We start from the raw sequence: 182500 nt of genomic DNA, 5'->3' as shown, positions 1-182500 counted from the left end.
TCTCGAGAAGCTGGTCTTAAGATATGGCCTCGAAGTCGCTCGGCGTGACTTCAATGAGGACCATATCGAACACGTCGATGGCATCTGACTGGCCCGGTTGTAAAAGGTAACCGGGCTGTTGGCTGGCGGTGCGGCACACTGAAAGGTGTCCGTATGGCCAGATTTGGCACCCCTTCGAGCGCAAGCGAGGAGGAAAGGTTTGCCAAATCCAACTAAGGATGAGCATTGGCAATGAGAACGATCAAGTGTCAAAAGGGCATTTGGTGGATGCCTTGGCATGCACAGGCGATGAAGGACGTGATACGCTGCGATAAGCCGTGGGGAGCTGCGAATGAGCTTTGATCCATGGATCTCCGAATGGGGCAACCCACCTTAGATGCTTGGAAAATTTAAGCCGTACGATGTACGGCTTAGGTTTCCAAGCATTGTTGAAAGGTATCTTATCCTGAATTCAATAGGGATAAGAAGCGAACGCAGGGAACTGAAACATCTAAGTACCTGCAGGAAAGGACATCAACCGAGACTCCGCAAGTAGTGGCGAGCGAACGCGGACCAGGCCAGTGGCAATGAGGAATGAAGTGGAACGGTTTGGAAAGGCCGGCCGCAGCGGGTGATAGCCCCGTACACGTAGAACACTCATTGTCCTTGAGTAAGGCGGGACACGTGAAATCCTGTCTGAACATGGGGAGACCACTCTCCAAGCCTAAGTACTCGTGCATGACCGATAGCGAACAAGTACCGTGAGGGAAAGGTGAAAAGCACCCCGACAAGGGGAGTGAAATAGAACCTGAAACCGGATGCCTACAAACAGTCGGAGCCCGCAAGGGTGACGGCGTACCTTTTGTATAATGGGTCAACGACTTAGTGTGACATGCAAGCTTAAGCCGGTAGGTGTAGGCGTAGCGAAAGCGAGTCTGAATAGGGCGCCTTAGTATGTCGCATTAGACCCGAAACCGAGTGATCTAGCCATGAGCAGGTTGAAGGTTGGGTAACACCAACTGGAGGACCGAACCCGCATCTGTTGCAATAGATTGGGATGACTTGTGGCTAGGGGTGAAAGGCCAATCAAACTCGGAAATAGCTGGTTCTCCGCGAAATCTATTTAGGTAGAGCGTCGACCGAATACCCCCGGGGGTAGAGCACTGGATGGGCTATGGGGACTCACCGTCTTACTGATCCTAACCAAACTCCGAATACCGGGGAGTACTAGTCGGCAGACACACGGCGGGTGCTAACGTCCGTCGTGAAAAGGGCAACAACCCTGACCTCCAGCTAAGGTCCCCAAGTCATGGCTAAGTGGGAAAGGATGTGAGGATCCCAAAACAACCAGGATGTTGGCTTAGAAGCAGCCATCATTTAAAGAAAGCGTAACAGCTCACTGGTCTAAATAAGGGTCTTTGCGCCGAAAATGTAACGGGGCTGAAGCCATGCACCGAAGCTGAGGATTTGCCGCAAGGCAAGTGGTAGCGGAGCGTTCCGTAAGCCTGTGAAGGGATACCCGTGAGGGGTCCTGGAGGTATCGGAAGTGCGAATGTTGACATGAGTAACGATAAAGAGGGTGAGAGACCCTCTCGCCGAAAGACCAAGGGTTCCTGCTTAAAGTTAATCTGAGCAGGGTTAGCCGGCCCCTAAGACGAGGCGGACACGCGTAGTCGATGGGAACCACGTTAATATTCGTGGGCCTGGTGGTAGTGACGGATCGCTTAACTTGTCTGGACTTATTGGATTGTCCAGGCTTGGACGTGGTCCCGGGAAATAGCTCCACCGTATAGACCGTACCCGAAACCGACACAGGTGGTCAGGTAGAGTATACCAAGGCGCTTGAGAGAACTGCGTTGAAGGAACTCGGCAAATTGCACGCGTAACTTCGGAAGAAGCGTGACCCCATTATGGGCAACCATGATGGGGTGGCACAGACCAGGGGGTAGCGACTGTTTATCAAAAACACAGGGCTCTGCGAAGTCGCAAGACGACGTATAGGGTCTGACGCCTGCCCGGTGCTGGAAGGTTAAGAGGAGGGGTGCAAGCTCTGAATCGAAGCCCCAGTAAACGGCGGCCGTAACTATAACGGTCCTAAGGTAGCGAAATTCCTTGTCGGGTAAGTTCCGACCTGCACGAATGGCGTAACGACTTCCCCGCTGTCTCCAACGCAGACTCAGTGAAATTGAATTCCCCGTGAAGATGCGGGGTTCCTGCGGTCAGACGGAAAGACCCCGTGCACCTTTACTATAGCTTTACACTGGCATTCGTGTCGGCATGTGTAGGATAGGTGGTAGGCTTTGAAGCGGGGACGCCAGTTCTCGTGGAGCCATCCTTGAAATACCACCCTTATCGTCATGGATGTCTAACCGCGGTCCGTCATCCGGATCCGGGACAGTGTATGGTGGGTAGTTTGACTGGGGCGGTCGCCTCCGAAAGAGTAACGGAGGCGCGCGATGGTGGGCTCAGAGCGGTCGGAAATCGCTCGTCGAGTGCAATGGCATAAGCCCGCCTGACTGCGAGACTGACAAGTCGAGCAGAGACGAAAGTCGGTCATAGTGATCCGGTGGTCCCGCGTGGAAGGGCCATCGCTCAACGGATAAAAGGTACGCCGGGGATAACAGGCTGATGACCCCCAAGAGTCCATATCGACGGGGTTGTTTGGCACCTCGATGTCGGCTCATCGCATCCTGGGGCTGGAGCAGGTCCCAAGGGTTTGGCTGTTCGCCAATTAAAGCGGTACGTGAGCTGGGTTCAGAACGTCGTGAGACAGTTCGGTCCCTATCTGCCGTGGGTGTAGGAATATTGACAGGATCTGTCCCTAGTACGAGAGGACCGGGATGGACATATCTCTGGTGGACCTGTTGTCCTGCCAAGGGCATAGCAGGGTAGCTATATATGGAATGGATAACCGCTGAAGGCATCTAAGCGGGAAACCAACCTGAAAACGAGTATTCCCTCGAGAACCGTGGAAGACGACCACGTTGATAGGCCGGGTGTGGAAGTGCGGCAACGCATGAAGCTTACCGGTACTAATCGTTCGATCGGCTTGATCGTTCCCATTGCTCATGCTCATCAAACGAAGTTTGATGATGCTATCTTCTGTCCTCACGCTGTCGGCCTTCGGCCTTCGCTGCGGACGGCGCGCCGGACCTCCGGCGGCTCGGCTCTGCCGGCTGCTGGAATTATCCGGATAAGACGCAAAAAGACGTGTTCAAAACGAAGCAAACGCTTCACCAGCTTCTCATCAGTTTGCGCGCCTCGGCGCGCAAAATCTTGCGCTTTGCCGACCTGGTGGTTCTGGCGGGGTGGCTGCACCCGTTCCCATTCCGAACACGGCCGTGAAACGCCCCAGCGCCGATGGTACTTCGTCTTAAGACGCGGGAGAGTAGGTCGCTGCCAGGTCTGCAAATCGCAAGAAAAACAAAACAATCATCTTCTCTTCCAGACTTCGCCCAATAACGCGGGGTGGAGCAGCCCGGTAGCTCGTCAGGCTCATAACCTGAAGGCCGCAGGTTCAAATCCTGCCCCCGCAACCAAATCTACGCCCATTCAAAAAGCGCCCTCCGGGGCGCTTTTGCCGTTTCGGGCCCCTCACGCAAACAATCCCGGCAGGAAGGCGGCACGGCGGGCACGCGCAGATCCCCGAACCTGTCATCGCACGCCCGCGCCCGCGCGCCGATCGAACCGGCCGTGCATTGCCCGAGCCCCTCCGCGGGCGCAATATAAGCAACGGAGAATATCAATCCGGGGGAACTCGGGGATCATGTTACGGCAACGCTTAGTCCTCCCCGTCGCAGGCGTCGTTCTCGTTCTATGCCTCGTATTGGCCGGTTTATGGATTTGGACGGGGAACTCTATCGTCTCCATCATGTCGGAGCGCCTGATCCGCGAGGTGACGCAAGCCGTCAATCGCGACGTCGGCCATCGGGTGCGCGCAGCCGAGAAGGCGGTAGCTCGCGTGGCGAACGACCTTGTCCGCCGCGATGTAGCGCTCCGCGATCGGGAGGCGGTCGCACGCGAGCTTTACGCTTCGCTGGCCGAGGAGCCGGATGTCGACTGGATGTTCTTCGGCAACGAGACCGGCGGGCTCGTTTCGGTCGGGCGGCTGGCGGATTCAAGCGTCGTGTTTCTGATGACCGATGACTTTCGCGCCGGCGTCGTGCACGAGTTCGAGGCCCTGGCCGGCGGCAGGATCGGCCGTTTGCGTAAATCGGAAGGTCCGTTCGATGCGCGCGGAAGGGCCTGGTACGTGAAGGCGAAGGAGACGCGCGCACACTATTGGACCGAACCCTATCTCGGTGTGGCCGAGCCGATTCTGGGCACCTCGCTTTCCGCGCCGGTTGTCGATGAGCACGGCAACTTCGTCGGGGTGGCCGGGATCGATCTCATCCTCACGCAAATTTCGAGGTCCCTGCAGACGCTCAATGTCGGCGACAATGGCCGTGCCTTTATCGTTGACGCCAGCGGCCATTTGATCGGAGCCTCGGGAGGCGTGTCGCCCGTCACTATCGGCGCCGATGGCGGGCATGTGCGCCTCCAGGCATCCGAGGCGACCGATCCAGTCGTCGGCGCGACCGCCGGCTACCTTGCCCGCCATCCAGCCGTCGCCGGGTCGTCCTCGGCCGGGCCGAGCGTGCTTTCCTTCAGCGATCCCGAGCGCGGCACGATCTATGCGGCGGTCGCCCGGGTCGAACCCGCTGCACTCAACTGGACCATCGTCTCGGCTGTGCCGGCTTCGGATTTCCTGACGCCTGTGTTCCGCGCGGCCCTTCTCTCCATCGGCGTCGGCGCCGCCATCATCGCCGGCTTCGTGGTTCTCGGACTTACGATGGTCGGACGCACCTTGCGGCCGCTGACGGCGCTAACGCAGGCGGCGCATGCGATAGCGAGCGGGGAATGGCGGGACGTGCCCAAGGTCCGCCGAAACGATGAAGTCGGGCTGCTTACAGAAGCCTTCTCCCTTATGACCTCCCGTCTCAAGGAGACGCTGGAGGGGCTGCGTCGAAGTGAGGCCAATTTCGCGGAGGCGCAGCGCGTTGCCCATGTCGGCTATTGGGAACGCGATCTCGGCACGGATTGTCTCACCTGGTCGGAGGAGACATACCGCATTTTCGGGCTGGCACCCCGCGCAGGCGCGGTCAGTCTCGTCGAAGCGGTCGATCGGATACATCCGGAAGATCGGTCGAGCTGGAGCAAGGCCGCCGCCGAAGCCGTTCGTGGCGAGTCGCGCTACGACCTTGAATACCGCATCATCCGGCCTACCGGCGAGCAGCGTATCGTCCACAGCCAGGGCGACTTGACCAGGGACATATCGGGCCGGCCGCTCAGCATGTTTGGCACGATCCAGGACATCACGGAACGCAAGCGGGCGGAAGAGGCGCTGCGCGACAGCGAGGAACAGTGGAGAGCCGTATTCGAGAACAATCCGACCATGTATTTCATGGTGGATGCGGCCGGCACGATCGTTTCCGTAAACCCCTTTGGGGCGGAGCAACTCGGCTACACGGTCGACGAACTGATCGGCCGTCCCGTCCAGGACGTTTTTTACGAGGCGGACCGGGACGCCGTGATGCGGCATGCGGCCGCCTGTCTCGAACATCTCGGCCAGGCGATGAACTGGGAGCTGCGCAAGATCCGCAAGGACGGCTCGATGCTCTGGGTTCGCGAGACGGCCCGATCGATGGTGATCAGGAAGCGGCCCGTCATCCTGATCGTCTGCGAGGACATTACCGAGCGCAAGCGCGCAGAGGAGACCGCCCGGCGCAGCGAAGAGGAACTTCGCGAGGTGATCGAGACAGTTCCGGCGATGGTGTGGACCGCCTTGCCCGATGGCCGCGTCGATTTCATCAACCGGCGGTGGCAGGAATTCACCGGTCTGTCGCTCAACGGGGCGCCGCCGGCGAACTGGGAACCCGAAGCCCGGTTCCACCCGGACGACGTCGAGCACTACATGTCCAGATGGCGCGCGTCGCTGGTCACGGGGCGCCTCTTCGAGGCCGAGGTGCGGATCCGCCGGGCGTCGGACGGCGAGTATCGCTGGTGGTTCGAAAGTGCCGTGCCGCTCAGGGACGAGCACGGAAGCATTGTCAAATGGTACGGTTTCCTCGTCGATATCGAAGATCGAAAACGGGCCGAGGAAGCGCTGCAGCAGACGCAGGCGGAGCTTGCCCATGTCACGCGCGTAACGACGATGGGCGCCCTGACATCCTCGATCGCCCACGAGGTCAATCAGCCGCTGGCTGCCGTGGTCACCAACGCCAACGCCGCCCTGCGCTGGCTTGCAGGCCAGCCACCCAACCTCGAGGAAGCGCGGCAGACGCTGGGGCGCATCGTCCGGGACGGCCTCCGCGCCGGCGAGGTGATCGGCCGGGTGCGCGGCCTCCTGAAGAAGACGGCGACGGTCACGGCGCAGGTAGACCTGAACGGCCTTATCGAAGATTCGGTAGCGCTCGTCCACGGCGAGGTCCGCGGCCACCGCGTCACGCTGCGGACCGAACTGGCTCAGGACCTGCCGCCCGTTGCAGGCGACCGGGTGCAACTGCAGCAGGTCATTCTGAATCTGGTGATGAACGGCATCGAGTCCATGAAGAAAGTGGCGGACCGGCCACGCGAGTTGCTGATCACGTCCAGGTCCGAGGCATCCGGAATGGTGTTGGTGGCGGTGCAGGACACCGGGGTCGGACTGGAACCGAAGGATGCGGAGCGGGTGTTCGAGGCGTTTTACACGACGAAGGCCGAGGGTCTTGGCATGGGCCTGGCCATCTGCCGTTCGATCATCGAGGCGCATGGGGGCCGGCTATGGGCCGAAGCGAACGAACCCTGGGGAGCCGTGTTTCAATTCAGCCTGCCTTCGGATCCGGGCGACAGCGATTCCGCTGCGGTGGACGTAGAAGGATCGCCGTAGCGGGGAAGCGAGCCGGGCATCAATCACCTTCGACGTCGCTCCGGCGTTCCAGCGCTGAGCGGATACAGTTCAGCAGTTCCTGCTCGCCAAACGGCTTTTCCAGATAGCCGACAATGTCCGGGCTCAGCCCGCGCGCCCGCAAATTCTCGTTCGGATAGGCAGTGATCAGAACGGTCGGCATGCTCACGCCCTGGTCGATGAGCCGGCGGTGCAGTTCGAGCCCGCTCATGCTTGGCATATGGATGTCCGTAACCAGGCAGTCCGTGTCGCGAAGACGGGGGAAGGCAAGGAAATCGTCGGCGGATGAAAAGGCCTCCGCGTCGAACCCCAGCGATCGCATAAGGCCCGTGGTCGCCTCGCGCATCGACTGGTCGTCATCGACGATCGCAATGAGAGGCTTCTTGGTTGGCACTGCCGCCTCCAAATACGCGATGGCGTCCTAGCGGAAATCGAGCGTTGCTGAGCAGATCGTAACTTACAGCAGCAAGCGGGGGCGACAAAGGCAGAGGAGCCTATACAATGGTATAGCTTTTCGGGAGGGTCGTCGCGACGAGCCTGAATTGCCGGGCTCGCGGGTGCCGGCGATGCCTGCTCGGCAGGGCCCGGACGCTCTGGCCGCCAGCCCCATCGCCCGTAAATGACCTTGTGGCCGAGATAATTCGGGAGCATGCTGAGCTACGAAACCGTTTCGTTTCGGGACTGGCTGAGGAGAGGGGAGTGTTGACATCGCGTCACCGGCGCTCTGTCGCTTCGGCTCCGCGCGATGCCGCAGCGGCGGGTGCAGACAGATCGCTTCCACGAGGCCGGGCTCCCTGTTGGGGAGCGGCGACATGACCGAGGGGCCTGCAACCGTCATCGTCATCGATGACGATCCGGCAATTCGCGAGGCGCTCGGCAGCCTGCTGCGATCCGTCGGCTTCGAGGTGCAACTCCTCGCCTCGGTGAGCGACCTCCTCAGCGCAGGTCGACCAGCCGGGCCGGCCTGCCTCGTGCTCGACGTCCGGCTGCCCGGGCAAAGCGGCCTTGAATGTCAGCGGGAGCTGTCGCGGCGAAACATTTACCTCCCGATCGTCTTCATCACCGGGCATGGCGATATTCCCATGTCCGTGCAGGCGATGAAAGGAGGGGCGATCGAGTTCCTGACGAAGCCGTTCCGCGATCAGGATCTGCTCGACGCCGTTCACGTCGGCCTTGCCCGCGACCGTGCCTGGCTTGAGAATGAAAAGGCGTTGTCCAGCTTGCATGCAAGTTATGAAAGCCTGACCCCGCGGGAGCGCGAAGTGATGGCTTTGGTGGTGGCGGGACGGCTCAACAAGCAGATCGCCGGCGATCTGGGTGTCAGCGAAATCACGGTGAAGGTCCACCGCAGCCAGGTCATGCAGAAGATGCGGGCGAAGTCCTTGCCGGAACTCGCCCGCATGGCGGACAAGCTGAAGCTCGCGCCAGAAAATCCTCAAGGCTCATAGGTTCGTATAAGACACGATTGCCCCACGTATAGGTCATCCCCTCCGCTCCGATGTCCGATCCTTCCTCCGGGCCAATAGCCGTGGCGGACGTTTGCTGTTACCCTCAGGATACTTCTTCCCGTCGGGCCAATTGCTTCCAGATCGGCCCGCTTTGCGCCCCTCCCCATGCCGGAGGGGCTTTTTTTGACGGCATCGAGCTGCGCGGTCATAGATGTTTGATCCCAGGCTTTGATGGAGATCCTTGTCTTCCGAATCAAAGGATGCGCTATGGGCCAGGTTCTGCATGGGAGCGCCACGACGACAGAAGATGGTGCAAGCCTCGGCGCGCGTTGCTTGCCCTAAAGCTCGTCGCATTCAATCATATTCATGCGACGCACTTTGGTTCTTTGTTTTTGTGCAGTCGATGTCCCAAAACCGCTGCACACTTTTGGGCGACATGCACTAATGTATGGTCAAGGACTGCGCCGGAGGGCTGAATTCTTCCTCAACCAGCCGGACGAGCTCCAGCGAGTACCAGGAAAGGCCGAAGCGTGTTCCGGTGACGTATAGCGTAAAGGCGGATGTCCGGGCGGGCATAGCTCCGTGATGCGCGGTCGGCTCCCGTGGCGTGACGCAAAAGGTCATCAAATGCGCTTCCGAGTGCGGATTCGGCCGTGGCGCATAGGCGGGCGGCATGTAGAGCGGATGGCCCGGCAGGGCGGTCCAGCCTTCCGATACGCGCTGGGAGAACAGCTGCAACGGGAGCAGATCGATTTCGATGCTGTTGGGTTCCTGTGTCATGGTCACAATCCCTAGAAGGAACGCGGAGGAACGAAGAGGCAGATGGTGCGCCCCGTGGGCTCGCCCGCCACGGTGCAGTGGTGAAACTGCCCATCCGGGCTGTTCTTGATGCGCGTGTCCCGCGGCATGATGAGCTCGCCAGTCAGCTTGATGACATAGCCGCGGGGGCCTTCGAGAACGGCCTGATCTCGCATTTCGCGGCAGTCCATCCCGCTGCAGCAGGAGAACGGATAGGTCCATCCGTTCGGCTGCGCCGCCGTCGGCGTCGCATCATGCGCAACTGCCGGAACGGCTGTCGCGACGGCAAGGAGAACCGCTGCTGGCTTGCTCATAATCCATACCTCAGCTTGAGCCGCTTCCGCAGCGCCCTTTTGATCATGGCGCCTTTGGAAACCGCTCTCCGCGGGAATATGTATAGCTGAGCATAGCAGCAGGCGCCCCGCCGGAACTATTGATCGGGAGGACGGATCGGATATCAACGAGAAGGGGATCCCCTATACGGCAGTTTAATGCATGCCGCCCAAAGTGTGCGCCGGTTTCGGGAGACGGAATGGAGATGACCAAGAACAAGGCGCGCGGCGTTTGCAACTAGGATTGAATGCGCCGCGCTTGAGCACGCGGAAGGGGACCAAGCTGGCGCGCTTCGCCCTCCGGAACTCGCCGTTGGGAGGCGGCCCCTTACTCAAATCCACGAATACCGGCCGGAAACCTCAGCCCCTGTCACTGTGGGACAAGCGTTCACTTCTCGCCGATCAGACCCTTGATTTCCGTCTCTTCATGCAGCCCGCCTCGTCGCCGGCGTCCGCCATCTTGCGGGCCTCGGCCGCCAAGGTGCTTGGCTTGTCGGTGCTTTCCCCGGTCCGGGTTCCGGTTACCTGCTCCTGGTGGGGCGAGATCGCTTCGGTCTGGGTACCGGTCGATCCGGTTATTTCCGTTCCGACGTCCTTCTTCTGTTCGCCGGTGGTAACTTCTTCCTGGTGCTCCGTAACCGCCCCGCCGGAACCGCCCGTTTCCGCGGATACGATAGCCTGGTCGAGCTTCTCGAGTTCCTGGCGGCAGTCCGCGAATGCCGGCGCAGCCAGAAGAAGGGGGACGGCGGTAGCCGCTATGAGACGTATCGACATTTTGCTCTTCGCTCGCTGTTGGGGGACGCAATGCGTCCGTTATCCTCTGCGGGCCAAACAAAGCTCTGCGCGAAGAGTCCTGACTGTGTTTAGATTCAACGCGTGCTTGAATTTTCACGGATTTTGCGCGCGAGCGTCATGCGCGCTCTACGCCCGTGTAAGGACCGTTACAGCGCGCCTTGTTCAGCGCGCTGTATGACGGCATCGACTCGGGTGTTGCGCCGATCAGCCGGAAAGTGCGCCCGATTTCTTCGCGACCCAGGTCGCCACATAGTCCATCAGGGGTGGCGACAGGCAATCATAGGGCTCCAGTCCAAGCTCTCTCAACCGGCCGCGAATGCCATCCATGCGGCTGGGGTCGACGCCCGCTTCGATGATCGAGGACACGAAGGCCGCAAAGCCGGGCGGTGCCCAGCCCGCCTCCTGGAAGCGCTCGGGGTGAATGAAGTCCAGCCCCTGGAAGGCATGCTCGCGCTCCACCGGCCCATACATATGAACGCCGCACTCGCGGCAGGCATGCCGCTGGATCAGCGCCGAGGGATCGACCACTTGCAATTTGTCGCCATTCTCGAGCACGCTCACCGCGGAACAACCGCGACAATCGAGAAGTACGCCCCGCCGGGCTTCCAGCATTTGGTGCAGCCGCAGGCGTGGTTGTGGGCGATCTGCCCCTCGATCCTCACCTTGACCCGCCTGTCCGTGCAGGCGCAGACCAGCGTGCCTCCGGCAAAGTCCGGGCTGGCCGCCCTGATGCCGCCATCCACCGCCGGATGAATTCGAATAGAACTGTCCATTGCGTGTCCTCCCTGTTGTGCCGAAGCCCAATTCCTCTCGGCTGCTGTGGCGCTTCGGTTGGTCCCAGCGGCCCGCAGATACGCTCAGTAGATCACCACGCTTCGGATGCTCTTACCCGAATGCATCAGCTCGAAGCCCTTGTTGATGTCCTCGAGCGGCATCGTGTGGTGATCATCGGTCGATCTCGATCTTGCCCTCCATGTACCAGTCGACGATCTTCGGCACGTCGGTGCGGCCGCGGGCGCCGCCGAAGGCGGTGCCCATCCAGGCGCGGCCGGTGACCAGCTGGAACGGCCGGGTGGAAATCTCCTGGCCGGCGCCGGCCACCCCGATCACCACCGACTTGCCCCAGCCGCGATGCGAGGCCTCGAGCGCCTGGCGCATCACCTTCCTATCGCACGAGATAGGTCTCGATCTTGCCGATGCCCTTCAGATCGAGGGCGCATCGCGGCTCGAGTGTCCACCGGCCATGCAGGGCGCGCCTCGTCGCCTCCGAGATCTGCACGTTGTCCGGCACCCCTTGCGATTCGAGGCGGCTCGCAATGTTCACCGTTTCTCCCCAGACGTCGTAGACGAAACGAAGCCGGCCGATCAAGCCGGCGACCACCGGCCCGGTATGGACGCCGATGCGAACCCGGAAGCCGTCGCCGCCCGAAACCGGTTCCTGCAACGATGCCAGCATCGCCTTGCCGAGCGCCACGATCCGGTCGGCGTGGTCCACCGAAGGTTCCGGGATCCCGCAGGCAGCCATATACGCATCGCCGATCGTCTTGATCTTCTCCACCCCATGCTGCTCGGTCAGGAGATCGAACGTGCTGAACATCCTGTCCAGCCGCCGGACCAGGTCGGAGGGCTGCAGCCTTGCGGCGATGGGCGAAAAGCCGACGATGTCGGCAAACAGAATCGACACCTCTTCGAAGCGATCGGCGATGATTTCCTCGCCGCCCTTTAGCCGGGCAACGATCTGGTCGGGCAGGATTGCATGAATGAGAGAATCGGCACGCCGCTTCTCCGCCTCGATCTGCTCGAGATAGCGATGCTCGCGGTCGTGCCAGCGCTTCTTCTCGAGGGTTGAGTTGATACGCGCCCGAAGCAGGACGGGATTGAACGGCTTCGTCAGATAGTCATCGGCCCCCGCTTCGATGCAGCGGGCCACCGCGGCGACCTCGTTCAATCCCGATATCATGATTACCGGAATGTGCCGCCGTCGGTTCTCGGCCTTCAGCCGCGACAGGACTTCGACGCCGTTCATGTCCGGCATCAGGATGTCGAGCAGAATGAGGTCGAACTCGTCCTCCGCCAGGTTCGCAAGCGCGGAACGGCCGGAATCGGCGGTGACGACACGATGGCCCTCGCGCCGAAGGCGACGGGAGAGCAGGTCGCGATTGCTGGCGACGTCATCGACGACGAGAACCCTGCCGCCCTGTACGGGCCACGCATCACGCTCGTCCTTGAACAGCAGCCGTTCAAGCGCGGCCGCGTCGATTCCGGTTTGGTCTCTTGGCTGAAGCGCTTCGATGGTTCCCCCGCGCGAGAGACCGGCGATCGCATCGACCTGTTTCAGGAGCTCGGCCGCCGCCGCAAGGATCACGCCGAGATCCTCTTTCAGCGTGCGCGGCTGCAGATCCCCTGCCTCTTCGAGGATCATTTCGGAATAGCCGATGATGGCGTTGAGCGGCGTGCGCAAATCGTGGCGCAGCTGGGACTCGGCCTCGGCTCCGGCTCCCTCCGGGCAGGACGCCTGGTCGTCGAGCAAGCCCCCGATCAGGCCGTTCAATTGTCTTGCTGCGGCGCCGATGCGCTCCAGGTCGGCGAGCAGATCGACCAAACCCAGATCCCGCGCCTGTTCGTGCAGGAGTTCCTGAAATCCCAGGATCGCCTGTGCCGGGCCGGCCATCCGCTGCGCCACATGGGTGGCGAGAGCCTGACGCTGGAATTCGTTCCCGACACTCATTTTCTCAAACGCCGTTCAATGAGACGCAGTGAGCAACTGCTCGATCTTGCGGACAAGCTGCGATAGGTCGACCGGCTTGCTGTCATAGTCGTCGCAGCCGGCATCGAGCGCCATGTCCCGATCGCGCGCCATCGCATGGGCGGTCAACGCGATGACCGGTATCGTAGAGGTGAGCGGGTTCGCCTTGATCTGTCTGGTCGCTTCCCAGCCGTCCATCACCGGCAGGCTCATGTCCATCAGGATCAGATCCGGCCGCTCCGCAGCGGCAAGCTCGACGCCGGCCTTTCCATTCTCCGCAATCAGCACGTCGAAGCCGCGGCGAGACAGCCGCCGTGAAAGCATGTCGCGGTTCATTTCGTTGTCTTCCACCAGAAGGATTCTCGTCATTTCAAGGTCCTCCGGCCTATTGCATGTCGCCAGCGGCCGGCTGACCGGCGGTCTCACGCGATGCGATCTGGCGCTCCAGGGCTTCGACCAGTTGCGACCGGCTGTTTGCCCCCTTGTTCACGACGGCGACCGCCCGGTCGCGCAGCCACCGCAGTTCGTTGGCCGAGAGGTCCTTCGACGTGACCACGACGACCGGGATGTTCTGCAGCTCCGGGATCCGCTGCATCTCGCTGAGTGTCTGGAATCCGTCCATCTCCGGCATCAGGAGATCGAGCAGCACCAGGCGCGGCAGCAGCCGTTTCATCATCTCGAGACCGCGCACGCCATCGCCTGCCTCGTGGACCTTCCAGTTCCGCTTCACCAGAATACGCCGCAGGAACTCGCGCGAAGCCTGATCGTCGTCGATGACGAGCACGTCGCGGTTTCCGCCGCCGCAAGCCTCGATCGTCCGGATCAGCTTGTCGGTGTCGATGGGCTTGGTCAGATATTCGACCGCGCCAAGCGACAGGCCGAGGTCGCGATCCGCCAGAATTGTCGCCAGGATCACCGGGATCGTGCAGAGTTCAGGGTCGCTCTTCAACGTGCGCAGCACCGACCAGCCGTCCTGGCGCGGCATGATGATGTCGAGGATGATGGCGTCGGGCCGATACTCGCGGGCGACGGCTATTCCTTCCGGCCCGCTTGCCGCCTGCATCGAGGCGAGCCCCGCTTCGGCGAGCGCCTTTGCGATCAGGTTGCGGGCGGCCGGGTCGTCGTCGATGATGAGTGCGGTGCGGCCCGGCTGAATGATTTGCGATGGTTCGGCTGTCCGGACCTCTTCGGTTTCCCGCCGGCATTGCGCCGGCACTTCCATGGTGAAGACCGAGCCTTTTCCGACTTCGCTTTCGACATTGACGACGCCGCCGATCATCCGGCTGAAACTGCGGGTGATGCTCAGCCCCAGACCGGTTCCGCCGTAGTTGCGGGTGGTGGACGCATCGGCCTGCGTGAAGGCGTTGAAAAGCCGTTCCTGCTGCTCCGGCGTCATGCCGATGCCGGTATCGGAGACTTTGAAGACAAGCCAATCGCCGTCCGCTCGCGCCTCGCGCCGGGCGGAAAGCGTGACCTTGCCGCCATTGGTGAACTTCGCCGCATTGCTGAGCAGGTTGAAGAGGTTCTGCCGCAGCTTGGTCTGGTCCGAGTGCATCTCGCCGAGGTCGCCGTCGATGTCCTGCACGAAGGCGTTGCCGTTCTTTGCCATCAGCGGTGCGACCGTCGCACGCACGTCGCCAAGCAGTTCGGCGACGCCGAAGGTTTCGAGGAAGACTTCCATCTTGTTCGCCTCGATCTTCGACAGGTCGAGGATGTCGTTGATGAGCGACAGCAGATGCCGGCCGGCCGAGGCAATCTTCTCAAGGTCGGGGACCAGTTCGTCCTCGTTGTGATCGCGTGCCTCCTCGATCAGCATCTCGCTGTAGCCGATGATCGCATTCAGGGGCGTGCGCAATTCGTGACTCATGGAAGCGAGGAAGCGGCTCTTGGCCTCGCTTGCCGCTTCGGCATTGCTTTTCGCCCGCTCGAGCTCGACCTGCCTCCGCTTGAGTTCGGTGATGTCGGTATAGACGGCGACCGTTCCGCCGTCGGGGATCTTGCGCTTGGTGATGCGGACCCACTTGTCGTCGAACCGCCTCTCGTCGACGAGACCCGCCGGATCCTGGTGGAGACGCAGCCGTTCCTCGATCCACTCTTCCGGCGACCTGCCTTCGAGGTCGACTCTTCCCCTGGCGACGTTCTGCTCCAGAATTTCGCGGAAGCTCTTGCCGCGCAGTTCGTTGGGCTTGTGGCTTGGGAATATCTCGCAATATTTGCTGTTGGCGACCAGGATCCTGTCATCCGGATCATAGAGGACGAATCCGTCGGAAATCGCCTCGAGCGCCGCGGCGATCGTCCGCCTTTGCCGCTCGGCTTCGTCCTCGAGCTTCTTCTTCTCGATCGCGTTCTGCTGGAACAGCGAAAGCGTCTTTGCCATTGCTCCGAATTCGTCGCCGCCCTCCTCGGGGATCTGCACGTCATAGCGGCCTTCCGTCAGGTCGCCGATGACATGATTGAGGCGTCGAAGCGGACCGACGATCGAGCGCAAAACGAGGAGCGTGAGCAGCGATCCGATCAGGACGACGCCGCCCACCAGGATGGCGGCGGTCGTGGCGGTCTTCTGCGTCTGCGCCACGACCTCGTTGCGGGCGGCTTCGGCATCGGCCTTTACCTGCTCGACGAGCCGGTTGAGATTGGCATCGACATGGCCGCTATGGGTGCGCGCTTCCGCCAGAAGCGTGTTGCCGAGGATTCGATTGTCCGCTGTATAGCTTTCCGTCGCCTGCAGCGCCGTTTCGACATAGGCGTCGATTTCCGTGCGGATCTCCCGGACCGCGTCTGGAGAATGCTGGGCAAGGCGATCCAACTGGACCTGCAGGCGCTCGCGCGCCTGCTCGGCATTGCGCTGCGAGTTCATCAGCAGGCTGACGGAGAGATCGGTCAGCCAGTATCTGAGATCGCCGAAGGCGACATGTGCCGCCGCCGCCGACGCGGCGCGGTCGAACAGTTCCTGGGTCTCGGCCATCCGTGCGGCGCTGCGATGGAGGGCCTGGGTGAGAAAGACCGACGAGAGGACAAGGCTGATAAGGCCGGCCGCGGTCAGCGTCGCGACGCGGGCGGAGATCGGCAGATTGGCAAGCCGGCCGGCAAGGCTCTTGGCCTGCGCCGGCGCAGCCTCGACGGGCCGCAGCCGCTCTCCCAGCGCGCTCATTGGAACAAGACGATGCTGATCGCACCGCCCAGATCGCCCGCTTTGCCGCCCTCCTTTGGATAGCCGGTGACGTCGATTTCGCCCTTCGGAGCACCGTGACAGGTGAGACAGGAATCGGTGTAATATTCCGGCAGCAGCATGCGGAAAGCAGGGCGGCCATTCACCTCCGTCACTTCCGTATAGCTATCCCCCTTCGGTCTCTGCGGATCCGGGAACACCTCCTTGATGACCTTCGCCTCCCAGTCGTCGGGAAGTGACTTGCGATTGCGCACCAGGACCTCCGGCGCTGTCACACGCACAAGGGCCTCGTTTCCCACCTTGGCGGCGAATTTTTCGTTCATCAGCCGTGCGAAAACGGCCGGGACAAAGCCTTTGAAGGCGATGCCGGGCCGGTTTATGTCGTCCTGGTGCTCGTCGATCACCTCACGCATCGCCTCGACCTGTGCCTGCAGCAGCTTGCGGTCGCGCTCGGCCAGTTCGTCGGAGATCAATTGACTGCCGGTGCGCTTGCCGTAGAGGGCAATCGCCTCCGCAGTGAAACGCTCGCCATCGAGATGTTTGTCCGTAACGGCCGGATCGTTGATGAGCGCCTGATAATTCGAAAGGACGCTCCGGGCCGCCCTCAGCAATTCGGCGAGCCGCGTCCCGGTCGCTATATCAGCGGCCTCTTCGGCCGCCACTGGCGACGAGAGAAGCATACAGGCGGATAGACCAGCGAGAATGCAGTTTCGTGCGAAGACAATGAGAGCTTCCATGTTGCTTTCCCTCCGCAAGGAAGCACAAGGCGGAAAGATATCACAGGAAGCCCATTGGAAGGAGTCATCTCTGGAACAGGGCTGGCCCCGCCCTCATCGCGAGAAGTGTCCATTTTTGGTGGCTACGAGCGGGAAACCAGAAATGCGTTGTGGGCCTCTCCGCCATGCGTAGTGTACGCGGGCTCAATTCCGGGCAGGGGACTCCTTCATGAAGCATATTGTTTTGGTTGCCGCCAGCGTGGCGGCGTTCGCCTTCTCATCGGCGGCTCAAGCCGAGGACCTGATCTTCACCTTGAAGAACGACACGAGCGCGACGCTCGTTCGTTTCCATACGTCGCCGGTCGGGGTAGAGGAATGGGAAGACGACGTGTTCGGCAGCCAGGTTCTGGAGCCGGGCGAAACGATCGAACTGACGATCGCCGACGGCCGCGACGTGTGCGAATACGACATGCGTTTCGAGTTCGATGAGAACTCCGATCTCGAGACGACCGTGGACAAGCAGGATCTCTGCAAGCTGGGCTCCTACACAATTCACGAATGACGACGCTGTGAGCGAAGGGCGATCCCGCTTCGGCAGCGGGATCGCCCTTCAACGTTGGTCATCCATCATCACGCCGGCTACCGGCCGGATGTGGGTTTGAACGGCCAGAGGCGAACAATCCTTTGCCAGAGACTGTCGAACGATTTCCAGGCCCTGACATGCGTCTGCATCGCCGATGTCGCCTGAAGCAGCAACGGTGAAAAATCACCAGGCTCTTGAGAAAGATAGGGCAGCACGTAAGCTTCTATGTCCGCACGGGCTTCGGCTACCGCGCGCCGGATGCTCGCCGTGTCCTTCGGCCGATAGCGGTACCAATGATCCTGCCGCTCGGCACGCAGAAAGCCGATGCGCAGGCGAGCCCGGCATTCATGTTCGGCAAGCCTCGTCCTTGTCGGCCGGGTGTCGGGGGTCACGCCGATGTTGATCGTGAAGCGGGAATCAAGCTCGGTGTTGTTCATCGACCGCTGGACGGAGATGACCTGAACGACGCCCTCCATGCGCCGGTTCCAGGTCTGGTCATGGCGCAGAAAACCGACCGTCCTGAGGTACGGGGCCAACTCCTCGCCGATCACGCGTTCAAACGCACTCATCCCTGCAAATCGACTTTGACGGAACAATTGCCCGGCAGCCGGGCACGCATCTTCTTAGCGGATCGGCACGACAGAGTCAGCGCCGCTTACAGAATGCCCTGACCGGTACCGGTCAGGGCGATTTCTGTTTTTCGAGGTGCGGAAAAGAAGCAGTGGCACGGCAATGCGACCGCAAACGCTACGGGCCGATCAGACCAGGCATCGTCTTTGGTTGTACCAGCGCGGAAAGAAACATACATGGTTGCATCGCTTTTGCAACTAGAAATTAGGGGTTCGGAAAGGGACGCCCCAAGATTTGCGCGGGTTCTTTCCGGTGGTCATGCGCCATTTCAAAATGCACAGCGAACGTTGCACCGCAGATTAGAGGCGCGGCGCTGTACGATTGATCCAGCCGAAGCGGTTGTGCTGGCCGTCGGCTCTCGGCGCGCGATGCTCTGGCCTCCGGGACCTGTGTATATTCTTGCTGGACTCTCATCGGCGATCTGATGAGAGTATAAGGAGATCGCGATTTTGAGGCTTTCACGCCGGAAAATCGATGATAAACTTATACCAAATGGTAAAAAATTGCCGGCACGGTCTTGGGGCAGGCCGAAGCGGGCAAAAAGGGGATCGCAGGCCAATATGGACAATATTGCCATCGAATTGCGCGGGATCGACAAGAGCTTCGGTCCGGTCCACGCCAACAAGGACATCAATCTCAAGGTTCGCAAAGGCACGATCCACGGCATCATCGGCGAGAACGGAGCCGGTAAATCGACGCTGATGTCGATCCTCTACGGCTTCTATCAGGCCGACAACGGCGAGATTCTGGTCGACGGCAAGCCGGTATCCATTCGCGATCCGAACACGGCGATCTCCGTCGGCATCGGCATGGTCCACCAGCATTTCATGCTGGTTGAGAATTTCACCGTTCTCGAAAACGTCATGCTGGGCGCCGAAGACAGCCAGATCCTCAACAAGGGCATCGCCAAGGCGCGCCAGGAGCTGAAGCGGCTTGAAAAGGAATATGCGCTCGAGGTCAATCCGGATGCATTGATCGAGGAGCTGCCGGTCGGTCTTCAGCAGCGGGTGGAAATCCTCAAGGCCCTCTATCGCCGCGCCGATATCCTCATTCTCGATGAACCGACCGGCGTGCTGACGCCGGCCGAGGCCGACCACCTCTTCCGCATTCTCGGCCAGCTCAAGGCGCAGGGGAAGACGATCATCCTGATCACCCACAAGCTGCGCGAGATCATGGCGATCACCGACGAGGTCTCGGTCATGCGCCGTGGCGAAATGGTTGCAACCCGGACGACGCGCGAAACCTCGGTCGAGGAGCTTGCCGAGCTCATGGTCGGCCGCCGGGTGCTGCTGCGCGTCGAGAAGGGCGAGGCGAGCCCCGGCGACGTGAAGCTTGCGGTGCAAGGGCTGACGGTCAAGGACAGCCGCGGCGTGACCATGGTCGACGACGTCTCCTTCGAGGTCCGGGCCGGCGAGATCGTCGGCATCGCCGGTGTCGCCGGCAACGGCCAGTCGGAACTGCTGGAGGCGATCGCCGGCATTCGCAAGGCGACCTCCGGAACCGTGCTTCTGAACGGCAGGTCGGTCGATGTGACGGGCCATCGCGATCCCGCCGAACTCCGGGCGCGCGGCCTTGCTCACGTGCCGGAAGACCGGCATCACGTCGGCCTCGTCCTCAAATTCGAGGAGAGCGAGAACGCCATTCTCGGCTACCACAACGACCCGCGCTATCTGAAGGGCGTCTTTCTCGACATCGACGCGATCCGCAAGGATGCCGAGGAGAAGATCGCCAAATACGACATCCGGCCGCCGAATGCACGGCTGAAGACCGCCAATTTCTCCGGCGGCAACCAGCAGAAGATCGTGCTCGCCCGCGAGATGGAGCGGGGTCCGGATGTGCTGATCATCGGCCAGCCGACCCGCGGCGTCGACGTCGGCGCGATCGAATTCATCCACAAGCGGATCATCGAGATGCGCGACCAGGGCAAGGCCGTGCTGCTCGTCTCCGTCGAGCTCGACGAGATCCGCTCGCTCTCCGACCGTATCCTCGTGATGTTTGCCGGCCGCGTCGTCGGCGAGCGCAGCCCCGAAGCGACGGAGGGTGAACTCGGCCTGTTGATGGCCGGTGTCGAGGGCCGCAAGGAGGCCGCAGAATGAGCACACCTTACGCGAAGCTCCCGGGCTGGGTCGAATATGGCCTGATCCCGCTGATCAACCTTGCGGTCGCCTTCCTCGTTGCCGGTCTCGTCGTGCTGCTCGTCGGCGAAAATCCATTCGAGGCAGCTTACCACCTGATCAATGGTGCCTTCGGCCGCGGCGAATATATCGGTTTCACGCTCTATTATGCGACGACCTTCATCTTCACCGGTCTCGCCGTCGCCGTCGCCTTCCATGCCGGGCTCTTCAACATCGGTGGCGAGGGCCAGGCCTATGTCGGCGGCATCGGCGTGGCGCTCGCCTGCCTGTGGCTCGACCAGGTGATGCCCTGGTATGTGGTCTTCCCGCTCGCCATCCTCGGTTCGGCCTTTTTCGGCGCGCTCTGGGCCTTCCTGCCCGGCTGGCTGCAGGCCAGGCGCGGCAGCCACATCGTCATTACCACCATCATGTTCAACTTCATCGCCTCGAGCCTGATGGTCTATCTGCTGACGCGCGTCCTGAAGCCGCTCGGGTCGATGGCGCCGCAGACGCGGACCTTCGCCGAGGGCGGCCAACTGCCGAAGCTCGACTGGCTGCTGTCGATCTTCGGCCTCAATGTCGGAACGGCGCCGTTCAACATCTCCTTCCTGCTGGCGCTCGCCGCCGCCTTTGGGGTCTGGGTGCTGATCTGGCGCACCAGGCTCGGCTACGAGATGCGCACCATGGGCCATAGCCCCTCGGCTGCCCGCTATGCCGGCATTCGCGAAAGCCGTATCACCGTCATCGCCATGATGATTTCCGGCGGTCTCGCCGGGATGATGGCGCTGAACCCGATCATGGGTGAGCAGTTCCGCATGCAGCTCGACTTCGTCCAGGGCGCCGGCTTCGTCGGCATCGCCGTCGCACTGATGGGCCGGTCGCATCCGGGCGGCATCATCCCCGCGGCGATCCTCTTCGGCGTGCTCTACCAGGGCGGCGCGGAGATCGCCTTCGAGATGCCGTCGATCTCGCGCGACATGATCGTCATCATCCAGGGCCTCGTCATCCTCTTTGCCGGCGCGCTCGAGAACATGTTCCGCCCGGCGATTACCCGCGCGTTCGCCATGCGCGGCCAGCGCACAGCCGCCGTCGTCCAGACCAAGGGAGCCTGACGCCATGGATTTCTTCCACGTCCTCGTGGTGCTCCTCGAATCGACGATCCGCGTCTCCGTGCCGCTGGTCTTTGCCGCGCTTGCCGGTCTCTTCACCGAGCGCGCCGGCGTTTTCGACATCGGGCTTGAAGGCAAGATGCTCGGCGCCGCCTTCGCGGCCGGTGCGGTTGCCGCCGTCACCCAGTCGGTCTGGATGGGGCTCCTTGCCGCTATCCTCATCTCGATCCTTCTGTCGCTGGTCCACGGCTATGCCTCGATCACCCAGCGCGGCAATCAGATCGTCTCGGGCGTTGCGATCAACTTCATCGTTGCCGGCTCGACGGTGATCCTTGGCGAGGCCTGGTTCCGCCAGGGCGGCCGCACGCCGGCGCTTGCCGAGGGCGCCCGGTTCCAGACGATCAATCTGCCCGGCGCGGATACGATCCGCGATGTGCCGGTCCTCGGACCGATCTATGCGGACCTGCTCTCCGGGCATTTCCTGCTCACCTATCTCGCTTTCGCCATGGTGCCGGCGAGTTGGTGGATCCTCTACCGCACCCGCTTCGGGCTTCGGCTCCGGGCCGTCGGTGAAAATCCCGGTGCGGTCGATACCGCAGGCATCTCGGTAATCTGGCTGCGCTACCGCGCGGTCATCTGCTGCGGCATCCTCTGCGGATTTGCCGGCGCCTATCTGTCGCTGGCGATGACGGCTGGCTTCGTCAAGGGCATGACGGCAGGCAAAGGCTATATCGCGCTCGCGGCGCTGATCTTCGCCAAGTGGCGGCCGAAGAACGTCATGTTCGCCTGCCTGCTCTTCGGCTTCCTCGATGCGCTCGCTATCCGCCTACAGGGCACGCCCCTGCCGCTCATAGGCCAGGTGCCGGTGCAATTGATGCAGGCGCTGCCCTATATCCTCACTGTCATCCTGCTTGCCGGCTTTATCGGCAAGGCCATTCCGCCGAAGGCCGGCGGCGTGCCCTACGTGAAGGAGCGTTAATGCATGTCGCCCAAAAGTGCGGTTTTGGGATAACGACATGCACGAAGCAAAGATGCATGTCGCCCAAAAGTGCGCAGCGGTTTTGGGATGACGACATGCACAACATAAGGACAGATCATGCCGAAGAACGAACTCTTCGTGGCGGCGCGTGAGGCCATGGCCAAGGCCCATGCACCCTATTCCAAGTTCCCGGTGGGGGCGGCGATCCGCGCCGAGGATGGCAGGATCTATACGGGCGCCAACATCGAGAATCTGTCGTTCCCGGAAGGCTGGTGCGCCGAGACGACGGCGATCAGCCACATGGTGATGGCCGGCCAGCGCAAGATCATGGAGGTGGCGGTGATTGCCGAGAAGCTCGCGCTCTGCCCGCCCTGCGGCGGCTGCCGGCAGCGGCTGGCGGAATTCTCCGGCGCCAGCACCCGCATCTATCTCTGCGACGAGACGGGCATCAAGAAGAGCCTGGCGCTCTCCGACCTGCTGCCGCACAGCTTCGAAACCGAGATACTCGGATGACCGGCGCGGCGGAATTCCTGAGGGAGAGACTGGGCGAGCTATCGCCGCGCTACGGCGTCGTCCTCGGTTCGGGTCTCGGCTCGCTCGTCGAGGCAATCACCGCGCCGGTCCGCATTTCCTATGCGGACATTCCGGGCTTCCCGGTCAGCAGCGTTTCCGGGCACGCGGGGGAACTCGTCCTCGGCCGGCTCGGCGATGTTCCCGTCGCGGTCCTTTCCGGCCGCGTTCACTACTATGAGCGCGGCGATGCCAATGCGATGCGCGCGCCGATCGAAACATTGAAGCGGATCGGGGTCGAGAATTTGATCCTCACCAATTCGGCCGGATCGCTGCGCGAGGACATGCCGCCCGGATCGGTCATGCGCATCGCCGATCATATCGCCTTTTCGGGCACCAATCCGCTGATCGGCGTCGAAAGCGATGACCGCTTCGTCGGCATGACGAACGCCTATGACGCGGCGCTTGCCGTTCACATGGAGGAGGCAGCCGACCGGCTCGGCATTCCGCTCGCCCGCGGCGTCTACATGTGGTTTTCGGGCCCGAGCTTCGAAACGCCGGCAGAGATCCGCATGGCCCGCATCCTCGGTGCGGACGCGGTCGGCATGTCCACCGTACCCGAAGTCCTCCTCGCCCGGTTCTTCGGCCTGAGGGTTGTTGCCGCTTCCGTCATCACCAACTACGGCGCCGGCATGACCGGCACGGAACTCAGCCATCAAGAGACGAAGGAAATGGCGCCCTTCGGCGGCCAGCGGCTGGCGTCGATCCTCAAAGAGATGATCGCGAGCGAAGGCTGAGATGGCCCTGCTCCCCCAGGAAGTGATCCGCAGGAAGAGGGATGGCGGGCAGCTTGAAGCGGCGGAAATCGCCGCTTTCGTCGAAGGCATGACCGATGGCTCGATTTCGGAGGGGCAGGTTGCCGCCTTCGCAATGGCCACCTGGTTCTCCGGCATGAACCGCGACGAATGCGTGGCGCTGACGCTGGCGATGCGCGATTCCGGCGAGACGCTCGATTGGAGCGCCCTTGGCCGCCCTGTCGTCGACAAGCATTCGACGGGCGGCGTCGGCGACAATGTCTCGCTGATGCTGGCGCCGATCGTCGCCGCCTGCGGCGCCGCCGTGCCGATGATTTCCGGGCGAGGGCTCGGCCATACCGGTGGTACGCTCGACAAGCTCGAATCGATCCCGGGCTATGACATCCAGCCGTCGCCTGAACTGTTTCGCCAGATCGTCGATGAGGTCGGCTGCGCCATCATCGGCCAGACCGCCGATCTGGCCCCGGCCGACAAGCGCCTCTATGCGGTCCGCGACGTCACGGCTACGGTCGATTCGGTGCCGCTGATCACCGCGTCGATCCTCTCCAAGAAGCTCGCCGCCGGTCTCCAGTCGCTCGTGCTGGACGTCAAGCTCGGCAACGGTTCCTTCCTGACGGATCCCGGCGAAACCGAAATCTTGGCGCGTTCGCTTGTCGATGTCGCGAATGGCGCGGGCGTCCGGACTTCGGCGCTGATCACAGACATGAACGAGCCGCTGGCGGATGCGGCCGGCAACGCGCTCGAAATCGACAACTGTCTCGCCTTTCTGCGCGGCGAGAAGGCGGGCACGCGCCTCGATCGGGTGGTCATGGCTTTCGCGGCGGAAATGCTTGTTGCGGCGGGGATTTCGGCGGACCAGGCCGAAGCTGAAGTCATGGCCCGCCGCGTCCTGGAGAGCGGCGCCGCAATGGAACGCTTTTCCCGCATGGTCCATCGGCTCGGCGGGCCTGCCGATTTCGTCGTGCGTCCGGACATTTATCTCAAAAGGGCGCCGGCCATGGTCCCCGTGCCGGCCAACCGCGATGGTTATCTGACCGCCTGCGAGACGCGCGAGTTGGGGATGGCCGTCATCGCGCTCGGCGGCGGGCGAACGCGCCCGGACGAGCGGATCGATCATCGGGTCGGACTTTCCGGCCTGAAGCCGCTGGGGACACAGGTCGTCAAGGGCGAACCGATCGCCTTTGTGCATGCCGCCGACCGGCAGCATGCCGAAGTGGTGAGAGACAAGGTCGCGGCGCTCTACGCGATCGCGGACGAACGGCCCGAACCGCGCCCCGTCGTCGTTTCGAGACTTACTTGACGAGTTGCAGTGCGCCGTCCTCGACGCGGTAGGACGAGAGCCGACTCAGGAAGGACATGCCGACGAGCATGCCCGAGAGCGCCTTGTCCGGCAGGACCATGGCCTCGACGTTTCGAACCGAGATGCCGCCGATCTCGACCCGATCGAGGCTGACATGGGCGGCCTCGACGATGCCGTTGGCGGTCTGCGCCCGGGCATCGAAGGAGAGGCTGCCGACCGCAATGCCGAACCGCCGGGCGGTTGTGACATTGATGGCGATCCTGCTTGCGCCGGTATCGACCAGCCCCTGTTCCGAACGCCCGTTGATCCGGAACGAACCGATGAAATGGCCGGAGCGATCCGCTTCGAGCACGACGCCCTTGCCGCTCGCATAGCTGGCGGTCGTCCGGGCGGCACTTGCGGAGGTCTGCGGCGACGCTGCGGTTTCCGCCTGCCGCGCGAGATAGCTCGAGGCAAATTCCGGAACGACAAGGGCGAGGGCGGCAATCCCGCCGGCAAAGACGATGAGGCGTGTCAACATTCTCGGCTCCAGGCATCGGCGCACGCATGCCCGCCGATATCAGCAGACCATTGCTAACACCGTGCAAAAAAGCCGCCGGAAAACCGGCGGCTTCGCATCTGCTTGGTTGTCTGGTTAGCGAAAACTTACTTCGTCCCGTACATCCGGTCGCCGGCGTCGCCGAGACCCGGCACGATATAGCCCTTCTCGTTCAGATGGCTGTCGATCGAAGCCGTGAAGACCGGCACGTCCGGATGGGCTCCTATAAAGTTGCGGATGCCTTCGGGTGCCGCCAGCAGGCAGAGGAAGCGGATGTTCTTGGCGCCGCGCTCCTTCAATTTGTCGATTGCTGCGATCGAGGAATTGCCGGTGGCCAGCATCGGGTCGACGACGATGACGAGGCGCTCGTTGAGGCTCTCCGGCGCCTTGAAATAATACTCGACCGGCTGCAGCGTCTCATGGTCGCGATAGACGCCGATATGCGCGACGCGCGCCGAGGGCACCAGTTCGAGCATGCCTTCCAGCAGGCCGTTGCCGGCGCGCAGGATCGAGGCGAAGACAAGCTTCTTGCCCTCGAGAACGGGTGCGTCCGTCTCCTGCAGCGGTGTCTCGATCCGCTCCATGGTCAGTTCCAGGTCGCGCGTCACCTCGTAGCAGAGCAGCGTCGAGATTTCCCGGAGCAGCCGGCGGAAGCCTGCGGTGGACGTCTCTTTCTTGCGCATGATGGTCAGCTTGTGCTGCACCAGCGGATGATCGATCACTGTAACGCCGTCCATGGCTCACCTTCCCCGAGAATTGGCATATCCGCCTTCTTTTCCATGGAATGAGCGGACGCTGCAAGGGTGTTGGCGTGCTTCCGGCGAATATCGCGGCTACATATGGAGTGCTTTGAGCAGCCTCTCTCTCGTCGGCTCGTCCACGAAGGCGGCTTCGATCGCGGTTTTCGTCATCCGGTCGATTTCGCCGTCGCCAAAACCCATCACATGCGCGGCGATCTCGTATTCCTGCGCGAGCGATGTGTGGAAGAAGGGCGGATCGTCGGAATTGAGCGTGACGCGAACGCCGGCCTCGTAAAGCGGCCGCAGCGGATGCGAGGCGAAATCCGGGAACACCTGCAGCGAAATATTGGAGCCAGGGCAGACTTCGAGAACCACGCCCTCGTCGGCAAGGCGCTTCACCAGATCCGGGTCCTCGATCGCGCGCACGCCATGGCTGATGCGTGCGGGGCGGACGTGGTCCAGCGCGTCGCGGACGCTGAAGGCGCCGGAAAGTTCGCCGGCATGGATGGTCAGGCCGAGATCCGCGTCGCGGACGACGTCGAAGGCGCGGGCGAATTCGGCGACGCTGTGCATGCGCTCCTCGCCCGCCAGGTTGAAGCCGGTCACCAGCGGGTGGCGGCGCATGGCCGCATATTCGGCGGTCCGGACGACCGATTCCGGGCCGAGATGGCGGATGCCGGTGATCAGCATGCGCGACTCGATCCCGGTCTTCGCCCTGGCCGCTTCCATGCCGGCGGCGAGTCCTTCGAGATAGGCGTCGGCGCCGAGCCCGATCGTCTCGCCGTGGTCCGGCGAGACGATGATCTCGCTATAGATCGTCCCCGCTTCTGCGAGTTCCGTGAGATAAGTCTCGGCGAGCAGCGCATAGTCGCCCTCGGTGCGGAACAGCGAGGCGACCGCGTCGTAGCATTTCACGAAGCTGGTGAAATCCTCCCAGACATAGACCTTGTCGCGGATGATGGCGCTCGTGTCGATACCGTATTTGCGGGCTTGCCTGAGTGCCAGTTCCGGCGGCGTGGCGCCTTCGATGTGGCAATGCAGCTCGGCTTTCTTGAGATGTGCGGTCAAAGAAGGCTTCTCCCATGTGGGCCCGGCGCAATACCGAGATATCGGGCGACCGTCTCGCCGATATGGGCGAAACTGTTGGCCACGCCGATGGACCGGCTCCGGAGCGACGGACCGAACATCAGCACCGGCACGCGCTCGCGCGTATGGTCGGTTCCCCGCCAGGTGGGATCGCAGCCGTGGTCGGCGGTGAGGATCACCATGTCGCCGGGCCGGAGCCGCCGGTCGAGATCGGGCAGGCGGGCATCGAAGGCTTCGAGCGCCGCCGCATAGCCCGGCACGTCGCGGCGGTGGCCGTAGAGCATGTCGAAATCGACGAAGTTGGTGAAGACGAGATCGCCCTCCTCCGCCTCTTCGAGCGCCGCAAGACTGGCGTCGAAGAGCGCCATGTTGCCGTTCGCCTTGGTGAGCCTGGTCACGCCCTGGTGCGCGAAGATGTCGCCGATCTTGCCGATCGCGTGTACCGTGCGTCCGGCCTCCTCGAGCCGGTCGAGGATCGTCGGCTCCGGCGGCAGGACGGAATAGTCGCGGCGATTGCCGGTGCGGGTGAAATTGGCCGGATTGCCGCCGACGAAGGGCCGGGCGATGACGCGGCCGATATTGTAGGCGTCGACGAGCCGGCGCACGACCTGGCAGAGTTCCAAGAGCCGTTCGAGGCCGAAGCTCTGCTCGTGCGCCGCGATCTGGAACACGGAATCGGACGAGGTGTAGCAGATCGGCTTGCCGCTCCGCATATGTTCCTCGCCGTGGCGGGCGATGATGTCGGTGCCGGAGGCGTGGCAATTGCCGAGGATGCCCGGAACGTCGCCTTCGCGGCAGATCGCCTCGACGAGTTCAGGCGGAAAGGCATCGCCCTCGGCCGGGAAATAACCCCAGTCGAACGTCACCGGCGTGCCGGCGATCTCCCAATGGCCCGACGGCGTGTCCTTGCCGCGCGAGATTTCGCTGGCCGCGCCGTAGACGCCGTAGACGCGTTCCGGCAGCGCCATGCCGGCAGGAACCCGCCCGGTTGCCAGCCGCGCCGCATGGACAAGCCCGAGCGCCGACATGTTGGGCAGCTGCAGCGGCCCTTCGCGCAAGCCCGCCCGGTCTCCGGCGCCGGCCGCGCAGAACTCGGCGATGTGCCCGAGCGTATCGGCGCCGAGATCCCCAAAGGCCTCGGCGTCGGGTGCGCCGCCGATGCCGAACGAGTCGAGGACGAAGAGAAAGACACGCGCCATTGAACACCCGCTGGCCCGGAGCGCGGGCGCGGTCCGGTGCTATTGATGAGCGCGGGAGGGATCCCGCGCAATCTCGCAGAAATAGCGCGGGGCCAAATTCAATGCAATTGAGCGAATCGCCGCCTCAGCAATCCGTGCACGCGATCGACGTGCCGCGGCGCTGGCGGTAGTAGGAGGTCTTGGAGAGGTCGATACTGCTAACATTGCTCGAAAGGTCCTGCGAAAGGAGCAGCAGCTCGTGCGGGACGACAAGCTCGGTGCGGATAACGAAGGCGTTTACGGCCTCGAGGTCGGATGGCACCGTGGTCGTGGAATTGGCCGGATAAGGCGTGCCGCCGTCCTGGTCGCGCGACCAGAGGATCGTGCCGGTGGTGGTGCCGGTAACCTGGATGCCGGTGATCTTCAGCGTGTAATTCGTGCCGGCATAGGGGGAAAGAATGCTTTCCGCGACCTTGTCCATATTGTCGAGAAAGTTCGTATCGAGACTCGACTCCTGACTCACGAGGTCGGCGACGGCACTCGACGCTCGGGCGACCTTGCGCACCACGTTCAAGCCGACGGAAAGCTCGAAAGCGCCGATATAGGCCATGATCAAGAGCGGCGCGACGAGGGCGAATTCGACGCCGCCGACACCGCGACGGTCGTGCGACAGACGACGCAAGGGTCCGAAGACGCGGCGGAAAAAGGTCATTCCATGCGAGCGTCCCATGGTGTCCTCAATACTCTTCGTTGCGGAACGTAGCCGTTGCGACCATCAAGTAGTCGTGCGGCATGCTGCTGCCGGCGGGGCGGAGATTGGTGACGTAGGGCCGCACCAGATCGGTGATAACCTGCCAGCGGTAATAGGCGCGCACCATCGTGAACGCCTTCCCGGACCCCGGAGAAAATTGAAAGCCACTCGTGTCGAGATCGGACGAGGCGGCCGAGCCGACTCGCGGCACCGCCACGGGAAACTGTGACGGATCGGCGACTTCGCGGACATCGAGATAGAGTTTTTCCGGCTCGTCGACCTCGGTGGCGGAACAGGTCATCAGAATGGCGATCTCGTCGCAGAAGGCCTGGCGGAATTCCGCCTGATCCATGTCCGTCGACTTGCCCTGGTTGAAGGTAATCTCGCCGGTGCGGATCTTGCGCGCCAAAGTGTCGGTCGCATTTGCCAGCAATTGCTCGCCGGCGAAGGCGACGAACGTCTCGATCGAGGCGAAGACGACTATGAAGAATGGCAGGGCCAGGATGCCGAACTCGATCGCCGTCCCGCCTCTTCTATCGCCCAGCAGGCGACGAAAGAGGTGGCGCGATCCGCGCTGGCTTGCCGTGGATGCTTTCGCTTTTATCGACATTGCGCCGTTCCATCATGTCACGTCGTGAGCGGGATGGGCAAAGTGCATGCAATTTCGCCCGCATCCCGATTTTTGCAATCGGTGCGAGAATAAGCTGAAACTGTTGAAGATTCGTTTTCCAAGACCCGAAGAATTTTAGTGGTCTTGGGAGAGCGTCAATTGGTACTCGACGTAGTCGCCTTGCGTTCCGCGTGACGTTCGCAGTTCGGCGAGCAAGAGAACACGGTCCGCGTCGTCTGCTTGTAGACGCGCACGGTGTTGCCCTCGTCGATCGACACGAGGATGCGCTCGTCGACGATGGCATTGCCGTCCTGGTCGAGGATGACGAGGTTCGTGGTGCCGAAATTGCGCCCGGTCAGAACGATCGTCTTTGAGTCCGCGACCGTCGCGTCGGCGACGTCCGAATTGCCGATGATCACCTTGCTCACCGGACGGTCGAGCTTAAGCACGCGCGCGTGGTCCATATAGACGCGCATCATCTGCTCCGCCGCGTCCGCTGCTCCGGCAGCGAAGATGCCGAAAAGCGCGGCTGCGAGAAAGGCGAGCGTGGCGACCTGCTTGGTCGCAAGATGCGTGTTCATGGCGCGTCCCGATGGCGAATGGCTGCCCGTATCTTGGCCTGTTTTGGTGAATGAAAGGTTACATGAGAGCTGTGCAATCTACTGCTTCTCTTTTCTGGACATTTACCCAAGAAACAGTGGTCACGCTTTTACTTCACGCTAACTGGTTTCCTTAAGCCGATGGCAATTCGCCCCCGATAATTTCAGGGTATCCGATCAACGGCAAACAGTTGGCGGACGTGCTGAACAACAACGTGAAGTAGGAGAACCTCCATGAAGACCATCTTCGCCCGCCTGATGAAGGACGAATCCGGTGCAACGGCAATCGAATACGGCCTGATCGCCGCCTTGATCTCTGTTGCTCTGATCACTGGCGCGACGACGCTTGGTGGGCAGTTGAACACGCTCTTTACCGATCTCGGTACCAAGATGACCACTGCCGAGACCAAGTATTAAGCGGCAGTCTCTCACCTCGGTGTGGATATCGAAGCCGCTTCCCTGCGAAGCGGCTTTCTCGCGTCAGCAGGGTGCAATTTTTCATGCGGCAACCGGATACTGGCGAAGAGCTGCGACACACCTTCTCCACCGGTCCTAGCAGGTTTAATGTGATGGTAATTGCATGTATCTTCGTGGTTTTCCCGATTTGCCTTGCCGTTGCGGCATTCACTGACTTGTTGACAATGACCATTCCAAATCGGGTCTCCGCGATCCTCCTGGGCGCCTTCGTTGTCACTGCGCCGGTTGCCGGGCTGGGTATTGGACAGATTGGTCTCCATTTTTCAGCGGCCGCTACTGTATTTGCTGTATGTTTCTGCCTTTTCGCTCTGGGCGTGATGGGCGGTGGCGACGCGAAACTCCTAACCGCAAGCGCTGTTTGGTTTGGCTTTGACGCGTCTCTGGTCTCGTTCCTGATCTATGTTGCGCTCCTCGGCGGAGTTCTCACACTTGCCATCCTCCTTCTCCGCTCGAAAGAACATGTGATTCTTGCTGCGGGAGTCCCCGTGCCTAGCCTGTTGTTGACGGCGAAGAAGATTCCCTACGGGATTGCTATCGCTCTAGGCGGTTTCGCCGCCTATCCTGCGTCACCGATGATGCAAGCAGCGTTCATGCACCTATCCTGAATTGCTACAACGGCATCGTGTTTTTTACTCTCCGCTAACTCGTTTCCTTAAGCCGATGGCAATTCGACCCCGCTAAATTATGGGGTATCCGATCAACGGCAAACAGTTGGCGGAAGTGCTGAACAACGCCTGAGGAGAATCCAGCATGAAGACCATTTTCGCCCGCCTGATGAAGGACGAGTCCGGTGCGACGGCGATCGAGTACGGCCTGATCGCAGCTCTGATTTCTGTCGCCCTGATCACCGGCGCAACAGCGCTTGGGGAGCAGTTGAACACGCTCTTTACCGATCTCGGCACGAAGATGACCACTGCCGAGACCAAGTACTAACCGGCATCTTTCCACTTGATGCGATTTGAGAGCCGCTCTTCAAGAGCGGCTTTCTTGTTCAGGACGATGCATTCTCCCACGGTTATCTCGCGACAGAGCTTGTTACGTCTCGTTAACCGCGTTCATAAGCGATCCGTTAACTATAATTACACCAATTCCTGATCAATCTGTCCCCGGGGATTTCCAGGGGCTTAGAAGATCATGAAACCGGTGCGCATCATCATTCTGGCGGTGGCCGTGGGTTCCGCGGCAATGGCTGGGCTATTGGCGATGAAGCTCACCCGCGCTCCCGCGCAGCGCATGGCGGAACCGCTTGTCGAGCAGCCGCCGAGCATCAACGTCCTCGTCGCAAGCAGGAGCCTACCGGTCGGCTCCCGGCTCGCGGGTGATTCGATCCACTGGATGGCCTGGCCGAAAGACGGTGTCGCCGAGGGCATGATCACCGAGGAAAATCGCCCGGCTGCCATCGACGACCTGTCCGGGGCGGTCGTCCGCCTGCCGCTCTTCGACGGCGAACCGGTTCGACAGGAAAAGATCGCCGACCCGTCCAACCGCATCATGTCGTCCATGCTGCCGGCCGGAAAACGGGCCGTCGCGACCGAAATCACAGTTGCGACCGGCGCCGGCGGCTTTATCCTGCCCAATGACCGCGTCGACGTGATCATGGTGCGCAAGTCCGACGGCGATGTCTATCTGACCGAAACCGTGCTCAGCAATGTCCGGGTGCTGGCGATCGACCAGCAGGTCGAGGAAAAAGACGACGGCTCGAAATCCGTCATAGGCACCACGGCAACACTCGAGCTTACGCCCGACCAATCGAAAGTGATGACGGTCGCCCAACAGATGGCCGAGCGCATCTCGTTGGCGCTGCGCAGCGTCGCCGATGCCCAGGAGGCCGATACGACGGCGGCCGACTACCTTTTGAGCGGCGACGGCCAACCGAGCATTCAGGTGATCAAATCCGGTTCCATCGTCAAGAACGATGAAACCACCACGCAGAACCAGCAGTAAAATCGGACGGGGCGCAACGTGAAGCGGAGCGGAAACACATTTCGGACCTGTCTGGCAGCCGGTCTTTCATTCTCCCTGGCATTTTCCGGCACGATGCTGCCGTCGGTCCCGACGGCGGAAGCGGCCGCTTCGTCGGTCGTCCGGATCGTCGAGAGCGGTCCGGGCGTCAAGAAGAAGGTCAATCTCGGTCTCAACAAGGCCGTGGTCGTCGATCTTCCGACCGACGCTCACGATATTCTCGTTGCCGATCCGGCACTCGCCGATGCCGTCACGCGCACGTCGCGCCGTATCTACCTGTTCGGCAAGACCGTTGGTCAGACCAACATCTTCGTTTTCGGTCCGAATGGCGAGGAGATCGTCAGCCTCGACGTTGCCGTCGAGCGCGATGTCGCCGGCTTGGAAGCCAATCTGCGCCGCTTCATTCCAGAGGCGGACATCAACGTCGAGATCGTCTCCGACAACGTGGTCCTGACCGGCACGGTTCGCACACCGCTCGACTCGACCAAGGCCGTCGATCTGGCCCGGGCCTTCCTCCAGGGCGGCGAGGCGACGACCCGCAACATCACCGCCCAGGGAACCAATGGCGATGCGGACATATTTGCCGAAGAGCGGCAAAGCTCCCAGATCGTCAACCTGCTGACAGTCGAGGGCGAAGATCAGGTTACCTTGAAAGTGACGGTTGCCGAGGTCAGTCGGCAAATTCTGAAACAACTCGGTTTCAACGCGGCAGGCGCTGGCAGTTGGGGCAGCATCGCGTTCCGCAATCCGACCAATCTCGGGAATGCCATCGGTATCGATCCAACGGCAACGATCGCAAAAACTATCGGGGGAACGGCTATTGAGGCATACGTTAATGCGATGGAACAGGCGGGTGTCATGCGGACGCTGGCCGAACCCAGCCTGACCGCGATTTCGGGCCAGGAAGCAAAATTCTACGTCGGCGGCGATTTCCGGCTGGCAAGCGGTCAGGAAGTATCAAGGGAGCGCGACTCGGACACAGGAGAATTGGTCACCTCGGTCGAACGAGAAACAACGGACGTCGAATATGGCATCCGGCTGAACTTCAAGCCGGTGGTTCTCGGGCCTGGTCGTATCAGCCTCGCGATCGAGACGGACGTATCTGAACCGACCTTCGAGGGTTCGGTCGTAACCGGTGACAAGCTGAGCGACATTCGCGGCCAGACTTACCTCGGCATCCGCCGGCGCGAAGCCTCGACCAGCGTCGAACTCCCCTCCGGCGGCTCGATCGTCATCGCCGGCCTCGTGCAGGACAATATCCGTCAGGCGATGTCCGGCCTGCCCGGCGCATCGAAGATCCCGATCCTCGGCACGCTGTTCCGCAGCAAGGACTTCCAGCGCAACGAGACGGAACTCGTGATCATCGCGACGCCCTATCTGGTGCGGCCGGTGGCCCGCAGCGCGCTGTCGCGGCCGGACGACAATTTCAACCCGGCCAATGATCTCGAAAGCTTTTTCCTGGGCCGCGTCAACCGGATCTACGGACGTCCGGAAGCGGCACCGCCTGTCGGCCGCTATCACGGCAATGTCGGCTTCATCTACAAATAGGTCGGGTCATGCACAACCGAAACGCACTTCCCAAAAGACTTGAAAGGCAGGCCCCGATGTCACCGACCCGCACCTCCGCCCGCATCGCCGCTTTGGCGATCGTGGCCGGCCTGCTCGCCGGCTGCGGCAGCAAGGACAACCTTTCGACCGGGTCTATCCCGGACGACTACCGCACCCGCCATCCGATCGTCATTGCCGAAGGCGAGCGGGTGATCGACATTCCCGTTGCCTCCGGTGACAGGCGGCTGACCGCGGGTACGCGCGACGTCATCCGCGGCTTTGCCACGGAATACCGCAACGCTTCCAGCGGCGTTGTCCAGATCATGCTGCCGCGCGGCTCCGCCAACAGCCATGCCGCGCAACTCGTCCGCAAGGACATCCGGCGCCTTCTGGCCGCCTCCGGCGTGCCGCCGAAGCGGATGATCGAGACCAGCTATGAGGCGCTGGCGCCAGGCGACGCCGCACCCATCCGCCTGAGCTATGTCGCGATCACGGCGCAGACCGAGCCCTGCGGCGAGTGGCCCGAGGATCTGACCGTCAACACCTTGCAGAACCGCAACTACTACAATTTCGGCTGTGCTTCGCAGTCCAACCTTGCCGCGCAGATCGCCAATCCGACCGACCTGATCGGCCCGCGCCAGATGTCGCCCGTTGATGCCGCCCAGCGCGGTGAAGTGATCGACGCCTGGCGCGACGCGGCCGCGGACTGAACGACGGTTGGATGATGCAGGAGTTTCAAAGATGAGCGCGATTGAATACAGCATCGATACCGACGGAGCCGAGTTTGCGGCCGACGGATCGCGCCCGGGCGACCTCGATCAGCTTCGGCCGTTGCCGCGCATTTCGATCCATGCCTTCTGCGAGAGCGAGGCGATGCAGCGCCTGATGGAGCGTTGCGGCCAGGATCGCCGCATGGCGAAGGTGAGCCTGCGCATCACCGGAGGCAGCATCGCCGCCGCCGCCAACATGTTCGCCAGCGTATCGACGCCCAATCTGATCATCCTCGAGACCGCCACGGAGCCGCGATCCCTGCTTGGCGAGCTGGCGCCGCTGGCCGAAGTCTGCGACCCGACCACGAAGGTCGTCATCATCGGGCGTCACAACGACATCGCGCTCTATCGCGAACTGATCCGCAACGGCATCTCCGAATATATGGTCGAGCCGGTGGCGATGGCGGATCTCCTGTCGGCGGTTGCGGCGATCTTCGTCGATCCCGAGGCCGAGCCGGTCGGGCGGAGCCTCGCCTTCATCGGCGCCAAGGGCGGCTGCGGCTCGTCGGTGATCGCCCATAATTGCGCCTGGGGCATTTCCAACCTCTTCTCGACGGAAACCATCCTTGCCGATCTCGATCTGCCCTACGGCACCGCCAATATCGATTTCGACCAGGATCCGCCACAGGGGATCGCCGAGGCCGTCTCGTCGCCGGATCGGCTGGACGAGGTCTTTCTCGACCGTCTCCTCACGAAATGCTCCGAGCACCTGTCCTTGCTCGCCGCGCCCTCGATGCTCGACCGCGCCTATGATTTCGAGGCAGGAGCCTTCCAGCCGATCCTCGAAATCCTGCAGCGCAGCGCCCCCGTCTCGGTGCTCGACGTTCCGCATGGCTGGACGGACTGGACCCGTTCGGTGCTCGGCGAGGCCGACGAGGTGGTGATCACCGCCGCTCCGGACCTGGCGAGCCTCAGGAACACGAAGAACCTGCTCGATGCCCTGAAGAAGCTTCGACCGAACGACCGGACGCCGCATCTCGTCCTCAATCAGGTCGGCATGCCCAAGCGACCGGAAATCGCCCCCGGCGAATTCTGCGAGTCGCTGGAGGTCGAGGCGGCCGCCATCATTCCCTTCGATGCGGTGCTCTTCGGAAATGCGGCCAATAGCGGGCGGATGATCGCGGAAATCGACAGGAAGTCCCCGGCGGCCGAAACCTTCTCGCAGCTCGCCCACCTTCTGACCGGGCGCACGGCGATCAAGAAGGCGCGCAAGGGCGGTCTCGGCAAGGTTCTGGCAAAGCTCGGCAGGCGATAGGCATCCGCGAAGCGGGAGCGCTTTCACCTCCCGCTTCGCTTGAAACTGAAGGATCGATACAGCAGGCGGAATGAGTTGATGTTTGGCAAACGCGGAAATGAAGGTTTTGGCAAGGCCGGCGCGCAGTCGCCCGCGATGCCGCCGTCCATGCCGGCCGCACCGTCGGCGGTGATGGAGCGTCCCGCCGCGCCGATCCTCGCGGAACCGGCGGCCGCCGCGCCCCGTTCGCAGCCGGCCGCCGCCCCGGCGCGCCGCCGCGCCCCGCGGGCGGAGGACTATTACGACACGAAATCGCAGGTCTTTTCCGCGCTGATCGACACGATCGACCTGTCGCAGCTCGCCAAGCTCGATACCGAGAGCGCGCGCGAGGAAATCCGCGACATCGTCAATGACATCATCACCATCAAGAACTTCGCGATGTCGATCGCCGAGCAGGAGGAACTGCTCGACGACATCTGCAACGACGTGCTCGGCTATGGGCCACTCGAGCCGCTCTTGGCGCGCGACGACATTGCCGACATCATGGTCAACGGCGCCGGCCAGACCTTCATCGAAGTCGCCGGCAAGGTCGAGGAGTCGGAGGTTCGTTTTCGCGACAACGCGCAGCTCCTTTCGATCTGCCAGCGCATCGTCAGCCAGGTGGGCCGGCGCGTCGACGAATCGAGCCCCATCTGCGACGCGCGCCTGCCGGACGGCTCGCGCGTCAACGTCATCGCTCCGCCGCTGGCGATTGACGGAACGGCGCTGACGATCCGCAAGTTCAAGAAGGACAAGCTGACGCTGGAGCAGCTCGTGCGCTTCGGCTCGATTACGCCGGCGGGCTCGACCCTCCTGCAGATCATCGGCCGCGTCCGCTGCAATATCGTCATTTCGGGCGGCACCGGTTCCGGCAAGACGACGCTGCTCAACTGCCTGACGCGCTATATCGACAGCGACGAGCGGATCATCACCTGCGAAGACTCCGCCGAACTGCAATTGCAGCAGCCGCATGTGGTTCGCCTCGAAACCCGCCCGCCGAATATCGAGGGCGAGGGCGAGATCACCATGCGCGACCTGATCAAGAACTGCCTGCGCATGCGCCCCGAACGCATCATCGTCGGCGAAGTGCGCGGGCCCGAGGTCTTCGATCTGCTGCAGGCGATGAACACCGGCCATGACGGCTCCATGGGTACGATCCACGCCAACACGCCGCGCGAATGCCTGAGCCGCATGGAGTCGATGATCGCCATGGGTGGCTACACGCTGCCGGCCAAGACGGTTCGCGAAATCATCGCCGGCTCCGTCGACGTCATCATCCAGGCCTCGCGCCTGCGCGACGGGTCGCGCCGCATTACCCACGTCACCGAGGTGACCGGCATGGAAGGGGACGTGATCGTCACCCAGGACCTGATGCGCTACGAGATCGACGGCGAGGACGCCAATGGCCGGATCATCGGCCGCCATGTTTCGACCGGTATCGGCCGGCCGTATTTCTGGGACCGCGCCCGTTACTTCAACGAGGACAAGCGGCTCGCCGCCACGCTCGACGCGATGGAAAAGAACTAATGCATGTCGCCCAAAAGTGTGCGCGGTTTTGGGACAACGACATGCATAGAACCAAGGACCTAAAGCGCGTCGCAGGAATACGTTTAGTCGCGACGCGCTTTAGAGCAATGCCAGGCAAGCGTGCGGGGCACCCGCCCGCGCGCCGGTGAAGCGAAGGAATAGACCAACCGATGTTCGGCATAGACATCACCGTTCTGGCACTGGCCGGCCTCGTCGCGATTGCCGCGGCGGCGCTCGCCTACGGTGTGCTCTATTCCCGCATCGAAAACGACAAGAAGGCGGAGGGCCGGCTGCGCCGCGTCGGCGCCGCCGAGACGGACCGTGCCAAGATCAAGGCGGCGCGCGACCGCGTCAACGAAATGTCCAAGCGGCGCAAGTCGCTTCAGGATTCCTTGAAGGAGCTCGAAAAGAAGCAGCAGGAAAGATCGGCCAATGCCGCCCCTTCGATGAAGAAGCGGCTGGTGCAGGCCAACCTGTCGATCTCGCTCACACAGTTCTATCTCTTCAGCGCGATCTTCGGCCTGTTCGCCCTGATCGTCGTGCTCATCGCCGGCGCTGGCCTGTGGATTGCTTTCGGCGTCGCGATCATCACGGCGGCAGGCCTGCCGCGCTGGCTGGTGGGCGCCATGATCAAGCGGCGCTGCAAGAAGTTCCTCGACGAGTTTCCGAACGCACTCGACGCGATGGTCCGCTCGATCAAGTCTGGCTTGCCATTGAACGATGCCTTGCGGCTGATTGCCAGCGACGGCCAGGAACCGGTGAAGACGGAATTCCGTCGCGTCGTCGAATCCCAGCAGGTCGGTCTCAACGTGCCGGATGCCTGCGCCCGCATGATCCAGAGCATTCCGCTGCCCGAGGTGAACTTCTTCGCGATCGTCATCGCCATCCAGGCACAGGCGGGCGGCAACCTGTCGGAGGCGCTCGGCAACCTTTCCAAGGTCCTGCGCGAGCGCAAGAAGATGAAGGCGAAGGTGGGGGCCTTGTCGATGGAGGCCAAGGCCTCGGCCTGCATCATTGGCGCCTTGCCCTTCATCGTGGCGACGCTCGTCTACCTGACATCGCCAGAATACATGACGATCCTTTTCACCGATCCGCGCGGCCATATCATCATGGGCGCCTCGGCCGTCTGGATGAGCATCGGCATTTTTGTAATGCGCAACATGATCAATTTCGATATCTGAGGCTATCGCGCGATGGACGGCTGGATAAGGACGCTCACCGACCCGAACATCATCATCGCGGTTCTCGTGTCGATGGCCGTGCTTGCGACATTCTACTCGCTCGCCGTCCCCTTCTTCGAACGCGGCGACCTGGCGAAGCGGATGAAGTCCGTCGCCACCGAACGCGAACAGATTCGCGCCCGCGAGCGTGCGCGGCTGAACGCCGAAGCGTCGGCCGGCAAGGCGAGTCTCAGGGCGCAGCACAACACCTCGGTTCGCCAGGTTGTCGAGCGGCTCAATCTGCGACAGGCGCTGGTGGACGATAATACCGTCAACCGACTGAAGACCGCCGGCTACCGCTCGCAGAATGCGCTGAATACTTTCCTCTTCGCTCGGTTCTGCCTGCCGTTCCTGTTTCTGGCCGTTGCCGTCGTCTACATCTTCGTCCTGGGCAACTTTTCCGACAAGCCGTTCATGCTGCGGATATGCTTCGCGCTCGGCTTCGCCTATCTCGGCTTCTATGCGCCGAATATCTTCATCGCCAATGCGATATCGAAGCGCCAGCATTCGATCCGCCGTGCCTGGCCGGACGCGCTGGATCTTTTGCTGATCTGCGTCGAATCGGGCGTGTCGATGGAGCTCGCCATGCGGCGCGTCGCCGACGAGATTGCCGCCCAATCTTCGGCACTGGCGGAGGAACTGGTGCTAACGACGGCGGAACTCTCCTTCCTGCCGGATCGGCGCGTCGCGCTCGAAAATCTCGGCCTGCGCACTGGCCTCGAGGAGGTCAAGGCCGTGATGCAGGCGCTGATCCAGGCCGACCGCTACGGCACGCCGATCGCCCAGGCTCTGCGCGTTCTGGCGCAGGAAAGCCGCGACCAGCGCATGACGGCGGCTGAGAAGAAGGCGGCTGCGTTGCCGCCGAAACTGACGGTGCCGATGATCCTCTTCTTCCTGCCGGTCCTCGTCGCCGTCATCCTCGGCCCTGCCGGGATTCAAGTGGCGGACAAGTTCTAGGTCGGACGCAATTCGAAGCTTGTGAATGGTTCCTCGGGTCAAGCCTGGCTTGACCCGAGGAACCATTCACAGTTCGTGGCGACTGGTACAGTTGCCGCTAGTTCGTATTTCCGTCGTCCGCCTTGGCAAGCTCGGTCCAGGCGCCCTTCTGTGACATCATGGAGCGCAGGTAAGCGACGTTTGCTTCTGCCTGCTCGGGCGTCAGTTCCTGGCGGGCGATCGTCTCGGCCTCCTGGAAACGGCCCTGCAGCCCGACGGCAAGGGCGAGATTCTGGCGGACGCTGCTGTCGGCGCCGGTCTGGTTCGCCGCCGATTTCAGATAGGTCTCGGCGGTTTTCAGATCCTTGGTCAGGAGATAGGACATGCCGAGATTGGAGAGGATGGTCGGCTCGTTGGGCTGGAGATCCAGCGCCTCGCGATACCGCAGCCGCGCTTCGGAAGAGCGGCCGAGCTGGTCGAGGATGGCGCCCTCCGCCGATTTCAGCTTCCAGTCGGGGCGGTCGGGCGTCTGCGCCCGGCCAATGGTCGCAAGCGCCTGCTCGAGCTGTCCGGCGGCGGCCTGAGCCTTGCCGTAGGCGCCGAGGACCTCGCGGTCCGTCGGGTGGTTGATCGCCACCTGCTGCATCACGGCCAGCGCCTGTTCGTTGCGCCCGGTCATGCGCAGCAGATTGGCGTAGTTCAGGCCCGCTTCGCGGTTCTTGGGATCGCGCTCATAGGCCTGGCCGATGTTCTCCGCCGCCGACGCAAGCTCGGTTGCGTTCATCGATTGCACCGGCTTCGAGAGCGTCGGGATGGAGCCGGTCGTCAGCTCCTTCTTGCCCTGGTGTCCGGCACAGCCGCCAAGCGCCAGCGTCAGCAGCGCGACCGCGGCTCCCACCGCGAGGCGATTGAGGGAGGAAGAGAAGATGTCTTGCGTTGTCATGAGGTGGCGTCCCAGCAGGCGATTGGCACCGGAACTCCCAACAACAACAACGGCGCAACTTTCACTCCAGCAATAATCTGTTAACCCTAACAGAGCGTTAATCACCGACAGCGACGCGCCCAATCGGACGCGTCGCTGCAGCACTCTGATCGTAGAATTCGTCAGTCGAGGACATTCATGGCTCCCTTCCAGTTCATCGAGCGGCCGTCGCCGTTCAACACCAGCGCCGGCAAGACGCTGCCCATCTTTGCGGTGACGCCGGCGCATATCGAGACGGGAGCCATCGATCCGATCGCGCTCGACTGGGCGAGGAAGGCGGGCTTCAAGGCGGAGTCCGGCGCGGTCCTGCTCATTCCCTCGGCCGACGGCCATCTCGGCGGCGCGCTGTTCGGTCTCGGCTCGAACCCGTCGGGCGCACCGTTCCTGACCGGGAAGCTCGCCCGCGCACTGCCGGCCGGCAAATGGCATATCGAGACGGCGCCGCTCACCGCCAATCGCTCGGCGCTCGGCTACGGCCTCGGCTCCTACCGCTTCGAGCGCTACAAGCCCGCCAAGGTCGAGGCGCCGACGCTGCTGATTCCGGCCGATGCGGACGCGACCGACATCAAGCGGCAGCTCGCCGGCGTGTTCCTGGCGCGCGACCTCATCAACACGCCGACCAACGACATGGGGCCGGAGGCACTGGAAGCGGCCTTCCGGGCGCTTGCTGCGCACTACAAGGCAGACGTTTCGGTAATATCCGGCGAAGCTTTGCTCACCCAGAATTTCCCGCTGGTGCACACGGTCGGCCGCGCCAGTGCCGAGGCGCCGCGGCTCCTCGAGATGCGCTGGGGCAAGAAGGGCCACAGGAAGGTCACCCTCGTCGGCAAGGGCGTTTGCTTCGACACGGGCGGTCTCGACATCAAGCCGGCTTCCTCGATGCTTCTAATGAAGAAGGACATGGGCGGAGCGGCGAATGTCATGGGTCTCGCGCTGATGATCATGGACGCGAAACTGAAGATCGACCTGCGCGTCATCGTGCCGGTCGTCGAGAACTCGATTTCCGCCAATGCCTTCCGGCCGGGCGACATCTACCGGAGCCGCAAGGGGCTGACGGTGCAGATCGACAACACCGATGCCGAGGGCCGGCTGATCCTTGCCGACGCGCTCGCCTATGCCGACGAGGAGGAAACGGACCTCGTCATCGACATGGCGACGCTCACCGGCGCGGCACGCGTCGCGCTCGGCCCGGACCTGCCGCCCTTCTTTACCGACGACGAGGAATTGGCCCGTGACCTCTCCGAGGCGAGCCTGGCGGTGGACGATCCGGTCTGGCGGATGCCGCTCTACATGGGCTACGACAAGGACGTTTCCGCTCGTATCGCCGACCTGACCAACGCGCCCTCGGGCGGCATGGCCGGTTCCATCACGGCGGCGCTGTTTTTGAAGCGCTTTGTGACGAATGCGAAGAGCTGGGTGCATTTCGACATTTTCGGCTGGGCACAATCCGAGCGTCCGCATTCCCCGATCGGCGGAGAAGCCCAGGCGATCCGGGCGCTCTACCACCACATCGGTCGGTTAGCGGGGTAGCCTTCATCCGGACACAAAAGAAACGCTTGCGTAACGATCGGCTGGCTATGGTGCCGGGACGTGACTTACGCAGGAGTGTCCCTTGCCGGTCGAACTGACGCCTTCCCAAGCGCTGGGGCTCTGGCATGCCGTCTCGCTCGAGCAGGTCCAGGTCGATAGTCGCGACCTGACGCTCCGCCAGATGGCGATCTTGCTCGAAATATATCTCGTGCCGCCGCCACACACGGTGCGCGGTCTCGCCGCGAAGCTTGGCGTGACAAAGCCGGTGATCACCCGCGCCCTCGATTCCATGGGCGCGCTCGGCCTCGTCGACCGGGTGCGCGACGAGCGCGACAGGCGCAATGTCATCATCAAGCGCACGGTCGAAGGCGCACTTTATCTTGAAAAGTTCGGCGATCTGATCATCAATCAGGGTCGGAAACTGTGAGTTCAGCCATGCCCGAAGCACTCGATCGTCGTCTCAACGCCTATCGCGAGGACCTTGCGGAGGAGCGCCTGCGCGGTCTCGTCGAAGCGAAGCGCTTCGTCGAGGGGGCGCCGGCTACGGTGTCGACCCCGGTGACGCCGCTCCGGGCCAGGCCGGATCCCGGCTGCGGCACCGATACGGAATTGCTCTACGGCGAAACCGTGCGGGTACTTGAGGTGGCCCATGGATGGGCCTGGGTCAAGTCCGACCTTGACGGCTATGTCGGCTATGTGCCGCAGGATGCGGTCGCGGTCCCGGCCGCGCCGGCGACCCACATCATCGCCGTGCCGCGCACATTCGTCTATCGCGGCGCGGACCTGCGCTTTCCGCAGGCCTTCGCGCTCTCCATGGGAAGCCGGCTGCACGTCGACGGCGAAACGGAGACGCGCGGCACCCGCTATTTTCTGCTGGACGGCGGATTGGCGGTGGTCGCCAACCATTGCGCGCCGGCGAGCGCGCCGATCGGCGACGACTATGTCGCGATCGCCACGCGTTTTCTCGAAACGCCCTACCTCTGGGGCGGCCGCTCCGGCTTCGGCATCGATTGTTCCGGCCTCGTGCAATTGGCGATGCAGATGGCCGGGCGGAGCGCGCCGCGCGACTCCGACATGCAGGCGAGCGGCCTCGGCAGCGTGATTGCCCGCGACGACCTCCGGCGCGGTGATCTCGTCTTCTGGAAGGGCCATGTCGCCATCATGGAGGACGAGAAGAGCCTGGTACATGCCAGCGGCCACACGATGACGGTTGCGCGTGAGGGGCTGGAGGATGCGATTCGTCGGATCGGCTGGCTCTACGGAGAGCCTACGGGGTATCGTCGGCCGTAGACTGGAGCGAGCTTGGAGGCCGCGTAATTAGTAGCCGGCTACCTTATCTACCACATGTTCCAGAGCCAGCCCGCTTTCGAAGCGATCGATCTGCTCCTCGACATGGCCAAAGAGCGCCTTGACGTCGGAGGAGGCGGCGACGTGCGGCGTCACATAGACGTTCGGCATGGTCCAGAAGCGGCTCTCCGGCGAGAGCGGTTCCGCTTCGAAGACGTCGAGCGAGGCCGCGCGTAGGACGCCGGAATCGAGGCAGTCGAGAATATCGGCCTCCACTTGGCTGCCGCCGCGGCCGGCATTGATGAAGACCGGCGCGCCGAACGGACCCTTGCGGCTGAGCTTCTTGAACAGGGCGCCGTTGAAGATCCCCTTCGTGTCCTGGGTCAGCGGCAGCAGGCCGACCAGAAAATCCGTCCGGCCGAGAAAGGCGTCGAGGCCGGCGGCGTCGTAGGTGTGGATGCCCTCGACCACCCGTTTGCTGCGTGACCAGCCGATCACCTTGAAGCCCATCACGGCAAGCTTGCGGGCGGCGTCCTGGCCGAGCACGCCCATGCCCATGATGCCGACGGTGACGTCGGCCGCCTCAGGCTGGATCAGGTCCTGCCACTCGCGCTTCCTCGCCAGCGCCTCGTAGGCGCGATGCTGGCGCAGATGCAGCAGACATTGCATCACCACCCATTCGCTCATTCGCGTCGTCAGCGTCCGGTCGACGAAGCGCACCAGCGGCACGTCGGGCAGTCCCGGCAGCGTCAGCACGTGGTCGACGCCGGCGCCGCCGGAAAACACGACCTTGAGGTCCGGCGCCCGCGAGAACAGATCGGGCGCCGATTTCCACACCACGGCATAGTCGATCCCCGAGAGGTCTCGCCTTTCGTGGACCGGATCAGCAAGGTTTATCACTTCGCGGCCGGGGAAGGCGCCCTTGAGGGCCGCATCCACTTCTTCCGGAATGAATTTCAGGTCGACGATGACGGGGCTTCTATCGGGCATTGCGAGCTCTACTGACGGACGGCGGAAAGTTTGACGGCCTCAAGGTTGAAGGCAGCGGCCATCAGCGCCTTGGTATAATCTTCGGCGGGCGCCTCGAAGATGCGCTCGGCCGGCCCCTGTTCGACCACCTTGCCGAGCCGCATGACTATGACCTCGTTGGCGAGCGCCCGCACCACTTTCAAGTCGTGGCTGATGAACAGATAGGCGAGATTGTGCTTGCGCTGCAGGTCGCGCAGAAGGTCGACCACCTGTGCTTGCACGCTCATGTCGAGGGCCGATGTCGGTTCGTCGAGCATGACGAATTGCGGTTTCAGCACCATGGCGCGGGCGATCGCGATGCGCTGCCGCTGACCGCCGGAGAATTCGTGCGGATAGCGCCAGCGGGTGGCCGGGTCGAGGCCGACCTCCTGAAGCGCTGCGGCAACGCGCGCGTCGCGCTCGTCGTCGGAAAGCGCGCTTTCGTGGATCTTCAGCCCTTCGCCGATGATGTCGGCAATGGACATGCGCGGGCTGAGCGACCCGTAGGGGTCCTGGAAGACCACCTGCATGCGGTTCCTGAGCGGTCGCATCTGGCGGAAGCTATAGGCGTCGATATCCTGGCCGACGAAGCCAATCCGGCCCTGCGACGAGATCAGCCGCGTCAGCGCCAGGCCAAGTGTCGTCTTGCCTGAGCCCGATTCGCCGACGACGCCGAGCGTCTGCCCGGCGCGCAGCGTCAGGTCGATGCCATCGACCGCCTTCACGTGATCGACGACGCGGCGCAGGAAGCCGGCCTTGATCGGGAACCAGACTTTCACGTCCTTGCCTTCGATGACGATCGGCTTCGACGCGTCGGAAGGCGGTGGCTCGCCCTTCGGCTCGGAGGCGAGCAGGTGGCGCGTATAGGCATGCTGCGGGTTGGCGAAGATCTCTGCGGTCGGGCCGGTCTCGACGATCTTGCCCTTGGTCATCACGCAGACCCGGTCGGCGATCTTGCGGACGATGCCGAGGTCGTGGGTGATGAACAGCATCGACATGCCGTGCTGGTCCTTGAGCGATTTCAAGAGCTCGAGAATCTGCGCCTGCACGGTGACGTCGAGCGCCGTCGTCGGCTCGTCGGCGATCAGGAGTTCCGGCCGGTTGGCGAGCGCCATGGCGATCATCACGCGCTGGCGCTGGCCGCCGGAAAGCTGGTGCGGATAGGCGCCGAGCCGCTTTTCCGCCTCGCGGATGCCGACCTGGTTGAGAAGCTCCAGCGTTCGTGCCCGGGCGGCGGGCCCTTTCAGGTCCTGGTGGAGTTCGAGGATTTCGCCGATCTGCTGCTCGATCGTGTGCAGCGGATTGAGCGACGTCATCGGCTCCTGGAAGATCATGGTGATGTCGTTGCCGCGCACGTGGCGCAGCTCTGCATCGTTCGCCTTCAGGAGATCCTTGCCGTTGAAGAGGATTGCGCCGCTCGGGTGGCTCGCGGCCGGATAGGGCAGGAGTTTGAGGATCGAGTTCGCCGAAACCGATTTGCCGGAGCCGGACTCGCCGACGAGGGCCACCGTTTCGCCTCGCTTGATGTCGAAGGAGATGTGGTCGACGGCGACGGACGTTTCGCCGCCCTGATGGAAGGCGACGGAGAGGTCGCGCACGGAGAGGAGGGTGTCTGTCATCGTCGCGCTCACCGGAACGTCTTTCTCGGGTCGAAGGCGTCGCGCGTCGCCTCGCCGACGAAGATCAAGAGCGACAGCATGACCGACATGGCCCAGAAGGCTGTCAGCCCGAGCCAGGGCGCCTGGAGGTTCGATTTGCCCTGCGCGATCATCTCGCCGAGCGAGGGCGAGCCGGGCGGCATGCCGAAACCCAGGAAGTCGAGCGAGGTGAGCGTGGTGATCGAGCCGGAAAGGATGAAGGGCAGGAAGGTCAGCGTCGCCACCATCGCATTAGGTAGCAGGTGCCGGTACATGATCGTGCCGTTGCCGACGCCGAGCGCGCGGGCCGCATTGACATACTCGAAATTGCGGGCGCGCAGGAATTCGGCCCGCACCACGCCAACGAAGCCGACCCAGGAAAAGAGCAGCATGATGCCAAGCAGGATGAAGAAGCCGGGCGGGAGGATGGCGGCGATGATTAGCAGGATATAGAGCACCGGCATCGACGACCAGATTTCGATGAAGCGCTGCAACAAAAGATCGGTCCAGCCGCCGAAATAGCCCTGCACCGCTCCGGCCGAAACGCCGATCACCGCTGATGCGATGGTGAGCGCCAGGCCAAAGAGCACCGAGATGCGGAAACCGTAGATCATCCGCGCCATGACGTCGCGCGCCTGATCGTCCGTGCCGAGCCAGTTCAGGTTGCCAAGCTTGCATTCGGGATCGGCCGTCCCTTGCGGATAGGCCGAGCAACGCTCCTCCTCGCTCATCAGCCAGAACGGCGCGGTTGGAGCCGAATGCGGGATATTGGAATTGACGGTCTGGTAGGAATAGCGGATCGGCGGCCAGATCATCCAGCCATTCGCCTCGATCTCGTCGCGGATGAAATCGGAGCGGAAGTCGGTCTCGGCCAGGAAGCCGCCGAACTTCTCTTCCGGATAGTTCACCAGCACCGGGAACAGGATCTCACCCTTGTAGGAGGCGACGATCGGCCTGTCGTTGGCGATGAATTCCGCGCAGAGGCTGAGGACGAAGAGGACGAGAAAGACCCAGAACGACCAGTAGCCGCGGCGGTTGGCCTTGAAGTTCTGCCAGCGGCGCCGGCCGATCGGCGTCAGCCAGCCCTTTTCCGGTGCGCCGGCGTAAGTTGCGACTGTGCTCATCAGACGTCCCTCCGCTCGAAGTCGATGCGGGGGTCGACCCAGGTGTAAATCAGGTCGGAGACGAGGCTGACGATAAGGCCCATCAGCGAGAAGATGTAGAGGGTCGCGAAGACGATCGGATAGTCGCGCTTGACGACGGCCTCATAGCCGAGGCGGCCGAGGCCATCGAGGGAGAAGATGTATTCGATCAGCAGCGAGCCGGTGAAGAAGGCGGAGATGAAGGCGCCGGGGAAGCCTGCGATGATGATCAGCATCGCATTGCGGAAGACGTGGCCATAGAGCACTTTGCGCTCGGTCAGCCCCTTGGCCCGCGCCGTCGTCACATATTGCTTCTTGATCTCGTCGATGAAGGAATTTTTCGTCAGCAGCGTCGTCGTCGCGAAGGCCGAAAGCAGCAGCGTGATCAGCGGCAGCGTCATGTGCCAGAAGTAATCGAGGATCTTCTGGTACCAGGGAAGCTCGTGGAAATTGTCCGAGACGAGGCCGCGCAAGGGGAACCAGTCGAAGAAGGAGCCGCCGGCGAAAATCACGATCAGCAGGATTGCAAAGAGGAAGCTCGGCACCGCATAACCGATGACGATGATGCCGGAGGTCCAGACATCGAAGGTCGAGCCGTCGGAGACCGCCTTCCTGATGCCGAGCGGGATCGAAATGGCGTAGGAAAAGATCAGGATCCACACCCCGAGCGAAATCGACACCGGCATCTTCTCGATGATGAGATCGACGACCGAGGTGTTGCGGAAGAAGCTCTCGCCGAAATCGAAGCGGGCATAGTTCCACATCATGCCGAGAAAGCGCTCGAGCGGCGGCTTGTCGAAGCCGAACTGCTTCTCGAGCTTGGCGATGAATTCCGGATCGAGCCCCTGCGCGCCGCGATAACGCCCGCCCTCGTCACCACCTCCCTGCAGGAGATCGCCGCTGCCGCCGGAAAGCCGGTCGGAGCCGCCAGCATTGGTGAGGTCCGAAATAACCTGTTCCACCGGGCCGCCCGGCGCGAACTGCACGACGGCAAAGGAGATCGCCATGATGCCGATGATCGTCGGGATCATCAGCAGCAGCCGGCGCAGGATATAGGCACCCATCAGGCGGACCTCTGGATCGACGTGTGGGCGGAGGCCCGGACCCGCGAAGCATCGGCATGCCGTCTATGGTATCTCAACCCTTGCGTCTCCTTGCGGCTGTCAAGTCCTGGATCGTGCCTGTGGACTTGTTTCAGTGATTCGTTGTTTGCATTTGGAATCGAGACGCCATCGAAGTGCAAGGACTTCATTTGACAGGGGCGTTTTTCGACCACCAGGCATCCGGGAAGCCTGTCCCGTAATACGGAAGCTCCTGGGGACGGGCGAGATGGTTCCAATAGGCGACGCGCACCGACTTCGAATAGAACAGCGGCACGACGTAGTGGTGGGCAAGAAGAACGCGGTCGAGTGCCCGTGTTGTGGCAACCAGTTCCTCGCGGTTTGGCGCGAAGATGATTTTCCGTATGAGTTCGTCGATCGCCGGATCGGCAATGCCGGCATAGTTTCTCGATCCCGGCTGGTTGACCGAGCCCGAGCCCCAGTAGTCGATCTGTTCGTTGCCGGGCACCAATGTCTGCGCCCAGATGCCATAGATCATGTCATAGTCGAAGCTTCTGACGCGATTGGTGTATTGCGAGTCGTCGACGGTCCGTATGCGAGCATCGATGCCGATCTTCTTCACGCTGTTCACGAACGGCGTGACCGTGCGCTCGAAAGACGGATTGGACAGAAGGAGTTCGAAGCTGAAGGGCTCGCCAGTCTTGGCGTTCACCAAGCGGTTGCCCTTGAGCGCGTAGCCCGCCTCCTTGAACAGTTCGAGCGCCTTGCGCAAGTTTTCGCGCACCTTCTGCGGCTCGCCATTGACGGGGTTCTTATAGGGCGTGGTGAAGACGGCGGCAGGAACCTTGTCCTTCAGCCCCTCCAGGATTTCCTTCTCGCGGCCTTCGGGAAGGTTGGAGGCGGCAAGCTCGGTGCCCCAGAAATAGCTGTCGACGCGCTGAAAGGCGTTATGGGCGAGACTGCGGTTCAGATCCTCGAAGTCGAAGGCGTAGTTCAGCGCCTCGCGCACCCGCTGATCCTTGAACTTTTCGCGGCGCATGTTCGGTACGAAGGCCTGCATGATCCCGGTTGCGCGCAGCGGGTTCTCGATCTCCTCGCGGATCACACGGCCGTCCTTCATGGCCGGAAAGTCATAGGCCGTCGCCCAATGGCTTGCGCTGTTGTCCTGGTAGAAATCGACGTTGCCGGCGCGAAAGGCCTCGAACTGCACGTTCCTGTCGCTGAAGTAAGCATAGGTGATCGCGCCGAAATTGTACTGACCGACATTGACGTTGAGGGTCTTGCCCCAATAGTCGTCCCGCAATTCGAAACGGATCAAACCGCCCGGTTGGAACGAAGCGATCTTGTAAGGTCCGGAGCCCATGACCGGTTCCAGCGTCGTGCGGCTGATGTCGCGCTTGTTGCCCTTGGCGTCCTGCCCTTCCCACCAGTGCTTCGGTACGATCGGGAACTGGCCGAGAATGTTCGGCAATTCCTTGTTGTTCTTCTCGTCGAAGCGGAAGGTGATATCGCGCTCGCCCGTTTTTTCCGCTGAAACCACGTGGCGGTAATAGTTGGTCAAGAGCGGATTGTGCTCCTTCACCATCTCAAAGGAAAAGACGACATCCTCCGGCGTAATCGGCTTACCATCGGCCCACTTGGCCTCCGCCCGCAGGCGAAAAGTGGCTGAGGAAATATCGTCGGGATAGGTGACGCCCTCGGCAAGCAGTCCATAGGAGGTGGTGATCTCATCCTCGGCGGATTTCAGCAGCGTTTCAAAGACGTGGGATGCTACGCCGGTCGCCGCTTCGCCTTTGGTGAGGATGGGGTTGAACGTGTCGAACGTGCCGTTCTCCGAGAGCCGCAGCTCTCCGCCTTTTGGCGCTTCCGGATTGACATAGTCGAAGCGCGGGAAGCCTGCCTTGTACTTGGGCTCGCCGATCGACGACGTCCCATGGCGCCAGACGGGCGGTTCTTCGGCATTCGATGCAGGAGCGAGGAGAAGAAGCGCCGCTGTGAAAAGCGTGGCAGGAAGGCCGGGATTCAAGGTCCTGCGGAAGTTTGGCATCTAGCCGGTACCTCTTATATTTCAATCTTCTTTTTTGAGAGCATAGGCCAAATCAGGGCAATTGACAGGTCCTGCCCAAAAACAGGCGAAATTTTTCAGTCACATCCGGGTGAGCCGCAAGGCTGATGCAACCGCGGCGAATCAGGATAGAATCGGCGGGTATTACCGAATGTTCGCGTCGCTGCCGATGGGGGAATGGAATGGGATTTGAAACGCGCGCTGCGCTTCGGCGCTGCGGCTCGGCGCTCTTGGCCTTGGCCGTGAGCACGGGCCTCATCGCGACCGATGCCGCGTCGGCGGACGGCACACCTGCCAAGGAACTTTTCGGCGCCCGGGCCCTGCCGACCGCGGCGTCGCCGACCTCCTATGGGTTCTATTCCAAGGGCTGCCTCGCCGGCGGCATCGCCATCCCCACCGATGGCCCGACCTGGCAGGCCATGCGCCTGTCGCGCAACCGCCGCTGGGGGCACCCCGAGATGATCGCGCTGATCGAGCGCTTCTCCCACGACGCGTCCGCGAAAATCGGCTGGCCGGGCCTGCTCCTCGGCGACATCTCGCAGCCGCGCGGCGGGCCGATGCTGTCCGGCCATGCCTCGCACCAGATCGGCCTCGACGCCGACATCTGGCTGACGCCGATGCCGCAGAAGACGCTCAGCTATGAGGAGCGCGAATCGATCTCCGCGACCTCCATGCTCGACAAGAGCAAGTTCCTGACGATCGACCGCTCCGTCTGGACGCCATCCCATGCGCGGCTGATCATGCTGGCCGCGAGCTATCCGGAGGTCGAGCGTGTCTTCGTCAATCCGGCGATCAAGAAGAAGCTCTGCGACACCTGGCGCGGTGATCGCGCAGCACTCGGCAAGGTCCGGCCGATCTATGGCCATGACTACCATTTCCATATTCGCATCAAATGCCCGGCCGGCTCGCAAGGCTGCAAGGATCAGGCGGCGGTGCCCGCCGGCGACGGCTGCGACAAGTCGCTTGCCTGGTGGTTTACCGACGCGCCCTGGGCGAAGCCGAAGAAGAAACCCGGCGAGACGCCGCCGAAGCCCAGGTTTGCGACGCTTTCCGATCTGCCGAAGGCCTGCGCCGTGGTGCTGAACGGCCCGGCTCCAGCCTCCGAACAGCAGGCGACATTCGGCACGGCCTATGATGCTCCGGCCGCCATTCCTGCCGCGGCGACGAGCATCGAAGCCGTCATTGGCGCCGCGGCCGAGACGCCGCTTGCCGACATCCCGGTGCCGCTGCCGCGTCCCGCTCTGCAATAGCCGGCCTCGGGAGGGTGCGAGCGACTGCACAGGTGCTGACAGCGGGATGCGCTCGCGTGCGTTCGCATTACCGCTGTATCTATTTGTTTTGCCGAGTTTGTGCGAAGCTAGGTGATTCCACCTGACTGCAAAATGCACGCCGAGCGAGATTCCAGCCGGGAGACTCACTCACGCTCAATAAAAGTGCTTGAAGCAGCTACCCACCCGTCATCCTCGGGCTTGACCCAGGGTCAAGCCCGAGGATGACGCGTCTTGGGGTGATGGGGCACCATGGGGGATGGTCGGGCTTTGCAGCAGTTCAATGCGGAAAGGCGCAAGCGCACAGTCCCTTTGCAAATTTCGCGACGCTCCTGTATAGGCGGATCAAATCGATTAAAATCTATCGGTTCCGAAGCGTCCTTGCGCGCTCCGCGTCGTCGTGAACTCTCGTCGGGAGCCTCCCATGGCCGATCGCAAATGTCTCGCCCTGATCGCCCACGATCAGAAGAAGGATGACCTCGCCGCCTTTGTGAAGGCGAACGAAGCGTTTTTTTCCGAGTGGAAGATCGTCGCGACGGGCACCACTGGCGGCCGTGTTCTGGACGCCTGCCCCGGCCTCGACGTCACGCGGCTGAAAAGCGGGCCGCTCGGTGGCGACCAGCAGATCGGCGCCTTGATCGCGACCGGCGACATCGACTGCCTGATCTTCTTCGTCGATCCGCTCACCCCCATGCCGCACGACGTCGACGTCAAGGCGCTTATGCGGCTTGCGATCGTCTACGATATTCCGATGGCGCTCAATCGCGCGACCGCCGAGCAGTTGATCGACTTCAGGCGTAGCTGATACATCTGCGGAACTATTCACGCCGCGATCAGGACGGATCTGCCATGCCCAGTGCGAGTGACTACAGCTTCTCCTTTCCGATCCTGATCGGCGATATCGGCGGCACGAATGCCCGTTTCGCCTTGCTCGTCGATGCGGCGTCCGGACCGACGCAGCTTCCGCCGGTCAAGACGGGCGACTTCGCGACCATCGAGGAAGCGCTGCAGAAGAGTATTTTCGACAAGATTGCCGTCCGTCCGCGCTCGGCGATCCTCGCCGTGGCGGGGCCGATCAAGAGCGATGAAATTCCGCTGACCAACGCCGGCTGGGTGATCCGCCCGAGGGACATGCTGGCAAGCCTCGGGCTCGGGGACGTGCTGGTCATCAACGACTTCGAGGCCCAGGCTCTCGCGATCGCCGCACCGGCCGACGAGGACGTGGTGCAGATCGGCGGCGGCAGCGTCCGGCCGAAGAGTTCCCGCGTGGTGCTCGGCCCCGGCACCGGCCTCGGCGTTGCCGGTCTGGTCTTTGCCCAGGACACTTGGATTCCGGTGCCGGGCGAAGGCGGGCATGTCGATATCGGCCCGCGCAGCGAACGCGATTTCCGGATATGGCCGTTCCTCGACCCGATCGGTGGCCGCATGGCGGGGGAGCAGATCCTTTGCGGACGCGGCATCATGAATCTCTACCGTGCCGTCTGCGCGGCCGATGGGCTGGAGGCGTCGTTCAAGGATCAGGCGGAGGTGACGACCAGCGCACTTTCCGGGCAGGATCCGGCGGCGGTCGAGACCGTTTCGCTGTTCTGCACCTATCTCGGCCGCGTTGCCGGCGACATGGCGCTTGTCTTCATGGCCCGCGGCGGCGTGTTCCTCGCCGGCGGAATTTCGCAGAAGATATTGCCGGCGCTGATGAAACCGGAATTCCGCGCCGCCTTCGAGAACAAGGCACCGCATTCGGCGCTGATGCAAACGATACCGACCTTTGCGGTCGTCCATCCCATGGCGGCGCTTTCCGGGCTTGCCGCCTTCGCACGCGCGCCGAAAGACTTCGGTGTTGCAATGGAGGGACGACGCTGGAGAAGCTGAACGGGCCGGCCGACGCAAAGACTCGCCAAAAAGGCTTCAAACCACTATAGAGCGGCCCGACACTTGGTGCCGACGTGCGGCATGCCGCGCGTCATCGGACGCGCAAAGGTCGCTGTAGCACTTTGAATTGTGCTGCATGTTTTTGTCCTTGGATCGGCTACGATTTAAGGAAACATGCAGGAGAGGCCAGGAAAGAAGGCTTTTTGAACGCCAGGGACAGAAAACAGCACGCAGTCGATTCCGAGACGATCACCGGAATCCTGCGACGCGTCATTGCCGAAAACGGCCGCGATCACATCCGTGGCTATGCCTTTGCCATCACCTGCCTCATCGTGGTGGCGGCAACGACGGGCTTCACCGCCTGGATCATGGAAACCGTGATCAACGAGGCCTTCGCCAATCGTCGGGCTGACATCGTGCTGGTGATCTGCGGCGCCATCTTCGCCGCCTTCGTGCTGCGCGGTCTCGCCACCTACGGGCAAGCGGTTGCGCTCTCGAAGATCGGCAACAATATCGTGGCGCGCTATCAGCGCCGCCTTTACGCGCACCTGATGGCGCTCAGCGTCGGCTATTTCCACGAGCATCGCTCGGCGCAGCTTGCCGCCAAGATCAGCCAGAACGTCAACGGTATCCGCGACGTGCTCAACATGACGGTCACCTCGATCGCCCGGGACTTCCTGACCCTGATCGGTCTCGTCGGCGTCATGTTCAGTAAGGACTGGCTCCTATCACTCATCGTGTTCTTCGTCGCACCGCCCATGCTCCTCGGCCTGCGCTATATTTCCAAGCGCCTCCGGCTGGCGACCCGTGAGGCGGTCGAGGTGAACAGCCGCGTTCTCGGCGCGATGCAGGAGACGATCCAGGGGATCACCATCGTCAAGTCCTTCACCATGGAGAACGAGCTGCGCCGCAAGGTGGAGACGATCATCGACCGGGCCGAAAACCGCGCCAACCGCATCGCGCGTCTCAGCGAGCGCACCGCGCCGATGACAGAGACTTTCGCGGGCCTCGCTATCTCGAGCGTCCTCGCCTATGCGGCCTTCCGCACGATCTACGGCAACGTGCCGCCGGGTGCCTTCTTCGCCTTCGTCACAGCGCTGCTCATGGCCTACGACCCGGCGCGGCGGCTGGCGCGGCTGCAGGTGTCGCTGGAGCGCGCCGCGGTCAATGCCCGGATGATCTACGAGATCCTCGACACGGTTCCGCATCAGCGGGATCGCCCGGACGCGACCGAGCTGAAGCTCGGCGAAGCGACGGTCGAACTGCGCGACGTGCGCTTCGCCTATGGCAAAGGCGAGGAGATCCTGAAAGGCGTCAGCTTCCGTGCCGAGGGCGGCAAGACCACGGCGCTGGTCGGCCCCTCCGGGGCCGGCAAGTCCACGATCATCAGCCTCATCCCGCGCTTCTACGACCCGCTGGCGGGCCAGATCCTGATCGATGGCCAGGACATCGCCGGCGTCACCAAGCAATCGCTGCGCAACGGCCTCGCTTACGTGTCGCAGCAGCCCTACCTCTTCGAGGGCTCGATCCGCGACAACATCCGCTACGGCCGGCCGGATGCCTCCGATGCGGAGATCGAGGAGGCGGCGCGGCTTGCCTATGCGCATGACTTCATCCTGGCGCAGCCCGAGGGCTACGATACACCCGTCGGCGAGCATGGCGTGACCCTTTCCGGCGGCCAGCGCCAGCGCCTGTCGATCGCCCGTGCGCTGGTGCGCAATGCCCCGATCCTGCTTCTCGATGAGGCGACCTCGGCGCTCGACACCGAGTCGGAGGCAGCCGTGCAGAAGGCACTCGAACAGGCGATGAGCGGACGCACCGTGATCGTCATCGCCCATCGGCTCTCGACCGTCGTCAATGCCGACAAGATCGTCGTCATGAAGGATGGCACGGTCGTCGAGGAGGGGTCGCACGAGGCGCTTGCGCGGCGCCCGGACGGACTCTACGCTCGCCTCCACAATCTGCAGGGCAACGGCGCCGACCTGCCCGACGAAGCGAAAATCCTATAGTACGGGGAAGTTTGACGATGAGCGAAACGGAGATGAAGCTCGTGGTGGTCGGCGCGGCCGGTCGAATGGGCCAGACGCTGATCCGGACCATTCACGCGACGGCCGGCGTTCGTCTGCATGCCGCCATCGAGCGGTCGAACTCGCCCTTCATCGGTCGTGACGCGGGCGAAATCGCCGGGCTCGGGCCGATCGGCATCCCGGTCACCGACAAGCCGCTCGAGGCCTTCGTCGAGGCGGAGGGTGTGCTCGATTTCACCGCGCCGGCGGGAACCGTCGAATTCGCCGGCCTCGCGGCTCAGGCGCGCATCGTCCATGTCATCGGCACCACCGGATGCTCCGCGGACGATGAGGCGAAGATCCGCGCCGCGGCGCGCCATGCCCGGGTCGTCAAGTCGGGCAATATGAGCCTCGGCGTCAACCTGCTGGGCGTGCTCACCGAGACCGCAGCGCGGGCTCTCGGGCCGACCGATTGGGACATCGAGATTGTCGAAATGCACCACAAGCACAAGGTCGACGCGCCTTCGGGCACGGCGCTCCTCATCGGCGAGGCGGCGGCGAAGGGTCGCGGCATCGATCTTGCGGACCATTCCGTCAAGGTGCGCGACGGCCATACCGGTCCGCGGCCACAAGGAACGATCGGCTTTGCCACGCTGCGCGGCGGGTCCGTCATCGGCGAGCACTCGGTGATTCTTGCCGGCGAGGGCGAGATGGTGACGCTGTCGCACAGCGCCACGGATCGTTCGATCTTCGCCCGCGGGGCCGTTTCGGCTGCCCTCTGGGCCCGCAATCAGAAGCCGGGCTTCTATTCCATGCTCGATGTTCTCGGGCTCAATTGACACCAAACTGTTAAAGAGGAAATCGAAATGAGCGGCACTCTCGTCCTCGTCCGGCACGGCCAGAGCGAATGGAACCTGAAGAACCTTTTCACCGGCTGGCGCGATCCGGACCTGACCGAGCTCGGCGTCACGGAGGCGAAGGCCGGCGGCAAGGCGCTTGCCGAATACGGCATCAAGTTCGACATCGCCTTCACGTCTGTGCTTATCCGTGCCCAGCGCACCTGCCAGATGGTGCTCGACGCCGTTGGCCAGTCCTCGCTCGAAACGATCTTCGACCAGGCGCTCAACGAGCGTGACTACGGCGATCTCTCCGGCCTCAACAAGGATGATGCCCGTGCCAAATGGGGTGAGGAGCAGGTGCATATCTGGCGCCGCTCCTATGACGTGCCGCCGCCCGGCGGCGAGAGCCTGCGCGACACCGGCGCCCGCGTCTGGCCGTACTACCTGACCGAAATCCTGCCGCGCGTGCTGGCCGGCGAGAAGGTGCTGGTGGCTGCCCACGGCAATTCGCTGCGCTCGCTGGTCATGGTGCTCGACCGGTTGACGAAGGAGCAGGTCCTGAACCTCAACCTCGCGACCGGCGTGCCGATGGTCTACAAGCTGAAGGCGGATTCCACCGTCGCCTCCAAGGAAGTGCTCGGCGACATGTCGGCCGCGCATTGAGCGTCCACATCTTCGATCGAAACAAAAGGGGCGCCGCGGCGCCCCTTTTTTTGTCTTATGCCTTTCCCGCCTCCCAGCCGAGGATCGCCCGCTTCCGCGTCAGCCCCCAATGGTAGCCGGTGAGTTCGCCGCCCTTGCCGAGTGCCCGGTGGCAGGGCACAACGAAGGAAATCGGATTGCGCCCGACCGCCGCGCCGACGGCGCGTGACGCGGTCGGCTGGCCGATTTCGCCGGCGATCTTCGAATAGGTTGTCGCCTTGCCGAGCGGAATGTTCAAGAGCGCCTGCCAGACCCGGATCTGGAAGTCGGAGCCGATCAGCACGATGTTGAGCGGCTCGTCGGCACACCAGCGTTCCGGGTTGAAGATGCGTGCGGCATAGCGCGCCGTGGCCGCGCTGTCCTCGATATAGCTGGCGTTCGGCCAACGGCGGGCCATGTCCTCGAAGCTTGCGCGCTCCTCGCCCGCATCGGCAAAGGCAAGGCCCGCGAGGCCGCGGTCGGTCACCATCACCAGCGCCGTGCCGAAGGGGGAAGGGTGGAAGCCGTAACGGATCGTCAGCCCGGCGCCGCGGGCTTTCCACTCGCCGGGCGACATCGCCTCATGGGTGACGAAGAGGTCGTGAAGCCGCCCCGGGCCTGACAGCCCGACCTCGATGCTGGTCTCGAGCAGCGGCATCTCCTCCTGGCGCAAAAGCCGCTTGGCATGGTCGAGCGTCACCGCCTGCAGGAAGGCCTTTGGCGAAAGTCCGGCCCAGCGGGTGAAGACCTTCTGGAGCTGAGTCGGCGACTGACGGAGGCGGCGGGCGATCGTCTCGAGTTGCGGCTGGTCGCGGTAATCCTTCGTCAGCATCTCGATGACGTGGCGCACCGTGTCGTAATCGGTGCCGTCCGGGGTGATGTCGGTGGGAATGGTTGTCACGACGTTCATGGATCATCTCCTGTCATGCCGCAGGAAACCATGCGGGGGACCGGTTAACCACCCGATTCTTGATTCATCTCGACCGGGCCGTGGCCAGTGCGCGGGAAAAGGCAACGGCAAAAGTTTCGCGATCGTCGCGGTTGAGAAACGAACCGATATCGGTCTGCCGGCCACCACCGCTGATCTTCATCGAGACGATGCCGATCTCCTGGTGGCGCCTGATGCTGAAGCGGGCCCAGAAGGGGTTGAAGCGATGTTCGGTCATGCTTCCCGACGGCGCGAACTTCCTCACCGACACGTCGGTGCGCGAGACGCTGACCTCCTCGCGGGCGCGTGCCGAATGGTAGTTGAGCCAGAAGGCGCCGAAGAGCAGCACGAAATCGAGCCCGAAGAAGAACACGATCGGCCAGGCGCCGATGATGAGAAACACCAGGACATGCACGGCGCTCATCGCAGCCGCGATCATCAGCAGGATCTTGAACCCTTTGAGGCCGAGCGAACGGTAAGGGGTGAGTTCCGCTGAAAAGATCGGTTCGTCGTTGATGCTTGTCGCGGCGTTGCCTTCGGTCATAACCAATGACTATAGATGCAGCATGAAAAACGTGAAGCTCAAATTGTCGCCCGGATCCGCGAAACCGCGAACGGCAACGGCCGCCCGCCGACCCACGCGGCAGCGCAGCGTCTATAGCAAGGCGGAGATCGAGGAGATCTTTCGCCGCTTCTCGGTCCAGCGGCCGGAGCCGAAGGGCGAACTCGGACATGTCAACGCCTACACGCTGCTTGTGGCGGTGGCGCTTTCGGCGCAGGCGACCGATGCCGGCGTCAACAAGGCGACACGGCCGCTCTTTGCCGTCGCCGACACGCCGGAAAAGATGCTGGCGCTCGGCGAAGACAAGCTGCGCGACTATATCAAGACCATCGGGCTTTACCGCAACAAGGCCAAGAACGTCATTGCGCTCAGCGAGCGGCTGATCGCCGATTTCGGCGGCGAGGTGCCGAAGACGCGCGAGGAACTGATGACGCTGCCGGGCGTCGGCCGCAAGACCGCCAATGTGGTATTGCAAATGGCCTTCGGCCAGTCGACCATCGCCGTCGACACGCATCTCTTCCGCATCGCCAACCGCATCCGCCTGGCGCCGGGAAAAACGCCGGACGAGGTCGAGGCCAATCTGATGCGGGTCATCCCGGAGACATATCTCTACCACGCCCATCATTGGCTGATCCTGCACGGCCGCTATGTGTGCAAGGCCCGCCGGCCGGAATGCGAGCGCTGCGTCATCGCCGACATCTGCAGGTCGCCGGAAAAGAGTTGCGACATCCCGGCGCCGCTCGTCGAACTGCCGCCGCAGGTCCTTCCGGTCGCCGGCTGACGGCCCGGCTCTTCAGGGATCGATCAGGCGATCGATCAGCCTGTCGATCGCATAGGCATAGTCGGCCCGCGCCGCCCCGGCATCGATCTCGAGCGCAGCCCGGTCGAAGGCGGCGGACAGGAGGAAGGCCATCGCCTTGACCGCCTTCTCCTCCAGGCGGCGGGGAGCCATGGCGGCGCTCAATCCTTCCTCCAAAGTTCTGCCGCCATGCGCGGCGTCGATCGCCGCCATTTCGGTGACGCCGAGGACGGCCGGGCCGTCGAGCAGCAACAGGCGCACGCGACCGGGAACGGCCATCGCGTCGAAATAGGCGGCTGCTCCGGCAAGCAGCGCCTCACGAGGCGAAAGGCCGTCGGGAGCAGACTGCTCGATCGTTGCCGCGACTTCGCGCGCCTCCCTTTCTATCACCGCCCGAAACAGCGTCTTCTTGTCCTCGAAATGGTGATAAAGCGCGCCGCGCGTAAGCCCCGCCGCGGCGACGATCTCCGGCGTTGCCGTGTCGGCATAGCCCTTGGCGACGAAGAGTGCGTGTGCCGCGTCGATGATGGCAGCGCGGGTCGTGTCTGAACGTTCGCGATTCGAGCGTCGCGTCTTTTCCTGTTGCATACATACAGCCTGTATGTTAAAGAAGATACATGCAGATTGTATGAGAATAATCGATGGAGGAAAAGCATGAAAACGACGAGCTATTATCCGGTGATCATGACGGCCGACGTGCGGGCGACGGCCGACTTCTACGTGACGCACTTTCGCTTTGAAGTGCTTTTCGAGAGCGACTGGTACATGCATCTGCAGTCGACGGAGGACGAACATGTCACGCTTGCCGTCCTCGACTATCGTCACGAGACGGTGCCGGAAAAGCGCCGCGCCCCCGTTCAGGGCCTGCTTCTGAATTTCGAAGTCGAGGATCCCGACCGGCTCTATGCGGAGATGCGGGATGCCGGGCTTCCCATTCTCAAGGCGCTCTGCGACGAGGACTTCGGCCAGCGCCATTTCATTACCGCCGATCCGAACGGCGTGATGATCGATGTCATCAAGCCGATCCCGCCAAGTGCCGCCTTCGTGGACGCCTATGATGAAAGGGCGCTGCCGGCGTAATGGCGGCATTTCGCAGCATTCTTGGAGCTCCGGCGCTACTCGCGGGCCTTAAAGGCGGCACGGCTCTTCCAAATGGTCGGAAAACCGCTATTAACGAACACCGGCCATTCAGGAAACCGGACGGAGCTCATGACGAAATTCGATGTACTGACGATCGGCAATGCGATCGTCGATATCATTGCGCGCTGCGATGACAGCTTTCTCGTTCACAACGGCATCATCAAGGGCGCAATGAACCTCATCGATGCGGAGCGGGCGGAACTCCTCTATTCGCGCATGGGCCCGGCGGTCGAAGCCTCCGGCGGCAGCGCCGGCAACACCGCCGCCGGCGTCGCCAGCCTCGGCGGCCGCGCCGCCTATTTCGGCAAGGTCGCCAGCGACCAGCTCGGCGAGATCTTCACCCACGACATCCGCGCCCAGGGCGTGCATTTCCAGACTAGGCCGCTCGAGAGCCTGCCGCCGACGGCGCGCTCGATGATCTTCGTCACCGACGATGGCGAGCGCTCGATGAATACGTATCTCGGCGCCTGCGTCGAACTTGGTCCGGAGGACGTCGAGGCCGACGTCGTCGCTCAATCGACGGTCACCTATTTCGAGGGCTATCTCTGGGATCCGCCGCGCGCCAAGGACGCGATCCGCGAGGCGGCAAGAATTGCCCATGCCCACGGCCGCGAGACGGCGATGACGCTGTCGGACAGTTTCTGCGTGCATCGCTACCGGGACGAGTTCCTGGATCTGATGCGCTCGGGCACCGTCGACATCGTCTTCGCCAACAAGCAGGAAGCGCTGGCGCTCTACGAGACGGAGGATTTCGAACTCGCGCTCAAGGCTCTGGCAAAGGACTGCAAGCTCGCCGCCGTGACGCTCAGCGAGGAGGGCTCGGTGGTCGTGCGCGGCGAGGCGCGGGTGCGGGTCGGCGCCACTGCGATCAAGCAAGTGGTCGACACGACCGGCGCCGGCGACCTTTACGCGTCCGGCTTCCTCTATGGCTATACGGCCGGCCGGACGCTCGAAGATTGCAGCAAGCTCGGCAATCTGGCGGCCGGCATCGTCATCGGCCAGATTGGACCGCGGCCGATGATATCGCTCGCCGGCGCCGCCAAGGAAGCCGAGCTTCTCTAAATTTAGCCCGGATCTACTTGAAGGCTTCGCCCGGATAGGCGCCCCAGATCTCGCTCTGGGCGATCCAACCTTCGACGCCCTGCGTCTCCGCATGGCACCAGTCGCCATTGCATTCGCCGATGTGCAGCAGCACGCCCGGCTGCATGCGGGCGACGATCGGTGCGGTGCTCTGCGGGTCGCGTCTCAAATTGACGAAGACGCCTTCACCCTTGCCGCGCATCCACGGCGCGGCGACGGCGGTGCGATCGCCGGAAAGCAGCGCCTGGTTGACCCAGCCCTCGGTGCCGTCGGCGTCGCGGATGCGGCGCCAGTTGTCGTATTCCTGGATGATCTCGACGGGAACGCCCGACCTCAGATAGCGGAAGGCGACCGCGTAATCGAGGCTCGGCCCGATTCGCAGGTTGACACTCCTGGACTTGAGGCTGACGAAACGGGGGAGCGGTAGCCCGCTCGCACCCTTGGCCGCCTGGGCAAAGGCGGCGGAACTCATGATGGCCGCCCCGAGCAACGTGGCCAGCAACAATAGAGAGGCCTTGGAAATGAAGTGACGCATGACGAAGCCCATATTCCGATCGTAAGCGAAGCCTTGCGGCGTTCCCACAGCGCCGGGCGCCTTCTCGGACGCACAAGGGCCACTGCAGCACTTTGAATTGCCGCATGTCTTATTCCTGGGGTCGTCTCCGATCCAAGGAAGCATGCGGACCGCGCCCGGCCGGACGCGCGCCGCGAATCTGAACCCGGACAGCGACTTTCAATTGTCTTCCCCACCGGGTCTGGTAGAAATTGCGGCTATAGGGAGAAACTATTACCCAACTTGGTTAAGGACCCGTCAACGAGGGCCGCTCGCAGGCATGACAAGCAAAAAGAAGCCAACCGTCTACATCACCCGGAAACTGCCGGAAGTCGTGGAAACGCGGATGCGCGAGCTCTTCGACGCCGAGCTCAACATCGACGACACACTCCGCAGTCAGCCCGAGCTGGTTGCCGCGGTAAAACGGGTCGATGTGCTGGTTCCGACATTGACGGACCGGATCGACGCGGCGCTGATCGAACAGGCGGGGCCGCAACTGAAGCTCATCGCGGCCTTCTCGAACGGCGTCGACAACATCGACGTCGATGCCGCCGCCCGCAAGGGAATCACCGTCACCAACACGCCGAACGTCTTGACCGAAGACACCGCCGACATGACCATGGCGCTCATCCTCGCGGTGCCGCGCCGGCTCGCCGAAGGTGCGCAGGTCCTCACCGACCGCAAGGGCGAATGGGCTGGATGGTCGCCGACCTGGATGCTCGGCCGCCGCATCGCCGGCAAACGCATCGGCATTGTGGGTATGGGGCGGATAGGCACGGCGGTAGCCCGCCGCGCCAAGGCCTTCGGCCTGTCGATCCACTATCACAACCGTCATCGCGCCAAGCGCGAGACCGAGGAGATGCTGGAGGCGACCTATTGGGACAGCCTCGACCAGATGCTCGCCCGCGTCGACATCGTTTCCGTCAATTGCCCGTCGACGCCCGCCACCTATCACCTGCTCTCGGCGCGGCGTCTGGCGCTGATGCGCCCAGACAGTTACATCGTCAACACCGCCCGCGGCGACGTGATCGACGAGACGGCAATGATCAAGTGCCTGCGGGAAGGCAAGATCGCCGGTGCCGGCCTCGACGTCTTCGAGAACGAACCGGCCGTCAACCCCAAGCTCATCAGGCTCGCCGGCGAAGGTAAGGTCGTGCTGCTGCCGCATATGAGTTCGGCGACGCTCGAGGGCCGCATCGACATGGGCGACAAGGTGGTGATCAACATCCGCACCTTCTTCGACGGTCATCGCCCGCCGGACCGCGTGCTGCCGGGACGGGATTGAGACGCGGCGGTACCGCCTCGGCCACAGGCGAAGTCTTTTCGTTTCATTCGGACGACGCCTCACCACAAGGGAGGGGCCCATTCGCTGCACGATAGGTTCCCACCGCCCCGAGCAGGTTCACAACCAAAGCATTTTCCGCATCTCGATCGAGGTCGGGCGCGTGAAGCCGGGATGGGCGGAGCGTCTTGTCTCGACGAAGCCCCAGGCCGCGAAGGTGGCGTGATTTTCGGTCAGCTCGATTCGCGTCTGCAGTCTCAGCGCCGGGAGCCCGAGGATTTGGGCGGTCTCTTCCGCGGCGGCAAGCAGCTTGCGACCGATGCCCTTCTTCTGCAAACCGACGGCGACGGCGAGCTTGCCGATATAGAGGCAATCGGGCTCGGCTTTGCAGAAGACGCAGCCCAGAAGGTCTTGGCCGGCGACGACGGCAAAGCCGACCTCCTCATGCGCTTTCCGCTGCAGCGATGCCACGGTCAGCGCATGCGCGGAGGACGGCGGATCGATCCGCCCGTCCATATAGGCAAAGGATTTCCGGATCAGCACCAGGAGCTCCTCGTAGCGGTCGAAGCTCCGGTCGAGGCGAATCGTTTCCATCCTGCCCTCAACCCTTGCCGCGTCGGTAGCGGATCGTGTTGAAGGCGGCTGCGAGGCCGTCATAGAGCAGCAGGCGGCCGACGAGCGGCGCGCCGGTGCCGGTGATGAGCTTGATCGCTTCCATCGCCTGCAGCGTGCCGATGACGCCGGTGAGCGCCCCGACCACGCCGGCCTCGGCGCAGGCCGGCACCGCACCCGGCGGAGGCGGCGTCGGGAAGAGATCGCGATAGGAAGGATTGGGATAACCGTCGGCGTCCGCCTCGTAAGGTTTCAACACGGTGACGGAGCCGTCGAAGCGCCCGACGGCGCCGGTGACGAGAGGGACCCGTGCCGCTTCCGCGGTGTCCGCCGCCAGATAGCGCGTATCGAAATTGTCGGATCCGTCGACGATGAGGTCGTATTGCCGGAAGATCGCTTCGGCATTCTCAGGTGCGAGACGCAGCGCGTGTGGCGCGACCTCCACATGCGGGTTGAGGTCGGCGATCGCGGCGGCGGCGCTTTCGACCTTCGATCGGCCGATATCGCTGGTGGCATGAATGACCTGGCGCTGCAGGTTCGACAGCGAGACGACATCGTCATCGACGATGCCGAGTGTGCCCACGCCGGCGGCGGCGAGATATTGCAGCACCGGGGCGCCGAGTCCGCCGGCGCCGATGACGAGGACGCGCGCGGCCTTCAGCTTCTGCTGCCCGGCTCCCCCGACTTCTGGCAGCACGATATGGCGGGCATAGCGCGCGATTTCCGATGATTCGAGGGCTGCTGCGGTCATTTCCGTCTCCGTGGGATATCGGCTTGGCGCCTCGTTCCGACGCGCCATGGAGGAGGGGATGTCACTCCGAAACGCGGCCGTTTGCAACTGTCAGATAGTGCGCCCGCTCACCAAGCGCCTCGAACATCGCCCGGTCCGTCCCGGTCATGAAGGCTTGCCCACCGAGTTCGTCGACGCGATCGAAGAGCGCGGCGCGCCGTCCCTGGTCGAGATGCGCGGCAATCTCGTCGAGCAGCAGCACCGGCGCGTGCCCGGTCATGTCGCCGACGAGGCGCGCATGGGCGAGCACGAGCCCGACGAGCAGGGCCTTCTGTTCGCCCGTTGAGCAGCGCTCCGCCTCCATGTCCTTTTCCCGATGGCGGATCATCAGGTCGCTGCGGTGCGGTCCGTCGAGCGTTCGGCCCGCGGCCGCATCGCGGGCGCGGCCGTCCTTGAGCATTAAGAGATATCGCTCTTCGAGATCGTAGGCGGGCAGGCCGTGGCCATCGTCGAGAAATCCGGCAAGCGAAAGGCTGGCGGACGGGAAGCTGCCGCCGCCCTGGCTGCGTTCCACGAGCGCCGTAAGCAGGCCGAGCATCTCCAGGCGAGCGAGCGCCATCGATACGCCCAGTCCCGCCATTTCCCGCTCGATCGCGCTCAGCCAGGCAGCGTCCTGCCGGAATTCCGAGAGCAGCCGGTTGCGGCTGCGCATGGCACGGTCGAACTCGCTGGCGCGCCGGCCGTGCTCGGGATCGAGCGAGAGCACCAGCCGGTCGAGAAACCGCCGGCGGTCGGAGGACGGGCCCGTGAAGAGGCCATCCATGGCCGGCGTCAGCCACAGCACGCGCAGATGGTCGGTGAGCTCGTCGACGGTGCGGGCCGGCGTGCCGTTGAGCCTGAGGCGGCGTGATTGCCCTTCCTCCGCACCCGCCGTACCCGTGCCGATCTCCACTGCGCCATCCATGCCCTCGACGGCCGCGAAAACCGAGAAGCCGTCCGCCGCGCCGACGCGGGCGACATCCGCGTAAGCCGCGCGGCGAAGGCCGCGGCCCGGCGAAAGAAACGAGATCGCCTCCATAAGATTGGTCTTGCCCGCACCGTTGTCGCCGGTCAGCACCACATGGCGCTGGTCGAGATCGAGCGCGAGGCCCGCATAGTTGCGAAAATCATTGAGCTTCAGGCAGGTGAGATAGACCTTGTGGGGCATTGCGGGTCCGGATTCGACGTGTCTGTCAGGTAGGACGAATGGCCGGCCAAGGCAAGGTGAAAGGGTCCGCCCGAGGCGCAACCCGGTCCCGTGGCCGTGCGGCGAGCCGAAACCCCTGTGGGAAAGCCCTGATTTTCAGCCGCTGCGGAACTATTCATGCGCCCGCACGTGCAATATGACAGCAGTATGACAATCGACAACCGTATGGATCGCTGATGCTCGGCCTGTTTCGCAAGCTCCTCCCCCGTGAAGACCAGTTCTTCGATCACTTTGCCGAGCATTCGCGCACCGTCATGGAAGCGGCGGAGGCGTTGAACACGCTGCTCGCCGGCGGCCCGGACATCGAACGCCATTGCGACCGCATCGTCCAGCTCGAAGATGAGGCCGACGGGATCACCCGGGAGGTTCTGCTTGCGGTGCGCCGCAGTTTCATCACGCCCTTCGACCGTGGCGACATCAAGGACCTCATCCAATCGATGGATGATGCGATCGACATGATGCACAAGACGGTGAAGACGATCCGGCTCTACGAGCAGAAGAGCTTCGATCCCGGCATGCAGGCCATGGGTGCCGCCGTCGTCGAGGCTGCCCATCTCGTCGCCGAGGCCATCCCGCTCCTCAACCGGATCGGTGTCAACGCGCACCGCCTGAGCACCATCGCCGAAGAAGTCACCCGCGTCGAGGGCCGTTCCGACGAACTGCACGATCAGGGCCTGAAGGACCTGTTCAAGCGCCATGGCAGCACCAATCCCATGGCCTATATCATCGGCAGCGAAATCTATGGCCAACTCGAAAAGGTCGTCGACCGCTTCGAGGACGTCGCCAACGAGATCAGCGGCATCGTGATCGAGAACGTCTGATGGACGCGACACTTGCCTTCCCGCTGCTGGTGGGTCTCATCGCGGTTGCCCTGTTCTTCGACTTCCTGAACGGCTTGCACGACGCGGCCAACTCGATCGCGACGATCGTCTCGACACGGGTGCTGCGGCCGCAATATGCGGTGATGTGGGCGGCCTTCTTCAACTTCATTGCTTTTCTGTTCTTCGGCCTGCACGTCGCCGAGACGCTCGGAAAAGGGATCATCAATCCCGGCATCGTTACGCCGCAGGTCATCTTTGCGGCGCTGATCGGCGCGATCGTCTGGAACATCCTGACGTGGATCTTCGGTATTCCGTCGAGCTCCTCGCACGCGCTCGTCGGCGGCCTCGTCGGCGCGGGCCTTGCCAAAGCCGGCTTCAGTTCCATCGTCTGGAGCGGCCTGCTGAAGACCGCCGGTGCGATCGTCATGTCGCCGGGCATCGGCTTCGTGCTCGCTCTGCTGCTGGTACTCATCGTCTCCTGGCTGTTCGTGCGCCAGACGCCCTTTGCGGTCGACAACACCTTCCGGGGGCTGCAGTTCGTTTCGGCCTCGCTCTATTCGCTCGGCCATGGCGGCAACGACGCGCAGAAGACGATGGGCATCATCGCCGTGCTCCTTTATTCCCAGGGTTATCTCGGACCGGAGTTCCACGTGCCCTTCTGGGTGGTCATCACCTGCCAGGCGGCAATCGCCCTCGGCACCCTTTTCGGGGGCTGGAGGATCGTCCACACGATGGGGTCGAAGATCACCAAGCTCAATCCGATGCAGGGTTTCTGTGCCGAGACCGGCGGCGCCATCACGCTGTTCGCTGCGACCTGGCTCGGCATTCCGGTATCGACGACGCATACGATCACCGGCGCGATCATCGGCGTCGGCTCGGCCCGGCGTGTCTCTGCCGTGCGCTGGGGCCTCGCCGGAAACATCGTCGTCGCCTGGGTGATTACGATGCCGGCGGCGGCGCTGATTTCGGCCCTTTGCTACTACGCCGTTGATCTCATCGGCTGAGACTGGTCCAGAAATGGTGCGGCGCATGGAACTCCGCACCGTTGGCATCATTCCTGGCCGGGAGTATATTCCGGTCACTGATCATAGGGTCGCATACAATGCGGTTGACAGCTTACTCGTTCTGATTTCGGGAGGGGTAGATGGCGGATATCGATTGGACGATCAAGGGCCGTGAATTCATTCATTGCAACTGCGCCTATGGCTGCCCCTGCCAGTTCAATGCCTTGCCGACGCACGGGCATTGCAATGCCGTGGGCGTTATCGATATCGACGAAGGCCATCACGGCGACACCCGGCTCGATGGCCTGAAATGCGGCATGATCGTCGCCTGGCCCGGCGCCATTCACGAGGGCAGGGGCGAGGTTGTGTATATCGTCGACGAGCGTGCCTCGGACAAACAGCGTGAAGCGCTGCTGCGGATTATGCGCGGAGAGGACACGGAGCCGGGCGCGACCTTCTTCCAGGTGTTCGCGACGACCTTCGAAACGTTTCACGATCCGGTCTTTGCGCCGATCGATTTCGAGGTCGACATTGAGGGCAGGACGGCGCGCGTCAACGTGCCGGGATGGATCGCGGCGCGGGGCGAGCCGATCCTCAATCCGGTGACGGGTGACAAGCATCGCGCCCGGCTCAATCTGCCGAACGGCTTCGAGTACGATACCTGCGAAATGGGGCGCGGCTGGGCCGACACGACCGGTTCCCTGCCTCTGTCCCTGGCGGACTCGCACGCCCACTTCGCCAGGATACATATGACCCACCGCGGCGTTGTGCATTGACACCGTGACCGACACCACACTCGAATCCCTGTTACGCCGAGACCGGGCGATCGTCGCTGCAGCGATCGCGATGCTGGCGGCGATCGCCTGGATCTACATTGTCTGGCTCGCCGCCGGCATGGACATGGACGGGATGTCGATGCCCGGGGCGGGTGGCGACGCAGCCATGCCCATGGAGCCCGGTATGCACATGGATATGGACATGGACATGGGAAGCGCGCCGAAGGCCGGTCCGCTCGACGCAATCCTCGGTATTTCGCCGCATCCCTGGAGCGCAGTCGACGCCGCCTTCACGATGACCATGTGGGTTGTGATGATGGTCGGCATGATGCTTCCTTCCGCGTCGCCGATGATCCTTCTCTACGCCCGCGTCGGGCGGCAGAGCCTCCGTGACGGCAAGCCCTTCGCCTCGGCCGGTTATTTCACCGGCGGCTATCTCATGGCCTGGGCGGGGTTCGCTCTGGTCGCGACTCTCGGTCAATGGTTGATCGAGGGGGCACTGCTGACCCCGGCGCTTGCGAGCGCCAGCCGTGTCTTCAGCGGCATCGTGCTGATCGTCGCGGGGCTATACCAGTGGACGCCGCTGAAGGACGCCTGCCTGGCGCAATGCCAGGCACCGATCGTCTTCCTGCAGCGGCATGGCGGCTTCCGTAGAGATCCGCGCGGCGCAATTGGGCTCGGTTTCCGTCACGGCCTCTATTGCGTCGGCTGCTGCTGGGCGCTGATGGCCCTGTTGTTCGTCGGCGGCATCATGAATGTGCTGTGGATCGCCGCGATCGCGCTCTTCGTGCTGGTCGAGAAAGTGCTGCCGGCCGGTCGCATCCTGTCGCGGATTGCCGGTTCGGTGCTTGTCGTCTTTGGCATTTGGCAATTGGTGGGAGCGACGCTTTGATGTCTGCCGCCGCTCCGGCAATGACGATCAGCTCCAAATATCGAGGCGCCGCGCGTCGGACTGACACGCGGCGCCTCGATTGATTTTGGATCGCGCACTATTCGCTCAGCGTATCGAAGAAATCCTTCATGCGGGAGAAGAAGCCCGTCGACTGCGGGTTGTTCTCCTTGGAGGAGATCTGCTCGAACTCCTGCAGCAGTTCGCGCTGGCGCTTGGTGAGCTTTTGTGGCGTCTCGATCTGGATCTGGATGTAGAGATCGCCGGTCTGGTTGGAGCGCAGCACCGGCATGCCCTTGCCCTTCAGACGGAACTGCTTGCCGGCCTGAGTGCCTTCCGGCACGGTGACGCGCGATTTTGTGCCGTCGAGGGTGGTGACGTCGAACTTGCCGCCGAGCGTCGCCGTCGTCATCGAGATCGGCACGCTGCAGTAGAGATCCGCCCCGTCGCGCTGGTAGAACTCATGCGGTTTGACCGACAGGAAAATATAAAGATCGCCCGCGGGACCGCCGCGCAAGCCCGCTTCGCCCTCGCCGGAGAGCCGGATGCGCGTGCCGTCCTCGATGCCGGTCGGAATGTTGACCGACAGCGTGCGCTCCTCGGTGACACGACCCTGGCCATGGCATTTGGTGCAGGGATCGGTGATCGTCTGGCCGCGGCCGCCGCAAGTCGGGCAGGTGCGTTCGATCGAAAAGAAGCCCTGGGCGGCGCGGATGCGGCCGGACCCCTGGCAGGTGGCGCAGGTCTTGGGGCTGGTGCCCGGCTTCGCCCCGGAACCGGTGCAGACGTCGCAGGTGACCGATGTCGGCACGCGGATCTGCGCCGTCTTGCCGGAAAAGGCCTCCTCGAGGGTGATCTCCATGTTGTAGCGGAGATCGGCGCCGCGCTCGCGCCCGCCGGACGAGCGGCGCTGGCGTCCGCCCATCATCTCGCCGAAAATGTCTTCGAAAATGTCGGAGAAGCCGCTGGCGCCGCCTCCCGCAAAGCCATTGCCGAAACCGGCTCCCATGCCGCCCTGCTCGAAGGCTGCGTGACCGTAACGGTCATAGGCGGCGCGCTTCTGCGGGTCCTTCAGCGTCTCGTAGGCCTGGTTGATTTCCTTGAAGGATTTTTCCGCTTCCTGGTCTCCGGGGTTGCGGTCCGGGTGATATTTCATCGCCAGTTTACGGAAGGCGCTTTTCAGCTCCTTCTCGTCCGCGTTTTTTTGAACGCCAAGCGTTTCGTAGAGATCACGTTTCATTCTTCAACGGTTGTCCAGTTGACAAGGCTTGCCAGCGCGAAGGGTCCGACCTGATTATCTTGCCACAGGATTTAGTAAACCTTGAAGCGCGATACCATAGCCCAAACGGCGTCCGCGTGGTTTTTTGTCGGGAATAATGGTGTTCCCGCACGATTTCCCGACTTTATCGCCTCGTGATGCGTTCGCCTGCCCGCCCCGTGGGCCGGGTTTTCATGTCGCTGCGAGTGCCTCGGGGATACAGAAAAGCCCGGGATCGCTCCCGGGCTTCGTTCGTCCGAGGACGCGATTTATGCCGACCGCTTGCGGTCGTCCTCGTCCTTGACTTCCTCGTAGTCTGCATCGACGACATCGTCGCCGTCGCGCTTGGCGTCGGCAGCCGCATCGGCGTGCGCGGCTTCGGCCTGCTGGGACTCATAGATCGCCTGGCCGAGCTTCATGGAAACTTCCATGAGCGTGTTGGTCTTGGCCTTGATGTCTTCGGCGTCCGGCTCGGACGCTTCGACGGACGTCTTCAGTGCCGCGATCGCGTCGCTGATCGCCTTGCGATCCGTCTCGGAAACCTTGTCGCCATATTCCTTCAGCGACTTCTCGGAAGAGTGGACCAGGCTTTCGGCCTGGTTCTTGGCTTCGACCGCTTCGCGGCGCTTCTTGTCGGCCTCGGCATTGGCCTCGGCGTCCTTGACCATCTTCTCGATGTCGGCGTCGGAAAGACCGCCGGAGGCCTGGATGCGGATCTGGTGCTCCTTGCCGGTGCCCTTGTCCTTGGCCGAAACCTGCACGATGCCGTTGGCGTCGATGTCGAAGGTGACTTCGATCTGCGGCATGCCGCGCGGTGCCGGCGGAATGCCGACGAGGTCGAACTGGCCGAGCAGCTTGTTGTCGGCAGCCATCTCACGTTCGCCCTGGGAGACGCGGATCGTCACGGCGGACTGGTTGTCATCGGCCGTCGAGAAGACCTGGCTCTTCTTGGTCGGGATCGTCGTGTTGCGCTCGATCAGGCGGGTGAAGACGCCGCCGAGCGTTTCGATGCCGAGCGAGAGCGGCGTCACGTCGAGCAGCAGCACGTCCTTGACGTCGCCCTGCAGCACGCCGGCCTGGATGGCGGCGCCCATGGCGACCACTTCATCCGGATTGACGCCCTTGTGCGGCTCCTTGCCGAACAGCTGCTTCACGGTTTCCTGGACCTTCGGCATGCGGGTCATGCCGCCGACGAGAACGACTTCGTCGATCTCGGCAGCCGAGACGCCGGCATCCTTGAGGGCTGCCTTGCACGGCGCGATGGTCTTCTGGATCAGGTCCTCGACCAGGCTTTCGAACTTGGAGCGCGACAGCTTCATCGTCAGGTGCTTCGGACCGGAGGCATCGGCGGTGATGAACGGCAGGTTGATCTCGGTCTGCTGCGACGACGACAGCTCGATCTTGGCCTTTTCGGCAGCTTCCTTGAGGCGCTGCAGCGCAAGCTTGTCGTTCTTGAGGTCGATGCCCTGTTCCTTCTTGAACTCGGAGGCCAGGTACTCGACGAGACGCATGTCGAAGTCTTCACCGCCGAGGAAGGTATCGCCGTTGGTCGACTTCACCTCGAAGACGCCATCGCCGATTTCGAGCACGGAAATATCGAAGGTGCCGCCACCGAGGTCGTAGACGGCGATCGTCTTGCCTTCCTTCTTGTCGAGGCCATAGGCAAGTGCTGCCGCGGTCGGCTCGTTGATGATGCGCAGCACGTCGAGACCGGCGATCTTGCCGGCGTCCTTGGTGGCCTGGCGCTGGGCGTCGTTGAAGTAGGCCGGAACGGTGATGACGGCCTTCTCGATCTTCTCACCGAGATAGGATTCGGCCGTTTCCTTCATCTTCTGAAGGATCATCGCGGAGATCTGCGACGGGGAATAGCTCTTGCCGTGTGCCTCGACCCAGGCGTCGCCATTGTCGGCCTTGACGATCTTGTAGGGGACCATCCCCTTGTCCTTCTGGGTGGTCGGGTCCTCGAAGGTGCGGCCGATCAGGCGCTTGATCGCAAAAAGCGTGTTTTCCGGATTGGTGACCGCCTGGCGCTTGGCCGGCTGGCCGACGAGACGTTCGCCATCGTCGGAGAAGGCCACCATCGACGGCGTGGTGCGCGCGCCTTCGGCGTTTTCGATCACCTTCGCGTCCTTGCCGTCCATCACGGCGACGCAGGAGTTGGTCGTTCCCAGGTCAATACCAATAACTTTAGCCATGTCGTTCTCTCCTTGCAGCGGACTGTCGGAACCCGGTCAGGCATTCATGGGACAGTCCCTAACGGGATGCTCTTCGGATTTGATCGCAGCCCGCGGGCTGCGTCGATGCGGCGTATATAAGGACCGGCGTTTCGGACTGCAAGGCATTCTGCAGGTCGAGCAGGGCCAAATGCAAGCCGCTCTTTCCCGGTCCGATGCGCGCGGTGGGTGCGGTGATGATCGGGTGCCGTGGGCCGGCCGGTGGCGGGTCCCTGTTCAGCCGCCGGTCAGGAGTTCGAAAAGTGTCGTGCGGCGGGTCGCACCGGTCGTCTCGCCAACGCCGGCCGGCGGGACCGGGCCGCCGGTCGGCTCCGTTGCCGGGCGGGTCTGGTCGACGGCGATCGCACCGTCCATCGCCGCCGGCCGTTCGGGGAAGGCCGCGGGATCACCGACGCCATCGGGCAGCGCCTCGCCGCCGGCGACGGGGCTGCCCTCGTCGAAGACCGGCTGGATGCCGGTGGTGCCGAAGAGCGGCGAGGGCGACAGCCCCTCATGCGCGGCGACCATGAAATCGTGCCAGGCCTTGGCCGGCAGCCCGCCGCCGGTGACCTTCTTCATCGACTTGCCGTCGTCGTTGCCGAACCAGACGCCGGTCGTGAGGTTGGTCGTATAGCCGACGAACAGCGCGTCGCGGAAGGATTGCGTCGTGCCCGTCTTGCCGGCCGCCTCCCAGCCGGGCAGGCGCGCCTTCTTGCCGGTGCCGTCGGTCAGCACCCGCACCATCATCCCGTTCATCTCGCTGACGATCGCCGGATCGAGCACGCGCGGCGGGTTGTCATAGGTATTCTCGTAGAGCACGGTTCCGTCGGCGGTGGAGATGCGGCGGATCACATGCGGCGTCGCCTTGAAGCCGCCATTCATGAAGGGCGCGTAGGAGGAGGTGAGCTCGACGAGCGTGACTTCCGATGTGCCGAGCGCGATCGACGCATTCGCCTGCATCTCGGAATCGATCCCCAGCCGATGCGCCAGCTTGACGACGTTCGGCGGTCCCACCTCCATGACGAGCTCAGCGGCAATGGTGTTCAGCGAGTTGGCAAGCGCGTCGGCAAGCGTCACCTCGCCGCGATATTTCTGGTCGTAGTTTTCCGGTGTCCAGTTGCCGATCCTCACCGGCGCGTCGTTCCTGACCGACATGGGGGTGCGGCCGATTTCGAGCGCCGCCGCATAGACAAAGGGCTTGAAGGCCGAGCCAGGCTGGCGCTTGGCCTTGGATGCCCGGTCGAACTGGCTCTCCGCATAGTCCCTGCCACCGACCAGCGCCCGGATCGCGCCGGTGCCGTCGATCGACACGAGCGCCGCCTGCGAGGCGTTGAGCTTGCCGCCCTCCTCGTCGAGGGTAGCGGCGATCACCTCCTCGGCCTTCTTCTCGAGCGTCAGATCGATGGTGGTGTCGACGATCAGGTCCTGCTTGATCTCGCCGATCATGCCGGGAAGCTGGTCCATCACCATGTCGGCGACATAGTGCTCGGCGCCCGACCAGAAGCTCTTGGCCCGCGTCGGCGTCTGCGACATCGCCGTCTTGATCTCGGCGTCGGAAATGAAGCCTTCCTCGCGCATGGTGCCGAGCACCACCTGGGCGCGCGCTTCCGCCGCTTCCGGGTCGCGTGCCGGCGACAGCCGCGAGGGCGCCTTCAGCAGGCCGGCAAGCATGGCCGCTTCGCCGAGATTGACGTCGCGCGCCGACTTGTTGAAGTAGCGCCGCGACGCCGCCTCGACGCCATAGGCGTTGGAGCCGAAGAAGACGCGGTTGAGATACATCGCCAGAATCTGGTCCTTGGTGTATTTCTGTTCCAGCCAGAAGGCGAGCAGCACCTCCTGCACCTTTCGTTCAAGGGTGCGTTCCGGCGACAGGAACAGGTTCTTGGCAAGCTGCTGCGTCAGCGTCGAGCCGCCCTGGACCATGCGACCGGTCGTGATGTTGGTCAGCATGGCGCGCGCCAGCCCGAGCGGGTCGACGCCGAAATGCGAATAGAAGCGGCGGTCCTCGATGGCGATCACCGCCTGCGGGATGTAGGGGGACATGTCCTCGAGCGCCAGCGCCTCGCCGCCGGTCGCACCGCGGTTGGCGACGATATCGCCGTTGACGGCGAGGATCTTGACGTTCGGCGGGCGCTCGGGGATCGACCAGCTCGTCGCACTCGGCATGCGCGCGCCATAGTAGAGCACCAGCCCGCCGACGCAAATCGCCCCCCAGATGCCGAGCACGACGCACCAATAGGCGAGCCGCCGCACCATTCCGAAGAATCCGCCGCCGGACCCGCCGCCTCTGTTGGAACGCCTGCCGCGCGCCTCGCGCCCGCCCTTGCCGCTCGGCCGCGTGCGCTTGGCCTTGCGTCCGCCACCGCTGACTCGGTCGCTCGCGTCGACGCGCAGATCGTCGTCGTCATCGTAGTCGCCGCCAAAGGAAGGCTCGATCCGTTGTCCTGATTTTCTGCTCGCCATGCCGGAAGGATCTGTCTCCTGAAGCCGGACCGGTGATCGTCGCTGTCAGGCGACACCGGCGGCGCAATTGTCGTACGGCGCCGGTCTTTCCGTCCCGCTCACGCCGATCCCTCGACTCTAAATGCGGCAATTTAAGGGGGCGTTAAGAACGAGATCGGGGAAAAACCGAGCGCCTTCAAAACCTTGGCATCGCCACCTTCGTCGCTGGCATGGTGCACATGCGGGCCTTGCGCTCGATCGACGAGATATTAGATTGGCGATGCGCGCATCCGACAATGGCGCTGGCAGCGACGGATCGAACCGGTGACCAGAATCAATTGCCTTCCGCCTTCGGAACTGAGTGGGCCGCACCTGGTTGCCGAGTATCGCGAACTGCCGCGCGTCTTCGCGCTCGTCCGGGCCGCCATCGCGCGCGGCGAGAGCCCCGCCGATCCGCGAAATCCGCCCGCTTATACGCTCGGCAAGGGCCATGTCCGGTTTTTCTATGGTCGGCTTTTCTACCTCGCCAAGCGGCAGGCAAGCCTCATCGCCGAGATGCAGCGGCGCGGCTATCGGCCGACCTTTCTCGAGCCCGGAAGCCTGTTGAATGGATTCCCGTCGGAATGGTGCGATGACTGGGAGCCGACTTGCGAGGCCATGGCGCTCAACCGCGATCGTATCCGGGAAAGAGGCTCCTGCGGTCGCGAGCCGAGCGGTTGATGATCCATCCGCCTTGCATCCGCTGCAATGCTGCGATGCAACATTGGCAATATTAAATCAGCCGGAATGACTTATGATCATCCTCATCGAAGCGCTGCACCTCCTCCCGCGGCGCCCGATGCGGGTCGGTTTCACTCCTCCTCCCAGGAACCGGCCAAGTTTGAAAGACCCCGACGCCACCTCCTCCCGGCTCGGGGTCTTTTTCTGTCAACGCCCCCGATTCTCGGAGCCACTGTGGCGCGTCCCCGGTGGATGCACGAGAAAATCGTGGTCCAAGCCGCAAGACGCGTGTATTGGCGAGCGCATGTCCAAAGCAAACGGCTATGTCTTCGCGCTGCTCGCGATCGTCATCTTCGCGATTCAGGACGGGCTTTCCAAACATCTCGGCACCAACTACCCGCCGGTCTTCGTGGCCATGATCCGCTATTGGGCCTTTGCCGCCTTCGCCGTCGCGCTGGCGTGGCGGTCGCCGGCGGGTCTGCGGGCCACCGCGATCACGAAAAAGCCGCTGCTCCAGCTACTGCGCGGGGTGCTGCTGCCGGCCCAGATCGTCGTCGTGATCACCTCATTCACCGTCGTCGGCCTGGCCTTGTCGCAGGCGATCCTCGCGGCGACGCCGATCTTCGTGGCGCTCTTGTCGATGCCGCTTCTCGGTGAACGCGTCGGATGGCGCCGCTGGTCGGCGATCGCGGCCGGGCTCGTCGGCGTGTTGTTGATCCTCAAGCCTGGGGAAGGCTTCTTCGACGTGAAATTTCTCCTGCCGCTCGCCGGCGCGCTGATGTTTGCGGTCTACGCCATCGCGACACGGCTCGTCAGTCGCGGTGATTCGGCGATGACGAGCTTCTTCTATACGGGCGTCGTCGGTGCGGCGGCGATCAGCCTCGTCGGCCCGTTCTTCTGGGCCACGCTGTCGGGGCCGGACTGGGTGTGGATGATCCTCCTCTGCGTCACCGGCAGCCTGAGCCACTATTTCCTCATTCGCGCCTATGACCTGCTCGATGCCGTCGCGGTGCAGCCGCTCACCTATCTGCAGCTCGTCTTCGCCTCGATCATGGGGGTCTCGATCTTCGGCGAGACCCTGACGGCCAACATGATCATCGGCTCGCTTCTGGTCGTGGCGGCCGGGATTTTCACCGTCTGGCGCGAGCGGGTGGTCGCCCGGCGCAAGGCAGGCCTGCCGCCGGAGTAAGGGCTCTCAACGCAAAATCGTCGTGATCCTGACCAATCCTGTCTGCCTCGGCGGCCGGCGATTCGGTCGGCCGTGAGCATTCTGCGAAAGGAAGACGATGCGATCTCGTTCGATCATCCTGTCGGCATTGGCGGTCCTGTCGCTATCGAGTGTCGAGGGCAGGGCACAGGAGCCCGCCCCTTATGTCGATGACCGTTCCGATGGCGCGGCGCTCATTCGCTCGCTCTACAACGCCATCAATCGCAAGGAATATGCCAGGGCCTATGCCTATTTCGGCGATGCGAAGCCGGTCGGCGAGTTCAAGGCCTTTGCCGATGGTTACGCCAAGACCCTCTCGGTCGAGGTCCGGATCGGCAAGGTGACGACCGAGGGCGCCGCCGGCAGCATCTACGCGGCCGTCCCGGTGGCGATCAGGTCGGTCGAGCAGGAAGGCAAGATTCGCTTCTTCTCCGGTTGCTATGTCGCGCGGATCATCAACCCGTCGCTGCAGGTGCCGCCCTTCACCCCCTACCAGATCGAGACGGCGCGCCTCGAAGCGGCGGAAGGACCGATCGACAAGGCGATTCCAAGAGAGTGCAACGCGCCCTGATGGCGCTACGATCCCTCCGCGTCGCGCTGCTCCAGGAAGCGCGAATGCTCGAAGACGAAGATGACGACGAGCGCCATGACGAACGGGATCAGCAGGTAGAGCAGGCGGAAGATCGCCAGTGCCGCCAGCACGTCGGCCGGGTCCATCTCGGGGAGCGCGGCGATGAAGACGAGTTCGAGCACGCCGAGCCCGCCCGGCGCATGCGAAAGCAGCGCCGCCGAAAAGGAGGCGAGGAAGATTCCGAGAATGACGATATAGCCCGGATTGCCGGCCTCCGGCAGAGCGAAATAGATGATGCCGGCGGCGCCGAGGAGTTCGACCGGGGCGATCACCAACTGCCGGAGCACGATCGCCGGCCGCGGGTAGTGAAGCTGGAACCATCGGGTGCGCAGCGGCCGAAGGCCGACCAGGCTTCCGAGAATATAAAGACCGATAAACGTCAGAAGCAGGCCGCCCGTCGTCAGCGACATCTCGATCGGCAGCACCTCGGCAAAGCGTTCGATGATGTCCGGCTTGGCGAGCAGCACGATCGCCGACAGCACCAGCGTTCCAAGCGTGAAGGTGAAGGAGCAGAAGGCGACCAGAACGCCGATTTCGCCGGGCGTCAGCCCCTTCGAGCGATAGGCCCGGTAGCGGACGATGGCGCCGGAAAATACCGACGCGCCGAGATTGTGCGAGAGTGCATAGGTCGTGAACGAGCAGAGGGTGATGAACCAGATCGAGATGCGGTGGCCGAGATGGTCGAGCGCCAGCTTGTCATAGGCGGCAAGGGCCGCATAGGCGATGAGCGTCGAGCCGATGGCCAGCAGCCAACTGGCGAACGAAATCGCCTGGAAACTTGCGACGAATTCAGCGAGCGAAAGGCCGCGCAGTTCATGATAGAGCGCGTTCACCGAAAACAGAATCGCCGCCAGCCCCACCACCGGCCAGAAATATGCTTTGAGGCGTTTCATGCTCTGATCAGGATGCCGGCCGGATCGAGGCGTGCCTGCAGCACCGATGAGTTGCCCGAGCGGCCAGGTCCGTTCGGGCGATGAAAAATGCGCGCCCGCAACGCGACGCCTCGGTCCTCACCCATGCCAATAGCCCATTCCCCATTCTGATCTGTTTTCAAAAAAGGGAAGCATCCTGCGGCGGGCAGGTCAAGCAGCGATGGCCGGATATCTGCTCGGATGTCCTCAAATGAGAGTGAGCCGCCGCGACAGGTTCGGCGGCGGCTCGGCCTGTCAGGCCGCAAGCGCGTCGAGGATGCGGATCCACGAGCGGATGCCTTTGTGGAACGAGGTGAGCTCGTATTTCTCGTTCGGCGAGTGAATACGGTCGTCGGCAAGGCCGAAGCCGACGAGCAGAGATTCCATGCCGAGCATTTTCTGGAAATCGCCGACGATCGGGATCGAGCCGCCCATGCCGATGACGATCGCCGGCTTCGGCCATTCGGCGGAGAGCGCCGCCTTGGCGGTGGTCAGCAGCGCCGAATCATACGGCAGATGAATAGCCGGCGAAGCACCATGGGGGCGGAACTCCACGGAGCAGTCCGCCGGAATCTTCGAGCGGGCATAGGCCTGGAAGCTTTCGCGGATCTTTGCCGGATCCTGGTCGCCGACGAGGCGGAACGACACCTTGGCGGAAGCTTGGGCGGCGATCACCGTCTTGAAGCCTTCGCCGGTATAGCCGCCGATGATCCCGTTGACCTCTGCCGTCGGGCGTGCCCAGGTCAGTTCGAGGACCGAGCGGCCCTTCTCGCCGGAGGGGATCGACAGACCGACATCGCCGAGGAATTTCTCCGCGGTCCGGCCGAGCTTTTCCCAGGTCGCCTTGATCTCGGCCGGTGTCTCCTCGACGCCTTCGTAGAAGTTGTCGAGCGTGACGCGGCCGGTTTCGTCGTGAAGCCCGGCGAGGATGTCCGTGAGAATGTGGATCGGGTTTGCCGCGGCGCCGCCGAAAAGGCCGGAATGCAGGTCGCGGTCTGCCGACGTGACGATGATCTCCTCGCCGACGAGACCGCGCAGGCCCGCCGAGATCGCCGGCGTCTCGCGGTCCCACATGCCGGTGTCGCAGATCAGCGCGTAGTCGGCCTTGAGTTCGGCGGCATTGGCCTCGAGGAAGGGTTTCAGCGACGGCGAGCCGGACTCCTCTTCCCCTTCGAAGAGAATGGTAATGCGGCAGGGAAGCGCCCCATGCGTCTCCTTGTAGGCGCGCACCGCCTCGACGAAGGTCATCAATTGCCCCTTGTCATCGGAGGTGCCGCGGCCCGTGATCACCTGGCGGCCGGGTTCGAGTTCCTTGATTCCGGGTTCAAAGGGCGGCGCGTCCCACAGGTTCAGGGGATCGACCGGCTGGACATCGTAATGACCGTAGAAGAGCAGGTGTGGCGCGCGCGCGCTTTCGGCGGCATGGTGGGCGACCACCATCGGATGGCCGGGCGTGTCGCGCACGGAGGCTTCGAAGCCGAGTGCTTCGAGTTCCGCAACCAGCCACTCGGCCGCCTTGCGGCACTCGGCCTTGAAGGCCGGGTCGGTGGAAATCGACTGGATGCGGACGAGGTCGAAAAGCCGCTCGAGGCTTGCGGCGAGGTTTGCGTCGGCGCGTTCGAGCACGGGGGTGATGTCTGCCATCATGCGAATCCTTTGTGGTTTCGCGGGCGAACCTAGAATCGAATGCGGGCGGCTTTAAGCGAAATCTTTTGATGCAACGACAAATTGTCCGTTGCCGATCAGGAGGGGTCGCCACCGCGGGCCGCATTGGCGAGCGCCATGCGCATATATTCGAGCATGAGCTCCTTCTCGAAGCGGCGAAAACCGGCGAGAAGCGATTGCTCCGCCGCGACGGCCGCCTCCTTGGCCGCGGCCTCCATGTCGCGGGCCCGGCCCGTCAGGAAGATCTGCTGCGAGCGCCGGTCATTGGGATGCCTCCGCCGCTCGACGAGGCCGTCACGCTCCATGCGTGCCAAGGTATTGGCCATGGTCGCCTGTTCGATGTCGAGACGATCGAGCAACTGTTTCTGCGTCAGGCCGTCCTCGGCCCATAATTCCAGCAGGATGGGAAATTGCCCCGGCGCGAAGCCGAGTTTCTGGGCCCGCTCCTGAAGGGCGCGCGAGAAGCCTCTTGCCAGCAGGCTGGCGAGATAGATCGCAGAATCCATGCGCTTGAAGGCCATAGCGCATGGGTAGGCCCGAATCGGGACGAAGACAAGTTACAAAGCAGGCGATGGAGTGGCCTGCCTGATCCCGACAAAGGAAAGCCATCTCCAAACAAAAACCGCTACGGCGCGGAGGCGGCGCCGTAGCGGCTTCGTGAAAGCGGGACAAAGGCCCGGAGAGGGGGATGAGGCCTTTGTCCACATCTGGTGCGGGCGGGGGACAGGCCAATCACCAGACGACGGCATCGTTTAAGTGCCGCTCACCCTGATTTGAGGATTCAAATGTGGCTTTTCAAGGATTGTCCGACTGAGTCGCACATTACAAATGCGTAACGTTTCCGTGAGGCGCTTCACCGTCGAATATCCGGTTTGACGACCGGGAATGCCGTATCATTCCGGGTGCCGAAATGGGCATGGCAGTTCCTGTTTGCAAGCAAAACCGCGATGGACCTTTGCCTGCCCGCGCGCTATCCATGGCCGCATGACAAACGGTGATCATCTCTTCCTCGTCGACGGCTCGGGCTTCATCTTCCGGGCGTTCCACGCCATCCCGCCGCTCAACCGCAAGTCGGACGGGCTTCCGGTCAATGCGGTTGCTGGCTTCTGCAACATGCTCTGGAAGTTGTTGACCGATGCGCGCGACACGTCGGTCGGCGTGACGCCGACGCATTTCGCGGTGATCTTCGATTATTCCTCGAAGACCTTCCGCAATACGCTCTACGACCAGTACAAGGCGAATCGCACAGCGCCGCCGGAAGATCTGATCCCGCAGTTCGGGCTGATCCGCCACGCCACCCGCGCCTTCAACCTGCCCTGCATCGAGAAGGAAGGCTACGAGGCGGACGACCTGATCGCCACCTATGCGCGGCTTGCCGAGGAGGCGGGCGGCGGCGTCACCATCGTCTCCTCCGACAAGGACCTCATGCAATTGGTCACCCCCAATGTGTCGATGTACGACAGCATGAAGGACAAGCAGATCACCATCCCCGACGTCATCGAGAAATGGGGCGTGCCGCCCGAGAAGATGATCGATCTCCAGGCGATGACCGGCGATTCGACCGACAACGTGCCGGGCATTCCCGGCATCGGCCCGAAGACGGCAGCGCAGCTTCTCGAAGAATATGGCGACCTCGACACGCTGCTTGCGCGAGCCGGCGAGATCAAGCAGCAGAAGCGGCGCGAAACGATCATCGCCAATGCCGAGATGGCGCGCCTGTCGCGCGAGCTCGTCACCTTGAGGAAGGACACGCCGCTCGACGTGCCGCTCGAGGATTTCCGGCTCGATTCGCAGGACGGCCCCAGGCTCATCGCCTTCCTGAAGGCGATGGAGTTCACCACCCTGACGCGTCGCGTCGCGGCGGCGACCGAGACCGACGCCGAGGCGATCGAACCGGCGCATGTGCCGGTCGAGTGGGGGGCTGCGGCGCATGGCCCGGACCTCGACGTCGGCGAGGCCGCCGGGCCGCTGCCGACGGCGCAATCATCGAGTGCCGCGCCGCCGCGCGGGACGGCCGCCAAGGCGGCGGTTTCCTTCCTCACGGGCATGGGCGACGCGGACGCCACCGGCGCGACGCCGCAGGAGCTGGCCCAGGCGCGTGCGGACTTCTTCGCCAAGGCGCCCTTCGATCATTCGGCCTATGTGACGATCCGCGATCTCGAAACCCTCGACCGGTGGATCGCCGATGCGCGCGAGGCGGGCGTTCTCGGTTTCGATACGCAGACGAACTCGCTCGACCCGATGCGGGCGGAGCTCGTCGGCTTTTCGATGGCGTTTGCCGATTACGGCAAAAATCCGCTAGGGGGCACCATCCGCGCCGCCTATCTGCCGCTGATCCACAGGAACGGCGTCAGCGACTTGTTGGGCGGCGGCCTGGTGGAAAATCAGGTGCCCGCGCGGGAGGCGTTAAGCCGGCTAAAGGCACTGCTGGAAGACCCGTCGGTGCTCAAGGTCGCCCAGAACCTGAAATACGCCTATCTGGTCATGAAGCGGCACGGCATCGTCCTGCAGAGCTTCGACGACACCATGCTGATGTCCTATGTGGTTGATGCCGGCAACGGCGGGCACGGCATGGATTCGCTCTCCGAGCGTTGGCTCGGCCACGTGCCCATCCCCTACAAGGACGTCGCCGGCACCGGCAAGGCGTCGGTGAGCTTCGATTTCGTCGACATCGACAGGGCGACCGCCTATGCCGCCGAGGACGCAGAGGTGACGCTTCGTCTCTGGCATGTCTTGAAGCCGCGGCTGGCCGCCAAGCGCCTGACGCGCGTCTATGAGCGCCTCGAAAGGCCGCTGGTCGCCGTCTTGGCGCAGATGGAGGAGCGCGGCATCACCGTTGACCGGCAGATCCTGTCGCGCCTTTCCGGCGAATTGGCGCAGGGCGCCGCAGCGCTCGAGGACGAGATCTATCGGCTGGCCGGCGAGACCTTCACTATCGGCTCGCCGAAGCAGCTCGGCGACATCCTGTTCGGCAAGATGGGCTTGCCGGGAGGCTCGAAGACGAAGACCGGTCAATGGTCGACCTCCGCTTCGGTGCTCGAAGAGCTTGCCGCCGTCGGACACGAACTGCCGCGCAAGATCGTCGACTGGCGCCAGCTCACCAAGCTCAAATCCACCTATACGGACGCCCTTCCGGGCTACGTGCATCCGGAGACCAAGCGCGTCCATACCGGCTACGCGCTTGCCGCCACGACAACGGGGCGGCTTTCCTCGTCCGAGCCGAACCTGCAGAACATTCCGGTCCGCACCGCCGAGGGCCGCAAGATCCGCACGGCCTTCATCGCGACGCCGGGCCACAGGCTGGTTTCGGCCGACTACAGCCAGATCGAGCTCCGGGTGCTGGCCCATGTCGCCGACATTCCGCAGCTTCGCCAGGCTTTTGCCGACGGTGTCGACATTCACGCGATGACCGCATCCGAGATGTTCGGCGTGCCGGTCGAAGGCATGCCGGGCGAAATCCGCCGGCGCGCCAAGGCGATCAATTTCGGCATCATCTACGGCATTTCCGCCTTCGGCCTTGCCAACCAGCTCTCGATCGAGCGCTCGGAAGCGGGCGATTATATCAAGCGCTATTTCGAACGCTTCCCCGGCATCCGCGACTATATGGAAAACACCAAGGCCTTTGCCCGCGAGCATGGCTATGTCGAAACGATCTTCGGGCGCCGCGCCCATTACCCGGATATCCGCTCCTCCAATCCATCGCACCGCGCTTTCAACGAGCGTGCCGCCATCAACGCCCCGATCCAGGGCTCGGCCGCCGACATCATCCGCCGCGCCATGGTGAAGATGGACCCGGCGCTTGGGGAAGCCAAGCTTTCCGCCCGGATGCTGCTACAGGTGCATGACGAACTGATCTTCGAGGTCGAGGAAAGCGAGATCGAGCGCACTCTTCCGGTGATCGTGTCGGTGATGGAAAACGCGGCCATGCCGGCCCTCGACATGAGGGTGCCGTTGAAGGTCGACGCCCGCGCCGCGCAGAACTGGGACGAGGCGCATTAGAGCGGGATGCGCTCACATGCGTTCGCGCTGTCCGGAATTGCGTAATTTCAAAGAGTTGGATCATTTCACCGTTTCAATGAAGCGATGAAATGATCCAGCTGGGCAGAAACGCCAGCACTCAGGCGGCGGACTGGGCGGAAAGCGTCTGCCGGAAGCTCTCGAAGAGGCGCCTGAGGGCGTCCCGTCCTTCGGCCGCCAGATCGAAGCGGCGGCCGAAAAGCAGCCATTCGGTAAAGAGCCCTATCACCATCCAACGCAGCGCGCGAACGGCAGCAGCCGGCGTCCAGTTCTCCCGCAACTGGCCGCGCTCCAGGGCGCGGGAGAAGGCAAGTTCGAGCATGGCGGTGTGGCGCTCCTCCATCTCCTTCTTGCGGTCGAGCACGGCGGCCATCTCGCTGTCGTAATCGCATCGGAGCATGATCGCGAGAATGCGCTGCCGCTGTTCGTCCATGGCAAGCGTCTCGAGCCATTCGCCGGTCGCCGTTTCGACGATCGCCAGCGTGTCGAAGGCCTCCGTCTCGATTTCGCGCGCGATCATGTCTTCCTGCGGCAGCGGCACGGCGTCGTAGAGTGCAAGGAAGAGATCGGTCTTGTTGGCGAAATGCCAATAGATGGCGCCGCGGGTGACGCCCGCCTCGCTGGCAACCTCGTCGAGGGTCGTGCCGGAAACACCCTTCTTGTAGAAGACGCGCTCCGCGGCGCTCAGGATCTTCTTGCGGGTTTCCGCGGCATCGGCCTTCGTTCGGCGCATGTCGTTCTCCTTGCAGTTTCGAGCGGGATGCGGCGGACAGCGCATCATCCGGCTTATCCGACGGCCCGCCGGTGAGGGCGGGCCGTTCTGACGCATTACTCTGCGGGCGTGGCGCTCCCGGATGCGGCCTCAGGTGCCGCGCCGGTTGCCTTTCTCCACCCGAAGATCTTCATGACGAACACGAAGAACACTGGTACGAAGAAGATCGCCAGCACCGTCGCCGAGATCATCCCGCCCATGACGCCGGTGCCGATGGCGCGCTGGCTGCCGGAGCTTGCCCCCGTCGCGATCGCCAGCGGCAGGACGCCGAGGGTGAAGGCGAGTGAGGTCATCAGGATCGGGCGGAAGCGCAGGTGCACGGCTTCGAGCGTCGCCTCGATCAGCGGTTTGCCCTGTTCGCGCAGCTCCTTGGCAAACTCGATGATCAGGATGGCGTTCTTCGCCGAAAGCCCGATGATGGCGATCAGGCCGACCTTGAAGTAGACGTCGTTCGGCATGTCGCGCATCGTCACCGCCAGCACCGCGCCGATGACGCCGAGCGGCACGACCATGATGACCGAGACCGGGATAGACCAGCTCTCGTAGAGTGCCGCCAGGCACAGGAAGACGAGCAGGCAGGAGAGCGCGATCAACAGCGGCGCCTGTGTGCCCGACTGGATCTCCTGCAGCGATTGCCCGGTCCATTCATAGCCGAAGCCCGGCGGAAGCTCAGCCACCAGCCGCTCCATCTCGGTGATCGCATCGCCGGAGGAGTAGCCCGGAGCCGCCTCGCCGCTGATGCGGACGGCCGGGTAGCCGTTATAGCCGACCGTCTGCGTCGGTGCCTTGACCCACTCGATATTGGCAAAGGCCGAGAGCGGCACCATGCCGCCGTTCGAATTGCGGACATTGAGGTTCAGGAGATCGGCCGGCTGCATGCGCTGGTTCTCGTCCGCCTGCACCGTCACGCGCTGCATGCGGCCGGCATTCGGGAAGTCGTTGACATAGGACGAGCCGAGATTGGTGGAGATCGTCGAGTTGATGTCGGCAAAGGTCACGCCGAAGGTGTTGGCCTTCTCGCGGTCGATGTTGACGCTGACCTGGGCCGCATCCGGCATGCCCTCGAAGCGAACGCTCGTCACCACCTTGCTCTGGGCGGCAAGACCGAGAAGCTGGTCGCGTGCCTCGGCCAGCGCCGCTTCGCCGAGCCCGGCGCGGTCCTGCAGCCGGAAGGAGAAGCCGCCGGTCGTGCCGAGGCCCTGGATCGCCGGCGGCGACAGCGCGAAGCTGATCGCGTCCTTGATCTGGCTCATTGCCATCGTCGCACGGCCGGCGATCGACTGGGCCGCGTTGTCCGCATCTCGCTCGCTCCAGTCCTTGAGCGTCACGAAGGCAAGCCCCGCATTCTGGCCGGTGCCGAAGAAGGAGAAGCCGTTGATGGCGACGATCGTGTCGACCGCCTTCTCCTGGCCGAAGATATGCTCCGCCTGTTGGATGACCTCGGTCGTGCGGTTTCCGGTCGCTTCCGACGGCAGCTGCATCATGACGATGACGAAGCCCTGGTCCTCGTCCGGCAGGAAGGAGGAGGGGAGCTGCATAAAGGCCCAGGCGAGGCCGCCGAGCAGCGCCAGATAGATGATCATGAAGCGTCCGGTGCGCGTCACCATGCGTCCGACCATGCCGGTATAGCCGCGCGAAGTGCGGTCGAAGCTGCGGTTGAACCAGCCGAAGAAGCCGCGCTTGGCGTGATGGTGGCCCTTCGGAACCTGCTTCAGGAAGCTGGCGCAGAGCGCCGGCGTCAGCGACAGCGCAAGAAACGCCGAGAACAGGATCGAAACGACCATGGTGAGGCTGAACTGGCGATAGATCACGCCGACGGCGCCCGGGAAGAAGGCCATCGGAATGAACACCGAGGCGAGCACCAGAGTGATGCCGATCACCGCTCCGGTGATCTGCTTCATCGCCTTACGGGTCGCCTCCTTCGGCGTCAGCCCTTCCTCCGACATGATGCGCTCGACGTTCTCGACGACAATGATCGCATCGTCGACGAGGATGCCGATCGCCAGCACCATGCCGAACATGGTCAAGACGTTGATCGAGAAGCCCATCGCCAGCATCACCGCGCAGGTGCCGAGAAGGGCCACCGGCACGACCAGCGTCGGGATGATCGTGTAGCGGATGTTCTGCAGGAACAGGAACATCACCAGGAAGACGAGCACCATGGCTTCGACGAGCGTCTCGACCACCTTCTGGATCGAGACGGCGACGAAGGGCGAGGTGTCGTAGGGAATGGAATATTCGAGCCCCGGGGGGAAGAACTCGGCGAGCTCGTCCATGCGCGCCTTGATCGCCTCGGAGGTCGAGATCGCATTGCCGCTCGGCGAGAGCTGCACGGCGATCGCCGCCGAGGGCTTGCCATTGAGGCGGGTCGAGAAGGAATAGCTCTCGCCGCCGATTTCGATGCGGGCGACGTCGCGCAGCCGGACGGCAGAGCCGTCGGCGTTCGCCCGAAGCACGATGGCACCGAATTCCTCCGGTGAGGAAAGCTGGCCCTTGATCACCACCGGGGCGCTGATCTGCTGGGTGATTGGGTTCGGCTGGGCGCCGATCGAGCCGGAGGCGATCTGGGCGTTCTGCGCCTGGATGGCCGCGGTCACGTCGGCGGCGGTCAGGTTGAGGCCGAGCATCTTGTCCGGATCGAGCCAGACGCGCATCGAGCGCTCGGTCGCGAACATCTGGGCGCGGCCGACGCCCTGAACGCGCTGGATTTCGCTCAAGACGTTGCGGCTCAGATAGTCGCCGAGACCGATCGCGTCCATCGAACCGTCAGTCGAGGTCAGCGAGATGATCAGAAGGAAGCCGGAGCCAGCCTCGTCCACCTGGACGCCTTGCTGCTTCACCGAATCGGGCAGCCGCGGCTCGACGCGTTGCACCCGGTTCTGGATGTCGACCGAGGCCTGGCTCGGGTCGGTGCCCGGTTCGAAGGTCGCGTTGATCTCGACGGAGCCCGACGCGCTGGAGGTCGATTCGAAGTAAAGCAGGCCCTCGACGCCGTTCAGCTCATCCTCGATCAGCCGCGTGACGCTCTGATAGGTGTCCTGCGACGAGGCGCCGGGATAGGTGGTATTGATCGAGATCTGCGGCGGCGCCACGTCCGGATATTGCGACACCGGCAAGAGCGGGATCGCAATGATGCCGGCGACCATGATGAAGATCGCCACCACCCAGGCAAAGATCGGCCTGTCGATGAAAAAACTGGGCATGGATGTGGTCTCACTTCACTGCGTTGGCGGACTTGTCGCCGGCGGCCGCCGCGCTCTGCTGTCCGGTGCCGGGCTTGGTGCCCGGGTTCCAATCGGTAGGTTCGACGGGAGCGCCGGGGGCGATCTTCTGGAAGCCTTCGACGATGACCTTTTCGCCCGCCTTGAGGCCGGCAGTTACCTGCCAGCGCTCGCCGACGGTCCGTCCCAGCGTGACGTTGCGGAACTCGACCTTCTTGTCGGCGGTCACGACATAGACCTGCGACTGGCCGGCATTGTTGCGCTGCACCGCCTGCTGCGGAACGGTGATCGCGTTCTTCTCCAGCCCCTGCTGGATCTGCACGCGCACATACATGCCCGGCAGCAGATCATTGTGCGGATTGGGAAACTCGCCGCGCAGCGTCACCTGGCCGGTGGTGGCGTCGACCGCCGCCTCGGAGAAGAGCAGCCGGCCCTTCAAGCCATAGGGCGTACCGTCGTCTAGGATGAGCTGCACTTCGGCCTCGTTCTTGCCGCTGATCAGCTGGCCATCCTGAAGCGCCTTGCGCAGCCGGATGAGGTCGGTCGCCGACTGGGTGAAGTCGGCATAGACGGGGTCGAGCTGCTGGATGGTTGCGAGATTCTGTGTGTCGCTCGCGCTGACCAGCGCGCCCTCAGTGATCAGCGCCCGGCCGATCCGGCCGCTGATCGGCGCAGTGACATTGGCGTATTGGAGGTTGAGCTTCGCCTCCGCGAGGCCCGCCTCGGCAATGCCGATGTCGGCCTCGGCCTGGGCGAGCGTCGCGATCGCGTCGTCATACTGCTGAACGGCCGCGACCTGCGCCTCCTTCAGCCGCGACTGCCGGTCGGCGGTCTGCTTGGCCTGGTCGCGCACGGCAATTGCCCGCTTCAGCGTCGCCTCGGCACTGTCGACCTTGACCTGGAATGGCGCCGGGTCGATCCGGTAGAGCACGTCGCCTTCCTTGACCATCGTGCCCTGCTCGAACACCCGTTCGACGACGATGCCGGAAACGCGCGGCCGAACCTCGGCGATCCGCGTCGGCGTGATGCGGCCGGGCAGCTCGTTGGTGATCGGCAAGGGCTCTGCCGCCGTCGTGAAAACGGCGACCGCGGCCGGAGGGAAAGCCGGGGCGGCGGCCTGCTCTTCGTTCTTCTGGCAGCCGGCGAGAAGGAGCACGGCTGTCAGCGAGGCGGCCAGTATCGGTCGGGTCATGTGCATCGCAAATGTCCAATATGCAAAGGGACCGTCTCGCGGCGCCTGCCGCGCGGTCCGTCAGGGAGATGACGCCGGAATCGGGGGAAGATACCGGAAAGCTAATATACAAACAGGAATGTATGTTAATTTCGGGCGCAGCGCAACAGGCTGGCGTGACAGGCGGGGAAGGGCAGAAAAGTTAATTGGCGCAGGCTCTTCGTCGCTGCGGCCCTTGGATGATCACGGAGGTGTGATCGCTTCAGAGCGACCCCCTCCCCAACCCCTCCCCACAAGGGGGAGGGGGCATGCATCCGCCGCCACGGCTAATGTCGTCTTAGGCACCCGAGAATGCGGAACGGCGCATGAACGGGGCGGGCGCGGCACGGCAAGCCCCTCCCCCTTGTGGGGAGGGGTTGGGGAGGGGAAGCCTCGCGCCGCTTTCGAGCGTAACTTGGATTGCGCCTACCGCCCGGAATTGATCACCCGGCCCTCGGCGTCGAAGCGGTGCATGCCGCCGATCACCGGGGTGGCGTGGACGACGTCGTCGGCCGCGTAGCGGTGTTCGCCGAAGAGCCGCACCGTCAGCGGCCCGACCTCGTCGGATTCGAGGTAGACGATCGTGTCGGCGCCGAGATGTTCGACATGGATCACCTTCGCCTTCCACTGGCCACCGTCGCGCGAAAGGCCGATATGTTCGGGGCGGATGCCGACCGTCTTGGCACTGTCGCCGAACCTCTCGCCGTCGATGAAGTTCATCTGCGGCGAGCCGATGAAACCGGCGACGAAGAGATTGGCGGGACGGTTGTAGAGCTCCATCGGCGAGCCGACCTGTTCGATACGGCCTCCGTTCAGGACGACGATCTTGTCGGCAAGCGTCATCGCCTCGACCTGGTCGTGGGTGACGTAGATCATCGTCGCCTTGAGGCTGCGATGCAGCCGGGCGATTTCGAGGCGCGTATTGACGCGCAGCGCCGCATCGAGGTTCGACAGCGGCTCGTCGAAGAGGAACAGTTTCGGCTCGCGCACGATGGCGCGGCCGATCGCGACGCGCTGGCGCTGGCCGCCGGAAAGCTCGGCCGGACGGCGGGCGAGATAGGGCTCGAGCGACAGCATCCCGGCCGCCTTGCCGACCTTCTCCTCGATCTCGGGTTTCGGCACGCCGGCCTGCTTCAGCCCGAGGCCCATATTGTCCTTCACCGTCAGGTGTGGGTAGAGCGCGTAGGATTGGAACACCATGGCGATGCCGCGTTTCGCCGGCGCCACATGGCCGACCTCGACACCGTCGATCTGCACGCTTCCGGAGGTTGCGTCCTCGAGGCCGGCGATGGTCCGGAGCAGGGTCGATTTTCCGCAGCCCGAAGGGCCGACGAAAATGACGAACTCGCCGTCCTTCACCTCGAGGTCGATGCCCTTCAGCACCTCATGGCCGCCATAGGCCTTGCGGATGGATTGGAGTTGCAGTGATCCCACGTTTCGCCCTCTCGGATTAAAGCTTGACCGGCTTGCCGGTGCGAACGCTTTCGTCTGCCGCCAGGCAGATCCTGAGCGATTGCACCGCATCGTCCATGTGTCGGTCGAGATTGATGTCTTCGCGAATGGCCTTGAGAACGAAGGCCTGTTCGCGGTCGCAAAGGTCCTGGTGACCCGGTTCGCCCTCCATCAGGAGGTCCTCGTCGGGTGTCAGGAAACGGCCGTCGGGACCGGTCGCGGCGCTGTGCAGGCGGATGACGGCGGTCTTGGTGTGGACGTCGATGTCGTCCGACTTGGCGTCCTGGTCCATGACGATCGACACCGATCCGTTTGGCGAGATCACGTCCTTCACGAAGAAGGCGGTCTCGGAGATCATCGGTCCCCAGCCGGCCTCGTACCAGCCGACCGAGCCATCCTCGAAAATGACCTGCAAGTGGCCGTAATTGTACATGTCGGCGGCGATTTCGTTGGAGAGCCTCAGGCCGATGCCGCGCACTTCGACGGGTTTCGCGTCGGTGATCTGGCACATGACATCGACATAATGGACGCCGCAATCGACGATCGGCGCGGTCGTCTGCATCAGCGACTTGTGCGTCGCCCAGGTCTGTCCGCTCGACTGCTGGTTCAGGTTCATGCGGAAGACATAGGGCGGTCCGAGCTTGCGCGCCTCGGCAATCAGCCGCATCCAGGATGGATGGTGGCGCAGGATATAGCCGACGATCAGCTTGCGGCCGTTGGCCCGGGCGCAGGCGACGACCCGCTCGGCATCGGCGACCGTGGTCGCCAGCGGCTTCTCGACGAAGACATGGCACCCTGCCTCCATCGCCGTCACCGCATAGGCCGCGTGGCTGTCCGAATAGGTGTTGATCGAGCAGAGCTCCGGCCTGAGCTCGAGGAGCGCTTCGCGCAAGGAGGGCAGGATCTCGTAGCCGGCAAGCGCCTCCGGCAGTCCGACCTTCGAGCGGTTGACGAGGCCGGCGATCTCGAAGCCGGGGTTGTGGTGATAGGCGAGCGCATGGCTGCGCCCCATATTGCCGAGCCCGGCGACGAGCACGCGGATCGGGTTTGCGGAAGAACTCATTTGACCGCTCCTGCCGTGATGCCGCGGATCAGCTGCCGCGAGAAGATGACGTAGAGGACGAGCACCGGGAAAATCGCCAGCGACAGGGCGGAGAGGACCGCGTTCCAGTTGGTGACGAACTGGCCGATGAAGATCTGCGAGCCGAGCGTCACGGTCTTGGTGGTTTCCGCCGGTGCCAGGATCAACGGGAACCACAGGTCGTTCCAGATCGGGATCATGGTGAAGACGGCGACCGTCGCCATGGCCGGCCGCACCAGCGGCAGCACCAGCCGGAAGAAGATCGCATACTCCGACAGCCCGTCGACGCGGCCGGCGTTCTTCAGGTCGTCCGAGACAGTGCGCATGAATTCGGACAGGATGAAGACGGCGAGCGGCAGGCCCTGCGCCGTATAGACGAGGATCAGTGCCGTCAGGGTGTTGACGAGGTTCGTCGCCACCATGCCCTGCAGGATCGCCACGGTGCCGAGCCGGATCGGGATCATGATGCCGAGCGCCAGGTAGAGCCCCATCAGCGTATTGCCGCGGAACCGGTATTCGGAGAGCGCGAAGGCGGCCATGGCGCCGAAGAGCAGCACGAGTGCGATCGACACGACGGTGACCACGACGCTGTTCTGGAAGTAGCCGATGAAATCGCCCTGCTTCAGTACTGTCTCGTAGCCGATCAGGCTGAAGCTCTCGGGCGTCGGGATCGCCAGGGGCTCGCGAAATATCGCGTTGCGGTTCTTGAACGAGTTGGCGATCGTCAGGAACACCGGGAACAGCGCCACGAGCGTATAGGCGATCAGCGCGACATGGACGGCGCCGGTCCGGGCGATGGAGGTTCGTGCTTTCGACATCCTGGTCTCCTCAGAACTGGTAGCGGCGCATGCGGCGCTGGATGGCGAACAGATAGAGCGACACGCCGGCCAGAATGATCAGGAACATGATCGCCGCGATCGTCGCGCCCATCGATCGGTCGCCGAGCTGGAGCTGGAACCCGAAGAAGGTGCGGTAGAGCAGGGTGCCGAGGATGTCCGTCGACTTGTCCGGGCCAGCAAGTGCGCCCTGCACCGTGTAGATCAGGTCGAAGGCGTTGAAGTTGCCGACGAAGGTCAGGATCGAGATGATGCCGATCGCCGGCAGGATCAGCGGCAGCTTGATCTTCCAGAACTGGCTCCAGCCGGTGACGCCGTCGAGCTCGGCCGCTTCGATCACCTCATCCGGGATGTTGAGGAGCGCCGCATAGATCAGCATCATCGGGATGCCGATATATTGCCAGACCGAGATCAGCGAGACGGCGATCAGCGCCGAATCGGGCCGGCCGAGCCAGGGCGCGAACAGCCATTTGAGGCCGACGATATCCATGAGAAAGGGCGCCACGCCCCAGATCGGCGACAGGATCAGCTTCCAGATGAAGCCGACGATGACGAAGGACAAGAGCGTCGGCAGGAAGATCGCCGTCCGGTAGAAGGCACTGAAACGCAGCTTCGGGATCGACAGCATGGCGGCAAGCGCAATGCCGATCGGGTTCTGCACCACCATGTGGATCAGGAAGAAGACGCAGTTGTTCCTGAGCGCGTTCCAGAAATCCGCAGCCCAGCGCGGATCGCCGAACAGAACCTGGAAATTGCCAAGGCCCACGAAGGCATATTGGCCGTCGACGGTGTTGTAGAAGGATTGGCGCAACGTCTCGATCAGCGGCAGGATCATCACCGCCGTGTAGACGATCAGGGCCGGCAGCAGAAAGACGAGGATATGCCAACGGCGGGGGCGCTTGATCTCGCTGACGTCCATTGTGGTTTCGCGTGGTTTCATGGCCTCTGGCCCGCTTCTCCAGGGACTGTTGCTCTTGGCACAGCCCGATTTTCGCTCGAATTGCCGCCGCCCGTCGCGCGTCATGGAGCGCTGTCATGGACATTGTCGGCACAGCCGCGTTCCGATCCGTCCGGCCTGGCGCCGGCGTTCACCGCGGCATTGGTTCTCCTCGTGACAAAGCTTCGCGGGGAGAATGAGGTGCGGCGAAGGCTGGCGCCGCACCCCGGTCGGTCTTATTTTGCCGGCTTGAACCAGCTGTCGAGGCCGTCCTGCAGCTTCTTGGCGGCCACCTCCGGCGTGTCGGTGCCGTTGATGACGTTGGCCGATTCCACCCAGGTCTCGTTTTCGAGGTTCGGCGTGCCGCGCGACAGGATCTGGTAGGTCGAGCGGATCGTCGACTTGCACTTCTCGCGCCAGGAGACGAATTCCTGGGCGAGCGGATCGGTCATCTTCACGGCCGTCGAGTTCAGGCTGAAGAAGCCGGGCAGCGCGTTGGCATAGATATCCGCAAATTCCGGCGAGGCGACCCAGGTCAGGAAGGTCTTGGCGGCATCCGCGTTCGGGCTCTTGGCGTTCAGGCCGATGCCGATGTCGGTGTGGTCGGATATGTAGCAGGTGTCACCGGCCTTCTTCACCGGCGGCGGGAAGGCGCCCATCTTGAACTGTGCCTGGGTATTGAAGCCGGAGATCTCCCACGAACCGGCCGGATAGATCGCGGCGCGGCCGAGCGTGAAGAGGTTCTGGCTGTCCGGATAGGTCTGCGCCTCGAAGCCGTCGCCAAGATAGTCCTTCCACTTGGCGAGCACGCGGTACGGCTCGACCCAGGCATCGTCGGTCAGCTTCTGCTCGCCCTTGATCAGCGCCAGACGCCCTTCCTCGCCCTTCCAGTAGTTCGGGCCGATGTTCTGGTAGCCCATGGTCGCGGCTTCCCAGAGATCCTTGGTGCCCATTGCCATCGGGATGTAGTTGCCGTCGGCCTTGATCTTGTCGAGCGCGGCAAAGAACTCTTCTTCGGTGGTCGGTATGGACAGCTTGAGCTGGTCGAAGGCATCCTTGTTGTAGATGAAGCCGTGGATGACCGAGGCCATCGGCACGCAGAAGGTCACCTTGCCGTCATCAGTGGTCCAGGCGGATTTGGCGACGTCGGAGAAGTTCTCCATGCCGGCAAGGCCGGTCAGGTCAGCGAGGTGCTTCTTGTTGTAGAGCTCCAGCGACGGGTCGAACGGGCGGCAGGTGATGAGATCGCCGGCCGACCCGGCATCAAGCTTGGCGTTGAGCGCGGAATTGTATTCGGTCGGGGCGGACGGCGAGAAGACGACCTTGATGCCCGGGTTCTTCGCCTCGAAGGCGGGGATCAGCTTTTCCTGCCAGATCGCCAGGTCGTCATTGCGCCAGCTCTCGATCGTCAGCGTCTTGTCCTGTGCTTGCACAAGCCCGGCCGAGCCGAGAATGCTCGATGCGAGCAGCAAGCCTTTGATTGTCGTACGGGTCATTCAGGTTCTCCCTCTTATAGGCGCCGCCACGGCGCGGTTCTGGTTCCCGGTTTCATTCGCCCGTGACGATCGCGATCGCCCGGCGCAAATTCTGATTGGCCTTCTCAAGCGCGGCTTCAGCGGCCGCCACGTCCTTGGCTCCCGAGGCCAGCAGCACTGCCAGCTTGACCGAACCCGAGGCGACGCTGATGAGCCGGCCCGCTTCGCCGGCGCCGACCCCGGTGATGTCCGAGACGATCCGGATGGCGCGGCCGCGCAGCTTGATGTTGTCGGCTCTGAGATTGACCATGTGGCCGTCGAGCACATGGCCGAGCTGGATGCCGACCAGCGTCGAAAACATGTTGAAGGCGACCTTTTGCGCCGTGCCGGCGCCCATCCGCGTCGAGCCGGATATCACCTCCGGCGGTGTCTGGAGCAGGATCGCGACGTCGGCTCGCTCAAAGAGCGCTGCGCCAGCATTGTTGGCCACGCCGATGACCTTGGCACCGCGCTTTCTCGCCTCGTCGGCGGCAGCAAGCGCATAGGGGGTCGATCCGCTGGCGGAAACGGAGATCAGGCAGTCGCCCGCCTGGATGCCTGCGCCTTCGACGTCGGCACGGGCGAGATCCATGTCGTCCTCGTAGCCGCCGGCGAGATCGCTGAGGCTTGCGGTGCCGCCGGCGAGAAGAATGACGATCTGTTCCTGGGGGATGCCATAGGTGCCTGGCAGTTCGAGCGCGTCCGCCATCGCCATCAGGCCGGAACTTCCGGCGCCCGCATAGGCAAGCTTGCCGCCGGCGGAAAGAGCATTCGCGGCAAGTGCCGCTGCGGCCGAGATCGCTTCGATCGCCGTGTCGACGGACTTCGCTGCCGCCTGTTGGCCGGAGGCGAGCAGGCCAAGCGCGAGCGCCGGATGCATGAGATCCAGCCCCTTGGCTTTGTCGTGGCGCTCTTCGGTCTTTACTGCCGGCATTGCGTCGTTCTCCTCTTTTCCAAATTAATGCCAAAAAAATACCAATTGTCTAGGAGATTTTTAACTTCTGGCTAAACAAAAAGCATCAGATGAAAATTATTCAAAAAAAATCAATATGATAACTGAAACGCCTTTGCCCCGCCGGAATTGCGCTTGGTTAATGGTATTTTTTTGGTATGTTAGATGGCGGAGGTGCCCATGACATCCTATCTGATCGGAATCGATGGCGGCGGAACGAGTTGCCGGGCGGCAGTTGCAGGCTCGGACGGTCGTATTCTCGGTCGCGGAAAATCCGGCGCCGCCAATATTCTCACGGATCCTGAAACGGCGCTGCAGAATATTGCCGATGCGGCGCGTACTGCCTTCGAGGATGCCGGTCTGGATCCCGCCGGCATCGCCACGTCGCGCGCCATCCTTGGCGTTGCCGGCCACAATGTCGGCGACGCCGTCCATTATGTGAAGCGGCGGCTGCCCTTCGCCGCCGCCGATATCGAATCGGACGGACTGATCGCGCTGCAGGGCGCCCTTGGCGACAGGGACGGTGCCGTCGCCATCCTCGGGACTGGCACGATCTATATCGCCCGAGAGGGCGAAGCGGTCAGCTATATCGGCGGCTGGGGCTTTACGATCGGCGACCATGGCAGCGGTGCCCGCATCGGCCATGCGCTGCTGCAGGAAAGCCTGCTTGCCTATGACGGCATTCACGAAGCCTCGCCCGTGACCCAGTCCGTGCTGGCCGAATTCAACAATGATCCCCGCGACGTGGTCGATTTCGCGCGGCTGGCGAAGCCCGGCGAATTCGGCCGCTACGCTCCGCGTGTCTTCGACCATGCCGGGCGCGGCGACCCGGTGGCGGCGCGCTTGCTCAAGGCGGCCGCGGCGACCGTGGACGAGGCGCTGGACGTGGTGGTCTTGAGGGGCAGCCGGACAATCTGCCTGCTCGGCGGGCTGGCGCCGCTCTATCGTCCCTGGCTCGCTAGACGCCACCAGCCGCTCTTCGTCGAAGCGGAGGCCGACGCGCTGACCGGAGCCGTTGCGCTCGCCGCCGCCCGCTTCGGGGGCCGGCCGGAGGCCGTCGCATGAACCAGCAGCTTGCCGCCATTCTTCCACTCGAGAGCCTCCAGTCGGGCGGTGCAGGCCCGCTCTATCTCAAGCTCCGGCAATCGCTCGAAGAGGCGATCCTGTCGGGCAAGCTCAATCACGGCGACGCGCTGCCGCCCGAGAGGGACCTCGCCGACTACGCCAATGTCAGCCGGGTCACCGTCCGCAAGGCGGTCGACGATCTCGTGCGCGACGGGCTGCTGGTGCGCCGCCACGGTTCCGGCACTTTCGTCGTCCGGCCGGTCTCGCGCGTCGAGCAGTCGCTGTCGCGTCTGACCTCCTTCACCGAGGACATGGCGCGGCGTGGCCTCAATACAAGGGCCGAATGGCTGGAGCGGGGGCTCTTTCACCCGTCGCCGGACGAGATGATGACGCTCGGCCTGCCCGCCGATGCCCTGGTCGCCCGTCTCGGGCGGCTACGCATCGCCGACGACATGCCGCTTGCCATCGAGCGCGCCTGCGTTTCGGCGGAGTTCGTTCCCGATCCGCTTGCCGTCACGTCTTCGCTCTATTCCGCGCTCGAGAAGTCGCATGCCAGGCCGGTCCGCGCCGTGCAGCGGATTTCCGCCTGCAACATCAAGAATCCCGATGCGACGATGCTCGGTGTCGCCGTCGGTGCGGCCGGCCTTTCGATCGAGCGCGTCTCCTATCTTGCGTCGGGGCGCGTCGTGGAATTCACCCGCTCGCTCTATCGCGGCGATACCTATGACTTCGTCGCGGAGCTGACGATCCCGGAGAACTGAGGCGAACCGGAGCGGGATGAGAGACAAGTCGGCGGTTCCCTGCCCCCATCCCGCGCTATACTTATCTGAGGAAAGGACCTGACGATGCAGACCAACATGCGCCGAGAGATCGACGAGATCCCGGAGGCCGCCGCACGATTGCTCGACCGCTCGGCCGCAGCGCTTGCCGCGGCGGGCGCGGCACTCCGCGCCAAGGATCCGGCCTTCCTGGTGACGATCGCCCGCGGCTCCTCCGACCATGCGGCGCTGTTCCTGAAATATGCGATCGAACTCACGGCCGGCCGCCCCGTCGCCTCGCTCGGGCCCTCGCTCGCCTCGATCTACGCCGCCGACCTGAAGCTCGGCGGCGCTGCGGCAATCGCCATTTCGCAATCCGGCAAGAGCCCCGACATCGTCGCGATGGCCGAGACCGCGACACGAGCCGGTGCCGTCTCGATCGCGCTGACCAACACGCTGCCGTCACCGATCGCGGCGGCCTGCAGCCATCCGCTCGATATTGTCGCCGGTCCCGAACTCGCCGTGGCGGCGACCAAATCCTATGTTAACTCCATTGTCGCTGGCCTTGCCGTCCTCGGCGAATGGACGGGCGACGCGGCCCTGAAGCGCGCCGTCGCCGATCTGCCGGAAAAGTTCGCCAAGGCGGTGAAGCTCGACTGGCAGGAATTCGCCGCCGACCTCGGCGAAGCCGAATCGCTCTATGTGCTGGGTCGCGGCCCGGCCCTGGCGATCGCCAGCGAGGCGGCGCTGAAGTTCAAGGAGACGTCCGGCATGCATGCCGAGGCTTATTCCGCGGCGGAAGTGCTGCACGGTCCGGTGGCGCTCGTCGGCGCCCGCTTCCCGGTGCTGGTGCTGGCCGCCCGCGATGCGGCGGAGGCGTCGGTCACGGAGATCGCCGACGGCATGAGCGCCAAGGGGGCAGTGGTGCACGTCACCTCGGCCCGGGCACAAAAGGCAAAGCGCCTGCCCTTCGTAGAGACCGGCCATCCGATCACCGACGCACTGGCGCTGATCCTGCCGTTTTACGGTTTTGTCGAGGCCTGGTCGCGCTCGCGCGGTCTCAACCCGGATGCACCGGCGAGCCTGAAGAAGGTAACGGAGACACGATGACTGCGAAAAGGAAGATCACCGGGGCGCGGATTTTCGACGGCATCGACTGGCACGACGGCTGCGCGCTCCTCATCGAGGCGGGGCATATCAAGGGCATCGTTCCGGCGGGTGTCGCGGTCGCCGCCGATGCCGAAACGATCGACGCCCGCGGCCAACTGCTCGTGCCCGGCTTCATCGACCTGCAGGTGAACGGCGGCGGCGGTGCGCTCTTGAACGAGCAGCCGACGCTCGACGGCATCCGGCAGATCTGCGCGGCGCACGCGCAATTCGGCACGACGGCGCTGCTGCCGACGCTGATCACCGACACGCGCGAGATCCGCAGCAAGGCGATAGAAGCCGGCCTTGCCGCCAGGGCTGCGGCGGTGCCGGGCTTCCTCGGCCTGCATCTCGAAGGTCCGCATCTTTCGGTCGCCCGCAAGGGCGCCCACGACCCGGCGCTGATCCGCCCGATGGAGGATGCCGATCTCGCCGAGATGCTCGCCTGCGTGAAAGCGCTCGGCGCGTTGATGGTCACCGTCGCTCCAGAAAATGCGACGAAGGAGCAGGTGCGGGCGCTCACCGCCGCCGGCGCCGCCGTCAGCCTCGGCCATACGGACGTCGGCTTCGAGACGGCCTGCGCCTATGCGAAGGCGGGCGCTCGGACTGTCACCCATCTCTTCAACGCCATGAGCGGCCTCGGCCACCGCGAAGCAGGCGTCGTCGGCGCCGCGCTCGCGACGGGCACGCTGCATGCCGGCTTGATTGCCGATGGTTTCCACGTCGACCCGGCGGCGATGGGCATTGCGCTGCGCGGCAAGCAGGGGCCGGGACAGATTTTTCTCGTCACCGACGCGATGTCGCCGATCGGCACCGATATGACCAGCTTCCTCCTCAACGGCCGAGAGATCCTGCGCAAGGACGGGCGCTTGACGCTTGCCGACGGCACCCTCGCCGGCGCTGATATCGACATGCTGTCCTCCGTCCGCTTCGTGCACGAGAGGCTCGGCCTGCCGATCGAGGAAGCAATCCGCATGGCCTCCGCCTACCCCGCCGACGTCATGGGCATCGCCACGCACAAAGGGCGGCTGCTCCCCGGAACGGACGCCGATTTCGTGCTGCTGACGCCGGAGCTAAAGATGAAATCGACCTGGATCGGCGGGGAGGCGGTCTTCGCCGCTTAGGAATTCCCCTGCAGCGAGTCGATCCGCGCCCGCATCGCCCTGACGGTCGCCGCATCGGTGCGGCGGCGTTCCGGCGGGGCGAAGCCCAACTCTACCACGCGCCTGTCATTAGCCGGCTCACGAACAGAGCAGGATGAGTGCACCTCCGTCACCGCAAGCCTCGGCAGGAGCCGATCGATCGTATCGATGGTTACACCGGAACCGGGCATGATCGAGAGCCGGCCGTCCGCCAGTTCCACGAGCCGCACCAGCGTATCGACCACCTCTGGCGCGCTCCTGGCACCGCCGGAGGTCAGGATGCGCTCTAAACCGAGGTCCGCCGCAATCTCGATCGCCTCGTCAAAATCCGGCACGAGATCGAAGGCCCGGTGGAGCGTCAGCCCGAGGCCGGCGGCATAACGCGTCAGTTCGCCGAGCGCCTGCGCGTCGAGACGACCGTCGCGATGCGATGCGCCGAGCACCACGCCCGCAAGCCCGGCCTCCCGTGCCGCATCGATGTCGCGCCGCATGATGTCGAGTTCGGCGGCGTTGTAGACGAAATCGCCGGGGCGCGGCCGGATCATCGCATAGGCCGGCACCGGCGCGCGGGCTGCAAGCGCCATCAGGCCGGCACTCGGCGTCAGCCCGCCGACGGCAAGCGCGGCGCAGAGTTCGATGCGGTCGGCGCCGCCATCGATTGCTGCTTGCAGTCCTTCGGCGTCGTCGACGCAGACCTCGAGCAGGATACCGCGCATCAGCCCTTCCCTCCGACGCCGAGCAGCGCGGCGCCGATCAGGCCGGGTTCGACCCGGCATTCGCCGCGCACCACCAGCGGTCTTTCGAAGCGGCGGAGGATGCGTCCCCGCACGGCTTCGTCGATCTCGGCGAGCAGCGCCTCGCAATTGGCGAGGCCGCCGCCGACGGGCACGATCGTCGCACCGGTGATGTTGATGACGAGCGCCAGCGGCGCACTGACCAGATCGACGAAAATGTCGACCGTCTGTGTCGCCTCGGCTTCTCCGCGCTGCCAGGCCGCGACGATCTCCTGGCTCGCGAGCGTCCGGCCATGGATCGTCTCATGCAGCCGCTCAAGTCCGCGCGCGCCGCCGATCGTGTCGACGCAGCCGCGCTGGCCGCAACCGCAGTCGAAGGTGGGGATGGAAATGGGCGGGTGCCCGGCATGGGTCGCCGCGACCGGACCGTGGCCCCATTCGCCGGCAAAGCCGCCATCGGCGTTGATGAGCCTGCCGTCCACCACCAGGCCGCCGCCGACGCCGGTGCCGAGGATCGCGCCGAAGACGATGCGATGGCCGCGGCCGGCGCCGATCCCGGCTTCCGCGAGCGCGAAGCAATCGGCGTCGTTGGCGATCACCACGGGCAGGTGCAGTGCCGCCTCGAGCTCCGCCGCCAGTTCCCGCCCGTCGATGCAGGGGATATTGGCGCATTTGATGCGCCGCGTCTCAGGGTCGATGACGCCGGTGATCGAAATGGCGATCCGGTCCGGCAGCCCGCCCGCTTCGTCGAGCACCGATTCCATCGCTTCGACGAAGCGGCGGAAATCGGTGAGCGGCGTCGTCCGACGGGGCAGGGGAAAGATCCGTTCCGGCGAATGCGTGATCGCGCCCTTGATCGCCGATCCGCCGATATCGAAAGAGACGATCATGCCTCGCCCCGGATCAGTGCCTCGAGCGCGAGCGCCGCGGAAAGCAGCCGGTCGTCCTGATGGTGCGGTGCGGAGAGGAGGAAGCCGACCGGCATACCGGCGGTGCCGGTGCCGCAGGGAATCGACACGCCGCAGAAATCGAGGAAATTGCCGATCGACGTGTTGCGCAGCGTCTTCGCGTTCACCTTGAAGAACAGATCGTCGTCGGCAAGCAACGGGTCGATCGGCGGCGCCACATGCGGCAGCGTCGGATGGGCGATCAGTTCGCCGGGCTTCAGGCTCTCGAGGGTCTCGTGGATCAGACGGTCGCGGGCGTCGAGAAGGGCGATATAGTCGCTGACGGTGATCTTCTCTCCAAGACGGGTGCGGACGACGACGCGCGGGTCGATCCGGGCGGCATCCGGTCCGGCAAGCCGCTCGCGGTGGAGCGCATAGGCCTCCGCATTCACCAGTGCGCCGTGCCGCGCCATCAGCTCGAAGATTTCGGCGAAGGTCGGAAACGCCTGGCGCCGCACCCGGACGCCGGCCGCCTCGAGCCTCTTGATCGCCGCCTCGAAGGCGGCGACGACCTCGGCTTCCGCCTCGTCAAAGACGATCGTTTCGGGAATGACGAGCGAGAGATCGGCGAGATCGGCGCGGCGAATGACCGGCGCCGTCAGGCTGTGCATGGCCGCATCCGCCCAGACGGCGTCCTGCACGGTGTGGCAGAGGGGTCCGAGCGAATCGAGGCTCTGGGCGAGCGGAAAGACGCCCTTCATCGCGTAGCGCCCGCGCGTCGCCTTGTAGCCGACAATGCCGGTCATGGCCGCCGGAATGCGCACCGACCCGCCCGTGTCGGTGCCGATCGCCAGGGGCACGAGACCGGCGGCGACCGCCGCGGCCGAGCCGGAGGACGAGCCGCCCGGAATGCGATGCACGTCCGTCGAGGCAGGGTTGCGGGGCGTGCCGTAATGCGGATTGATGCCGAGACCGGAAAAGGCGAACTCGCTCATATTGGTGCGGCCGACGCTCACCATGCCGGCGCCGCCGAGGGCAGCGACGACCGCCGCGTCGGCAGAAGCGGGAGCGTTGTCCTTCAGCACGACGGAGCCTGCGGTGGTCACACTTCCGGCCATGTCGAAGAGGTCCTTCCAGGCGATCGGCAGTCCGTCGGTGAGGCCGAGGGAACGGCCGGCCTTGATCCGTGCGGAGGCCGCCTTGGCCTCCCGTTCGGCGCGGTCTCGCGTCAGCCCGACGAAGATCGACTGGTCCGCATGGTTTTCAATTCGGCTCAGGGTTTCGTCCGTGAGCGCAACCGGATCCAGTTGTCCCGATTGCACGAGAACGGAAAGGCTCGAGAGCGTCCTGTGGTTGGTCATGGCGTTTCCCCTGGTGGCTCATTGATCCGCGCGGCGTATCAGACGACTTTCTCGTAGCATATCGCCCTGCATGCGGTTTGCCAGCGCCTGTTGTTCCTGCCGCATGGAGGAAGGCCGGCGCAAGTGCCTTGCCGACGCCGGTGCGGCTGCTTACATCGAGCCCACTGTCCTTTATGGAGATCGATCATGATCCTCGACTCGGCGCGGCTCGCCTTCGCCAATCTCTTTGCCGCCGAAACCCGCGCGGTTTTCTGGAAGGTCATCGGGCTCACGCTGCTGGCGCTCGTCGCCCTCTGGTTCGCGCTTCGCGAGCTGTTCGTCTGGCTGGCGCTGCCCTGGATCGACGTGCTGATGCCCGGCACGCCCGAATGGGCCGGCTGGATCACGTTCGTCGTCGGCATTTTCGCCAGCCTCGGCCTTGCCCTCGCGCTGGCGCTGCTGCTTGCCCCGGTGACGGCGCTGATCGCCGGCTTCTTCCTCGACGATGTCGCCGAGGTGGTCGAGAAGCGCAACTATCCGGCCGAGCCGCCGGGCAATCCTCTGCCGCTCGCCGAGGCGATGGTGAGTTCGGCAAAATTCCTCGGCGTCGTCATTCTCGGCAACATCATTGCGCTTTTTCTGTTGCTCGTGCCCGGCGTCAACCTCATCGCATTCTTCCTCGTCAACGGCTATCTGCTCGGGCGCGAGTTTTTCGAGTTCGCCGCCATGCGCCACCGTTCGCCTGCCGAGGCGCGGCTCTTCCGCGTCAAGCACCGCGCCACGGTGTTCCTCGCCGGCCTCGTGGTCGCGGCGTTCCTGGCGGTGCCGTTCATCAACCTGCTGACGCCGCTCTTTGCCGCCGGCATGATGGTGCACCTGCACAAGAGGCTTTCGGCACGCGATCCCGGCTTTTCCGCCGTGACCGCCGTCGCAGCCGGGGCACGCGGCTGACCGCTTGACGGCGCCACCGGGCCGCTCAATCTGCCCGCCGATTTGAAAGGAATGAGGAGAAGCGCATGAGCGACATGGACAAGCGGATCGTTCGCCTGGAGGAGATGGCGGCGCATCAGGCGCGGGTCATCGAGGAGCTTTCGGAACAGCTTGCCGAGCAATGGAAGGTGGTCGAGCAGACGCGGGCCAAGCTCGACCGGCTGACCGAGCGTTTCCTGAGCCTCGAGGAACAGGCGCAAGAGGCAGTTCCGGTGACACGGCCGCCGCATTATTGAGCGAGGCAGCAAAAGGCCGCCGGTTCATGCGAACCGGCGGCTTACTGCATGTCGCGCAAAAGTGTGCAGCGGTTTTGAGACAACGACATGCACAAGTCAAACCCTAAAGCGCGTCGCATGAATACGCTTGAATGCGACGCGCTTTAGCGAAGCGTTTTCCGATCAGTACGGGCAGGTCTCGTCCGTCATGTAGTCGTGCACCTGCACTTTGCCGGCGATGATGTCGGCCTTCACCTTCTCGACCGCATCGAGCATTTCCGGCGTGATCAGCGGCTTGTTGTTCTCGTCCAGCGCGTAGCCGACGCCGTCTTCCTTGAGGCCGAGATTGGAGATGCCGAATTGGAACTTGTCGTCCTTGGCCGACGTGAAGGCGTCATAGACGGCGACGTCGACGCGCTTCAGCATCGAGGTCAGGACCTTGCCCGGCTGCAGCATGTTCTGGTTGGAGTCGACGCCGATGCCGAGCTTGCCCGCATCCGCTGCCGCCTGCAGGACGCCGACGCCGGTACCGCCGGCGGCGTGATAGACGACATCCGCGCCCTGGTCGATCTGCGACTTGGCGATTTCACCGCCCTTGACCGGATCGTTCCAGGCGTCCGGCGTCGTGCCCGTATAGGCTTCGAGCACCTTGACGTCCGCGCCGGTTGACTTGGCGCCGCCGACATAGCCGCAGGCGAACTTGTGGATCAGCGGGATGTCCATGCCGCCGACGAAGCTGACGGTCTTCGACTTGGAGGCAAGACCGGCCAGCACGCCGACCAGATAGGAGCCTTCCTGTTCCTTGAAGACGATCGATTTGACGTTCGGCTTTTCGACCACCATGTCGATGATGGCGAATTTCGTATCCGGATATTCCGCCGCGATCTTTTCGAGCGACGCGGCCCAGTTGAAGCCGGCCATGACGATCGGGCTATTGCCGTCGCTGGCGAAGCGGCGCAGAGCCTGTTCGCGCTGGGCGTCGTTGGCGATCTCGAATTCGCGGTATTCGATGCCCGATTCGGCCTTGAACTTTTCAGCGCCGTTGAAGGCCGCCTCGTTGAAGGATTTGTCGAACTTGCCGCCGAGGTCGTAGATAAGCGCCGGCTTGGTGTCGGCGGCCAGCGCCGTCGCCGACATCATCGAGAAAGCAAAGAGACCGAGAATGGTTTTTTTCATCGTGCAGCCCTGTGGTCGTTATTGGATCTTTTTCGGGTTTTCCGGCGGCCGGCAGGAGCCTGTCCGCGGAGCCCGCCCCTCTTCTGTTTAAGGCTTGGGTGGCCGCATCCTTGCACGGCTTCCTCAAAAAAACATCCAAAATTTTTCAGATGGTAAAAAAGCCGCCGGCGCCCTGCGGAGCGCTGGCGACCGGCGCAAGCAGACCGACTTCGCTTCAGCCGATCGGGCAGCTGACGCCGGTGCCGCGCAGCCCGCAATAGCCGCCCGGGTTCTTGGCGAGATATTGCTGGTGGTAGTCCTCGGCAAAATAGAAGGGTCGGGCAATCGCAATTTCCGTGGTGATTTCGCGGCCGTGGTTGAATGCGTTCAGCGCCCGCTTGAAAGTGTGGCGGGCTGCATTCCCCTCGGCAAGCTGGCCCTCGTCGAAGACATAGATCGCCGAGCGATAGGTCGTGCCGATATCGTTGCCCTGCCGCATGCCCTGGGTCGGGTCGTGTTCCTCGAAAAAGGTCTTGAGCAGGCGGGCAAGCGTCACTTTTTGCGGATCGTAGACGACCAGCACCACCTCCGCATGGCCGGTCAGTCCCGTTGTCGTCTCCTGGTAGGTCGGGTTCGGCGTCAGCCCGCCGGAATAGCCGACCGCGGTCACGTGGACGCCGGGGATCTGCCAGAACAGCCGCTCGGCGCCCCAGAAGCAGCCCATGCCGAAGAGGACCTTCTTCATACCGTCCGGATAGGGGCCTTTCAGCGGCCGGCCGGAGACGAAGTGCGCCGCGGCCGTCGGGATTTCCTCGGTGCGGCCGGGCAGCGCAATCTCGGCGTCGGGCAGGATGGTCTTCTTGTTGAACATGTCGATCAGAAACATCCGCGGTTCCCTTCGTTTCACCGAAAGCGTTGAACGGAACGGGGCGGCCTTCAGGCCGCAAAGCGTCCGGCGGCCGGCTTCTTCTTGTATCCCGCCATCCACAGAAGGAGGGCGATGACGAGGAGAACGGCGAAGGCCGGCTGCATGAACACCCAGTGCAACGCGGTCAGCCAGATGGCGGGCCCCGCATCGGTTCGCTGCAGCGATTGCACCCAGTTGAGCGCGTCGGACCCGAGCAGCGCGATCCCGTCCGCAAGCGGCGTCAGCACCGGCTCGGAGGCCGCCACCGACTGGATCGAATCGATGGTGCCGGCAAGCACGGCGGCCGTCAGCGCGAGAAAGCTTGCAAACCGCAGCAAGAGCCGCATCCATCCTCCTTCGGCCGGTTCCCGCGCCTCAGCCTGTCGAGCGATTCTCGCCCGTGCGCGAGACCGATTCTCGCATTTGCTCGTCTCGCTCCAAGAGATAGGCCCGCCATCGGGCAAGCGCAATGGTGGACAGCGCCCACAACATCTCACGCGATGTCAACAATCTGTCAGAAACCAGTTGATCCGCCGCCAATCATCGGTATATATCGCGCCCGTCCGCCGGTTCTTGCCGGCAGCACGGTGGAGTCTCACTCCCCCATCCAGCCGAACTGACCAACGGCTGCAGACGGATGGACAGGTGGCCGAGTGGTTGAAGGCGCACGCCTGGAACGCGTGTATACGTGAAAGCGTATCGAGGGTTCGAATCCCTCTCTGTCCGCCATCACCTTGCCAGTCTCGGCGCCTCCGCCCCAAGTTCGCGTGACAGCTGCGCCGCCCCGTGGCATAGGGGTGCCCGCAACCCCATCCAGGCCGTCTTCCCCCATGATCCGTATCGAGAATATCAGCAAGTCCAACAGTCACCGCATTCTCTATATCGAAGCCTCCGCCGCCTTGAACCGTGGCGAAAGGATCGGGCTTGTCGGCCCGAACGGCGCGGGAAAGACGACGCTCTTCCGGATGATTACCGGCGAGGAAGAGCCGGACGAGGGGCAGGTCTCGGTCGAGAAGGGCGTGACGGTCGGCTATTTCGACCAGGACGTCGGCGAGATGGCGGGTCACTCGGCCGTTGCCGAGGTGATGGAAGGGGCCGGACCGGTCAGCGCCGTTGCGGCGGAGCTGCGCGAACTCGAGGCGGCCATGTCGGATCCGGAGCGGATCGACGAAATGGACGCGATCATCGAGCGCTACGGCGAGGTGCAGGCGCGCTACGAGGAGCTCGATGGCTATGCGCTCGAGGGGCGCGCCCGCGAGGTCCTGGCCGGCTTGAGTTTCAGCCAGGAGATGATGGACGGCGACGTCGCCAAGCTGTCCGGCGGCTGGAAGATGCGCGTGGCGCTCGCCCGCATCCTCTTGATGCGACCGGACGTCATGCTGCTCGACGAGCCGAGCAACCACCTTGATCTCGAAAGCCTGATCTGGCTTGAGGATTTCCTCAAAGGTTATGACGGCGCCCTCCTGATGACTTCGCATGACCGCGAGTTCATGAACCGGATCGTCACCCGGATCATCGAGATCGACGCCGGCGCGTTGACGAGCTATTCCGGCGATTATGGCTTCTACGAGGAGCAGCGGGCGCTGAACGAGCGACAGCAGCAGGCCCAGTTCGAGCGCCAGCAGGCCATGCTCGCCAAGGAGATAAAGTTCATCGAACGCTTCAAGGCCCGTGCCTCGCACGCCGCCCAGGTGCAGAGCCGCGTCAAGAAGCTCGAGAAGATCGACCGTGTCGAGCCGCCGCGCCGCCGCCAGACGGTCGCTTTCGACTTCCTGCCGGCGCCGCGCTCCGGCGAGGACGTCGTCAATCTCAAGAATGTGCACAAGGCCTATGGCAGCCGGACGATCTATGACGGCCTCGACTTCATGGTGCGCCGGCGCGAACGCTGGTGCATCATGGGCATCAACGGCGCCGGAAAGTCGACGTTGCTCAAGCTCGTCACCGGCACCGCCCAGCCGGACCAGGGCAGCGTGTCGATCGGCGCCAGCGTCAAGCTCGGCTATTTCGCCCAGCATGCGATGGATGTGCTCGATGGCGAGAGCACCGTCCTCCAATGGCTGGAGGAGCGCTTCCCGAAGGCCGGGCAGGCGCCGCTCCGGGCGCTCGCCGGCTGTTTCGGCTTTTCCGGAGATGACGTCGAGAAGCGCTGCCGGGTGCTCTCCGGCGGCGAGAAGGCGCGGCTGGTGATGGCGGCAATGCTGTTCGACCCGCCGAACCTTCTCGTTCTCGACGAGCCGACCAACCACCTCGACCTCGATACGAAGGAAATGCTGATCAAGGCACTGTCGGCTTATGAGGGCACCATGCTGTTCGTCTCGCACGACCGCCGCTTCCTGGCGGCACTGTCCAACCGGGTGCTGGAGCTGACGCCGGACGGGATCCATCAGTATGGCGGCGGCTATACCGAATACGTGGAGCGCACCGGGCAGGAGGCGCCGGGCCTGCGCGGGTAGGTTCCGCGCTGGTGTAGGGAGCGCTGCAGAGCGGGAATCAGTCCTCTTCAGGCGGCTCTACCGGATCGAGAATGTCCGCCGCATCATATCTCGGCGAGCCGACCTTCCGGTCGATCGGCCACATGGTCATCAGCTCCTCCGGGAATGGCTTCATCAGCTCGGAAGGATCCGGCTCCTGCGAGAGCCAGCGTTCGTAGTCCGTCCGGTTGAGGATCAGCGGCATGCGGTCGTGGATCGTCGCCATCATCGCGTTGGGCGGGCAGGTGATGACGCAGAACGTGCGGATATCCTCGTCCGTTTCCGGGTTGCACCAGGTCTCCCAAAGACCGGCAAGCGCGAAGGGCTCGCCGGACCTCATGGCGACGGCATAGGGCTGCTTCATCTTGCCGGTGCCGTAGATGTCCTTCCACTCGAAGAAGCCGTCGATCGGGATCAGGCAGCGGCGCCGGCGATAGGCGTCCTTGAACAGGCCCACTGTTGCGATGCCTTCGCAGCGCGCGTTGACCGGCGGCGGTCGGCCCGGCGCCTTCATCCAGCGCGGAATAAGGCCCCATCGGGCACTGACGAAGGTCGGACCGGACACGTCCGGCTCGCGGATCACGTCGGTAATGATGATCGGATAGTAGAGCGAGGGTGCCCCGTTATAGCGCGGGAACTGGTTCGCCATCCCCTCCACCGCCTCCCGCTCGGCGAGTGAGAATTCGCGCAACAGGCCGTCGAGATTGCTCTTGATGTAGACGCGTCCGCACATCCGCCTGCCTCCCTCACCGCAAAGGTATCGCGGCGGTCCTCGAGATCAATGTCGGGTCCTACAGCGCCGCGCGTGTTATCAGACGCGCAAAGGTCGCTGTAGTAGTCGAACGGTGATGTGATAGCGCGGCGCTTGCCGCTCCAAGATCAGGCTTCGACGAAGGCCTTGATGTTCCGGGCCTGGATTTCCCAGCCTTCCTCGTTGCGGGACAGCGCTTCCTCGCGGCGATCCTTCGGCAGCGACTCGAAGCCGGACTCCTTGATCGTCAGATGCGTGCCCTTCGTTGTCGGCGTCAGGCGGAATTCGACGCGCATCGAAGGGGAGCTCGAAATATCGGCGCCCGGATCCTCGGAATGCGGCCAGCGGAAGGCAAAGAGACGGGGCGCGTCCATCTGCTCCGTCACGGATTTCCACTTGACACCCTCGTGACCCGGATAGGTGATCTCGCCGGTGGTGGTCTCTCCGACGACGAAGGGACCGTGAAGCTTGACGCGAAACCATGTGCCGAAGGCCTGATGGTCGGTCAAGGCGTGCCAGGCCCGTTCGATCGGAACGGCCAGTTCTATGCTCTTCTCGATGCTGTCGCTCATGATCTGCCCTCCGTCGTGACGTGTGTCACGTGTCTGCTGCGGCTCAGCCCCCGGCTTCGTCCGGCCGCGTCGTCAGCCGGTTCTCGACGCTCTGCACGCCGATGACCGAGGCGGCCGCATCGCCGGCACAGGCGATATCCGCTTCGCACGCGACCGTGCCCGACAGCACGACCATCTTGCCGAGCGCGATCACCTCGATGCCGCTGGTGTCGATGAATGTCGCGTAGCGAAGAAATCGCAAGACCTTCTGGGCCAGATCGTCATCGGTGAGATGCGGATCGTCGTCCTTGTGCGAATAGGTCGGATGCTCGCTCGACATTCCTGTGATCCCGGTCCCTAAACGGCAACGCTGCTTGACGCCGGAATGTTCCGCTTCTTCGTCCGCCGCCCTTGCCTCCGGGGTTTGAACGGGTCTATGCCTCGGGAACCATCTGCATGAGCAACGCGCGGCCTCGGGCGCGCTTCGCTCCGTCCTGTCCCTTGGAATCGGTCGTCGCCGGTCGGTTCAGCCCAAGCGTCGATTCAAGGCTCACGCATGTCCGATGTTTTCCTGAACGTCGTTCCGATCTTCATCCTGATCCTGACCGGCTGGTTGATCGTGAAGTTCGGCTATCTGAAGCCGGCCGTCGGCGAGGCGCTCGGCGATTTCGTCTTCAGGGTGGCCGTACCGGTCCTCTTGTTCCGCACGATCGCCGAAGCGGATTTCAAGGAGGGATCGCCCTGGCCGCTCTGGGTTGCCTATTTCTCCGGCGTCGCGGTCACCTGGACCATCGGCCATCTGGCCGCCACCCTCGGCTTTGGCCGCGATCAGCGCATAGGCGTGCTGGCCGGCGTCTCTTCGGCCTTTGCCAACACCGTGTTCATCGGCCTGCCGCTGGTTTCACGCGTCGTCGGGGAGGAGGGGATCGTTGCGCTGTCGATCCTGCTTTCGGTGCATCTGCCCGTCATGATGATCGCCGGAACCGTGATGATGGACCGCGCCGACCAGAAGGCCAGCGGCCGGCCGCGGCAGAGCCTCGTCAAGCTTCTGGCGGGGGTCGGCCGCAATCTCGCCCGCAATCCGCTGGTGATCGGGCTTGCCCTCGGGGCGCTCTTCCATCTTGTCGGCCAGCCGCTTGGCGGACCGGCCAAGATCGTCGTCGACCAGCTTGCCGGCGTCGCCGCGCCCGCAGCACTCGTCTCGATCGGCATGGCGCTCGACAAATATGGTCTTGCCGGCAATACCGGCCTCGCCACCGTCACCAGCACGCTGAAGCTCATCGTGCTGCCGGGCGCCGTCTTCGCCGCCTGCCATCTCCTGGGCCTGAGCGACAGCTGGACCGCCGCCCTCGTCCTGACCTCGTCCGTGCCAACCGGCGTCAATGCCTGGCTGATCGCCAACCACTTCAATGTTGGCCACGGCCTTGCGTCCTCGACCATCACGCTGACGACCGCCCTCGGCGTCGTCAGCGTGTCGGCCTGGGCCTATATGCTGATGTAGTGTAGGTTTTCGCGCCCTTGCGTGCCCTCATGTGAGGAGCCGAGAGTATCGCTGTTGGTCTAGAACAGCCGGTCGAGCCAGCCGTGCCGGTCGGGCGCACGTCCGTTCTGGATATCGAGCAGCGCCGCCTTCAGGCGCTGGGCCACCGGGCCGGCACCGCCATCGCCGATCGTGACGTTGCGGGTGCGGCCCTTCACCTTGCCAATCGGCGTCACCACCGCGGCCGTACCGCAGGCGAAGGCCTCGGTCAGTCGGCCGCTCTCGGCATCCGCCTGCCACTGATCGATCGAATAGGGCTCCTCGCGCACCGTGAGGCCCAGGTCGCGGGCCAGCGTGATCAGCGAATCGCGGGTGATGCCCGGCAGGATCGTGCCGGTGAGCGGCGGCGTCTGCAGCGAGCCGTCTGAGAAGACGAAGAAGATGTTCATGCCGCCGAGTTCCTCGATCCAGCGCCGTTCGACGGCATCGAGGAACACGACCTGGTCGCAGCCCTCGCGGCTTGCTTCCGCCTGTGCGGCAAGGCTTGCCGCGTAGTTGCCGCCGCATTTCGCCTCGCCCGTGCCGCCGGGCGCCGCCCGCGTGTAGTGTTCCGAGACCCAGAGGGTGACCGCCGGTGCGCCGCCCTTGAAGTAGGAGCCGACCGGGGAGGCGATCACGCAATAGAGATAGTCGGACGACGGCTTGACGCCGAGGATCGCCTCGGTGGCGATCATGAACGGCCGCAGATAGAGCGAGGCGCCTTCGGCCGCCGGAATCCAGTCGCGATCCGTCCGCACCAGGGCGCGCACCGATTCGACGAACAGTTCTTCCGGCAAGGGCGCCATCGCCAGGCGATTGGCGGAGTTGGTGAAACGGCGCGCATTGGCGTCGGGCCGGAACAGCGTCGCGCCGCCGTCCGGCAGGCGGTAGGCCTTCATGCCCTCGAAGATCTCCTGGGCGTAGTGCAGCACCACGGTAGACGGGCTGAGATCCAGAGCTTTCCGCGGCTCGATCCTGGCGTCATGCCACCCGCGTCCCTCCGAATAGCGGATCGTCGCCATGTGGTCGGTCAGCACGCGGCCGAAGCCCGGGTTCTTGAGCAGAGCCTCGCGCTCGCCCGCTGCCATGGGGTTCGGATGTGTCTCGAACAGGAAAGTCTCTGTACCACCGCTGGTCATCTATCGTCCGCTCCTTCGTTCCGAGCGGTTCCGTCCCGCTCGTCGTGAAGACGGGACTTAGCTCGGACCGGATCGCATTTGGTTGGGTTCACATTGTCATTTGCACAGATTTTAGACATTGCCAAAGGAAAATCCGACAGAAGTTGCATCGGCCTCGTCATCCCTTTGCCAGGACGAAAAAAGCCCGGTCGATCGACCGGGCTTCCTCATCGAAAATCGAACGCTCAGTTTGCCGGAGCGGGAGCGGGGGCGGCGGCCTGCCCGCCTTCAGCCGGTGCCGGTGCTGCTTCGGTGGCGGCGGCTGCATCTGCCGTCGGCAGCGGCGCCGGGCTGTCCGCCTTTTCGCGCAGCCAAGCGATCAGGTTGGCGCGCTCGTCCGGCTTCTTCAGGCCGGCAAAGCCCATGGCCGTCCCCGGCACGTGCTTCTTCGGCGCCTCGAGGAAGTAGCTCAGGTGGTCGTAGTCCCAGACGACCTTGCCGCCTTCGGCAAAGGTCTTCATGCCGGCCGAATAGGCGAAGCCCTCATGCGAGCCGACCGGACGGTTGACGAGTCCCCAGAGATTCGGGCCGACCTTGTTCGGTCCGCCCTTCTCTATGGTGTGACAGCTTGCGCATTTCTTGAACACGGCTTCGCCGGCGGCGGCGTCGGCCTTGGCGAGCAGCGGGCCGATCGGCTCCGGCTTCGCTTCTTCGCCGCCGGCCGCACCGGCTTCGCCCGCCGGTTCCTCGGCGACGATCGCGAAACCTTCCTTTTCGGGAGCTTCGGAATGGAAAATGCCTTCAGAAGCAATGGACACGGTCATCAGCACGAAGACCGTACCCAACAAGGCACCCACACCCATGTTCACATATGGATTCATCTGCAAACGCTCCCTTTGCCACCGGCGCAAACAAAAACCCGGCCCATCTTGAAATCGCGCGGAACCTATGTCTTTTGGCTCTGCGTTGCAACAGAGATTATCGGCCCCGAAGTGAGACGTTTTGACACTTTCTCCGGGGCTTTTGAAGGCAAGACGATGAATCGTGAAAATTCGGGCAAGGCGCTTGTGCTCATTCCGGCGCGCATGGCTTCCACCCGGCTGCCGGGCAAGCCGCTCGCCGACATCTGCGGCCTGCCGATGATCGTCCAGGTCGCCAGGCGCGCCGCGGAGGCCGATGTCGGCCGAGTGGTCGTCGCCGTCGATCATGACGAGGTTTACGAGGCGGTGCGCGACGCCGGCTTCGAGGCGATCATGACGCGTGTCGATCACCAGTCCGGCTCCGACCGGATCCACGAGGCGCTCAGGAAGGCCGATCCCAATGGCGAGGCCGAGATCGTCATCAATATCCAAGGCGACCTGCCGACGATCGAGCCCGGGCCGATCCGCGCCGCCTTGAGGCCGCTCGAAAACGCCGCGACCGATATCGCCACGCTGACGGTCGAAATCACCGACGAGCACGAGAAGACCAATCCGAACGTCGTCAAGGTCGTCGGGTCGCCGCTGTCGGAGAGCCGGCTGCGCGCACTCTATTTCACTCGCGCGACGGCGCCCCATGGTGCCGGGCCGCTCTATCACCATATCGGTCTTTACGCCTACCGGCGCAGGGCTTTGGAGACCTTCGTGTCGCTGAAGCCTTCGACGCTCGAAAAGCGCGAATCGCTCGAACAGTTGCGCGCGCTCGAGGCCGGGATGCGCATCGACGTCGAGATCGTCAATTCCGTGCCGCTCGGCGTCGACACGCCGGCCGACCTGGAAAAAGCCCGCCGCCTGCTCTCGGCCTGAAAGGGGAAGCCAAAGTGACCGCCAAAACCAACAGGATTTCCTTCCAGGGCGACTTCGGCGCCAATTCCGACATGGCTTGCCGCGACATGTTCCCGTCCATGGAGCCCTTGCCCTGCCAGACATTCGAGGACGCGTTCCTGGCGGTCGAGAACGGCGACGCCGATCTCGGCATGATTCCGATCGAGAACACGATCGCCGGGCGCGTCGCCGACATCCATCACCTGCTGCCCGAATCGCGCCTCCATATCGTCGGCGAATATTTCATGCCGATCCGCTTCCAGCTGATGGTGCTTCCGGGCGTCAGGCACGATGAGATCCGCACCGTGCACAGCCATATCCATGCGCTCGGCCAGTGCCGCAAGATCGTCCGCGCCAACCGCTGGAAGCCGATCGTCGCAGGCGACACGGCCGGAGCCGCCAAACTCGTTTCCGAGACCGGCGACCGCTCGATGGCAGCGCTCGCCCCACGCCTGGCCGCCGACCTTTACGGGCTGGAAATCCTCGCCGAGAACGTAGAGGACACCGACAGCAACGTCACCCGCTTCGTCGTGCTGTCGCGCGAGGAGCAGCGGACGACGCGCAAGTCGGACGACGAACTGATCATCACCACCTTCGTCTTCAACGTGCGCAACATCCCGGCCGCGCTCTACAAGGCAATGGGCGGCTTTGCCACCAACGGCATCAACATGACGAAGCTCGAAAGCTACCAGCTCGGCGGTAAGTTCGTGGCGACGCAGTTCTATGCCGATATCGAGGGCCATCCGGACGACGAAGGGGTGCGCCACGCCATGGACGAGCTGCGCTTCTTCTCGGAGAACGTCCGCATCCTCGGCACCTACAAGGCGCATCCGATGCGCGGCGTGCTCTGAGCGGCGTTAACCGGCTACGCGTCCAGTGCATGCCTAATTTGCAATCATGGAACTACTGAAATCTTAGGCAAATGCCTATTTGACCTCCGTCAAGAACAAGAAAATGGAGTGTCAAAAATGAAGATCCGTCAGAAGATCATGGAATACGCAAGATTGCGCCGTGCGGTACGCGAGCTGAACGCTCTCAACGACCACGCGCTGAGCGACATCGGTCTTTCCCGTTCCCAGATTCAGGCTGCCGTCTACGGCCGCTAAACACACGCATGGCCGCGCGTCCATTGAATGCGCGGCGTGAAAGTCTTCCACACCCCGCCGGCGTTTCCTGCGGGGTGTGAGCGAGATCTTCGCTATCCTGTTCGCATACTGTGCGACACGCCTCAGTCGTCGTAAAGGCAGACACGCAGGCGATGCCCGTCCGGATCGAGGGCGACGAATGTCGGTCCGAAATCCATCTTCGTCAGTTCCTGCGCAATCGGCAGCCCCATCGCCTGCCATTCCTCATAGTGCGCGCGGACGGCTTCTTCTCCCTCCACCATGAATGCGAGCTCGGCGCGGCTGCCTTCGCCGACAGGCTGGGGCTGCACCTTCTCCCGTGCCCACAGGCCCAAGGTGAAGCCTTCCTTGAACTCGAAGGAGGAGAAGGTCGGAAAGGCGACCGTCGGTTCCTTGCCGAGCAGCTTGCGATAGAATTCGACGCTGGCCAGCGGATCGGCGACATAGAGGACGATGAGATTGGGTTTTGCCATGATGGTCTCCTTGTTTCGGGACCTTCAAGCTATCGGCACATGCTGCCAGTTTTTGTCAGCAGTATGCGCACCGGACGGAAATGAAATCAGACCCCGGCGGGATCGACGCCACGGGCGACGCGCCAGTCCTTCAGCAATGCTTGGCGCCGGCGTGGATAGCGATTGTCGAGCATGTCCGCCTGCCTGATCCGGTCGGTGCGGAAATGGCGGAAATCCTGACGGAGCTCGCACCAGGCGGCGAGCACCCGTGTCTCCTCGAAAAATCCGAGCGCGAAGGGCCAGACCGTGCGATGGCTGTCACGACCGTCATTGTCGAGATAGTGGAGCGCGAGCTTGTGTTCACTGCGAATGGCCTTGCGCAACAGGCCGAGGTCGATCCGGTCGACAATCGGCTGGCGCGGCCCCACGAGCAGTGTCGAACCGTCGAGCTTATCCTTGAGCTCGCCCGGCAGCACCGAGCCGATCTTCGCCAGCGCGTCGACGGCCGCTGCCGCGAGTCTGTCGTCGCCGCGTTTCGCCACCCAGCGCGAGCCGAGCACCAGCGCCTCGATCTCCTCCTCGGAAAACATCATCGGCGGCAGCAGGAAGCCCGGCCTGAGGACATAGCCGACGCCCGCCTCGCCCTCGATTTCAGCGCCCTGGGCCTGAAGGCTGGCGATGTCGCGATAGAGGGTGCGCAGGCTGACGCCGGTCTCCTCGGCCAGTTGCCGGCCGCTCACGGGTCGCCGGTGACGTCTCAGCACCTGGATGAGATCGATGAGCCGTTCCGATCGCGACATTCATTCCTGTCCCTTGTTGACTGGGGAAAGGGGGCTCAGCCTCGCTCCGGCCAGGCGAGCCAGTCGCGCATCAACTGGTGGGCGATCGCCCCCTTCGGCGGCGGGATATGCTCGTCCGGCGTATTGGCGACGCCGGTCGAGCGCTCCAGCATCGCTTCGGTCTCGGCACGGGTGAACCAGCGCACATCCTCGAGTTCCTGCTCGTCGCGCCTGATGACCGTCGATCGCGCCTCGGCATAGCAGCCGATCATCAGCGAATGCGGCAGTGGCCAGGGTTGCGAGGCATGATAGCGCACCCGGCCAACGCGGATGCCCGATTCCTCCTGGGTTTCCCGTCGCACGGCATTTTCGATGGTCTCGCCCGGCTCGACGAAACCGGCAAGGCAGGAATACATGCCCGGCGCGAAATGTGGGCTGCGGCCGAGCAGGCAGAGGTCACGCTCGACATCGACCGTCAGCATGATAACGACCGGGTCCGTGCGCGGAAAGACCATATGGCCGCAGGCGGTGCAGTTGCGCCGGTAGCCCCCGGCCGCACCGTCCATCGGCCCGCTGCAGCGGCCGCAAAAGCGGTTGTTGGCGTTCCAGGTGATCAGGCTCGAGCCTTGGGCGAACTGCCCGAGCAGGTCCTCAGGCAGCATCTGCTGCCGGTAGAGCATGCGCGCATCGGCGATCTTGAAGGGCTCCGGCACGGTTTCCTCGGTCAGCCCGGAAGGCACGGCGAGCCGCGGTTCGCCGTTCGGCAGGTAGCCGAGCAGCACCGCCTCGTCGATCGTCGGTTCGAGGCCCGCGAGTTCGTAGGGGGCGAAGAGCGGGTCGATGATCTTCTCGTCATGCTTGACGATCAGCTTCGCTCCGGAAAAGGCGAGGAAATGCGCGCCCGGATGTTTGAGTGCCTTCTCGACGCAATCGTCGGCGCGGTGCTCCGATTGCCGGTCGAGATGGTTTTCCGCGAAGGCGACGAAGGTGCTCGGCTCCGGATGGGGGCTGTGAAGATCGAAGATCGTTTTCGTCATGTTCAGAGATTTTCCAGAATACGTGCTGCGAATGCCTGGTGCTCGTCTTCCGGCCATGGCTCGGCCTTGCCGAAACCCCAGACCGGGCCCGGCCAGTTGGGATCGCCCTCCCTGCGGGCGATGACGTGCACATGCAGCTGCCGGACGATGTTGCCGAGCGCACCGATGTTGATCTTCTGCGCTCCGGTCACCTTCTTGAGCGCCGTCGCCACCATGTTCGTCTCGAAGGTGAGCATCGTCTGGTCGAGCGGCGTGAGCTCGTAGATTTCGGAAACGTCGGCCCGCTGCGGAATGAGGATCAGCCATGGCCAGCGGCGGTCGTTCATCAGGCGCATCTGGCAGAGGCCGATCGAGGCGATCGGTATGCCGTCGCGCTCGAGGCGCTCGTCGAGCGTGAAGCTGGTCAAGAAAGTCTCCTCGTGATCAAGGGGATTCGCCTTGTATTCTATACCGATAGCAGTTTTTTGGCGGCTTGGCTTGCATTTGCTTCAGATATTGCCGATATGGAAGCCGGGAGGTTGGTGGTGGACGAGCCACTCGCCAACCGGGTCAGGTCCGGAAGGAAGCAGCCCCAACGAGCCCCGGCACGGGTCATCGTGCCAGCCTCCCACCTTCTCCGTCCTGTCGGGACAAGAGTTCGAACAGCGGCAGGGTCGATGAGCGACGAAGCGCCCATTTCATCCCCAGTTTCAACCGTCGAGAAACCGGCCGCCTACCGCGTTCTGGCGCGCAAATACCGCCCCAAGGATTTCTCCGATCTGATGGTCGGCCAGGAGCCGATGGTGCGCACGCTCACCAACGCCTTCGAGACCGGCCGCATCGCCCAGGCCTATATGCTGACCGGGGTGCGCGGCGTCGGCAAGACGACGACCGCCCGCATCCTGGCGCGGGCGCTGAACTACAAGACCGCCGAGATCGACAAGCCGACGATCGACCTGCGTGTTCCGGGCGAGCACTGCCAGGCGATCATGGACGGCCGCCATGTCGACGTCATCGAGATGGACGCGGCCTCCCATACCGGCATCGACGACATTCGCGAGATTATCGAGCAGGTGCGCTACAGGCCCGTCTCGGCGCGCTACAAGGTCTACATCATCGATGAAGTGCACATGCTCTCGACCCAGGCCTTCAACGGCCTGTTGAAGACGCTCGAGGAGCCGCCGGAGCATGTGAAGTTCATCTTCGCGACGACCGAGATCCGCAAGGTTCCGATCACCGTCCTGTCGCGCTGCCAGCGCTTCGATCTCCGGCGCATCAGCGCCTCCGACCTGGTCGGGCTCTTCTCCACCATCCTGAACAAGGAGGCCGTGTCCTTCGAGCCCGAGGCGCTGGCGATGGTGGCGCGTGCGGCGGAGGGTTCGGCGCGCGACGGCCTGTCGCTGCTCGACCAGGCGATCGCCCATGGCGGCGGCTCCGTCGAAATGGAAACGGTGCGCTCGATGCTCGGCCTCGCCGACCGCGCCCGCATCGTCGATCTCTTCGAGCACATCATCAAGGGCGACGCGGCGGCGGCACTCGGCGAATTCGCGGCGCAATACGAGGCGGGCGCCAATCCGACGGTCGTGCTGACCGATCTCGCCGACTTCACCCATCTCGTGACCCGCATGAAATATGTGCCGGAGGCGGCGAACGATCAGTCCTTGAGCGAGATCGAGCGCCGCCGCGGCGCCGAATTCGCCGGCAGCGTGGCGGTGACTACCCTGTCGCGCATCTGGCAGATGCTGTTGAAGGGCATTCCCGAGGCCGAAAGCTCGGCGCGCCCCGCCGGTGCAGCCGAGATGGTGCTGATCCGGCTCGCCCATGCCGCCCATCTTCCCTCGCCGGAGGATGCGGCCCGACGCTTGCTCGAACTTTCGGGCAGCGAGGCTGGCGACGGTCGCCCGGTGCCGGCCCGCAATGGCGGCGGTACGCAGTCTCAGGCCGCCCAGCCGCCGGTTCAGGCCCGATCCCTCGAGGCAGCGCCTGTCCAGCGGTCGTCCGGCAATGGCGCCACCATGCTGCGCGCCGTAGCGGATGCCGCGGCCCAGCCGATCGGCGTCGGGCGGATCGAGGAGAGGCCGGCACCTGTGGCTGCCGCCAAGCCGGAGCCGAAGGTTCCGGTCAACTCGGTGAGCGATATTGCCGATCTCTGCGCGAAAAACCGTGACATCAAGCTGAAGACGCTGGTGCGCGGCTTCCTGCGGCTGGTGCATATCGAGCCCGGCCGGCTCGACGTCAACCTTCCCGAAGACGCGCCGAAGACGCTGCTCAATGAGCTGGCCGTCAAGCTCAAGGAATGGACCGGCATCCACTGGGTCGTCAGCTACAGCCGCGAGCCGGGCGAACCGACGCTCGTCGAGGCCGAGCAGCGTGCCCAGGAGCAGCGCGTCAACGACGCCCGCCAGGATCCGGATGTTGCCGCGATCCTTGCGCGCTTTCCGGGTGCGAGGATCACCGACGTGCGCATCCGCGCCGCGGAGGTGGAGGTTGAGAACCTCGCTCCGGCAACGGCCGAATCCGAGGACGGCGACATCGTCCCCGGCGACGACATCGAGTAAGTGCGCGACGCAGAAGCGGCGCTTGAGTTTCAGGCAGACAGAGCAAAGGACAGGAGACGACGATGCGCGACATCATCGGCATGATGGGCAAGGTCAAGGAAATGCAGGCCAAGATGGAGAAGATGCAGGCGGAGATCGCCGCGCTCGAAGTCGATGGCACGTCCGGCGGCGGCCTTGTCACTGTCCGGCTCGACGGCAAGGGCCACATGAAGAGCCTGAAGATCGATCCGTCGCTGTTCAAGGAGGACGATGTCGAGATTCTCGAGGACCTGATCGTCGCCGCCCACAAGGATGCGAAGGAAAAGGCCGAGGCGGTGCAGGCGGAAAAGACCCGCGAACTCACCGCCGGCCTGCCAATTCCGCCGGGGATGAAGCTGCCGTTCTGATCGGTAAGTCGCGACTTAATTCGGCAGGCGCGGACAAGCGTGTTGGCGTGCCGCCGCTTCCAGGGCGCCGGATCGGTGCCGGATGGCGGGTTTTGTGGTCTAGCGGAAGGATATCCATGACCGTCGCTACGCTGCTCGTCTTTGCCGGCGCGCTGTTGATCGCCGCCGGATCGCCTGGGCCGAGCATCGCGGCGCTTGTCGCGCGCGTGCTCGCAAAGGGCGCGCGCGACGTGCTTCCCTTCCTCGCCGCGATGTGGGTCGGCGAGGCAATCTGGCTCTCCTTCGCCGTCGCCGGCCTGGCGGCGATTGCGGAGACCTTCCATTGGATGTTCGTCGCCATCAAATGGGCGGGCGTCGGCTACCTGCTCTTCCTCGCATGGAAGATGTGGTCGGCCGAGCCGGCATTGCCGGGCGACAACCTGCCGGAGGCAAGATCGGCATCGAAGATGTTTCTTGCCGGCCTGACGATCACGCTTGGCAATCCGAAGATCATGATGTTCTACGTGGCGCTTTTACCCTCGATCATCGATCTAGGCTCGGTAACGTTCGTCGGCTGGACGGAGCTTGTCGCCACCATGTTCGTCGTTCTGATAGCGATCGACGTCGCCTGGGTGGTGATGGCGGCAAAGGCCCGGCAGTTCCTGAAGAGCCGCCGTGCGGTGAGATTCGTCAACCGCGCCAGCGCCGGCACGATGGCCGGCGCGGCCGTCGCGATCGCGGCGCGGTGATCACCGTCAAAGCGATTCCGTTTGTCGGCGAGATGCGCTAAAAGCCGGCCATGGCAAAGCGAGTCACCGGTCCAGAAATCGAAAAGCTCATCCAGCTCCTGGCGAAGGTGCCCGGTCTCGGGCCCCGCTCCGCGCGGCGCGCCGCATTGCACCTCGTCAAGAAGAAGGAGCAATTGCTCGGGCCTCTCGCCGAGGCGATGGGCGAGGCACACCGCAAGGTCAAGATCTGCTCCTGCTGCGGCAATGTCGATACGATCGATCCCTGCACCGTCTGCACCGACGAGCGCCGCGACCAGGCGGTGATCATCGTCGTCGAGGACGTCGCCGATCTCTGGGCGCTGGAGCGGGCAGGCGCCTTGAACGCCGCCTATCACGTGCTCGGCGGCACGCTGTCGCCGCTCGACGGCATCGGGCCGGATGATTTGAACATCAAGGCGCTCGTCGATCGCGTCGCCAAGGGCGGCGTGCGCGAGCTGGTCATCGCCGTCAATGCGACCGTCGAGGGCCAGACGACGGCTCACTACATCACCGACCAGCTCGAAGGCATCGAGGTGAAGATCACCCGTCTCGCCCATGGCGTACCAGTCGGCGGCGAGCTCGACTATCTCGACGAAGGCACGCTGACTGCCGCGCTCCGGGCGCGTACGACGATCTGAAGGGATGCCGATGCGTTTGAAGTCTCGTATTCGCTCGTGGTTTTCCGGTCCTGCAGGGGCCGCCCCCCTCTGCCCTGCCGGGCATCTCCCCCGCAGGGGGGGAGATCAGGTTGGGGCGGGCGCACAACCCCACAACACCGCCGCCGCGCACGCGTCTCTTTCAGCAGCGGGAAGCCCTCGCCACACGCCAATCTCCCCCCTTGTGGGGGAGATGCCCGGCAGGGCAGAGGGGGGTAAACCTCGCGCACTCCTAATCCTCGCCGCCATCGCATCACTCCTCGCCCTCAACCTTCCCGCATACGCCGCCACCAAGGCCGATGTCGAAGCGCAGTTCCGCCAGTGGCTCGCGAACGATCTCTGGCCGGAGGCGAGACAGGCCGGCATTTCCGCCTCCGCCTTCAAGGCAGCCTTCGCCGACGTGAAGCTCAACTGGGACCTGCCCGATCTGGCGCCGCCCGGCTTTCCGAAGGCGAAGGAGCGCAAGCAGAGCCAGGCGGAGTTCTCCTCGCCGGGTTCCTATTTTTCCGAAAAGCGGCTGCAGGGCCTTGCCGCGACCGGCCGCAGCCTTGCCTCCGCCCACGCCTCGACGCTGAAGCGGGTAGAGCGGAGCTACGGCGTCCCGGGGCCGATCATCCTTGCCATCTGGGGCCGAGAATCCGGCTTCGGCCGGGCGAAGATCCCGCATCCGATCGTCGACGTGCTGGCGACCAAGGCCTTCATGTCGACGCGGCCGGAGCTTTTTCGGCGCGAACTGATAGCAGCGCTGACGATTCTTGAGAGCGGCGACGTCAAGGAAGCGGACATGCGCGGTTCCTGGGCCGGCGCCATGGGCCAGCCGCAGTTCCTGCCGTCGAGCTTCCTGAAATATGCGGTCGACTTCGACGGCGACGGCCGCCGCGATATCTGGAATTCCGTGCCGGACAGCCTCGCGTCGATCGCCAACTATCTTGCCGAGAAGGGTTGGCAGAGCGGCCGTGACTGGGGCTTCGAAGTGTCGATCCCGGGCGACGTTTCCTGCGCCCAGGAGGGGCCGGATCTGGCGCGGCCAATCGCCGATTGGGCCGGCATGGGGATCACCCGCGTCTCCGGCAAGGCCTTTCCTTCCGCCGAGCGTTCGGCTTCCGGCATGATGCTGGTGCCGGCCGGCACCCACGGGCCGGGCTTCGTCGTCACGCCGAATTTCTACGTGATCAAGGAATACAACAATTCCGACCTCTACGCCCTCTTCATCGGCAATCTTGCCGACCGGATCGCCGCGGGCGGCGGCGCCTTTCGCGGCGCATGGGGCGATGTCGGAAAGATGCTGCGCTCCGACGTGCTCGGCATGCAGAAGGCGCTGGTCGCGACCGGCTACGACGTCGGCAAGGTCGACGGCCTGCCGGGCTACAAGACCCGCCGCTCGCTCGGCGACTGGCAGGCAAAGAACGGCTTGAGGCCGACCTGCTTTCCGGATCCGTCGCTGAAGGCGAAGCTACGCTGACTTTGGGTCGGGGTGGTGAAAACCTGACGCGTCAGTACCCGACGCAGGCTCCGCTTTGGGGTGGAGGGCCGGCGCTCAACGCGTACGCACCTCACAGCCACCTTTGGGTACAGACGACTGGGTACAGACGACATTCAGGACCATGACGGCACGCTGGAGGCCGTTCGCTCGTTGCTCGTCCACCAAATGTCAGGATTGGCCGGTCGACCCTTTAACAAAGTCGATGAACGCCCTCAGCGGCGTGGGCACCAGGCGCCGTCCGGGATAGTAGAGGAATGGCCCCGAGAAGCGCTCCCACCATGGTTCGAGAACGGGCTCGAGGACGCCGCTGTCAAAATGCGGACGCAGCCAGTCTTCGAACAGGCGGACGATGCCGAGACCGGCGATCGCCGCATCGACGGCGAGGTCGCTGGCTCCGCCGGCCGTCACGACCAGCGGACCGGTCGGATCGATCCGCACCGCCTCGCCGTCGCGCTCGAACTCCCATGGCGGCATCATGCCGCTGGGAAAGCGGTGGCGCAGACAGGCATGGCCAAGCAGGTCGCGTGGATGCTCGGGCCGACCGTGCCGATCGAGATAGGCGGGAGAGGCGGCAGCGGCAAAGCGCTGTCGGCGCGGTCCAATCGGCACCGCGATCATGTCCTGGTCCAGCCGCTCCTCGTAACGGATCCCGGCATCGCACCCGGCCGCGAGCACGTCGACAAAGCCTTCTTCGGTGATCACCTCCAGCCGGATATCGGGATAAGCGGCGAGGAATGCGGGAACGATCCGCGGCAGCACCAGCCGCGCCGCACTGACCGCCACATTGAGCTTCAGCGTGCCGGCCGGCCTGTCACGAAAGCCGTTCACCACGTCGAGCGCGGATTCCATCTCGCGCAAGACGGGGCCAAGCTGTTCAAGGAGGCGCGTTCCGGCCTCGGTCAGCACGACGCTGCGCGTGGTCCGGTGCAGCAGCCTGACCCCGAGCTGGCCTTCCAGACGCCGCACCGCTTCGCTGAAACCCGACGCGCTGGCGCTGCTCTGGCGCGCGGCGTCGCGGAACCCGCGGGCGCGTGCCACCGCCACAAACGCGTTCAGATCGCTGAGTTCTACCTTCATCGTTCGCCGATCCGCACAGCCTGTGCAGATTGTACCGGATTATCGTGCATTCCAGCAACGCTTATCTGTGCTTTGTCAGATAAGGAGAAAAGATCATGACCAGCATCGACAAGTCAGGAACCTTCGCGCTCGGCGACCGCACCGTAAAGCGCCTCGGCTACGGCACCATGCAGCTCGCCGGGCCCGGCGTATTCGGCCCGCCAAAGGATCAGGAGGCGGCACTGGCCGTGCTGCGCGAGGCCGTGGCCGCTGGCGTGAACCACATTGATACCGCCGATTTTTACGGCCCGCATATCACCAACAAGCTGATCCGCCAGGCGCTCGCACCCTATCCCGACGATCTCGTCATCGACACGAAGATCGGCGCCCGACGTGACGAGAATGGCGCGTGGCTGCCCGCCTTTTCGGCCGAAGACCTGACGCAGGCGGTGCATGACAACTTGCGCAACCTTGGGCTCGACGTGTTGGAGGTGGTGAACCTCCGCATCATGTTCAATGCGCACCACCCTGTTGAAGGGTCGATAGAGGCGCCACTCACGGCTCTGGCCGAGCTTCAGCAACAGGGCCTCGTGCGCCATATCGGCCTGAGCAACGTCACGCCTGCACAGGTCGCCGAAGGACGCCGGATCTGCGATATCGTCTGTGTTCAGAACCACTACAATCTGGCGCATCGCGCTGATGACGCCCTGATCGACGATCTCGCTCGCGACGGCATCGCCTATGTTCCCTTCTTCCCGCTCGGCGGGTTCACGCCATTGCAGTCGTCCACCCTATCCGCGATCGCCGAACGCCTTGACGCTACACCGATGCAGGTCGCGCTCGGATGGCTGCTTCGTCGCGCGCCGAACATCCTTCTGATCCCCGGCACGTCGTCCGTCGCCCATCTGCTTGAAAACATCGCTGTGGCCAAAATCAATCTGTCGGATGATACGCTCAAGGATCTGGACTATATGGCGTAAAATGCCGGTTCCGCCTGACAATCTAAAAACGCGAAAACGATCTCAAGCTTCGCAACGGCTTTGGTGGGTGAGGGGCGGATGCGCCCCCCACGCGCCTCGAATCTAGTGGATAGGCCGTAATAGACCGTAACCTCGAGAGCCAGCTTCGCGCTCGAAAGCGGGCTCCAAACGCGCGCACTCTAGACGAAGCAACGGGTCGAAACGAGTATTCCTCTCCGCTATGAAGCGTCAGATCTTCGTGTCCGTCCTCAATGCATCTCCGCCGGCTGCTTGTAGCGCTCGTAATGCCCGGGAACGATCGTCTGGCGCTCGATCAGCCGGTGCACGTATGGCGGCCGGGCGCCGCGGTGCAGTGCCGTCAGCCTGTCGCCGACGGCGGCGTCCGCCTGGGTTCGGCGCTGGTTGTGGCGGACATATTCGACCCAGGTCGGCACGTGATAGGTCTCCGTCCAGGTCGTCGGGTTTTCGAGGTCGCGCATCAGCGCCCAATGGCCTGCGCCGTCGCGGATGCGGATGCGGCGCCGCTCCGCCATGGTCGTCAGGAACTCTGGGATGTCCGCATCGTCGATCTCGTAGTCGATCATCACGACGATCGGGCCGCTTCGGGGCTTCAGGTCGAGCGCGAGCAGCGGCTCGTTGAAACGGTTGAGCGGGTCGAGGTTCAGCGACGTGAACTCCGGCAGCGCGAAACGCAGGCCGATGGCAATGCCGGCGAGCATCAGAAGACAGGAGCCGATGAGCGCATTCGAGGCACCGTATTCTTCGGCGGCGACGCCCCACAGCCAGCTGCCGCCGGCAATACCGCCGAAGGTGGTCGTCTGGTAGAGCGAGAGCGCGCGGCCGACCACCCATCGCGGCGTCGAGAGCTGCACCGTGGTGTTGAACAGCGACAGCGCCAGCACCCAGCAGGCGCCGGAGACGGTGAGAGCGAGCGAGGTCAGCCAGGCCGCGGTGCTGAGCGCCGTGACGATCGCGCTCGCCGCGAAGCCGGCGAAGGCGAGCCGCACGATCGCTTCGCTCGACAGGCGTTCCCGGAGACGCGCGCTGAGCAGCGCGCCGCCGATCGCTCCGAGACCGAAGGCGCCGAGCATGATGCCGTAGGTGAGCGGTCCACCCTTGACGAGGTCGCGGGCGACAAGCGGCAGCAGCGCCAGGATCGCGCTTGCCGAAAGGCCGAAGGCGAAGCCGCGCAGAAGCACCTTGCCGATATTGGGCGACATCGCCACATAGCGCAGCCCGGCCGAAACCGCCCGGCCGAGCCGCTCGCGCGGCAGCGCGCTTTGGGGGACGCTCGGCCGCCAGCGGGAAATCGCGAACAGGATGGCGAAATAGCTGAGCGCGTTGACCGCGAAGGCCGCGGCCGCTCCGGCGGCGGCGACGATGGCGCCGCCGATTGCCGGGCCGACGCTGCGGGTGATGTTGAAGCCCATGCTGTTCAGCGCGACGGCCGCCGGCAGGTCGTCGCGCGGTACCATGTCGCCGACCGAAGCCTGCCAGGACGGGTTGTTGAGCGCGGTGCCGCAGCCGATCAGAAAGGTGAAGAGCAGGAGCAGCCACGGCGTGATGAGCCCGTAATAGGCAAAGATCGTCAGGAGCGCCGAAACGGCGAGCATGAAGGCCTGCGCGACCAGCATGATCCGCCGCCGGTCGAAATTGTCGGCGAGCGCGCCGGAGACCAGCGAGAACAGCATGATCGGCAGCGAGGTCGAGGCCTGCACCAGCGCCACCATGTTCACCGATTGGGAGATGGACGTCATCAGCCAGGCGGCACCAACCGCCTGGATCAGTCCGCCGAAATTGGAAGCGAGGCTGGCGATCCAGATGATCCGGAACGTGTCGTGCCGGAAGGGGGCCAGCGGCGATATGCGGTTCGTCACCTCGTGTCTCTCTCGTTGCCGATGTGCGTGTGTGGCTTCGTTTATAAACCGCGAAATGCGGCACGCCAGCCGCTTAAACTTGCCATTGGCCAAGCTTTGTCGCGATTTCTGCCGTTTGCCCGCCCGAACTGCCGCAAGCCTTGCAATTTACGGCGATGGAGCGTATATGACCCTCAAATTCTTGATCGGTAGATGAAGAGTGGGCCCGACAGGACCCGCTCTTTTTTATTAGCCGATGCGATGAGGAGATGATCGTTTGTCCGATCCGGCCACGGCTGAAACTGCAAATGAACCAAGGCTGATCACCGAAACCGGCCTCGACCGGCGCATTGCCGACATCATCGAGCCCGTGCTGGTGCAGATGGGTTTCCGCCTGGTGCGCGTGCGCATGTCCGGCCAGAACGGCCTGACGCTGCAGATCATGACCGAACGCAACGATGGCACGATGACCGTCGAGGATTGCGAGGAGGTTTCCAAGGCCGTCTCGCCGGTTCTCGATGTGGAAGATCCGATCGACAAGGCGTATCATCTCGAAGTGTCGTCGCCGGGCATCGATCGCCCGATGGTGCGCAAGTCCGATTTCGTCCGCTGGCAGGGCCATCTGATGAAGTGCGAGACTTCGATCATGGTCGACGGCCGCAAGCGCTTCCGTGGCAAGATCCTGTCGGTGGACGAGGAGGGTTTCCGCCTCGAGCGCGACCAGCCCGCCTATGGCGAGGAGGCCGTCGCCGCCATCCCGTTCACCGCCCTTTCGGAAGCACGGCTGATCCTGACCGACGACCTGATCCGCGACGCGCTGGCGGCCGACAAGAAGGCGAAGGCGGCGCGCGCCGCCAACGAAAATTTCGCAGACGAAGATAGAGATATCGAATGAGGCAGGGCGCGCTTTTCTAGGCCCCTGTAACCAGACGGAGACAAGACATGGCAGTCAGTGCTAACCGGCTCGAGCTTCTGCAGATCGCGGACGCTGTGGCCCGCGAAAAGGTGATCGACCGCGAGATCGTTCTGGCCGCGATGGCAGACGCGATCCAGAAGGCGGCCCGCTCGCGCTACGGTTCGGAATCGAACATCCGGGCGGACATCAATTCGAAGACCGGCGAAATCCGTCTGCAGCGTCTTCTCGAGGTCGTCGAGCACGCCGAGGACTATTCGACGCAGATCCCGCTCGAGCTCGCTCGCGACCGCAATCCGGACGCCAAGCTCGGCGATTTCATTGCCGATCCGCTGCCGCCGATGGATTTCGGCCGCATCGCCGCGCAATCCGCCAAGCAGGTGATCGTGCAGAAGGTTCGTGAAGCCGAGCGCGACCGCCAGTATGATGAATTCAAGGACCGGGTCGGCGAGATCGTCAACGGCACCGTCAAGCGCGTCGAGTATGGCAACGTCATCGTCGACCTCGGCCGCGGCGAAGGCATCATCCGCCGCGACGAGATGATCCCGCGCGAAAACATGCGCTACGGCGACCGCGTCCGCGCCTTCGTCTACGACGTTCGCCGCGAACAGCGCGGCCCGCAGATCTTCCTGTCGCGCACCCATCCGCAGTTCATGGTCAAGCTCTTCACGATGGAAGTGCCGGAAATCTATGACGGCATCATCCAGATCAAATCCGTCGCCCGTGATCCCGGCTCGCGCGCCAAGATCGCCGTCGTCTCGAACGATTCGTCGATCGACCCGGTCGGCGCCTGCGTCGGCATGCGCGGTTCGCGCGTCCAGGCGGTCGTCGGCGAGTTGCAGGGCGAGAAGATCGACATCATCCCGTGGTCGCCGGATCCGGCTTCCTTCATCGTCAACGCCCTGCAGCCGGCCGAGGTGACCAAGGTCGTTCTCGACGAGGATGCGGAGCGTATCGAGGTCGTCGTGCCCGATGAGCAGCTGTCGCTGGCGATCGGCCGCCGCGGCCAGAACGTCCGCCTCGCCTCGCAGCTGACCGGCTGGGACATCGACATCCTCACCGAACAGGAAGAGAGCGAGCGCCGCCAGAAGGAATTCAACGAGCGCACCCAGCTCTTCATGGACGCACTGGACGTCGACGAGATGGTTGGTCAGGTTCTGGCGTCCGAGGGCTTTGCCCAGGTCGAAGAGCTTGCCTATGTCGATCTCGACGAGATCTCCTCGATCGATGGCTTCGACGAGGAGACCGCGACGGAAATCCAGACGCGCGCCCGCGAATTTCTCGAGAAGATCGAGGCCGAGATGGACGCCAAGCGCAAGGAACTCGGCGTCTCCGACGAACTGCGCCAGATCGATGGGCTGACCAGCCAGATGCTGGTTGCCCTCGGCGAGGAAGGCATCAAGACGATCGAGGATTTCGCCGGCTGCGCCGCCGACGATCTCGTCGGCTGGACCGAGCGCAAGGACGGCGAGACCAAGCGCTTCGAGGGCACCTTCTCGAAGCTTGAGGTCAGCCGCGAAGAGGCCGAGACAATGATCGTCCAGGCGCGCCTGGCGGCCGGCTGGATCACTGAGGAAGACCTCGCGACCGCTCAGGACGAGCCGATCGAAGTCGCCGAAGGCTCGGAGCAGGACGCCTGATCCCCGATGACAGCCGCCACCGAAATTCTGCCTTCAGACAGGGGCCCGAAGGACCGGAGCGGCAGCAGCCGGACCTGCATCGTCACGCGCGAGGGCCGGTCCCCGGATGAGCTGATCCGCTTCGTGGCCGGGCCGGACGGGCGCGTCGTACCCGACCTGAAGCGGCAGCTGCCGGGGCGTGGCTGCTGGGTGAAGGCCGAGCGGCGCCTTGTCGAGAAGGCGGTGGCGAAGAAGCTCTTCGCCCGCGCCCTTCGCACCGAGGTGAAGGCCGAGGCGGCGCTCGTCGACGAGGTCGACAGGCTGCTCGCCGAGCAGCTCGCCGGAATGATGAACATGGCGCGCAAGGCCGGCCAGTTCGTCTCCGGAGCGACGAAGACGGAGCAGGCGGTGCGCGGGCTCGCGGCGCTCGGCGTTTTCCACGCGATTGACGCGGCCGCCGACGGCGTCCGCAAGATCGACAAGGCTCGCAAGGCGATGAGCTTCGTCGCCGAGGATGAAACGGAAATACCTGCGTTCCGCCCGTTTGCGGCGGCGGAAATGGAGGGGCTTTTGGGAAGTAATGCTTTTATCCATGCCGCAGCGCTTGCAGGGCAGGCGGGTGAGGGTGTAGTGAAGCGCGCAATCATGCTCGAAAAGTACCGAGGATCCGTCCCGGTCCGGGCCGAAGGCGGCGCTGACAAGCCACAGCAATGACACGCGTCACCGGCAGAGGCCGGCATCGCGAGCGCTGCTTGAGACAAATTGGAAGACGGGGTCAGATGTTTCGCATCCGGCCCTGATCGCTAGGAACGGAACGGAATGACCGACAACAAAGACGACAAGACACTCAGCGTAGCGGGCAAGAAGACGCTGACCCTGAAGCCCTCCGGGGTGACGCAGGGGACGGTGCGCCAGGACATGGGCCGCGGTCGCACGAAGGCGGTCGTGGTCGAAACCAAGAAGAAGTTCGGCCTGACGCGGCACAAGGACGAGCGGCCGATTACGCCGGTGAGCGCGGCGCCCGCGGCGCGGCCCGCCGAGCCGCGCCCCGTTCAGCCGCATCCGGCCGGCCGTCCGGCCCCGCAGCCGCAGCCGCACCAGCCGCGTTCGGAGCAGAACCGTCCCCGCGGCGTCGTGCTGAACGACCTGTCGGCCGGCGAGATGGAGGCCCGCCGTCGTGCGCTTGCGGATGCCCAGGTCCGTGACGCCGAGGAGGCCGTGCGCCGCGCCGAAGAGGAAGCGCGCCGCCGCGTCGAGGAAGAAGCCCGCATCGCCCGCGAGAAGGAAGAGGCTGCCCGCCGCGCCGCCGAGGAAGCCGCTCGCCCGGTCGCCGTCGAGGCGGTCGAGGAGACGGTCGAGGCAGCACGCCCGGCCGTTGCCGAGCGCCGTGCCGAAGCGCGCCCGCAGCCTGTCCGTCCAGCGTCCCCTGCGCCCTCCGCGCCGTCCCAGGCACCTGCGGGTGCCGCGCCGCGCGGCCGCCGCGCGGGCGAGGAAGAAGAGGATGAGCGCCGGCGCGGTGGAGCCGGCCCGGCCCGCGGCAAGGTCGTGCGTCCCGAGCCGGCAAAGCCTGCTCCGCGCGCCAAGGGCGACGAGGGCCGCCGCCAGGGCAAGCTGACGCTGACCGCTGCCGTCGACGAAGAGGGTGGCCAGCGCGGCCGTTCGCTCTCGGCGATGCGCCGCCGCCAGGAGAAATTCCGCCGCAGCCAGATGCAGGAGACGCGCGAGAAGATTTCTCGCGAGGTCATTCTGCCGGAGACCATCACGATTCAGGAACTGTCGCAGCGCATGTCGGAGCGCGCCGTCGACGTCATCAAGTACCTGATGAAGGAAGGCCAGATGATGAAACCCGGCGACTTGATCGATGCGGATCTTGCCGAACTCATCGCTGGCGAATTCGGCCATACGGTCAAGCGCGTCTCGGAATCGGACGTCGAGGAAGGCATCTTCAACATCGCCGACACGGACGAGACCATGGTGTCCCGTCCGCCAATCGTGACGATCATGGGCCACGTCGACCACGGCAAGACATCGCTGCTCGATGCGATCCGGCACGCCAATGTCGTCGCCGGCGAAGCGGGCGGCATCACCCAGCATATCGGCGCCTACCAGGTCGAGCAGAACGGCCAGAAGATCACCTTCATCGACACCCCCGGCCACGCCGCCTTCACGGCGATGCGTGCCCGCGGCGCCCAGGCGACGGACATTGCCGTTCTCGTCGTGGCGGCCGATGACAGCGTCATGCCGCAGACGATCGAATCGATCAACCACGCCAAGGCGGCGGGCGTGCCGATCATCGTGGCGATCAACAAGATCGACAAGCCGACGGCGAACCCGCAAAAGGTCCGCACCGAGCTGCTGCAGCACGAGGTCTTCGTCGAATCGATGGGTGGTGAGGTGCTCGACGTCGAGGTTTCGGCGAAGAACCAGACTAATCTCGACAAACTGCTCGAAGCGATCCTGCTGCAGTCGGAAATCCTCGATCTCAAGGCCAATCCGGATCGGACGGCCGAGGGTACCGTGGTGGAAGCCGAGCTCGACCGCGGTCGCGGTGCGGTTGCCACCGTTCTCGTCCAGAAGGGTACGCTGACGCCCGGCCAGATCATCGTCGCCGGCGACCAGTGGGGCCGCGTCCGCGCGCTTGTCAACGACAAGGGCGAGCATGTGAAGTCCGCCGGCCCGTCGACCCCGGTCGAGGTTCTCGGTCTTTCCGGTACGCCGGCGGCCGGCGACAAGTTTGCCGTCGTCGAGAACGAAAGCCGTGCGCGCGAGATCTCCGAATATCGCCAGCGGTTGGCTCGCGAGAAGATGGTTGCCCGTCAGTCCGGCTCGCGCGGCTCGCTCGAGCAGATGATGAGCCAGCTCCAGGCCTCCGGCCTGAAGGAGTTCCCGCTGGTCATCAAGGGCGACGTGCAGGGCTCGATCGAAGCGATCGCCGGAGCTCTCGACAAGCTCGGGACCGACGAAGTGCGGGCGCGCATCGTGCATTCGGGCGCGGGCGGGATCACCGAGTCGGATATCTCGCTTGCCGAAGCCTCGAATGCCGCGATCATCGGCTTCAACGTCCGCGCCAACAAGCAGGCGCGCGACGCGGCCGATCGGTCCGGCATCGAGATCCGCTACTACAACATCATCTACGATCTGGTGGATGACGTGAAGGCGGCGATGTCCGGTCTGCTGTCGCCCGAACGGCGCGAAACCTTCCTCGGCAATGCCGAGATCCTGGAGGTGTTCAACATCACCAAGGTCGGCAAGGTCGCGGGCTGCCGCGTCACCGAGGGCAAGGTCGAGCGTGGCGTCGGCGTCCGTCTGGTGCGCGACAACGTCGTCATCCACGAAGGCAAGCTCAAGACGCTCAAGCGCTTCAAGGACGAGGTCTCCGAGGTCCAGTCCGGCCAGGAATGCGGCATGGCCTTCGAGAACTACGAAGACATCCGCGCCGGCGATACGATCGAGTGCTTCCGCGTCGAGCACATCACGCGGACGCTCTGATCTGCCAAAATGCGCGATGAGGGCAGTACGAGAAGAAGAGAGCCATCCGCCGAACAGGTGGATGGCTCTTGGCACATCGCCGCCTATTGGTCCGAAGTGGACAGGGACAAGGCGGCTTATGCAACGGGCTCCTATTATCGTGCGAGGCGAAGGAGCTGGACCTTTCTGAAGGCCGTCGTGCGAGCCTGGGTGATATTTCTTACTTTCCTGTGCGTGGTGACGGCGGCATTCTTGGTCTCGGGGATTGTTTTCGAACTGTCGGCTGGTTTGATCGCTGACGAGTTCACGAGCCTCTACTTTGTGTCGTTGCTTGCGAGCACTACAGGTCTGCTTTTCGCTGCGATACCAATCGTCTTCAAAGCGTACGCGCGAAGCAAACCGAACGGACTGGTCTACCCGCTAACTCAGATATTCGGCCGTGATGGCGTAATCAGCGAGATACCGGGGTGGAGAAGCGAAGTCGGATGGGCTTACATTTCCGATTTCATAGCGCAGGGCGGCTATTTTTTATTGTTCCACCGTGCAGGTTATTACATAGGTGTGCCCCGAAACGCTTTTAAACGAGAAGATGAAACGCTTTTCGAGGACTTTTGCAGGCAGGCAATAGCCAGCGCGGCTGAACGGCCTTCCCTCGACTAGCTTGACCTTCTGTACCAAAGGGAGCATGAAGCCACTCCCTTGCCGGGTTCGAACCCCGCCAAAATAGAGAAGTAAATGACCAGATCCACATCCTCCGCTCCGTCCCAGCGCATGCTGCGCGTCGGCGAACAGGTGCGCGCCGCGATCACCCAGGTGCTGCAGCGCGGCGACGTGCGCGACCCGCTGATCGAGAAGACGGTGATTTCGATTTCCGAAGTGCGCATGTCGCCCGACCTGAAGATCGCCACCGCCTATGTGACGCCGCTCGGGGTTGCCGATCACGCAGTGGTCATCGAGGCGCTGAACAAGCATGCGAAATTCATTCGCGGCCGGCTCGGGCCGCAGCTCCGGCAGATGAAGTACATGCCGGACGTCCGCTTCCGGGACGACACCAGCTTCGACAATTACCAGAAGATCGACGCACTGCTGCGCTCGCCGGACGTCCGCCGCGACCTCGATACCGACACCGACGACGAAGAATAGAAAGATCCATGTCCAAGCCGCGTAAACCCAAGGGCCGCCCAATCTCGGGCTGGCTGATCCTCGACAAGCCACTCGATTTCGGCTCCACCGAGGCGGTGTCCAAGATCAAGTGGCTGTTCAAGGCGCAGAAAGCGGGCCATGCCGGTACGCTCGATCCGCTGGCCTCCGGCATGCTGCCGATCGCCCTTGGCGACGCCACGAAAACCGTTCCCTATGTCATGGACGGCCGCAAGATCTACGAATTCACCGTCGCCTGGGGCGAGGAACGTGCGACCGACGACCTCGAAGGTGGTGTCGTTCGCTCGTCTTCGGCGCGTCCGGGCGAAGAGGCGATTCGTGCCCTGCTACCGAAATATACCGGGGTGATCGCGCAGGTGCCGCCGCAGTTTTCGGCAATCAAGATCGATGGCGAACGCGCCTATGATCTTGCGCGCGAAGGCGAGACCGTCGAGATCCCGGCGCGCGAGGTCGAGATCTTCCGCCTCGCCCTGATCGGCTGCACGCCGCATCTCGCCCATTTCGAGATCGAATGCGGCAAGGGCACCTATGTCCGTTCGCTCGCCCGCGACATGGGCCGCGATCTCGGTTGTTTCGGCCATATCGCCTCGTTGCGCCGGACCTTCGTCGCCCCCTTCGGTGAAGAGGACATGGTCGCGCTCGCGGATCTCGTCGCGCTGGAAAAGATCGAGGACGATGCGGAACGACTTGCCGCTCTCGACGATTATCTGATCGATACCGGCGAGGCGCTTTCCGATCTGCCGCATGTTGCGGTGAGCGACGATCAGGCGCACCGCCTGAGAATGGGCAACCCGATCATCCTGCGCGGCCGCGATGCGCCGATGCCGACCCCGGAGGCCTACGCCACCGCGCGCGGCAAGCTCGTCGCCATCGGCGAAGTTGCAGAGGGCGAATTTCGACCGAAGCGTGTGTTCGCCAGCCCTTGACCCGCGGCCTGCGCGTAGCCAAGAATCGATCGGTCAGCGCGAGCGGCGTAACCACGTTGCGTAGGTTCAAAGGGTTACAGCGCCCTATACGCGTCTGAAAAAGGTGCACGGCGCTGTAGAGGCGCGCGGCGCTGTAGGCGGCGAAAGGCAGTTCGATGCTCAAGGCCCCGGAGAGAAGTGAGGGCGAGGTCCCATCCGGCGGTCTGCAGGCCGTTGCGGCTTTCGTTCGCCAGCATCTTCGCAGGCCGTTCAGCTTCTACCTGCTCTCGCTGCTGTTGATCGCAATCGTTCCCCCCTTCATCTTTTCGTTCATCATCGTGAAGCGAAGCGTCGATACCCAGGAGCAGGTCGTCACCTCGCTGCTCAGAGCCTCGACCGGTTCCGTGACCCGGATCGTCGAGCGCGAGGTCGAGGGCATGATGACCACGCTCAGGGTGTTGTCGACCTCCGGCGCCGTCGATCTCCGCGATCTGCGCGGTTTCTACGACCGCGCATCGAGCGCATTGACCGGCACCGATTCCAATCTGATCGTCGTCGACGGCGATCATAATCTCAGGATGAGCACCCGCGCTCGCTTCGGAACACTGTTGGGACCGGCGTCGGATCCGGACGTCGACCTTGCGTTCAAGAGCAACGGCCCGCTCGTTTCCGGCGTGTTCTTCGCCGATGCTGGCAAGCGCTGGGCCTTCACCGTCTATCTGCCCGTCGGCGGTCCGGACGGCGGGCGATATCTGCTGGGCCTCACCCAGGATGCGGCCCGCATGGCCAAGGCGGTCAACCGCGACACGCTCTCGGCGGGCTGGAATGCCGCCCTGGTGGACGGCAAGGGCAAGCTGATCGCCTCCTCGGATCCCGCGGTCCGGTCCGGCGAACCGTTCTTCCTGGACAAGCTCCCTCAAATCAGCATCGGTGTCGGCGATATCAGCGAGAATGGCGTCGACTATCGCGTCGTGTCCGAATTCTCGACAATCACCGGATGGCGCATCGTTGCATGGGCTCCACGGGAGATCGTCAACGCGCCGATCCTCTGGTCGTTTCTCTGGCTTTCGCTCGGTGGCATCATCTTTGCAAGCATCGCCATCGCCGGCTCGTTGATGATCGCGCGGCTGCTCACGCAAGGGGTCAGGCTGCTGGCGCTCGACGCGCGGCGCCTGGGCGCCGGTGAACCCATCGAGGCGCGCCGCTACGTCATTACCGAAGTCGAGGCCGTCTCGGCCGCCCTGGCGCGCGCTGCGGCCACGCGAACCAGGGCCGAGACGGAAATTCGCCTCCTGATGCGCGAAGTCGCACATCGCTCGAAGAACCAGCTGACGGTCATCCAGTCGATGCTGGCCCAATCCGCCCCGTCGAGCGAGGACACGTCGGAGTTCGTCGAGGCGTTCCGCAAGCGCCTCGCGGGGCTGGCCCGTTCGACGGACCTGATGATTGCCAATGCCGCGACCGGCGTGGACTTCCGCGAACTCGTCCAGGACCAGCTTCAGCCCTTTGCACCCGACGATCCGGACCGCATCGCGCTCGACGGCCCCGCCCTGCGCCTCGACACGCAGATGGCCCAGACGCTCGGCATGGTGCTGCACGAACTCGCCACCAATGCGATCAAGCATGGCGCACTCGCCAACGCGACGGGGGCGATCAGGCTCGAATGGTTCCTGTCCGATGGTGTCATCGTCATCCGTTGGCGTGAAAGCGGCGCCGATCTCGTCGCCCCCGCCGGGACGCAGCGCAAGGGCTTCGGATCGGTGGTGATCGAGCGCATGCTCGGCATGGCGCTGCGCGCCGAACTGGAAAGGCTGATGCATGCCGACGGCATCGAATGGCGCATCCGCATCCCCCGCAGCGGCGGGGTCGAGGATGGCTCGTAGCACGCGATGCCGTCCGCCCGCCGGGGCGGGGCGGGACCGATCGATGGCCGGCTCGATCGCCCTTTCCTTTTGCGTCCGTTTCGGTTATAGGCACGCCAGCGAAAGGCACCGCCTCTTCGTGTGAACGGCCGCGGCTGGACGACATCCCGGCTGCCGGCGACCCTAAAATCCTCGAAAACGAAAGGATCAACCGATGTCGATCACTGCAGAGCGCAAGGCTCAGCTCATCAAGGATTTCGCAACTGTCGAAGGCGATACCGGTTCTCCGGAAGTCCAGGTTGCGCTCCTGACGGAACGGATCAACAACCTGACCGAACACTTCAAGGACCACAAGAAGGACAACCATTCCCGCCGTGGTCTTCTCGCGATGGTTTCCAGCCGCCGTTCGCTCCTCGACTATCTGAAGAAGAAAGACGAAGCGCGCTACAGCAAGCTGATCGGTGCCCTCGGCATCCGTCGCTAATCGACTGTCCGGCGGGTCGCTAGGCGATCCGCCGGTCTTTTGTTTGGGCGTTGAGCGCCCGCCGATATTCTCCCGACCGCCGGAGGCGTAAGACGGGAGCGATGTCCAGCGAGCCGGATGGGCCGGTATCGCGGATCAACTGATGGCCCGTCATGGGGCAGGATTGCAGGATGCTTCGGCGCCTGCTTGCCGAAGCGCTTCCATCCGGGTGAGCGCGGCAAAGCGGTGAGCGGCCGGTTCCGATTGAAGCCTCCCGTTGTCTTGCCCGTGATGCGCCACATCAAGCGGCACCAGGATCGCCCGCGCTGCAACAGCCGCGGACGGTCCCCCGCACACGAAGGACAGAACATGTTCGAGACCCACAAGGTAGAAATCGAATGGGCTGGGCGTCCGCTCAAGCTCGAAACCGGCAAGATCGCCCGTCAGGCCGACGGCGCCGTTCTCGCCACCTACGGTGAAACCGTGGTCCTCGCGACCGTCGTTTCCGCCAAGGCTCCGAAGCCCGGCCAGGATTTCTTCCCCCTGACCGTCAACTATCAGGAAAAGACCTACGCGGCCGGCAAGATCCCCGGCGGATACTTCAAGCGTGAAGGCCGCCCGAGCGAAAACGAGACGCTCGTCTCGCGCCTGATCGACCGTCCGATCCGTCCGCTCTTCCCGGAAGGCTACAAGAACGACACCCAGGTGATCGTCACGGTCATGCAGCATGACCTCGAGAACAATCCGGACGTTCTTTCGATGGTTGCCGCTTCCGCTGCGCTGACCCTGTCGGGCATCCCCTTCATGGGCCCGATCGGCGGCGCCCGCGTCGGCTACATCAACGGCCAGTACGTGCTCAACCCCCACCTCGACGAGATGGACGAATCGACGCTCGACCTCGTCGTCGCCGGCACGCAGGAAGCCGTGCTGATGGTCGAGTCGGAAGCCAAGGAACTGCCGGAAGATATCATGCTCGGCGCCGTCGTCTTCGGCCAGAAGGGCTTCCAGCCGGTCATCGACGCGATCATCAAGCTCGCCGAAGTGGCCGCCAAGGAGCCGCGCGAGTTCCAGCCGGAAGATCATTCCGCGCTTGAAAACGCCATGCTTTCGATCGCCGAAGACGAGTTGCGCAACGCCTACAAGATCACCGAGAAGGCTGCCCGCTACGCTGCCGTCGACGCCGTCAAGGCCAAGGTGAAGGAACATTTCCTGCCGGAAGGCATCGAGAATCCCGCCCACACGGCGGAAGAGATCGCCTCCGTCTTCAAGCACCTGCAGGCCAAGATCGTTCGCTGGAACATCCTCGACACCAAGAGCCGCATCGATGGCCGTGACCTTGTGACGGTTCGCCCGATCGTCGCCGAAGTCGGCATCCTGCCGCGCACCCACGGCTCCTCGCTGTTCACCCGCGGTGAAACCCAGGCGATCGTCGTTGCCACGCTCGGCACCGGCGAAGACGAGCAGTATGTCGATTCCTTGACCGGCATGTACAAGGAAAACTTCATGCTGCACTACAACTTCCCGCCCTTCTCGGTCGGTGAAACGGGCCGCATGGGCTCTCCGGGCCGCCGTGAAATCGGCCACGGCAAGCTCGCCTGGCGCGCCATCCATCCGATGCTGCCGACGGCGGAACAGTTCCCCTATACGCTGCGCGTCGTTTCCGAAATCACCGAGTCCAACGGTTCTTCCTCGATGGCAACCGTCTGCGGCACCTCGCTGGCGCTGATGGATGCGGGCGTTCCGCTCGCCAAGCCGGTCGCCGGCATCGCCATGGGCCTGATCAAGGAAGATGACCGCTTCGCCGTCCTCTCCGACATCCTGGGTGACGAGGATCATCTCGGCGACATGGACTTCAAGGTTGCCGGTACCGAAGCCGGCATCACCTCGCTGCAGATGGACATCAAGATCGAGGGCATCACCGAAGAGATCATGGGTGTTGCGCTCAACCAGGCCAAGGGCGGCCGCCTGCACATCCTCGGTGAAATGGCCAAGGCCATCTCCGAGAGCCGCGGCCAGCTCGGCGAATTCGCGCCGCGCATCGAGGTGATGAACATTCCGGTCGACAAGATCCGCGAAGTCATCGGCTCGGGCGGCAAGGTCATCCGCGAAATCGTCGAGAAAACCGGCGCCAAGATCAACATCGAGGACGACGGCACCGTCAAGATCGCCTCCGCCTCGGGCAAGGAAATCGAAGCCGCCCGCAAGTGGATCCACTCGATCGTCGCCGAGCCGGAAGTCGGCCAGATCTATGAAGGCACGGTCGTCAAGACCGCCGATTTCGGCGCCTTCGTCAATTTCTTCGGCGCCCGCGACGGCCTCGTCCACATTTCGCAGCTCGCCTCCGAGCGCGTCGCCAAGACGACCGACGTCGTCAAGGAAGGCGACAAGGTCTGGGTCAAGCTGATGGGCTTCGACGAGCGCGGCAAGGTCCGCCTCTCCATGAAGGTCGTCGACCAGGCGACCGGCAAGGAGATCGTCGCCGAGAAGAAGGACGGCGGCGAAGCGGCCGAATAAGGCGGCTTCAGCCAGTTGAGATGGGGCGCGGAGCGGATGGCTCCGCGCCCCTTTCTTGTAAGAAGAAGAATGGAAACGACCCATGAGCCGCGACGCGCTGAAAACCCTGTTCCACCCCTTCGAAACCGGCATCATCGATCCGCCGGGGGAAGGCGAGCGTGTGCTCTTTCTCGGTGCTGAGGCAGGCTACAGGCTGCCTGAGGGCTTCGTGGCATCGATTTCCGCCGTGCAGCCCCTGCGGCCGCTTTACCGTGCCCTGGAGGCGATGCGGGCCGATGTGAGTCCTGTCGTTGGGGGTGAGGACTATGATGTCGCTCTGGTGCTTTGCGGCAAACACAAGGGCGAGAACGAGGACCGTATCGCGGAGGCGTTGAAGCGCACGCGCGAGGGCGCCCTCATCGTCGTTGCCGGAGGCAAGGAGGACGGCATCCAGTCGCTGAAGAAGCGCATCGCCAAATTCGGCTGGGATGGCGATTCGATGCCGAAATATCACGGCGTCGCCTTCTGGTTTACACGGCCGCAGGATGTGGCCGATGCCACGCATCAACTCGCCAAGCTCCCGGTGCGGGTGGACGGCCTCTTCGAGGCGGCACCGGGCATGTTTTCGCATGATCGCGTCGACGCCGGCTCGGAGCTTCTCGCCTCACGTCTGCCGAAGGATTTCACCGGCCATGCGGCCGACTTCGGCGCCGGCTGGGGTTATCTCTCGGTGATGCTGACGCAGGCATCCCCCGGGCTCAAGGGCATAGATCTGTTCGAAGCCGATCACGATGCGCTGGAGGCGGCGCGCCGCAACGTAAAGGCGAACGCACCAACGACGCCGGCGCGCTTCTACTGGCATGACCTGACGAGCGAGGATACCCGCGACAAATACGACCTGATCGTCATGAACCCGCCCTTCCACGAAGGGCATGCCGCCGAGCCGGCGATCGGATCAGCGATCATCAAGGCAGCGCTGAAGGCGCTGAAGCAGGGCGGCAGGCTCATGCTCGTCGCAAATCGCGGCCTGCCCTACGAGCAGGTTTTGGCAGAGAACGCCAAGGAGTATGGCGAGACCTGCCGCAATGCGCGCTTCAAGGTGCTCTGGGCGAAGCGTTGACGCGCGTCTTCAGATCCGGGTGGTCCTTAAGTCGGAAGCAATTTTGGAATAGAATCACTTGGCAAGGCCACGGCGGCCATTGCGTGTCCGAAGGGATGCGCGACGCCGAAGGCTATCGTTTCTCCTCGGGGAGCAAGCCATGGGATTTGGACCTGCCCGGGCACCCTTTATGGAGGATGTCGCGGAGGTGATTGCCCGGGAAATCAAGAGCGCCGAGGGACATGGCGGCACGTCGGAAGTGCCGATGCCCTTTCTGCGGGACTCCTGCCGCATGCCGATGCAGAGCGCCCGACGGGGGCGCGAGCACATTGGTCTCGCCCCGTATGCCGCCGTCGCTGCTGCGATCGCCCTGGCGATCGCCTGGGTCTGGTAGGGGTAGGTCGGGTATGGTTCCCGGCCTTCGAGCCGACAAGGCCGCGCTTACTCGGCGTCTGCGGTTCTGAGCGTCTCGAGCGCCGGCATAGAGGTGATGTTGTAGCCGGAATCCACGTAGTGGATCTCGCCGGTGACGCCGCGGGAGAGATCCGAAAGCAGGTAGAGGGCCGAGCTGCCGACGTCCTCGATGGTGACGGTGCGGCGCAGTGGCGAGTTCTTCTGCTGCCAGGAGAGCATGGCGCGTGCGTCCGAGATACCGGCGCCCGCCAGCGTGCGGATCGGGCCGGCCGAGATGGCGTTGACGCGGATGCCGCGCGTGCCGTAGTCGGCGGCGAGATAGCGCACCGAGGCTTCCAGCGCCGCCTTGGCGACGCCCATGACATTGTAGTTCGGCATGACCCGCACCGAGCCACCATAGGTGAGGGTCAGCATCGTGCCGCCGTCGCCCATGAGCTCGGCGGCCCGCTTGGCGATCTCGGTGAAGGAGAAGCAGGAGATCACCATGGTGCGGCTGAAATTGTCCCGCGTCGTGTCCGCGTAGAGACCCTTCAATTCGCTCTTGTCGGAGAAGCCGATGGCGTGGACGATGAAGTCGAGCTTTCCCCAACGCTCCTTGATCGCCTCAATGGCGCTATCGACCGAAGTCAGGTCCTCGACGTCGCAGGGCAGGACGAAGTCGGAATTCAGCTCGGCGGCGAGCGGCTTGACGCGCTTGCCGAGTGCCTCGCCCTGATAGGTGAAGGCGAGTTCGGCGCCTTGGCTCGCGAGGGCCTTGGCGATTCCCCAGGCAATGGAATGATTGTTGGCCACACCCATGATGAGGCCGCGCTTTCCATTCATCAATCCGTTCATCTGGTTATCCGTTGTAGCGCTGGAAGACGAGCGTGGCGTTGGTGCCGCCGAAACCGAAGGAGTTCGAGAGAACCGTGTCGATCTTGGCGTTGTCGATGCGCTTGCGGACGATCGGCACGCCTTCGAACTCGGGATCGAGCGTGTCGATATGGGCGCTTTCGCCGATGAAGCCGGCCTGCATCATCAACAGGCCGTAGATCGATTCCTGCACGCCGGCCGCGCCCAGCGAATGGCCGGTCAGCGATTTCGTCGACTGGATATGCGGCATCTTCTCGCCGAAGACCTCGCGGATGGCGCCGATCTCCTTCTGGTCGCCAACCGGCGTCGAGGTTCCGTGGGTGTTGATGTAGTCGACATCGCCCTTCACGGTCGCAAGTGCCTGGCGCATGCAGCGGACCGCGCCTTCGCCGGAGGGGGCGACCATGTCATAGCCGTCCGAGGTTGCGCCATAGCCGACGATCTCGGCATAGATCTTGGCGCCGCGGGCCTTGGCGCGCTCCAGTTCCTCGAGCACGAGGACGCCGGCGCCGCCGGCGATGACGAAGCCGTCGCGGTCGACGTCATAGGCGCGCGAGGCGGAAGACGGCGTCTCGTTGTATTTGGAAGACATGGCGCCCATGGCGTCGAAGAGGTTCGACATGGTCCAGTCGAGGTCCTCATGGCCGCCGGCGAACATCACGTCCTGTTTGCCCCACTGGATCATTTCCGCGGCATTGCCGATGCAATGCGCCGAGGTCGAGCAGGCGGACGAGATCGAGTAGTTGACGCCGTGGATCTGGAACCAGGTGGCAAGCGTGGCGGAGGCCGTCGAAGACATCGCTTTTGGCACCGCGAAGGGACCGATGCGCTTGGGGCTCACGTTCTTGCGGGTAATTTCGGCCGCTTCGACGATGGTGCGCGTCGAGGCGCCGCCGGAGCCCATGATGATGCCGGTACGCTCGTTGCTGATGTCGGCGGCCTCGAGGCCGGCATCGGCTATCGCCTGCTTCATCGCCACATGGTTCCAGGCGCCGGCCTGCGACAGGAAGCGCATGGCGCGCCGGTCGACGAGGTCGGTCGGGTCGAGCGTCGGCTGGCCCCAGACCTGGCACTTGAAGCCGTGCTCGGCGAAATCCGGGGAAAATGTAATGCCCGATTTTGCTTCGCGCAGCGACGCGGTGACTTCGTCGGCATTGTTACCGATCGAGGAAACGATGCCGAGGCCCGTTACAACAACCCGTCTCATGGTAGATGACCTTTTCTTTATCTCGCTGGATGCGGGAGACGCCCCGCGGCTTAGTCGGCCTTGTCCTTGGACAGACCGACACGCAGATCGCTCGCCTGATAGATAGTTTCGCCATCGGCCTTCAGCCAGCCGTCGGCGGTGCCGAGGACGAGGCGCCCGCGCATGACCCGCTTGAAGTCGATTCCGTATTGAAGCAGCTTGGTATGGGGACGAACCATGCCCTTGAACTTCACTTCGCCGGTCGACAGCGCCATGCCGCGACCCGGTTCGCCGAGCCAGCCCAGGAAGAAGCCGGTCAATTGCCACATGCCGTCGAGGCCGAGGCAGCCGGGCATGATCGGGTTGCCCTGGAAATGGCAGGGGAAATACCAGTCGTCCGGACTGACGTCGTATTCGGCGCGGATGAAGCCCTTGTCGAAGTCGCCGCCCGTTTCCGAAATCTCCGTGATGCGATGAACCATCAGCATCGGCGGCAGCGGCAGCTGCGCATTGCCGGGGCCAAACAGTTCGCCTCGGCCGCAGGCAAGGATTTCCTCATAGCTGAAGCTGGATTGTCTGGTGGTCATGAATGGTTGCTTCCCCGAGTTCTCAAGTGTTCTCCGACCTGCTTTAGAGCATGTTCGGCCTGAATTGAAGCGCAGCCCGCCCTGGTCGCTGCCGGTTGCAGTGTGTCACGTTCTTCCAGGCAGGGCGACATGCGCGTGGAAAAACCTGTCTCTGGATCCTTCCGCACACCGCTTTCCCGGCGATATCGTTCCGCCGTCGCTTACAGTATGAATGTGGCGTCTGCCAGAGTTAAATACCAGCCTTCCCCCGCTTTAGGCTGATTTTCAGGCCTTTGCGGCCGCTTCCGGGGCCGGAATCTATTGAAAGCCTCGACGCTAGAAGTTATATCGCAAGCTGATACTCCATGAAGCTGGCAGGAATATCGGAACGGCTGCGCATGACGAAAGCAACGGAAATGTCTTCGCAGGAGAGGCTGCGCAATTCGGGCCTGCGCCCGACGCGCCAGCGGATCGCGCTCGCCGATCTGATCTTCGCCAAGGGCGACCGCCATCTGACGGTCGAGGAATTGCATGAGGAGGCGGTCGAGGCCGGCGTTCCGATATCGCTCGCGACCGTCTACAACACGCTGCATCAGTTCACCGAAGCGGGCATGATCCGCGTTCTTGCCGTCGAGAGCGCCAGGACCTATTTCGACACGAACGTCTCGGATCACCATCATTTCTTCATCGAGGGGCAGAACGAAGTCCTCGATATTCCGGTGAGCAACATCCAGATAGGCAATCTCCCCGAGCCTCCGGAAGGCATGGAGATCTCCCATGTCGACGTCGTCGTCCGGCTGCGCCGCAAGACGCAGCGCTGAGTCTACATGACCTCGTCCGGATCACGGCCCGGCCCGGCCTTGCCGCTCGGCAGCGTCCATCCATAGCGCAGCGCCCCGCCGCGGACCGCAAAGGCAGCAACAACGCCGAGCGCCGAACTCGCGGCAAGCGGCAGGCCGACGAGTGCCGCCACCACAAAGGCGCCGGCGCCGACAAGTGCGGCGGTGACGTAGATCTCCGGTCTCAACAGCACCGACGGTTCTCCGGCCAGGAGATCGCGCAGGATGCCGCCGAAGGTCGCCGTCAGCATGCCCGTGACGATCGCGACCGTCGGTGAACCGGTCGCCGCCAGCCCCTTTGCCGCACCCATGACGCAATAGGCCGAAAGCCCGACCGCATCGAGCCAGACGAGCAGCCGGTAGCGCGACTCGAAACGGTGCGAGGTCAGGAACACCAAGAGCCCGACCGCGGCGCAGACGAGGACGTAGGCCGGGTTCAGCACCCAGAAGACCGGCGTCGCACCAAGGATCACGTCGCGCATCGTGCCGCCGCCAATGCCGGTGACCGAAGCGAGGAACAGATAGCCGACGATGTCGAGTTGCTTGCGCGAGGCCGAAAGCGCGCCGGTCGCGGCGAACACGGCGATACCGGCATAGTCGAGAATTTCGAGGATCGGCATGGGTGCTCCGCTTGGGATGGCGATTCAGGATCATTAGCGCAGCGCCGGCAACAAGTCAGGTGGCACGCGCGTTCTCGCCGCCGTGTTGCCGTCCCGAGCCTATTTCACTCTGGCAGCAGCGCCTGCGTTCGGCCGAGCAGATAGTAGACAAGAAGCCCGGTCCATTCCTTGGCGGCGGTGGTCGCCAGCTGCGCGTTCAGCGAGGGCTGGGTGAAATCGAAGCCGAGCCGCACCCTGCCGCTCGTCCGGTAGTCCGCCGGCCAGGGAACGACCTCGATGCCGTTCGCGCGGAAGAGGCCGACGGAGCGCGGCATATGATAGGCCGAGGTGACCAGCGCACAGCGTTCGAGACGGTTCGCCGCGAGCAGGTCCCTGGTGTAAGCCGCGTTCTCGAAGGTCGTGCGCGAGGCTTCTTCGCGGATCACCCGATCGGCGGCAATCCCGAACGCGTCGAAGAACCCTTGCGAGGCCCGCGCATCGCCTTCATAGGCGCCGCTGATGGAGCCGTCGCCGCCCGAAACGAGGATGCGCGCCGCCGGATAAGCCTTGGCGAGCCTGATCGTCTCGACGAAGCGATCCGCCGCCTGGTTGAATTCGATCCCGCCGCGGCTCGCGATCACCACATTCTCGAAGGCGCCGCCCAGTACGATGATGCAGGAAATTTCCCCCGGCGGCGGCGAGGGGCGGGCAAACCGCTCCTCGAGCGTCTGCAGGAAGTACGGGCCTGCGGTGGTGAAGAGGCTGAGGAACAAGACAACGAGACCAAGGGAGGCGAAGACGCCGCCGCTGCGGCGGAAACGGGCGAAGATCAGCAGCACGCCGGCAAGGATGCTGAGGAAGGCGAGGGAAAGCGGCTGGGCGACGAGCCAGAAGATTTTAGAGGCGAGGAACATTATCCCTTAGTTAAGATTTGTTGAGCCAGCCATCGTATTGCGCCGGATAAAAAATAGTCAAATCATGCAACTTTTCGTCATTGAGAATATTTGCTTCGAGCTGCAGTGATTGCAGCAACGCCTTCTGAGAACATCTGTTCGGCATCAGGAACTACCAGAGTTCGGTTTAGGGACTTTAGTAAGACCTCTTGCGTGACCACGAGTACACCTTGACGTTCGGCTTGCTCAAGATTGGCTTTCACTTCGTCGCGAGTGCGGGTCGTGACCATGACCGGTATAACCGTGAGATGTGAGTTGCCGCTCTTTGCAAGCCTCTGTTTGACTTGCACTGTTCTGCTTAACAGCTGGACAAGCTTATCACCTGGTAGGAGGGCCGTCGTGCATTCAACCACTGCCACGTTTCCATTGGGGCTGCACACCAGTAGATCAGGCGCATCGGATGCTCTTGGATTGTACCCGAGCGCAGCTGGACTAAATCCGAGCATCCAACTGAGCCAAGAGACTCCATCCTCTACGTCACGGGAATTGCCTTTGCCTTGGTCCCGCGTCAGGTAATCTTGGATAACCTCGAGCTTTGTATCGAAGGTTTGATAGACCGCTCGTCGTGCATTTTGGACATTGATAGGGTCTGCTATCCATCCTTCATTTTGGGCGATGCCGTCATAACTCGCATAACATTGAATCACCGCCGCGCTTGGGACGCTAATTTGCTTGAGCCCCCTTAGGTGCAGCTCGTTCTCAGACCATTTCATTTCACGCCCGGCCACGACAGACCGGGTAACGACTGCGTTATTGCTGACGACCCGGTAGCCAAGGCTTGCCTTGTTTGTGTCCAGACCCTTTGCGAGTAGGAACCCAAGATCTGCCTTCTCACCCTGAACCCTGAGACTCAGGTCGACCGCAACAGAGGCATGTGCCTCAAGTTGAACTTGTGTGAACTCAGCGGTTAGTGGACCCACTCCGTACTCGGTCATTAGCTCTTGAAGGTTGTCGAAGGGCGTTGAAGCAGACTTTAGCCGCCAATCTGTATCAGGCTGAGTGATGACCTCAGCACGCACGATGCCGGGCACTGTAAACGTGCTAACACGGCTGCGACTTAGTAAGCCCTCCGGATGCAGCGGCGCGTAAACCGCTTCGCTCAGCAGAGTCGATGAGCTCGCAAACACCACTCTGCCAGCGTCGGTTTCAACTCCCCCATGAAGCAACGTGCTCAAGAACTCGCGCGGTGCAACGTTCAAATCCTTTAGTGTGTGGCGTCCAGCCAATATCTTATCGTGCCTAAATTGAGGCAGCTCTTCGAGAGGGTTGGGGCTGAACACCAGTCGCCCTTGCAATAAGAAATACGTACCGCTTGCTTTCTCGATTGCTACGAAATTGAACGTCGCATGCGATAAAGGCGAGTGAAAGCGCTCAGTTTCGGTAAAGAAGGTCTCTTCTCGAAGTTTAAACTGGGTGCCCATTGCGCCGCTCCGTAGCTGGTCGGACCAAAGTTAGATTCTGGCGGGAATCTCTTCAATGATCTCCATGGGTTAATCCCTGATCGTTCAGTCCGGCGAGAGACGTGCAATTCTCAGGCTAGTGGATCCCCGCCTGAAGTCGTCTAGGCCCTTGGTGTGAGAAATTTTTGGTGGAGCTAAGCGGGATCGAACCGCTGACCTCTTGCATGCCATGCAAGCGCTCTCCCAGCTGAGCTATAGCCCCATCAAGGGTCCGGCAGTGCCGGTTCCGGGAAGTTCGTCGGGCGTTGTGCCCGGCGAGTGGCGGCTTATTACTTCTGCTTTTGGCAGATGGCAAGCCGAAAATTGAGGGCCGGGGCGAATTTATTTTCTCTTCCGGCCATCCGCCCGGCCGCCGCATGATCGCGCGGCCGGAGCGGCTTTTATCCGTCTTTTGAAACGCTTAGACGTCCTCGTCCTCGTCGGAGACGCCGATGAGGTCGCTCATGTCGTCGTCATCGTCTTCGTCGTCGGCCTCGAGGAAGGTGTCGTCGTCGTCGCCGTCGATCTCGACGTCGTCATCGCCGAGATCCGGCAGGTCATCGCCGCCCGATGCCTCGTCGTCGGCATCCTCGAGCGAAACGAGTTCGACTTCTGTGTTCTCTGCATCGACTTCCGTGACGTCTTCCTCTTCTTCCTTCTCGAGCACCTTGGCGACGGAGCTCTCCTCGAAGAAGGACAGCGGATAGGACTTGCCGGTATAGGGGGAGACGATCGGATCACGGTTCAGATCGTAGAATTTGCGCCCCGTTTCCGGGTCGATGCGCTTTGTTCCAAGTTCCGGTTTTGCCACAGTCAAAGCCTCTTGAATGGCCGGCGAGCCGGCTCTTGCCGGTAAAGCCGGCGGTTAGAAAGGTATCAAGCTGATGATGATTAGCCGGTCCCCATAATCGTCTTGGTGTCGTCTGTCAAAGGCAAACTTCCGCGGCCGGAGGAGGCGCATTTTCTTCAAGGGGGAGGATGACCCCTTTTGCGCTTTGTGTTAGGGAGCCCGCAACACCGGCGGTTCCCCGTTCAACCCCAAGCAGCGCTTGATCCCTGGGCCGCCGACGAGCCGGATTGTCAGAGGTAAACATCATGTCCCATGGCCTGAGCCCGCGGCCCGCCACCGCCAAGAAGTCTGCCGATCTCAAGGGCACGGTGCGCATTCCCGGCGACAAGTCGATTTCGCACCGTTCCTTCATGTTCGGCGGCCTTGCCTCGGGCGAGACGCGCATCACCGGCCTGCTCGAGGGCGAGGACGTCATCAATACCGGCAAGGCCATGCAGGCGATGGGCGCCAAGATCCGCAAGGACGGCGATACCTGGATCATCGACGGTGTCGGCAACGGCGCGCTGCTGGCCCCGGAGGCGCCGCTCGATTTCGGCAATGCCGGCACCGGCTGCCGCCTGACCATGGGCCTGGTCGGCGTCTATGATTTCGATTCCACCTTCGTCGGCGATGCCTCGCTGACCAAGCGGCCGATGGGCCGCGTGCTCGATCCGCTGCGCGAAATGGGCGTCCAGGTGAAATCGGCCGAGGGCGACCGGCTGCCGGTGACGCTGCGCGGACCGCAGACGCCGAGCCCGATCACCTATCGCGTGCCGATGGCGTCTGCACAGGTGAAATCCGCCGTGCTGCTCGCCGGCCTTAACACGCCCGGCATCACCACCGTCATCGAGCCGGTGATGACGCGCGACCATACCGAAAAGATGCTGCAGGGCTTTGGCGCTAACCTGACGGTCGAGACCGGTTCGGATGGCGTGCGCACCATCCGCCTCGAGGGCCGCGGCAAGCTCATCGGCCAGGTGATAGACGTGCCCGGCGACCCGTCCTCCACCGCCTTCCCCCTGGTGGCAGCGCTGCTCGTCCCAGGCTCGGACGTCACCATCCTCAACGTGCTGATGAACCCGACCCGCACCGGATTGATCCTGACGCTCCAGGAAATGGGCGCCAATATCGAGGTCATGAACCGGCGCCTCGCCGGCGGCGAGGACGTCGCGGATCTGCGCGTCCGCCATTCGGAGCTCACGGGCGTCGAGGTACCGGAAGAGCGCGCCCCGTCGATGATCGACGAATATCCGGTGCTCGCCGTCGCCGCCGCCTTCGCCGAAGGTGCCACTGTGATGAACGGCCTCGACGAACTGCGCGTCAAGGAATCCGATCGCCTCTCGGCCGTCGCCGACGGCCTGAAGCTCAACGGCGTCGACTGCGACGAGGGCGAAGCCTCGCTCGTCGTGCGCGGCCGCCCCGACGGCAAGGGCCTCGGCAATGCCGCCGGCGGTCAGGTGAAAACCCATCTCGACCACCGCATCGCCATGAGCTTCCTGGTCATGGGCCTGGCCGCCGAGCACCCGGTCACAGTCGACGACGCGACGATGATCGCGACCAGCTTCCCGGAATTCATGGATCTGATGACGGGATTGGGTGCGAAGATCGAGTGATCGATAGGACATCGGTCGGGCTCGCATTGAACCGAATCGGTGCAAAGGCGAAATCGGCACCGACCGGACGGCCGACATGGTGTGTCATAAGCATCCGTGGAGGCGACCTTCCCCGCAGCCTCGCTTTTTAGCCGTCGCCCGAAGGCGACGGCTCATACGTTACTGCGTGCCACCCGATGGGGCTTGCTGAGTGCCCTGTCCTCCTGTGGGAGCGGGTTGCGTCGTCTGTCCTGTGGGAGCGGGTTGTGTGGTCTGTCCGCCTTCAGGCGCCTGTTGCGTTCCCTGCCCACCAGCCGGTGTTTCGATGGTCGGGGCGTTGACATTGACATCCGTGTCACCTCCGCCGCCAGCACCATCGAACAGGTCGCCTCCAAAGAGGAACAAGGCGCCGACGACAAGCAGAAGCAACACTATAGCGACGGCCCAGCCGCCGCCACTACCAGTATTCACAACTGTTGGACCTCTATCAGCCATTTAACTTCTCCTTATTCTTCACTATGTGGCAAAACTCACGGGAGTGATTTAGGTTCCACCAAGAAGAAGGGCGATAAAGCGGTGCGAAATGTGCCTGTGGACGGATTTGAAATCGCGCTTAAATAGATCGACGCAAAATAATGTTGGTGTTCTTCAGTCGAATGGAAAAACTCACCTATTTTTTGCCCGGTCTGCAAGTTGGATGTCGCTCTGGATAGCGTCACCGGGCGAACCGTAAAATTATCGAATGATCGTGGATTCTCCGGCGATTTTGATCTATCAGGCCCCGCAGAAACGCGCAGGACCACCAATGATCACCATCGCCATCGACGGGCCCGCAGCCGCCGGCAAGGGGACGCTTTCGCGCCGCATTGCCGACGAGTACGGCTTCCACCATCTCGATACCGGGCTCACCTATCGTGCCACCGCCAAGGCGCTTCTCGATGCCGGTTTGCCGCTCGACGACGAGGCGGTCGCCGAGAGGATGGCGCGCGAGGTCGAGCTTGCCGGGCTCGACCGCTCGGTGCTCTCGGCGCACGCGATCGGCGAGGCCGCCTCGAAGATTGCCGTCATGCCGGCGGTGCGCCGGGCGCTCGTCGAGGCACAGCGCGCCTTTTCGCGAAGAGAGCCGGGTACGGTGCTCGACGGGCGCGACATCGGCACCGTCGTCTGCCCCGATGCGACGGTAAAGCTCTATGTCACCGCCTCGCCCGAAGTCCGGGCGAAGCGGCGCTACGACGAGATCGTCGCCGGCGGCGGCACGGCCGATTACGCGGCGATCTTCGCGGACGTGAAAAAGCGAGACGAGCGCGACATGGGCCGGGCCGACAGCCCGCTGAAGCCCGCCAAGGATGCGCACTTGCTTGACACGTCCGAAATGGGTATAGAGGCCGCATTCCAGGCGGCGAAGACGCTGATCGACGCTGCCCTGAAGCAATGATTTGAAGAAAGACTCCTCTTCGGCGCTTGCCGGATCCGTCTTTCTCGAAAAGCCTGAAATTCCGTCCATGCGCCGGATTGCCCTTGAGAAGGGCGGACTGGGTTCAGGCCTGTTCAACACCAGCCCCCGGCGCACATGCGTCTCCGGCAGGAGATGCAGCAGGAGATTACATGTCTGCAACCACCCCCACCCGTGATGATTTCGCAGCACTTCTCGAAGAGTCCTTCGCCAAGACGGACCTCGCTGAAGGCTATGTCGCCAAGGGCGTCATCACGGCCATCGAAAAGGACGTCGCCATCGTCGACGTCGGTCTGAAGGTCGAAGGCCGCGTTCCGCTGAAGGAATTCGGCGCCAAGGCCAAGGACGGTTCGCTCAAGGTCGGCGACGAAGTCGAAGTCTATGTCGAGCGTATCGAAAACGCGCTCGGCGAAGCCGTTCTGTCGCGCGAAAAGGCTCGCCGCGAAGAAAGCTGGATGCGCCTGGAAGTGAAGTTCGAAGCCGGCGAACGCGTCGAAGGCATCATCTTCAACCAGGTCAAGGGCGGCTTCACCGTCGATCTCGACGGCGCCGTAGCCTTCCTGCCGCGTTCGCAGGTCGACATTCGTCCGATCCGCGACGTCACGCCGCTGATGCACAACCCGCAGCCCTTCGAAATCCTCAAGATGGACAAGCGCCGTGGCAACATCGTCGTTTCGCGCCGCACGGTTCTCGAAGAGTCGCGCGCCGAGCAGCGTTCTGAAATCGTTCAGAACCTCGAGGAAGGTCAGGTTGTCGAGGGTGTCGTCAAGAACATCACCGATTACGGTGCGTTCGTCGACCTCGGCGGCATCGACGGCCTGCTGCACGTCACCGACATGGCATGGCGCCGCGTCAACCATCCGTCGGAGATCCTGAGCATCGGCCAGCAGGTCAAGGTTCAGATCATCCGCATCAACCAGGAAACCCACCGCATCTCGCTCGGCATGAAGCAGCTCGAGTCCGATCCGTGGGATGGCATCGGTGCGAAGTATCCGGTCGGCAAGAAGATCACCGGTACGGTCACGAACATCACCGACTACGGTGCGTTCGTCGAGCTGGAGCCGGGCATCGAAGGCCTGATCCACATCTCCGAAATGTCTTGGACCAAGAAGAACGTTCACCCCGGCAAGATCCTGTCCACGAGCCAGGAAGTCGACGTGGTCGTTCTCGAAGTCGACCCGACCAAGCGCCGTATCTCGCTCGGCCTCAAGCAGACGCTCGAGAACCCGTGGCAGGCATTCGCGCATAGCCATCCGGCCGGCACCGAAGTCGAAGGCGAAGTCAAGAACAAGACCGAATTCGGCCTGTTCATCGGCCTCGACGGCGATGTCGACGGCATGGTTCACCTGTCCGACCTCGACTGGAACCGTCCGGGCGAGCAGGTCATCGAGGAATTCAACAAGGGCGATGTCGTCCGTGCTGTCGTTCTCGATGTTGACGTCGAGAAGGAGCGTATCTCGCTCGGCATCAAGCAGCTCGGCAAGGACGCTGTCGGTGAAGCTGCCGCTTCCGGCGAACTGCGCAAGAACGCCGTCGTTTCGGCCGAAGTCATCGGCGTCAACGATGGCGGCATCGAAGTCAAGCTCGTCAACCACGAGGACATCACTTCGTTCATCCGCCGCGCCGATCTGTCGCGCGACCGTGACGAACAGCGTCCGGAGCGCTTCTCGGTTGGCCAGGTTGTCGACGCCCGCGTCACCAACTTCTCCAAGAAGGACCGCAAGATCCAGCTGTCGATCAAGGCTCTGGAAATCGCGGAAGAGAAGGAAGCCGTCGCTCAGTTCGGCTCGTCCGACTCGGGTGCTTCGCTCGGCGACATCCTGGGTGCAGCGCTGAAGAACCGCCAGGGCAACGAGTAATCGTTGTCAGGATGGAAATGACGAGCCCGCGGGGAGCGATCTCCGCGGGCTTTTTTCGTGACGAGATCTATAGGTCGGCGTTACGGCGACGTACACGAAGAAGGCGCTCACCCCAGCCCGCCGAGTTTTCGGTAGAGGTCATAGGCGTCGCTTGAGTCCGGCGGTTCCGCCGTCTCGTCGCCGCCGTTTTCGGGATCCTGACCTTTCTGCTCCTCGTCCCGGTCCTCCGGCTCCGTGCCGGCGTCGCCCTCGCGGTCATCCCGCGGGGTACGGTCGGTCTTGCCATGCCCGTCATCCGCGTCCTCCTTGGCCGGCAGATAGGGAACCATTGCGAAGGGGATGATCTCCGGCAGGCCGCTTTCGACGAGGAGGGCGATTGCCTGTTGCATGGCGATGTCCTCGCCGGCCGGCGCTGGCCGCTGAACGGCAGGGGAGCCTCCGGACGGAGGCTCCGGTTTTTTCGCGATCGGTTCGGCAAGGGGTTGGTCATCCGCCGCATCATTGTCCGACCGCGGGCCATCAGGGAGACGCTCGGGCACATCCGGCGTCGATCGGGTCGGTTCCGGTTCTCGCTCGGCACGCCTCGACGCCAACGCCGGCCGGTTTTCGGTCACGATGTCCGGCAAGTCGAGGCCGCCTTCCAGCAGCGCCGCGGCGACGTCGGCGAGTGTGGATTCCCGGAGGGCCGCGCGGGAAGTCGGGACCGACTGCGGTCTGTCTTCTCCTTCGGCGCGCGATGGCCCATAGGTTCCGTCCGTCTCGAACCCGTCCGCAGCGCCTTGCTGTGTTGCCGGTTCCGCTTCGCAGGGCGTCTGCTCATGCGTTTCTTCGGCTGGCTCGGCCGACGCTTGGAGACCGGCCGCCTCGCTGCCTTCGAAATTGGCTGGCAGGGTCTCGTCGCCTGTCACAGTCGCCGCGGCGGTCTCCGAAGTGTCCGCCGCTGCCGGCTGCATCACCTCGGCCACCTCTGTGGCGTCCTCTACAGCCCCGCCCGAAACCGTTGCAACATCGCCGTCGCCCGTCGGTGATTGCGCGGGTCGCGCGGTTGGGGCCGATACGCGCTGGGGCGCCGTCCGGTCCGGCTGAGCGGCTTCGGCCTGTGGCGTGTCATCGACTATGAGTTCGGCGGCCGTCCCGTCCTCATCCGCGCTGTAGGTTTTTCTCAGCATCGCCTGCAGCAACGCCAGGTCCCCGGCTGGAAGCGTCTGAGCTGCAGCCGGATGCTGGGGCATCGGAAGCTGCAGCGGCAGGTTTCGAATTCCCGCATGGCTGGCCGGCAGGGGCGTCGTGGGGGACGCGGAGCCGGTCGATGGCCCGCTTTGCGTCAGGGTCGCCAGGCGCCGCGCCAGGCTGCCGCCGCCGAGCTGCCGCTCGATCGCCAGCCGTTCCGGCAGCGGCAGGGATTCCACGAGCTCGACCAGACGCCGAATGAAGGCGCGGCCGGTCTCCTGCGGCAGGGGCGGAAATTTGAGAACGCGCGCCAGATCCTCGATGAGCCGCACCAGCGCGTCACGCGGAAGAACCTCCTTGCCGGAAAGATGACGGCCGAGCATGTCGAGCAGCTTCTGGATCGCCTCGGCGCGCTGACCGGCAGGCAGCAGGACCCGCCGCACGACTTGGACGGTATCGTCGCCGGGGGTGCTTGCGTTCCTGATCGTGCCAATCGGTATCGGCATCCTCGTCTCCAATTGCGCGCGCCGGCACCAGGTGGAGCCACGCTCGCCATCGAACGTCCTTGCTGCTGGAGGGCGCCTCATGCGCGTAGCGGCCGACCGGCCGGGCCCGCCGCGGCCTCGCCGCCGGCATGGGACATTCAGCGCCGCGCGTCTTGTAATGCGCAAAGGTCGCTGTAGCGCTTTGACTTGCTGCACTCCTTGAATCAGCTCCGATTCAAGGAGACATGCAGCAGGCATGATTGCCGAGGATAGGACAAAGAAGTTTATGAAATGTTAACCATGACCGCGTAGCGCGGCGACCATAGCCGCCCGTTGGCTTCGGCCTTGCAGGAAGACCGCTCCGAGTTCATCCTGCCAAGCCCACAGTCGCGTTGATGGAGCTGCCGATGACTTTCCGTCCGCCGCAATCGCTCGGCCGTTTCGATGTCGGAAGGAGCGTGAACGTCCTCGAATACGAACTCATGGCCGAGCGCGCAGATGCCTTGGGGCGCCACGGTCTCAAGGTTGAAAAGGCGATCGCATCCCTCACCGGTTTCGACAGGGATCGAGGCTCGCCGGAGGAGCGCCAGCGGCTTCTCGACGAGGCGGCCGACGCCGTCTGGGCCTTTCTCATCCAGCGCGAGATCTGCGGCTTGCGCGACAGCCGCGACGCGGTGCGCCGCTATGGCATTCCCAAGGAGGTCATGGCGCGGCTCGGCATCGTCAGAAGGCGATAGTCCGCGCTTCCGCGGCGCGCGATGCGGTAGCACGCTCGCATCGCGCTTCAGCAATCAGGGAGGCCCGGCGGAAGCCGCCGCGCCTCGTTCGAACGAGCCTCTACCAGCCGTACCTGTAATACCGATGGCCATAATAACCGGGCCGGTAGTAGCGGTGCGGAGCACCGTAATATCGGTATGGATAGTAGCCGGGATAGTAGCCCGGGCCGTAATAGCGGGTCCCGTAATAATACCGGTTCCCGTAATAGTGGCGACCCGGATAATATCCACCCGACCCGAAATAGAAGGCGATGCCGGCCCGGCGATAGCCGGGATAATAGCCCGGCCAGCCGCCATAGTAGCCGCCGCGCCAGCGCGGATAGTAGCCCCGGCCATAGTAGCCACGATGGGTCACGTTCTGGACGTCGGCGGGTGCCTTGATCTCTATGTCGAGCGCCGGGCGCGGCATGGCCTGGACCGGCGCGACAGGGGGAATCATGGAGGCGGCCGCCAGTGCGCAGCTCATAACGAAATTCCGAAATCCCGTCATTTTTTCCTCACTTTCCGAAAGACGTGCTTTCCGGTTTGTCCCTGCTCCACAGACGTTTGTTTTCGTTGATTTGTTCCATGACGCTGGGGCGCGCGCATGCGTATTCTGCCGCCGGATTTCCGCGCCGCTGAGCCATCCTCGAAGGATGCGCCTCTCCGGCGCTCATGTCACTGAAATTCTTGCCCTATCGTTTGCGCGTTCGAGCCGCTCCAACGCGACCGGTGCAAGGCGAGCCGCAAGGAAAAGATCCCCTCTTCGACGGTTTTTCGCATCCTGGCATGAAAACTTCAAAATGCCTGTTGACACTTCGTCCCCGGCCTTTTACATGCCGGTCCGTCGCCCAGATGGCGGAATTGGTAGACGCGCAGGTTTCAGGTACCTGTGCCGCGAGGCGTGGAGGTTCGAGTCCTCTTCTGGGCACCATTTCCCTTTAGAAATGCAGAAAAAGCCCGGTTCTCCGGGCTTTTTGCATTTTCAGGACATGGGATCGGTGCGGCCTTACGTTCTCCGCCCGCCTATGCCGCCGTGCCCGTCTGCTCGCCGGCCGGCCCGGCGATCGCGGCGGTCCCCAGGACCTCGTAGATTTCCAAAACACTGGCGCGGCCCTTTGCCTGGGCGGAGCCGAGCGGGCGGAAGGCGATGGCGTCGCTGCTTTGCGCCACCACGGCACCGCTCGCGAGGATCGTCGTGCCGTAGTCCTTGTTCATGCCCTCGAGCCGTGAGGCGACGTTCACCGTGTCGCCCATGGCGGTATATTGCAGCCGCTCCTTCGCGCCGACGCTGCCGACGACCGCCGGGCCGGTATGGATACCGAAGCGGGTCCGAAATTCCGGCAGTCCCATCTCTCTCTGCTTGGCGTTGAAGGCGACGAGCCGCTCTTCTGCGGCGAGCGCGCAGCGACAGGCGTGTTCGGCATGGCGTGGATCAGCGATCGGCGCGTTCCACATGGCAAACACCGAGTCGCCGAGAAACTGGATGATCGTGCCGTCATGGGTCGCGACCACTTCGCTGAAGATGTCGAAATAGTCCGACAGCATCGCGACCACCGCCTCCGGCGAGTGGTGCTCGCTGATCGTGGTGAAGTCGTAGATGTCGGTGAACAGCGCCGTCACCTCCTGGCGCCAGCCGGAGCGGCCGGTGAACTGTCCGGATTCGATGCCCTTGCGCACCAGCTCCCGCGGCACGTAGAGCGCGAAGGTGAAGATCGCATCGCGGGCCCGGTTCATCGCGCTGTTGAGGGTCGAGATTTCTGTGACGTTCGAAGACACGTCGATCGGCGTGGTAAAATCGAGATCCTGCAGCCGGTTGGCGCTGGCAGTCAGCTGGTTGAGCGACTTGGTGATCAGATGCGCCAGCACCAGCGAGAAGAGGACGGCAAGCACCACCACCGAACCCGAGATGGCGAGGCTCTGGACGAGCGTCTCGTTGGCGGCGGCCATCAACTCGTCGAGCGGTGCCGCGACGACGACCCGGTGCCCCGACAGAAGTTGCGCCGTTTCGAGCGGCGTCACCATGACCAGATAGGTGCGCTCGCCGACATCGACGAAGCTCGCCTTGCCTGGCGGCTGCGGGTCGCGCCGGATGCTTTCGACGAGCGGATCGGTCTCGGGCATCGCGACCGGCGCGATGCTGTCCTTCGTGGCCAGGATGCGTTTCATCGCCGCCGGGTCGGAATGGATGATCGGCCTTCCGACGGCGTCGAGAACAAGAGATACGGAGTCCTTCGTCAACCGCTCGCGCGACAGGAAGTCGATGATCGTGTCGAGCACGACATCGGCGCCGATGACGATTTCCGGGTTGCCGCGATGGGCCTGCGCGATGGTCATGCCGAGCTTGCCGGTTGTTGCCGTCTCATAAGGTCCGATGGTCATCGGAACCTTGCCGTTGACGGCCGCACGATACCAGGGGCGTGTCCGCGGGTCGTATTCCGTTCGGGCCACTTGGCGTTCGGCGAACTGCAGGCCGCTTGCATCGAGGAAGAGAACCCGGTCGAGGGGCTTTCCCTGGTCGTCCCGTTCCATCGAACGCACCGCGAGCGTAGCCCCGCGTGGCGAGTCGAGCGCCATCCGCCAGGCAGCCGACCTCAGATCGACCACATGGAAGAAGGCGCCGCTCGGATAGCCGACATAAACGCCATCGATATGGGGTGAGCGGATGATGCCTTCGCGCAGCAGCGCCACCTTGTCGTTGATGCGCTGCGGCGGCGGCAGCAGGAATGCGTTGGCGACGGATGCAACGAGGCCGACGAGCGCGGACGTATCGCCTGAAAGCATGCCGAGCCGACCGACGAGCCGGTCCACGAAGGCTCCCATGCTGGTTTCGGCCTCCTCGATCGCGGCGTTGCGGGCACGGCGGTAGTCGAGCCCCACGAGCGTGGCGGAAACGACGACGAGCACGGCGACCATGACGAGGCTCAGCAGCGACCGGAGCGTCCAGGTCTCGAGACGCCTGTTCTCCTCTGCGCCGCGCATGTCCGTGCCCCTATGCGGTACCAGGTCCTGAGCCTAATTGATTTTGGCGCCAACGCGCTGATTTGCATAGGGCCGTTTGTTGCCGCTGTCAGCAGGGCGGCATCAATTGACGCTGACCGGCCGCGACCGCATCCGCGCCACCGTCTCGCGCTCGGCCCGCTTGCAGCGCATCGGCGGCAGGTTGCGATCCATCAGCTCCATGTCCTCGAGCACCATCTCACCCATCTTCTTGAAGGCCTGCTCGAGCGCCCCGGCACGGTGCGCCGAGCGCAGGAAGCCGGGAAGCCGCCGCACCGGATGGTCGAGCGGCAGCGGTTCCTCGGGGAAGACGTCGCTTGCCGCGACGATCCGGCCGGCGGCGACCGCGGCCATCAGCGCATCGAAATCGACGACGCCGGCGCGGCTCAACAGGATGAAGGCCGCTCCCGGGCGCATTGCCGCGAAGGCCTCGGCACCGAGAAAGCCTTCGTTCTCGCTGGTGACCGCGGCGACGACGAAGACGAAATCGCTGCTCGACAGCACCGTCTCGAGCGATGCCGGCTCGACCCCGGCGTCGCTGAGAATGGAACCGGGCAGCCAGGGATCGTGGACGCGGATTCTGGCGCGAAACCCGGAAAGCACGCGGTTCAATGCCTTGCCGAGATCGCCGAAGCCGATGATGCCGATCTCGGAACCGGAAAGGAGCCGCGCCGATTGGTTGCCGTCGCCGCCCCAGAGCTCGCGTCCTTCGCGGAAGGCGACATCGGCGTCGACGATGCCGCGGGCGAGATTGAGCGCCATGGCGAGCCCCATCTCCGCCACCGGCTCGGCGAAGACCTGGCCGGTCGTGACGACATGAATGCCGCGGCGGAAGAGCACCTCGTAGGGCATGTTGTTCAAAAGGTTGCTTTCGACGTTGAGAACGGCGCGTAAGCTCGGCATGCGCGCGAGTGTCCGCTCGTCGAGCGGCGGCTGGCCGATGATGTAGCGGGTCTCGGCGAGCGTCCCGTCGTCAAGTCCGGCAATGTCGTCCGGGTCGGCTTCGACGATGCGATACCGCCCGTTGAGCGCGTCCAGCGCTTGCCGGCTGAAGATCAGCGCGAGCGTGCGGGGATATGGCGCGCTGATGACCAGCGGTCGGTTCGTCTCGGGCATCGCTTTCCTCCATGCTTAGCCGGCAAATAATCCCGCACCTTCCTGTTTCAATAGTTCAGGCCACGTTTCTGCCGTTCGAGCGACGGCGGCAGTTGCCCGCTTTGAAAGATCGGGCCGTCGCCCTTGCGGCAGCGATAGATCGTGTCGTAGCGGGGGCGGCCATGCGAGGGCTCGAAGGGTCCGTAGCGGTCGATGAAGACCTGTTCGCAGACCGTGCTCTCGCCGCCCTGCAACGGGTTCAGTGGCCGCACCCCGGGAAGGTCCCGAAAGCCCTGCGCAAAATTGAGGCGCGCCTCGTCCGCCAGACCGGCATTGGCCGAGAGGCCGAGCATCAGGGCGGCGAGCGAAAGCGACAGTGCGGTACGGAACGGAGTCATGCGGATGAACTCTCGGGAGGGGCGGCGGCACGCCGACGCAGTGACACGGTATCGCGGCCGACAAACTTGCGCTATAGGCCAGCTACGCTCTGCAGCGCCGCGCGCCTCCTCAGGCGCGTAAGGTCGCTGTAGCACTTTGAATCGCAGCCTGTTTCCTTGAGTCCATACCGATCCAAGGAATCAAGCCGTAAACGATCTGGGGATTCTCGATGGCGAATACAATACGGTTCCACGAAGGTGACATTTCCGCGGCCGATGCGGCCCGCTATAGCGGCGCGATCGCCATCGACACGGAAACGCTCGGCCTCGTTCCCCGCCGCGACCGTCTCTGCGTCGTGCAGCTTTCGCCGGGCGATGGCACCGCCGACGTAATCCGCATCGCCGCCGGCCAGAAAGAGGCGCCGAACCTCGTTGAGATGCTTGCCGATCCGGCGCGCCAGAAGATTTTCCATTTCGGCCGCTTCGACATCGCTGTGCTGTTCCATACCTTCGGCGTCACCGCCGCGCCGGTCTTCTGCACCAAGATCGCCTCGCGCCTGACCCGCACCTATACGGACCGCCATGGCCTCAAGGACAACCTCAAGGAACTGCTCGACATCGATATCTCGAAGCAGCAGCAGTCTTCCGATTGGGCCGCCGACATCCTCTCGCCGGCGCAGCTCGAATATGCCGCCTCGGACGTGCTTCACCTGCACGCGCTGCGCGACAAGCTGACGGCCCGCCTCTTGCGCGACGGCCGCATCGACCACGCCGAAGCCTGCTTCGCCTTCCTGCCGACGCGCGCCAAGCTCGACCTCCTTGGCTGGGAGGAGACGGATATTTTCGCGCATAGCTGAGACTATGATTTAGGACGGCATCAGCCACAACAGCGCCGCATAACGCGCCGCCTTGCCGATCGTCACATAGGCGAGGAAGGCGGCGAGCGGCATCCGGAGCAGTCCGGCCGCGAGCGTCAGCGGGTCGCCGATGATCGGCAGCCAGGAAAAAAGCAGCACCGGCTGGCCATAGCGCGCGAAGAGCGTTTGGGCCTTTTGCCGCGCTTGCGGCGAGACCGGAAACCAGCGCCGGTCCTCGAAGCGGATCGCGAAGCGACCGAGGCCGTAATTCACCAGCGCGCCGAGTACGTTGCCCGCGGTCGCTGCGAGAAACAGCGCCGCCCGGCTCGTCTCGGCCGTCAGTGCGGCGGCAACCACCGCCGCCTCGGAAAGACCGAAGAGTAGGGTCGCGGAAAGGAAGGCGGCGCCGAAGACGCCGGCAAGCGTGACGAAATCCAGGGCTTCAAGTCCTGTCGACGTGGCCGAGATCGCGCTCCGGCTCGATCACGTCGCGGATCCGCTGCTTCAATTCCTTTGGCCCGGGAAAGCCGCCGTCACGCTTGCGCTCCCAGACGAGTTCGCCATCGACGCGAATCTCGAAATTGCCGCCGGTGCCGGGGATCAGCGCCACCTCGCCGAGCGTATCGGCAAAGGTCGACAAGAGCTCCTGCGCCATCCAGCCGGCGCGCAGCAGCCAGTTGCACTGGGTGCAGTAGAGGATCGTGACGCGCGGCTTCTCAACCATTTCGAATGTCCTGTTTGAGGGCCACCATAGCGACGCCACGCCCTTCGAACAACCGGTGCCTCACCGGCTCTTCACATTAATGTCAACTACAACGGTCATGTTTTTATCGCCCGGTTCTTGTTTTCCGAAGGATGTGCGGCAAGAGACTTTGGCATTGCATAACCATCCGAGAGGGAATCCATGACCACTGCAACCAACACCCGCCCGCGCGCCATCCTGCCGGCGCTCGAGAAGATCTACCTGCCGCTCAACACCTTCGCCGAAACGCTGCTGCGCGTGCTCGCCGGAGCGCTGCTCGTCACCCATGGCTATGGCAAGATTCTCGATCCCTTCGGTGCTGTCGGCATGGTCGAAGGGCTCGGCTTCTATCCGGGCGTCTTCTGGTCGCCCCTGCTTTCCGCCACCGAGTTCTTCGGCGGCATCTTCATTGCTGTCGGCTTCCTGACCCGGCCCGCCGCCTTCGCGGCCACCATCGTGCTCCTGGTCACCGTCTATTTCCACGGCATCGTCCTGGGAGAGGGTCTCGGCGGCGCCGAGAAGTCGATCCTCTGGGCGGCCATCACCTTCTTCTTCGCCATTCGCGGCGCCAACGGCCAGTCGGTCGACGCCAAGCTCGGCAAGCAATTCTGAGCTTTATGCCGCCACGCGGCCGGAGTGATCCGGCCGTGTTTCTCCTATCGCGCGGTCTTTTCGGCAGCCCTTGCACGTCCGCCTTACCCGTGGTCATCTCCGGCAAACAGGGAGGTGACGGTATGAATGACGCGATCGAAGGCGGCTGCTTCTGCGGCCGCATCCGCTACCGGCTGAAGCGCCGGCCGATGTTCGTCCATTGCTGCCATTGCCGCGATTGCCAGCGGCAGGTCGGCAGTGCCTTCGCGATCAATGGCCTCGTCGAGGCGGAAAACCTCGAGATGCTATCGGGCGAGCCCGTCATGGTGTCGCTTTCGACCGACAGCGGCCGGCCGCACGACGTCTATCGCTGCGCCGAATGCCAGTCGGCGCTGTGGAGCGACTATGGCCGGCGCAAGTGGCTCTGCTTCCTGCGTCTCGCAACGCTCGACCGGCCGTCCGAATTTCCGCCCGACGTGCATATCTACACGCGCTCCAAACTCGCCTGGGTGCCGCTGCCGGCGGGCGCAAGGGTCTTCGAAGCCTATTACGATACGCAAGCGGAATGGCCGCAAGAGAGCCTCGAGCGACTCAACGTGGCCCGCGCCAAGACCAAGGGGCAGGCGAGGCCGTGACGAAAAGCGAGCGCGAAAAGATGGCGGCGGGCGAGTGGTACACCTGCCTCGATCCAGAGTTGGACGCGCTGCGCGCCCGCGCGCGCAATGCCGTTCACCAGCACAACACGATGGCACCGGACGAGCGCGGCCGCATGGCGCCGGCGCTGGAGGCGATTTTCGCGGCCGTTGCGGCGGACGCCTTCATCGAGGCGCCGTTCCATTGCTCCTATGGCATCAACATCACGCTCGGCGCCGGCGTCTACCTGAACGCCGGCTGCGCCATTCTCGACAGCGCCCCTGTCGCCATCGGCGACCGCTCGATGCTGGGTCCGGGTGTGCATATCTACTGCGCTGAGCATCACAAGGACGTGGCGCTGCGCCGCGCCGGGCTGGAAATCGCCAGGCCGGTGACGATCGGCAAGGACGTCTGGATCGGCGGCGGCGCCATCATCCTGGCCGGCGTGACGATCGGCGACGGCGCCATCGTCGGCGCGGGCGCGGTGGTGACGCGGGACGTGGCGGCCGGGGCGAGGGTGGTTGGCAATCCGGCGCGGGTGCGCTGACAAGAGAAAGACGAATCTCGATGGCAGAAGCAGTTACAGCGATCACCGTTCGCCCGGCGCGCGCGGAGGACGTGCCGGCGCTCCGCGCTTTCATCAACGAAATCATAAAGATCGGCGGCACTACGGCGCATGAAACGCCGTTTACCGACGCAAGCTTCACCGCTCACTTTCTTTCAGGAGCGGGCTTCGTCAGTTGCTTCGTTGCCGAGGACGCCGACGGCCGCCCTTGCGCCTTCCAGGCTCTGGAACGCTGGGATGGTCTGCCCGAGGGCTGGGCGGACATCGGCACCTTCGCCCGGCCGCACGCGAAGCGTCCCGGCGCCGGCACTGCGCTTTTCGCCGCGACGAAGGCGCATGCCCGTAACGCCGGCTTCGTGGCGATCAATGCGACGATCCGCGCCGACAACATTGGCGGCTTGGCCTATTACGGAAAGATGGGCTTCGTCGATTACAAGGTCGACAAGGCGGTGCCGCTGAAGGATGGGCGGACGGTCGACCGGATCTCGAAGCGGTATTTGCTTTGAGGCGAATGCGCAAGGTCTTGGCACTGGTCCCGTCGTCGCGAGGCTTGTGCGTGGATCCTCGGGTCAAGCCCTTGGTCAAGCCCGAGGATGACGGAGGGAGGGGTTTACGACAATCTCTTCCGGCGTCTGTCTGCGGCAGCCGCTTGCCTCTGCGCAACGTATGCCTCAGTCGCTCGGCGCATAGCCGGTGCCTCGCGTCGCCCGCCTTCACCCGTCATACTCGGGCTTGACCCGAGTATCCATGCACGAGCCCTCGACTTCAAAACCCCCTGAAGGCGAAATCCGAGGCGGCGACAATCTTGTCGCGCTGGTTTGACAGATCGCTGACCAAGTCGCCGAATTCGCTGACCGAAATCGCGACCATGAGATGGATCGCGACGACGTAGGCCTCGCCCTTGATCGTCACCCGCGGGTTGAGGCTCGCCATGACGTGGGCAATGTCAGACGTCGGAATGAGAGGCGCGACGATCCTGGTCTTCAGCGCATCGAACAGTTCCGCCTGAAGATCGACGACGAATGTTTCGCTTTGCTTCAGCCGGTAGACATGAAAGCGGGCCATCAGAACTGCCGAAGCTTGGCTAGCGGCAGCCCGCGTTTCTCGACAAAGTCATTGGCATCGGCGATCGATTTCGCGTTTTCCACGCGCCAAAGCCGTTCCTGCTCGGCCCTGATTGCCTGGGCGATGCCCTCTTCAGCGGCCCGCGAAACGTTGATTTTGAGATCGCGCGCCTGCGAAAGCAGATCGCCGTCAAGTGATAGATTGGTCGGGCGTCTGGCGGTCGATCGTGTCATGTTCGCTCCCCAGAAAAGATGCGCACAGTATATGCGCATCTTCAACGGGAGAAAACAATCACTCGTCGCCCATCTTCAGCGCGGCGATAAACGCCTCCTGCGGGATCTCCACCTTGCCGAACTGGCGCATGCGCTTCTTGCCTTCCTTCTGCTTTTCCAGAAGCTTGCGCTTGCGGGTGGCGTCGCCGCCGTAGCACTTGGCGGTCACGTCCTTCCGGAGCGCGCGCACCGTTTCGCGGGCGATGATGCGGCCGCCGATCGCGGCCTGGATCGGGATCTGGAACATGTGCTGCGGGATCAGGTCCTTCAATTTCTCGCACATGACGCGGCCGCGCTTTTCCGCCGCCGAGCGGTGGACCAGCATCGACAGCGCGTCGACCGGCTCTGCATTGACGAGGATCGACATCTTGACGAGGTCGCTCTCGCGATAGTCGGCGAGGTGGTAGTCGAAGGAGGCGTAGCCCTTGGAGATCGACTTCAGCCGGTCGTAGAAGTCGAACACCACTTCGTTGAGCGGCAGGTCGTAGGTCAGCATCGCCCGGCTGCCGACATAGGTCAGTTCCGTCTGGATGCCGCGCCGGTCCTGGCAAAGCTTCAGGATGCCGCCGAGATATTCGTCCGGCGTCAGGATCGTCGCCTTGATCCAGGGCTCGCGGAACTCGGAGATCTTGACGACGTCCGGCATGTCGGTCGGGTTGTGCAACTCGATCTCGGTGCCGTCGATCATCGTCAGCTGATAGACGACCGAAGGGGCGGTGGCGATCAGGTCGAGGTCGAACTCGCGCGAAAGGCGCTCCTGGATGATTTCGAGATGCAGGAGACCGAGGAAGCCGCAGCGGAAGCCGAAGCCCAGCGCCGCGGAGGACTCCATCTCGAAGGAGAACGAGGCGTCGTTGAGGCGCAGCTTGCCCATGGCGCTGCGCAGTTCCTCGAAGTCCGCGGCATCGACCGGGAAGAGGCCGCAGAAGACCACCGGCTGCGCCGGCTTGAAGCCGGGCAGGGCTTCCGTGGTTGGGCGCCTCTCGTCGGTGATCGTGTCGCCGACGCGGGTGTCGGCCACTTCCTTGATCGAGGCGGTGATGAAGCCGATCTCGCCGGGACCGAGCGAATCCATCGCCACCATCTTCGGGGTCAGCACGCCGACGCGCTCGATCGTGTACTTTGCGCCGGTGCCCATCATGCGGATGGTCTGCCCCTTCGTCAGCACGCCGTCGATGATGCGCACCAGAACCATGACGCCGAGATAGGTGTCGTACCAGCTGTCAACGAGCAAGGCCTTGAGCGGCGCCTTGTCGCCGCCCGGGCTCTTCGGCGCCGGCAGCTTGTGGACGATCGCTTCGAGGACATCCGGTATGCCGAGGCCGGTCTTCGCCGAGATCAGCACCGCGTCGGAAGCGTCGATGCCGATCACCTCCTCGATCTGCTCCTTGATGCGGTCGGGCTCGGCCGCCGGCAGGTCGATCTTGTTGAGCACGGTGACGAGCTCGTGATTGTTGTCGATCGCCTGGTAGACGTTGGCGAGTGTCTGGGCCTCGACTCCCTGGCTGGCGTCGACGACGAGCAGCGAGCCCTCGCAGGCCGAAAGCGAGCGCGACACTTCGTAGGCGAAGTCGACATGGCCGGGCGTGTCGATCAGGTTCAAGACATAGGTGTCGCCGTCATTGGCCTTGTAGTGCAGCCGCACGGTCTGGGCCTTGATGGTGATGCCGCGCTCGCGCTCGATGTCCATGCTGTCCAGCACCTGCTCGGACATCTCGCGCTCGGCAAGACCGCCGGTCGACTGGATCAGCCGGTCGGCCAGCGTCGATTTGCCGTGGTCGATATGGGCCACGATCGAGAAGTTGCGGATATGCGACAGGGGCGTCTTGGAAGATGGTGTGCTCATGGGCCGCATATAGCAGCGCGACCCGGCGGCGCAAAGCGGGAAATGAAGGCTTCGTTCACTATAAACCCGGCTATTTCGATGGCGCTTCCGCCTCGGCAAGCGCCCCGGCATTCGGCACCTGCGCGCTTTTGATCTCGAAGGTCTCGCAGAGCTGCGGCGGCACGCGCTCGCGCATCCGCAGGCGGATGAGCACGAAGGCGGCGTAGAGGATGGCAACGGCGATCGTCGCTCGGATGAACAGCTGTGCGCCGAAAACGGGCGTCAGCAGCGTCACGAGCATTGGTATGAGCGTCGCGGCCGCCGACCAGGCGACGAGCATGGTGCTCGCCAGCGGCACGAAATCGCCCGGATCGGTGCGGTCGTTGGCATGCGCATTGGCGATCGAATAGACCGTTTCGACGGCGCCGGCAAAGAGCGCGAAGACGAGCATCAGCAGCGGAAGGCTGTCGAAGGAGACGACGAGCGCCGCGAGCCCTGCCGCCACGATCAGGCCGCAGGTGGCGATGAGAACGATGCGCCGGTCGAGACGGTCGGAAAGCGCGCCCATCGGATACTGGATGACGAGCAGGCCGAACTGCATGACGAACATCAGGCTCGCCACGTCCTGCTGGCTCATCGCATTGGCGGCGGCATAGATCGGCGTGAAGCCCTGCACGAGCATCGACAGGCCGCCTGAGGCCAGCACGCCGATGAAGGCGACCGGGGAACTGCGCCACACCATTGCGATGTCGATGCTGACCTTGGCGGGGGGCGGCGGCGTCGGCAGGCGCGTCAGCCCGATCGGCAGGATGGCGATCGCCGTGAAGAAGATGGTGATGATCGGCGCAAGGTTGCCTTCGACGGGGATGCGCCCGAAAATCCAGGCGCCGGCGCCAAGGCCGATCACATAGGCCATGTAGAACAGCGCCATGGCCTTGCCGCGCCAGCGGTTGTCGCTGGCGTGGTTCAGCCAGCTCTGGGCGATGATGAAATTGGTATTGGCAGCCGCGCCGTAAAGCGCGCGGGCGAAGATCCAGAGAATAGGATGGACGCCAAGGCTGATCAGCACCGCCGCGAGGATGACCAGCGCCATCGAGCAGGAGAACGCCCGCGCATGGCCGACGCGGCGGATGAGCGGACCGGCCAGAACGCAGCCGATCAGGCCGCCGAAGGCGATCGCGGTGACCGCCGCTCCGGGGATCCAGGCGGGCGCCGCCGCGCGGGTCAGCACGAAGGGAACATAGGCGAGCATCATGCCGTTGCCGATGGCGACAGCCGTCATCGAGGTAACAATGCTGGCAATCGACAGGAGCGACGACCGGTCGCTTTTCATTTGCCTCTCCTCCACGAGCCGCTTTTTGTCGAACGCAAGCTAGCGCGGAGCCGGCCGTCGCATTGTCGCCGGAGCGGCATAGGAGAAATTTATTTTGGACCGGCGTCCGCTTGACTCCATTATATGAGAAATGCAATCTCAAATAATGGAACAGGCAATCTCCTCTCTTGAACGGACGATCGGCGAGCGTGTGCGCGAGATGCGCGCGGTTCAGGCGCTGACGCTGGACGAACTGGCAACGCGCTCCGGCGTCAGCCGCGCGATGATCTCGCGCATCGAGCGCGGCGAAGCGAGCCCGACCGCCCAGCTCCTGGCAAGACTCTGCAGTGCGCTCGGCACGACGCTCTCGGCGCTCTTTGCCTCCGCCGCGGAGAATGCTTCGCCGATCGCGCGCCGGGCGGAGCAGCGGCTGTGGCGCGATCCGGAAAGCGGCTATCTGCGCCGATCGGTCTCGCCGGAGGGTCTTGGCTCGCCCGTCGACATCGTCGAGGTCGAGTTTCCGCCGGGCGCCCGAGTCGTCTTCGAGCGCCAGCCGGCCGACCGCGGCATCACGCAGCACCTCTGGCTTTTTTCCGGGCGGCTGGAGCTGACGATGGAGAGCGGACCGCAGGTGCTCGAAGCCGGCGATTGCCTGTTCATGGGTCTCGAAGAGGCCCACGTCTTTCACAACCCCTATGACGAGGCGGTGCACTATGCCGTCATCCTCTGCCGCACCAAGGTGTAACCATGCCCGACGTAGCGATCCGCGTACTGACCGAGGAAGAAACCCGTGCCAAACTGCCGGCACTTGCCGAGGTCCTCTCCGATTGCGTCGAGGGTGGCGCTTCGGTGGGCTTCATGCAGCCCTTTCCGCCAATAACCGCTGTCCCCTTCTGGGAAGCCGTTGCCGCCGCGGTCGGCCGGGATGAAACCGTTCTCGTCGTCGCCGAGGTCGAAGGCCGGGCGGTCGGCACCGTGCAGCTCGGCATCGCCACGATGCCGAACCAGCCGCACCGCGCCGATATCAAGAAGCTGCTGGTGCACCGGGACGCCCGCGGCCTGGGCCTTGCCCGCCGTCTGATGGAGAAAGCGGAAGCCGAAGCGCGGAAGCGCGGCCGGCGCGTGCTGGTGCTCGACACGGCGACCGGTGAACCGGCGGAAGCGATCTATGAGCGTTTCGGCTGGCTGCGCGCCGGCGTCGTTCCCGACTATGCGCTGATGCCGGACGGCCGCTATTGCGCGACGACATTCTTTTACAAGCATCTTTCGATTTAGAAGGAGGCCTGCCTCTTGTGTGTCGCGACCGAATTCATCGAGTAAATTCCAATAGCATTCCCCTAAATCAGGACACCAAAAATGCGCGTTTTCTATTCCGAAGACCACAAGCTCCGAGACGCTAAGACCGAATTGCATGGCGGCGAGCTCGTGCCGCCCTTTGAGGCGCCGTTTCGGGCCGAATGGATCCTCGCTGCCGTCAAGGAGGCGGGCTTCTCCGATGTTGTCGCGCCGGAACGGCATGGCATGGAGACGGCGCTGAAGCTGCATTCGGCGGATTATCTCGCATTCCTCGAGACCGCCTGGGAGCGCTGGGTCGCCGACGGCTATCGCGGCGAGGCGATCCCCGCCTGCTTTCCGGCGCGGCGCATGCGCCAGCATCCGCCGAAGGATATCGACGGCGCGCTCGGTTACTATGCCTTTGCCGCCGAGACGGCGATCACCGAAGGCACCTTCGCCGCGGCGCGCGCCGCGATGGATTGCGCGATTTCGGCAGCGAACCACGTCGCTGGCGGCAATGCCGCCGCCTTCGCGCTCTGCCGTCCGCCCGGCCATCACGCGGCGATCGATCTCTTCGGCGGCTACTCCTTCATCAACAATGCCGCCTGTGCTGCCCAGCGCCTGCGCGACCGTGGTGCCGCGAAGGTCGCCGTGCTCGACGTCGACTTCCACCACGGCAACGGTACCCAGGATATCTTCTACGAGCGCGGCGACGTCTTCTTCGCCTCGCTGCATGGCGATCCCGTCGATGCCTTCCCGCATTTCCTCGGCTTTGCCGACGAAGAGGGGGCGGGCGAGGGCCTTGGCTCCACCAGGAACTATCCGTTGCCGCGCGGCACGACCTTCGCGACCTGGGCCGCGGCGATGGACGACGCCCTGTCGCGGATCGCCGGTTTCGGCGCGGAAGCGCTGGTCCTGTCGCTCGGCGTCGATACGTTCGAGCGCGACCCGATCAGCTTCTTCAAGCTGACGTCGGAGGATTTCTTGCGCATGGGCGAGCGCCTTGGGAAGACGGGCCTGCCGGTCGTCGTCTGCATGGAAGGCGGCTATGGCGTTCCGGAGATCGGCCTCAACGTTGCCAATGTGCTGAAGGGGATAGCCGATTGACGATCGCTCGGCGGACTCTACGACACGAAGAACTGCGACAGCCCCTGGCCGGCGGCAAAGGCGAGATAGGCGAGCACGGCAAAATAGACCGTGGTCGCCACGAGAAAGAGATAGCCGCCTGCGACCATCAGCCCGTCGCGCTGGATGATGCCGAGCGACAACAGCAGGATGGCGATGCCCGGCAGCGTGTTCGACATCGGGATCAGTCCGAGCGGGAACATCAGAAGCACGCCGCCGGCCATGATCATCAGCCCGTTGAAGCGGTTCATGACGGCGCCCTGGGTCAGGAAATGCAGCCTCGGGCGCACATAACGGTCGAGTTTCGAAACCAGCGCCGCCCCCTTCTCAAGCGTCGGCACCAGTTTTTCGGTCTCGATCTGCCGGTCGAGAATGCGCCGCGGCAGCCAGGGCAGGCGGTTGAGGGTGATCGCCAGCGAGATGAGAATGATGGCCGCGCCGAAGACCGTGCTGACGCCGGGGATCGACACCGGAATCAGGAACGGCAGCGTCAGCAGCGCGCAGAGAAGCAGGAAGCCGTGCTCGCCGATCTCGATCATCAGTTCGCGCAGCGTAATCGTGTTGCCCCTGATCGAGGCGATCATGCCGGTCAGCGTATCGCTGAGACTGCGCTGCGTATCGCCGAACTCGACTGCCATCTATGGTCCCTCTCGCCTGATTCCCGGCCCGGCAGATTACATCCTGGCGCGAGCGTGTGAAGCTTCGGTTAGAGCATTTTGCAGTCAGGTGGAATCACCTGACGTCGCACAAATGCGGCAAAAACAAACCGATAGAGCGGCGCGAACGCATGTGAGCGCATCCCGCTCTAGCGGGCGCTCTGGACAGCAATGTGGCAAAGCACAGCCCAAATGCTGCAGTGCCGAAGCGTCGCGTTTTGCTCGCCAATGTGGAAAGCGTCGCACCTCTTCATCTTGCTGCCGCAATCGATAGTATGAAGCACCTTTAGCACCAATGGGGACCATTGATTCGATGATCAAGAAATGCGCCATCCTGGCTGTCGCGGCCATCTATCTTTCCGGATGCACGACCACCGATCCCTATACGGGAGAACAGAAGATGTCGAACACGGCCGGCGGCGCGTTGATCGGTGCGGGCCTCGGCGCCGCGACCGGTCTTTTGGTCGGCGGCAGTTCCGCGGGACGCCGCGATGCCGCACTCGTCGGCGCCGGTATCGGTGCGCTCGGCGGCGGCCTGATCGGCAATTACATGGATCAGCAGGAATCGGAATTGCGCGCGCAATTGCAGGGCACTGGCGTCTCGGTGACGCGCCAGGGCGACCGCATCATCCTCAACATGCCGTCGAACATCACCTTTGCGACCGACCGCGACCAGGTGATCCCGCCCTTCTATCCGACGCTCGATTCGGTCGCGATCGTGCTGCGCAAATTCAACAAGACGCTTATCGACGTCGACGGCCACACGGATTCGACGGGCAGCGCCTCCCATAACCAGGGTCTTTCCGAGCGCCGCGCCGCTTCTGTCGCCAACTATCTCGCCGGCCGCGGCATCGACCAGCGGCGCATCTCGACCATGGGTTACGGCATGGAACGGCCGATCGCATCGAACGCCAGTGAGATGGGCCGCGCCCAGAACCGCCGCGTCGAAATCTCGATCGCGCCGATCAAGCAGGGCTGAGCTGGCCGACAAATTCGTTGATGCAAGGCCGCGTGGTATTCCGCGCGGCCTTTTTGCTGCGCCGGTTGTTTAGCCTTGCGGCGGATAGACGTGCTCATTCCCGCGGAAATCCGTGACGGTGTAGCAGCCGCCGCCTTCCGCCTCGATCGCGCTGGCGCTGATGACCGCCTTGCCGTGGCCGCCGGGAATGTCGAGGATGTAGGTCGGCTGGCAGAGGCCGGAGACGCGGCCGCGCAGCGAGGCGACGAGCGCCTGGCCCTCTTCGATCGACAGTCGGAAATGGCTGGTGCCCGGCGCGAGGTCCGGATGGTGCAGGTAATAGGGCTTGATCCGCGTCTCGACGAAGGCGCGCATCAGTTCGGCAAGGATGTCCGGGTCGTCGTTGACACCCTTCAGCAGCACCGATTGGCTGATCATGACGATCCCCGCATCGATCAGCCGAGCCGCGGCGGCCCGCGCTTCGTCTGTCAGTTCGCGCGGATGATTGGCGTGCAGGGCCACATAGGCCGCATTGCCGCTGCTTTTGAGCGCCGCGACGAGCTCGGTATCGACGCGGTGCGGCTCAACGACGGGCACGCGTGTGTGGAACCGGACCACCTTTACATGGCCGATCGCGCCCAGGCGTTCCATGATCTCGCCAAGCCGGCGCGGTGAGAGCACCAGCGGGTCTCCGCCCGTCAGGATCACTTCCCAGATCTCGGAACGCTCGGCGATATAGGCGATCGCCGCATCGAGTTCGGCGGGGGTGAGCGTGCCGAGCCCCTGCGGACCGACCATCTCGCGGCGGAAGCAGAAGCGGCAATAGACCGGGCAGACATGCACGGCCTTGAGCAGCACCCGGTCAGGGTAGCGATGGACGATGCCGGTGACGGGGCTGTGCGCGCGATCGCCGATCGGATCGGCCCGCTCTTCCGGCATCAGCGTCAGCTCTGCCGCGTCGGGCACGAATTGGCGCGCGATCGGGTCGTGCGGGTCGTCGCGGTCGATGAGGCTTGCGATCGCCGGGCTGATCGTGACGGCGTAGCGCGACGCGACGCGGGAAATCGCTTCCTCGGCCGCAGCGTCGACAAGGCCGGCTTCGACGAGATCGCCTGCCGTCCTCAAGGAACGATGTGCGCTCATATCGCCGCCTCCGCCACCGGCGCCCAGAGGACCTGGTCGATGCGCGAGGCGCCGGTCGCCAGCATCACCAGCCGGTCGAAGCCGAGCGCGATGCCGCTCGCCTGAGGCATGATGGCAAGCGCCGCGAGGAAATCCTCGTCGAGCGGGTAGGTTTCGCCATAGACCCGCGCCTTTTCCGCCATTTCCAGCTCGAAGCGGCGGCGTTGTTCCGCCGCATCCGTCAATTCGCCAAAGGCGTTGGCAAGCTCGACCCCGCAGGCGTAGAGCTCGAAGCGCTCGGCGACGCGGAGGTCGCGCGGGGTCGGCCGGGCGAGCGCGGCCTCGGCGACCGGATATTCGTCGAGGATCGTGGCGCGCCCGAAGCCGAGATTGGGCTCGACCTTTTCCACGAGCACGCGGCTGAAAAGATCGGCCCAGGTATCGTCCTCGGCGACGCGCAGGCCAGCTTGCCGCATGGCTGCGGCAAGGACTTCGCGATCGGTCGTGCCGTCGTTTTCGATCGAGGCGAGGAGGTCGATTCCAGCGAAGCGCGCGAAGGCCTCGGCGACCGAAAGTCGTTCCGGTTCCCGGAAGGGATCGCAGCTTCGGCCCCGGTAGGAGAAGGTCGGCGCCCCGGCGGTCTCGGCGGCAAGCGCGAGGATCGCGGCGCAATCGCGCATCAACGTCTCGTAGCCGTCCTCGGCGCGGTACCATTCGAGCATGGTGAATTCCGGATGGTGCAGCGGGCCGCGCTCGCGGTTGCGATAGACATGGGCGAAGCAGGCGATGCGCCTTTCTCCGGCGGAGAGCAGCTTCTTGCAGGCGAATTCGGGCGAGGTGTGGAGATAGAGCGGCTGCACCGATCCGTCATGCCCGACTGCCTGCGTTGCAAAGGCGTGGAGATGCGCCTCGTTGCCCGGTGACAGCTGCAGCGTTGCCGTGTCGACCTCGATGAAGTCCCGCTCGGCGAAGAACCGGCGCAGCGCCGATTGGATTCGATTGCGCCCGATCAGGAAGGGGCGTCGGTCGGCATGGACATCCGGGGTCCACCAGGGAGAAGCATGCGGCATGGTCGGTTCGATCCAAGCTTTCTTCGGCGCCAATGCCGGCTCAGGCTGGCTATTTGCGCGAAATTAGGATAGTGGCGGCGCGAAATCTAAAATTTTCGCGTCCTTCCGGGCCGAGTTCCGGCCCGCGCGTGTCGCGCATACCTCTGTTACAAGGAAGACTAATGGTCAAGGTCATCGCTTCTTCAGTCCGCAAGGGCAACGTTCTCGACGTCGACGGCAAGCTCTATGTCGTTCTCACCGCGCAGAACTTCCACCCGGGCAAGGGCACGCCGGTCACGCAGGTCGACATGCGCCGCATCTCCGACGGCGTGAAGGTCTCGGAGCGCTACCGCACGACCGAACAGGTCGAGCGCGCCTTCGTCGAGGACCGCGAGCACACCTTCCTCTACGAAGATGCCGAAGGCTTTCACTTCATGAATCCGGAGAGCTACGACCAGCTCGTCATGTCGGCCGAGGACATCGGCGACCTGAAGGCTTACCTCCAGGAAGGCATGGCGGTGATGCTCTCGATCCACGAGGGCATTGCGATCGCCATCGACCTGCCGCGCCACGTGACCCTCGAGATCACCGAGACCGAACCGGTCGTCAAGGGCCAGACGGCGTCTTCCTCCTACAAGCCGGCCCTTCTTTCGAACGGCGTCCGGACCTCGGTACCGCCGCATATCCAGGCGGGCACCCGTGTTGTCATCGCGACGGAAGACGGCTCCTACGTCGAGCGCGCCAAGGACTGAGGAGCGCCCGGAGCGCTGTTGAATCGGGGCGGCAGGTTACCTGCCGCCCTTTTTCTTGGCCGCCTTCACAACTCAGGATGCGGATGCGGAAGGCCTGCAAAATTGAGCGTGCATTTTTGAGGCTCGCTGTTTAGGGTCACCTGCCGCCGCCTAGGTTCAAAATGTTGCGGCGTCCTTTGCGCGTCTGAAAGGACGCGCTGTAGGCGAGACGAGATCGAGGGATTGCATGTTTCCACTGTCGCATATGATGAAAGCCTTCATCCGCAAGGGCAGCCTGACCGTGATCGATGCCGACGGCAAAAGGCACGTCTTTTCCGGCGAACCCGGGCCGAGCGTCACCATGCGGCTGACCGACAAACGGCTCTATCGCAGCCTCGTCCTCAATGCCGAGCTAGCCGCCGGCGAGGCCTATATGGACGGCACGATGCGCTTCGAGGAGGGGTCGACGCTTCGGGACTTCCTCACCCTCTTCTCGATCAACCGGCTGTCGCTCGGCTCCTATCCGATCCAGAAGCTGCTGCGGGCGGTCAAGATGCGCTTCCGCAAGCGCCAGCAGGCCAATCCCAAGGGCAAGGCGCAGCAGAACGTCGCCCATCACTACGATCTCGGCAACGATTTCTACAAGCTCTTCCTCGACGAGAACATGCTCTATTCCTGCGCCTATTTCCGCGAGCCGGACGAGACGCTGGAGGCGGCGCAGCGCAACAAGCTCAGGCTGCTGGCGGCGAAACTCTGCCTGAAGCCCGGCATGAAAGTGCTCGACATCGGCTGCGGCTGGGGTGATCTGGCGCTCTATCTCGCCGCGCTCGAGAATGTCGAGGTGCTCGGCGTCACGCTCTCGAAGGAGCAGCAGGCGCTCGCCTCCGAACGGGCCCGCGCCGCCGGCCTGGCCGACCGCGTCCGCTTCGAGCTGAAGGACTATCGCGACGTAGAGGGGCCCTTCGACCGGATCGTCTCGGTCGGCATGTTCGAGCATGTCGGCGTTCACCACTATGACGAGTTCTTCAAGAAGCTCAACGCGCTGATGCGGGACGACGGTCTCGCCGTGCTGCACTCGATCGGCCATATGAGCCCGCCCGGCATGGCGAGCCCCTGGCTCAGGAAGTACATTTTCCCCGGCGCCTATTCGCCGGCTTTGTCGGAAGTCTTCGAGGTGGTCGAGCGCAACAGCCTGTGGGTGACGGACCTCGAATTCCTGCGCGTGCACTACGCGACGACGCTCGCTCATTGGGGCGCGCGCTTCGAGGAAAACCGCGACAAGGTGATCGCCATGTACGACGAGCGTTTCGCCAGGATGTGGGAATTCTACCTGATCAGCGCCGAGATGATGTTCCGCACCGGCAGCCAGCTCGTCTTCCACATGCAGCTGTCGCGCTCGCGCGATGCGGCGCCGATCGTGCGCGACTACATCACCGACCAGCAGCGTGCCTATATCGAGAAGGAAAAGGCGCTCGATCTGGCGATTTAAGCCGGCATTGGCAGTTCCGCTTTCCATCTGCGGTGAGAGGGGGAGCGGCGTCGGCACGCCTTGCACTTCGCCCCGCTTGACGCGCACCGAGTCGGAATCTATTTCTTTAGAATTATTCTAAAGAAGGTTGTTGCCGATGTTTTCCCGTCTCTTCTCCCGTTCGAAGCGCCCGTTCCTGTCGCTGAGCGAACAGGAGATCCTCGCGCTCGCCATCTCGTCGGAAGAGGACGACGGCCGCATCTACCTCGCCTATGCGGACGCGCTGCGCGAAAAATATCCGCGCTCCGCCAAGGTCTTCGAGGACATGGCCGAAGAGGAGAGCCATCATCGGCAGGCGCTGATCGACCTGCACGTCACTCGCTTCGGCAGCCGCATTCCGCTCATCCGGCGCGAGCATGTGCGCGGTTTTCCGGAGCGCAAGCCCGACTGGCTGATCGCCGAAATGCCGATCGAAAAGGCACGCGCCGAGGCGGAAGCCATGGAGGAGGCGGCCCACCGCTTCTATCTCGAGGCGGCGGCGCGGACGCGCGACGCCGCGACGCGCAGGCTGCTCGGGGATCTGGCGATCGCCGAAAAGACGCATGAATCGCTCGCCCGCCGGCTCGGCGAGCGACATACGCCCGCCGACGTGCGCGCCGAGGAAGACCAGACATCCCATCGCCAGTTCATTCTCACCTATGTCCAGCCGGGTCTGGCGGGCCTGATGGACGGCTCGGTTTCGACTTTGGCGCCGATCTTCGCCGCCGCCTTTGCAACCCAGGATACCTGGCAGACCTTTCTAGTCGGGCTTTCCGCCTCGGTCGGTGCGGGCATCTCGATGGGCTTCACCGAAGCCGCCCATGACGACGGCAAGCTTTCCGGCCGCGGTTCGCCGGTCAAGCGTGGCCTCGCCTCCGGCATCATGACGGCGCTCGGCGGCCTCGGCCACGCGCTTCCCTATCTGATCCCGCATTTCTGGACGGCGACGTTGACAGCGGTGGCGATCGTCTTTTTCGAGCTCTGGGCCATCGCCTTCATCCAGAACCGTTTCATGGAAACGCCATTCCTGAGAGCGGCCTTCCAGGTCGTGCTCGGCGGCGGGCTGGTCCTCGCGGCCGGCATCGTCATCGGCAATGCCTGATCTGCCCCGACTGCGCAGCCGTTTGGGATAACGGCAAGCATCTGAAAAACCGGCATGAAAAAAGGGCCGAGAAACGGCCCTTTTGATCGGAGTGTCCGGCCTTTTACTTGCCGACGGAGCCGACCAGCACCTCGGCGCTGTTGTCGATCGTCACCCAACGGCCGCTATTGTTCGACGCCTGTCGCTTCAGGAAGCGGTAGGGCGTCTTGGTCCAGAGCTTCACGCTGTTTTCGAGATTGTCGAGGATGAAATCGCCCTGCGCGGTCCGCACCGTCAGCACCGCGTGGCCTTCACCGTCGGGCTTGCGCACCACGGTCATCAGCAGATTGCCGGCGGCAAAGCCGCGCTGCATCAGGCGGCGGCGCTTCTCCAGCGCGAAATCCTCGCAATCGCCCCGGCCTTTCGGATAGGCCCAGACCTCGTCCCGGCCGAGAAGCTCCTGGTCGGTGACCGGCGAAATCTCGCGGTTGACGGCGGCGTTCACCTGCCGGATGACGGCCCAGCCGCTCGCCGTGACACGCGGCGCCGCGCCCGCCCGGGACCGGACGCCGCATTCAGTCCGGTTCTTCTGACAGAACTCGAAATGCCCGATCGGCTGTGAGGTTGCCGACCCGGTCTGCATCGAGGGAGAGGCTCCCGACTGGGCGGGAATTGCCATGTTCGCCGAAATGAAAACTGCGCAGAATGCAGCGACGCCTGCCTTTACCCCGGTCCAGAATGCCATACAGATCCCCTGCAGCGCGTGCACTGCACGCGCAATCTCAAGTTGATGACAGCTTTTGTAGGCTTCCCCTAGCGCTGCTCTAATCGTTAATAAAGAGTTAATATTGTCGGGGGGGATGAGTCAATCTACCGATTCGTCTGATTGACCTTTATGGTTAAGATCATCCACTATAAGGCAGCGGAAGCCTTGCATCCCGGGCTGTCCGGGATGGTTCCAAAAACGGGGCGGTGTGTTGACGGGTGCCGGCCGGGAAGTCAGGCCTTGGCGAGCATGGCGCTGATCGCCTGTTTCAGTTTGACGATGTCGTCCTCGCGCGACAACCGGTGGTCGCCGTCGCGAATGAGGGTCATGACCACGTCGTCCGCCGGCATGTGCTCCATGAGCTTCAGCGCATGCGTATAGGGCACATCCGGATCGCGCATGCCCTGGAGGATATGCACCGGACAGCCCGTCGCGATCGGCCCCCTGAGGACGCGGTTTTCCCGTCCATCCTCGATCAGGGCGCGGGTGAAGACATTGGGCTCGGGACTGTATTCGGACACTTCTTCGAAATAGCCCCGTTCGGCAAGCGAGCTCCGCTCGGCCTCGGTCAGGTTGGGTTCGATCAGTTCGGCGGTGAAGTCCGGGGCAGGGGCGATCAGCACCAGGCCGGCGACGCGTTTGCCCTGGCCGCGCGCTCTCAGCTCTTCGATGAGGCGCAGGGCGACCCAGGCGCCCATCGAGGAACCGATCAGGATCATGCGACCGGCGACCGCGTGATCGACGACTGCGAGGCTTTCCTCGAGCCAGCGGGAGATCGTGCCATCCTTGAAGTCGCCGCCGGAGGCGCCGTGGCCGGAATAGTCGAAGCGGATGCAGTCCGTGCCGATCGCCTGCGCGTGGCGCTCGACCTCGAGCGCCTTTGTGCCGGTCATGTCGGATCGGTAGCCGCCGAGCCAGACGAGGGTCGGCTTTTCCGAGGCCATTTCGGCGCGGAAAAGCCGCATCGCGATGTCCCGCGCCGCGGCGTCCGTACCCACCCTTATCCGTGTGATTTCCGTCTCGACCGGCATTGCTGACATCGCTTGTTTCCTCGCAGGCGCCCGTTTCGACCAGATATCCCGCTAAAAACGGATTCGCCAGAGTGATTTTCCTTGCGGCCCATGCTATTGACTCTCGAGCCGCAATTCACACATTGCCGTCAGTGACTGTTTCAAGCGACCAGTTTGAGATGACGCTGATCGTTTGATTGACCACAATTACTTAAAACAGCTCGAGGAGAGTACGACCATTCGCAGACCGTTCAAAGCGGACGCCCCAGTCAAGGAAGGGCCGCGCGCAAACAAGGAAATCCGGGTTCCCCGGGTTCAGCTCATCGATGCCGAAGGCCAGAACCTGGGCAGCGTTCCAATCGACCAGGCGCTCCGCATGGCGGATGAGGCCGGTCTCGATCTGGTGGAGATCGCACCCAATTCCGAGCCGCCGGTGTGCAAGATCCTTGATCTTGGCAAGCTGAAATACGCCAACCAGAAAAAGGCGGCCGAAGCGCGCAAGAAGCAGAAGATCGTCGAGATCAAGGAAATCAAGATGCGCCCGAACATCGACACCCACGATTACGAGGTGAAGATGAAGGCGATGAACCGCTTCTTCGAAGAAGGCGACAAGGTCAAGGTGACGCTGAAGTTCCGCGGCCGCGAAATGGCGCACCAGGAGCTTGGCATGAAGCTGCTGCTGCAGGTCAAGGACGATACGCAGGCGATCGCCAAGGTCGAGGCCGAGCCGAAGCTCGAAGGCCGCCAGATGATGATGGTGCTGGCGCCGAAGTAAGCACGAAAGCGTGGACCGCACGCGAAACCAATCCCATGTAAAAAGCCGCCGTGAGGCGGCTTTTTCCGTTCCGGCGCATCTTTGGCGGCGCCTGACAGAATGCTGACAGCCGCGCTCAGCCGCCTGTCAGTTGCCAAATGCCAGTCTCTGCCCGTTCCGAAACAAGGAAAGGGATTAAGATATGCACAGCGCATTCAAAAAAGTGCTGCTCGTTTCCACAGTGAGCTTGATCGGCGTCGTTGGAGGACCAGTGACGATGGCTCTTGCGGATACCGGCGCGGCCAGCAGCTTCGAAGCCGGCCCTAACGGCGGCTTCGACACGAGCAGCCCCGCCTCAGTCGGCGAAGGCGGAACCGGCGGCGGACAGGACACTGGCACGGGCGGCGGACAGGATACCGGTACGGGCGGTGGACAAGACACTGGCGGCAGCACCGGCGGTGAAGGCGGCGGCGCTGGCGGCGAAGGCGGCGGCACCGGCGGCGAAGGCGGCGGCAC

Annotated in this window: 171 protein-coding genes, 4 tRNA genes, 2 rRNA genes, 1 other RNA gene and 2 pseudogenes; 93 read left to right on the top strand and 87 right to left on the bottom strand. The window is 63.6% G+C overall.

Annotated features, from left to right (window positions below):
- Positions 1-239 precede the first annotated feature (239 nt).
- The 4 genes from RHIBR816_RS0104680 to RHIBR816_RS0104665 all read left to right on the top strand — a co-directional run bounded on the left by RHIBR816_RS0104680 (position 240) and on the right by RHIBR816_RS0104665 (position 6886).
- Positions 240-3036 (top strand): 23S ribosomal RNA (locus RHIBR816_RS0104680).
- Positions 3037-3269: 233 nt separating this feature from the next.
- Positions 3270-3384 (top strand): 5S ribosomal RNA (rrf, locus tag RHIBR816_RS0104675).
- 57 nt (positions 3385-3441) lie between these two features.
- Positions 3442-3518: transfer RNA gene (locus tag RHIBR816_RS0104670), tRNA-Met, on the top strand.
- Between the two features lie 332 nt (positions 3519-3850).
- The gene (locus RHIBR816_RS0104665; protein ID WP_018235378.1) at positions 3851-6886 is read left to right on the top strand and encodes a PAS domain S-box protein; all 3036 of its coding nucleotides are present in this window, start codon (positions 3851-3853) and stop codon (positions 6884-6886) included.
- A 19-nt stretch (positions 6887-6905) separates the two neighbouring features.
- Here RHIBR816_RS0104665 and RHIBR816_RS0104660 read toward each other — a convergent pair whose 3' ends face one another.
- Positions 6906-7298 (bottom strand): response regulator transcription factor, encoded by a 393-nt coding sequence (locus RHIBR816_RS0104660; protein WP_018235377.1) that lies wholly within the window; start codon positions 7296-7298, stop codon positions 6906-6908.
- A 418-nt stretch (positions 7299-7716) separates the two neighbouring features.
- On the opposite strand from RHIBR816_RS0104660, the gene RHIBR816_RS0104655 reads away from it, so the two are divergent.
- A complete protein-coding gene (locus RHIBR816_RS0104655; RefSeq protein ID WP_018235376.1) occupies positions 7717-8352 on the top strand; it encodes a response regulator transcription factor in 636 nt (211 codons plus the stop codon).
- 441 nt (positions 8353-8793) lie between these two features.
- Here the strand turns inward: RHIBR816_RS0104655 and RHIBR816_RS0104650 are convergent, their stop codons facing one another.
- From RHIBR816_RS0104650 to RHIBR816_RS0104610, 9 genes and pseudogenes are all read right to left on the bottom strand, one after another.
- Positions 8794-9132: a hypothetical protein gene (locus tag RHIBR816_RS0104650; protein WP_018235375.1), complete on the bottom strand. Its 339-nt coding sequence runs from the start codon at positions 9130-9132 to the stop codon at positions 8794-8796.
- A gap of 11 nt (positions 9133-9143) precedes the next feature.
- Entirely contained in the window at positions 9144-9464 is a 321-nt protein-coding gene (locus tag RHIBR816_RS0104645) for a hypothetical protein (protein WP_018235374.1), read from the bottom strand.
- A gap of 420 nt (positions 9465-9884) precedes the next feature.
- The gene (locus tag RHIBR816_RS33685; protein WP_018235373.1) at positions 9885-10256 is read right to left on the bottom strand and encodes a hypothetical protein; all 372 of its coding nucleotides are present in this window, start codon (positions 10254-10256) and stop codon (positions 9885-9887) included.
- Between the two features lie 225 nt (positions 10257-10481).
- A pseudogene (gfa, locus tag RHIBR816_RS33680) lies at positions 10482-11050 on the bottom strand (S-(hydroxymethyl)glutathione synthase).
- Between the two features lie 84 nt (positions 11051-11134).
- A pseudogene (locus RHIBR816_RS0104630) lies at positions 11135-11441 on the bottom strand (S-(hydroxymethyl)glutathione dehydrogenase); the annotation flags it as partial.
- A gap of 1 nt (position 11442) precedes the next feature.
- Positions 11443-13005 carry an adenylate/guanylate cyclase domain-containing protein gene (locus RHIBR816_RS0104625; protein ID WP_018235369.1) on the bottom strand — a complete coding sequence of 521 codons (1563 nt, stop codon included), beginning with the start codon at positions 13003-13005 and terminating at the stop codon, positions 11443-11445.
- Between the two features lie 15 nt (positions 13006-13020).
- Positions 13021-13392 carry a response regulator gene (locus RHIBR816_RS0104620; RefSeq protein WP_018235368.1) on the bottom strand — a complete coding sequence of 124 codons (372 nt, stop codon included), beginning with the start codon at positions 13390-13392 and terminating at the stop codon, positions 13021-13023.
- Between the two features lie 16 nt (positions 13393-13408).
- Positions 13409-16174 carry a response regulator gene (locus RHIBR816_RS0104615; protein ID WP_018235367.1) on the bottom strand — a complete coding sequence of 922 codons (2766 nt, stop codon included), beginning with the start codon at positions 16172-16174 and terminating at the stop codon, positions 13409-13411.
- Positions 16171-16929 (bottom strand): DUF3365 domain-containing protein, encoded by a 759-nt coding sequence (locus RHIBR816_RS0104610; RefSeq protein ID WP_026186641.1) that lies wholly within the window; start codon positions 16927-16929, stop codon positions 16171-16173. Before RHIBR816_RS0104610 ends, RHIBR816_RS0104615 begins: the two co-directional genes overlap by 4 nt.
- A gap of 208 nt (positions 16930-17137) precedes the next feature.
- Between RHIBR816_RS0104610 and RHIBR816_RS0104605 the strand changes: the two genes are divergently transcribed.
- The gene (locus RHIBR816_RS0104605) at positions 17138-17470 is read left to right on the top strand and encodes a hypothetical protein (protein WP_026186640.1); all 333 of its coding nucleotides are present in this window, start codon (positions 17138-17140) and stop codon (positions 17468-17470) included.
- Positions 17471-17547: 77 nt separating this feature from the next.
- Here the strand turns inward: RHIBR816_RS0104605 and RHIBR816_RS0104600 are convergent, their stop codons facing one another.
- Positions 17548-18060, bottom strand: a complete 513-nt coding sequence (locus RHIBR816_RS0104600) for a DUF4304 domain-containing protein (RefSeq protein WP_018235364.1) — start codon at positions 18058-18060, stop codon at positions 17548-17550.
- Between the two features lie 621 nt (positions 18061-18681).
- Here RHIBR816_RS0104600 and RHIBR816_RS0104595 point away from each other — a divergent pair.
- The 6 genes from RHIBR816_RS0104595 to deoA all read left to right on the top strand — a co-directional run bounded on the left by RHIBR816_RS0104595 (position 18682) and on the right by deoA (position 24948).
- Complete coding sequence (locus RHIBR816_RS0104595; protein ID WP_018235363.1) at positions 18682-20217, top strand: ABC transporter ATP-binding protein; 1536 nt, start codon at positions 18682-18684, stop codon at positions 20215-20217.
- On the top strand, positions 20214-21347 hold the full coding sequence (locus RHIBR816_RS0104590) for an ABC transporter permease (protein ID WP_018235362.1): 1134 nt from the start codon (positions 20214-20216) through the stop codon (positions 21345-21347). Before RHIBR816_RS0104595 ends, RHIBR816_RS0104590 begins: the two co-directional genes overlap by 4 nt.
- 4 nt (positions 21348-21351) lie before the next feature.
- A complete protein-coding gene (locus RHIBR816_RS0104585) occupies positions 21352-22323 on the top strand; it encodes an ABC transporter permease (RefSeq protein ID WP_018235361.1) in 972 nt (323 codons plus the stop codon).
- A gap of 117 nt (positions 22324-22440) precedes the next feature.
- On the top strand, positions 22441-22836 hold the full coding sequence (locus tag RHIBR816_RS0104580; protein WP_018235360.1) for a cytidine deaminase: 396 nt from the start codon (positions 22441-22443) through the stop codon (positions 22834-22836).
- The gene (locus tag RHIBR816_RS0104575) at positions 22833-23630 is read left to right on the top strand and encodes a purine-nucleoside phosphorylase (protein WP_018235359.1); all 798 of its coding nucleotides are present in this window, start codon (positions 22833-22835) and stop codon (positions 23628-23630) included. The genes RHIBR816_RS0104580 and RHIBR816_RS0104575 overlap by 4 nt, the downstream gene beginning before the upstream one ends.
- A 1-nt stretch (position 23631) precedes the next feature.
- Positions 23632-24948, top strand: coding sequence for a thymidine phosphorylase (deoA, locus tag RHIBR816_RS0104570; protein WP_018235358.1), 1317 nt, complete (start codon positions 23632-23634; stop codon positions 24946-24948).
- Here deoA and RHIBR816_RS0104565 read toward each other — a convergent pair.
- The 7 genes from RHIBR816_RS0104565 to RHIBR816_RS0104535 form a co-directional block, all read right to left on the bottom strand.
- Positions 24941-25468, bottom strand: coding sequence for a TIGR02281 family clan AA aspartic protease (locus RHIBR816_RS0104565; RefSeq protein WP_018235357.1), 528 nt, complete (start codon positions 25466-25468; stop codon positions 24941-24943). The two genes, deoA and RHIBR816_RS0104565, sit on opposite strands and share 8 nt — an antisense overlap.
- A gap of 125 nt (positions 25469-25593) precedes the next feature.
- Positions 25594-26223 carry a uracil phosphoribosyltransferase gene (gene upp / locus RHIBR816_RS0104560; protein WP_018235356.1) on the bottom strand — a complete coding sequence of 210 codons (630 nt, stop codon included), beginning with the start codon at positions 26221-26223 and terminating at the stop codon, positions 25594-25596.
- Between the two features lie 96 nt (positions 26224-26319).
- On the bottom strand, positions 26320-27294 hold the full coding sequence (locus tag RHIBR816_RS0104555) for an adenosine deaminase (RefSeq protein ID WP_018235355.1): 975 nt from the start codon (positions 27292-27294) through the stop codon (positions 26320-26322).
- Positions 27291-28511: a phosphopentomutase gene (locus RHIBR816_RS0104550; RefSeq protein WP_018235354.1), complete on the bottom strand. Its 1221-nt coding sequence runs from the start codon at positions 28509-28511 to the stop codon at positions 27291-27293. The genes RHIBR816_RS0104555 and RHIBR816_RS0104550 overlap by 4 nt, the downstream gene beginning before the upstream one ends.
- A gap of 124 nt (positions 28512-28635) precedes the next feature.
- On the bottom strand, positions 28636-29202 hold the full coding sequence (locus RHIBR816_RS0104545) for a TadE/TadG family type IV pilus assembly protein (RefSeq protein WP_018235353.1): 567 nt from the start codon (positions 29200-29202) through the stop codon (positions 28636-28638).
- Positions 29203-29227: 25 nt separating this feature from the next.
- A complete protein-coding gene (locus tag RHIBR816_RS0104540; RefSeq protein ID WP_018235352.1) occupies positions 29228-29851 on the bottom strand; it encodes a TadE/TadG family type IV pilus assembly protein in 624 nt (207 codons plus the stop codon).
- Positions 29852-30006: 155 nt separating this feature from the next.
- Positions 30007-30432 (bottom strand): pilus assembly protein N-terminal domain-containing protein, encoded by a 426-nt coding sequence (locus RHIBR816_RS0104535; protein ID WP_018235351.1) that lies wholly within the window; start codon positions 30430-30432, stop codon positions 30007-30009.
- Positions 30433-30684: 252 nt separating this feature from the next.
- Between RHIBR816_RS0104535 and RHIBR816_RS0104530 the strand changes: the two genes are divergently transcribed.
- From RHIBR816_RS0104530 to RHIBR816_RS0104485, 10 genes are all read left to right on the top strand, one after another.
- Positions 30685-30867, top strand: coding sequence for a Flp family type IVb pilin (locus tag RHIBR816_RS0104530; protein ID WP_018235350.1), 183 nt, complete (start codon positions 30685-30687; stop codon positions 30865-30867).
- A 152-nt stretch (positions 30868-31019) separates the two neighbouring features.
- A complete protein-coding gene (locus tag RHIBR816_RS0104525; protein ID WP_026186638.1) occupies positions 31020-31532 on the top strand; it encodes a prepilin peptidase in 513 nt (170 codons plus the stop codon).
- A gap of 145 nt (positions 31533-31677) precedes the next feature.
- Complete coding sequence (locus RHIBR816_RS0104520) at positions 31678-31860, top strand: Flp family type IVb pilin (protein WP_018235348.1); 183 nt, start codon at positions 31678-31680, stop codon at positions 31858-31860.
- A gap of 201 nt (positions 31861-32061) precedes the next feature.
- Positions 32062-32871, top strand: a complete 810-nt coding sequence (cpaB, locus tag RHIBR816_RS0104515) for a Flp pilus assembly protein CpaB (protein ID WP_026186637.1) — start codon at positions 32062-32064, stop codon at positions 32869-32871.
- Between the two features lie 93 nt (positions 32872-32964).
- Positions 32965-34437: a type II and III secretion system protein family protein gene (locus RHIBR816_RS0104510; RefSeq protein WP_018235346.1), complete on the top strand. Its 1473-nt coding sequence runs from the start codon at positions 32965-32967 to the stop codon at positions 34435-34437.
- 56 nt (positions 34438-34493) lie between these two features.
- A complete protein-coding gene (locus RHIBR816_RS0104505) occupies positions 34494-35147 on the top strand; it encodes a CpaD family pilus assembly protein (protein WP_018235345.1) in 654 nt (217 codons plus the stop codon).
- Positions 35148-35178: 31 nt separating this feature from the next.
- Positions 35179-36462: a CpaE family protein gene (locus RHIBR816_RS0104500; RefSeq protein ID WP_018235344.1), complete on the top strand. Its 1284-nt coding sequence runs from the start codon at positions 35179-35181 to the stop codon at positions 36460-36462.
- A 78-nt stretch (positions 36463-36540) separates the two neighbouring features.
- Entirely contained in the window at positions 36541-38007 is a 1467-nt protein-coding gene (locus RHIBR816_RS0104495; protein WP_018235343.1) for a CpaF family protein, read from the top strand.
- 170 nt (positions 38008-38177) lie between these two features.
- A complete protein-coding gene (locus tag RHIBR816_RS0104490) occupies positions 38178-39188 on the top strand; it encodes a type II secretion system F family protein (protein WP_018235342.1) in 1011 nt (336 codons plus the stop codon).
- Positions 39189-39200: 12 nt separating this feature from the next.
- A complete protein-coding gene (locus RHIBR816_RS0104485; RefSeq protein ID WP_018235341.1) occupies positions 39201-40184 on the top strand; it encodes a type II secretion system F family protein in 984 nt (327 codons plus the stop codon).
- 97 nt (positions 40185-40281) lie between these two features.
- On the opposite strand, the gene RHIBR816_RS0104480 is transcribed toward RHIBR816_RS0104485, so the two are convergent.
- A complete protein-coding gene (locus RHIBR816_RS0104480) occupies positions 40282-41106 on the bottom strand; it encodes a tetratricopeptide repeat protein (protein WP_018235340.1) in 825 nt (274 codons plus the stop codon).
- 177 nt (positions 41107-41283) lie between these two features.
- On the opposite strand from RHIBR816_RS0104480, the gene RHIBR816_RS0104475 reads away from it, so the two are divergent.
- The 3 genes from RHIBR816_RS0104475 (at position 41284) to RHIBR816_RS0104465 (ending at position 43965) form a co-directional block, all read left to right on the top strand.
- Positions 41284-42675, top strand: a complete 1392-nt coding sequence (locus RHIBR816_RS0104475; RefSeq protein ID WP_018235339.1) for a leucyl aminopeptidase — start codon at positions 41284-41286, stop codon at positions 42673-42675.
- Between the two features lie 82 nt (positions 42676-42757).
- On the top strand, positions 42758-43102 hold the full coding sequence (locus RHIBR816_RS0104470) for a helix-turn-helix domain-containing protein (RefSeq protein WP_018235338.1): 345 nt from the start codon (positions 42758-42760) through the stop codon (positions 43100-43102).
- A gap of 8 nt (positions 43103-43110) precedes the next feature.
- On the top strand, positions 43111-43965 hold the full coding sequence (locus tag RHIBR816_RS0104465) for an NlpC/P60 family protein (RefSeq protein WP_018235337.1): 855 nt from the start codon (positions 43111-43113) through the stop codon (positions 43963-43965).
- 27 nt (positions 43966-43992) lie between these two features.
- Here RHIBR816_RS0104465 and RHIBR816_RS0104460 read toward each other — a convergent pair whose 3' ends face one another.
- The 5 genes from RHIBR816_RS0104460 to RHIBR816_RS0104440 form a co-directional block, all read right to left on the bottom strand.
- Positions 43993-44952: a glyoxylate/hydroxypyruvate reductase A gene (locus RHIBR816_RS0104460; protein ID WP_018235336.1), complete on the bottom strand. Its 960-nt coding sequence runs from the start codon at positions 44950-44952 to the stop codon at positions 43993-43995.
- 8 nt (positions 44953-44960) lie between these two features.
- Entirely contained in the window at positions 44961-46589 is a 1629-nt protein-coding gene (locus tag RHIBR816_RS0104455) for an ABC transporter ATP-binding protein (RefSeq protein WP_026186635.1), read from the bottom strand.
- Between the two features lie 8 nt (positions 46590-46597).
- Positions 46598-47731 (bottom strand): ABC transporter permease, encoded by a 1134-nt coding sequence (locus RHIBR816_RS0104450; protein WP_018235334.1) that lies wholly within the window; start codon positions 47729-47731, stop codon positions 46598-46600.
- Positions 47731-48813 (bottom strand): microcin C ABC transporter permease YejB, encoded by a 1083-nt coding sequence (locus RHIBR816_RS0104445; RefSeq protein ID WP_018235333.1) that lies wholly within the window; start codon positions 48811-48813, stop codon positions 47731-47733. Before RHIBR816_RS0104445 ends, RHIBR816_RS0104450 begins: the two co-directional genes overlap by 1 nt.
- Before the next feature lie 184 nt (positions 48814-48997).
- Positions 48998-50857: an extracellular solute-binding protein gene (locus tag RHIBR816_RS0104440; RefSeq protein WP_018235332.1), complete on the bottom strand. Its 1860-nt coding sequence runs from the start codon at positions 50855-50857 to the stop codon at positions 48998-49000.
- Positions 50858-51057: 200 nt separating this feature from the next.
- Here RHIBR816_RS0104440 and mepA point away from each other — a divergent pair, with 200 nt between their 5' ends.
- The 6 genes from mepA (at position 51058) to RHIBR816_RS0104410 (ending at position 57520) form a co-directional block, all read left to right on the top strand.
- Entirely contained in the window at positions 51058-52125 is a 1068-nt protein-coding gene (gene mepA, locus RHIBR816_RS0104435) for a penicillin-insensitive murein endopeptidase (RefSeq protein ID WP_018235331.1), read from the top strand.
- 442 nt (positions 52126-52567) lie between these two features.
- Positions 52568-52948, top strand: a complete 381-nt coding sequence (locus RHIBR816_RS0104430) for a methylglyoxal synthase (RefSeq protein WP_018235330.1) — start codon at positions 52568-52570, stop codon at positions 52946-52948.
- A gap of 44 nt (positions 52949-52992) precedes the next feature.
- A complete protein-coding gene (locus tag RHIBR816_RS0104425; RefSeq protein ID WP_018235329.1) occupies positions 52993-54012 on the top strand; it encodes a glucokinase in 1020 nt (339 codons plus the stop codon).
- 203 nt (positions 54013-54215) lie between these two features.
- Positions 54216-56021, top strand: a complete 1806-nt coding sequence (locus RHIBR816_RS0104420; RefSeq protein ID WP_018235328.1) for an ABC transporter ATP-binding protein — start codon at positions 54216-54218, stop codon at positions 56019-56021.
- A 17-nt stretch (positions 56022-56038) separates the two neighbouring features.
- The gene (gene dapB / locus RHIBR816_RS0104415; RefSeq protein ID WP_018235327.1) at positions 56039-56857 is read left to right on the top strand and encodes a 4-hydroxy-tetrahydrodipicolinate reductase; all 819 of its coding nucleotides are present in this window, start codon (positions 56039-56041) and stop codon (positions 56855-56857) included.
- 27 nt (positions 56858-56884) lie between these two features.
- Positions 56885-57520, top strand: coding sequence for a 2,3-bisphosphoglycerate-dependent phosphoglycerate mutase (locus RHIBR816_RS0104410; protein WP_018235326.1), 636 nt, complete (start codon positions 56885-56887; stop codon positions 57518-57520).
- Positions 57521-57575: 55 nt separating this feature from the next.
- On the opposite strand, the gene RHIBR816_RS0104405 is transcribed toward RHIBR816_RS0104410, so the two are convergent.
- Together RHIBR816_RS0104405 and RHIBR816_RS0104400 are read right to left on the bottom strand one after the other, a co-directional pair.
- Positions 57576-58448, bottom strand: coding sequence for a bifunctional helix-turn-helix domain-containing protein/methylated-DNA--[protein]-cysteine S-methyltransferase (locus RHIBR816_RS0104405; protein ID WP_018235325.1), 873 nt, complete (start codon positions 58446-58448; stop codon positions 57576-57578).
- A gap of 64 nt (positions 58449-58512) precedes the next feature.
- Positions 58513-59010 carry a DUF2244 domain-containing protein gene (locus RHIBR816_RS0104400; protein ID WP_018235324.1) on the bottom strand — a complete coding sequence of 166 codons (498 nt, stop codon included), beginning with the start codon at positions 59008-59010 and terminating at the stop codon, positions 58513-58515.
- 22 nt (positions 59011-59032) lie between these two features.
- Here RHIBR816_RS0104400 and nth point away from each other — a divergent pair, with 22 nt between their 5' ends.
- Complete coding sequence (gene nth / locus RHIBR816_RS0104395) at positions 59033-59809, top strand: endonuclease III (RefSeq protein WP_018235323.1); 777 nt, start codon at positions 59033-59035, stop codon at positions 59807-59809.
- 12 nt (positions 59810-59821) lie between these two features.
- On the opposite strand, the gene RHIBR816_RS0104390 is transcribed toward nth, so the two are convergent.
- Entirely contained in the window at positions 59822-60415 is a 594-nt protein-coding gene (locus tag RHIBR816_RS0104390; RefSeq protein ID WP_018235322.1) for a TetR/AcrR family transcriptional regulator, read from the bottom strand.
- Between the two features lie 66 nt (positions 60416-60481).
- On the opposite strand from RHIBR816_RS0104390, the gene RHIBR816_RS0104385 reads away from it, so the two are divergent.
- Both RHIBR816_RS0104385 and RHIBR816_RS0104380 read left to right on the top strand, forming a co-directional pair.
- Complete coding sequence (locus RHIBR816_RS0104385) at positions 60482-60907, top strand: VOC family protein (protein ID WP_018235321.1); 426 nt, start codon at positions 60482-60484, stop codon at positions 60905-60907.
- 129 nt (positions 60908-61036) lie between these two features.
- Positions 61037-62029: an adenosine kinase gene (locus RHIBR816_RS0104380; protein WP_018235320.1), complete on the top strand. Its 993-nt coding sequence runs from the start codon at positions 61037-61039 to the stop codon at positions 62027-62029.
- 13 nt (positions 62030-62042) lie between these two features.
- Here RHIBR816_RS0104380 and RHIBR816_RS0104375 read toward each other — a convergent pair whose 3' ends face one another.
- Positions 62043-62594, bottom strand: coding sequence for an SH3 domain-containing protein (locus tag RHIBR816_RS0104375; protein WP_018235319.1), 552 nt, complete (start codon positions 62592-62594; stop codon positions 62043-62045).
- 286 nt (positions 62595-62880) lie between these two features.
- On the opposite strand from RHIBR816_RS0104375, the gene RHIBR816_RS0104370 reads away from it, so the two are divergent.
- A complete protein-coding gene (locus RHIBR816_RS0104370; RefSeq protein ID WP_018235318.1) occupies positions 62881-63885 on the top strand; it encodes a D-glycerate dehydrogenase in 1005 nt (334 codons plus the stop codon).
- A gap of 117 nt (positions 63886-64002) precedes the next feature.
- Here the strand turns inward: RHIBR816_RS0104370 and RHIBR816_RS0104365 are convergent, their stop codons facing one another.
- The 3 genes from RHIBR816_RS0104365 to recF all read right to left on the bottom strand — a co-directional run bounded on the left by RHIBR816_RS0104365 (position 64003) and on the right by recF (position 66431).
- On the bottom strand, positions 64003-64476 hold the full coding sequence (locus RHIBR816_RS0104365) for a GNAT family N-acetyltransferase (protein WP_018235317.1): 474 nt from the start codon (positions 64474-64476) through the stop codon (positions 64003-64005).
- A gap of 7 nt (positions 64477-64483) precedes the next feature.
- A complete protein-coding gene (locus RHIBR816_RS0104360; RefSeq protein WP_018235316.1) occupies positions 64484-65245 on the bottom strand; it encodes a molybdopterin-synthase adenylyltransferase MoeB in 762 nt (253 codons plus the stop codon).
- Positions 65246-65306: 61 nt separating this feature from the next.
- Complete coding sequence (recF, locus tag RHIBR816_RS0104355; protein WP_018235315.1) at positions 65307-66431, bottom strand: DNA replication/repair protein RecF; 1125 nt, start codon at positions 66429-66431, stop codon at positions 65307-65309.
- Positions 66432-66646: 215 nt separating this feature from the next.
- Here recF and RHIBR816_RS0104350 point away from each other — a divergent pair, with 215 nt between their 5' ends.
- From RHIBR816_RS0104350 to RHIBR816_RS0104335, 4 genes are all read left to right on the top strand, one after another.
- Complete coding sequence (locus RHIBR816_RS0104350) at positions 66647-67291, top strand: DUF47 domain-containing protein (RefSeq protein ID WP_018235314.1); 645 nt, start codon at positions 66647-66649, stop codon at positions 67289-67291.
- Positions 67291-68295, top strand: a complete 1005-nt coding sequence (locus RHIBR816_RS0104345) for an inorganic phosphate transporter (RefSeq protein WP_018235313.1) — start codon at positions 67291-67293, stop codon at positions 68293-68295. The genes RHIBR816_RS0104350 and RHIBR816_RS0104345 overlap by 1 nt, the downstream gene beginning before the upstream one ends.
- A 140-nt stretch (positions 68296-68435) precedes the next feature.
- A complete protein-coding gene (locus RHIBR816_RS0104340) occupies positions 68436-69071 on the top strand; it encodes a DUF1326 domain-containing protein (protein WP_018235312.1) in 636 nt (211 codons plus the stop codon).
- Between the two features lie 70 nt (positions 69072-69141).
- Positions 69142-69963, top strand: a complete 822-nt coding sequence (locus tag RHIBR816_RS0104335) for a DUF2182 domain-containing protein (protein ID WP_198294165.1) — start codon at positions 69142-69144, stop codon at positions 69961-69963.
- 97 nt (positions 69964-70060) lie between these two features.
- On the opposite strand, the gene dnaJ is transcribed toward RHIBR816_RS0104335, so the two are convergent.
- The 3 genes from dnaJ to RHIBR816_RS0104320 form a co-directional block, all read right to left on the bottom strand.
- Positions 70061-71200, bottom strand: a complete 1140-nt coding sequence (gene dnaJ, locus RHIBR816_RS0104330; RefSeq protein ID WP_018235310.1) for a molecular chaperone DnaJ — start codon at positions 71198-71200, stop codon at positions 70061-70063.
- Positions 71201-71487: 287 nt separating this feature from the next.
- Positions 71488-73413: a molecular chaperone DnaK gene (gene dnaK, locus RHIBR816_RS0104325; protein ID WP_018235309.1), complete on the bottom strand. Its 1926-nt coding sequence runs from the start codon at positions 73411-73413 to the stop codon at positions 71488-71490.
- A gap of 255 nt (positions 73414-73668) precedes the next feature.
- Complete coding sequence (locus RHIBR816_RS0104320) at positions 73669-75894, bottom strand: transglycosylase domain-containing protein (protein WP_018235308.1); 2226 nt, start codon at positions 75892-75894, stop codon at positions 73669-73671.
- 303 nt (positions 75895-76197) lie between these two features.
- Here RHIBR816_RS0104320 and RHIBR816_RS0104315 point away from each other — a divergent pair, with 303 nt between their 5' ends.
- The 3 genes from RHIBR816_RS0104315 to RHIBR816_RS0104305 all read left to right on the top strand — a co-directional run bounded on the left by RHIBR816_RS0104315 (position 76198) and on the right by RHIBR816_RS0104305 (position 78371).
- Positions 76198-76593, top strand: a complete 396-nt coding sequence (locus RHIBR816_RS0104315) for a pyrimidine dimer DNA glycosylase/endonuclease V (RefSeq protein WP_018235307.1) — start codon at positions 76198-76200, stop codon at positions 76591-76593.
- 304 nt (positions 76594-76897) lie between these two features.
- Positions 76898-77782 (top strand): DMT family transporter, encoded by an 885-nt coding sequence (locus tag RHIBR816_RS0104310; protein ID WP_018235306.1) that lies wholly within the window; start codon positions 76898-76900, stop codon positions 77780-77782.
- Positions 77783-77879: 97 nt separating this feature from the next.
- On the top strand, positions 77880-78371 hold the full coding sequence (locus tag RHIBR816_RS0104305) for a hypothetical protein (RefSeq protein WP_018235305.1): 492 nt from the start codon (positions 77880-77882) through the stop codon (positions 78369-78371).
- Positions 78372-78376: 5 nt separating this feature from the next.
- On the opposite strand, the gene RHIBR816_RS0104300 is transcribed toward RHIBR816_RS0104305, so the two are convergent.
- The 3 genes from RHIBR816_RS0104300 to RHIBR816_RS0104285 all read right to left on the bottom strand — a co-directional run bounded on the left by RHIBR816_RS0104300 (position 78377) and on the right by RHIBR816_RS0104285 (position 81528).
- Positions 78377-79324, bottom strand: a complete 948-nt coding sequence (locus RHIBR816_RS0104300; protein ID WP_018235304.1) for a YbhN family protein — start codon at positions 79322-79324, stop codon at positions 78377-78379.
- Positions 79325-79597: 273 nt separating this feature from the next.
- Positions 79598-80989 (bottom strand): M20/M25/M40 family metallo-hydrolase, encoded by a 1392-nt coding sequence (locus tag RHIBR816_RS0104290; protein WP_018235302.1) that lies wholly within the window; start codon positions 80987-80989, stop codon positions 79598-79600.
- Between the two features lie 95 nt (positions 80990-81084).
- The gene (locus RHIBR816_RS0104285) at positions 81085-81528 is read right to left on the bottom strand and encodes a MarR family winged helix-turn-helix transcriptional regulator (protein WP_018235301.1); all 444 of its coding nucleotides are present in this window, start codon (positions 81526-81528) and stop codon (positions 81085-81087) included.
- Between the two features lie 463 nt (positions 81529-81991).
- Between RHIBR816_RS0104285 and polA the strand changes: the two genes are divergently transcribed.
- Complete coding sequence (gene polA, locus RHIBR816_RS0104280; protein WP_026186632.1) at positions 81992-85006, top strand: DNA polymerase I; 3015 nt, start codon at positions 81992-81994, stop codon at positions 85004-85006.
- A 118-nt stretch (positions 85007-85124) separates the two neighbouring features.
- On the opposite strand, the gene RHIBR816_RS0104275 is transcribed toward polA, so the two are convergent.
- The 9 genes from RHIBR816_RS0104275 to RHIBR816_RS0104230 all read right to left on the bottom strand — a co-directional run bounded on the left by RHIBR816_RS0104275 (position 85125) and on the right by RHIBR816_RS0104230 (position 96981).
- Positions 85125-85757 carry a TetR family transcriptional regulator gene (locus tag RHIBR816_RS0104275; protein WP_018235299.1) on the bottom strand — a complete coding sequence of 211 codons (633 nt, stop codon included), beginning with the start codon at positions 85755-85757 and terminating at the stop codon, positions 85125-85127.
- Positions 85758-85852: 95 nt separating this feature from the next.
- Positions 85853-88999 carry an efflux RND transporter permease subunit gene (locus RHIBR816_RS0104270; protein ID WP_018235298.1) on the bottom strand — a complete coding sequence of 1049 codons (3147 nt, stop codon included), beginning with the start codon at positions 88997-88999 and terminating at the stop codon, positions 85853-85855.
- Between the two features lie 10 nt (positions 89000-89009).
- On the bottom strand, positions 89010-90215 hold the full coding sequence (locus RHIBR816_RS0104265) for an efflux RND transporter periplasmic adaptor subunit (protein WP_018235297.1): 1206 nt from the start codon (positions 90213-90215) through the stop codon (positions 89010-89012).
- A 438-nt stretch (positions 90216-90653) separates the two neighbouring features.
- On the bottom strand, positions 90654-91661 hold the full coding sequence (locus tag RHIBR816_RS0104255) for an ABC transporter ATP-binding protein (RefSeq protein ID WP_018235295.1): 1008 nt from the start codon (positions 91659-91661) through the stop codon (positions 90654-90656).
- A gap of 16 nt (positions 91662-91677) precedes the next feature.
- On the bottom strand, positions 91678-92742 hold the full coding sequence (locus RHIBR816_RS0104250) for a Gfo/Idh/MocA family protein (RefSeq protein ID WP_018235294.1): 1065 nt from the start codon (positions 92740-92742) through the stop codon (positions 91678-91680).
- Positions 92739-93578: a carbohydrate ABC transporter permease gene (locus RHIBR816_RS0104245; protein WP_018235293.1), complete on the bottom strand. Its 840-nt coding sequence runs from the start codon at positions 93576-93578 to the stop codon at positions 92739-92741. Before RHIBR816_RS0104245 ends, RHIBR816_RS0104250 begins: the two co-directional genes overlap by 4 nt.
- Before the next feature lie 10 nt (positions 93579-93588).
- The gene (locus tag RHIBR816_RS0104240) at positions 93589-94536 is read right to left on the bottom strand and encodes a carbohydrate ABC transporter permease (protein WP_026186631.1); all 948 of its coding nucleotides are present in this window, start codon (positions 94534-94536) and stop codon (positions 93589-93591) included.
- Positions 94537-94769: 233 nt separating this feature from the next.
- Positions 94770-96029 (bottom strand): ABC transporter substrate-binding protein, encoded by a 1260-nt coding sequence (locus RHIBR816_RS0104235; RefSeq protein ID WP_018235291.1) that lies wholly within the window; start codon positions 96027-96029, stop codon positions 94770-94772.
- Positions 96030-96081: 52 nt separating this feature from the next.
- Positions 96082-96981 carry an N-acetylmuramic acid 6-phosphate etherase gene (locus RHIBR816_RS0104230; RefSeq protein ID WP_018235290.1) on the bottom strand — a complete coding sequence of 300 codons (900 nt, stop codon included), beginning with the start codon at positions 96979-96981 and terminating at the stop codon, positions 96082-96084.
- A gap of 198 nt (positions 96982-97179) precedes the next feature.
- Here RHIBR816_RS0104230 and RHIBR816_RS0104225 point away from each other — a divergent pair, with 198 nt between their 5' ends.
- From RHIBR816_RS0104225 to nagA, 4 genes are all read left to right on the top strand, one after another.
- The gene (locus RHIBR816_RS0104225) at positions 97180-98064 is read left to right on the top strand and encodes an N-acetylglucosamine kinase (RefSeq protein ID WP_018235289.1); all 885 of its coding nucleotides are present in this window, start codon (positions 97180-97182) and stop codon (positions 98062-98064) included.
- Complete coding sequence (locus RHIBR816_RS0104220; RefSeq protein WP_018235288.1) at positions 98061-98825, top strand: GntR family transcriptional regulator; 765 nt, start codon at positions 98061-98063, stop codon at positions 98823-98825. Before RHIBR816_RS0104225 ends, RHIBR816_RS0104220 begins: the two co-directional genes overlap by 4 nt.
- Positions 98826-98909: 84 nt before the next feature.
- Complete coding sequence (locus RHIBR816_RS0104215) at positions 98910-99932, top strand: SIS domain-containing protein (protein ID WP_018235287.1); 1023 nt, start codon at positions 98910-98912, stop codon at positions 99930-99932.
- On the top strand, positions 99929-101092 hold the full coding sequence (gene nagA, locus RHIBR816_RS0104210) for an N-acetylglucosamine-6-phosphate deacetylase (protein ID WP_018235286.1): 1164 nt from the start codon (positions 99929-99931) through the stop codon (positions 101090-101092). The genes RHIBR816_RS0104215 and nagA overlap by 4 nt, the downstream gene beginning before the upstream one ends.
- On the opposite strand, the gene RHIBR816_RS0104205 is transcribed toward nagA, so the two are convergent.
- From RHIBR816_RS0104205 to RHIBR816_RS0104195, 3 genes are read right to left on the bottom strand one after another with little or no spacing between them, the layout of a single operon-like run.
- A complete protein-coding gene (locus tag RHIBR816_RS0104205; RefSeq protein ID WP_018235285.1) occupies positions 101089-101826 on the bottom strand; it encodes a copper homeostasis protein CutC in 738 nt (245 codons plus the stop codon). The two genes, nagA and RHIBR816_RS0104205, sit on opposite strands and share 4 nt — an antisense overlap.
- A complete protein-coding gene (locus RHIBR816_RS0104200; protein WP_018235284.1) occupies positions 101826-102734 on the bottom strand; it encodes an ROK family protein in 909 nt (302 codons plus the stop codon). The genes RHIBR816_RS0104205 and RHIBR816_RS0104200 overlap by 1 nt, the downstream gene beginning before the upstream one ends.
- A complete protein-coding gene (locus tag RHIBR816_RS0104195; RefSeq protein ID WP_018235283.1) occupies positions 102731-104092 on the bottom strand; it encodes an amidase in 1362 nt (453 codons plus the stop codon). The genes RHIBR816_RS0104200 and RHIBR816_RS0104195 overlap by 4 nt, the downstream gene beginning before the upstream one ends.
- A gap of 186 nt (positions 104093-104278) precedes the next feature.
- Between RHIBR816_RS0104195 and RHIBR816_RS0104190 the strand changes: the two genes are divergently transcribed.
- Together RHIBR816_RS0104190 and RHIBR816_RS0104185 are read left to right on the top strand one after the other, a co-directional pair.
- Positions 104279-105022 carry a sulfate transporter family protein gene (locus RHIBR816_RS0104190; RefSeq protein ID WP_018235282.1) on the top strand — a complete coding sequence of 248 codons (744 nt, stop codon included), beginning with the start codon at positions 104279-104281 and terminating at the stop codon, positions 105020-105022.
- A gap of 65 nt (positions 105023-105087) precedes the next feature.
- Positions 105088-105297 carry a SlyX family protein gene (locus RHIBR816_RS0104185; protein ID WP_018235281.1) on the top strand — a complete coding sequence of 70 codons (210 nt, stop codon included), beginning with the start codon at positions 105088-105090 and terminating at the stop codon, positions 105295-105297.
- Between the two features lie 162 nt (positions 105298-105459).
- Here RHIBR816_RS0104185 and RHIBR816_RS0104180 read toward each other — a convergent pair whose 3' ends face one another.
- From RHIBR816_RS0104180 to RHIBR816_RS0104170, 3 genes are all read right to left on the bottom strand, one after another.
- Complete coding sequence (locus RHIBR816_RS0104180; RefSeq protein WP_018235280.1) at positions 105460-106452, bottom strand: BMP family protein; 993 nt, start codon at positions 106450-106452, stop codon at positions 105460-105462.
- A 214-nt stretch (positions 106453-106666) separates the two neighbouring features.
- A complete protein-coding gene (gene msrA, locus RHIBR816_RS0104175; RefSeq protein ID WP_018235279.1) occupies positions 106667-107317 on the bottom strand; it encodes a peptide-methionine (S)-S-oxide reductase MsrA in 651 nt (216 codons plus the stop codon).
- Between the two features lie 50 nt (positions 107318-107367).
- The gene (locus RHIBR816_RS0104170; RefSeq protein WP_018235278.1) at positions 107368-107685 is read right to left on the bottom strand and encodes a hypothetical protein; all 318 of its coding nucleotides are present in this window, start codon (positions 107683-107685) and stop codon (positions 107368-107370) included.
- Positions 107686-107977: 292 nt separating this feature from the next.
- On the opposite strand from RHIBR816_RS0104170, the gene RHIBR816_RS0104165 reads away from it, so the two are divergent.
- A tRNA-Ser gene (locus tag RHIBR816_RS0104165) sits at positions 107978-108067 on the top strand.
- A 101-nt stretch (positions 108068-108168) separates the two neighbouring features.
- Positions 108169-109791, top strand: a complete 1623-nt coding sequence (locus RHIBR816_RS0104160; protein ID WP_018235277.1) for an ABC-F family ATP-binding cassette domain-containing protein — start codon at positions 108169-108171, stop codon at positions 109789-109791.
- Between the two features lie 37 nt (positions 109792-109828).
- On the opposite strand, the gene RHIBR816_RS0104155 is transcribed toward RHIBR816_RS0104160, so the two are convergent.
- The 3 genes from RHIBR816_RS0104155 to RHIBR816_RS0104145 all read right to left on the bottom strand — a co-directional run bounded on the left by RHIBR816_RS0104155 (position 109829) and on the right by RHIBR816_RS0104145 (position 111451).
- The gene (locus RHIBR816_RS0104155) at positions 109829-110542 is read right to left on the bottom strand and encodes an SOS response-associated peptidase (protein ID WP_018235276.1); all 714 of its coding nucleotides are present in this window, start codon (positions 110540-110542) and stop codon (positions 109829-109831) included.
- A gap of 146 nt (positions 110543-110688) precedes the next feature.
- A complete protein-coding gene (locus RHIBR816_RS0104150) occupies positions 110689-111132 on the bottom strand; it encodes an SRPBCC family protein (RefSeq protein ID WP_018235275.1) in 444 nt (147 codons plus the stop codon).
- 43 nt (positions 111133-111175) lie between these two features.
- Positions 111176-111451 carry a BON domain-containing protein gene (locus RHIBR816_RS0104145; RefSeq protein WP_018235274.1) on the bottom strand — a complete coding sequence of 92 codons (276 nt, stop codon included), beginning with the start codon at positions 111449-111451 and terminating at the stop codon, positions 111176-111178.
- A 216-nt stretch (positions 111452-111667) separates the two neighbouring features.
- Between RHIBR816_RS0104145 and RHIBR816_RS0104135 the strand changes: the two genes are divergently transcribed.
- Complete coding sequence (locus RHIBR816_RS0104135; RefSeq protein WP_018235272.1) at positions 111668-112612, top strand: AEC family transporter; 945 nt, start codon at positions 111668-111670, stop codon at positions 112610-112612.
- 59 nt (positions 112613-112671) lie between these two features.
- Here the strand turns inward: RHIBR816_RS0104135 and RHIBR816_RS0104130 are convergent, their stop codons facing one another.
- Positions 112672-113769 carry a branched-chain amino acid aminotransferase gene (locus tag RHIBR816_RS0104130; RefSeq protein ID WP_026186630.1) on the bottom strand — a complete coding sequence of 366 codons (1098 nt, stop codon included), beginning with the start codon at positions 113767-113769 and terminating at the stop codon, positions 112672-112674.
- A gap of 224 nt (positions 113770-113993) precedes the next feature.
- Complete coding sequence (locus tag RHIBR816_RS33675; RefSeq protein WP_018235270.1) at positions 113994-114629, bottom strand: cytochrome c family protein; 636 nt, start codon at positions 114627-114629, stop codon at positions 113994-113996.
- 156 nt (positions 114630-114785) lie between these two features.
- Here RHIBR816_RS33675 and RHIBR816_RS0104120 point away from each other — a divergent pair, with 156 nt between their 5' ends.
- From RHIBR816_RS0104120 to RHIBR816_RS35595, 3 genes are all read left to right on the top strand, one after another.
- The gene (locus RHIBR816_RS0104120; RefSeq protein WP_018235269.1) at positions 114786-115532 is read left to right on the top strand and encodes a 3-deoxy-manno-octulosonate cytidylyltransferase; all 747 of its coding nucleotides are present in this window, start codon (positions 114786-114788) and stop codon (positions 115530-115532) included.
- A 14-nt stretch (positions 115533-115546) separates the two neighbouring features.
- A complete protein-coding gene (locus RHIBR816_RS0104115) occupies positions 115547-116401 on the top strand; it encodes a prephenate dehydratase (RefSeq protein WP_018235268.1) in 855 nt (284 codons plus the stop codon).
- 117 nt (positions 116402-116518) lie between these two features.
- A complete protein-coding gene (locus tag RHIBR816_RS35595) occupies positions 116519-116656 on the top strand; it encodes a DUF1127 domain-containing protein (protein ID WP_018235267.1) in 138 nt (45 codons plus the stop codon).
- Positions 116657-116778: 122 nt separating this feature from the next.
- Here the strand turns inward: RHIBR816_RS35595 and RHIBR816_RS0104105 are convergent, their stop codons facing one another.
- The 4 genes from RHIBR816_RS0104105 to RHIBR816_RS0104090 form a co-directional block, all read right to left on the bottom strand.
- Positions 116779-117147 carry a VOC family protein gene (locus RHIBR816_RS0104105; RefSeq protein ID WP_018235266.1) on the bottom strand — a complete coding sequence of 123 codons (369 nt, stop codon included), beginning with the start codon at positions 117145-117147 and terminating at the stop codon, positions 116779-116781.
- An 86-nt stretch (positions 117148-117233) separates the two neighbouring features.
- On the bottom strand, positions 117234-117926 hold the full coding sequence (locus tag RHIBR816_RS0104100; protein ID WP_018235265.1) for a YafY family protein: 693 nt from the start codon (positions 117924-117926) through the stop codon (positions 117234-117236).
- Positions 117927-117961: 35 nt separating this feature from the next.
- Entirely contained in the window at positions 117962-118942 is a 981-nt protein-coding gene (nudC, locus tag RHIBR816_RS0104095) for an NAD(+) diphosphatase (RefSeq protein ID WP_018235264.1), read from the bottom strand.
- Positions 118943-118944: 2 nt separating this feature from the next.
- On the bottom strand, positions 118945-119391 hold the full coding sequence (locus RHIBR816_RS0104090) for an HIT domain-containing protein (protein WP_026186629.1): 447 nt from the start codon (positions 119389-119391) through the stop codon (positions 118945-118947).
- A gap of 64 nt (positions 119392-119455) precedes the next feature.
- Here RHIBR816_RS0104090 and ffs point away from each other — a divergent pair.
- The 6 genes from ffs (at position 119456) to RHIBR816_RS0104065 (ending at position 124729) form a co-directional block, all read left to right on the top strand.
- Positions 119456-119553: signal recognition particle sRNA small type (gene ffs, locus RHIBR816_RS35590), an RNA gene on the top strand.
- Between the two features lie 45 nt (positions 119554-119598).
- Positions 119599-121479, top strand: a complete 1881-nt coding sequence (locus tag RHIBR816_RS0104085; RefSeq protein WP_018235262.1) for a DNA polymerase III subunit gamma/tau — start codon at positions 119599-119601, stop codon at positions 121477-121479.
- Positions 121480-121541: 62 nt separating this feature from the next.
- Positions 121542-121865 (top strand): YbaB/EbfC family nucleoid-associated protein, encoded by a 324-nt coding sequence (locus tag RHIBR816_RS0104080; RefSeq protein ID WP_018235261.1) that lies wholly within the window; start codon positions 121542-121544, stop codon positions 121863-121865.
- A 116-nt stretch (positions 121866-121981) separates the two neighbouring features.
- Complete coding sequence (locus RHIBR816_RS0104075; RefSeq protein WP_018235260.1) at positions 121982-122593, top strand: LysE family translocator; 612 nt, start codon at positions 121982-121984, stop codon at positions 122591-122593.
- A gap of 50 nt (positions 122594-122643) precedes the next feature.
- Positions 122644-123249, top strand: coding sequence for a recombination mediator RecR (gene recR / locus RHIBR816_RS0104070; protein WP_018235259.1), 606 nt, complete (start codon positions 122644-122646; stop codon positions 123247-123249).
- Between the two features lie 211 nt (positions 123250-123460).
- Complete coding sequence (locus RHIBR816_RS0104065; protein WP_052522716.1) at positions 123461-124729, top strand: lytic murein transglycosylase; 1269 nt, start codon at positions 123461-123463, stop codon at positions 124727-124729.
- Between the two features lie 189 nt (positions 124730-124918).
- On the opposite strand, the gene RHIBR816_RS0104060 is transcribed toward RHIBR816_RS0104065, so the two are convergent.
- Entirely contained in the window at positions 124919-125827 is a 909-nt protein-coding gene (locus RHIBR816_RS0104060; protein WP_018235257.1) for a LysR substrate-binding domain-containing protein, read from the bottom strand.
- Between the two features lie 95 nt (positions 125828-125922).
- On the opposite strand from RHIBR816_RS0104060, the gene RHIBR816_RS0104055 reads away from it, so the two are divergent.
- Positions 125923-126786, top strand: coding sequence for an aldo/keto reductase family oxidoreductase (locus tag RHIBR816_RS0104055; protein ID WP_018235256.1), 864 nt, complete (start codon positions 125923-125925; stop codon positions 126784-126786).
- 248 nt (positions 126787-127034) lie between these two features.
- On the opposite strand, the gene RHIBR816_RS0104050 is transcribed toward RHIBR816_RS0104055, so the two are convergent.
- The gene (locus RHIBR816_RS0104050) at positions 127035-128663 is read right to left on the bottom strand and encodes an MFS transporter (RefSeq protein ID WP_018235255.1); all 1629 of its coding nucleotides are present in this window, start codon (positions 128661-128663) and stop codon (positions 127035-127037) included.
- 256 nt (positions 128664-128919) lie between these two features.
- Here RHIBR816_RS0104050 and rimP point away from each other — a divergent pair, with 256 nt between their 5' ends.
- The 12 genes from rimP (at position 128920) to RHIBR816_RS0103990 (ending at position 143019) form a co-directional block, all read left to right on the top strand.
- The gene (rimP, locus tag RHIBR816_RS0104045; protein ID WP_018235254.1) at positions 128920-129537 is read left to right on the top strand and encodes a ribosome maturation factor RimP; all 618 of its coding nucleotides are present in this window, start codon (positions 128920-128922) and stop codon (positions 129535-129537) included.
- Positions 129538-129584: 47 nt separating this feature from the next.
- The gene (gene nusA / locus RHIBR816_RS0104040; RefSeq protein WP_018235253.1) at positions 129585-131195 is read left to right on the top strand and encodes a transcription termination factor NusA; all 1611 of its coding nucleotides are present in this window, start codon (positions 129585-129587) and stop codon (positions 131193-131195) included.
- 6 nt (positions 131196-131201) lie between these two features.
- A complete protein-coding gene (locus tag RHIBR816_RS0104035) occupies positions 131202-131888 on the top strand; it encodes an RNA-binding protein (protein WP_018235252.1) in 687 nt (228 codons plus the stop codon).
- A 105-nt stretch (positions 131889-131993) separates the two neighbouring features.
- Positions 131994-134663, top strand: a complete 2670-nt coding sequence (infB, locus tag RHIBR816_RS0104030) for a translation initiation factor IF-2 (RefSeq protein ID WP_018235251.1) — start codon at positions 131994-131996, stop codon at positions 134661-134663.
- A gap of 9 nt (positions 134664-134672) precedes the next feature.
- Positions 134673-135302: a YcxB family protein gene (locus RHIBR816_RS0104025; RefSeq protein ID WP_018235250.1), complete on the top strand. Its 630-nt coding sequence runs from the start codon at positions 134673-134675 to the stop codon at positions 135300-135302.
- A 75-nt stretch (positions 135303-135377) separates the two neighbouring features.
- A complete protein-coding gene (rbfA, locus tag RHIBR816_RS0104020; protein WP_026186627.1) occupies positions 135378-135785 on the top strand; it encodes a 30S ribosome-binding factor RbfA in 408 nt (135 codons plus the stop codon).
- 8 nt (positions 135786-135793) lie between these two features.
- Positions 135794-136729 carry a tRNA pseudouridine(55) synthase TruB gene (gene truB, locus RHIBR816_RS0104015; RefSeq protein WP_018235248.1) on the top strand — a complete coding sequence of 312 codons (936 nt, stop codon included), beginning with the start codon at positions 135794-135796 and terminating at the stop codon, positions 136727-136729.
- 155 nt (positions 136730-136884) lie between these two features.
- The gene (locus RHIBR816_RS0104010) at positions 136885-138591 is read left to right on the top strand and encodes a sensor histidine kinase (protein ID WP_018235247.1); all 1707 of its coding nucleotides are present in this window, start codon (positions 136885-136887) and stop codon (positions 138589-138591) included.
- Between the two features lie 193 nt (positions 138592-138784).
- The gene (gene rpsO / locus RHIBR816_RS0104005; protein WP_012710040.1) at positions 138785-139054 is read left to right on the top strand and encodes a 30S ribosomal protein S15; all 270 of its coding nucleotides are present in this window, start codon (positions 138785-138787) and stop codon (positions 139052-139054) included.
- 348 nt (positions 139055-139402) lie between these two features.
- Positions 139403-141547 (top strand): polyribonucleotide nucleotidyltransferase, encoded by a 2145-nt coding sequence (gene pnp / locus RHIBR816_RS0104000; protein WP_018235246.1) that lies wholly within the window; start codon positions 139403-139405, stop codon positions 141545-141547.
- 82 nt (positions 141548-141629) lie between these two features.
- Complete coding sequence (locus tag RHIBR816_RS0103995; RefSeq protein ID WP_018235245.1) at positions 141630-142646, top strand: class I SAM-dependent methyltransferase; 1017 nt, start codon at positions 141630-141632, stop codon at positions 142644-142646.
- A gap of 139 nt (positions 142647-142785) precedes the next feature.
- On the top strand, positions 142786-143019 hold the full coding sequence (locus RHIBR816_RS0103990) for a hypothetical protein (protein WP_245262555.1): 234 nt from the start codon (positions 142786-142788) through the stop codon (positions 143017-143019).
- A 47-nt stretch (positions 143020-143066) separates the two neighbouring features.
- Here the strand turns inward: RHIBR816_RS0103990 and fabI are convergent, their stop codons facing one another.
- Genes fabI through fabA form a run of 3 tightly spaced genes read right to left on the bottom strand, consistent with a single transcriptional unit; the run spans position 143067 to position 145664 of the window.
- Positions 143067-143873 (bottom strand): enoyl-ACP reductase FabI, encoded by an 807-nt coding sequence (gene fabI, locus RHIBR816_RS0103985; RefSeq protein WP_018235243.1) that lies wholly within the window; start codon positions 143871-143873, stop codon positions 143067-143069.
- Between the two features lie 4 nt (positions 143874-143877).
- Positions 143878-145098, bottom strand: coding sequence for a beta-ketoacyl-ACP synthase I (gene fabB, locus RHIBR816_RS0103980; RefSeq protein ID WP_018235242.1), 1221 nt, complete (start codon positions 145096-145098; stop codon positions 143878-143880).
- A 50-nt stretch (positions 145099-145148) separates the two neighbouring features.
- Complete coding sequence (gene fabA, locus RHIBR816_RS0103975; protein ID WP_018235241.1) at positions 145149-145664, bottom strand: 3-hydroxyacyl-[acyl-carrier-protein] dehydratase FabA; 516 nt, start codon at positions 145662-145664, stop codon at positions 145149-145151.
- A 377-nt stretch (positions 145665-146041) separates the two neighbouring features.
- Here fabA and irrA point away from each other — a divergent pair, with 377 nt between their 5' ends.
- Complete coding sequence (gene irrA, locus RHIBR816_RS0103970; protein ID WP_026186626.1) at positions 146042-146464, top strand: iron response transcriptional regulator IrrA; 423 nt, start codon at positions 146042-146044, stop codon at positions 146462-146464.
- A gap of 2 nt (positions 146465-146466) precedes the next feature.
- Here the strand turns inward: irrA and RHIBR816_RS0103965 are convergent, their stop codons facing one another.
- The 5 genes from RHIBR816_RS0103965 to RHIBR816_RS0103945 form a co-directional block, all read right to left on the bottom strand.
- Entirely contained in the window at positions 146467-147102 is a 636-nt protein-coding gene (locus tag RHIBR816_RS0103965; protein ID WP_018235239.1) for a trimeric intracellular cation channel family protein, read from the bottom strand.
- 104 nt (positions 147103-147206) lie between these two features.
- Complete coding sequence (locus tag RHIBR816_RS0103960) at positions 147207-147995, bottom strand: YdcF family protein (RefSeq protein WP_018235238.1); 789 nt, start codon at positions 147993-147995, stop codon at positions 147207-147209.
- Positions 147996-148072: 77 nt separating this feature from the next.
- Entirely contained in the window at positions 148073-149455 is a 1383-nt protein-coding gene (locus RHIBR816_RS0103955) for a hypothetical protein (protein WP_018235237.1), read from the bottom strand.
- Between the two features lie 165 nt (positions 149456-149620).
- Positions 149621-149696: transfer RNA gene (locus RHIBR816_RS0103950), tRNA-Ala, on the bottom strand.
- A 198-nt stretch (positions 149697-149894) separates the two neighbouring features.
- Positions 149895-150284, bottom strand: coding sequence for a TIGR02300 family protein (locus RHIBR816_RS0103945; protein ID WP_026186625.1), 390 nt, complete (start codon positions 150282-150284; stop codon positions 149895-149897).
- A 284-nt stretch (positions 150285-150568) separates the two neighbouring features.
- Between RHIBR816_RS0103945 and aroA the strand changes: the two genes are divergently transcribed.
- The 3 genes from aroA (at position 150569) to rpsA (ending at position 155206) form a co-directional block, all read left to right on the top strand.
- Positions 150569-151915 (top strand): 3-phosphoshikimate 1-carboxyvinyltransferase, encoded by a 1347-nt coding sequence (gene aroA / locus RHIBR816_RS0103935; protein ID WP_018235235.1) that lies wholly within the window; start codon positions 150569-150571, stop codon positions 151913-151915.
- Between the two features lie 784 nt (positions 151916-152699).
- Positions 152700-153329: a (d)CMP kinase gene (gene cmk / locus RHIBR816_RS0103930; protein WP_026186624.1), complete on the top strand. Its 630-nt coding sequence runs from the start codon at positions 152700-152702 to the stop codon at positions 153327-153329.
- A gap of 170 nt (positions 153330-153499) precedes the next feature.
- Positions 153500-155206, top strand: coding sequence for a 30S ribosomal protein S1 (rpsA, locus tag RHIBR816_RS0103925; protein WP_018235233.1), 1707 nt, complete (start codon positions 153500-153502; stop codon positions 155204-155206).
- A gap of 107 nt (positions 155207-155313) precedes the next feature.
- On the opposite strand, the gene RHIBR816_RS0103920 is transcribed toward rpsA, so the two are convergent.
- Entirely contained in the window at positions 155314-156882 is a 1569-nt protein-coding gene (locus tag RHIBR816_RS0103920; protein WP_018235232.1) for a hypothetical protein, read from the bottom strand.
- Positions 156883-157268: 386 nt separating this feature from the next.
- On the opposite strand from RHIBR816_RS0103920, the gene RHIBR816_RS0103915 reads away from it, so the two are divergent.
- A complete protein-coding gene (locus RHIBR816_RS0103915) occupies positions 157269-157598 on the top strand; it encodes a DUF6665 family protein (protein WP_026186623.1) in 330 nt (109 codons plus the stop codon).
- A gap of 100 nt (positions 157599-157698) precedes the next feature.
- On the opposite strand, the gene RHIBR816_RS0103910 is transcribed toward RHIBR816_RS0103915, so the two are convergent.
- A complete protein-coding gene (locus RHIBR816_RS0103910) occupies positions 157699-158127 on the bottom strand; it encodes a hypothetical protein (protein WP_026186622.1) in 429 nt (142 codons plus the stop codon).
- 338 nt (positions 158128-158465) lie between these two features.
- Between RHIBR816_RS0103910 and RHIBR816_RS0103905 the strand changes: the two genes are divergently transcribed.
- Positions 158466-158550 (top strand) — tRNA-Leu (locus RHIBR816_RS0103905).
- A 92-nt stretch (positions 158551-158642) separates the two neighbouring features.
- Here RHIBR816_RS0103905 and RHIBR816_RS0103900 read toward each other — a convergent pair.
- The 3 genes from RHIBR816_RS0103900 to RHIBR816_RS0103890 form a co-directional block, all read right to left on the bottom strand.
- Positions 158643-160598 (bottom strand): adenylate/guanylate cyclase domain-containing protein, encoded by a 1956-nt coding sequence (locus tag RHIBR816_RS0103900; RefSeq protein WP_018235229.1) that lies wholly within the window; start codon positions 160596-160598, stop codon positions 158643-158645.
- Between the two features lie 102 nt (positions 160599-160700).
- Positions 160701-161732 (bottom strand): hydroxyacid dehydrogenase, encoded by a 1032-nt coding sequence (locus RHIBR816_RS0103895; RefSeq protein WP_018235228.1) that lies wholly within the window; start codon positions 161730-161732, stop codon positions 160701-160703.
- A 47-nt stretch (positions 161733-161779) separates the two neighbouring features.
- Positions 161780-162109, bottom strand: a complete 330-nt coding sequence (locus RHIBR816_RS0103890) for a hypothetical protein (RefSeq protein ID WP_018235227.1) — start codon at positions 162107-162109, stop codon at positions 161780-161782.
- Positions 162110-162318: 209 nt separating this feature from the next.
- On the opposite strand from RHIBR816_RS0103890, the gene RHIBR816_RS0103885 reads away from it, so the two are divergent.
- Complete coding sequence (locus RHIBR816_RS0103885) at positions 162319-162945, top strand: ribonuclease D (protein WP_018235226.1); 627 nt, start codon at positions 162319-162321, stop codon at positions 162943-162945.
- A gap of 9 nt (positions 162946-162954) precedes the next feature.
- On the opposite strand, the gene RHIBR816_RS0103880 is transcribed toward RHIBR816_RS0103885, so the two are convergent.
- Positions 162955-163302 carry a YqaA family protein gene (locus RHIBR816_RS0103880; RefSeq protein WP_018235225.1) on the bottom strand — a complete coding sequence of 116 codons (348 nt, stop codon included), beginning with the start codon at positions 163300-163302 and terminating at the stop codon, positions 162955-162957.
- An 85-nt stretch (positions 163303-163387) separates the two neighbouring features.
- Complete coding sequence (locus RHIBR816_RS0103875; RefSeq protein ID WP_018235224.1) at positions 163388-163669, bottom strand: SelT/SelW/SelH family protein; 282 nt, start codon at positions 163667-163669, stop codon at positions 163388-163390.
- Between the two features lie 180 nt (positions 163670-163849).
- Between RHIBR816_RS0103875 and RHIBR816_RS0103870 the strand changes: the two genes are divergently transcribed.
- The 4 genes from RHIBR816_RS0103870 (at position 163850) to RHIBR816_RS0103855 (ending at position 165982) form a co-directional block, all read left to right on the top strand.
- On the top strand, positions 163850-164299 hold the full coding sequence (locus tag RHIBR816_RS0103870; RefSeq protein WP_018235223.1) for a DoxX family protein: 450 nt from the start codon (positions 163850-163852) through the stop codon (positions 164297-164299).
- A gap of 122 nt (positions 164300-164421) precedes the next feature.
- Complete coding sequence (locus RHIBR816_RS0103865) at positions 164422-164913, top strand: GFA family protein (protein WP_018235222.1); 492 nt, start codon at positions 164422-164424, stop codon at positions 164911-164913.
- The gene (locus RHIBR816_RS0103860) at positions 164910-165458 is read left to right on the top strand and encodes a sugar O-acetyltransferase (protein ID WP_018235221.1); all 549 of its coding nucleotides are present in this window, start codon (positions 164910-164912) and stop codon (positions 165456-165458) included. The genes RHIBR816_RS0103865 and RHIBR816_RS0103860 overlap by 4 nt, the downstream gene beginning before the upstream one ends.
- A 20-nt stretch (positions 165459-165478) precedes the next feature.
- Positions 165479-165982, top strand: coding sequence for a GNAT family N-acetyltransferase (locus RHIBR816_RS0103855; protein ID WP_018235220.1), 504 nt, complete (start codon positions 165479-165481; stop codon positions 165980-165982).
- A 259-nt stretch (positions 165983-166241) separates the two neighbouring features.
- On the opposite strand, the gene RHIBR816_RS0103850 is transcribed toward RHIBR816_RS0103855, so the two are convergent.
- The 4 genes from RHIBR816_RS0103850 to RHIBR816_RS0103835 form a co-directional block, all read right to left on the bottom strand.
- The gene (locus tag RHIBR816_RS0103850) at positions 166242-166541 is read right to left on the bottom strand and encodes a CcdB family protein (RefSeq protein WP_018235219.1); all 300 of its coding nucleotides are present in this window, start codon (positions 166539-166541) and stop codon (positions 166242-166244) included.
- A complete protein-coding gene (locus RHIBR816_RS0103845) occupies positions 166541-166774 on the bottom strand; it encodes a type II toxin-antitoxin system CcdA family antitoxin (protein ID WP_026186621.1) in 234 nt (77 codons plus the stop codon). Before RHIBR816_RS0103845 ends, RHIBR816_RS0103850 begins: the two co-directional genes overlap by 1 nt.
- 58 nt (positions 166775-166832) lie before the next feature.
- Positions 166833-168668, bottom strand: a complete 1836-nt coding sequence (lepA, locus tag RHIBR816_RS0103840; protein ID WP_026186620.1) for a translation elongation factor 4 — start codon at positions 168666-168668, stop codon at positions 166833-166835.
- A gap of 61 nt (positions 168669-168729) precedes the next feature.
- Entirely contained in the window at positions 168730-169971 is a 1242-nt protein-coding gene (locus RHIBR816_RS0103835; protein ID WP_018235216.1) for an MFS transporter, read from the bottom strand.
- A 145-nt stretch (positions 169972-170116) separates the two neighbouring features.
- Between RHIBR816_RS0103835 and RHIBR816_RS0103830 the strand changes: the two genes are divergently transcribed.
- From RHIBR816_RS0103830 to RHIBR816_RS0103820, 3 genes are all read left to right on the top strand, one after another.
- Positions 170117-170695 carry an XRE family transcriptional regulator gene (locus tag RHIBR816_RS0103830; RefSeq protein ID WP_018235215.1) on the top strand — a complete coding sequence of 193 codons (579 nt, stop codon included), beginning with the start codon at positions 170117-170119 and terminating at the stop codon, positions 170693-170695.
- 2 nt (positions 170696-170697) lie between these two features.
- Positions 170698-171225, top strand: coding sequence for a GNAT family N-acetyltransferase (locus RHIBR816_RS0103825; RefSeq protein WP_018235214.1), 528 nt, complete (start codon positions 170698-170700; stop codon positions 171223-171225).
- Positions 171226-171306: 81 nt separating this feature from the next.
- A complete protein-coding gene (locus RHIBR816_RS0103820) occupies positions 171307-172332 on the top strand; it encodes a histone deacetylase family protein (RefSeq protein ID WP_018235213.1) in 1026 nt (341 codons plus the stop codon).
- Between the two features lie 17 nt (positions 172333-172349).
- Here the strand turns inward: RHIBR816_RS0103820 and RHIBR816_RS0103815 are convergent, their stop codons facing one another.
- Positions 172350-172988: an exopolysaccharide biosynthesis protein gene (locus tag RHIBR816_RS0103815; RefSeq protein ID WP_018235212.1), complete on the bottom strand. Its 639-nt coding sequence runs from the start codon at positions 172986-172988 to the stop codon at positions 172350-172352.
- Between the two features lie 331 nt (positions 172989-173319).
- Here RHIBR816_RS0103815 and RHIBR816_RS0103810 point away from each other — a divergent pair, with 331 nt between their 5' ends.
- Positions 173320-173985, top strand: a complete 666-nt coding sequence (locus RHIBR816_RS0103810; protein WP_026186619.1) for an OmpA family protein — start codon at positions 173320-173322, stop codon at positions 173983-173985.
- Positions 173986-174054: 69 nt separating this feature from the next.
- On the opposite strand, the gene RHIBR816_RS0103805 is transcribed toward RHIBR816_RS0103810, so the two are convergent.
- Together RHIBR816_RS0103805 and epmA are read right to left on the bottom strand one after the other, a co-directional pair.
- Positions 174055-175107 carry a lysine-2,3-aminomutase-like protein gene (locus RHIBR816_RS0103805; protein WP_018235210.1) on the bottom strand — a complete coding sequence of 351 codons (1053 nt, stop codon included), beginning with the start codon at positions 175105-175107 and terminating at the stop codon, positions 174055-174057.
- Entirely contained in the window at positions 175104-176156 is a 1053-nt protein-coding gene (gene epmA / locus RHIBR816_RS0103800; RefSeq protein ID WP_026186618.1) for an EF-P lysine aminoacylase EpmA, read from the bottom strand. Before epmA ends, RHIBR816_RS0103805 begins: the two co-directional genes overlap by 4 nt.
- A gap of 161 nt (positions 176157-176317) precedes the next feature.
- Between epmA and efp the strand changes: the two genes are divergently transcribed.
- The 3 genes from efp to mbfA all read left to right on the top strand — a co-directional run bounded on the left by efp (position 176318) and on the right by mbfA (position 179475).
- Positions 176318-176887 (top strand): elongation factor P, encoded by a 570-nt coding sequence (efp, locus tag RHIBR816_RS0103795; RefSeq protein ID WP_018235208.1) that lies wholly within the window; start codon positions 176318-176320, stop codon positions 176885-176887.
- A 226-nt stretch (positions 176888-177113) separates the two neighbouring features.
- Positions 177114-178355, top strand: coding sequence for a cyclopropane-fatty-acyl-phospholipid synthase (cfa1, locus tag RHIBR816_RS0103790; protein ID WP_018235207.1), 1242 nt, complete (start codon positions 177114-177116; stop codon positions 178353-178355).
- A 136-nt stretch (positions 178356-178491) separates the two neighbouring features.
- Positions 178492-179475, top strand: coding sequence for an iron exporter MbfA (mbfA, locus tag RHIBR816_RS0103785; RefSeq protein WP_018235206.1), 984 nt, complete (start codon positions 178492-178494; stop codon positions 179473-179475).
- A 103-nt stretch (positions 179476-179578) separates the two neighbouring features.
- Here mbfA and RHIBR816_RS0103780 read toward each other — a convergent pair whose 3' ends face one another.
- Together RHIBR816_RS0103780 and RHIBR816_RS0103775 are read right to left on the bottom strand one after the other, a co-directional pair.
- Positions 179579-180199 carry a transglutaminase-like cysteine peptidase gene (locus RHIBR816_RS0103780; protein WP_026186617.1) on the bottom strand — a complete coding sequence of 207 codons (621 nt, stop codon included), beginning with the start codon at positions 180197-180199 and terminating at the stop codon, positions 179579-179581.
- A gap of 254 nt (positions 180200-180453) precedes the next feature.
- Positions 180454-181260 (bottom strand): carboxylesterase, encoded by an 807-nt coding sequence (locus RHIBR816_RS0103775; protein WP_026186616.1) that lies wholly within the window; start codon positions 181258-181260, stop codon positions 180454-180456.
- Positions 181261-181468: 208 nt separating this feature from the next.
- On the opposite strand from RHIBR816_RS0103775, the gene infC reads away from it, so the two are divergent.
- Positions 181469-182005, top strand: coding sequence for a translation initiation factor IF-3 (gene infC, locus RHIBR816_RS0103770; RefSeq protein WP_084811225.1), 537 nt, complete (start codon positions 181469-181471; stop codon positions 182003-182005).
- Positions 182006-182500: the final 495 nt, after the last annotated feature.

Source organism: Ensifer sp. BR816, assembly GCF_000378985.1.
In the GTDB taxonomy this organism is placed as follows: Bacteria; Pseudomonadota; Alphaproteobacteria; order Rhizobiales; family Rhizobiaceae; genus Sinorhizobium.
The sequence above is the reverse complement of the archived record's forward strand: the minus strand, read 5'-3'. Positions and strand labels throughout refer to the sequence as shown.

Coding starts and splice junctions, on each gene's coding strand:
- RHIBR816_RS0104455 (WP_026186635.1), bottom strand. CDS start 46,589: ATGACAGACACCCTCCTCTCCGTGCGCGACCTCTCCGTCGCCTTCCAT.
- RHIBR816_RS0103865 (WP_018235222.1), top strand. CDS start 164,422: ATGAATGACGCGATCGAAGGCGGCTGCTTCTGCGGCCGCATCCGCTAC.
- RHIBR816_RS0103850 (WP_018235219.1), bottom strand. CDS start 166,541: ATGGCCCGCTTTCATGTCTACCGGCTGAAGCAAAGCGAAACATTCGTC.
- RHIBR816_RS0104460 (WP_018235336.1), bottom strand. CDS start 44,952: ATGCCCGATAGAAGCCCCGTCATCGTCGACCTGAAATTCATTCCGGAA.
- RHIBR816_RS0104025 (WP_018235250.1), top strand. CDS start 134,673: ATGCGCGATGAGGGCAGTACGAGAAGAAGAGAGCCATCCGCCGAACAG.
- fabB (WP_018235242.1), bottom strand. CDS start 145,098: ATGAGACGGGTTGTTGTAACGGGCCTCGGCATCGTTTCCTCGATCGGT.
- mbfA (WP_018235206.1), top strand. CDS start 178,492: ATGTTTTCCCGTCTCTTCTCCCGTTCGAAGCGCCCGTTCCTGTCGCTG.
- RHIBR816_RS0103915 (WP_026186623.1), top strand. CDS start 157,269: ATGACTTTCCGTCCGCCGCAATCGCTCGGCCGTTTCGATGTCGGAAGG.
- dnaJ (WP_018235310.1), bottom strand. CDS start 71,200: ATGAAACGTGATCTCTACGAAACGCTTGGCGTTCAAAAAAACGCGGAC.
- rpsA (WP_018235233.1), top strand. CDS start 153,500: ATGTCTGCAACCACCCCCACCCGTGATGATTTCGCAGCACTTCTCGAA.
- RHIBR816_RS0103910 (WP_026186622.1), bottom strand. CDS start 158,127: ATGACGGGATTTCGGAATTTCGTTATGAGCTGCGCACTGGCGGCCGCC.
- upp (WP_018235356.1), bottom strand. CDS start 26,223: ATGGACGGCGTTACAGTGATCGATCATCCGCTGGTGCAGCACAAGCTG.
- cmk (WP_026186624.1), top strand. CDS start 152,700: ATGATCACCATCGCCATCGACGGGCCCGCAGCCGCCGGCAAGGGGACG.
- RHIBR816_RS0104575 (WP_018235359.1), top strand. CDS start 22,833: ATGACCGGCGCGGCGGAATTCCTGAGGGAGAGACTGGGCGAGCTATCG.
- RHIBR816_RS0104265 (WP_018235297.1), bottom strand. CDS start 90,215: ATGCACATGACCCGACCGATACTGGCCGCCTCGCTGACAGCCGTGCTC.
- RHIBR816_RS0104060 (WP_018235257.1), bottom strand. CDS start 125,827: ATGAAGGTAGAACTCAGCGATCTGAACGCGTTTGTGGCGGTGGCACGC.
- nudC (WP_018235264.1), bottom strand. CDS start 118,942: ATGACGAAAACGATCTTCGATCTTCACAGCCCCCATCCGGAGCCGAGC.
- RHIBR816_RS0104130 (WP_026186630.1), bottom strand. CDS start 113,769: ATGACCAGCGGTGGTACAGAGACTTTCCTGTTCGAGACACATCCGAAC.
- RHIBR816_RS0104405 (WP_018235325.1), bottom strand. CDS start 58,448: ATGAACGTCGTGACAACCATTCCCACCGACATCACCCCGGACGGCACC.
- efp (WP_018235208.1), top strand. CDS start 176,318: ATGGTCAAGGTCATCGCTTCTTCAGTCCGCAAGGGCAACGTTCTCGAC.
- RHIBR816_RS0103810 (WP_026186619.1), top strand. CDS start 173,320: ATGATCAAGAAATGCGCCATCCTGGCTGTCGCGGCCATCTATCTTTCC.
- RHIBR816_RS0104495 (WP_018235343.1), top strand. CDS start 36,541: ATGTTTGGCAAACGCGGAAATGAAGGTTTTGGCAAGGCCGGCGCGCAG.
- RHIBR816_RS0104390 (WP_018235322.1), bottom strand. CDS start 60,415: ATGCAACAGGAAAAGACGCGACGCTCGAATCGCGAACGTTCAGACACG.
- RHIBR816_RS0104625 (WP_018235369.1), bottom strand. CDS start 13,005: ATGAGTGTCGGGAACGAATTCCAGCGTCAGGCTCTCGCCACCCATGTG.
- cfa1 (WP_018235207.1), top strand. CDS start 177,114: ATGTTTCCACTGTCGCATATGATGAAAGCCTTCATCCGCAAGGGCAGC.
- RHIBR816_RS0104075 (WP_018235260.1), top strand. CDS start 121,982: ATGACCGTCGCTACGCTGCTCGTCTTTGCCGGCGCGCTGTTGATCGCC.
- RHIBR816_RS0103815 (WP_018235212.1), bottom strand. CDS start 172,988: ATGGCAGTCGAGTTCGGCGATACGCAGCGCAGTCTCAGCGATACGCTG.
- RHIBR816_RS0104150 (WP_018235275.1), bottom strand. CDS start 111,132: ATGAGCGACAGCATCGAGAAGAGCATAGAACTGGCCGTTCCGATCGAA.
- RHIBR816_RS0104245 (WP_018235293.1), bottom strand. CDS start 93,578: ATGTCGAAAGCACGAACCTCCATCGCCCGGACCGGCGCCGTCCATGTC.
- RHIBR816_RS0103805 (WP_018235210.1), bottom strand. CDS start 175,107: ATGAGCGCACATCGTTCCTTGAGGACGGCAGGCGATCTCGTCGAAGCC.
- RHIBR816_RS0104285 (WP_018235301.1), bottom strand. CDS start 81,528: ATGGCCTTCAAGCGCATGGATTCTGCGATCTATCTCGCCAGCCTGCTG.
- RHIBR816_RS0104055 (WP_018235256.1), top strand. CDS start 125,923: ATGACCAGCATCGACAAGTCAGGAACCTTCGCGCTCGGCGACCGCACC.
- RHIBR816_RS0104525 (WP_026186638.1), top strand. CDS start 31,020: ATGGTAATTGCATGTATCTTCGTGGTTTTCCCGATTTGCCTTGCCGTT.
- RHIBR816_RS0104380 (WP_018235320.1), top strand. CDS start 61,037: ATGACGAAATTCGATGTACTGACGATCGGCAATGCGATCGTCGATATC.
- RHIBR816_RS0104270 (WP_018235298.1), bottom strand. CDS start 88,999: ATGCCCAGTTTTTTCATCGACAGGCCGATCTTTGCCTGGGTGGTGGCG.
- RHIBR816_RS0104610 (WP_026186641.1), bottom strand. CDS start 16,929: ATGGAAGCTCTCATTGTCTTCGCACGAAACTGCATTCTCGCTGGTCTA.
- recR (WP_018235259.1), top strand. CDS start 122,644: ATGGCAAAGCGAGTCACCGGTCCAGAAATCGAAAAGCTCATCCAGCTC.
- RHIBR816_RS0104510 (WP_018235346.1), top strand. CDS start 32,965: ATGCTGCCGTCGGTCCCGACGGCGGAAGCGGCCGCTTCGTCGGTCGTC.
- RHIBR816_RS0104605 (WP_026186640.1), top strand. CDS start 17,138: ATGAAGCATATTGTTTTGGTTGCCGCCAGCGTGGCGGCGTTCGCCTTC.
- RHIBR816_RS0104585 (WP_018235361.1), top strand. CDS start 21,352: ATGGATTTCTTCCACGTCCTCGTGGTGCTCCTCGAATCGACGATCCGC.
- RHIBR816_RS0104540 (WP_018235352.1), bottom strand. CDS start 29,851: ATGTCGATAAAAGCGAAAGCATCCACGGCAAGCCAGCGCGGATCGCGC.
- RHIBR816_RS0104545 (WP_018235353.1), bottom strand. CDS start 29,202: ATGACCTTTTTCCGCCGCGTCTTCGGACCCTTGCGTCGTCTGTCGCAC.
- polA (WP_026186632.1), top strand. CDS start 81,992: ATGACAAACGGTGATCATCTCTTCCTCGTCGACGGCTCGGGCTTCATC.
- RHIBR816_RS0104465 (WP_018235337.1), top strand. CDS start 43,111: ATGCCCGAAGCACTCGATCGTCGTCTCAACGCCTATCGCGAGGACCTT.
- RHIBR816_RS0104650 (WP_018235375.1), bottom strand. CDS start 9,132: ATGACACAGGAACCCAACAGCATCGAAATCGATCTGCTCCCGTTGCAG.
- RHIBR816_RS0104345 (WP_018235313.1), top strand. CDS start 67,291: ATGGACGCGACACTTGCCTTCCCGCTGCTGGTGGGTCTCATCGCGGTT.
- RHIBR816_RS0103855 (WP_018235220.1), top strand. CDS start 165,479: ATGGCAGAAGCAGTTACAGCGATCACCGTTCGCCCGGCGCGCGCGGAG.
- RHIBR816_RS0103995 (WP_018235245.1), top strand. CDS start 141,630: ATGAGCCGCGACGCGCTGAAAACCCTGTTCCACCCCTTCGAAACCGGC.
- RHIBR816_RS0103830 (WP_018235215.1), top strand. CDS start 170,117: ATGGAACAGGCAATCTCCTCTCTTGAACGGACGATCGGCGAGCGTGTG.
- RHIBR816_RS0104550 (WP_018235354.1), bottom strand. CDS start 28,511: ATGGCGCGTGTCTTTCTCTTCGTCCTCGACTCGTTCGGCATCGGCGGC.
- RHIBR816_RS0104430 (WP_018235330.1), top strand. CDS start 52,568: ATGGCCGATCGCAAATGTCTCGCCCTGATCGCCCACGATCAGAAGAAG.
- RHIBR816_RS0103835 (WP_018235216.1), bottom strand. CDS start 169,971: ATGAAAAGCGACCGGTCGTCGCTCCTGTCGATTGCCAGCATTGTTACC.
- RHIBR816_RS0104335 (WP_198294165.1), top strand. CDS start 69,142: ATGCTGGCGGCGATCGCCTGGATCTACATTGTCTGGCTCGCCGCCGGC.
- RHIBR816_RS0103890 (WP_018235227.1), bottom strand. CDS start 162,109: ATGACTCCGTTCCGTACCGCACTGTCGCTTTCGCTCGCCGCCCTGATG.
- mepA (WP_018235331.1), top strand. CDS start 51,058: ATGGGATTTGAAACGCGCGCTGCGCTTCGGCGCTGCGGCTCGGCGCTC.
- RHIBR816_RS33685 (WP_018235373.1), bottom strand. CDS start 10,256: ATGTCGATACGTCTCATAGCGGCTACCGCCGTCCCCCTTCTTCTGGCT.
- RHIBR816_RS0104365 (WP_018235317.1), bottom strand. CDS start 64,476: ATGGAAACGATTCGCCTCGACCGGAGCTTCGACCGCTACGAGGAGCTC.
- RHIBR816_RS0104235 (WP_018235291.1), bottom strand. CDS start 96,029: ATGACCCGTACGACAATCAAAGGCTTGCTGCTCGCATCGAGCATTCTC.
- RHIBR816_RS0104085 (WP_018235262.1), top strand. CDS start 119,599: ATGAGCGACGAAGCGCCCATTTCATCCCCAGTTTCAACCGTCGAGAAA.
- msrA (WP_018235279.1), bottom strand. CDS start 107,317: ATGTTTCTGATCGACATGTTCAACAAGAAGACCATCCTGCCCGACGCC.
- RHIBR816_RS0104010 (WP_018235247.1), top strand. CDS start 136,885: ATGCTCAAGGCCCCGGAGAGAAGTGAGGGCGAGGTCCCATCCGGCGGT.
- RHIBR816_RS0104425 (WP_018235329.1), top strand. CDS start 52,993: ATGCCCAGTGCGAGTGACTACAGCTTCTCCTTTCCGATCCTGATCGGC.
- RHIBR816_RS0104320 (WP_018235308.1), bottom strand. CDS start 75,894: ATGGCGAGCAGAAAATCAGGACAACGGATCGAGCCTTCCTTTGGCGGC.
- rpsO (WP_012710040.1), top strand. CDS start 138,785: ATGTCGATCACTGCAGAGCGCAAGGCTCAGCTCATCAAGGATTTCGCA.
- RHIBR816_RS0104145 (WP_018235274.1), bottom strand. CDS start 111,451: ATGTCGAGCGAGCATCCGACCTATTCGCACAAGGACGACGATCCGCAT.
- RHIBR816_RS0104250 (WP_018235294.1), bottom strand. CDS start 92,742: ATGAGTTCTTCCGCAAACCCGATCCGCGTGCTCGTCGCCGGGCTCGGC.
- RHIBR816_RS0104565 (WP_018235357.1), bottom strand. CDS start 25,468: ATGTTGACACGCCTCATCGTCTTTGCCGGCGGGATTGCCGCCCTCGCC.
- RHIBR816_RS0104600 (WP_018235364.1), bottom strand. CDS start 18,060: ATGAGTGCGTTTGAACGCGTGATCGGCGAGGAGTTGGCCCCGTACCTC.
- RHIBR816_RS0104490 (WP_018235342.1), top strand. CDS start 38,178: ATGTTCGGCATAGACATCACCGTTCTGGCACTGGCCGGCCTCGTCGCG.
- RHIBR816_RS0103895 (WP_018235228.1), bottom strand. CDS start 161,732: ATGCCCGAGACGAACCGACCGCTGGTCATCAGCGCGCCATATCCCCGC.
- RHIBR816_RS0104505 (WP_018235345.1), top strand. CDS start 34,494: ATGTCACCGACCCGCACCTCCGCCCGCATCGCCGCTTTGGCGATCGTG.
- infB (WP_018235251.1), top strand. CDS start 131,994: ATGACCGACAACAAAGACGACAAGACACTCAGCGTAGCGGGCAAGAAG.
- RHIBR816_RS0103825 (WP_018235214.1), top strand. CDS start 170,698: ATGCCCGACGTAGCGATCCGCGTACTGACCGAGGAAGAAACCCGTGCC.
- RHIBR816_RS0104485 (WP_018235341.1), top strand. CDS start 39,201: ATGGACGGCTGGATAAGGACGCTCACCGACCCGAACATCATCATCGCG.
- RHIBR816_RS0104185 (WP_018235281.1), top strand. CDS start 105,088: ATGAGCGACATGGACAAGCGGATCGTTCGCCTGGAGGAGATGGCGGCG.
- RHIBR816_RS0104065 (WP_052522716.1), top strand. CDS start 123,461: ATGCCCGGCAGGGCAGAGGGGGGTAAACCTCGCGCACTCCTAATCCTC.
- RHIBR816_RS0104500 (WP_018235344.1), top strand. CDS start 35,179: ATGAGCGCGATTGAATACAGCATCGATACCGACGGAGCCGAGTTTGCG.
- RHIBR816_RS0104445 (WP_018235333.1), bottom strand. CDS start 48,813: ATGGGTGCCTATATCCTGCGCCGGCTGCTGCTGATGATCCCGACGATC.
- RHIBR816_RS0104520 (WP_018235348.1), top strand. CDS start 31,678: ATGAAGACCATTTTCGCCCGCCTGATGAAGGACGAGTCCGGTGCGACG.
- RHIBR816_RS0103900 (WP_018235229.1), bottom strand. CDS start 160,598: ATGCGCGGCGCAGAGGAGAACAGGCGTCTCGAGACCTGGACGCTCCGG.
- dapB (WP_018235327.1), top strand. CDS start 56,039: ATGAGCGAAACGGAGATGAAGCTCGTGGTGGTCGGCGCGGCCGGTCGA.
- RHIBR816_RS0104205 (WP_018235285.1), bottom strand. CDS start 101,826: ATGCGCGGTATCCTGCTCGAGGTCTGCGTCGACGACGCCGAAGGACTG.
- RHIBR816_RS0103955 (WP_018235237.1), bottom strand. CDS start 149,455: ATGGGCACCCAGTTTAAACTTCGAGAAGAGACCTTCTTTACCGAAACT.
- RHIBR816_RS0104035 (WP_018235252.1), top strand. CDS start 131,202: ATGACAGCCGCCACCGAAATTCTGCCTTCAGACAGGGGCCCGAAGGAC.
- pnp (WP_018235246.1), top strand. CDS start 139,403: ATGTTCGAGACCCACAAGGTAGAAATCGAATGGGCTGGGCGTCCGCTC.
- RHIBR816_RS0103885 (WP_018235226.1), top strand. CDS start 162,319: ATGGCGAATACAATACGGTTCCACGAAGGTGACATTTCCGCGGCCGAT.
- RHIBR816_RS0103775 (WP_026186616.1), bottom strand. CDS start 181,260: ATGTCAGCAATGCCGGTCGAGACGGAAATCACACGGATAAGGGTGGGT.
- RHIBR816_RS0104645 (WP_018235374.1), bottom strand. CDS start 9,464: ATGAGCAAGCCAGCAGCGGTTCTCCTTGCCGTCGCGACAGCCGTTCCG.
- RHIBR816_RS0104480 (WP_018235340.1), bottom strand. CDS start 41,106: ATGACAACGCAAGACATCTTCTCTTCCTCCCTCAATCGCCTCGCGGTG.
- RHIBR816_RS0104275 (WP_018235299.1), bottom strand. CDS start 85,757: ATGCGCCGAACGAAGGCCGATGCCGCGGAAACCCGCAAGAAGATCCTG.
- lepA (WP_026186620.1), bottom strand. CDS start 168,668: ATGCGGCCCATGAGCACACCATCTTCCAAGACGCCCCTGTCGCATATC.
- RHIBR816_RS0104590 (WP_018235362.1), top strand. CDS start 20,214: ATGAGCACACCTTACGCGAAGCTCCCGGGCTGGGTCGAATATGGCCTG.
- RHIBR816_RS0104180 (WP_018235280.1), bottom strand. CDS start 106,452: ATGAAAAAAACCATTCTCGGTCTCTTTGCTTTCTCGATGATGTCGGCG.
- RHIBR816_RS0104310 (WP_018235306.1), top strand. CDS start 76,898: ATGTCCAAAGCAAACGGCTATGTCTTCGCGCTGCTCGCGATCGTCATC.
- RHIBR816_RS0104615 (WP_018235367.1), bottom strand. CDS start 16,174: ATGAGCGCGCTGGGAGAGCGGCTGCGGCCCGTCGAGGCTGCGCCGGCG.
- RHIBR816_RS0104100 (WP_018235265.1), bottom strand. CDS start 117,926: ATGTCGCGATCGGAACGGCTCATCGATCTCATCCAGGTGCTGAGACGT.
- rbfA (WP_026186627.1), top strand. CDS start 135,378: ATGACCAGATCCACATCCTCCGCTCCGTCCCAGCGCATGCTGCGCGTC.
- RHIBR816_RS0104230 (WP_018235290.1), bottom strand. CDS start 96,981: ATGCCGGCAGTAAAGACCGAAGAGCGCCACGACAAAGCCAAGGGGCTG.
- fabI (WP_018235243.1), bottom strand. CDS start 143,873: ATGAACGGATTGATGAATGGAAAGCGCGGCCTCATCATGGGTGTGGCC.
- RHIBR816_RS0104595 (WP_018235363.1), top strand. CDS start 18,682: ATGGACAATATTGCCATCGAATTGCGCGGGATCGACAAGAGCTTCGGT.
- RHIBR816_RS35595 (WP_018235267.1), top strand. CDS start 116,519: ATGAAGATCCGTCAGAAGATCATGGAATACGCAAGATTGCGCCGTGCG.
- RHIBR816_RS0103990 (WP_245262555.1), top strand. CDS start 142,786: ATGGGATTTGGACCTGCCCGGGCACCCTTTATGGAGGATGTCGCGGAG.
- irrA (WP_026186626.1), top strand. CDS start 146,042: ATGACGAAAGCAACGGAAATGTCTTCGCAGGAGAGGCTGCGCAATTCG.
- RHIBR816_RS0104160 (WP_018235277.1), top strand. CDS start 108,169: ATGATCCGTATCGAGAATATCAGCAAGTCCAACAGTCACCGCATTCTC.
- RHIBR816_RS0104225 (WP_018235289.1), top strand. CDS start 97,180: ATGACATCCTATCTGATCGGAATCGATGGCGGCGGAACGAGTTGCCGG.
- deoA (WP_018235358.1), top strand. CDS start 23,632: ATGGCCCTGCTCCCCCAGGAAGTGATCCGCAGGAAGAGGGATGGCGGG.
- recF (WP_018235315.1), bottom strand. CDS start 66,431: ATGCCCCACAAGGTCTATCTCACCTGCCTGAAGCTCAATGATTTTCGC.
- RHIBR816_RS0104300 (WP_018235304.1), bottom strand. CDS start 79,324: ATGAAACGCCTCAAAGCATATTTCTGGCCGGTGGTGGGGCTGGCGGCG.
- RHIBR816_RS0104450 (WP_018235334.1), bottom strand. CDS start 47,731: ATGAGCACAGTCGCAACTTACGCCGGCGCACCGGAAAAGGGCTGGCTG.
- nth (WP_018235323.1), top strand. CDS start 59,033: ATGAAAAACGTGAAGCTCAAATTGTCGCCCGGATCCGCGAAACCGCGA.
- RHIBR816_RS0104120 (WP_018235269.1), top strand. CDS start 114,786: ATGAATCGTGAAAATTCGGGCAAGGCGCTTGTGCTCATTCCGGCGCGC.
- RHIBR816_RS0104665 (WP_018235378.1), top strand. CDS start 3,851: ATGTCGGAGCGCCTGATCCGCGAGGTGACGCAAGCCGTCAATCGCGAC.
- epmA (WP_026186618.1), bottom strand. CDS start 176,156: ATGCCGCATGCTTCTCCCTGGTGGACCCCGGATGTCCATGCCGACCGA.
- aroA (WP_018235235.1), top strand. CDS start 150,569: ATGTCCCATGGCCTGAGCCCGCGGCCCGCCACCGCCAAGAAGTCTGCC.
- RHIBR816_RS0103960 (WP_018235238.1), bottom strand. CDS start 147,995: ATGTTCCTCGCCTCTAAAATCTTCTGGCTCGTCGCCCAGCCGCTTTCC.
- RHIBR816_RS0103875 (WP_018235224.1), bottom strand. CDS start 163,669: ATGGTTGAGAAGCCGCGCGTCACGATCCTCTACTGCACCCAGTGCAAC.
- RHIBR816_RS0104385 (WP_018235321.1), top strand. CDS start 60,482: ATGAAAACGACGAGCTATTATCCGGTGATCATGACGGCCGACGTGCGG.
- RHIBR816_RS0104410 (WP_018235326.1), top strand. CDS start 56,885: ATGAGCGGCACTCTCGTCCTCGTCCGGCACGGCCAGAGCGAATGGAAC.
- RHIBR816_RS0104530 (WP_018235350.1), top strand. CDS start 30,685: ATGAAGACCATCTTCGCCCGCCTGATGAAGGACGAATCCGGTGCAACG.
- RHIBR816_RS0104475 (WP_018235339.1), top strand. CDS start 41,284: ATGGCTCCCTTCCAGTTCATCGAGCGGCCGTCGCCGTTCAACACCAGC.
- fabA (WP_018235241.1), bottom strand. CDS start 145,664: ATGACCACCAGACAATCCAGCTTCAGCTATGAGGAAATCCTTGCCTGC.
- RHIBR816_RS0104655 (WP_018235376.1), top strand. CDS start 7,717: ATGACCGAGGGGCCTGCAACCGTCATCGTCATCGATGACGATCCGGCA.
- RHIBR816_RS0104620 (WP_018235368.1), bottom strand. CDS start 13,392: ATGACGAGAATCCTTCTGGTGGAAGACAACGAAATGAACCGCGACATG.
- RHIBR816_RS0104190 (WP_018235282.1), top strand. CDS start 104,279: ATGATCCTCGACTCGGCGCGGCTCGCCTTCGCCAATCTCTTTGCCGCC.
- RHIBR816_RS0104135 (WP_018235272.1), top strand. CDS start 111,668: ATGTCCGATGTTTTCCTGAACGTCGTTCCGATCTTCATCCTGATCCTG.
- RHIBR816_RS0103965 (WP_018235239.1), bottom strand. CDS start 147,102: ATGCCGATCCTCGAAATTCTCGACTATGCCGGTATCGCCGTGTTCGCC.
- RHIBR816_RS0104155 (WP_018235276.1), bottom strand. CDS start 110,542: ATGTGCGGACGCGTCTACATCAAGAGCAATCTCGACGGCCTGTTGCGC.
- dnaK (WP_018235309.1), bottom strand. CDS start 73,413: ATGGCTAAAGTTATTGGTATTGACCTGGGAACGACCAACTCCTGCGTC.
- RHIBR816_RS0104105 (WP_018235266.1), bottom strand. CDS start 117,147: ATGGCAAAACCCAATCTCATCGTCCTCTATGTCGCCGATCCGCTGGCC.
- RHIBR816_RS0104340 (WP_018235312.1), top strand. CDS start 68,436: ATGGCGGATATCGATTGGACGATCAAGGGCCGTGAATTCATTCATTGC.
- RHIBR816_RS0104360 (WP_018235316.1), bottom strand. CDS start 65,245: ATGACCGCAGCAGCCCTCGAATCATCGGAAATCGCGCGCTATGCCCGC.
- RHIBR816_RS0104195 (WP_018235283.1), bottom strand. CDS start 104,092: ATGACCAACCACAGGACGCTCTCGAGCCTTTCCGTTCTCGTGCAATCG.
- RHIBR816_RS0104580 (WP_018235360.1), top strand. CDS start 22,441: ATGCCGAAGAACGAACTCTTCGTGGCGGCGCGTGAGGCCATGGCCAAG.
- RHIBR816_RS0103845 (WP_026186621.1), bottom strand. CDS start 166,774: ATGACACGATCGACCGCCAGACGCCCGACCAATCTATCACTTGACGGC.
- RHIBR816_RS0104370 (WP_018235318.1), top strand. CDS start 62,881: ATGACAAGCAAAAAGAAGCCAACCGTCTACATCACCCGGAAACTGCCG.
- RHIBR816_RS0104350 (WP_018235314.1), top strand. CDS start 66,647: ATGCTCGGCCTGTTTCGCAAGCTCCTCCCCCGTGAAGACCAGTTCTTC.
- RHIBR816_RS0104220 (WP_018235288.1), top strand. CDS start 98,061: ATGAACCAGCAGCTTGCCGCCATTCTTCCACTCGAGAGCCTCCAGTCG.
- RHIBR816_RS0104240 (WP_026186631.1), bottom strand. CDS start 94,536: ATGAAACCACGCGAAACCACAATGGACGTCAGCGAGATCAAGCGCCCC.
- truB (WP_018235248.1), top strand. CDS start 135,794: ATGTCCAAGCCGCGTAAACCCAAGGGCCGCCCAATCTCGGGCTGGCTG.
- RHIBR816_RS0104290 (WP_018235302.1), bottom strand. CDS start 80,989: ATGATGGCAGACATCACCCCCGTGCTCGAACGCGCCGACGCAAACCTC.
- RHIBR816_RS0104170 (WP_018235278.1), bottom strand. CDS start 107,685: ATGCGGCTCTTGCTGCGGTTTGCAAGCTTTCTCGCGCTGACGGCCGCC.
- RHIBR816_RS0104215 (WP_018235287.1), top strand. CDS start 98,910: ATGCAGACCAACATGCGCCGAGAGATCGACGAGATCCCGGAGGCCGCC.
- RHIBR816_RS0104400 (WP_018235324.1), bottom strand. CDS start 59,010: ATGACCGAAGGCAACGCCGCGACAAGCATCAACGACGAACCGATCTTT.
- nusA (WP_018235253.1), top strand. CDS start 129,585: ATGGCAGTCAGTGCTAACCGGCTCGAGCTTCTGCAGATCGCGGACGCT.
- RHIBR816_RS0104440 (WP_018235332.1), bottom strand. CDS start 50,857: ATGCCAAACTTCCGCAGGACCTTGAATCCCGGCCTTCCTGCCACGCTT.
- RHIBR816_RS33675 (WP_018235270.1), bottom strand. CDS start 114,629: ATGAATCCATATGTGAACATGGGTGTGGGTGCCTTGTTGGGTACGGTC.
- RHIBR816_RS0103920 (WP_018235232.1), bottom strand. CDS start 156,882: ATGCCGATACCGATTGGCACGATCAGGAACGCAAGCACCCCCGGCGAC.
- RHIBR816_RS0104535 (WP_018235351.1), bottom strand. CDS start 30,432: ATGAACACGCATCTTGCGACCAAGCAGGTCGCCACGCTCGCCTTTCTC.
- RHIBR816_RS0104080 (WP_018235261.1), top strand. CDS start 121,542: ATGCGCGACATCATCGGCATGATGGGCAAGGTCAAGGAAATGCAGGCC.
- RHIBR816_RS0104200 (WP_018235284.1), bottom strand. CDS start 102,734: ATGATCGTCTCTTTCGATATCGGCGGATCGGCGATCAAGGGCGCGATC.
- nagA (WP_018235286.1), top strand. CDS start 99,929: ATGACTGCGAAAAGGAAGATCACCGGGGCGCGGATTTTCGACGGCATC.
- RHIBR816_RS0103870 (WP_018235223.1), top strand. CDS start 163,850: ATGACCACTGCAACCAACACCCGCCCGCGCGCCATCCTGCCGGCGCTC.
- RHIBR816_RS0103820 (WP_018235213.1), top strand. CDS start 171,307: ATGCGCGTTTTCTATTCCGAAGACCACAAGCTCCGAGACGCTAAGACC.
- RHIBR816_RS0103780 (WP_026186617.1), bottom strand. CDS start 180,199: ATGGCATTCTGGACCGGGGTAAAGGCAGGCGTCGCTGCATTCTGCGCA.
- RHIBR816_RS0104305 (WP_018235305.1), top strand. CDS start 77,880: ATGCGATCTCGTTCGATCATCCTGTCGGCATTGGCGGTCCTGTCGCTA.
- RHIBR816_RS0104375 (WP_018235319.1), bottom strand. CDS start 62,594: ATGGGCTTCGTCATGCGTCACTTCATTTCCAAGGCCTCTCTATTGTTG.
- cpaB (WP_026186637.1), top strand. CDS start 32,062: ATGAAACCGGTGCGCATCATCATTCTGGCGGTGGCCGTGGGTTCCGCG.